The sequence below is a fragment of the Niallia sp. FSL W8-0951 genome (assembly GCF_038006525.1).
Taxonomy (GTDB): domain Bacteria; phylum Bacillota; class Bacilli; order Bacillales; family Cytobacillaceae; genus Niallia; species Niallia circulans.
The window spans coordinates 172,793-403,478 of record NZ_JBBOVK010000002.1; the positions used below are offsets into that span (position 1 = coordinate 172,793).

211 protein-coding genes, 1 pseudogene and 2 riboswitches (2 of these 214 cut by a window edge) are annotated in these 230,686 nt (G+C 35.5%); of the genes and pseudogenes, 48 read left to right on the top strand and 164 right to left on the bottom strand.

The window, feature by feature from the left end:
• The 19 genes from NSS71_RS20865 to NSS71_RS20955 form a co-directional block, all read right to left on the bottom strand.
• On the bottom strand, positions 1 to 1,329 hold the 5' portion of the coding sequence (locus NSS71_RS20865; protein ID WP_082138449.1) for a sensor histidine kinase. The gene continues 339 nt to the left of window position 1, outside the view; only the first 1,329 of its 1,668 coding nucleotides appear in the window; the start codon lies at positions 1,327 to 1,329; the stop codon falls past the left edge of the window.
• A 63-nt stretch (positions 1,330 to 1,392) separates the two neighbouring features.
• Positions 1,393 to 2,673: a hypothetical protein gene (locus tag NSS71_RS20870; protein WP_341152002.1), complete on the bottom strand. Its 1,281-nt coding sequence runs from the start codon at positions 2,671 to 2,673 to the stop codon at positions 1,393 to 1,395.
• Between the two features lie 353 nt (positions 2,674 to 3,026).
• Positions 3,027 to 3,164, bottom strand: a complete 138-nt coding sequence (sspO, locus tag NSS71_RS20875) for a small acid-soluble spore protein O (protein ID WP_047944664.1) — start codon at positions 3,162 to 3,164, stop codon at positions 3,027 to 3,029.
• 114 nt (positions 3,165 to 3,278) lie between these two features.
• Positions 3,279 to 4,496 carry an MFS transporter gene (locus tag NSS71_RS20880; protein WP_047944665.1) on the bottom strand — a complete coding sequence of 406 codons (1,218 nt, stop codon included), beginning with the start codon at positions 4,494 to 4,496 and terminating at the stop codon, positions 3,279 to 3,281.
• Between the two features lie 260 nt (positions 4,497 to 4,756).
• Positions 4,757 to 6,595 carry a methyl-accepting chemotaxis protein gene (locus tag NSS71_RS20885; RefSeq protein ID WP_061800630.1) on the bottom strand — a complete coding sequence of 613 codons (1,839 nt, stop codon included), beginning with the start codon at positions 6,593 to 6,595 and terminating at the stop codon, positions 4,757 to 4,759.
• Positions 6,596 to 7,013: 418 nt separating this feature from the next.
• On the bottom strand, positions 7,014 to 7,511 hold the full coding sequence (locus NSS71_RS20890; protein ID WP_047944666.1) for a GNAT family N-acetyltransferase: 498 nt from the start codon (positions 7,509 to 7,511) through the stop codon (positions 7,014 to 7,016).
• 12 nt (positions 7,512 to 7,523) lie between these two features.
• A complete protein-coding gene (locus tag NSS71_RS20895; protein WP_341152003.1) occupies positions 7,524 to 9,566 on the bottom strand; it encodes an ABC transporter permease in 2,043 nt (680 codons plus the stop codon).
• A 202-nt stretch (positions 9,567 to 9,768) separates the two neighbouring features.
• Positions 9,769 to 10,200: a GNAT family N-acetyltransferase gene (locus NSS71_RS20900; protein ID WP_047944668.1), complete on the bottom strand. Its 432-nt coding sequence runs from the start codon at positions 10,198 to 10,200 to the stop codon at positions 9,769 to 9,771.
• Positions 10,201 to 10,204: 4 nt separating this feature from the next.
• Positions 10,205 to 11,296, bottom strand: coding sequence for a threonine aldolase family protein (locus NSS71_RS20905; protein ID WP_095259207.1), 1,092 nt, complete (start codon positions 11,294 to 11,296; stop codon positions 10,205 to 10,207).
• Positions 11,297 to 11,529: 233 nt separating this feature from the next.
• Complete coding sequence (locus NSS71_RS20910) at positions 11,530 to 13,332, bottom strand: ABC transporter ATP-binding protein (RefSeq protein ID WP_061800626.1); 1,803 nt, start codon at positions 13,330 to 13,332, stop codon at positions 11,530 to 11,532.
• Positions 13,329 to 15,068 (bottom strand): ABC transporter ATP-binding protein, encoded by a 1,740-nt coding sequence (locus NSS71_RS20915; protein WP_341152004.1) that lies wholly within the window; start codon positions 15,066 to 15,068, stop codon positions 13,329 to 13,331. Before NSS71_RS20915 ends, NSS71_RS20910 begins: the two co-directional genes overlap by 4 nt.
• 136 nt (positions 15,069 to 15,204) lie before the next feature.
• Positions 15,205 to 15,513: a hypothetical protein gene (locus NSS71_RS20920; protein WP_061800621.1), complete on the bottom strand. Its 309-nt coding sequence runs from the start codon at positions 15,511 to 15,513 to the stop codon at positions 15,205 to 15,207.
• A complete protein-coding gene (locus NSS71_RS20925) occupies positions 15,498 to 16,520 on the bottom strand; it encodes an anti-sigma factor (RefSeq protein WP_047945024.1) in 1,023 nt (340 codons plus the stop codon). The genes NSS71_RS20920 and NSS71_RS20925 overlap by 16 nt, the downstream gene beginning before the upstream one ends.
• A 3-nt stretch (positions 16,521 to 16,523) precedes the next feature.
• Entirely contained in the window at positions 16,524 to 17,030 is a 507-nt protein-coding gene (locus NSS71_RS20930; RefSeq protein WP_047945023.1) for a sigma-70 family RNA polymerase sigma factor, read from the bottom strand.
• A gap of 220 nt (positions 17,031 to 17,250) precedes the next feature.
• Positions 17,251 to 18,228, bottom strand: a complete 978-nt coding sequence (gene nrdF, locus NSS71_RS20935; protein ID WP_341152005.1) for a class 1b ribonucleoside-diphosphate reductase subunit beta — start codon at positions 18,226 to 18,228, stop codon at positions 17,251 to 17,253.
• Between the two features lie 65 nt (positions 18,229 to 18,293).
• Complete coding sequence (gene nrdE / locus NSS71_RS20940; RefSeq protein ID WP_047945021.1) at positions 18,294 to 20,387, bottom strand: class 1b ribonucleoside-diphosphate reductase subunit alpha; 2,094 nt, start codon at positions 20,385 to 20,387, stop codon at positions 18,294 to 18,296.
• A complete protein-coding gene (gene nrdI / locus NSS71_RS20945) occupies positions 20,347 to 20,748 on the bottom strand; it encodes a class Ib ribonucleoside-diphosphate reductase assembly flavoprotein NrdI (RefSeq protein ID WP_047945020.1) in 402 nt (133 codons plus the stop codon). Before nrdI ends, nrdE begins: the two co-directional genes overlap by 41 nt.
• 611 nt (positions 20,749 to 21,359) lie before the next feature.
• Complete coding sequence (locus NSS71_RS20950; protein WP_047945019.1) at positions 21,360 to 21,596, bottom strand: DUF6171 family protein; 237 nt, start codon at positions 21,594 to 21,596, stop codon at positions 21,360 to 21,362.
• Position 21,597: 1 nt separating this feature from the next.
• Entirely contained in the window at positions 21,598 to 23,049 is a 1,452-nt protein-coding gene (locus tag NSS71_RS20955; RefSeq protein ID WP_061800617.1) for an alpha-N-arabinofuranosidase, read from the bottom strand.
• A gap of 286 nt (positions 23,050 to 23,335) precedes the next feature.
• On the opposite strand from NSS71_RS20955, the gene NSS71_RS20960 reads away from it, so the two are divergent.
• Positions 23,336 to 24,250, top strand: coding sequence for an ArsR/SmtB family transcription factor (locus NSS71_RS20960; protein ID WP_047945017.1), 915 nt, complete (start codon positions 23,336 to 23,338; stop codon positions 24,248 to 24,250).
• Positions 24,251 to 25,189: 939 nt separating this feature from the next.
• Here NSS71_RS20960 and NSS71_RS20965 read toward each other — a convergent pair.
• Complete coding sequence (locus NSS71_RS20965; RefSeq protein ID WP_061800613.1) at positions 25,190 to 27,196, bottom strand: beta-galactosidase; 2,007 nt, start codon at positions 27,194 to 27,196, stop codon at positions 25,190 to 25,192.
• A gap of 115 nt (positions 27,197 to 27,311) precedes the next feature.
• Between NSS71_RS20965 and NSS71_RS20970 the strand changes: the two genes are divergently transcribed.
• Positions 27,312 to 28,127: an AraC family transcriptional regulator gene (locus NSS71_RS20970; RefSeq protein ID WP_047941640.1), complete on the top strand. Its 816-nt coding sequence runs from the start codon at positions 27,312 to 27,314 to the stop codon at positions 28,125 to 28,127.
• Positions 28,128 to 28,165: 38 nt separating this feature from the next.
• On the opposite strand, the gene NSS71_RS20975 is transcribed toward NSS71_RS20970, so the two are convergent.
• From NSS71_RS20975 to ssuE, 17 genes are all read right to left on the bottom strand, one after another.
• Complete coding sequence (locus NSS71_RS20975) at positions 28,166 to 29,104, bottom strand: magnesium transporter CorA family protein (protein WP_095259202.1); 939 nt, start codon at positions 29,102 to 29,104, stop codon at positions 28,166 to 28,168.
• A 387-nt stretch (positions 29,105 to 29,491) separates the two neighbouring features.
• Positions 29,492 to 30,853 (bottom strand): MATE family efflux transporter, encoded by a 1,362-nt coding sequence (locus NSS71_RS20980; protein ID WP_047941642.1) that lies wholly within the window; start codon positions 30,851 to 30,853, stop codon positions 29,492 to 29,494.
• A gap of 193 nt (positions 30,854 to 31,046) precedes the next feature.
• Positions 31,047 to 31,490, bottom strand: coding sequence for a MarR family transcriptional regulator (locus NSS71_RS20985; RefSeq protein ID WP_186440670.1), 444 nt, complete (start codon positions 31,488 to 31,490; stop codon positions 31,047 to 31,049).
• A gap of 150 nt (positions 31,491 to 31,640) precedes the next feature.
• Complete coding sequence (locus NSS71_RS20990; RefSeq protein WP_341152006.1) at positions 31,641 to 32,651, bottom strand: SPFH domain-containing protein; 1,011 nt, start codon at positions 32,649 to 32,651, stop codon at positions 31,641 to 31,643.
• A 36-nt stretch (positions 32,652 to 32,687) separates the two neighbouring features.
• Positions 32,688 to 33,539, bottom strand: coding sequence for a TPM domain-containing protein (locus tag NSS71_RS20995; RefSeq protein ID WP_341152007.1), 852 nt, complete (start codon positions 33,537 to 33,539; stop codon positions 32,688 to 32,690).
• Positions 33,536 to 34,564, bottom strand: a complete 1,029-nt coding sequence (locus NSS71_RS21000; protein ID WP_141231687.1) for a TFIIB-type zinc ribbon-containing protein — start codon at positions 34,562 to 34,564, stop codon at positions 33,536 to 33,538. Before NSS71_RS21000 ends, NSS71_RS20995 begins: the two co-directional genes overlap by 4 nt.
• Before the next feature lie 1,054 nt (positions 34,565 to 35,618).
• Positions 35,619 to 35,828 carry a hypothetical protein gene (locus tag NSS71_RS21005; protein WP_328283070.1) on the bottom strand — a complete coding sequence of 70 codons (210 nt, stop codon included), beginning with the start codon at positions 35,826 to 35,828 and terminating at the stop codon, positions 35,619 to 35,621.
• Between the two features lie 115 nt (positions 35,829 to 35,943).
• Complete coding sequence (locus NSS71_RS21010) at positions 35,944 to 36,510, bottom strand: GNAT family N-acetyltransferase (RefSeq protein ID WP_341152008.1); 567 nt, start codon at positions 36,508 to 36,510, stop codon at positions 35,944 to 35,946.
• 171 nt (positions 36,511 to 36,681) lie between these two features.
• Complete coding sequence (locus tag NSS71_RS21015) at positions 36,682 to 37,737, bottom strand: LLM class flavin-dependent oxidoreductase (RefSeq protein ID WP_328283068.1); 1,056 nt, start codon at positions 37,735 to 37,737, stop codon at positions 36,682 to 36,684.
• Between the two features lie 63 nt (positions 37,738 to 37,800).
• A complete protein-coding gene (locus NSS71_RS21020) occupies positions 37,801 to 39,435 on the bottom strand; it encodes an ABC transporter substrate-binding protein (RefSeq protein ID WP_328283067.1) in 1,635 nt (544 codons plus the stop codon).
• Positions 39,436 to 39,472: 37 nt separating this feature from the next.
• Complete coding sequence (locus NSS71_RS21025) at positions 39,473 to 41,482, bottom strand: ABC transporter ATP-binding protein (RefSeq protein ID WP_341152009.1); 2,010 nt, start codon at positions 41,480 to 41,482, stop codon at positions 39,473 to 39,475.
• A 13-nt stretch (positions 41,483 to 41,495) separates the two neighbouring features.
• Entirely contained in the window at positions 41,496 to 42,374 is an 879-nt protein-coding gene (locus NSS71_RS21030; RefSeq protein ID WP_412759309.1) for an ABC transporter permease, read from the bottom strand.
• Positions 42,375 to 42,385: 11 nt separating this feature from the next.
• Positions 42,386 to 43,312, bottom strand: a complete 927-nt coding sequence (locus NSS71_RS21035; protein WP_341152010.1) for an ABC transporter permease — start codon at positions 43,310 to 43,312, stop codon at positions 42,386 to 42,388.
• Between the two features lie 13 nt (positions 43,313 to 43,325).
• The gene (locus NSS71_RS21040) at positions 43,326 to 44,663 is read right to left on the bottom strand and encodes an LLM class flavin-dependent oxidoreductase (RefSeq protein WP_341152011.1); all 1,338 of its coding nucleotides are present in this window, start codon (positions 44,661 to 44,663) and stop codon (positions 43,326 to 43,328) included.
• Between the two features lie 17 nt (positions 44,664 to 44,680).
• A complete protein-coding gene (locus tag NSS71_RS21045; RefSeq protein ID WP_328283063.1) occupies positions 44,681 to 44,938 on the bottom strand; it encodes a glutaredoxin family protein in 258 nt (85 codons plus the stop codon).
• Positions 44,938 to 45,969, bottom strand: coding sequence for an LLM class flavin-dependent oxidoreductase (locus tag NSS71_RS21050; protein WP_328283062.1), 1,032 nt, complete (start codon positions 45,967 to 45,969; stop codon positions 44,938 to 44,940). The genes NSS71_RS21045 and NSS71_RS21050 overlap by 1 nt, the downstream gene beginning before the upstream one ends.
• Entirely contained in the window at positions 45,944 to 46,504 is a 561-nt protein-coding gene (gene ssuE, locus NSS71_RS21055; protein ID WP_341152012.1) for an NADPH-dependent FMN reductase, read from the bottom strand. Before ssuE ends, NSS71_RS21050 begins: the two co-directional genes overlap by 26 nt.
• Positions 46,505 to 46,652: 148 nt before the next feature.
• Here ssuE and NSS71_RS21060 point away from each other — a divergent pair, with 148 nt between their 5' ends.
• Positions 46,653 to 47,558: a LysR family transcriptional regulator gene (locus NSS71_RS21060; protein WP_341152013.1), complete on the top strand. Its 906-nt coding sequence runs from the start codon at positions 46,653 to 46,655 to the stop codon at positions 47,556 to 47,558.
• 98 nt (positions 47,559 to 47,656) lie between these two features.
• Here NSS71_RS21060 and NSS71_RS21065 read toward each other — a convergent pair whose 3' ends face one another.
• The 3 genes from NSS71_RS21065 to NSS71_RS21075 all read right to left on the bottom strand — a co-directional run bounded on the left by NSS71_RS21065 (position 47,657) and on the right by NSS71_RS21075 (position 51,845).
• Positions 47,657 to 48,985 (bottom strand): LLM class flavin-dependent oxidoreductase, encoded by a 1,329-nt coding sequence (locus NSS71_RS21065; RefSeq protein WP_328283059.1) that lies wholly within the window; start codon positions 48,983 to 48,985, stop codon positions 47,657 to 47,659.
• A 264-nt stretch (positions 48,986 to 49,249) separates the two neighbouring features.
• Complete coding sequence (locus NSS71_RS21070) at positions 49,250 to 50,725, bottom strand: protein adenylyltransferase SelO (protein WP_341152014.1); 1,476 nt, start codon at positions 50,723 to 50,725, stop codon at positions 49,250 to 49,252.
• Between the two features lie 148 nt (positions 50,726 to 50,873).
• Complete coding sequence (locus NSS71_RS21075) at positions 50,874 to 51,845, bottom strand: sensor domain-containing diguanylate cyclase (RefSeq protein WP_095259195.1); 972 nt, start codon at positions 51,843 to 51,845, stop codon at positions 50,874 to 50,876.
• Between the two features lie 108 nt (positions 51,846 to 51,953).
• A riboswitch (cyclic di-GMP riboswitch) is annotated at positions 51,954 to 52,039 on the bottom strand.
• A gap of 255 nt (positions 52,040 to 52,294) precedes the next feature.
• Between NSS71_RS21075 and NSS71_RS21080 the strand changes: the two genes are divergently transcribed.
• Positions 52,295 to 52,831, top strand: a complete 537-nt coding sequence (locus NSS71_RS21080) for a CueP family metal-binding protein (RefSeq protein WP_341152015.1) — start codon at positions 52,295 to 52,297, stop codon at positions 52,829 to 52,831.
• Positions 52,832 to 52,879: 48 nt separating this feature from the next.
• Here the strand turns inward: NSS71_RS21080 and NSS71_RS21085 are convergent, their stop codons facing one another.
• The 3 genes from NSS71_RS21085 to NSS71_RS21095 form a co-directional block, all read right to left on the bottom strand.
• Complete coding sequence (locus tag NSS71_RS21085) at positions 52,880 to 53,704, bottom strand: GNAT family N-acetyltransferase (RefSeq protein ID WP_047941648.1); 825 nt, start codon at positions 53,702 to 53,704, stop codon at positions 52,880 to 52,882.
• 65 nt (positions 53,705 to 53,769) lie between these two features.
• The gene (locus NSS71_RS21090) at positions 53,770 to 54,831 is read right to left on the bottom strand and encodes a UvrB/UvrC motif-containing protein (protein WP_144580279.1); all 1,062 of its coding nucleotides are present in this window, start codon (positions 54,829 to 54,831) and stop codon (positions 53,770 to 53,772) included.
• Between the two features lie 22 nt (positions 54,832 to 54,853).
• Positions 54,854 to 55,819, bottom strand: coding sequence for a S66 family peptidase (locus tag NSS71_RS21095; protein ID WP_341152016.1), 966 nt, complete (start codon positions 55,817 to 55,819; stop codon positions 54,854 to 54,856).
• Positions 55,820 to 55,943: 124 nt separating this feature from the next.
• Here NSS71_RS21095 and NSS71_RS21100 point away from each other — a divergent pair, with 124 nt between their 5' ends.
• The gene (locus tag NSS71_RS21100; protein ID WP_341152017.1) at positions 55,944 to 56,156 is read left to right on the top strand and encodes a DUF5316 family protein; all 213 of its coding nucleotides are present in this window, start codon (positions 55,944 to 55,946) and stop codon (positions 56,154 to 56,156) included.
• 15 nt (positions 56,157 to 56,171) lie between these two features.
• On the opposite strand, the gene abc-f is transcribed toward NSS71_RS21100, so the two are convergent.
• Positions 56,172 to 57,803 (bottom strand): ribosomal protection-like ABC-F family protein, encoded by a 1,632-nt coding sequence (gene abc-f, locus NSS71_RS21105; RefSeq protein WP_047941652.1) that lies wholly within the window; start codon positions 57,801 to 57,803, stop codon positions 56,172 to 56,174.
• Positions 57,804 to 58,339: 536 nt separating this feature from the next.
• Between abc-f and NSS71_RS21110 the strand changes: the two genes are divergently transcribed.
• Both NSS71_RS21110 and NSS71_RS21115 read left to right on the top strand, forming a co-directional pair.
• Entirely contained in the window at positions 58,340 to 59,734 is a 1,395-nt protein-coding gene (locus NSS71_RS21110) for an amino acid ABC transporter substrate-binding protein/permease (protein WP_328283076.1), read from the top strand.
• A complete protein-coding gene (locus NSS71_RS21115; protein WP_047941654.1) occupies positions 59,721 to 60,449 on the top strand; it encodes an amino acid ABC transporter ATP-binding protein in 729 nt (242 codons plus the stop codon). Before NSS71_RS21110 ends, NSS71_RS21115 begins: the two co-directional genes overlap by 14 nt.
• A 31-nt stretch (positions 60,450 to 60,480) precedes the next feature.
• Here the strand turns inward: NSS71_RS21115 and NSS71_RS21120 are convergent, their stop codons facing one another.
• A complete protein-coding gene (locus NSS71_RS21120) occupies positions 60,481 to 60,828 on the bottom strand; it encodes a winged helix-turn-helix transcriptional regulator (protein ID WP_047941655.1) in 348 nt (115 codons plus the stop codon).
• Positions 60,829 to 61,000: 172 nt separating this feature from the next.
• On the opposite strand from NSS71_RS21120, the gene NSS71_RS21125 reads away from it, so the two are divergent.
• On the top strand, positions 61,001 to 61,861 hold the full coding sequence (locus NSS71_RS21125; protein WP_047941656.1) for an SDR family oxidoreductase: 861 nt from the start codon (positions 61,001 to 61,003) through the stop codon (positions 61,859 to 61,861).
• Positions 61,862 to 61,903: 42 nt separating this feature from the next.
• Here NSS71_RS21125 and NSS71_RS21130 read toward each other — a convergent pair whose 3' ends face one another.
• Complete coding sequence (locus NSS71_RS21130) at positions 61,904 to 62,737, bottom strand: helix-turn-helix transcriptional regulator (protein WP_047941657.1); 834 nt, start codon at positions 62,735 to 62,737, stop codon at positions 61,904 to 61,906.
• A gap of 106 nt (positions 62,738 to 62,843) precedes the next feature.
• Here NSS71_RS21130 and fabF point away from each other — a divergent pair, with 106 nt between their 5' ends.
• On the top strand, positions 62,844 to 64,076 hold the full coding sequence (fabF, locus tag NSS71_RS21135; RefSeq protein WP_047941658.1) for a beta-ketoacyl-ACP synthase II: 1,233 nt from the start codon (positions 62,844 to 62,846) through the stop codon (positions 64,074 to 64,076).
• Positions 64,077 to 64,129: 53 nt separating this feature from the next.
• Here the strand turns inward: fabF and NSS71_RS21140 are convergent, their stop codons facing one another.
• The 18 genes from NSS71_RS21140 to NSS71_RS21225 all read right to left on the bottom strand — a co-directional run bounded on the left by NSS71_RS21140 (position 64,130) and on the right by NSS71_RS21225 (position 86,712).
• Positions 64,130 to 65,350: an MFS transporter gene (locus NSS71_RS21140; protein WP_082810095.1), complete on the bottom strand. Its 1,221-nt coding sequence runs from the start codon at positions 65,348 to 65,350 to the stop codon at positions 64,130 to 64,132.
• Between the two features lie 919 nt (positions 65,351 to 66,269).
• The gene (locus NSS71_RS21145) at positions 66,270 to 67,313 is read right to left on the bottom strand and encodes an ArsR/SmtB family transcription factor (RefSeq protein WP_144545406.1); all 1,044 of its coding nucleotides are present in this window, start codon (positions 67,311 to 67,313) and stop codon (positions 66,270 to 66,272) included.
• Positions 67,314 to 67,439: 126 nt separating this feature from the next.
• Positions 67,440 to 68,654, bottom strand: coding sequence for an MFS transporter (locus NSS71_RS21150; RefSeq protein WP_341152018.1), 1,215 nt, complete (start codon positions 68,652 to 68,654; stop codon positions 67,440 to 67,442).
• A 246-nt stretch (positions 68,655 to 68,900) separates the two neighbouring features.
• The gene (locus NSS71_RS21155; RefSeq protein ID WP_144545408.1) at positions 68,901 to 69,884 is read right to left on the bottom strand and encodes a ketoacyl-ACP synthase III; all 984 of its coding nucleotides are present in this window, start codon (positions 69,882 to 69,884) and stop codon (positions 68,901 to 68,903) included.
• Positions 69,885 to 70,107: 223 nt separating this feature from the next.
• On the bottom strand, positions 70,108 to 71,268 hold the full coding sequence (locus NSS71_RS21160) for a sugar ABC transporter permease (RefSeq protein WP_061801247.1): 1,161 nt from the start codon (positions 71,266 to 71,268) through the stop codon (positions 70,108 to 70,110).
• A complete protein-coding gene (locus tag NSS71_RS21165; protein WP_341117154.1) occupies positions 71,243 to 72,784 on the bottom strand; it encodes a xylose ABC transporter ATP-binding protein in 1,542 nt (513 codons plus the stop codon). The genes NSS71_RS21160 and NSS71_RS21165 overlap by 26 nt, the downstream gene beginning before the upstream one ends.
• Positions 72,785 to 72,852: 68 nt before the next feature.
• Complete coding sequence (xylF, locus tag NSS71_RS21170; protein WP_061801249.1) at positions 72,853 to 73,950, bottom strand: D-xylose ABC transporter substrate-binding protein; 1,098 nt, start codon at positions 73,948 to 73,950, stop codon at positions 72,853 to 72,855.
• Between the two features lie 397 nt (positions 73,951 to 74,347).
• Entirely contained in the window at positions 74,348 to 75,967 is a 1,620-nt protein-coding gene (locus NSS71_RS21175; RefSeq protein WP_186325657.1) for a response regulator, read from the bottom strand.
• Between the two features lie 11 nt (positions 75,968 to 75,978).
• Positions 75,979 to 77,739 carry a sensor histidine kinase gene (locus NSS71_RS21180; protein WP_061801251.1) on the bottom strand — a complete coding sequence of 587 codons (1,761 nt, stop codon included), beginning with the start codon at positions 77,737 to 77,739 and terminating at the stop codon, positions 75,979 to 75,981.
• Entirely contained in the window at positions 77,740 to 78,777 is a 1,038-nt protein-coding gene (locus tag NSS71_RS21185; RefSeq protein WP_053215640.1) for a substrate-binding domain-containing protein, read from the bottom strand.
• Positions 78,778 to 79,107: 330 nt separating this feature from the next.
• Positions 79,108 to 79,767 (bottom strand): phosphate signaling complex protein PhoU, encoded by a 660-nt coding sequence (gene phoU / locus NSS71_RS21190; protein ID WP_047941668.1) that lies wholly within the window; start codon positions 79,765 to 79,767, stop codon positions 79,108 to 79,110.
• A 12-nt stretch (positions 79,768 to 79,779) separates the two neighbouring features.
• Entirely contained in the window at positions 79,780 to 80,610 is an 831-nt protein-coding gene (gene pstB, locus NSS71_RS21195; protein WP_047941669.1) for a phosphate ABC transporter ATP-binding protein PstB, read from the bottom strand.
• Positions 80,611 to 80,629: 19 nt separating this feature from the next.
• Positions 80,630 to 81,454: a phosphate ABC transporter permease PstA gene (gene pstA / locus NSS71_RS21200; protein ID WP_047941670.1), complete on the bottom strand. Its 825-nt coding sequence runs from the start codon at positions 81,452 to 81,454 to the stop codon at positions 80,630 to 80,632.
• A gap of 1 nt (position 81,455) precedes the next feature.
• On the bottom strand, positions 81,456 to 82,370 hold the full coding sequence (pstC, locus tag NSS71_RS21205; protein ID WP_235844567.1) for a phosphate ABC transporter permease subunit PstC: 915 nt from the start codon (positions 82,368 to 82,370) through the stop codon (positions 81,456 to 81,458).
• A 38-nt stretch (positions 82,371 to 82,408) separates the two neighbouring features.
• Positions 82,409 to 83,242, bottom strand: coding sequence for a phosphate ABC transporter substrate-binding protein (locus NSS71_RS21210; RefSeq protein WP_095259177.1), 834 nt, complete (start codon positions 83,240 to 83,242; stop codon positions 82,409 to 82,411).
• A 292-nt stretch (positions 83,243 to 83,534) separates the two neighbouring features.
• Positions 83,535 to 83,960: an NUDIX hydrolase gene (locus NSS71_RS21215; RefSeq protein ID WP_047941671.1), complete on the bottom strand. Its 426-nt coding sequence runs from the start codon at positions 83,958 to 83,960 to the stop codon at positions 83,535 to 83,537.
• Positions 83,961 to 84,234: 274 nt separating this feature from the next.
• Positions 84,235 to 85,749, bottom strand: a complete 1,515-nt coding sequence (opuFB, locus tag NSS71_RS21220) for an osmoprotectant update ABC transporter permease/substrate-binding subunit OpuFB (RefSeq protein ID WP_341152019.1) — start codon at positions 85,747 to 85,749, stop codon at positions 84,235 to 84,237.
• A 3-nt stretch (positions 85,750 to 85,752) separates the two neighbouring features.
• A complete protein-coding gene (locus NSS71_RS21225) occupies positions 85,753 to 86,712 on the bottom strand; it encodes an ABC transporter ATP-binding protein (protein ID WP_047941673.1) in 960 nt (319 codons plus the stop codon).
• Between the two features lie 262 nt (positions 86,713 to 86,974).
• On the opposite strand from NSS71_RS21225, the gene NSS71_RS21230 reads away from it, so the two are divergent.
• Together NSS71_RS21230 and NSS71_RS21235 are read left to right on the top strand one after the other, a co-directional pair.
• Complete coding sequence (locus NSS71_RS21230; protein WP_047941674.1) at positions 86,975 to 87,214, top strand: hypothetical protein; 240 nt, start codon at positions 86,975 to 86,977, stop codon at positions 87,212 to 87,214.
• 138 nt (positions 87,215 to 87,352) lie between these two features.
• Positions 87,353 to 87,934, top strand: a complete 582-nt coding sequence (locus tag NSS71_RS21235) for a DUF6944 family repetitive protein (protein ID WP_047941675.1) — start codon at positions 87,353 to 87,355, stop codon at positions 87,932 to 87,934.
• A gap of 27 nt (positions 87,935 to 87,961) precedes the next feature.
• Here NSS71_RS21235 and NSS71_RS21240 read toward each other — a convergent pair whose 3' ends face one another.
• Positions 87,962 to 88,501, bottom strand: coding sequence for a hypothetical protein (locus NSS71_RS21240; RefSeq protein WP_341117149.1), 540 nt, complete (start codon positions 88,499 to 88,501; stop codon positions 87,962 to 87,964).
• Between the two features lie 219 nt (positions 88,502 to 88,720).
• A complete protein-coding gene (locus NSS71_RS21245) occupies positions 88,721 to 89,809 on the bottom strand; it encodes an NAD(P)-dependent alcohol dehydrogenase (RefSeq protein ID WP_047941677.1) in 1,089 nt (362 codons plus the stop codon).
• Positions 89,810 to 89,946: 137 nt separating this feature from the next.
• Here NSS71_RS21245 and NSS71_RS21250 point away from each other — a divergent pair, with 137 nt between their 5' ends.
• Entirely contained in the window at positions 89,947 to 90,837 is an 891-nt protein-coding gene (locus tag NSS71_RS21250; protein WP_047941678.1) for a LysR family transcriptional regulator, read from the top strand.
• Positions 90,838 to 91,186: 349 nt separating this feature from the next.
• Here the strand turns inward: NSS71_RS21250 and NSS71_RS21255 are convergent, their stop codons facing one another.
• The 3 genes from NSS71_RS21255 to NSS71_RS21265 form a co-directional block, all read right to left on the bottom strand.
• Positions 91,187 to 91,894, bottom strand: coding sequence for a M48 family metallopeptidase (locus tag NSS71_RS21255; RefSeq protein WP_341152020.1), 708 nt, complete (start codon positions 91,892 to 91,894; stop codon positions 91,187 to 91,189).
• 18 nt (positions 91,895 to 91,912) lie between these two features.
• Positions 91,913 to 92,407 carry a YehS family protein gene (locus NSS71_RS21260; protein WP_047941817.1) on the bottom strand — a complete coding sequence of 165 codons (495 nt, stop codon included), beginning with the start codon at positions 92,405 to 92,407 and terminating at the stop codon, positions 91,913 to 91,915.
• A 410-nt stretch (positions 92,408 to 92,817) separates the two neighbouring features.
• Entirely contained in the window at positions 92,818 to 93,309 is a 492-nt protein-coding gene (locus NSS71_RS21265; RefSeq protein WP_095322547.1) for a hypothetical protein, read from the bottom strand.
• 322 nt (positions 93,310 to 93,631) lie between these two features.
• Here NSS71_RS21265 and NSS71_RS21270 point away from each other — a divergent pair, with 322 nt between their 5' ends.
• Both NSS71_RS21270 and NSS71_RS21275 read left to right on the top strand, forming a co-directional pair.
• Positions 93,632 to 93,781: a hypothetical protein gene (locus tag NSS71_RS21270; protein WP_156485502.1), complete on the top strand. Its 150-nt coding sequence runs from the start codon at positions 93,632 to 93,634 to the stop codon at positions 93,779 to 93,781.
• A 297-nt stretch (positions 93,782 to 94,078) separates the two neighbouring features.
• Complete coding sequence (locus NSS71_RS21275) at positions 94,079 to 97,498, top strand: carbohydrate binding domain-containing protein (RefSeq protein ID WP_341152021.1); 3,420 nt, start codon at positions 94,079 to 94,081, stop codon at positions 97,496 to 97,498.
• Between the two features lie 349 nt (positions 97,499 to 97,847).
• Here NSS71_RS21275 and NSS71_RS21280 read toward each other — a convergent pair whose 3' ends face one another.
• Positions 97,848 to 103,481 (bottom strand): 5'-nucleotidase C-terminal domain-containing protein, encoded by a 5,634-nt coding sequence (locus NSS71_RS21280; protein WP_341152022.1) that lies wholly within the window; start codon positions 103,479 to 103,481, stop codon positions 97,848 to 97,850.
• A gap of 1,044 nt (positions 103,482 to 104,525) precedes the next feature.
• On the opposite strand from NSS71_RS21280, the gene NSS71_RS21285 reads away from it, so the two are divergent.
• Positions 104,526 to 105,116 carry a LysE family transporter gene (locus tag NSS71_RS21285; RefSeq protein ID WP_095259169.1) on the top strand — a complete coding sequence of 197 codons (591 nt, stop codon included), beginning with the start codon at positions 104,526 to 104,528 and terminating at the stop codon, positions 105,114 to 105,116.
• A gap of 210 nt (positions 105,117 to 105,326) precedes the next feature.
• On the opposite strand, the gene NSS71_RS21290 is transcribed toward NSS71_RS21285, so the two are convergent.
• Complete coding sequence (locus NSS71_RS21290; protein WP_095259168.1) at positions 105,327 to 106,277, bottom strand: glycoside hydrolase family 43 protein; 951 nt, start codon at positions 106,275 to 106,277, stop codon at positions 105,327 to 105,329.
• A 653-nt stretch (positions 106,278 to 106,930) separates the two neighbouring features.
• Here NSS71_RS21290 and NSS71_RS21295 point away from each other — a divergent pair.
• Complete coding sequence (locus NSS71_RS21295; protein WP_047941682.1) at positions 106,931 to 108,484, top strand: ABC-F family ATP-binding cassette domain-containing protein; 1,554 nt, start codon at positions 106,931 to 106,933, stop codon at positions 108,482 to 108,484.
• A 61-nt stretch (positions 108,485 to 108,545) separates the two neighbouring features.
• Here the strand turns inward: NSS71_RS21295 and essA are convergent, their stop codons facing one another.
• From essA to NSS71_RS21355, 12 genes are all read right to left on the bottom strand, one after another.
• Entirely contained in the window at positions 108,546 to 109,061 is a 516-nt protein-coding gene (essA, locus tag NSS71_RS21300) for a type VII secretion protein EssA (protein WP_061799832.1), read from the bottom strand.
• Entirely contained in the window at positions 109,048 to 112,047 is a 3,000-nt protein-coding gene (gene esaA, locus NSS71_RS21305; protein ID WP_341152023.1) for a type VII secretion protein EsaA, read from the bottom strand. The genes essA and esaA overlap by 14 nt, the downstream gene beginning before the upstream one ends.
• On the bottom strand, positions 112,047 to 116,534 hold the full coding sequence (essC, locus tag NSS71_RS21310; RefSeq protein WP_341152024.1) for a type VII secretion protein EssC: 4,488 nt from the start codon (positions 116,532 to 116,534) through the stop codon (positions 112,047 to 112,049). The genes esaA and essC overlap by 1 nt, the downstream gene beginning before the upstream one ends.
• Before the next feature lie 47 nt (positions 116,535 to 116,581).
• A complete protein-coding gene (essB, locus tag NSS71_RS21315) occupies positions 116,582 to 117,808 on the bottom strand; it encodes a type VII secretion protein EssB (protein ID WP_047941686.1) in 1,227 nt (408 codons plus the stop codon).
• 14 nt (positions 117,809 to 117,822) lie between these two features.
• Positions 117,823 to 118,062 (bottom strand): EsaB/YukD family protein, encoded by a 240-nt coding sequence (locus NSS71_RS21320; RefSeq protein WP_095259189.1) that lies wholly within the window; start codon positions 118,060 to 118,062, stop codon positions 117,823 to 117,825.
• A 79-nt stretch (positions 118,063 to 118,141) separates the two neighbouring features.
• Positions 118,142 to 118,435, bottom strand: a complete 294-nt coding sequence (locus NSS71_RS21325) for a WXG100 family type VII secretion target (protein WP_047941688.1) — start codon at positions 118,433 to 118,435, stop codon at positions 118,142 to 118,144.
• 131 nt (positions 118,436 to 118,566) lie between these two features.
• A complete protein-coding gene (locus NSS71_RS21330) occupies positions 118,567 to 119,112 on the bottom strand; it encodes a hypothetical protein (RefSeq protein ID WP_336044728.1) in 546 nt (181 codons plus the stop codon).
• Positions 119,113 to 119,131: 19 nt separating this feature from the next.
• Positions 119,132 to 119,473, bottom strand: coding sequence for a hypothetical protein (locus NSS71_RS21335; protein WP_341152025.1), 342 nt, complete (start codon positions 119,471 to 119,473; stop codon positions 119,132 to 119,134).
• Positions 119,473 to 119,781, bottom strand: a complete 309-nt coding sequence (locus tag NSS71_RS21340) for a DUF4176 domain-containing protein (protein WP_047941690.1) — start codon at positions 119,779 to 119,781, stop codon at positions 119,473 to 119,475. Before NSS71_RS21340 ends, NSS71_RS21335 begins: the two co-directional genes overlap by 1 nt.
• Before the next feature lie 30 nt (positions 119,782 to 119,811).
• The gene (locus tag NSS71_RS21345; protein ID WP_047941691.1) at positions 119,812 to 121,239 is read right to left on the bottom strand and encodes an LXG domain-containing protein; all 1,428 of its coding nucleotides are present in this window, start codon (positions 121,237 to 121,239) and stop codon (positions 119,812 to 119,814) included.
• Entirely contained in the window at positions 121,236 to 121,520 is a 285-nt protein-coding gene (locus NSS71_RS21350; protein WP_047941692.1) for a DUF5344 family protein, read from the bottom strand. Before NSS71_RS21350 ends, NSS71_RS21345 begins: the two co-directional genes overlap by 4 nt.
• An 89-nt stretch (positions 121,521 to 121,609) precedes the next feature.
• Positions 121,610 to 121,978: a YwqH-like family protein gene (locus tag NSS71_RS21355; RefSeq protein ID WP_047941693.1), complete on the bottom strand. Its 369-nt coding sequence runs from the start codon at positions 121,976 to 121,978 to the stop codon at positions 121,610 to 121,612.
• A gap of 372 nt (positions 121,979 to 122,350) precedes the next feature.
• On the opposite strand from NSS71_RS21355, the pseudogene NSS71_RS21360 reads away from it, so the two are divergent.
• A pseudogene (locus NSS71_RS21360) lies at positions 122,351 to 122,746 on the top strand (ATP-binding cassette domain-containing protein); the annotation flags it as partial.
• Positions 122,747 to 122,939: 193 nt separating this feature from the next.
• Entirely contained in the window at positions 122,940 to 124,034 is a 1,095-nt protein-coding gene (locus tag NSS71_RS21365; protein ID WP_341152026.1) for a GerAB/ArcD/ProY family transporter, read from the top strand.
• Positions 124,035 to 124,718: 684 nt separating this feature from the next.
• Here the strand turns inward: NSS71_RS21365 and NSS71_RS21370 are convergent.
• Entirely contained in the window at positions 124,719 to 125,762 is a 1,044-nt protein-coding gene (locus tag NSS71_RS21370) for an aspartate-semialdehyde dehydrogenase (protein ID WP_095322554.1), read from the bottom strand.
• 125 nt (positions 125,763 to 125,887) lie between these two features.
• On the opposite strand from NSS71_RS21370, the gene NSS71_RS21375 reads away from it, so the two are divergent.
• Together NSS71_RS21375 and NSS71_RS21380 are read left to right on the top strand one after the other, a co-directional pair.
• Positions 125,888 to 126,796 carry a LysR family transcriptional regulator gene (locus NSS71_RS21375; protein WP_082810077.1) on the top strand — a complete coding sequence of 303 codons (909 nt, stop codon included), beginning with the start codon at positions 125,888 to 125,890 and terminating at the stop codon, positions 126,794 to 126,796.
• A gap of 45 nt (positions 126,797 to 126,841) precedes the next feature.
• Positions 126,842 to 127,057 (top strand): tyrosine-type recombinase/integrase, encoded by a 216-nt coding sequence (locus NSS71_RS21380; protein WP_217989373.1) that lies wholly within the window; start codon positions 126,842 to 126,844, stop codon positions 127,055 to 127,057.
• A gap of 138 nt (positions 127,058 to 127,195) precedes the next feature.
• Here NSS71_RS21380 and rlmD read toward each other — a convergent pair whose 3' ends face one another.
• Entirely contained in the window at positions 127,196 to 128,587 is a 1,392-nt protein-coding gene (gene rlmD, locus NSS71_RS21385; RefSeq protein ID WP_095322555.1) for a 23S rRNA (uracil(1939)-C(5))-methyltransferase RlmD, read from the bottom strand.
• 353 nt (positions 128,588 to 128,940) lie between these two features.
• Here rlmD and NSS71_RS21390 point away from each other — a divergent pair, with 353 nt between their 5' ends.
• Complete coding sequence (locus tag NSS71_RS21390) at positions 128,941 to 129,525, top strand: TetR/AcrR family transcriptional regulator (protein ID WP_047941700.1); 585 nt, start codon at positions 128,941 to 128,943, stop codon at positions 129,523 to 129,525.
• A 56-nt stretch (positions 129,526 to 129,581) separates the two neighbouring features.
• A complete protein-coding gene (locus NSS71_RS21395; RefSeq protein WP_095322556.1) occupies positions 129,582 to 130,769 on the top strand; it encodes a YhgE/Pip domain-containing protein in 1,188 nt (395 codons plus the stop codon).
• A 361-nt stretch (positions 130,770 to 131,130) separates the two neighbouring features.
• On the opposite strand, the gene NSS71_RS21400 is transcribed toward NSS71_RS21395, so the two are convergent.
• Positions 131,131 to 131,589 carry an RrF2 family transcriptional regulator gene (locus NSS71_RS21400; RefSeq protein ID WP_047941702.1) on the bottom strand — a complete coding sequence of 153 codons (459 nt, stop codon included), beginning with the start codon at positions 131,587 to 131,589 and terminating at the stop codon, positions 131,131 to 131,133.
• 170 nt (positions 131,590 to 131,759) lie between these two features.
• On the opposite strand from NSS71_RS21400, the gene hmpA reads away from it, so the two are divergent.
• Complete coding sequence (gene hmpA, locus NSS71_RS21405) at positions 131,760 to 132,968, top strand: NO-inducible flavohemoprotein (RefSeq protein WP_047941703.1); 1,209 nt, start codon at positions 131,760 to 131,762, stop codon at positions 132,966 to 132,968.
• 44 nt (positions 132,969 to 133,012) lie between these two features.
• On the opposite strand, the gene NSS71_RS21410 is transcribed toward hmpA, so the two are convergent.
• The 10 genes from NSS71_RS21410 to NSS71_RS21455 form a co-directional block, all read right to left on the bottom strand.
• A complete protein-coding gene (locus NSS71_RS21410) occupies positions 133,013 to 133,885 on the bottom strand; it encodes a YitT family protein (RefSeq protein ID WP_047941704.1) in 873 nt (290 codons plus the stop codon).
• A 90-nt stretch (positions 133,886 to 133,975) separates the two neighbouring features.
• A complete protein-coding gene (locus NSS71_RS21415) occupies positions 133,976 to 134,842 on the bottom strand; it encodes a DNA-3-methyladenine glycosylase family protein (RefSeq protein WP_061799863.1) in 867 nt (288 codons plus the stop codon).
• Between the two features lie 85 nt (positions 134,843 to 134,927).
• Positions 134,928 to 135,749, bottom strand: coding sequence for a delta-lactam-biosynthetic de-N-acetylase (gene pdaA, locus NSS71_RS21420; RefSeq protein WP_047941822.1), 822 nt, complete (start codon positions 135,747 to 135,749; stop codon positions 134,928 to 134,930).
• Between the two features lie 94 nt (positions 135,750 to 135,843).
• The gene (locus NSS71_RS21425; RefSeq protein WP_341152027.1) at positions 135,844 to 137,382 is read right to left on the bottom strand and encodes a fumarate hydratase; all 1,539 of its coding nucleotides are present in this window, start codon (positions 137,380 to 137,382) and stop codon (positions 135,844 to 135,846) included.
• 244 nt (positions 137,383 to 137,626) lie between these two features.
• Entirely contained in the window at positions 137,627 to 138,139 is a 513-nt protein-coding gene (locus NSS71_RS21430; RefSeq protein WP_047941707.1) for a thioredoxin domain-containing protein, read from the bottom strand.
• Between the two features lie 12 nt (positions 138,140 to 138,151).
• Complete coding sequence (locus NSS71_RS21435; RefSeq protein ID WP_144580241.1) at positions 138,152 to 139,147, bottom strand: aliphatic sulfonate ABC transporter substrate-binding protein; 996 nt, start codon at positions 139,145 to 139,147, stop codon at positions 138,152 to 138,154.
• Positions 139,148 to 139,149: 2 nt separating this feature from the next.
• A complete protein-coding gene (locus tag NSS71_RS21440) occupies positions 139,150 to 139,845 on the bottom strand; it encodes an ABC transporter ATP-binding protein (protein ID WP_047941709.1) in 696 nt (231 codons plus the stop codon).
• A 19-nt stretch (positions 139,846 to 139,864) separates the two neighbouring features.
• Positions 139,865 to 140,644 (bottom strand): ABC transporter permease subunit, encoded by a 780-nt coding sequence (locus tag NSS71_RS21445; RefSeq protein ID WP_047941710.1) that lies wholly within the window; start codon positions 140,642 to 140,644, stop codon positions 139,865 to 139,867.
• Positions 140,645 to 140,842: 198 nt separating this feature from the next.
• Complete coding sequence (locus NSS71_RS21450) at positions 140,843 to 141,028, bottom strand: SE1561 family protein (protein ID WP_047941711.1); 186 nt, start codon at positions 141,026 to 141,028, stop codon at positions 140,843 to 140,845.
• 151 nt (positions 141,029 to 141,179) lie between these two features.
• A complete protein-coding gene (locus NSS71_RS21455; RefSeq protein WP_061799877.1) occupies positions 141,180 to 141,785 on the bottom strand; it encodes a TetR/AcrR family transcriptional regulator in 606 nt (201 codons plus the stop codon).
• A 233-nt stretch (positions 141,786 to 142,018) separates the two neighbouring features.
• Between NSS71_RS21455 and NSS71_RS21460 the strand changes: the two genes are divergently transcribed.
• Positions 142,019 to 142,804: a tyrosine-protein phosphatase gene (locus NSS71_RS21460; protein ID WP_047941823.1), complete on the top strand. Its 786-nt coding sequence runs from the start codon at positions 142,019 to 142,021 to the stop codon at positions 142,802 to 142,804.
• A gap of 152 nt (positions 142,805 to 142,956) precedes the next feature.
• On the opposite strand, the gene NSS71_RS21465 is transcribed toward NSS71_RS21460, so the two are convergent.
• On the bottom strand, positions 142,957 to 143,445 hold the full coding sequence (locus tag NSS71_RS21465; RefSeq protein ID WP_047941713.1) for a YtxH domain-containing protein: 489 nt from the start codon (positions 143,443 to 143,445) through the stop codon (positions 142,957 to 142,959).
• 194 nt (positions 143,446 to 143,639) lie between these two features.
• Here NSS71_RS21465 and yfkAB point away from each other — a divergent pair, with 194 nt between their 5' ends.
• Positions 143,640 to 144,761: a radical SAM/CxCxxxxC motif protein YfkAB gene (yfkAB, locus tag NSS71_RS21470; protein ID WP_047941714.1), complete on the top strand. Its 1,122-nt coding sequence runs from the start codon at positions 143,640 to 143,642 to the stop codon at positions 144,759 to 144,761.
• Positions 144,762 to 145,050: 289 nt separating this feature from the next.
• On the opposite strand, the gene NSS71_RS21475 is transcribed toward yfkAB, so the two are convergent.
• The 3 genes from NSS71_RS21475 to cax form a co-directional block, all read right to left on the bottom strand.
• A complete protein-coding gene (locus NSS71_RS21475; protein WP_047941715.1) occupies positions 145,051 to 145,875 on the bottom strand; it encodes a YfkD famly protein in 825 nt (274 codons plus the stop codon).
• A gap of 99 nt (positions 145,876 to 145,974) precedes the next feature.
• Complete coding sequence (locus NSS71_RS21480) at positions 145,975 to 146,589, bottom strand: YczE/YyaS/YitT family protein (RefSeq protein WP_047941716.1); 615 nt, start codon at positions 146,587 to 146,589, stop codon at positions 145,975 to 145,977.
• A 411-nt stretch (positions 146,590 to 147,000) separates the two neighbouring features.
• Positions 147,001 to 148,065: a calcium/proton exchanger gene (cax, locus tag NSS71_RS21485; RefSeq protein ID WP_061799881.1), complete on the bottom strand. Its 1,065-nt coding sequence runs from the start codon at positions 148,063 to 148,065 to the stop codon at positions 147,001 to 147,003.
• 242 nt (positions 148,066 to 148,307) lie between these two features.
• Here cax and NSS71_RS21490 point away from each other — a divergent pair, with 242 nt between their 5' ends.
• Together NSS71_RS21490 and NSS71_RS21495 are read left to right on the top strand one after the other, a co-directional pair.
• Positions 148,308 to 149,483: an MFS transporter gene (locus tag NSS71_RS21490; RefSeq protein ID WP_144580237.1), complete on the top strand. Its 1,176-nt coding sequence runs from the start codon at positions 148,308 to 148,310 to the stop codon at positions 149,481 to 149,483.
• 175 nt (positions 149,484 to 149,658) lie between these two features.
• Positions 149,659 to 151,590, top strand: a complete 1,932-nt coding sequence (locus NSS71_RS21495; RefSeq protein WP_095322564.1) for a heavy metal translocating P-type ATPase — start codon at positions 149,659 to 149,661, stop codon at positions 151,588 to 151,590.
• 716 nt (positions 151,591 to 152,306) lie between these two features.
• Here the strand turns inward: NSS71_RS21495 and NSS71_RS21500 are convergent.
• The 3 genes from NSS71_RS21500 to NSS71_RS21510 all read right to left on the bottom strand — a co-directional run bounded on the left by NSS71_RS21500 (position 152,307) and on the right by NSS71_RS21510 (position 154,270).
• Positions 152,307 to 153,128 (bottom strand): YihY/virulence factor BrkB family protein, encoded by an 822-nt coding sequence (locus tag NSS71_RS21500; protein ID WP_047941720.1) that lies wholly within the window; start codon positions 153,126 to 153,128, stop codon positions 152,307 to 152,309.
• Between the two features lie 225 nt (positions 153,129 to 153,353).
• Positions 153,354 to 153,719: a YtxH domain-containing protein gene (locus NSS71_RS21505; protein ID WP_141231691.1), complete on the bottom strand. Its 366-nt coding sequence runs from the start codon at positions 153,717 to 153,719 to the stop codon at positions 153,354 to 153,356.
• A 77-nt stretch (positions 153,720 to 153,796) separates the two neighbouring features.
• Positions 153,797 to 154,270 carry a low molecular weight protein-tyrosine-phosphatase gene (locus NSS71_RS21510; protein ID WP_061799886.1) on the bottom strand — a complete coding sequence of 158 codons (474 nt, stop codon included), beginning with the start codon at positions 154,268 to 154,270 and terminating at the stop codon, positions 153,797 to 153,799.
• A 153-nt stretch (positions 154,271 to 154,423) separates the two neighbouring features.
• On the opposite strand from NSS71_RS21510, the gene NSS71_RS21515 reads away from it, so the two are divergent.
• Positions 154,424 to 154,648, top strand: a complete 225-nt coding sequence (locus NSS71_RS21515) for a DUF1128 domain-containing protein (RefSeq protein ID WP_061799888.1) — start codon at positions 154,424 to 154,426, stop codon at positions 154,646 to 154,648.
• 73 nt (positions 154,649 to 154,721) lie between these two features.
• Here the strand turns inward: NSS71_RS21515 and map are convergent, their stop codons facing one another.
• The 3 genes from map to treR all read right to left on the bottom strand — a co-directional run bounded on the left by map (position 154,722) and on the right by treR (position 157,049).
• Complete coding sequence (map, locus tag NSS71_RS21520; RefSeq protein ID WP_061799891.1) at positions 154,722 to 155,474, bottom strand: type I methionyl aminopeptidase; 753 nt, start codon at positions 155,472 to 155,474, stop codon at positions 154,722 to 154,724.
• 261 nt (positions 155,475 to 155,735) lie between these two features.
• Positions 155,736 to 156,254: a type 1 glutamine amidotransferase domain-containing protein gene (locus NSS71_RS21525; protein ID WP_061799892.1), complete on the bottom strand. Its 519-nt coding sequence runs from the start codon at positions 156,252 to 156,254 to the stop codon at positions 155,736 to 155,738.
• A 78-nt stretch (positions 156,255 to 156,332) separates the two neighbouring features.
• Positions 156,333 to 157,049 (bottom strand): trehalose operon repressor, encoded by a 717-nt coding sequence (gene treR / locus NSS71_RS21530; protein ID WP_172867590.1) that lies wholly within the window; start codon positions 157,047 to 157,049, stop codon positions 156,333 to 156,335.
• 286 nt (positions 157,050 to 157,335) lie between these two features.
• Here treR and NSS71_RS21535 point away from each other — a divergent pair, with 286 nt between their 5' ends.
• Positions 157,336 to 157,659, top strand: a complete 324-nt coding sequence (locus NSS71_RS21535) for a helix-turn-helix domain-containing protein (RefSeq protein ID WP_047941727.1) — start codon at positions 157,336 to 157,338, stop codon at positions 157,657 to 157,659.
• A gap of 157 nt (positions 157,660 to 157,816) precedes the next feature.
• On the opposite strand, the gene NSS71_RS21540 is transcribed toward NSS71_RS21535, so the two are convergent.
• Positions 157,817 to 157,966 (bottom strand): anti-repressor SinI family protein, encoded by a 150-nt coding sequence (locus tag NSS71_RS21540; RefSeq protein WP_082138297.1) that lies wholly within the window; start codon positions 157,964 to 157,966, stop codon positions 157,817 to 157,819.
• A gap of 32 nt (positions 157,967 to 157,998) precedes the next feature.
• Positions 157,999 to 158,084: riboswitch (cyclic di-GMP riboswitch) on the bottom strand.
• A gap of 195 nt (positions 158,085 to 158,279) precedes the next feature.
• Positions 158,280 to 158,489, bottom strand: coding sequence for a hypothetical protein (locus NSS71_RS21545; RefSeq protein WP_341152028.1), 210 nt, complete (start codon positions 158,487 to 158,489; stop codon positions 158,280 to 158,282).
• Between the two features lie 317 nt (positions 158,490 to 158,806).
• Between NSS71_RS21545 and NSS71_RS21550 the strand changes: the two genes are divergently transcribed.
• Complete coding sequence (locus NSS71_RS21550) at positions 158,807 to 159,136, top strand: helix-turn-helix domain-containing protein (protein ID WP_251687955.1); 330 nt, start codon at positions 158,807 to 158,809, stop codon at positions 159,134 to 159,136.
• A gap of 176 nt (positions 159,137 to 159,312) precedes the next feature.
• Here the strand turns inward: NSS71_RS21550 and NSS71_RS21555 are convergent, their stop codons facing one another.
• The 5 genes from NSS71_RS21555 to NSS71_RS21575 all read right to left on the bottom strand — a co-directional run bounded on the left by NSS71_RS21555 (position 159,313) and on the right by NSS71_RS21575 (position 163,747).
• The gene (locus NSS71_RS21555) at positions 159,313 to 160,224 is read right to left on the bottom strand and encodes a pseudouridine-5'-phosphate glycosidase (protein ID WP_047941729.1); all 912 of its coding nucleotides are present in this window, start codon (positions 160,222 to 160,224) and stop codon (positions 159,313 to 159,315) included.
• A gap of 1 nt (position 160,225) precedes the next feature.
• Positions 160,226 to 161,341 carry a carbohydrate kinase gene (locus tag NSS71_RS21560; protein WP_047941730.1) on the bottom strand — a complete coding sequence of 372 codons (1,116 nt, stop codon included), beginning with the start codon at positions 161,339 to 161,341 and terminating at the stop codon, positions 160,226 to 160,228.
• Between the two features lie 205 nt (positions 161,342 to 161,546).
• A complete protein-coding gene (motB, locus tag NSS71_RS21565; RefSeq protein WP_095259152.1) occupies positions 161,547 to 162,353 on the bottom strand; it encodes a flagellar motor protein MotB in 807 nt (268 codons plus the stop codon).
• Positions 162,346 to 163,146: a flagellar motor stator protein MotA gene (gene motA / locus NSS71_RS21570; protein WP_047941732.1), complete on the bottom strand. Its 801-nt coding sequence runs from the start codon at positions 163,144 to 163,146 to the stop codon at positions 162,346 to 162,348. The genes motB and motA overlap by 8 nt, the downstream gene beginning before the upstream one ends.
• A 220-nt stretch (positions 163,147 to 163,366) precedes the next feature.
• Entirely contained in the window at positions 163,367 to 163,747 is a 381-nt protein-coding gene (locus tag NSS71_RS21575) for a DnaJ family domain-containing protein (RefSeq protein ID WP_047941733.1), read from the bottom strand.
• 113 nt (positions 163,748 to 163,860) lie between these two features.
• On the opposite strand from NSS71_RS21575, the gene NSS71_RS21580 reads away from it, so the two are divergent.
• Together NSS71_RS21580 and NSS71_RS21585 are read left to right on the top strand one after the other, a co-directional pair.
• Positions 163,861 to 164,019, top strand: a complete 159-nt coding sequence (locus NSS71_RS21580; RefSeq protein WP_162837578.1) for a hypothetical protein — start codon at positions 163,861 to 163,863, stop codon at positions 164,017 to 164,019.
• A 306-nt stretch (positions 164,020 to 164,325) separates the two neighbouring features.
• Positions 164,326 to 166,407, top strand: a complete 2,082-nt coding sequence (locus tag NSS71_RS21585) for a DNA topoisomerase III (RefSeq protein ID WP_341152029.1) — start codon at positions 164,326 to 164,328, stop codon at positions 166,405 to 166,407.
• A gap of 150 nt (positions 166,408 to 166,557) precedes the next feature.
• Here the strand turns inward: NSS71_RS21585 and pgmB are convergent, their stop codons facing one another.
• Positions 166,558 to 167,223 carry a beta-phosphoglucomutase gene (gene pgmB, locus NSS71_RS21590; RefSeq protein WP_047941735.1) on the bottom strand — a complete coding sequence of 222 codons (666 nt, stop codon included), beginning with the start codon at positions 167,221 to 167,223 and terminating at the stop codon, positions 166,558 to 166,560.
• A 213-nt stretch (positions 167,224 to 167,436) separates the two neighbouring features.
• Here pgmB and NSS71_RS21595 point away from each other — a divergent pair, with 213 nt between their 5' ends.
• Positions 167,437 to 168,669, top strand: a complete 1,233-nt coding sequence (locus tag NSS71_RS21595; protein WP_341152030.1) for an aminopeptidase — start codon at positions 167,437 to 167,439, stop codon at positions 168,667 to 168,669.
• Positions 168,670 to 168,766: 97 nt separating this feature from the next.
• Here the strand turns inward: NSS71_RS21595 and NSS71_RS21600 are convergent, their stop codons facing one another.
• Positions 168,767 to 169,885: a DUF4309 domain-containing protein gene (locus tag NSS71_RS21600; protein WP_047941737.1), complete on the bottom strand. Its 1,119-nt coding sequence runs from the start codon at positions 169,883 to 169,885 to the stop codon at positions 168,767 to 168,769.
• Between the two features lie 505 nt (positions 169,886 to 170,390).
• Here NSS71_RS21600 and NSS71_RS21605 point away from each other — a divergent pair.
• The 3 genes from NSS71_RS21605 to NSS71_RS21615 all read left to right on the top strand — a co-directional run bounded on the left by NSS71_RS21605 (position 170,391) and on the right by NSS71_RS21615 (position 171,895).
• Positions 170,391 to 170,663 carry an acylphosphatase gene (locus NSS71_RS21605; protein ID WP_061799910.1) on the top strand — a complete coding sequence of 91 codons (273 nt, stop codon included), beginning with the start codon at positions 170,391 to 170,393 and terminating at the stop codon, positions 170,661 to 170,663.
• Between the two features lie 144 nt (positions 170,664 to 170,807).
• Positions 170,808 to 171,194, top strand: a complete 387-nt coding sequence (gene mscL, locus NSS71_RS21610; protein WP_061799912.1) for a large conductance mechanosensitive channel protein MscL — start codon at positions 170,808 to 170,810, stop codon at positions 171,192 to 171,194.
• A 62-nt stretch (positions 171,195 to 171,256) separates the two neighbouring features.
• Positions 171,257 to 171,895: a Bax inhibitor-1/YccA family protein gene (locus NSS71_RS21615; protein ID WP_047941740.1), complete on the top strand. Its 639-nt coding sequence runs from the start codon at positions 171,257 to 171,259 to the stop codon at positions 171,893 to 171,895.
• A 58-nt stretch (positions 171,896 to 171,953) separates the two neighbouring features.
• On the opposite strand, the gene NSS71_RS21620 is transcribed toward NSS71_RS21615, so the two are convergent.
• The 3 genes from NSS71_RS21620 to NSS71_RS21630 all read right to left on the bottom strand — a co-directional run bounded on the left by NSS71_RS21620 (position 171,954) and on the right by NSS71_RS21630 (position 174,066).
• Entirely contained in the window at positions 171,954 to 172,238 is a 285-nt protein-coding gene (locus tag NSS71_RS21620) for a hypothetical protein (RefSeq protein ID WP_047941741.1), read from the bottom strand.
• 286 nt (positions 172,239 to 172,524) lie between these two features.
• Positions 172,525 to 173,028, bottom strand: a complete 504-nt coding sequence (locus NSS71_RS21625) for an acyl-CoA thioesterase (RefSeq protein ID WP_047941825.1) — start codon at positions 173,026 to 173,028, stop codon at positions 172,525 to 172,527.
• A 105-nt stretch (positions 173,029 to 173,133) separates the two neighbouring features.
• Entirely contained in the window at positions 173,134 to 174,066 is a 933-nt protein-coding gene (locus tag NSS71_RS21630) for a magnesium transporter CorA family protein (protein ID WP_061799914.1), read from the bottom strand.
• A 120-nt stretch (positions 174,067 to 174,186) separates the two neighbouring features.
• Here NSS71_RS21630 and NSS71_RS21635 point away from each other — a divergent pair, with 120 nt between their 5' ends.
• On the top strand, positions 174,187 to 174,435 hold the full coding sequence (locus NSS71_RS21635; RefSeq protein WP_061799916.1) for a hypothetical protein: 249 nt from the start codon (positions 174,187 to 174,189) through the stop codon (positions 174,433 to 174,435).
• Between the two features lie 159 nt (positions 174,436 to 174,594).
• Here NSS71_RS21635 and NSS71_RS21640 read toward each other — a convergent pair whose 3' ends face one another.
• From NSS71_RS21640 to NSS71_RS21750, 23 genes are all read right to left on the bottom strand, one after another.
• The gene (locus NSS71_RS21640) at positions 174,595 to 175,152 is read right to left on the bottom strand and encodes an RNA polymerase sigma factor (protein ID WP_047941744.1); all 558 of its coding nucleotides are present in this window, start codon (positions 175,150 to 175,152) and stop codon (positions 174,595 to 174,597) included.
• An 87-nt stretch (positions 175,153 to 175,239) separates the two neighbouring features.
• Positions 175,240 to 176,565 carry an oligosaccharide flippase family protein gene (locus tag NSS71_RS21645; protein ID WP_047941745.1) on the bottom strand — a complete coding sequence of 442 codons (1,326 nt, stop codon included), beginning with the start codon at positions 176,563 to 176,565 and terminating at the stop codon, positions 175,240 to 175,242.
• A 201-nt stretch (positions 176,566 to 176,766) separates the two neighbouring features.
• Complete coding sequence (locus NSS71_RS21650; protein WP_047941746.1) at positions 176,767 to 177,399, bottom strand: response regulator; 633 nt, start codon at positions 177,397 to 177,399, stop codon at positions 176,767 to 176,769.
• On the bottom strand, positions 177,392 to 178,438 hold the full coding sequence (locus tag NSS71_RS21655; protein WP_047941747.1) for a sensor histidine kinase: 1,047 nt from the start codon (positions 178,436 to 178,438) through the stop codon (positions 177,392 to 177,394). The genes NSS71_RS21650 and NSS71_RS21655 overlap by 8 nt, the downstream gene beginning before the upstream one ends.
• Entirely contained in the window at positions 178,435 to 179,169 is a 735-nt protein-coding gene (gene liaF, locus NSS71_RS21660; RefSeq protein ID WP_047941748.1) for a cell wall-active antibiotics response protein LiaF, read from the bottom strand. The genes NSS71_RS21655 and liaF overlap by 4 nt, the downstream gene beginning before the upstream one ends.
• 96 nt (positions 179,170 to 179,265) lie before the next feature.
• Positions 179,266 to 179,916, bottom strand: a complete 651-nt coding sequence (locus NSS71_RS21665) for a PspA/IM30 family protein (protein WP_047941749.1) — start codon at positions 179,914 to 179,916, stop codon at positions 179,266 to 179,268.
• A gap of 12 nt (positions 179,917 to 179,928) precedes the next feature.
• A complete protein-coding gene (locus tag NSS71_RS21670; protein WP_047941750.1) occupies positions 179,929 to 180,276 on the bottom strand; it encodes a lmo0954 family membrane protein in 348 nt (115 codons plus the stop codon).
• 439 nt (positions 180,277 to 180,715) lie between these two features.
• Positions 180,716 to 181,912 (bottom strand): Ger(x)C family spore germination protein, encoded by a 1,197-nt coding sequence (locus tag NSS71_RS21675; protein ID WP_047941751.1) that lies wholly within the window; start codon positions 181,910 to 181,912, stop codon positions 180,716 to 180,718.
• A complete protein-coding gene (locus tag NSS71_RS21680; protein WP_251687944.1) occupies positions 181,909 to 183,501 on the bottom strand; it encodes a spore germination protein in 1,593 nt (530 codons plus the stop codon). The genes NSS71_RS21675 and NSS71_RS21680 overlap by 4 nt, the downstream gene beginning before the upstream one ends.
• Entirely contained in the window at positions 183,498 to 184,616 is a 1,119-nt protein-coding gene (locus NSS71_RS21685) for a GerAB/ArcD/ProY family transporter (RefSeq protein ID WP_095259144.1), read from the bottom strand. Before NSS71_RS21685 ends, NSS71_RS21680 begins: the two co-directional genes overlap by 4 nt.
• A gap of 62 nt (positions 184,617 to 184,678) precedes the next feature.
• Positions 184,679 to 185,812 (bottom strand): GerAB/ArcD/ProY family transporter, encoded by a 1,134-nt coding sequence (locus NSS71_RS21690; RefSeq protein ID WP_341152031.1) that lies wholly within the window; start codon positions 185,810 to 185,812, stop codon positions 184,679 to 184,681.
• Between the two features lie 121 nt (positions 185,813 to 185,933).
• Positions 185,934 to 186,173: a hypothetical protein gene (locus NSS71_RS21695; RefSeq protein WP_341152032.1), complete on the bottom strand. Its 240-nt coding sequence runs from the start codon at positions 186,171 to 186,173 to the stop codon at positions 185,934 to 185,936.
• 151 nt (positions 186,174 to 186,324) lie between these two features.
• Positions 186,325 to 187,482: a DEAD/DEAH box helicase gene (locus tag NSS71_RS21700; RefSeq protein ID WP_341152033.1), complete on the bottom strand. Its 1,158-nt coding sequence runs from the start codon at positions 187,480 to 187,482 to the stop codon at positions 186,325 to 186,327.
• 217 nt (positions 187,483 to 187,699) lie between these two features.
• On the bottom strand, positions 187,700 to 188,368 hold the full coding sequence (locus NSS71_RS21705; protein WP_047941826.1) for a GTP pyrophosphokinase: 669 nt from the start codon (positions 188,366 to 188,368) through the stop codon (positions 187,700 to 187,702).
• A 371-nt stretch (positions 188,369 to 188,739) separates the two neighbouring features.
• On the bottom strand, positions 188,740 to 190,569 hold the full coding sequence (locus NSS71_RS21710; protein WP_095259140.1) for an ABC transporter ATP-binding protein: 1,830 nt from the start codon (positions 190,567 to 190,569) through the stop codon (positions 188,740 to 188,742).
• Positions 190,532 to 192,289, bottom strand: a complete 1,758-nt coding sequence (locus tag NSS71_RS21715) for an ABC transporter ATP-binding protein (RefSeq protein WP_047941758.1) — start codon at positions 192,287 to 192,289, stop codon at positions 190,532 to 190,534. Before NSS71_RS21715 ends, NSS71_RS21710 begins: the two co-directional genes overlap by 38 nt.
• Before the next feature lie 294 nt (positions 192,290 to 192,583).
• On the bottom strand, positions 192,584 to 194,203 hold the full coding sequence (locus NSS71_RS21720; protein WP_341152034.1) for an ABC transporter substrate-binding protein: 1,620 nt from the start codon (positions 194,201 to 194,203) through the stop codon (positions 192,584 to 192,586).
• A 51-nt stretch (positions 194,204 to 194,254) separates the two neighbouring features.
• Positions 194,255 to 195,178, bottom strand: coding sequence for an oligopeptide ABC transporter permease (gene opp4C / locus NSS71_RS21725; RefSeq protein ID WP_047941760.1), 924 nt, complete (start codon positions 195,176 to 195,178; stop codon positions 194,255 to 194,257).
• 12 nt (positions 195,179 to 195,190) lie between these two features.
• A complete protein-coding gene (locus tag NSS71_RS21730; protein WP_082138299.1) occupies positions 195,191 to 196,141 on the bottom strand; it encodes an ABC transporter permease in 951 nt (316 codons plus the stop codon).
• A gap of 15 nt (positions 196,142 to 196,156) precedes the next feature.
• On the bottom strand, positions 196,157 to 197,170 hold the full coding sequence (locus NSS71_RS21735) for an ABC transporter ATP-binding protein (RefSeq protein ID WP_047941761.1): 1,014 nt from the start codon (positions 197,168 to 197,170) through the stop codon (positions 196,157 to 196,159).
• Positions 197,167 to 198,189, bottom strand: a complete 1,023-nt coding sequence (locus tag NSS71_RS21740; protein ID WP_047941762.1) for an ABC transporter ATP-binding protein — start codon at positions 198,187 to 198,189, stop codon at positions 197,167 to 197,169. Before NSS71_RS21740 ends, NSS71_RS21735 begins: the two co-directional genes overlap by 4 nt.
• A gap of 360 nt (positions 198,190 to 198,549) precedes the next feature.
• Complete coding sequence (locus NSS71_RS21745) at positions 198,550 to 199,764, bottom strand: M20 family metallopeptidase (protein ID WP_336045068.1); 1,215 nt, start codon at positions 199,762 to 199,764, stop codon at positions 198,550 to 198,552.
• Between the two features lie 46 nt (positions 199,765 to 199,810).
• Positions 199,811 to 201,016 carry an amidohydrolase gene (locus NSS71_RS21750; RefSeq protein ID WP_047941764.1) on the bottom strand — a complete coding sequence of 402 codons (1,206 nt, stop codon included), beginning with the start codon at positions 201,014 to 201,016 and terminating at the stop codon, positions 199,811 to 199,813.
• A gap of 606 nt (positions 201,017 to 201,622) precedes the next feature.
• Between NSS71_RS21750 and NSS71_RS21755 the strand changes: the two genes are divergently transcribed.
• A complete protein-coding gene (locus NSS71_RS21755) occupies positions 201,623 to 202,384 on the top strand; it encodes a class I SAM-dependent methyltransferase (RefSeq protein WP_095259138.1) in 762 nt (253 codons plus the stop codon).
• Positions 202,385 to 202,481: 97 nt separating this feature from the next.
• Here NSS71_RS21755 and NSS71_RS21760 read toward each other — a convergent pair whose 3' ends face one another.
• From NSS71_RS21760 to NSS71_RS21775, 4 genes are all read right to left on the bottom strand, one after another.
• Positions 202,482 to 203,204: an amino acid ABC transporter ATP-binding protein gene (locus NSS71_RS21760; protein WP_047941766.1), complete on the bottom strand. Its 723-nt coding sequence runs from the start codon at positions 203,202 to 203,204 to the stop codon at positions 202,482 to 202,484.
• A complete protein-coding gene (locus NSS71_RS21765; protein ID WP_047941767.1) occupies positions 203,201 to 203,857 on the bottom strand; it encodes an amino acid ABC transporter permease in 657 nt (218 codons plus the stop codon). The genes NSS71_RS21760 and NSS71_RS21765 overlap by 4 nt, the downstream gene beginning before the upstream one ends.
• A 162-nt stretch (positions 203,858 to 204,019) precedes the next feature.
• Positions 204,020 to 204,829 carry a basic amino acid ABC transporter substrate-binding protein gene (locus NSS71_RS21770; RefSeq protein ID WP_061799928.1) on the bottom strand — a complete coding sequence of 270 codons (810 nt, stop codon included), beginning with the start codon at positions 204,827 to 204,829 and terminating at the stop codon, positions 204,020 to 204,022.
• Positions 204,830 to 205,057: 228 nt separating this feature from the next.
• Positions 205,058 to 206,404: an aspartate kinase gene (locus NSS71_RS21775; RefSeq protein WP_047941769.1), complete on the bottom strand. Its 1,347-nt coding sequence runs from the start codon at positions 206,402 to 206,404 to the stop codon at positions 205,058 to 205,060.
• 459 nt (positions 206,405 to 206,863) lie between these two features.
• Here NSS71_RS21775 and NSS71_RS21780 point away from each other — a divergent pair, with 459 nt between their 5' ends.
• Complete coding sequence (locus NSS71_RS21780; RefSeq protein ID WP_047941770.1) at positions 206,864 to 208,081, top strand: MFS transporter; 1,218 nt, start codon at positions 206,864 to 206,866, stop codon at positions 208,079 to 208,081.
• Between the two features lie 91 nt (positions 208,082 to 208,172).
• The gene (locus NSS71_RS21785) at positions 208,173 to 208,409 is read left to right on the top strand and encodes a hypothetical protein (RefSeq protein WP_047941771.1); all 237 of its coding nucleotides are present in this window, start codon (positions 208,173 to 208,175) and stop codon (positions 208,407 to 208,409) included.
• Here NSS71_RS21785 and NSS71_RS21790 read toward each other — a convergent pair.
• Positions 208,393 to 209,295: a LysR family transcriptional regulator gene (locus tag NSS71_RS21790; RefSeq protein WP_047941772.1), complete on the bottom strand. Its 903-nt coding sequence runs from the start codon at positions 209,293 to 209,295 to the stop codon at positions 208,393 to 208,395. The genes NSS71_RS21785 and NSS71_RS21790 overlap by 17 nt on opposite strands.
• A gap of 111 nt (positions 209,296 to 209,406) precedes the next feature.
• Here NSS71_RS21790 and NSS71_RS21795 point away from each other — a divergent pair, with 111 nt between their 5' ends.
• From NSS71_RS21795 to NSS71_RS21810, 4 genes are all read left to right on the top strand, one after another.
• Positions 209,407 to 210,075 (top strand): O-methyltransferase, encoded by a 669-nt coding sequence (locus NSS71_RS21795; RefSeq protein ID WP_235844521.1) that lies wholly within the window; start codon positions 209,407 to 209,409, stop codon positions 210,073 to 210,075.
• 249 nt (positions 210,076 to 210,324) lie between these two features.
• A complete protein-coding gene (locus tag NSS71_RS21800; RefSeq protein WP_341152035.1) occupies positions 210,325 to 211,047 on the top strand; it encodes an AzlC family ABC transporter permease in 723 nt (240 codons plus the stop codon).
• The gene (locus tag NSS71_RS21805; RefSeq protein WP_047941775.1) at positions 211,044 to 211,370 is read left to right on the top strand and encodes an AzlD domain-containing protein; all 327 of its coding nucleotides are present in this window, start codon (positions 211,044 to 211,046) and stop codon (positions 211,368 to 211,370) included. The genes NSS71_RS21800 and NSS71_RS21805 overlap by 4 nt, the downstream gene beginning before the upstream one ends.
• A 392-nt stretch (positions 211,371 to 211,762) precedes the next feature.
• On the top strand, positions 211,763 to 213,412 hold the full coding sequence (locus NSS71_RS21810) for a glutamine--tRNA ligase/YqeY domain fusion protein (protein ID WP_047941776.1): 1,650 nt from the start codon (positions 211,763 to 211,765) through the stop codon (positions 213,410 to 213,412).
• A gap of 63 nt (positions 213,413 to 213,475) precedes the next feature.
• On the opposite strand, the gene NSS71_RS21815 is transcribed toward NSS71_RS21810, so the two are convergent.
• From NSS71_RS21815 to NSS71_RS21885, 15 genes are all read right to left on the bottom strand, one after another.
• Positions 213,476 to 216,196, bottom strand: a complete 2,721-nt coding sequence (locus NSS71_RS21815) for a tetratricopeptide repeat protein (RefSeq protein ID WP_095322584.1) — start codon at positions 216,194 to 216,196, stop codon at positions 213,476 to 213,478.
• Positions 216,197 to 217,104: 908 nt separating this feature from the next.
• A complete protein-coding gene (locus NSS71_RS21820) occupies positions 217,105 to 218,814 on the bottom strand; it encodes an ABC transporter ATP-binding protein (RefSeq protein ID WP_341152036.1) in 1,710 nt (569 codons plus the stop codon).
• Between the two features lie 81 nt (positions 218,815 to 218,895).
• Positions 218,896 to 219,015 (bottom strand): class III lanthipeptide, encoded by a 120-nt coding sequence (locus NSS71_RS21825; protein ID WP_201781388.1) that lies wholly within the window; start codon positions 219,013 to 219,015, stop codon positions 218,896 to 218,898.
• Positions 219,016 to 219,051: 36 nt separating this feature from the next.
• Positions 219,052 to 219,171 (bottom strand): class III lanthipeptide, encoded by a 120-nt coding sequence (locus NSS71_RS21830; RefSeq protein ID WP_201781389.1) that lies wholly within the window; start codon positions 219,169 to 219,171, stop codon positions 219,052 to 219,054.
• A gap of 36 nt (positions 219,172 to 219,207) precedes the next feature.
• On the bottom strand, positions 219,208 to 219,327 hold the full coding sequence (locus tag NSS71_RS21835) for a class III lanthipeptide (protein WP_201781390.1): 120 nt from the start codon (positions 219,325 to 219,327) through the stop codon (positions 219,208 to 219,210).
• A 36-nt stretch (positions 219,328 to 219,363) separates the two neighbouring features.
• The gene (locus NSS71_RS21840; protein ID WP_201781392.1) at positions 219,364 to 219,483 is read right to left on the bottom strand and encodes a class III lanthipeptide; all 120 of its coding nucleotides are present in this window, start codon (positions 219,481 to 219,483) and stop codon (positions 219,364 to 219,366) included.
• A gap of 36 nt (positions 219,484 to 219,519) precedes the next feature.
• Complete coding sequence (locus NSS71_RS21845) at positions 219,520 to 219,639, bottom strand: class III lanthipeptide (protein ID WP_201781389.1); 120 nt, start codon at positions 219,637 to 219,639, stop codon at positions 219,520 to 219,522.
• 36 nt (positions 219,640 to 219,675) lie between these two features.
• Complete coding sequence (locus tag NSS71_RS21850; protein WP_201781392.1) at positions 219,676 to 219,795, bottom strand: class III lanthipeptide; 120 nt, start codon at positions 219,793 to 219,795, stop codon at positions 219,676 to 219,678.
• A gap of 37 nt (positions 219,796 to 219,832) precedes the next feature.
• Entirely contained in the window at positions 219,833 to 219,955 is a 123-nt protein-coding gene (locus NSS71_RS21855) for a class III lanthipeptide (RefSeq protein WP_201781393.1), read from the bottom strand.
• A gap of 91 nt (positions 219,956 to 220,046) precedes the next feature.
• On the bottom strand, positions 220,047 to 222,650 hold the full coding sequence (lanKC, locus tag NSS71_RS21860; protein ID WP_144580207.1) for a class III lanthionine synthetase LanKC: 2,604 nt from the start codon (positions 222,648 to 222,650) through the stop codon (positions 220,047 to 220,049).
• A 62-nt stretch (positions 222,651 to 222,712) separates the two neighbouring features.
• Complete coding sequence (locus NSS71_RS21865) at positions 222,713 to 222,850, bottom strand: class III lanthipeptide (RefSeq protein ID WP_123258863.1); 138 nt, start codon at positions 222,848 to 222,850, stop codon at positions 222,713 to 222,715.
• Between the two features lie 21 nt (positions 222,851 to 222,871).
• Positions 222,872 to 223,546 (bottom strand): trypsin-like serine peptidase, encoded by a 675-nt coding sequence (locus tag NSS71_RS21870; protein WP_341152037.1) that lies wholly within the window; start codon positions 223,544 to 223,546, stop codon positions 222,872 to 222,874.
• Positions 223,547 to 223,851: 305 nt separating this feature from the next.
• On the bottom strand, positions 223,852 to 224,472 hold the full coding sequence (locus NSS71_RS21875) for an NDxxF motif lipoprotein (protein WP_341152038.1): 621 nt from the start codon (positions 224,470 to 224,472) through the stop codon (positions 223,852 to 223,854).
• On the bottom strand, positions 224,469 to 225,044 hold the full coding sequence (locus tag NSS71_RS21880) for an HAAS signaling domain-containing protein (protein ID WP_095259380.1): 576 nt from the start codon (positions 225,042 to 225,044) through the stop codon (positions 224,469 to 224,471). The genes NSS71_RS21875 and NSS71_RS21880 overlap by 4 nt, the downstream gene beginning before the upstream one ends.
• Positions 225,022 to 225,351 carry a PadR family transcriptional regulator gene (locus NSS71_RS21885; protein ID WP_047941782.1) on the bottom strand — a complete coding sequence of 110 codons (330 nt, stop codon included), beginning with the start codon at positions 225,349 to 225,351 and terminating at the stop codon, positions 225,022 to 225,024. The genes NSS71_RS21880 and NSS71_RS21885 overlap by 23 nt, the downstream gene beginning before the upstream one ends.
• A gap of 598 nt (positions 225,352 to 225,949) precedes the next feature.
• On the opposite strand from NSS71_RS21885, the gene NSS71_RS21890 reads away from it, so the two are divergent.
• From NSS71_RS21890 to NSS71_RS21905, 4 genes are read left to right on the top strand one after another with little or no spacing between them, the layout of a single operon-like run.
• The gene (locus NSS71_RS21890) at positions 225,950 to 227,215 is read left to right on the top strand and encodes a sensor histidine kinase (protein WP_251687928.1); all 1,266 of its coding nucleotides are present in this window, start codon (positions 225,950 to 225,952) and stop codon (positions 227,213 to 227,215) included.
• A gap of 3 nt (positions 227,216 to 227,218) precedes the next feature.
• Positions 227,219 to 227,836, top strand: a complete 618-nt coding sequence (locus tag NSS71_RS21895; RefSeq protein WP_095322589.1) for an accessory gene regulator ArgB-like protein — start codon at positions 227,219 to 227,221, stop codon at positions 227,834 to 227,836.
• Positions 227,833 to 227,970 (top strand): cyclic lactone autoinducer peptide, encoded by a 138-nt coding sequence (locus NSS71_RS21900; RefSeq protein ID WP_082138300.1) that lies wholly within the window; start codon positions 227,833 to 227,835, stop codon positions 227,968 to 227,970. The genes NSS71_RS21895 and NSS71_RS21900 overlap by 4 nt, the downstream gene beginning before the upstream one ends.
• A 2-nt stretch (positions 227,971 to 227,972) precedes the next feature.
• Positions 227,973 to 228,689 carry a LytR/AlgR family response regulator transcription factor gene (locus tag NSS71_RS21905; protein ID WP_047941785.1) on the top strand — a complete coding sequence of 239 codons (717 nt, stop codon included), beginning with the start codon at positions 227,973 to 227,975 and terminating at the stop codon, positions 228,687 to 228,689.
• A gap of 164 nt (positions 228,690 to 228,853) precedes the next feature.
• Here NSS71_RS21905 and NSS71_RS21910 read toward each other — a convergent pair whose 3' ends face one another.
• The 3 genes from NSS71_RS21910 to pdxR form a co-directional block, all read right to left on the bottom strand.
• On the bottom strand, positions 228,854 to 229,042 hold the full coding sequence (locus tag NSS71_RS21910; RefSeq protein WP_047941786.1) for a hypothetical protein: 189 nt from the start codon (positions 229,040 to 229,042) through the stop codon (positions 228,854 to 228,856).
• Positions 229,043 to 229,220: 178 nt separating this feature from the next.
• A complete protein-coding gene (locus NSS71_RS21915) occupies positions 229,221 to 230,261 on the bottom strand; it encodes a SepM family pheromone-processing serine protease (RefSeq protein WP_047941787.1) in 1,041 nt (346 codons plus the stop codon).
• A gap of 102 nt (positions 230,262 to 230,363) precedes the next feature.
• Positions 230,364 to 230,686 carry the final stretch of a MocR-like pyridoxine biosynthesis transcription factor PdxR gene (pdxR, locus tag NSS71_RS21920; RefSeq protein WP_341152039.1) on the bottom strand. It continues 1,072 nt past the right edge of the window, so only the last 323 of its 1,395 coding nucleotides appear in the window; its start codon lies beyond the right edge, outside the window — the gene reads right to left on this strand; the stop codon is at positions 230,364 to 230,366.

A 230,686-nucleotide genomic window follows, 5' to 3' on the forward strand; every position in this document is an offset into this window, starting at 1 on the left:
ATAGTTCACTTGCAGGCGGTTCCCGAAACGAGCTTTTTCAATTTGAATATAGTCTCTTACTTGCTTAAGTGCGAGCTGGATATCAATAAGCTCTTCTCCAACCTCTAAGTTATAGCGCATATACCCCGATAAATTAATAATTAATTCGCGCGCTTTTTCAGGATCGCGACGGGTTGTGGATGCAATCGCGTTTAGCGCATTAAATAAGAAATGGGGATTAATTTTTGTTTGTAGTGCTTTCAGTTCGGCCTTATTTGCTTCCTCTTTCATTTGCTCCACTCGCGATACTTCCATAAGGGTTGAGATAATTTGCGCCAATCCAATTGCCATTGTTTGCAATGTATTGGTAATTGTATAAGCTTTTCGGTAGTAAATTTTTAGAGTACCGGTTACAATCCCTCTTTCCTCTAACGGAATAATTAATAAACAATGAATTTGCGGAGTATGATGATCGGCAATATTATTCCGAATCGTAATCTTGCCACTTCGAATGGTCTCTTTCGTTAAATCACTGATAATCTCTTGGCCGATCTTATATTTTTCCTCCCCAAACCCTACATATGCAAGAACATCTTTAGTATCCGTAATAGCTACTGCGTCTGCTTGAATATCTTCTTTTATAATGGTACAAATAGTTCGCAAAGAATTCCCATTAATAGAACGAAAATAAGGCAAGGTCTTATTCGCAATATTAAGGGCCAGCTGTGCCTGCTGTGCCGCGATTCTTTCCTTTTCTCCTTCTACGCTGGCAATCATCAAGACAATTAGCCCAATGCTCCCTTGTCCTAAAATCATCGGTAAAGCAATAATCGAAACAATATCTATTCCTAAGTCGAAAGGATCTGCCATAAATAATATCAAAATCATTGTTAGCATTTCACATAGCATTCCAGCAACTATTCCATAAATCCAGCGACTACTCTTTTTCACACGAAGGTGAATATAACCAGATACAATCCCTGCTAAAATACTTGTAATTAAACAAGGAATAGAGGTTACGCCACCAATGTCAATTAAATAACGATGTACGCCGGAAACAATTCCGGTCACAATTCCAACCCATGGGCCAAACAAGATACCACCTGACATAATGGCAATTGTGCGGATGTTGACAATCGAACCTTCTACTTGAATTCCCGAATAGGTTCCAAATAGAGCGAAGGCACAAAATATTAGTGTAATTAACGTCAGCTCTGTTGGCGAGTGATGATCCTTTTGCAAGGTCTCTTTAAACTTCGGTACTCTTGTCATAAAAAATAAAGTAATGAGTAAAAGGGCAGCTCGTTCAAATAATTGAATGAGCATTTGCAATTCTAGGGAAGAGTTCATTTTTCTTCCTCCTTGTGTTCAGCAGTCTTTGGTGTATTTTAATACTAGTAATGTATCATTAATTTAAGAAAAAGAATCCTCGAGATTACTGATTTCTCCACTTTCGACATCGACGCAGTAGTTACAGTCCAACTTCCCGCATAGCACCCATTTCTTATCAGCGGGATCAAACACATAATAAGGGGTTAAGGTGAAATATGGCTTCAGCTTTTTGTAAGCTTCGTCTTTAGTAATTTTTATCTCCTTCCCTTTCTTAATTACTTCCTTTTCCTTTGCATCGAGAATTTCATCCCAAAGTTCTTTTTTATCCATATAATTCACTATCTTTCCCTCTTGATCATGAAAAGTAAGGATTCTTCCTGCAAATATACTTTTAGGGACACTTTCCTCAATCCGTGCAAGCAAATTAAAATTTTCTCTATATAAATATTTAAGCATCCATTTACCTGAATCATTCGGATACTTCATGCGCAAAAAATCGGTTACTTCTTGGATACATTTTTCTGTGTCTTCATCCGTGATTGGCAGCGAATCTGGATGTGGAATCTTTAAATATGCATCTTCCACACTTACTTCATTCGCCCAATCTAAGGGCTTCCTATCAAAATCATCCTCTTTTCCTTCCTGCCATTTTATCTCTTTGTTGATGTTTTTTCGAAAACCAAACTTCTCCTCCATAAATGGAAGGCTTCCTTTCCGATCATTTCTTATATACGTTTCTTCCACTCCATATACGATTAACTTGCCGTCCTCATTAGGAAATTCAGCTAAAACTACTTGATCTCTCGCTATATCCTCGATATCTGCTAGCGATAAAGTATATTTTTCTTCTAACTCTTTCTTATTCGTTAACACACTTATATGTTTCGAATAAAATGTTAGCTCTCCGTCTTCGTTAAACTCTACAGTTATTGAAGAGGATGGAGATAATGGAATACCATTCCACTGTTCCTCAAAGTAATACTCTCTTTCGTCTCTTTGCTTGCAAATAAAATCCTTCTCTATATTTAAGCCTGTGAATTCGGCAAGCCATTTTTTTACCTCTTTTACATCTTTATGTGGAAATACTACCCCATTTTTCGCATAGGTTACTCCTTGGACAAAAATAACAGATTCGAATTCCTCCGTATGTATATTTATATCAATCGAAGCAGTCCCTTCCGGATTCTCCTCCTCATCTGTCCAATCGGCGTATTTATTCGGAAACCATTCCATATTTAAGAAATACACTGTCTCGCCATCCAATGTAAGCTGTCTAAATAAATGATGTCTGCCTAAATAATAATCTTCTAACCCCCATTGTCTCCTTGTTAAATTAATTAATTTTTCCATTCTTGTATCCATTCTTAACTCCTCCTTTATATCACTTTCTAATCTATCACATCCCATATATCATCTTCCAGCAATATCCATCCAGCCTTTTTGGCTATTGCAGTATCACCTGCCAATCCATGAATATAGCCCCTTAGGTGAACATCTTCTTCTTCCTTTAACCCTTGGGCATCCTATGTTCGCTAAATCACATCTTTTCATTTCTTCGCTATTCAGTAAATATTCCACTTCTCTTCACACTCTCTAAAAATTTCTTCTATGATACCAACAGCTTGATATTTTTTGTTACGTACTCCTTCTATTCTTTTGACTTTTTCCTGCTCGAAAAAAAGTATCCTCATTTGAAGGATACTTTTCGGAACACTTTATTGTCTTTTTTTCGTCTTTTTATTATTTAATTTCTCCGCTGCTGTTAATGGTTCATTGGCAAATTCATGATCATATTGACGAGCTGTATCATTTTGTACTGCTTGCTTCGCATTTTTATTTTTATTTTTTGTCATGATTATCACCTCCACCCATTATTCTCTCTTGCTCCTTTTTGAAATATGTAAGAACTTAGGTGTATTTTATAATAAAACAGAGACCCCCATTTGGCATTGGAAGTCTCTTAAAATTTATTTCCCATGTGTAACTATTTTAACTTTTTGTTTCATGGTTGGACTAAATATATTCCCTTTTTTATAAGCAATCCCTGTAGCTACGATCAGCAGAATACCTGTTACAATAAACACAGACTGAGCAGGGAGAACTCCTCCAAGGAAACCACCAATCATCGGTCCAAACATTCCTCCTAGTTGATTGGCTGTTTGATTTAAACTAAAGGCTCTACCACGGAAATCCTCTGCTGTTGATTTCACAACTAACCCATTTAATGCTGGGAATACTGCACAGAAGAAGAGTCCAAAAATGAAACGAGTAATTGAAAAGCCCCAAATATTACTGAAAATGATTTGGGCAAAAGTACCAAGCCCGCCGCCCAGTAATCCGATAAATAAGACGCGGTTAAATCCAACCTTATCCGCCCACTTACCCCAATATGGTGCCATTATGACACTAGCAATACCAGGGAGTGAGAAGATTATACCTGCTAATAAGGAGGCTTTGTCCATGGAACCTCCGACCTCTAATATATAGAGAGGCAATATTGGCTCAATCGTCATGATCGAGCATGAGGTAACAATTGTTAACAAGAGTACAAGCATCAACGGTTTATTGGAAAAAGCAATCCGCAAGTCATTTCTGACAGATCCTTTTTCTTTACTTGGCGAAAAATTATCCTCTTTTACCCAGAAAATAATTAAAAACGTTGCAATAAAAACAAGGAGCCCAGCACTCGCAAAGGAAAGTCGGTTTCCAACTAATTGGGAGATTACGCCTCCAATCAACGGACCCATAATCCCACCCGATGCAGATGCCGTAGAAATCATTGATAATGCATAACCAGTTTTATCTGAAGGAGTATTCGTCCCAATTAAAGCTATCGCCCCAGGAATAAATCCAGACAACAATCCTTGCAGAATACGAAGTACTAATAGCTGATAGGGATTGGTAACAAATGCAGCTAACGTATAAACAACAAATAGCACAAACCCCGCGCGAATAATCATCGGTTTTCTTCCATATTTATCGGCAAGCCTTCCCCAAAACGGTGAAGCAAACGCACCGGCAAAAAACGCTGCACTAAATAGTACTCCAGCCCAAATCTCTGTGTTTTCATGAACATTTAATTCAATAAGAAAAATTGGTAAAAAGGGAATTACCATGTTAAAGGATGCAGAGGTAAAGAAAACCCCTATCCATAAAACAAGCAAATTCCGCTTCCAAATTTCCATTTAGTATCGCTCTCCTAAAACATCAGCAATCAACAACTAAGCCAATGAGATTTATTTCCTCCATCATAGCATACAACCATTTATTTTTATACCCGAAATTTCCATTTCCCGAATAATTTAGGCTGCGGGCGATTACCACAAACCTTCTTTCTTAAAATAAATAAAAAACCCAAACAATTATACGAATTTTTTTAGTGTGTACGTATAATTGTTCGGGATTAAATTTAATTGGAATACTTATGTCCCAACCTTTTTAATGCTTAATTGATTTTAAATTCTTTTACTAATCCATTTAACTCTACTGCTAAGTTAGATAATTCATGTGAGCTATCTGAGAGCTCTTGCATAGAGCTGCTTGTTTGTTGAACGGAAGCGGATGTTTGTTCAATCCCTGCAGCTGCTTCTTCGGAAATTGCAGCGATATCTTCAATCGAACGATTCATCTCTTTACTTGTTTCTAAGATAGATGCTAGATTTTCGGAAACAACTTCAATGCTATTTACCATATCATTAACAGCATCTTTAATACCTTCGAATGTTTCCCCAGTCATCTTAATCTGTTCTGCCCCCTTCATTACTTCTTCATAACCACCTTGCAAGGATTCTGTTACCACGCTTGATTCTTTTTGAATGCTTCCGACAATATCGGTAATATCTGTGACGGAGAATGCAACTTGTTCAGCCAGCTTCCTTACTTCATCTGCAACTACCGCAAATCCTTTTCCATGCTCTCCAGCACGTGCTGCTTCAATAGCTGCATTTAAAGCAAGTAAGTTTGTTTGATCTGCAATCCCCTTAATAACAGAAACTAACTTAGAAATTTCGTGCGATTGGGTATCCAAGCCACGCACTTTATCCACAGCTTCCTTCATAATTTGATTAATTACATTCATTTGTTCAATAGAAGATCCCATTAAGCGACTGCCATCATTTGTCATGCCTAATACCTTATTTGATGATTGATAAATTAGTTCCCCTTGATTATAGGCATCACCGATTGTGCCAGAAAAAGATTCCATTGATGATGCTAAATCAGTAGCTGTATTTGCTTGACTTTCTGCTCCTGACGATAGCTCTTGCATGGTCGTTGCAACTTGCTGACTTCCAGCAGTTACTTCATTAGTAGATTGGGATAGGTTCTCACTCTGCTTGTTTACTGTAATCGATACTTCTGATATTTTTTGAATGACCATTCGTAAATTATTGCTCATTTTATTCATGGACTGAGCTAATTGGCCAATCTCATCTTTACCTTTGTAGTTAACCTCTTCTACCGTTAAATCTCCTTGTGCAATCGTATCACTAACCTCTACTACTTTCTTTAAGTTACGTGTAATTCTGCTGCTGATAATAATAATTAGCACCGTACCAATTAGCAATGCTGTAATCATAGAGATAATTAAAGTCTTGGTTGCAACACTTCCACTAGCGATTGCGTCTACCGCTGCCTCTGTCCGACTAACTTGTACCTGTTCTTGCATTTTATTTAAAGCAGTAATTGTTCTATTGCGAATAGTTGTATTGGTTAAACTTAAGGAATTAACCGCCGATCGATCGTTTGCTTCAATAGCAGGAATAATCTGCTCTAAGAATAAGTCATTCATTTGTTTATTGCGATCTACCACTTCATCGAATAACGCTTTTTCATCTTTATTTCGAAGATCTTTTTTTATTTGTTCTTCATATTCATTAAATTTAGTATTAATCACCTGAAATTCATCCACATATGTAGGGTTTTGATAGTCCAGATAATTTAAAATACTAAGACTTTTCTCTCGGGTAAGTGATCCCATTTCCGTAATAATAAGTGCTTTTTCATCTGTTTTATTTAATTGCTCAATACTATTATTAATATGGATTAAACGCGTCGTTACTAATACTGTAGTAATGGTTAAAAGGGCAAAAACAAATAATAATGTTATTCCATATTTCCAGCCAATTGTAATATTATTAAATTTAGTGAACCGGCTATTAACTCCTCTTAAAGTTCTATTCCCTGATATCTTTCTGATATTTAGTTTGCTAAAAATAGATTTCTGCGATTTTTTTTCTTTCTTTAAACTGGTTATTTTTTGTTTTTTAAATTTCATTTTCGCCATCACAAGTTCTCCCCTTTGATGATTTCAAACCTCCACTACTAAAGAGATTTTTCTCTTCTATTCCAAAATAGCAATTTTTGTTTTTTTGTTTATTCCTCCTTCTCATTAAATATCGATCTTTCTGCTTATCTGCCTCTATTTTTATTGTGGCTATGTATGATTGCAATTAGTAAAATAGAATCAGACCCTTTATAAAGCAAGGTACTTTATTACTTTGTATGTATAATACTAATGTAATTTACAGAATAATTCAATTTTATTTACAAATAATTTATCGGACTTTTTACCCTTTTGTTTATATTTAAATAATTTTTTATTATATTATTTCCCTTTATTTTCAACTCTTTAATTAGTGATTCTGTCCAAAATAAAAACAGTGATAGCTTTATCTCATAAAGCTATCACTGTTTTACATTTTTTATAAATAGAGAACCATTAACTCTTCGTCATAATATTTTCCGTTTATTTTTATCGCCTTTCGATCGATTCCATACGTTTCAAATCCAAATGCTCGATATACTTTTTTTGCAGCTGTATTTTCTGCAACAACTGCTAAGTATACTTGTTCTATTCCCTGTAAATCACGTGATTTTTCTATTGTGGCTTTGAGCAATTGCTTCGCCACACCTTTCCCTCTACGTTTAGGGGTCACATAGACAGCGTAAATATTCGCACGATGGCTCATTTTTATCTTGGTTTCTCTCATTAATGTTACAACGCCTACTAAATCCTTTTCCACAAATGCCCCATATACATAAGACGATGGATCACTTAGCCTGCTTTGTGTTCGACTTAGCGGATAATCCTTTTCTTCCTCATAGCTAGAACCAAATGCTTCGGGATTAATTTGCAATGCTTCTAATCTGAGGGCGAAATAAGCCTCTGCATCATCGGGGCGTAATTGCCTGATTTCCATTTGGATCTCTCCCTATCTGATTTGATTAAAGCTGGATTTTGAAATCGGATAAGTTTCTAATTTGCTAGCATTCGCTTTTTTCTCACCTCGAAGTTTTGGAAGTTTATATGTTACTCCCACTTTAACCTGCTGCATTTCTTTTACTCCTTGAATAATTAGTTGCATCGCAAAAATCGATAACATAAAAGCAACTAAAATATAGAAATACCAAAAGCGTCCTGAGGATATTGTAGTTCTTCCTACTTGTCCAATTAATCCAGACCACTCATAGGTACTAGACATTGGCGGATCAGGAAACAATGGATCAAAAGATACTTTAGTACCGCCAAAGAAGTAATTAAAAAGACCTAGATGCATAAATATTAGCAACACTTGAATAAACTGCTGCCCAAATAGAATCGTCAAACGAGCGCTTATATGTGGTAAAACATGTCTTGTAAAAAGCTTAAGCTTATTTCCGCCTAATACTTTTGCACTGATTATAAATTCATTTTCCAAGACATGGTTCATTTCTTTTCCGATAAGAACTGTAGTTAGCGGGAGCACCAGTATTGTTAATATCAGTGTTTCTAATAAAATACGCTCTGTAAAAGTGTTTGTGTATCCTTCTATAGTTGGTACAAGTATGGGCCTTAATAGTATATAAGCAACAAGACTCAACGGCATAAAGTGTATAGAATCAGATAATTTTGCGAAAATACTTTGCAAGCCCTTAGTAAAATAGAAGGAATAAAATATAGCCAATATTAATCCTCCTATCACGCGTAAAAAAGCAATCAAGAGAGCAAAAAACAATGTATACTTTGCACCCACCACAAGTTGATCAAATAAGCTGTATCCTAATTTATCCGATCCAAAAAAGAAAGGTTCAGTTGGTGCATGCGGCATAGCAGAAATTAGCGTAGATCCATCATCCGCATAATACAATCTGATTTGGTCAATATGATTATCTGTTATAAGAGAATACGCTACACTATAGCCGATTACACCAATAAAAAATAAACTACCTAAAGCAAACTTCCAATTTTTCATGTATGAACCAAATACTTGAAGAAACTTTATAAAGGGCCTCCCCACGGAAAATGTATGCCATTTTATAAGGCTTGTTGAATCCCTAATATTTTTAAAATAAATTTTCACTGATGCAACCAGATTATTTATTCTCCAATGATACTTCCAAGCGTTTTTCTTCACATCTTTCACTGTTTCTTTTTCTTCCCTTACAACCTCCTCCATTAATTGAAAGAATACAAAGAAAGGAGTAAAGATTAATAAGAGCGAAACAGCGATGGTGATAGGAGTAAAATTCTCTACAAGAAAATAGGTAATTCCATGAACATTAAACAAACGTTCCATTATAAATTGACTAGAAAGCATCCCCCAGATAATAATCTTTAAATGGTGATAGGAAATCGGAATAATATTACGCAGTATATGCTTAAGTAAAATAGCAATATTGGCAATCCCTTTGCTTCTGGCAAAAGTAACGTAGACCTTTAAATATTCTTCTTCCATCATTAAAAGCAATATTTTAAATAGCGAAACAGCAGGTATAATAGCTAACGTAATAATTGGGGCTAAGTAGGCTTCATTGGAGTAGCTTGCCACCGCAAATATCTCTACACCCGTTTTCATATAGATAACAACTACTATTGTTTGCAAAAGTGTAGCAATAATAATATCTGGAATTGATTCTATTAAATCCAGAAATCTTTTTAATGGCTGTAACAGAAACTTAGGCAGAAAAAAGGATGATAAGGATAAAATAAAAGCAACGAAGCATCCGAGGAGAATAGCGCAAAGCAAAATTTCCATCGAATAAATAAAAGCTGGCCAGAGTACATCTAATATTGGTTTTTGATCTACACCATTTAATGTGTATACCCAGCCTTCTTTTTGAAATAATTCCTTCGACAAAAAGGAGAATAGAGTGGAGAAATATCCCTCTCCCTCAGGAAAATCTCTCATTTGAAAGTATTTTGGAAAAACACTTAATGCTAGTATCGCAATAGTTCCTAGTAAATAATAGATAATAATTTTCGCGAATTTTCTCATTGATCCCCTTTTCTCCTATCTAAATATTTATACTATTCAAATTATATGGATATATTAATCAATTATCAACCTATTTTTTCCAAACCATAGGATAAAAAAATGGGGCTTCTAATTTAATTAATAGAAGTGAAGTCTATATATTTATTTGGATAACCGAGGGAATTTCAATCCTATCTTTGCTCTTTTCAGCCAAACAGATCTTCTACTTCTTCTCATCAACCAGCCTTTTCTGCAAGAAATATTGTTTAACACCTTCCGAAAAGTTATCTAATGTCCCAAATACTTCATAGCCATGCTTCTCATAAAAGGCCGGAGCTTGAAAGCTGAACGTATCAAGGTAAATAAATGTACATCCTTTTTCTAATGCAGCTTGTTCCATTTTTGCCAGCAGTTCGCTTCCATATCCTTTTTTTCTGACACTCGTGTCCACCCATAAGAAATCAATATGCATATGCTGCCAAAACATATGACCAGTAATACCTGCCTTGATTATGCCCTCATCATCTTTTACAACAAAACTAATATTTTCATAGGGGCTTTTTAATTTTTCTGGTAGTTGCTCCATATTATAAGCAACCAGTTTTCTTCGAATATAATCACTATCTTCCTGAACCCATTGCTGGATAATTTCCATTATGTCATCCTCTTCTCTTCTTTATTTTTTCAGCAAATAAACTAAACATTTCCCTGACAGCCTCTTTCGGAACTTCTTGATAAGCATCCCCTAAGCTGATTTCAAAGGATGAGTTTTTCTCGTCAATCTCCTTCACATAGCCGCTTATTCCAATTCCTGCTATCTCATGAACAACAGTTAAAATTTGTTCTACTTCTTCTTTTCCCAACTCAAAATGAACGTGGAACATATTAGACACTGGTACAACCGGAAGAGTGCGAACTCCTTCACACCCATTAAATAGTGCGGCCAGCTCTTTAGCAGATTCATAGTATTCAGCCATTTTCGAAGCGCGTTTTTCATAATAATAGTCAGCAGACAAAATATACGGATACAAACTGATTAAATCACCGCCATATCTTCGCTTCCAAACCTTGGATTGACTAGTAAAATCAGCATTCCCCGCAAGTATGGCCCCAGCAATTCCCCCAATTCCTTTATAAAAAGACAGATAGACACTATCAAACAATGCACATACTTCTGCAGCAGTTTTTTGATAGTAAGGGAGCACCTCTAATAATCTTGCACCATCAAGATGGAGTTTAATGCCTTGTTCTTTACAATAGAATGAAATTTGTTCTAATGTTTCAAAGCTTGGTAGTTGTCCCCCAATTTCTCGCTGCGGCAATTCTAACAGCACACAGGCAACTCCGCGCTCCATCTCTTTAATATCATCTAACCCTATGACTCTAGTCTCATCGGCCAAAAGAATCGTTTCTATTTTATGAAGCTTCTTTAATCCATCTTGTTCATGTATTTCTAAATGACTTAATGGGTGATAAGCGACTTTTCCTAAATCTTTTTCATCACACCATATACGGAGTGCGATTTGCTGTGCCATTGTCCCACTGGGAAAAAATACAGCCGTTTCTTTTCCTAATAGATCAGCCATTTTTTGCTGAAAGTCTTCTATTATTTTTCCTTGTCCGTAAATATCACTTTCTGCATTTTCATCTATTTCTTGTAACGCTTCTTTTAATACTTGGACATTTCTTTTGCCATGATTGCCTAGTTTATAGGTTGTTTTGTTATAGGATTCCCTTAATATATTTGTCATTCTTTCCCCTACTCCCACTCAGAATATTTCGACTATAGAATAACTATAGCACTTTTATATTCTGCGATGTATTTTTTATCCGTTTATTCTTTTGTTTCCCTACAAAAAGCGACCGAGCCCACTACTATTTCATAAATGAGTATTTCGACATTTCTCTGTTCCCTTTTCTCCTCCTCCAACCACAAAAAGAACAGTAATCTCTCTCATAAGAAATTACTGTTCCTTGCCTTTAATTATAGCAACTGTGCATTTGTATGATTGACGGTTGCTTCTCCTATATCTGTTTCCCGCTTGAATAAGCGCGTGTATACTCCATTATTATTCTGTAACAGTTCTGTATGGGTGCCTTCTTCGACAATTACTCCATTATCTAATACGATAATACGATCTGCGGCTAATACTGTTGATAAACGGTGAGAAATAATGAATATCGTTTGTTTCTTCGTTGTTTTCAAAACCGCTTCATTAATTTTCGCCTCTGTAATTGGATCTAGTGCCGAACTTGCTTCATCCAAAACAAGAATCGGCGCATCCTTTAGAATGGCCCTTGCTAAGGACAGACGCTGTTTTTGACCGCCAGAGAGAAGGCTTCCTCTTTCGCCAACTTTTGTATTTAGTCCATCTGGAAGGGAGTCTACTAATTCACCTAAACCGCTCGCACGGAGAACCTCATCCAATTCTTCCTCTGTTGCCTCTTTTTTGCCGATTCGTAAATTATCTGCTAATGTCCCACTTCGCATTAATACATCTTGGGTGACAATGGCCATTTGGGAGCGAAGCCAATCTGTATCCCATTCTTTGATTTCTCGACCATCTACTTCAATCGAACCTTCTGTCGTATCATATAATCGAAACAGCAAGTCAATAATCGTTGATTTCCCTGAACCACTTGGTCCAACTAACGCTATCTTTTCTCCCGCCTTAATGGTAAATGAAACACCCTTTAAGACATTCTCCTCTTTATCAGGGTAAACAAAGGAAACATCTTTCAAACGAACGTCACCCTTTGCTCTTGTTCCCTTCAACCCTTGCTTCGTTTCTGCTTCCGATACCGGTTGTGACAGCAAAATATCCGAGCGATCCAACGCTGGTCCTGTTCTTCTGACCGAAAGCCAATTCCGAAGAAGTCGCTGCATTTCATTTGCTGCAATAGTTACTAAGCCACCTGCCGTAAGCATTTGACCACTTGTTAAATCGTTATTCCAAATAAGTAATGTACTAATAAAATATACTAGACCTAATGCAAAACCATTATAACTTGCAATCACTACAACCGATTGCATTCTTGCTTTTAATTCTTTTAGAGAATGTTTCACAAAAGAATCCCTAATGGAAATAACACTTTCCACTTCACTATCGGAAACACCCATTACTCGGGAAAGATGAATACCTGTTACAGATTCTCTTAATCTCTCTAAATATCTAGAGGCTTCTGCCCGAGCGTCCGCTGATGCTGCTCTCGTTCTTGCGCCAACATAGTTCGATGCCCAATAAAAAAGGATTCCAAGCACAACACTTGTAATCATTAAATACGGGTGAATGAAAAGTAGAACGATACTATAAATCACTACCCCTTGTGCACTCGCCATAAAAGTTGACCCTTCCCATGCTAAAAAATTATGAAGGGTATCTGGATCATCCGAAGTTCGTGCTAGCAATTCTCCAGATGAATTGTTTTGATAAAACGAAAAAGGCAGTACTTGCAGATGTCCAAATAATCGTAGTTTTTGCCTATTTGTAACAGACTTTGCTGTAATATGGCAAAAATACTCATCAATTATCATCATTCCTAAATCTAATACAGCAGATAATACCAATAACCACATTAATCCCCATAACCATGTATGATTCTCACTTGGCAGGATGGTATCAATGAGCCAGCTCAATGCTAAAGTTGGTATTAATGCAGAAAAAACTTGGCTAATCGCAATAACGATAGAATCGCCAATTACCCATTTCTTATAAGGCATTAAAAATCGAATAACACGTTTGCCGTCGCCCATTTGCTTTTGGTTGGAGATTTTCTGCTTACTCATCCAATCATCTCCTTTTCTAGCTCGCTATATTGTGCTCGATATAATTGGTAATACTGCCCTTTTAACGCTAGCAGCTCTTCATGAGTTCCTTGTTCGGCAACCATTCCTTGATCAAGCAAGAGGATAGCATCTGCCTTTCTAACGGTTATCAAGCGATGGGCAATCGTAATGGTTGTTCTCCCTGGAATTAACTGTTCCAGCGATTCTTGAACCTTCTCTTCTGTTTCCCCATCTAGGGATGACGTCGCTTCGTCAAAAATCAATACTGGCGGCTGGCGCAATATCGCTCGTGCAAGGGCAACCCTCTGTCTTTGACCTCCAGATAGTTTTAAACCGCGTTCTCCGACAATCGTTTCATATTTATCCTCTAAAGAATCAATCAGCTCTTTTAACCCTGCCGCTTCCACAGCCTGTTCCAGCTCTTCCATCGTTGCATCTGGTTTACCATATAAAAGATTGTTGCGAAGCGTACTATTTAATAGGAAGGTTTCTTGTGAGACCACACCTACCTGTCTGCGAAAACTATTGCGATTATAAGCAAAGAGATCTTTTCCATCGATGGTGACAGAACCTTTCTCCGGTTCATATAATCCCAGCAGTATTTGAATAAGTGTACTCTTTCCGCCCCCACTCGTTCCAACAATACCGATATGCTTTCCTTTCTCTACCGATACCGACACACCTTTTAATACTTGCTTCTCACTTCCTGGATAGGAGAACCAAATATTATGTAAATCAATTTCCCCTTGGACTGAACCAAAATTCGGAAGATTTTGTTCATGCTCTTCTGGCAGATCAAAATATTCGTAGATTCGTTGTAAAGCAGGAATCGCCTGCTGAATCGTTAAAGCATTTTCCGCTAAGGAACGAACTGGCTGAAACATAATCGGAATAAAATTCAAGCAGGAAATAAGGGTTCCAACCGTAATATTCCCTTGCCAAATTGCCAATCCGCCAATAAGCATCACCACACCAGGTGTAGCGATATTAAATAAATTTCCAAGACGCCAATTGACTTTTCCGATTAAAGCTGCCCGGATAGAATAATTTTTCCAATTTGTTAGTTTCTGCTCTTGAGTTGCTATTTCGTCTTTTTGTGTTTGATAGGTTCTTACTAGTCGAACACTCTCAATGCTTTCCTGGAGATGCTGATACATATCTGCACTCATGTCTCTTTGTACGGCACTCATCTTCCGCATGGTCTTCCCTAATTTAAAGGATGGAAAAATATAAATAGCAAATACTGCGAACATCACAATCGCTGCTGGCCAATATATTGCAAACACGGTGATAAAAGCCGCTACCGCACTAATCACTTGCTGAAGAATCCGAGGTACCACGGTATTGTTCAAATTCTGAATAGATTCTACATCATGGGTCAGGCGATATAACATGTCTCCACGAGGTGTATTCGAGAAAAAGGACATCGGTGTTCGATGAAGCCTTTTAAAGGCACGAATCTGCATATCTGTAATAACATCAAAGCCAATCTTCACCTGTACAAATTCTTGTAAGGATTCAAATAGCGCTTTTCCTAAAAATGCTGCTAATATTCCGAAAACAATCCATAATATAAAGGCTATCGCTTTATCACCGATTACTTCGTCTACCAATTTCCCGACAAGGATTGGAGGTAGAATCGTAAACGCACCGCCAACTAATGAGAAAAATAAGGCAATCAGTAACTTGCGCCAATATGGTTTAAAATGCTGTAAAGTAGTTCTTAATAAGTTCATTCTTTCTCCTCCCCACAAAGAGTTATTGTATTACAAATAATGAAAATATTCACCATGATTTCTAAAAATTTTTCGGATTATGAAATTTCTTTCTTTTTAAAATAAAAAAGCTACCTTAATAGTAGCTTTTTTCAGCTTATGGTTTTGGATTGATTGTCCAGGCTAAGCCAAACATCATAATGAAGAAAACGAAAATAAAAACACTAAGAGAAATACCTATAACCGCAAACGCCCTTGACCTATTTCTTGTAAATAAACCAATTATCCCTAAAAGCAAACTAATGAATGGGATTTTTGTAAAGACTAATTCAGGAAAAATATCCACCTCAAAAATAAGCCCTAAGTTTATTCCTGTTAATGCAACTAAGCTTAATAAAAATGAAACAAGTCCAGTCCATGTATTTTTTGTTGATCTTATTCTTTGTTTTTTCAATACCAATTCCATAACCTCACTTCCCCTAGCTTCATTCCTTTAACCATATCGTTGTCCTGCAGCTTAACAAGCGATTCTTTTGGACCTGTTACAACAGCTCCATAAATGTGAATACCATTTTTCTGCAGATAGGCGATTCTCTCAGGCAAAGCCAGGGGTCTTTCCGCAATCGTTTCTGCCGTTTCTTGATTTTTGCTTAGAAACGTAAGTATTTCCATGAATTGCTTACTGTTTATTTCATCGCTATTAAAAGGAGACCAATTATCAGGATCTTCTTGTGCCGGATATCCAATAGGGGAAATATAATCGCCATCTGCACTTAAATTTTTCTCTTCTAAACCTGTATCAACTGCGAACCAAATTAAATCTATATCCTTTGGAAATTCACTAAAAAGCTCTTTTTCTGTATATAATTGGTCAAATGAAACAAAAGCCTCTGCAACAGTTCCATCCGGCAATCCTTTTAATACCGTTTCGTCTTGTTTAACTGTATAAGGAATGGCTCTATGGGGGTGAAATAATACTTCCTTATCCTCATCGCGGTATTCAGTAAATGGTTTTTCTGTAATAAAACTTGTATCTGGAAAAGAAGGCGTACTAAAGGTGAAGTGAGCCTTTGAATCTCCAATTCGAACATCCTTTTTTCCTACCCTTTTATATAGATCATAGGATAAATCCATATTGAAGAAGCCTATCTTGCTGTCAATCTCCATTTCTTCTAAGCTTACATTCGGTTTGGTAATATAAATCGTTTTGTCCATGATATCAATTAAATCATTCGCCTTATTTCCTATTCCGTAGTAAAGATAGCTCCCTAGCGTTGCAGCCGGGATGATAAGGAGGAGAATGGTAAGACTATATAAAATGTTGGTAAGTCTTGCCTCCACTTTCCCTCTTCTTACAATCAATTGCTGATCCTTATCTGTAAATGGGGTCTCTGCTTCAAATTCATCTATTGCCTCTTGGATTTTATTTAGATAATCTTTCTCTTCTTCTTCTTTAAATCCATCTTTTTTCATAAGTTACCTGCCTTTCTTTCCCATGCTATTTTCCTCTGCCTTTTGAACCATCCTGTTCAATTTTTTTCTTCCGCGGAAGACATGGCTCTTCACCGTATTTTCTTTTAGATTTAGCACTGCAGCTGCTTCTTTATAAGGAAACTGATGGAAATCACACAAAATAATCGCATTTGCTTCTTTCTCTGAAAGCTGGGATATATAGTATAAGAGCTGGTTAAAGCTTTCTTTATGCACGATTTTACTTTCTGGTGTGGAATTGTTTATTTCCTCCTGAAAGGATTCCTTTAGAACAATTCGTTTTCTTTTTCGGGTGTAATCGATAAATGCATGATAAGCTACTTTGAATAACCATGGCTTGATTTCCAGAATGTCATAAGTATCTAATTGTTTATATGCTCGGTAGAAGGCATCTTGTACCAAGTCCTCTGCAGTATGATGGTCCTTTGAAAGGGAATATAGATAACGATATAATTCATTTACATACATGCGATATGCATCATCTAGCTCCAAACTTTTTCCCCCTTTCACCTAGACCACGTTTCATTCATACATAAAGTTGCACTTTTTGTAAAAAAATTCATTTTACGTTTATCCCAGTGTACCGAACCGTCAAATATAGGCGCAACCTTATGAGAAGAAGGCAAAAAAATCCCCTCCGCAAGCAGAGGGGATTTCGAGGTAGTTATCGAGCACTAGCACTCACCTAAACTATTCTTTTTAATAGCTTGCCTTACTTCCAATCAAAAACAAAATCATCATCTGATATAGGTTCTACTTTTGTCGCTTTGACATAACCATTTCCTTTTACAGAAAAGAAGTCATGGTTCTTTGTATCTGTCTTCATGCCATTTTCAACAATCGGGTTGATTGGTTCGGAAGGATAGACAGGTTCATAGCCAAGATTCATACAAGCTTTATTGGCATTGTAACGGATAAATTTATTTACTTCCTCGACTAATCCGATATGCTGATATAAATCCTGTGTATATTCCAATTCATTCTCATATAGAGAGTCTAGTAATGCTAATCTTTCGCGAGTAGCTTGTTCTTGTTCCTCTGGTGTCAATTGTGCATATAATTCTTGAGCGAGAAGCCCAACATAGACCCCATGAATGCTCTCATCCCGAATGATTAAGTTAATGATCTCACCTGAAGCAGTTAGCTTTCCTTGTCCAGCTAAAAATAGAGGATAAAAGAAACCGGAATAGAAAAGGAATGATTCCAAATAAACGGAAGCAACCATTGCCATATATAGATCATATTTGTTTATTTTCGGGCTAAACAGCTTCTGGTAATATTCAGAGATACGTTTTCCCTTTGCTTGTAGCTGTGGGTGATTATGCACCCAATTAAATACTTGGTCAATTTCTTCCTCAGACGCTAATGTAGTAAAAATAGTGGAATACGATTTAGCATGGATTTGCTCCATCATCCCCATAAAAGAAAGAACGCCCTTACGCTGCAATCCTTCAATGTGCATGCCAATTAGCGGCATTCCCTCGCCACCTTGCTCTGTATCCAGCAGCGTAAGACCACCAAGTACTTTTTTGTAAGTATCTTGCTCCTCTTTCGACAATTCCACCCAAGTATTTTTATCAGAAGAAAGGCTGATTTCTTCTGGCAGCCAAAACTGTCTAGTATTCTGTGTATAGAACATTTGTGTGAAATCATCTTCATGCTGATTCCAGTTAACAGCATACTTTGTCATTTTATTACCCCCAGTAATTCCAGAAAACAGGAGGAGTTTCCTCCTCCTACTTCTTCATTCTTCTCTTAAACGGCACATGCAATGCACTCATCAATAGCTAGATTGCGAGTTCTTGTATAGTAAAGTGATTTTAATCCAATTTCATTTGCATAAATATAATAACGAGCTAATTCTTTCGTAGAAACATCTGAGTTTACGTAAAGAATTGTTGATATCCCTTGGTCAACATGCTCTTGAGCTGCAGCGATTAAGTCCATTACCTTGAATTGGTTCATATCAAACGCTGATTTATAATACCAGAAGTTCGTTTCATCCATATATGGCATCGGATAATAAGTCGTAGAGTTAGCATAAGTGCGAGACTCAATTTGGTTAACAACCGGCATTACCGATGCTGTCGCATTTTGGATATACCCTATTGACTGGGTTGGTGCAACAGCCAAGCGATACGCATTATACATCCCATGTTTTTGCACTTGTGCAGCTAATTCTGCCCAGTCTTCACAAGTTGGAATATAAATACCTGCAAATAATTCTTTTACTTTGTCTGTTTTCGGAGCAAAGCTTACTTGTTTATATTTTTCAAAATAAGTTCCTTTAGCATACTCCGATTTTTCGAACTCTTTAAATGTTTCTTCTCTTTCTTTAGCTATTAACATGCTCTTCTCAATAGAATAGAAGTTCATCATCATAAAGAAAGTAGCAGTAAAATCTTTTGCTTCTTCTGACTCATAGCTAATCTTGTTTTTCGCTAAATAGCCATGAAGGTTCATCGCCCCTAAACCGACTGCATGAAGTTCTTCATTAGCTTTTTTAACAGATGGAGCATTTTGAATGTCTGAAATATTTGATACAGTAGTTAATGCTTCAATACCAACATGAACAGAATCTCTGAATACTTCGCCTGGCTTCATCACATTTGGAATGTTTAAAGAGCCTAAGTTACAGTTAATATCACGGCGAATAATATCTTCTTGTCCATAATCCGTAATTTCTGATGTCTCTTGAAGCTGGAAAATCTCTGTACATAAATTACTCATTTTAATTTGTCCAATATCTTTAAGAGCATGTCCTTTATTGGCATTTGATTTATTCATAAAATATGGATAACCAGACTCCAATTGGATTTGTGCGATTTTTGTCAGCATTTCACGTGCAGACATAATGACACGTTTTTTCACGTTCGGATTAGCTACAAGCTCCTCATACATTTCATCCATTCTCATGTCATCCATATGAATGCCATATTCCTTGTACACACTGAATGGTGCGAATACGTATAGGTCTTTGTTTTCTTTCGCTAATTGGAAGAATTTATTTTCCACAATTAGGCCGATTGAAAGTGTTTGGATCCGCGACTTCTCGTCGGCATTGATTTTCTTTGTATCTAAGTATTCCACAATGTCCCAATGGAAAATATTTAAGTAGACAGCACCTGCGCCTTTTCGCTGCCCCAATTGGTTTGCATAAGAAAAAGTATCTTCTAGAAGCTTCATGACAGGCACTACACCTGATGCAGCATTATCAATTCCTTTTATTTGCTCATTGCGGGCACGAAGCTTCGAAAGGTTAAGGGCTACGCCTCCTCCTATTTTCGATAGCTGTCCAGATGTATTAATATTATGGAAAATCGAATTTAAAGAGTCGTCCATTTCTAATAAGAAGCAAGAAACCATCTCACCACGGCGACTTCTACCTGCATTCAAGAAAGTAGGTGTAGCAGGCTGGTAACGCTGTTCAATCATTGCGATTGCATTTTTCTTTGCTTTTTCGAAATCACCTTGTCCCAAGAATAAAGCAACAATAATAATTCGGTCCTCATATGTTTCAAGGTATTGCTTCTTGTCATTTGTTTTTAAGGCATAATCTTTATAAAATTTGGATATGGCCATATAGGATTGAAACTCAAATTCATATGCATATACAAGCTTTGTAATTTCCTCAATTTCCGAAATCTTGTATTGTTCTAAAACCTGTGGATAATAGAAGTCCTCTTCCACCATATATTTAAATCTTTGTTCAATAGAGTCAAAACGAATCAATTTTGGATTGATTTCAGATTCTAGAAATTCAGCAACAGCTTCTTTATCTTTTTCGAGGCGGAAAAACCCCTTTTCATTAAGCTGTGTCACTTCGTTGTTTAGTTCTATATGTCTCATAGCTAATACTTTGCACCCTTTCTCTAACTATCTCTACATCTTCAGGCATACCACTCATTTCAAATTTATGTAAGATTGGTACTCCGTACATGGTTGATATTTTATTAGCACTTAAAGCAAAATTCTGGCCCCAGTTTTTATTTCCACTGGCAACTACAGCATGAAGGTTTGGATGATTTATTTTAAGGAAGTCTAAAGTTGTTTGAGGAACTTGTCCCATCCCGGTTGTGTAAGTTAATAGTATATATGGTTCATGAACTTTTAACCCAGCGCTTATCTCGATTCCTTTATTTGCTGGAAGTCCTAATTTATTAAAAAATCTTCGTACATTTCCCGTCTTACTGTCATAAACAATAAGCACTAATTCTCCCTCCTTGCAAAGACTTGAATAAAAAAAAGAAAAAAAGCTATATTTTAAGCAATACGCTCCATTTCTTACAAAGTCTACTAAATATAGATAGATGTCGATATTCCGTTTCAATATATTGTGTCTAAGACTATATAATCCTTTTTTGAGGTAAGAGTCAATAACGTACTTTTATATTTTTTTGTCAACAATTATCGCTTAAATTTGATAGATTTTTATATTTCCTTGTCGAATAATTTTGAATGAATTTAACTAACATTTGATACAGACTGTTTTCATTCGACTTTTCATTTAAAAAGAAGGCTCTTACTTTTTTATCACCCTAAAAAATATTTGTCTTTAGATAAACGCTAAAAAATTTTTATTACTTTTTTGCATAAGTTCATCTTATAAAAAAATTTTATTTTTCCATTTAAATTCAAAAGTTTATTATAAGGTTGCAGCCAATTTTTTTCCATACATTTTTTGCTTTTTTCTTTCCCTTCTCTTAAAAAGATTACACCTTTTTCTCTAAAAAATATTTGTTTGTACTTTTATTCATAAAGAAAGAAGGCAGCAATGTGCTGCCTCCCTTTATCTCACTCGATATTTCATTCTTATTAGTCCTACCACTTTTTATCAGGACAGCTTTTTTTGTCTAAGCTAGCACGGAAGCGAACAAAACATCCGCATTTTCCACATGTATGCTGATTTAGGTGTTCGCATTTGGCACATATGCTCAATCGCAGCTCTCTTATTTCCTCTCGCGCTAAATCTACTTCGAAAGAAAGCTGTTCTTGAACAAGTGTATCAACATCTAATTGACTAACTTGTTCCTTTAGCTCGCAGCCTACACAAGCCATCTTAGTTTTCCTTTGTTATGATGCTTGCAACACTCATAGGCGGTAAAGTAACCTTTAATGTTCCTTTCTCTACTATATAGCTAGTAAACTCTTTTTTTGCTACAGCCTCTGGTTCTTCAAATGTATTATGGGCATTCATTGTATCTGCCGTAATATATTCTGCTTCCACTATTTCAAACTCCCCTTTTTCTCTGGAAAGGGTAATTTCTCTCGTTTCCGTTAAATCATAGTTACATAGAGAAACGGTTAATTTTCCATCCTTCTTAGAAGCTGTATATGTTACATGATTACTTTCATCCCCATAAGAATCAACTAACTCTGCATCCTGATGATGTTTATACAAATCAAAAACATGATAAGTAGGGGTTTTGATCATTTTCTCCCCTTCTGTTAATAGCATTGCCTGCAAAACGTTCACCATCTGCGCAATATTCGCCATATGAACTCGGTCTGCATGCTTATGGAAAATATTTAATGTAATTGCAGCAAGCATAGCATCACGAATAGTATTTTGCTGATATAAGAAGCCAGGGTTTGTTCCAGGTTCTACGTTATACCAAGCTCCCCACTCGTCTACAATTAAACCAACACGTTTTTCGGGATCATATTTATCCATTATTGTACTGTGTTTTGTAATCAATTCGTCCATGTACTGAGCATGCTCTAATACAGAATACCACTGTTCTTCTGGAAAATTTACAGCATCGCCTTTATCCTGCCATACTCTGGTTGGAATGGAGTAATGGTGCAGGCTGATTCCATCCATAAATCTTGCTGCATTTTTCATTAATACTTCTGTCCAATTATAGTCATCTACATTTGCCCCACAGGCAATTTTGTAGATATTATGCTCTCCATATTTCCGAACATAGGTCTGATATCTCCGGTAAAGGTCCGCATAATATTCTGGACGCATATTTCCGCCACAGCCCCAAGATTCATTACCTACACCAAAAAATGCTACTTTCCAAGCTTCCTCCTGGCCATTTTGCCGGCGGAGGTTTGCCATTGGAGATTCGCCATTCATGGTCATATACTCCACCCATTCTTGCATTTCTTGGACTGTACCGCTTCCTACATTCCCATTAATATACGCTTCACAATCTAATTGGCGGATCAATTCAAAAAATTCATGTGTACCAAAGTGATTATTTTCGGTTACTCCGCCCCAATGTGTATTCACTATTGTACTTCTATTCTCTATTGGTCCAATCCCGTCTTTCCAATGATATTCATCAGCAAAACAACCACCTGGCCAACGAACTACAGGAATTTGAATCTCTTTTAATGCATTTACCACATCTTTACGAATTCCATTTTCATTTGGAATATCAGAGTCGGTACCAACCCAAACACCTTCATAAATGCACCGTCCTAGATGTTCTGCAAATTGTCCATAAATATATTTACTTATTGTTGGTCCTTGCTTATCAACTAATAAATTCACTTGCATGTTGTGATTCCTCCATTTTCAATTTTTGGAAAAACAATAACAGGATACTAAGTTGTTCACAATACTATGTACGATATCCTCCTTTCTACTATTGCTAGTTACATAGTTAAAAAGATAAACTCATGACTAAAATATAATACAATAAGAAAGCGTTGTCAATAACTAGTTAGTATACTATTATGATAAAAATATTAATATTGATTAACCTATTGGTTATATAAAATATTTGATTTTGCTATTCATTTATTCTTGTAGTAATATAATAGTAATAAAGGGGGTACCAAAGATGCAATTAGATATATCGGAAAATTCTATCCCTGTGTACGAGGTTCTATCCAGCCCTACACGAATAAACATTATTAAATTATTATCCAAGAAAAAAATGAATATTGGCGAACTCGCAAAGGAATTGAATATAAGCAGTGCAATAGTCAGTAGACATATTACAAAAATGAGTGATGCAGGTTTAGTAAAAACTGAAACGATCCCTGGCAAATCTGGTCTGCAAAAAATTGCTATCCTAAAAGTAGATCGAATCGAAATACAATTTCCTCAAAAGATTTACTCTGCTTTTGAAACCTATAAACAAGAAATTCCTGTAGGTCACTATTTTAATTTTAAAGTTTACCCTACCTGCGGCCTGGCGACTATCGCTAAAGCTATCGGCGAATACGATGATCCTAAATACTTTATGGATCCAGAAAAAAACCAAGCAGCTATCCTGTGGTTCACAAAAGGATTTATTGAATATCGTATTCCTTCCATTCTGAAAGAAAAAGATAAACTAGAGATGATTGATATTGTCTTGGAAGCTTCTTCTGAATTTCCTTATTCGAATAATGTCTGGCCTTCTGATATTACGTTTTCTTTAAACGGTAAAGAACTGTGTACATGGACCAGTCCAGGAGACTTCTCTGATACAAGAGGCCGTTTTACCCCCGGCTGGTGGCCAAATGATACCAACCAATACGGTATCTTACTTACTATCCGCATCACTAAGCATGGCGTTTATGCTGATGGCAAAAAATTATCCGATACTACCATTGATCAGTTTCGCGAAGAACAAAGTGGGATGTGGGATTTAAAAGTAGAAGTAAAAGAAGATGCAGAAAATCTTGGCGGCGTTACTTTATTTGGAAAAGGGTTTGGAAATTACGATCAAGATATAAATTTCATTACTTATTATAGTAATCCCGTGTAGTCAATCTGATAAAAGTCGTACAAATTAATAGAATAAAACTTTACGTCTAAAGAAAAGGTGTTTGAAGAAAAGCACCTTTTCTTTTTGTTTTAAATCTTCTTTTAATGAACACCATTTTTTTGTTTAGTCCTGAGATTGTTGGTGTTCATTTGCTTGATGAACACCTCTTTTCCCTCGGTCTTCCTGGATTGTGGTGTTCATTTGCTTGATGAACGCCTCTTTTCCCTCGGTCTTCCTGGATTGTGGCTTTCATCTGCTTGATGAACACCATTTTTTCCTCGGCCTTCTTGGATTGTGGTGTTCATTTGCTTGGTGAACACCATTTTTTTCTCGGTCTTCCTGAATTGTGGCTTTCATCCCCTTGATGAACACCATTTTTTCCTCGGTCTTCCTGCATTGTGGTGTTCATTTGCTTGATGAACACCACTTTTTCCTCTTCCTTCCTGGATTGTGGCTTTCATCTGCTTGATGAACACCATTTTTTCCTCGGTCTCCCTGCATTGTGGTGTTCATTTGCTTGATGAACACCACTTTTTCCTCTTCCTTCCTGGATTGTGGTTTTCATCCCCTTGATGAACACCATTTTTTCCTCGGCCTTCTTGGATTGTGGTGTTCATTTGCTTGATGAACACCACTTTTTCCTCTTCCTTCCTGGATTGTGGTTTTCATCCGCTTGATGAACACCATTTTTTCCTCGGTCTCCAGTATTCGGTTTTCATCCTCTCCATGAACGCCACTTTCCCCTCAGTCTCCCAGGATTGTGGTTTTCATCCCCTCCATGAACACCACTTTTCCTTCTCTCTCACAAATTGTGACTTTCCCCCCCTCCAGCAGCGTCATCTCGCCCGCCCCTTCATCTATCAGCAAATACCATCCACCTTCCTCCCAAATAAAAAAGCTACATCGACTTATTCGATGTAGCCAAACTCCACGTAATTTTTATTTCAATATAAGTACATCAAATTGCTTTAATTCCACAGCTTCCTTCACCACTTCTCCAGTTAGTAGATTAACTTTGCCAACCAGATCTTTCGGTAATAGCTGCTTGTTTACCTGTTGGTTAATGACAAAATAAAACGAAGCTTCGTCTGTATCTCTTTTGGTAATTTCCAAGCCCTCTCCGTGCGAACAAATCGGCTTTGCCTCTGTTCCTTCTATCACTTGGTTCAATAAATGAGTAAGGCCGTCCTCTTCTACCTGTGTACCAACATACCATACAGTCCCTTTTCCATAAGTGTTTTTTGTAATAGCTGGTGTATTTCCGTAAAAATCTTCTTTATAAAAAGCAACGGTCTCTGCTCCTTCTAGATGAATAATGTCACATAGCAGCTGACAGACATAGACATTACCATCCACAAATTCAACCCCGTTCTTTTGTTCTGGGGCTAATGCGTCAATTTCCTCGACCCAGATTCCTGCTATTTCTCTTAATGGCCCTGGGTAACCGCCAAGATAGACATTATCTGATTCGTTAACTATTCCACTCATAAAAGTAGTAACCAAATGTCCGCCATTTTCCACAAATGCGGTGATTCGCTCTGCCAGCCCAGCTTTCATCATATAAAGAACTGGGACAACGACCACGTCATACTTAGAAAGGTCACTATCAACCGATATCATATCAACTGAAATATTCTTTGTATAAAAGTATTGATAGTATTGATGAATTTGATCAACATATTTTAAATCTTTATTTGGTCCACTCGTATACTCAAGTGCCCAATAGTTTTCCCAGTCAAAAATGATACCAACCTTACTATGAATGGTAGAGCCTAAAAATTCATCCCCTAATTTCTGTAATTCATTCCCAAGTTCCCTTACCTCGCGAAACACTCTTGTATTTTCATGGCCGACATGCTCAATAACAGCACCATGAAATTTCTCGCATGCTCCGACTGAACGACGCAGCTGGAAAAATTGAATCGTATCTGCTCCATGTGCTAACGTCTGGTAACTTTGTGCCCGCATTTTTCCAGGTCGCTTTAAGGAATTATAAGGCTGCCAGTTTTGCTGGCTAGGGGTTTGTTCCATTAACATGAACGGCTGCCCATCTTTAAGCCCGCGCATTAAATCATGACACATCGCTGTGTAGCTCAATGGTGTATTATAGCTTGGATAATTATCCCATGAAACGAGATCCATTTCTTTTGCCCATTTAAAGTAATCTAAATTTTTATAAGTGCCCATTAAATTTGTGGTGATGGGCGTATCGGCATCATATTTTCGTATAGCATCCCGTTCCATCTTGTAATTTTCCAGCATACTATCGGAATTAAAGCGGCGGTAATCGATAGATATTCCAGCAAATGCGGTTTTATCACTGCCAATTCCTTCACTTAGTGCATTCGGAAGAACGATTTCATCCCACGCATAGATAGTATGACCCCAAAATTCCAAATTCCATGCTTGGTTCAATGCTTCAATCGTTTGATATCGTTTTTTCAGCCACACTCGAAATGCCTTTTCACAGTTTTCACAGTAACACTCGCCGCCATATTCATTGTTAATATGCCAACAAGTAACATATGGATTATCTCCGTATCTTTCTGCTAATTTCCCCGCTAGTTTACTTGCATACTTTTGGTAAACGAGACTATTTGGGCAGGCATTATGTCTCTGTCCAAATTTATGGTGTCTGCCCTCATAATCTGTTCGAGCTACTTCAGGATATTTTTTTACCATCCATGCTGGTAACGAAGCTGTCGACGTAGCCAGGATGATGTCATATTTATCCTTGCTCAGCATTTCAACTATGTCATCTAGCTCCTCAAAGTAGTATTCATCTTCAGAAGGTTGAATTTTTGCCCATGAAAAAACATTAATCGTCGCTGAATTAATACCCGCCTTTTTAAATATCCGCATATCCTCTTCCCAAATATCTTTTGGCCATTGATTCGGATTATAATCTCCTCCATATAAAATACGGTTAAATACTTTTTTCGCCATCTTCATCCCTCCACCTTTTTTTATACATTCATTATAGATAGGCAAATAAAGAAAAAGTATAATAAGAGTAACTAGTTTATATAAAAATATGAAACTAATGTAAGGGGATACATAAATGGAAGTACATTTTAATTTATTAGATGGTTCTAACCCCTTTTCCATCGAAAGCATCGGCTATCAGTGGGAGCAAGAAATGATTATGCGAGCGGATGGCTATCCGTATTACCATTGGTTACAAACGGAAAAGGGGTTAGGGGAGGTCACTATTGAAAATGAAAAAATCCGCTTAAGACCTTCAGAAGGAATTCTGATTGCACCATTTGTTTCACATTACTATGAGGCTATTTCCGCCAATGGCTGGCAAACAAATTTTTTAACGATTAACGGTAGTTTTTCTCCAAATATAGCAGATATCCTTGGAGCTGCTCCCTACTATCTTGCCAACGATTGCCCAGATTTTTCTTACAGTGATTGGACGAGAAGAATGTTGTCCCGTATAAAAAACGAAAACCAAAATAGCCAGCAGCAGCAGCTTTCCATTGATGTGTATACCTTCTTATTAAATATACGAGACCATGGCTTACATAGAACCGTCCATACCAATGATTTATATCAGCAATATATTTGGCCAAGTATCCAATGGATTGAAACAAACTATGTAGAGAAATGTGATATTGCCGATATCGCAAAGAGACTCTATATCTCCCCACAATATTTGAATAAGCTTTTTCGACGCTTTGTCGGTGTTTCTGTCTATCAATATGTCCTTGCATACAGAATAAAAAAGGCAAAAGAAATCTTAGTTACCAATCGAGATATAAAAATCAAGGACATTACGTTCTTAATTGGCTTCAATGACACCAGTCATTTTGTTGCCACCTTTAAAAAGGAAACGGGGTTTACACCGAAAGAATTTCGTTCGTTTTATTAAAGAAGCTCCTCCCTATCATAGGGAGGAGCTGTACATTGTCAAAAGAACTTCTTTTTCCAAAAGACTAGAGCGGTTATTCCTGATAATAAGAAGGAAATCATAATTGCAATGGTGAAAGAATAGGACATATCCTGAAATGGAATATGCACATTCATTCCGTAAAAGCTCGCAACCATTGTTGGTAAGGATAAAATAATGGTGAAGGATGTGAGAAACTTCATGACCATATTAACATTATTGGAAATAACCGAAGCAAAGGCATCCATCATCCCACTTAAAATCGACATATGGGTTTCAGCCATCTCAATTGCTTGCTGATTCTCTATGATAACATCCTCTAGCAATTCTTGATCATCTTCATACATTTTCAAATAATTACTTTTGAGCATTTTTTGCATAACAATATTATTCGATTTTAAAGAAGTCGTAAAGTACACTAAACTTTTTTCGATGTTAAGCAAAGAGAAAAGCTCTTTATTTTTCATGGACTGCTGTAGTTCTTTTTCAATGCTATCTGTCTTCTTGCTGATTTGCTTTAAATATTTTAAATAAGCTGTCGCCATACTATACAGTATTTGCAAGGAAAAACGAGTTTTTTTGTACGTAAAAAAGCTCTTCATTCTCCCTTCAGAAAATTGTTGAAAAATAGGATTATCCTTTAAGCAGACAGTAATAAAGCAATTCTTGGAAATAATCATTCCTAATGGAATGGTGTCATAAATTTGTGTCTTTTTTTCATCAAACGAAACGAGCGGAAGATTGACAATGATCAATATATTCTCCCCATCTTTTTCAATTCTTGAACGCTCTTCTTCATCCAATGGATCTTTCATAAACGCTAATGGAATATCTAAACCTGTTGCAATTTCTGTTATCTCATGCTCTGTTGGTGCTATTAAATTGATCCAGCAGCCATTGACTATTTTATCTGTTTCCTGCAACATTCCATCTTCATTTGAAATATAAATTTTTCTCATGCTTTTACCTCCTCTTGTTGTAGAGGAAGTCAACATTCTCTGCCAAATAAAGTTGAATCTTTATCAGTATTCAAACTTCTAAAGGAAGGGCTATATATGACTTCCTCTTTCATGGCCGTGGGTTCTGGTTCAGGTTCCATACACTTTCGAGTACTCATAAAAATTCAACTCCTTGCTTGTAATCTTTAAACCTCTTACATACTACTTTATAATTTATTGATTGTAAACCGATAAAGACTAAATTTCTCTCGTTCTCCTTATACCTTACATAAATAGACACTATCTCTGCAATATTGCTGAGAATACAGGTAGTATTTCTTCCCCTTCCCCTATTGCAGCAATATTGCATTTTTGTTTATCAAAGCAAGAATCCATTATTTTGGCGTATTATTCTCCCTGCAGCAACTCTTCCACAGAAGGACTATTTAATTTATTTCTTAATACATATAGTATTGCTGCGGCTACTATGAATGTAATACTATCTGCTAAAAACAGGGACCAAACGACACCATGAAAACCAAAAGTGAAATTAGCAAAAAACAAAATAGGAATTAACACCAATCCTTGCACAAAGGCCATAACAAAGGCAGCAGTTCCCTGACCAGTCGCCTGAAACATCCCAATAATTAAAAACGTAAATCCAGATAAAAACATAGATAAGAACGTTACTTTTAAGATATAGCTTCCTACAGTAATTAATGCGATATCATTAGTAAATAAACCGATAAGGTTGCTGGATGCAAAAAAGATGATTAATCCGAAAAGAACGGCCATTCCTAGTATAAGCTTACTCGTAAACGACACAACTTTTTTCATCCGCTTTCTATCTGCTGTAAAGGAATAAGCTATTAACGGCACTACACCCTCACAAACTCCCATGATGAAAAACTCTGGAAACTGTTGTAATCTTGAGGAAATTCCATAAGCAGCAACAGCTTTATCTCCATATATCATCATAAAGTGATTAAAGAAGAGGGCTGTAACTCCCATAAAAACATTCATCAAAAATACCGGAACCCCAATCGTTAAAATATGCTTAAGGATAGTTTTTTCGAATGAAAAATTCCGAAAAGATAAGGTAAGAAATTTGCTCTTTTTTCCCATATAATAACTAAAATAAATACAAGCCATAATATTTGAGAGAATGGTTGCTGCTGCGACCCCCATAATTCCTAGCTTTAAAACAAAAATAAACAATAAATCAAGCACAATATTTATGGCTACACTAAGTATCATTCCAATCATGGAAACATTTGCCGCACCTTCTGATCGAACTAATTGTTCCATAGTAAAAAATAAAATAATAAACGGTGAACCAATAATTAACATCATTACGTATTGTTTTGTATAATCAAAGGAATGGAGGCTACTACCCAATAATGAAACAATCGAATCTATAAATGGAAGTGTAGCTATAATGATTAATAAACCTAATAAAATAGAACTGTAAATAGAAAACGAAGATACTTGTTTTACTCTATAATAATTTTTTTCACCAAGAAGCCTTGATATATAGGTACCTCCTCCCATTCCTATTAAATTTCCAAAAGCCATGATTAGAGCAAAGACTGGAAGTGCTAGTGTAATAGCTGTAAGCATCGCAGTGTCCTGTAAAAAGCCAATAAAATAAGCATTTAAAATCGAATAAACTACTGTCATTGACATACCAAGCATCATTGGAATAGCAAAATGGGCAACTGCTTTAGCAATTGGTGCTTTTTCAAAATAATAAAGATTTTCTTTTTCCATATTATCACTACTTTCTTTTTATTTAGTTAGAAATCTAACTAAATAATTAGACTTCTAACTATATAGTTGTAATAAACAGACTTCATTCATTGAACCGTACTTAATCTAAATGTATTGAAAACGAAAAACAATTCAGTTCATTTACTTAGAACTCTAACTATATACGGTGATACCCCTGTAAGATATCACTTTGCTAAAGCTGTTTGTCTACATTTACATTCATTCGTTCTAAAAAATGAAATAGCTGCTTTTTCTCTTCATCACTAAAACCCTCAACCAGCATATTCTCAGCATTAGCAAAAAAAACTTCAAAATCACCTACGATTTTTTTCCCTTTCTCTGAAAGAGACAATAACTTTCTACGCTCATCCTTTGGATCAATTGTACGTTTTATAAAATCTTTTTTTTCCAAATTATGAATGATACTACTGATGGAGGAACCTTTTCGATTAAACCTTGTTTCTAGGTCCTTATGCGTAATCCCCTGCTCCTCATGAGCATCAATGAAACCCATAGTACGGGCCTGTTCTAATGTAATCCCATGCGCTTCCAACCTTTTATCACCACTTAGCTTAATTTTATGATTAATGGTGCGAATAAGATATTGAAAATTTACTTCAAACTCCCTCTCCTTCATTTTCATTCCTTCCTTTTTAATTACTTAGAATACTAACTAATTTACCTCACCTTCTATATAATGTCAATAAAATGCTTTTTGTGTTTGTAAAATAGCAACCGATAAACCCAAAACGGTTTCCCTCTATGGAAAACCGTTTTGGCGTCGCTTTTATACTAATTTATGGCCACAATTGGAGCAGAAATTGCCTTCCCCTGTTTTCGTTCCACAATTCGGACAAAAATTGGGCCGTTTTTTCTCTTGATTCTGGGATGCTGCTTCTGGTGTTGGTTGTGGAGCCGGCGTTTGCTGCTGATTTTGCCCCTGGCTTTGGTTTTGCTTATTCATTTTATCCATCATTTGATTAGCCATATTCATTCCCATCATCATGCCAGCCATATCAGACGCTGCACCCCCGCCGGACATTTTCCCATTAGCCATGCCATCAATCAGCGAAATTTGCTGGTACTTATCTATATTGCCAACCATTCCGTGTGAGGCATTTTTATTAATCATATCCTGTACTTCTTTTGGATAGCTGAAGCTCATAACCTGGAAGCCTGTAATCGCAAGCCCACTTTCCATCATCTGGCTATTTAAATCGTCTTGAATGCCTTTGGCAATTTCAAAGGAGTTTGCTTGAAGATTGAACATATCCTTACCTGCTGTGACTATCCACTTCATTAATAATTGATCCAGTACAGAGATAATGCGGATTTTTACATCTTCTACTAAATATTGATTTTTAATCCCAGCAATTTTATCGATCAGCGATATATAATCCTTTACTTTAAACTGAAAGGTTCCGTTTGCTCTTATTGGCATTCCACCAGGAAGTCCAGCTGCTGGTATATTTATTGCGTTTTTCGTGCCCCATTTAACTGTAAATTCCTTTGTATTGACGAATAGCACTTCTACTCGCATTCCACTATTGAATCCGAATTTAAAGCCTTTTAAAGTGGATAGAAATGGGACAATTTGCGACTCAATGTCATACTCGCCCTCCTCTTGAAAAGCTCCTTCTATATTGCCATTGTTTAAAAAGATAGCATCCTGACCTGGGCGAATAATTAATTTACTTCCCTTTTTAATTTCACGATTTTTCCATTTATAAAAAATCATATCTTCACGAAATTCTTCCCATTCCACTACATTGGCAAATTGATTACGAAAAAATGACATCCTTTTTTAGCCCCTTTCACTAAGTAAAATACTTGTTTAGAATTTTCCTCTGCTTCCACTATGGGAGTGACCACCGCCAGTGATCCCGCCACCGCCACCTGAGTTGTTTTGTGGCTTTCTTTGTTTTGTTACTGTTTTTCGAATAAAGCGATCCTGTCTATTTATAATCTTCGAGTTATCCATATACGTATTGCCATCCACGGTTACTTTTCCCCCTGATTGGAAAACCATTATACTCACGATAATCCCTGCAATCACGAGCGAGGCAATCAGCTGAAAGCCCCAATGGAAGAAAAATGCTGGCATTCCACTTGCATTATTTTCCTCGCTATATTCATTTCTAGCCTCATCTATGCCGCTATAATCATAATCATTTTCTAAATTAGCCGGATCATCCACTAAATAATAAGCTGATTCATGCATAAAAGTGGAGAATGCCTCTAAGTAATCGCCGTCTGATAAAGCAGGTGTTATTTCTTCGCGGATATAATCTAGTGTTTCATTATCCAATGCATCTTCCGCTTTTTTAAAACCTGCTAAATAAATATCCCTTTGCTCCATATCAATGGCTAAGATAGCTGTATTACCATGAGGCTGGTCATAGCCTGGTGCTTCTTCATCATAATAATCTTCTACATATCGTTTAATATCTTTTCCATTTGTGCCATCTAGCGTAAGAATCAATAAGGCGGTTTCGGCTTCTTCGCCTAATTCCTCTGCTAAGCTTTCCAGTTCTGTTTTTTCTGAATCTGTTAAAAGCTGGGCATCATCAAAGATATATTGCGTTTGATTCTCTGAAGCCGCACTTACTGCATTGCTTGAGAACAGAGTAAATATTGCCAAGGCAATAAATAGTAAACTACTATACTTCCTTAAAATTTTTCTCAAAAGAAGCCACCACCCATTAAGACGGAGATACCTTTTAATGCAAGGAATGTGCCGCCAGCAATTCCGCTAAACCATAACGCTACCTTGCCTTTACTAATCGGCGGTTTCCCGACTACTTTTCCTGTTTGTCCATTCATCGCAAAAATATGCTCTTGGCTTTCGTAATCGTAACTGACCATCCATACAGGAAGCAAGACATAATCACTCCGGACCGCTTTTGTATCAATATTTCTATCCCGATAATTTATCGTGTGATACCCAGCAAAAGTGGAATGTACAAAGGAATCAATGTAATCACTCACTTTAGCCTTTGCGCGCGGTAATAATTCTGCGTCCGTATAATTATATTTTTCAGAAATAAAGCCAGCTAGATAAGGTGTTTTAAAATCTTTTAACTGTTCATATGGAAAAGGTTCCAATTTATCCATTAATTCATCTTTCATTTTTTCAGAAGCATCAACTGGAATTTTCGCATAATCTAAATTTATCTTTCGATATGCTTCATAATACTTCGTTTCCGTATAGATATAATCACCGCTTGTATACGTCCGGACCTTCGTGCAAAGGGCAGTTACATCAACATCACTGTTTAAATCATAAAGCCAGAATGGTACATACATACCAGTAATACTTTTTATCCTGTCTGCATTCATAAATCCCTTTGGAGTTAATAGTCCCTTTCTACACCATTTTTGAAAAGCCGCCATAGCTTCTTCTTTACTGATTGTAAAAGGGATCACTTTCTTAGGAGCAAGCGCTCCTGCCAATCGGTCAGCAATAACAACGCCTGCACCGCAAAAGCTACAATTTGTTGCCGTTGTGTCTGCTTCTGTTAGTAATACTGCCCCGCAGTTGTCACAATGGTATTCCTTCACCTCATTCTCTTCAAAAGAAGCGGTCATTAAATTTTCTGGATAGCTCTCAATATTCTCTTCATTTCCACAGCTAGGGCAAGATAAACTGCCTGTATCTGCATTAAAGCTCATATCTCCCCCACAATTTGGGCATTTATAATGAAGGATCAAGTAAATCACCTCAATTTTTATCTCTTCTTATACTAATCATACCTTATTTATCCACGCGCTGCTCTGCTGCCGTGAAAAATTTCCGTTATATACATATACTGATTAAATAAAGAAAAGTTTCAAAACTTCATTTTCAATTTATCTTAATCTATATTTATAAAAAAATGGAGAAAAAAAAGAAGAAAGTACTTTGAGTTATTACTATACAAACTAAAATGATTAGTCATCATAATATTGTACTTCGATTGTTTACTGATGTTTCTCGTGCAACTATTTAATTTAGTCCAAAATAGTGGCTGGGACAGAATAAAATATATAATATATAATGGATAAAGACGAACAACCTCTATTTTAGTGGCGAAACCAATTCGTTCCATTACACTACAGACACTCTATGCGCCTAATGTCAAAAATTTATTTTATTCACGGATCGTAATAACTTTACATGGAGCCTCTGTGGGCGTTATTAATGAGCCAGGAAGCCAACATTATCAATAGCTACTCATCTTCACAAGGCTATCATGCCCGCCTCTCCATATAAAGTTGGTTCTAAAAGTTTTGGGGAAATTATACAAAACTTATCACTTTTATCCATAGTTAAACTAGCATTTCCAGATTCCTATGGGAGCTTCAAAAAATTTATATTTTGGATACAGCATGAGGAGAATACTGTTAGCTTTTTTCTCTACTCCTCTTCCTTTCGGACACAAAGAGCTCTAGTCTGTTAATTTCTTCCTTTTTCAATATATAATCCTAACTTGTTGCAACTTTTTTATGAATCTACTTTTTCCTTATTTGCAACGCAGTGGCGAGAAGGCTCAGGCCTAGCCCCATGGAAGTGTATTGAGTCTGCGGGTGATTACCACAAACCTTCTTTCTTAAAATAAATAAAAACCCCAAACAATTATACGAATTTTTTTGTTTGGGGTTATATTTGATTGAAATACTTATGTCCCACCATTCCGCATGGAACAAGCTTTTTCTCTATCCAATGTTATCTAATACTTGCTTTTGCATCTGTTTGCGTAATCTTCACTTTTATTTTTTTCCGACTTTACGGAGGAAAAAGCGCTAAAAACTGCTTGGTTCGTTCTTCTTTTGTTTGATCGAAAACTTCCTTTGTAGTCCCCGGTTCAATAATTACCCTATTTTCCATAAAAATAACTCTGTCGGCTGCTTCATAGGCAAAGCTCGTTTCATTGGTATCAATAAGCATCGTTACTCCCGTATTTTTACTAAGTAAATCTAACGATAAACTTTCCAAATACTTCTGCTTACCTAATTATCTTCTTTTCATAGAACCTTATATTCCTTCTGAATCCAAATCCTGTTGAATTTAATTGCTGCGAATTTCAACAGGAATTTTGCTTTCTTTTCTATTAAACAGAAGATTTTTTTAACTCTTTATCTTTATCCTCGAAGGGAGGTGCTCCTAAAATAGCGGCATCAAATCTTTCTGGAATTAGTACCTTATACATTAAAATTCCGATGTCCCCATCATTTTCATGCTGAAAATATTCTTGGTACCCTTTTCGTTTATACATCTCAAGAAGCCATGGATGTTTTCGACCAGAAGTACCAAGTGTATAAGCAGGAGCCTTAAATGTATTACGCAGCATATCTTCTACATACTTTAGCAGTTTATTGCCAATCCCTTGGCCTGCTAAATGAGGGGCTGTTGCAAACCACCATACAAAAGGATATCCTGAAACTGGCTGAGTACTTTCCCAAGGAAAACGGATCGTAATCGTTGAAATTAGCTTGCCATCCCGCTCTAACACAATAGCTGTTGAATTTTTGATATTTTCTGTTACCATTTCGATTGTGGCATTAGTAGATGGCCAATTGATCCCTAATTCTCCGACCGGTTTAAAGGCACTAGAAAGTAATTCCAAAAATTGAGGGGCATCTTCTACTTTTGCAATACGAAATATATCTTTACTCATAAACATTCTCCATTCAAATTATCCAATATTTTCATATCTATTTACTTCTACTATTTAATAAATTACAGTTTTCCAACAACTTTCTATCTTTAAAAAATAAACCATTTTATTCCGATAGTCACACAAGGAATTATATTATTAAAATTTTATCCTCCTTTATAACTTAAGGATCTATAGAGTAGGAACCTGGTTACTTTCCCAAACAAAATTTGGAATTTCCTTTTTTAATACTGGCATTACATTTTCAGCAAAGCGCTGAATTTGTTCCTGCTGTTCCTCTTCCTTCAATCCATCTACACTTATCCCTTGCACCTGGTGCCCATAGAATTTATGATAATATAAAATTTTTTCAATAATAGAATCTGCAGAGCCTACAAGAGATGGGCCATTATTGATGTAATCCTCTAGATTTACAAACGGAGACTGATTATGCTTAGAAGCATCTGAACTACTAAACGCATTATAATATGGTTTAAATTTATTTATTGCCTCCTCCTTTGTATTGGCGATATATAAATTCCCCGCTCCTGATCCCACCAATGCTTGAGCAGGATCAAATCCGTAATATGCCAATCTCTCCTTATAATGATCAATTAATTTCTTATATTTAGTAATTGGATGAAAGACATTAGATGAAAAAATTGGTTCTCCATTTTTGGCAGCTAGTTCTGTTGATAACGTGCTGGATGCACTCCCATGCCAAATAGGAATACTGTTTTGGTATGGTCTTGGTTCGACAGTTACATCATTTAAAGGTGGACGATATTTCCCGCGCCAGTTTACAGATTCTTCCTTCCATAATCGTTTCAGTAATTCATATCTTTCTGCAAGAGATTCCCATTGCTCCTCTTCTGTAATACCAAATAATGAATAATGTCTAGGATCATTACCTTTCCCAATAATAAGCTCTAAGCGTCCTTTGGATAACTGATCTACTGTCGCAAAATCTTCTGCAACACGGACTGGATCTAACACGCTTAAAACTGTAACTGTTGTCAATAGTCGTATTTTCGAAGTAAGCATAGCTATTGCTGCAAGTAGTACAGCTGGAGAAGAGGAAAGAAAAGGAAAACCGTGTCTTTCTCCAACGCCATAACCATCAAACCCAAATTTCTCTGCCATAATAGCTTGATTCACTACATTTTGAAATTTTTGTTGTGTTGTTAAGGTCTTACCAGTGATTGGATTACTGGCATTACCAACAAGAGAAAATAATATAAATCTCATCGCAATTATCACCACATTTCTTTTTTTACACATTAATTCACTTATATAGGGTTATATCTTTTCTTAATCATTTTTAAAAAATACATCATTAAACAAAGGATATCCTTGTGAATCAAATGCTAAATCTTCAACTTGGTTCGCTGTTGCTACTGTATATGGGAATAAATAAATAGGGATAAAATAGGCTTGTTCTATCAATTTTTGTTGCACATTTTTATATAAGTCTGCTCTTTTCTCCGGATCTATTTCCAATTCTCCTTCTTCTAACCACTGATCAATATCTTTATCTGCTATTCTAGCTAAGTTAGATCCTCCGTTTTCAGGAAGTTTTTCCGAATGAAAGAACAATCGTAATACATCTGGATCACCAGCTACTCTACTATTTCCAATAACATCATAATCTTTTCCATTGTGAGTTATATTATAATAATCAGCCGTTGTCTTAATCTCAAGTTTTACTCCAATTTCTTTTAACTGTTGTTGAATAATTGTGGCAATATCATGTCTTTTTTCTCTATTTACATTACTATCAATTAATCGAAGGACTAACTCCTTTCCATCCTTTTCTCTGATTCCTTCGCTATTCTTCTTCCATCCGATTCCGTCTAATAAAGTATTGGCATGAGCAGTATCGACAACATCCTTATTTTCAAGTTCTTTATCATATCCTAAAATAGTAGGAGTTAAAACAGACCAAGCCCTCTTATAGGTGCCCAAGTATAAAGTATTAACAATAGAATCTATATCAATAGTTTCTTGGAGCGCTATTCTCGCCTCTAATTGATTCCAAGGATCATTCTCTGGATTTAGAAATAATCCATATGGCATTCCCGCAGTTTCAGCTTCATATATTTTTAAATTTCCATTAGCTTTAATCGTTTGTATATCTTGAGGAGGAATTGTTTCCACTGCACTTACTTGATTACTTTGGACGCTGCCAATTCTAGTAGCTTCCTCAGGAATTATTTTATATATTAATTTGTCAAGGTATGCTTTCCCGTTATGATTTGAATAAGGTGCCTTCCAACTATAATCTTCAAATCTCTCTAAGACAATTTCGTTATTTTCATCTAAACTGACAAACTTATATGGCCCAGAACCTACTGGATTAGTTGCCAAGGAAGGACCATACTCTTCGGCTGCCTCTTTCGACACTATTGCTAATTTAGGCTGACTTAGATTATTTAAAAATGTGGTGGTGGGTGCAGAGAAATGAATTCTAACTGTGTATTCATCTATCACCTCAGACGACTGATAATTTTCTATTAACGCATAAGCACTAGCAGCTTTTGTTTCGGGATTTACTATTCTATCAAAATTGTATTTAACAACCTCTGCATTAAATTTACTCCCATCATGAAAAGATACATCATCTCTCAATTTGAAAGTAAAGGTTTTTTGATCATTAGAAACCTCCCAGCTTGTTGCTAACCATGGCTCGATTTTATTGTCAGAGGTTTGGTATACTAACTTCTCATAAATACTGTTATTCACTCGTGTCGATACTGCCATTCCACTAGTATGAGGATCTAAGCTATCAGGTGAAGTAGCAAGTCCATAGATTAATTCTCCTCCCGATTGTGGTTGTGCCTCTTCTCCTCCCGCTTTTTCTTGACTAGTCGATTGGCAAGCAGTTAACAATAAACTAAGTGTTACTAGAAAAAACAAGGTGTATTTTCTCCCACTACGTAAATTCACTATATTTGCCTCCCTTACATAGATCTTTTTCTTCCTCTTAATTTGTTAACAAAGGAAAATGACATGATACGAATCTATCTCTTTCGATTTCTATTAATTCTGGTTCCTTCAGCGAACAACGCTCTGTCGCAAATGGGCATCTTGTTTTAAAGCGGCAGCCTGAGGGAAGATTAACTGGTGATGGAACTTCCCCCTCCATTTTCATTTTCTTGTTTGTTTTTGTATTTGGAATAGAATCAATTAATCCCCTTGTATAAGGATGTAAAGGTTTTTTGAATAATTGGTGACTAGGTGCAATTTCCACTAACTTTCCTAGGTACATCACTCCAATCCTATCCGAAATATGCTGAACAACACCTAAATCATGGCCAATGAACAAATAAGTCAATCCCATTTCTTTTTGCAGGGCTTGCAAAAGATTTATAATCTGAGCCTGAATTGATACATCCAATGCAGAAACCGCTTCGTCTGCTAATATAAATGATGGATTTAAGGCAATTGCTCTTGCTATACCAATTCTTTGCCGCTGTCCTCCTGAAAATTCATGGGGATACCTGGAATACCATTTTGGATTTAATCCTACTTTTTCTAATAACTCATAAACATGTGCTTTCAGTTGTTCGTTAGAAAGCTTTAAGTGCCAGCTTAAAGGCTCACCTATTATTTCTCCTATCTTCATCCTTGCGTTAATGGAACTGTATGGATCTTGGAAAATCATTTGCATTTCTTTACGATAGGCACCTAACTCTTTATTACGAAGCTTTCCTAAAGATCTTCCCGCAAAAAGCACATCTCCTCTGGTAATGCGCTCTAATTGAAGAATAGCCCTCCCCAAGGATGATTTTCCGCTACCTGACTCTCCAACTAAGCCGAAAGTTTCTCCTTTTTTTATCGCAAAAGAAACATTATCTACCGCTTTAACTTTCCCTTTTTTTATTATTCCTTTACCAAATGAATAATGTAAACTTAATTTTTGAATATCAATTAGTATTTCGCTTTGAGAATGATCCTTTGTCTCTGCAAGTCCGCCAATATACTGTCTTTTTCTTTCTGTTCTATGATCATCTTCCCAGTCTTCTCTTTTGATTAACTCCTCTGCGTAAAAGCACGCCGTTAACCGATTATTTACACTAGTTAATTGGGGTTTTATTTTTTTACACTTCTCCGTCGCAAATGGGCATCTTGGATGAAAAAGACAGCCATTTGGCGGATTGTTTAAAGGTGGAATGCTTCCTTCAATCGAATATAATTTATTCTTCGTTTGACCCTCGACTTTTGGAATGGACTTCAATAATCCTCTCGTATATGGGTGGTGAGGAGTTTGAAAAAGCTGGCTCACGGATGCATCTTCTACCACTTCTCCTGCATACATGACAATTATTCTGTCTGCAAGGTCTGCAGCTACCCCTAAATCATGAGTAATTAACAGCAAAGCCATATTAAGCTCCTCTTTCAGCGATTTCAATAATTCGATAATTTGCTGTTGGATCGTCACGTCTAAGGCTGTGGTGGGTTCATCTGCAATAAGCAAATCTGGCTCACAAGATATAGCCATAGCTATCATTGCTCTTTGCAACATTCCACCTGAGAATTCATTTGGGAACTGTTTCATCCGTTGCTCTGGTTCTGATATACCTACTTTTCTTAATAGTTCTATCCCCTGATTCCAAGCCTCCTTTTTTGTGTATTTCAGATGTTTTCTTATCATTTCTGTTATTTGATATCCAATCGTAAAAACAGGATCAAATGCTGAAAGTGGCTCTTGGAAGATAGTAGCAATTTTCTTTCCCCTAATTGTTTGCAGCATTTTTTGATCGAGGGATGTAAGCTCTTTTCCTTGAAAGAAAATATTCCCTTTAGAAATAACGCCATTTTCATATTCAATTAATCGCATAATCGCCTTAGAAGTAATTGTTTTCCCACTTCCAGACTCTCCAACTAGACAAACCGTTTCTCCAGCTTTTATATGTAGATTTAAATTAGAAATAGCAGAAAGCAGTCCATCCTTTGTTTTAAAATCAATGTCTAAATCAATAATTTCAAGCATTCTGGCACCTCCTTCATGTTATTTTTTTCTTGGGGTCTAAATAATCCCGGAGAGTATCTCCCATTATATTGACAGACAACACAAATGCTGTGATTGCAAGGCCAGGAAAAGTAGCTATCCACCATGCCGCCGTTAAATAACCTCTTCCCTGTGACAGCAAAGTACCCCAATCTGGAATTTCTTTCACAACTCCTAAACCAAGGAAACTTAAGCCAGCACCTAAAAGAATAGCTGAACCAAGTCCATTGGTTGCCATAACTAATAATGGAGAATATGCATTAGGAAGAATATGTCTAAAAAAAATTACAAAACGATTTACACCTATAGACTTCGATGCAATTACATAATTTCTGTCTTTTAAACTGACAACTTGCCCTCTCATCAACCTTGCATATCCAGGTAAGGAAGAGACAGAAATCGCTAGAATAATATTTAATAGACTTGGTCCAAGAGCTGCGGCTAAAGCAAGGGCGAGAAGCATCCCAGGAATAGTCATCAATATATCAATTCCCCTCATTAACACGATATCAATAGTTCCGCCAATATAGCCCGAAATAGCACCTATCATCATACCTATTAAGGCTGCTACTGTGACAGACAAGAAACTTATTATTAGAGAACTTCTACTTCCATACACAATCAAGCTATAAATATCACGTCCAAAATAATCAGTTCCGAATAAATGCTTGGAAGAAGGTGAATTCATAATTTCTTCTGTAAACATTTCTGTTGGAACATAAGGAGCAATTAATTTAGGAAATAAGGCACAGATGATTAAAAAAAAGATAACACAACTGGCCATATAAAAAATTGTGTATCTAGGTTTAAACCTTCTTTTGTTTTTTACGATTGGAGGATTATTTATTTGGACCTCTACAATAGTATCTTTCACACTAACACCTCCTAGAATGTTCTTCGAACACGTGGATCAATGAATGAATAAGAAATATCTACTAATAGATTTATGGATATATAGACAATAGCTGAAAAAAACACCACACCTTGTACAACTGGCAGGTCTTTAGAAACTATTGCATCTGCAATAAGCCGACCTACTCCTTGTCTAGAGAAAACTGTTTCAATTACTACTGCTCCTCCTAATAAATCACCAATCATCATGCCTATAATAGTAATAGAAGGTATTAATGCATTTCTTAGTACATGTTTATACATAATTGCTTTTTCCTTTAAGCCTTTGGATCGCAATGTAAGAATATATTGTTCATTTATGACTTCCAACATACTATTTCGAACCATTCGGATTATGGCACCGGAGCAAACAAGTCCTAAAGAGAGCGATGGAAGAACTAAACTACGAAAACCATCAGAACCAATCGATGGAAACCAGCCTAAGTGGACAGAAAATAGCATTATCAACAAAATTCCCGACCAAAATGTTGGCATGGATATACCAAATAACCCTATCAATCTAGCAATATAATCAATGATCGTATTATGGTGTATAGCCGAATAAACTCCTAACGTTATTCCAACAACAATTGCAATACATGCGCTCATTAAAGTTAACGTTAATGTTGCCGGAAATTGGGTGATAATTCTATCGAGCACTGGCGCATTATTGACAATAGAATGTCCAAAGTCTCCCTGGAGAATACTGTTCAAATATTCCATAAATTGCTGATAAAAGGGTAAGTCCAGACCTAGTTCTTTTCTTAGATTAGCCGCCATTTCAGGAGTCGCACCCGTTCCTTCCAACATTTGATCAACGACATCTCCTGGAAGAGAATAATTTATGAAGAAAACTAGAAATAGAGAGCCGATAAGTACAAATAACGAAGCAATTATCCTATTTAACAAAAATTTCCACATACATTTCCACCATTTAATATTCTTTATTTAATAGTGCTTTATGTTCATTTTGATTTACAGGCTTAGAAAGATTTAAATGATCTCTTAAAGTAGTCCCCTCATATTCTTTCTCATATATTCCTCTCTCCTGTAAGATAGGAATTACTTTATCTACAAATAACTGAAATTGCTCGGGAATGTCTGTATGAATAATAAATCCATCTGCTCCCCCACTTTCAAACCAGGTTTGGATCTTATCAGCTACAATAGTAGGAGTTCCTAGAAATGAACTGCGAGGAACAGCCATCTGCTGTGCAACCTGTCTAAGTGTTAGTTGATGTTCCTTTGCCATCTTTTTTATTTTTTCGGTCGTACTTTGAAATGCCTCTTTTCCAACTTCTCCAATATCCGGAAAGGGCTCATCTAATGGAAAAGATCGAAAATCAAAATGATCAAAAAATCTTCCAAGATGTGTAATTGCACGTTCTATCGGTATTAATGAGATAAAATCTTCATATACTTTTTGCGCCTCTTCTACAGTATCTGCAATGATCGGGCTAATACCAGGGAATATGAGTAGTTCATCTTCCTTGCGACCAAATTGTGTAGCTTTTTCTTTTACATCCTTGTAAAATTCAATTGCCTCCTCCAGCGTTTCTTGCCCTGTAAATATTGCATCCGCTGATTCCGCCGCAAATAATCTTCCTCTTTCGGAAGAGCCTGCTTGAAATATAACCGGATATCCTTGTTTAGATCTTTCCAAGTTCAAAGGACCTTTAACTGAATAAAATTCTCCCTCGTGATTTAATGGATGAAGTTTTGTCTCATCAAAGAAAACTCCTGTTTCTTTATTACGAATGAAAGCATCCTCTTCCCAAGAATCCCAGAGACCTTTCACCACCTTTAAGTGCTCGCTTGCTCTTCGATAACGCTCTTCATGTGTAGGTAATTCTTTCCCATTGAAATTTTGCGCAGATCCAGCAGATGGAGAAGTTACCACATTCCATCCTGCTCTTCCAGAACTAATATGATCCAAGGATAAAAATTGTCTAGCCACATTAAAGGGCTCACTGTAAGTAGAAGATAAAGTTCCAACTAAACCGATTTTTTCTGTAACTCCCGCGATAGCTGTTAATAGGGTAATCGGTTCAAATCTATTTAAAAAATGCGGCAATGATTTTTCATTAATATGCAAACCATCCGCTATAAATATAAAGCTAAACTTTCCCCTTTCAGCTAAACGAGCTCTTTCTTTATAAAATGATAGATTTACACTTGCATCTGCGGGAACAGATGGATGGCGCCACCCATCCGTTGTTCCTCCTATACCATGAATAATTGCTCCAAACTTTACCTTCTTATTCTTCGCCACGTACTTCAGCCTCCTTATTATATTAATGCTTCTTTTAGCGCGTTAATATCCGCTTTAAAAACTGCTTTATATTCAGCATTACTGCCATTGCTAATCTCAATGACCGGTACATAACGAATTCCATATTTCACTTCTAAAATATCTCTAAAGGAATCATTTTGTGTAACATCAATTGTTGAATATTCAATATTATTTTCTGCAAGATAAGATTTTACTTCTTGACAATAGCTGCATCCATCCTTACTCCATACGACCACTTTTTTATGCAGACTCATTAGCTAATCATCCCTTCGTTTAATGTACTTCTTACATATTTTTCTGTTTCAAATGCCCTTTTTAATAATTTATAAGAGTGTATCCTACTCTCGATTTCCACTATTGGAGATAACGCAATAACTTCATCAATGTTATATTTCTGAATAAGTTGGATAAGTTGTTTTTTTACTGTTCCCATCGATCCTGCAAGATACCCAGCCTTTTGGACTATTAATTGATATTCTGTTTCTTCGCTCTCATCCAAAACCTTTTGAGCATGTTCTAATGAATTTACATTTACTTTTCTCCCATCAGAGAAGATAACTTTTACTGTTTCCTTGTGTTTAATATAAGAAGTTGCCTTTGAATCAGTCTCTGCTACAACGATTGTCAATGCTAATAGGAACTTATTCTTCGCATTCTTTGGTGAAAACTTTTCAAATCTCTCCCTTGCTTCATTTAATACACTTTCATCCCCATTTATAAAATAGGCAAATACATAGGAGATTCCCAATCGTGCAGCAATCTCAGCACTTTCTACACTTCCTCCTAATAAAAATAAGTCCGGATTATTCGTTGTAATTGGTGTTGCTTTTAAATCCTGCACCTTTTCTTCATTATTAATAAATTTCTGTAAATCACTCAATTTTTGAACAAAATCTTTTTGTAGGGGTTTCTTATCTTCTTGTAGAGCTTGTGTAGAAAGATTCAATCCACCGGGCGCTTTTCCAACTCCAAGGTCTACCCTATTAGGCTCTAGAGAAGCTAATACGTGAAACACCTCTGCAACTTTGTAAGGACTATAATGCTGAAGCATAACCCCGCCCGAGCCAATTCTTAATTTTTTTGTTTTAGCTAACAAATATCCAATTAACGCTTCAGGTGCGGATCCAGCTAATTGAGTATTATTATGATGCTCTGATACCCAAAATCTGTGATATCCTAATTCTTCAGCCACTTTTGCAAGCTTAACTGTATTCTGAAGGGCAATTTCTGCCTTCTCCACTTCTCCTATAGGACTTTGATCAAGAATACTTAACGTAATAGTCACTATTCTTACCTCCTAAAGAGATTTTGAATTGCTCCAATGCATAATCTAATCGTTTTTGCGAGTCTTCGTCTAAGAAATAGGTAGCTTTCTCCTGTTTTTTTACTTGTTTATCTAACACAAAAACGCCATTTTGAATAGTTGTTGTTCCCAACGTCATTAGAACTGGCTTTAATACATAGTCAATTACTAATAGATGACCATAAGTACCGCCTAATACTAACGGTAAAACTTCCTTTCCCTTAAGTGCCTTTTGTGGCAATAAATCAATGAAGGTTTTTAAGATTCCTGAATAGGAAGCTTTATAAATAGGGGTTAAGAAGATTACCCCTTCACTTTCTTCTACATGCTGCTGCGCACTTTTTATTGCTTCATTCGTAAAATCTGCTGTTATTAATGCATCACTAGGAAGCTGATGTACTTGAATAATTTTGATGTCAACTTTTTCTTTTTCTAAATAATTTGTTGTGTACTCTAATACCCCTGTAAGTCTAGAAGCAACTGAATTACCTCCGACTATAATCGTAACTCTCGTCATTTTTCTGCCTCCTTTTAAATTCTGTGTAAACCACTTGGAATAGTTGTTAATATAGATTATAATAAAGCAAATAATCACAAAAGTATAATTAGTATAAATAAACAAACGATTCAGCTTTTTTAAATCTATAGGAAAGAGGGGGGTCTTTATGGAGATTCGTGCTATTCGCACCTTTACGACTATTGTAAAATATGGGAACTTTTTCAAAGCAGCTGAAGCATTAAATTATTCACAGCCAACTATCACGCTACATATTAAACATTTAGAAGAAGAAATAGGAGAAAAACTTCTAGAAAGAGGAAAAACTTTAAAAATGACCGAAGCTGGTCGTCTTTTTTATGAAAGGGCAATTGCACTCTTGAGAGAATATGACCGATTAGATAAAACTCGACAGGATTTAGAGGTTGGGTTAGCTGGATTAATTCGGATAGGAGTTTCTGAGCCTACAGCAAGTTTAGAGTTTCCAGCTATTTTGTCTTGCTTTAAAACGAAATACCCACAAGTAGTGATATCTGTTCATATCGCGGACGCTAATACTCTTAGTACCAAGCTATCTCATAATGAAATTGATTTCGCTATTTGTGGAGCTCCAGAAGTTTCCATGGAAAATATATTTAAACCCTTATATCATGATGATATCGTTTTGCTTTTACCAGACTCACACCCACTTGCCCATAAAACAATGGTAATGATTGAAGATTTGCGAAATGAAACTTTCTTGTTTACTCCACATAATTGCCCAATACGTATTAAAATAGAACAAACCCTCGTAGAAAAGATTGGTACTGACTATAAGAAAATAGAAATAAGCAGTAGTATGGCTCATAAACATTATGTTCAAGCAGGTCTAGGTATTTCTCTATTTACCCGTACTGCTCATTCATCCACGTTATTAGGAACCAAGGTTGTCGAAATAAGTGGGATTGAAGCTTCTCCTCCTATTGGACTTTTAAGAAAAACGAATGATACCAATGGCAAAGCAACAACTCATTTAATTGATTTAATAGAAGCCGCTTTTACAAATAAAGCAAAACGCCCAAATATTCTATTATGATAATTAGTAAAAAGAAAGAGGCCATCCTGAGAAGATAGCCCCTTTCTTTTTAGACACTTATGTTGAATTATATTATTTACGCTCCTTCCATAGTTGCTTTATTTAATAACATGTTGTTGAAATTGATTTTCCTTATAGGCTAAACCTAAATTTTCCCGTAAAGTATTACCTGTATATTCTTTTTGATAATACCCTTTTTCCTCCAAAATTGGAATAACATGAGCTATCCATTCTGACAGTCCGCTTCCTAGTATAGGAGCACCGAAAATAAAGCCATCTGCAGCTCCGCCTTCTACCCACTCAATTAATTGATTAGCTACTTGCTCATAAGTACCGAAAAATGAACTTTTAGGTGTAGTTACTTGTAAAGCAACCTCCCGAAGTGTCAAATTCTTATCCTTGGCTAATCTTTTTATGGAATCAGTTGTTGATTGAAAGCTATTGGCACCTAAATCGCCTATTTCAGGAAACGGTTCATCTAACGGAAATTTGCTAAAATCAAAGTGATCAAAAAATCTTCCTAAATAATTGAGGGCTTCTTCCATTGAAACAAGATTTTTTATTGTATGATATTTTTCTTCTGCTTCTTCTATCGTTCTTCCCGCTATTGGATGAATTCCAGGAAATATTTTAATATCCTTATTACTTCTTCCAAACTGTAATGCTCGATTTTTAATGTCTTCATAAAAAGCTTTTGCCTGCTGAAAAGAACTTGAATTTGTAAAAACTGCATCTGCTTCTTTGGCAGCAAGATTTTTTCCTGCTTCCGATGCTCCCGCCTGAAAAATAACAGGTTGCCCTTGAATCGATCTTTCAATATTTAACGGACCTTTTATAGAGAAATGCTTGCCTACATGGTTTAAAGTATGCAACTTCTCTTTATCAAAAAAAACACCTGTATGGCGATTTCTGATGAAAGCATCATCCTCCCAGGAATCCCAAAGCCCTCTTACTACCTCCAAATATTCTTCTGCTATCTCATATCTTAATGCATGATTAGGATGCTTTCTTATTGTATGATTATCGGCTGAACCTTCCAATGGAGAAGTAACAACATTCCACCCTGCCCTTCCATTACTTATCTTATCTAAAGAAGCAAATTGGCGGGCGATTGTAAATGGCTCACTATAAGAAGTAGAAACCGTGCCAACTAAACCAATATTTTTGGTTACTGTTGCAAGCGCAGATAAAATAGTTAAAGGTTCAAATCGATTTAAAAAATGAGGAATGGACTTCTCATTAATATAAAGACCATCTGCTACAAAAGCAAAACGAAATCCAGCTCCTTCCGCTTGTTTAATAATCGTTTGATAATATTCAATATTTACACTTGCATCTGGCGGAACAGACTCATCCTTCCATGCATTCATATGTCCTCCTGGTCCATGTAGCATAAGACCAAATTGAACTTGTTTTTTCTTTGACATAATATCCACCTCTCAAAAGTATTTAAAATTCTCACTAATTAAATAGGAATAGTATTTTTATAATAAATCAAATTTTCAAACAAGTATAATTAGAATTGTTAAACGAGCTATTTAGTATTCTTAATACAGTTAATTTTCACTATATACGGTGTCTCTATTAATTCTTCCTTGTATATAGAGAGATTGTTTTGAAATTCATTTCTTTCATAAAAAAAACACACATGAATTTTTGAGTACAAAATTCATGTGTGTTTTTTTATATCATTATGTCCCGCAATAGGTTTTATAAGCAGGGTTGATCTTCACTGGAGCTATGCCGTACTCCATTTGTGCTTTTGTATATGCATACGGGTTAGAAAGCATTTGTAATAATTCTTCCATTACACTTAAATCTCCGGCTTCTGCAGCATCAAGTGCTGCTTCGACACGATGATTGCGAGGGATGACAACTGGATTATGCTTTTTCATCAGTTCACGAGCAGCTACTTCTCCCCCTTCTTGCCCTGCAATTCTTTCCTTCCAAGCTTTATGCCATTCGCTAAATGCTTGATTTTTATTTAGTTCTAATCTTTCTACTTCCCCTAGTGTTAAAGCACGGAAAGTATCTGTATAGTCCGCCCGATTATTTTGCATGATACCAAGGAGCTTCTCTATCAGCTCAGCATCTTTTTCTTCTTCCGCTGCCACTAGTCCTAATTTTCCTCTCATTCCATCAAGCCAATGCTGCTGATAAAAAGGATTAAATTGATCTAATTGTTCTTGAGCAAGCTCCACTGCTTTTTCCATATCATCATGGAATAATGGCAGGAGGCTTTCAGCAAACCTGGCCAGATTCCACCCTGCTATTTTCGGCTGATTTCCATATGCATACCGACCTTGAACATCAATCGAGCTGAAAACAGTATCTAAATGGAAGCTATCCATAAACGCACATGGTCCATAGTCAATCGTCTCGCCACTAATCGTCATATTATCTGTGTTCATAACACCATGAATAAACCCAACTAATTGCCATTTTGCAATTAATGCAGCCTGCCGCTTCATTACTTCTCTAAACATTTCAACATACGGATTCCCATCTTTCTTAATCGTTGAGAAATGCCGTTCCATAGCATAATCCGCAAGTGCTTTAAGATCCTGCTTCGACTCAAGAGCAGCTGCATATTGAAAAGTTCCTACGCGAAGATGGCTTGCTGCTACTCTTGTTAAGACAGCTCCTGGCAAATTCATTTCACGGACAATCGTCTCGCCAGTAGCTACAACCGCTAAGCTTCTAGTAGTTGGAATGCCAAGCCCATGCATCGCTTCACTAATGATATACTCCCTTAGCATTGGCTTAAGCGCTGCTCTCCCGTCGCCACCGCGCGAATAGGGAGTTCGGCCAGAGCCTTTTAATTGGATATCGAATCGTTCACCTGATGGGGTGATCTGCTCTCCGATTAACATCGCCCTTCCATCACCCAGCATGGTCGGGTGGCCAAATTGATGGCCCACATATGCTTGGGCAAGAGGAAAGCCTCCTTCTGGAACCTCATTCCCGCTTAATACATCTATTATCTCAGGGTGCTGCAATTGCTCCCCATTTAATCCAAGAGTCTTAGCTAAATCCTCATTAAGTTTCACTAAGCTTGGGGAAATGACTGGATTTACTGTCATCTTAGAATAAAATATTTCGGGAAGACGAGCATAGCTATTATCAAAATTCCAGCCAGCATCTGTTTTTGTCTCTTTATTACTCATATTAGCTCCCTTCCATTTCTTTTTGATATTTCTATTATACCCTTTTCACCGTGGGGAACATGCAATAACACTTTGCAAAAAACAATTCTATATAAAGAAAACAGCTTTCCTTTAATTGAAAGCTGTCTTCCCTCTGCTATAAAACCAGTTATTCTGCCAATACTTTATGTTGATTTTCCTTTTTCTTTTGGACTTTATTTTGATACATATGATTATCCGCTTCTGTAAATAAGGCTGTCATTTTTCCAAGAGAGCTTTGACCAAATGCATAGCCAATCGACATTCTCACCATATTTTCTTCTACACATTTTCCCTTATCACTTAATCCCATCGTCATCCTCTTATATAACTCTTCTATTTCATCTTGTTTCATTCCTTGGATTAATAAGACAAATTCATCCCCGCCGATTCTTGAGACCGTAATATAAGGAGAAGAAAAAGTGTTTAATAATTTTCCAGCTGCTTTGATTAAATCATCGCCTTGTTTATGACCATACTTATCATTAACTTGTTTTAATTCGTCTAAATCACATAGGATAATGGCAATTACTTCATCTATTTTCGTATCGAATTCTTCCATCTTTTGTTCAAAGTAAAAACGATTATATACTTCTGTTAATGCATCATGAATCAGCTGATGTTCCAAATTCTCGCGTAGCCTTACTTTCTCGTCGATATTGCGAATGATTCCATGAATCGCTACAAGCTCTCCATGCTCATAAATAGGTGTCGCATATTCCTCAAACCATTTATAAGAACCGTCTGAACATCTCATTCGTTGAACCAATGGCTGACTATAATCAATTGCACCATGAAGTTTTTTGTACATAATGTCATAATCCTCGGGGTAAATTATGTCTAAAGGGGCATACGGATTTCGATAGAATTCCTTGACCATGCCATCCCCTAATACAGCATCAGCGGAAGGACTAATATACGAATGTCTCATTTGCGGCTTCACTTCATATCGATAAACGATGTCCTTTGAGCTTTCCACTAAGCGGAACATAATATCTTCTTTTTGTATTTTCGCTTTCCACTTATTATATTTACGCTTATCATTTTTTTTCCAAAAGAAAATACCTATCATTACTCCGCAGCAAAAATATAATATCCCCATTTTTCTCCTCACCTTACCATTAGTGAGACTATCATCGACATATTACAGCTATCCAAATAATAGAAAAAAGCTAATCTTCGACCGATTAGCCCTTCTTTATCAAGATAAATCGGTAACTGGCTGACTTAATCTCCAAGATCTTAGTCCCTATAGCTTTGCGTCTTCACCTTTCGATGAATTTGCCTTTATCATTTTATTATATTTAAATAATGAAAATACTCTATTTCCTTTTTCTAGTTTCTATTACAAATTTTATAGGAAAATAGACAGATACACAAGAGAAAGAAAGGACTTTTATCACAATTTTTACCAAACTTCTGAAAAATGAAAAAGCAATCGATTTTAAAAAAAAAATTCACAAAATCTCCATTTTTCTTTCATGATTTTTTGCTCTTTTTTGTTATCTTTATACATAAGCAGTCAAACTTGAAAGGGAGAATGCGATTAATATGAAAAAAACTAAACTTTTCATTCCGATATTTATTACCATACTATTTGCTGTAACGATTCTTTTAATTATTACCCAAAATAACCGCTATGAAAAAATCGACAATAGCGATGTCAAACAGCTTGTTCAAGATTATAGTTCTGGGAAGAAGTCAGCAGCTGCCGCTTCCATTACCTCTGATACATTAACGGTGAATACTCTCGACAACGAAGAGCATCTCTATCGCTTGCCCAAAGAAAAATTTTTTGTTTCTGTTGCTCCTTACTTAGTAGATACTCACCCTTGTGCCATCCATAATTTAGCTGGGTGCCGCGGGGAATTGGCAAATAAGGAATTCGCAGTATATATTGAAGATGACATGGGGAATGTTTATGTAGATGAACTTATAACTTCTCAGCCAAACGGGTTTATCGATTTATGGCTTCCTCGCAATAAAGATTTAAAAATAACCATCTCCTATAATGGCAAAACAGCTAAATCGGATCTCGCTACTTTTAAAGATGATAATACGTGTAATACTGCTCTTCCTTTGACATAAGGATAGAAGGTATCTAGATGGACATTTAGATACCTTCTATCAAAAGAGTTATTTATATTCATAATAGTCCTGTGAATGATAGCTTCGAAATCCACAAGACTCATAAAGTTTAAGCGCTCGAGCATTTTTTGCTTCTACTTCTAAAAAGATAGGAAGGCCTTTTTCCTTTTCCATTTTTACCACTTTCGATAACGCCCTTCTGCCAATTCCTTTTCCGCGAAGCTCTGGAATAACAACAAAACCGTAAATCCATGCTTCTCCATCGGTTTCAGAAACTCTGATTTTCCCCGCTGTTTTTCCATCTACCTCAATAATCATGCGTTTATCACCAGCCTGCTCCGTTATGGTGTTAACGTAATCGCGAGCATCCTCCTCAGCTATACCAAAGCCTAAAACATCAAGCTCTATTTCTATTTCTTTATCCTGATCATAATCATATGGTCTTAAAGAAATCGCAGCATCCTCTATTAAATCTTCCTTATGCCATTTCATTTGATGTTCCGAAAAGGCATAGGAACATGGTAGCTTATCTAGAAATACTTTTGCACTCTGCGATGCAGCAGGAGCATTCAATAATATACTCGTAGCTTCTCTCTGTCTTGCTGTTTCTAAGCCTTCTTCCAGCAAAGCTGTAAAAATCCCGTTCCGGCGAAAATGTGGATGAACCATACCACACAACTCAACTTTTTTGCCAAAATAGTAGCTCCCTAAAAAGCCAACTAGTTTGCCGTCTACATAATAAAAAAAGTCCTCTTTCTTTTCTCCATTTCTATTTTCGAGCATATCAAAGTTAAGTTTTAACTCAAAGCCTTCTTTTTTCTCACAAATATCCTTAAGCTCTCTAATTTCATTAATTTGTTCTTTCGACAGCATATTGATTTCTCCTCTATTTTAGGATGTCACTGCATTTTTATCTGTATTTCCTGAAAAATTTCTTATTAATGAAAGGGAATGATTTTCCTGAGACTGTTTTCCAAATTACCACATTCTCTATTTCCCTGCCATTCGGCCTCTACGACCACATACCGACAATTGCCGCTGTTTAAATAGTTATAAATAATATAAGCTTCGTCTATTTCTGCCTTATCTAACGTACCGACAGGCAGATTCTTTCTTGAAAGATATGTACAAATCTGCCTCTTCACCACTTGCATATCAAAATGATTTGCTTCATATATTTGCCGGTACAAAATCTGATTTCGTTTAATCAGAAATAGCTTTATACGATCGTTATTTAAATGCTCGACTGCTAGAAAAAGATTTTCGACCATAAAATTTATTACTGTCTCTGTTTGCAGAATCGTCTTTATTTTGGCAATGGTATCTCTTATTTCCGCTGCTTTTTCAAAATCAAAATTACTAGAAGCTTCGCTCATTTCGGCGGACATTTCTTCTAGTATTCTAGTATCCTTTTTTTTAAATAAAGAGATAAGACGATGGATAATTTGTTGATACGTTTCTTCAGCTATTGGATTGAAGCAAATCCCTATACACTTTCCGATTGTATAATTGAGACATGGACTATTACTTCTTGTCGTTTTGGAACAATCTATTTTATAAAATGATTGGATTCCTTTTATTGCATTTTCTACTGTTCTTTTACTAGTAAAAGGACCAAAATAATAATGAATATCATCCTTCTCCAATTCATTTACAATCTCCATACGGTAGGATCCCTTCTGCCATCGGAATACGATGTAGTTGTATGCCTTTGTCGCTTTCATCATCCGATTGTACATGGGCTGGATTTCTTTTATTAACTTACATTCCAGCATTAATGCCTCAAACTCTGTATCTGTGACAATAAAGTCAAAATCCTTTATATGCTTCACTAATTTCTCTATTTTACCAATCCGATTTTTCGAATGCTGAAAATATGAAGAAACTCTATTTTTTAATGTTTTGGATTTGCCAACGTAAATGATTTGTCCAGAGGAATCCTTCATCAAATACACCCCTGGAGATGCTGGTAGATTTTTTATCTTTTCTTTAAGCTCCAAGTCGATTCCTCCATTGAACCATTTAAAAAGTAGTCAATTTAATTCCATGGTTCTTTGTATCAATCTCTACTTCTCCCCCAATGGGGAAAGTAAAGACTGGTTGGATATGACCAAAATCCACATCATATAGGACAGGGATTTGCTGCAAAAGAGGATGTTTATCTAAAATAAACAAAAGCTGCTCTTCAGTCATTTTCGAAGCTCGTTGAAATCTCCCAATTACTAATGCTTTAATTATTCCTGCTGTCTGCAGCAAGGAGGTTAAATCTCTTGCGAATGTTTCTGGAATAGTTAATTCATCATCTTCTATAAATAGAATGCTGTCTTTAAGATTAGGCATATATTCTGTTCCCTGCAGTAAATTTAAGGTACATAAATTACCACCAAACAATTGCCCTTTTGCACTCCCCTCTTGGTATACCTTCCAGCCTCCAGGTTCATATCGACGATTTTCTTGATCCAAATACCATGCATCATCTGTCCATACATCAGAAGGTTCTATGATGAACGCACTAGTTTCCATCACGCATTTCTGAAAATATTCTGTTTGGTATTCCTGCAGCTTTTCCATTTGAAAGCTAGAAAAATGTGGACCAGAATAGGTAATAAAATCAGCCTTGGTTGTAATTGCAGCTGCTAAAGCGGTAATATCACTATACCCACAAAGTATCTTCGGGTTAGCTTTTATTAAATCAAAATCTAAATAAGGCAACAGCTCGTTGCTGTTAAATCCGCCAATTACCGTTAATATTCCTTTTACATTTTGATCCCGAAAAGCATCATGAATGTCCTCCACCCGATGCTCAATCGTGGAGGAGAATTGTAAGTCCGATTCAAAAATGTGCTTCCCAAACGTCACAATAAATCCAAGATTCTCTAATCTTTTCTTTGCTTGCTCTATTCCCTCTTCTGATAAAATTGCTGCACTTCGACTAGGGGCAATCACTCTAATTTCATCACCCTTTTGTAGCTTAGCAGGTATCCTCATGACTATTCCTCCTCTTTCTTCTTATTAAAGCATAAATAATCACATATTTCTGTAACTTTAAGTTGAAACAATACGTATAATTAACACAAGAAAATTGCTTCTTATTTAAAAAGGAGGAAGATCTATGTTTATGTTTTTTTTCCTCATCGGTATCATTTCGATCTTCATCGCGGTGACGATGGTCGGAGCATGGCCAGATGGCAGACAGCACAGAAATCATCATTTTACAGAAACCGAACAAGATCGCACATTAAACGCAAAAATTTCCATAATAACCTTTCTAATTGGGGGAGTATTATTAGCAATAGCTGGAATAATTAATTATTTTACAAATTAAAAGGGGAATAATCCCCTATAGCTCCTTTATTTGCTTTGTTAATTCCAGAAACTTTCTATCTAATTCCGCATATTCCTTATCCTTCGGTGTCATAAAGCTTAATTTTCCTAATACTTCTTGTCTTTCTGTCTCCAGCTTTAGCCGTAATTCTTCTTTATTATCTCTATCCCGTTTTGGAGACTCCGTCCATTGCCTTTGAATCGTTCCATCGCCTATGATTAGTTTACTTGTCGTTGTTTGCTCTAGAAAATAACGGTCATGCGAAACAATAATAAGCGTTCCATTATACTGGGATAGCGTTTTTTCTAATTGTTCCCGGGAAGGTAAATCCAGATGGTTTGTTGGTTCATCGAGTATGAGCACATCTTTTTCTTCTAAAATATAAGCCATTAATTTGCATTTCACCCGTTCTCCCATGCTCATATTTTTTATTGGTTCCTTCCATTGAGAAGCCATAAATCCTAAATGTTTCATCAGTGTTTGTACTTTTCCTCTTTCTTCAAATGTTTCTTTGAAAAACAGCTGTTCCGGTGTTTCCTCTAAAGGAAGATCGAATACTTCCTGTGTTAAATAACCGATAGTGGCTGTCGGTGAAATCCAAACTTCTCCATCGGCCTTTTCTTTTCCTAAAATAATATTTAACAAGGTTGTTTTCCCACTTCCATTAGGTCCCATAATCGCAACCTTTTCCCCATGCTGAATCGTTACATTCACCTTTTTAAACAACAATTTAGCGTCAAACGCTTTCGATAAATCTTTGATTTCCAAAAAGCGTTTCCCCTTCTTTTTATTCGCTTCAATCGAAAAAGCTACCGTATACTCTTCGTCTAAACGTTCCACTTTATTTTTTTCCAGCTCTTTTTCTAACCGTTTTTGCTTTGATTTGACTTGGGCATCCATTCGTTTGGCCTTTGTGCGGTAATATTCTTTTGGGAATTCCTGTTTGGTTGATTGGGCATGCGCTTTCTTAGACCAAGAGGTGAGTTCCTTCATTTGTCCTTCCACTTGTTTAATCTTCTTCTGCTGTTTATCATACTCCCGCTGCTGGGATAATCTCTTTTGCTCGCGTGCCTCCATATAGCTCGTATAATTCCCTTTATATTCGATAAGCTGTTTATTTTCAAGTGACCAGATTTTTGTTGTAACTGTATCCAAGAAATAGCGGTCATGGGAAACGATTATAATGGTTCCTTTATATGCTGTTATTTGGTCGAGCAGCAGTGCCATACTTTGTTCATCTAAGTGATTGGTTGGTTCGTCTAATAGTAATAAATCAGCATCGTGGGCAAAGCCTTTAACAAGACGTGCTTTTAATTTTTCCCCGCCACTCATTACTCGGAAGTCCTTTGTCGGCACCTGCCATTTCTCTAATAGCTTCGATTCCAAAAAAGTTTCTTTCTGTAAGTCGTAGTTTTCGGTTTCCTGTTCGACCATTTTTACCAATAAGTCTTCCTTTACCCACTTGATATGTCCATCTGTAGGGACAATTTCTTTATTTATTAACTGCAGTAAAGTAGATTTTCCTGCACCATTTTTACCAATAATCCCAATAACTTCTCCTTGCTGTACACTTGCATTTATATTTGTAAAAATAGTAGTATCCAGCACTTCATATCCGACATTAACTAACTTTAAAAGTTCTTGCATTTTATCAAACCCTTTCAGAAGGGAGAAAAAAATCCTCCCAAATTTTCTCTGGAAGGATTAGCCGTACCTAATTATTTGCTCATTCACAACATACATAACCGATATACAAAAAGCGTGCATATCGACCAATCATTGTGCACATACCATTAGAGATATGCTTTGAAAAAGCGATTTATGGAAATGGGCAGACTAATCCTATTTTTTGTTCCATTTGAAATGTATTTCATTCAAATTTTGGAAAAATAAGATTAGTTCTTCATCGTTCACCCATCATCCCTTTCGTTATAAGTAACTGTAGTATAACATACTTGCTATTATGTATTCCACCCTCTTAAAAATAATTGGTAAATTTTATCTTTATATTCCTATCTGTACAAGATCAAAATTGTTTAGTATTATTTTAATTATGTTTTGTTAGGTAATCTAACATGTTATACCAGAACTTTATAACTTTAGAAAAACGAAAAGGAGTTGTACGAATGAAAGAAAAGAAAAGGATGTCTAAATTAGTTTTATTCTTCGTAGTTATCTTAACTATGCTGAATATTATTTCTCCTATATCAAAAGCAGAAGCAAAGGAGAAAATATATCAGATTGCAACAGATATTACATTTGCGCCATTTGAATTTCAGGATGTAAATGGGGACTTCGTCGGAATCGATATGGATTTAATGGCTGCTATTGCGAAAGATCAAGGTTTCAAATATGAAATGAAGCCACTTGGATTTAACGCAGCTGTTCAAGCACTTGAATCAAAACAAGTGGATGCTGTTATTGCCGGGATGAGCATTACAGATGAACGACAAATGAAATTCGATTTCTCGGAACCCTATTTTGATTCTGGTATCATTATGGCCGTCGACAGCGATAATGATAAAGTCTCCTCCTATAAAGACTTAAAAGGTCAAAAGGTTGCTGTTAAAACAGGAACAGAGGGGGCAAGCTTTGCAGAAAGCATCAAAGACAAATATGGTTTTTCCATCGTAACATTTGATGATTCTGCTAATATGTACGAAGAAGTAAGAACTGGAAATTCCGTAGCTGTATTTGATGATTATCCAGTATTAGCATATGGAATCAAGCAAGGAAATGGCCTTAAAATTGTGACAGATAAAGAAGCAGGAGCCTCTTATGGATTCGCTGTTTCTAAAGGACAAAATACAGAGCTTCTTGAAATGTTTAACACTGGATTAGCCAATTTAAAGGCATCTGGAGAATATCAAGAAATATTAGATAAATACTTAGAAACTGGATCAGATGAAGAAGCTAAGAGTGGCTTTTTTGGTTTATTAAAAGAGAGCTTCCCTAGCTTATTATCTGGTTTAAAAATGACACTTATCTTAACAGTCGTTTCTCTATTAATTGCAACTGTACTAGGAATTATCTTTGGACTATTACGTATTGCCAAAAGTAAAATTTTACGAACAATTGCTGGTATATACATCGATATTTTCCGAGGAACACCATTAATCGTTCAAGCATTCTTTATTTACTTCGGAATTCCAGCAGCTCTTGACTTCCGAATTACAGCTGTTGCTGCCGGTCTTATTACATTAAGTTTAAATGCTGGTGCTTACATGGCTGAAATTGTTCGCGGAGGCATTCAATCGGTTGATAAAGGACAGATGGAGGCTGCTCGCAGTCTAGGACTTCCTTATGGAAAAGCAATGAGAAAGGTAGTGCTTCCACAGGCTATCCAATTAATGATTCCAGCATTTATTAACCAATTTGTTATTACACTAAAAGATACGTCTATTCTTTCCATTATCGGTATTAACGAATTGACACAAAGCGGAAAAATTATTATTGCAAGAAACTTAGAATCATTCCAAATGTGGCTGATCGTCGGTATTATGTACTTTATCGTTATTATGATTCTAACAAAAGTATCAAATCGATTAGAAAGAAGGATTAAAAATGGCCAAGCTTAAAGTGACGAATCTGAAAAAATCATATGGTAATCTTGAAGTTTTAAAATCAATTGATTTACAGGTAACAGAGGGCGAAGTTGTTTGTTTAATTGGTCCTTCTGGCTCCGGAAAAAGTACCCTTCTTCGCTGCTTAAATATGTTAGAAGAAGTTACAAGTGGCGAAGTTGTTGTAAATGACTTTAAATTAACAGATAAGAAAAATGATATTAACAAAATCAGAGAAAATATCGGAATGGTGTTTCAGCATTTCAATCTTTTCCCGCATCTAACGGTTCTGGAAAATATCACCCTTGCTCCAGTTGATTTGAAAAAAGCAACACCACAGCAAGCGAAAGAAAAAGCCTTACAACTATTAGACCGTGTCGGCTTAAAGGATAAAGCTAATGAAAATCCTTCTAAATTATCTGGCGGTCAAAAGCAAAGGGTTGCCATTGCCCGCGCCCTTGCGATGAACCCTGATATTATGCTGTTCGATGAGCCAACAAGTGCACTTGATCCTGAAATGGTCGGAGAAGTATTAAACGTTATTAAGCAATTAGCTCAAGAAGGAATGACGATGGTAATTGTTACACATGAGATGGGCTTCGCTAGAGAAGTAGCAGACCGCGTAATCTTCATGGATAATGGCTATATCGTGGAAGAGGGTACACCACAAGAGATTTTTGGAAACCCACAAAATGAGCGTACAAAAGATTTCTTGAATAAAGTATTGTAAAGCTAATGGGGACAATTATTTGTCCCCATTTTTATTCCTTAAAATGCTTTTTCCCCCACTCTCCCATTAAATCAAGAATAGGAATAAAGCTAACTCCCTTTTCTGTTAAGGAATATTCCACTTTGGGAGGCACTTCTTTATAAACTTCTCTGTGTACCATTTGATCTGCTTCTAATTCTCTTAACTGCCTTGTTAAAATCCCTTTTGATATGCCAGGCAATAGTCTTTGCAATTCATTAAACCGTTTTGTCCCCTGACTTAAATGCCATAAGATAATAATTTTCCATCTTCCCGCCGTTAAATTTTGTGTATAAGTTACAGGACAAAAACCCTCCTCATCGATTGAGACAGATTCATTTTGAACAAAAAAACGTGCCATTTTCTCTCTCCTTCCCATGGTACTATTTATGTGACTATGTCATAAAAAAATAACTACTTTCATTTTTTTAACTATAAATATACTATATACCTATATTGGATATCCAACAACACATCTTGTTAAAGTCGCTGGGGTATAATGAAAGAAAAACATTAATTGGAGGGAATTTCAAATGAAACTATTAGTAACAGGTGCCACTGGTAAACTTGGCTCTAAAATCGTAAATGTTTTATTAGCAAAAGTACCTGCTGATCAGCTTGCTGTCAGTGTACGCAATCCAGAAAAAGCAGAGGATTTACGCGCAAAAGGCGTAGATGTTCGCCATGGAGATTTCGATAAGCCAGAAACTTTGGCAGCAGCCTTTAAAGGAATCGATCGCCTATTAATTATTTCAGCAGATGGAGATACGGAAACTAGAATTCGCCAACACAATACTGCTGTCGATGCTGCTAAAAATGCTGGTGTTTCCTTTATCGCATATACAAGTATTGCGAATGCACAGGAAAGCACCAATTTCCTTGCTGAAGTTCATAAAGCAACAGAAATCGCTATTCAAAAAACAGGTATCCCTTATTCCTTCTTACGTAATAACTGGTACCTAGAAAATGAGCTTTCTACTATTCAAGGAGTTCAAGCTGGAGCACCGTGGGTTACCTCTGCTGGCAGCGGAAAGGTCGGCTGGGCTTTACAGCAGGACTATGCAGAAGCTGCAGCAGAAGTGCTAGCCGGTGAAGGACACGAAAATACGATTTATGAACTTTCTGGCAAACCTTTATCACAAGAAGAAATCGCTGCCGCTGTTAGCCAGGTGATTGGAAAAGAAGTGCCTGTCCAACATGTAGATGACAGTAAATATGCAGAAATAATGACACAAGCTGGCATACCTGATTTTGTTGTTCCTATGCTTGCAGCAATTCAAAAGGATATTCGCGAAGGTACATTAGATATTGAAAGCAATGATTTTGAAAAATTGCTGGGCCGTTCGGAAACACCTGTAGTGGATGGAGTTAGAAAGCTTATTTCTAATTCTTAATAAATAGAGAAGGGGACACAATAAACGACTGTGTCCCCTCTTTCATTTCATCAAATGCTGAATCTTCTCCTCTGTCCCTGTTCCATCAACAGGCGTATAAATGCTGCATCTTAAATCATTCGCGCCATGGACTTGTAAGGAGGTTAAATTATAAATCATTTTCCCCGCCTTCGAGTGGCGAAATTCAATTAACACCTCAGGAGCAGAACTTACTTCACTTTCATTCCACATTCTATTAAAGTCTGGATAGTTCTTTTTCATGTCTTCGATAAATTCTTGATACCACTCATCTGCCATATATTGTCCTAAATATGTTCTAAAGATGGAAATGAATCCTTTTACAAAGTCCTCCCAATTGACAGCTAATGCTCTTAGTTCTTTTCTGGAAAAAAGCAATTCAATGAGATTTCTCTTTTCCGATGGGATTTTTTCAAAGTCTAGGAATACTTGCTTGGCGGCTTCATTCCACCCAACGATAAAAGAACGGCGATCCGTTATAATAGTTGGACAGTAGCGAAGTTCCTTTAAAATTCTTTCTAAAGCTGGAGTCATCATCTCTTCTTCTGCCTCTTTAGGAAAAAAAGAATTTCCCTCCTCAAACGCTAAACCGTATACATATTTTCGTTCATCAGAATTTAATTGCAGCGCATCTGCTACTGCATCGAGAACAGAGATAGACACTTTAATATCTCTACCTTGCTCTAGCCAGGTATACCAGGTAGTGCTTACTCCCGCTAATTGTGCCACTTCCTCACGGCGGAGTCCTGCTGTTCTTCTTCTCGTTCCAGCTGGGAGCCCAACCATTTGCGGCTGTATCTTAGAGCGCTTTGTTTTCAAAAATTCCGAGAGGGCTTCTAGCCTTATATCTCTATTCATATCCATTCTCCTTTTTAAGCTAGTACTATTTATACTAGTATAAACTACAACTTGTAATAGGATAAGAAAAGGATACAATAAAGAAAAAAGGAATGGGGGAAAAATCGTGAAAAGAGTTGTTGTCACTGGAATGGGAATTATTTCACCGTTAGGAAATAACGTGGATGAATATTGGCAGAACCTCTTAAAAGGGGAATCAGGAATCCGTTCTATCGACCATTTAGATGTATCTAATTCCAAAACAAGAATAGCTGGAGTAGTAACTGACTTTCATCCAGATGAAAGATGGGGAGCAAAGGAAGCAAAAAAACTGGACCGATTTAGCCAGTTTGCTTTAGCTGCAGCAGAAGAAGCCTTAACAAATTCACAATTAGACTTAGATTTAATAGATAAAGAGCGAATGGGTGTTTATGTAGGATCAGGAATCGGCGGTTTGACCACCCTTATCGATAATGTAAATACATTAAATCAAAGAGGTCCTAATCGAGTCAGTCCTAACTTAGTACCGATGATGATTTCCAATGCAGCTGCAGCGCAAATTAGTATTAGATTCGGAGCTCAAGGTCCTTCCCTCTCTCCGGTAACAGCTTGTTCCATTGGAAATACATCGATTGGGGAAGCCTTTCATACCATTCGAAATGGTGATGCAGATGTGATGTTTGCAGGCGGATCGGAAGCTGCTATTACGAATCTTTCCTTAGCAAGCTTCGGGAATGCCAGAGCATTATCGACAAAAAATAACGAACCGGCTTCAGCAAGTAGACCTTTTGATAAAAATCGAGATGGATTCGTGATGAGTGAAGGGGCAGCTATTTTAGTAGTGGAAGACTTGGAACATGCTATAAAGCGTAATGCTCCCATTTTAGCTGAAATCATTGGATATGGCGCAAGCTCAGATGCCTATCATATGGTGGCTACCCATCCAGATGGAAGAGGAGCATATCTTGCTATGAAGCGGGCATTAACTAAAGCAAATATTTCTCCTTCTGATGTAGATGTGATTAGCGCACATGCAACTAGTACACCTGTCGGCGATCTCTCGGAAACATTAGCAATTAAGAAATTATTTGAAGAAGACGCCTATAAAATCCCTGTGACAGCTAATAAGTCCATGCTTGGTCATATGCTTGGTGCTGCTGGTGGAGCGGAAGCAATTGCTTTAGTACAGAGCTTGAGAGAAGGGATTATCCCGCCAACTACTAATTTGGAAACTCCAGACCCAGACTGTGATTTAGACTATGTTCCAGAAGGAGCAAGAAAAGCCGGAATATCCATTGGTCTCTCTAATTCCTTTGGCTTTGGCGGTCATAACTCAGCAATTTTGTTAAAGAAATATTAATAGAAAAGACTAGGAAAAAGGAATGAATCCATTTCCTAGTCTTTCTTAATAGATTAAGCAGCCAGCTTGTTTTTATCGGTGCTTTCTTTATCCAAAAAGGCAAAGTAAGGAATCAATAGTCCCACTAAAGATACAGTAGTAATTATTGCTCCAATTAAAACGTATAAAGGCCGGATCCCCCATAATTCACTTAATGCTCCGCCTGCTATTACGCCTAGCGGCATCAGCGCTCGAATGATAAAGGATCGGACCGAAATAATTTTGCCCATTAAATGATTGGGAACGGTTTGCTGACAAATCGTAATATTATGTATGCTGAAAAATGCCATGGTGATGCCAGCAACGATTTCCGTTACGATGGCTGAAATGAGCGAACTTGTTATTCCTAAATTAATGTATGTCACTCCTCCTATTAATAGTGCCCCTAGCATCAAGCGTCTCCGTGATTGGATTTTGATTTTGCCAACAAGTAAGGTTCCAAACATATATCCTAAAGGAAAACCCGCCATAAAATAACCGTACATGGCATTATTTCCATTTAGCACTGTTTTAATATAGGGAATATTAATCACCATTGTGACCCCTACCCCAAATTGAACAAATGCTAAAAAAATCCCTAACCACACAATCGTTTTTTGTTGAAAAAAGTAGCGAACCCCCTCCATAAATTCCACTGCCCATGTTTTTCTTTCCACTTTCGCTTCTCTTACTTCCATAATCCCCAGCAAAAGACATCCACTAAGCATCAGCGCCGTACAAATAAACAATAAAGTACTGCCAATTCCGATATATTCAATGACAATCCCTGCCACAACTGGCGCTGCGAACGTCATTAATCTGGCCATCCCTTCTACATAGGCATTAGCACTACTTAATTGCTCTTTCGAAACAAGATTAGGCAGTATGGCTTGATTAGCAAGAGAATAAATCGGAGTTATTAATCCAATGATGACTTGAACAATATAAACATGCCACGGTACTAATGTGTCTGTTACAAACCCAATGAGAGGAAAAAGAAATATCATGCCTCTACTCCAGAGAGCAAAAATCATCATCCATTTTCTACTCCAACGATCAAGGTATGGCCCAATAAAAAGCTGAAGGATGAGAGAAGGCAGAAAATATAATAGCCACATACTGCCTAATGCCCAAGATGAACCAGTAATTTCATAGATTAATAACGAGTTGCAAAAGGTCCCAAAGGCTCCCGCTAACTCCGATATCCCATTTCCAATCCACATAAACGTGAATGATTTATTGCGAAAAATATTCAAATGAACACCACTTTCTTTGGTTTGGTGAGTTGATTGGTGATTTGGCTTCTCATCTTGGATGCTTTGGCTGATATTTTCCCAGTTTGACTGATTCTCTCCCCGCTTTGGCTGATATTTTCCCAGTTTGGCTGATTTCCCCCTCCCTTTGGCTGATATTTTCCCAGTTTGGCTGATTTCCCCTCGCTTTGGCTGATATTTTCCCAGTTTGGCTGATTCTCTCCTCCCTTTGGCTGATATTTCTCTAGTTTGGCTGATTCTCTTCCCGCTTTGGCTGATATTTCTCTAGTTTGGCTGATTTCCCCCTCCCTTTGGCTGATATTTTCCCAGTTTGGCTGATTCCCTCCTCCCTTTGGCTGATATTTTCCCAGTTTGGCTGATTTCCTCCTCCCTTTGGCTGATATTTCTCTAGTTTGGCTAATTTCCTCCCCGCTTTGGCTGATATTTTCCCAGTTTGGCTGATTTCCTCCCCGCTTTGGCTGATATTTCTCTAGTTTGGCTGATTCCCCCCTCCCTTTGGCTGATATTTTCCTAGTTTGGCTAATTTCCTCCCCGCTTTGGCTGATATTTTCCCAGTTTGGCTGATTCCCCCCTCCCTTTGGCTGATATTTTCCTAGTTTGGCTGATTTCCCCCTCGCTTTGACTGATATTTCTCTAGTTTGGCTGATTTCCTCCTCCCTTTGGCTGATATTTTCCCAGTTTGGCTGATTCTCTTCCCGCTTTGGCTGATATTTTCCCAGTTTGGCTGATTTCCCCCTCCCTTTGGCTGATATTTTCCTAGTTTGGCTGATTCCCTCCTCCCTTTGGCTGATATACCCTCCAGTTTGGCTGATATACCACCTCCTTTAGCTAACTCCTCTCCCTACTCTAGATAAGATATCCCTCCTTTCACTCTTTAATTCTTTAATCTCCTTCAAATCGTTTATTGTTGAATGTATTGCTCTAATTCTTTTGCTAAAGAGGTAATTGCACTCCTTTTTAATACATATTTTCCATCTTCTATTCCTACTAGCTGTGCTGATCTCAATATTTTTAAATGATGGTGAATCGTGGATTTTCCCATTTCTAATTTTTCTGTTATGTCTTGGAGCGTTCGACTTTGTTCAAATAATAGTTTTACCATTCTTAGTCGAACTTCATCGCCCAATGCCTTGTGCTTTAAAACTAGAAAGTTACTCGGCATATATTTATCGCTCGGCGAAATACTTTCATTGGAAACCGGGTAGTAATAGACTTTTGTCCCTTCTATATCTGCTGTAATATTCCACGGACGATAGATGTATTGAGGAATGAGTAATACTTTATGAACACTCGGCTCGGGTGTATATCGTATTCCTCCTGTAGCCCATTCTACAAATTCTTCTGGATTCATTTTCTGTCTCATTTTTTCCTTTATGGAGACATCTGTTTGTAAAATGGATGTAAGTTTTTCTCTATCTGGTTCTATAACTGCTTCATACCATCCACTCATCACGGTGATGAGATGCTGCTTTAATTGCTGAGAATCAACTTGGCAGATAAAAGAAATATAGGTTGGGAAAAAAGGGTTATCTTTTGTAGCTTCTTTTAACTGTTCTATCGCTTCTCTGCTTCTAGCGGCTGCTTGCTCTCTGATAGGTTGATGGCTTTCACTTATAAACGGAATACATTGATAGATTAATTCTCTCTCCGTTAGTTTATTTATATATTCAGTAAATACGTCCAGACTCGCAAAATCCTGTTGATGAAGTAATTGCAGTAATGCTTTCCATGTATTATTCGCTTCTACGTAGTCTAGTTGCGCTTGTAAATTCTGAGAAAGGTTTGTTCGGACATTTTTCCAATAACTCATCGGCTGATCTAATGAATCTAGTAAACGTTCATTGGTAATCGCAGCGATCCCCAATGCACATTCCCATAATAAAGAATAATTCATTTCAACTTGATATGTTTCTTGTTTCCGACCTGTTGTACTAAATACTTTCATTAGCAAAACACCTCCATCTATTTTCTTTTATTCTAAATCATTCGAATTATACATTCAATATTTTTAGAATATCTCATTCAAAAAACTCGACCTATTGGTTAAGGTCGAGTTTTCGATAAATGACATTTACTCTTTTTCTAAATGGCTTTGAATACGAAATAAAGATTTATTTTTATATATAATCATACTGACCAATGCAAGGAGAACACCTGAGAAAACGAAGACTATCCTTACCCCTAATAAGTCTGCCAGTAACCCCATCAATAAGGAGCCTATCCCGAAAATCCCTGTACCAATTGCTCCAAGAGAAGTGTACACGGTTGATAGCTGTTCTTTGGGGACGCTGGTTTGAATAACAGTTTGCTGCGGTATACTTTTTATTTGTGTAACAATACCAACACCGAATGATATACCTAATGCAAGGATAGGAATGCTGTTTAAACTAAATAAAATCGTTAGTAGAAAGCTTATAAAAGAGCCTGCTGCTAAAAACGCTCCTAATTTTCTTTCCACAAAAGAAGAATAGTTCATGCAATAGAGACTTCCCAAAATTAATCCTAAAAAGAATGTTCCATTCATAAAGCCCCACCACTGTTGGTCAACCTTTAAAGCATCCTGAATAAACACGTATAAAACAGCTGCAATCCATACCGTTCCAGCGAGACTTTCTAAAGATTCCACGAAAGCCATTTTTCTTAACACAGGCGTATGAAACAGTGTTTTCCAGCCCGCTTTTATTTGTTCTAGTTTCCCCGCTGACTCTATTGTTTTCCCATCTACGTTTTCTAAAAGGCATAATAAACAACTTGAGACAAAAAATAAACAGCAAACAAACCAAATAAGATTCTGTGGACTTAAAAAAAGAAGAAACAAGCTTCCTACAAACCACATTCCGGCCTGAATCAGCTGTGTCACTGTTTCTACCATCCCATTTGCTTTCATTAATTTTTCCGGTCTAACATAATATGGAATTAAAGTTCTTGTAATTGGATTGGCACAGCCATCAAGAAATGCGATAAGACCTATAATCATAAAGATGATAAAGTAATTCGCTTCTGTTATTCCTGGTAAGATAAACCCTAGTAGTAAGAGCAATCCGGTCTTTCCCATTTGGGATCCAGTTAATAACCGATTCAATCGAATTTTTCTCACGAAAAGTGGTGTTAAAATACTTGATATAAACATACTAGTTGTAATCGTAAACGGCACAAATGATGCCGCTGTTGCTGATTCCTTTACGGTATAGATCAAATTAATAATACTCACCATATAGAGGACATCCCCTATATTGGCAAAAGACTGCCCATTCAATAATAATGTAAAGTTCTTATTTAATTTCATGCTTTATCCCCCGCTAATTAAAAAATAATTAAGTTATTCATTAATAACGGAGATTATTAAATTGGACAGTTCATTCTGATACATACTCCTTCTAAGTAGATAAGCCAGGGGGATAAGGCATATTCTAAGATTTTGTTACACTCATCTTATCATAAAGGAGTAACTTCTTGCTTCTGTTTTTAAAGGAAATAAGCTTTTTGATTAAACAAACGTTTGATTCTACTAATAAGCCACCGTTTCTTCTTATCAAATCGTCCATTTAATTAATAATCCAGCATGTGCTAGACCACCGCCGAATCCATATAATAATACATGATCCCCTTGCTTTAATTTCCCTTCTTTCACTCCGATATCCAATGACAATGGGATCGTACCAGAAGAGGTATTTCCGTAGTTAACTAAACTATATAAAGTTTGTTCGATTGGAAAATTACTTTTCTCGCAAATGGATTCTAGCATTCTTAAATTCGCACTATGGGGGACAAACCAATCTATCTCATTTAAAGTCCTATTTCCTCTTTCAGCAACAATTTTCATCCCATTAGTAACTGTTTTAACAGCCCATTTATAGACTTCTCTCCCATTTTGAACAATACAGCCATTTCCCTGTAAGTCAACACCATTCATTTGAGTAGCTAGACTGGTGCAATATAAATGCTGCCCCCCTTCTCCTTCTGATCCGATATGAGAAGAAAGAAAGCTTGGTTCTGTTTCATCATACTCTACCAGTACAGCTCCTGCTCCATCTCCAAAAAGAATACATGTTGTTCGATCCGTAAAGTCTGTAATTTTGGATAATGTTTCCGCCCCTACAACCAAAACTTTTTTATTTAGTCCAGATGTAACCAATCCATTGGCTACATATAATCCATAAGTAAATCCTGCACAGGCTGCATTTAAATCCATTGCTCCTGTATTCTTTATTCCTAGCTTAGCCTGCAGGCTGGAAGCCACACTCGGTGTTTTATATTCAGGAGTCATCGTACAAACAATGATTAAATCAACATCATCAACTGTTTTATCGTATCGTTCCATTAAATCAAGGACTGCTTTATAGCTAAGATTGCTTGTAAATTCCTGCTCATCCGCAATTCTTCTTTCCTTAATACCTGTTCGCTTTACAATCCACTCATCATTTGTTTCCACCATTTTTTCTAAATCATTATTTGTTAAAATACGTTCGGGAACGTATGAACCAATCGCTGTAATACGTGCTTTGGAAATTGACATTCACATCACCTCATTATTCATTTACTTTTATTTTAACACCAATTACTATTACCTGGTACTAATTTTATGCAATTTTATTCTCTACTTTAAAAATATTCGCTCATCTCTCTTTAGAATATGTTTTTTTCGTTGTATTTGCTTTACCTATTTTCACCACAAAAAATCCTCACCTTTTTACAAGGTAAGGATTCTTCCATTCCGATTAAACTAACCTATTATTCATTTACTTCTTGCTTGATATATCAATCCAAACGGCAATAATTAAAATAAGCCCTTTTACTATATACTGCCAGAAGGTTTGGATATTCATCATACTCATCCCATTATCGATACTAGCCATAATTAAAGCACCAATTAGCGCTCCAACAATTTTTCCTTTTCCTCCTATTAGACTAGTTCCACCGATAACACATGCAGCAATCGCATCAAGCTCATACATATTCCCCGCACTTACGGTTGCTGCATTTAATCTACTTGTTAACAGAACACCCGCCACACCAGCAAGTCCTCCCATCGTAATAAACACCCACAGCGTATTCCATTTTATATTAATCCCTGACAATGCCGCTGCCTCTTGGTTTCCCCCAATTGCATAGACATATCGGCCGAAAGGCGTTTTATTTGAAATAAAGATAAAAATTGCAGCAATTGCTAAAACGATTAAGATTGGAATTGGAATACCTAAATACCGATTCAACATATAGGTTGCTAGCAGGATAAAAAAGGAATAGGCTACAGTCTTACCATAGTCTATCTTAGCAGCAGGGATCATTAAGCCCATATTTTTTCGTTTTGTACGATGTTTGGTCGTCCAAAGGAATAACAAAGCGATACTAACTAATGCAAGAATATATCCAGGAATGTATGGAAAATAACTAGTTCCAATTTTTTTAAAACTATCACTCATTGGTGCGACTGTTTGTCCCTTACTTATACCAATGAGTATACCTCGGAAGATAAGCATTCCTCCTAGTGTAACAATAAAGGCAGGAACAGCTCGGTAAGCAACCCACCATCCTTGCCATAATCCTAAAAGCGCTCCCACGACTACTGCACAAAGGACTACTAAAAGAGTATTCCAATCATACCAGACTTGCAAAATTGCCGCGATTCCTCCTGTTAATCCTACTAATGCTCCAACTGATAGATCAATATGACCTGCAACAATTATTAGCGTCATCCCAATAGCAAGGACGGAAATAACGGACATTTGCGTAAATAAGTTAGAGATATTTCGGGAAGAAAGAAATTCACCTCCAGTGAAAAAACCAAATATTAATGCAATCAATAGTAGAGCGATAATAAGTGTGTAAGATTGCATATCCACTTTAAAGCTTATTTCTCTTTTCTTGCTCTCTTCAACTGTTTGATGTTGAATATTCATTTTTCTTCCCTCCTGTGGCGCATGTCATAATTTTTTCTTGGGTAGCTTCTTCACGTAAAAATTCGCCAGAAATTTCACCCTCAGCCATAACTAGCACTCTATCTGACATTCCTAATACTTCAGGCAGTTCAGATGAAATAATAACAATTCCGACCCCCTGTTGGACAAGTTCATTAATAATCTTATAGATTTCATATTTCGCTCCAACGTCAATTCCTCTTGTCGGTTCATCAAGAACTAATATTTTCGGGTTATTTAACAGCCACTTACTTAGAACTACTTTTTGTTGGTTTCCACCACTTAGTTGTCCAACTCTTGCTTCTAAGCTCGGTGCTTTCAACTTCATTTTTTCCGTTATATCTGTTGCACTTTTCACTTCTAATGCCTGATCAATAACATTTAGCTTAACAACTTTATTTAACGCCGCTAACGTCGTATTTTTTGTTATATCCATTCCTAACACAAGACCGTAGCGCTTACGGTCCTCTGAAACATACGCTAATCCTTCTTTAATTGCATCAGCAGGTTTTTGGATATTTGTTTCTTTTCCATCTATGATGACCTTTCCTTCTTTTTTTCCTTTGAATCCACCGAAGAGACTAATAAATAATTCTGATCGTCCAGCTCCCATTAATCCTGAAAATCCTAAGATTTCTCCCTTTTTAAGTAAAAAGGAAACTTGATTAATGATTTTATTTCCTTGCTCATCATAGGCAGTATAGTCTTTCACTTCTAAAATATTTTCTTTACTAATAGCATGCTCCTCATATGGGAACAGTTCTGTTAATTCTCTTCCAACCATCTTTGTGACTATTTTATCCTCTGATAATTCCTCAATGGAATTAGTGCTTATCGTCTGGCCATCTCTTAATATGGTGACCGAATCAGCAAGTGACATAACTTCTCCTAATTTATGAGAAATATAGATGCAGGTAACTCCTTGTGAACGTAGATCTTGCAATAAATGGATTAAGATTTCTACATCACTTTCTGTTAAAGCAGCAGTTGGTTCATCCAAAATGAGTATGCTTGTTTTTTTCGTTAAAGCTTTTGCTATTTCTACCAGTTGCTGTTTCCCGACTGTTAAATCGGCAACTTTTGTTTGCGGATCAATATTTAACCCAATATGATCGAGCCACTTTTGGGCCTCTACATAAATTTCATTCCAATTGATTATTCTTTTTCTCATTAACTCATGACCAAGAAAAAGATTCTCGGCTACTGACATTTCCCCTACAAGCGCAAGCTCTTGATAGATAATACCAATTCCTGCCTCCTGCGATTCTTTAATAGATTTAAATTGTACTGTTTGACCATTAATGATGATTTCTCCTTCGTAAGTTCCATGTGGATAAACGCCACTTAAGATTTTCATTAATGTTGATTTCCCCGCACCATTTTCTCCGCAAAGGGCATGAATCTCCCCCCTCTTTACGGAAAAAGTAACATTATCTAAAGCCTTAACACCCGGAAATTCTTTCACAATCCCTTTCATTTGAAGCGCATATGTGTCCATTATTCATTCACCACCTATTAGTCAGGGAAAGCATTAGCTGCTCTCCCCTTAATTAAATATTTTGAGACTTACGGACGTTCTGGTCGTTCATTTTCTGGAACATTTTTATAGATATCATCATATGAATGGAATCCATCTTTAACTACAGTGTCAACAATGTTCTCTTTACCTACTTTAATTGGATCCAATTTTATAAATGGCACATCTATCTTTCCATTATTAACAGTTGAATCAGATGACACTTTTTCTCCTTTTCCTAGTTGAACAGCTACTTCAGCGCTCTTTGTTGCAATTGCCTTAATTGGTTTATAAACGGTCATTGTTTGAACACCTTCTGCAATACGCTGCACTCCTGCTAAGTCTGCATCTTGGCCAGAGATAACTACTTTTCCAGCTAAATCCTGTGCTTCTAGTGCTTGAATTGCTCCCCCGGCAGTACTATCATTAGATGCCACTACTGCATCAATATCATTCTTATTGGCAGTTAAAGCGTTCTCCATAATTTTCAATGCTTCATTTGCATCCCAATCTTTTGCCCATTGATCACCGACAATTTCAATATTACCTTTATCAACTAGCGGCTGAATAATATTCATCTGTCCTTCTCTAAACATCTTGGCATTATTATCAGTTGGTGATCCTCCCATTAAGAAATACTTTCCTGAGGGTACTTTTTCAACAAGATACTCTGCTTGCATTTCCCCAACCCGTACATTATCGAATGAAACGTAGGCGTCAATATCCGTTCCATTAATTAATCGGTCATATGCTAACACAGGAATCCCTTCGGCCTTAGCTTGATCTACTACCGTTGACAGGGCATCTGAATTGATAGCAATAATAACTAGTGCATCGATACCTTGTGAAAGCATATTTTGTATTTGCGATAATTGTTTTGCCTCATCACCATTTGCTGATTGTACTAACACATTTGCTCCTAGCTCTTCTGCTTTTTCAACAAAAAAATCACGATCATGTTGCCAACGCTCTAAGGTTAAATCAGAGACAGAAAGACCAATTGTGACCTTATTTTTTTCTGTTCCTCCTCCGTCCTTATTTCCTTTCTCATTTGCTGGTGTACCATTTGCATCCTGTCCACATGCAGCCATGATGAACATTAGAGATAGAATAAGTACAAACGAAAGTAAACCCTTACATTTTTTCATGAAAATATCCCCCTAATTTTAAGATAATCGATAAGATTGGATTGATTGCTTTGGTCTATTAATAGACATAAGTTGATTACCGAATATAAAGCCGACTTTCCGTATTCTAAAACATATAGTTGAGTAGAAATGACTTCGTCTCTTCCCTCCTCTAAATCATTTATAAAACGCTTTCACAAAAAGGATATATTTTTTTATAACTATTGGAAATAGAATATTTTTGATAATCCTTTAATATTTTTTGAATTTCCTATTTTCTTCTTCATAAAAAAAACTTCCATCAGTTGAAGTATTACTGCTATATTAAAAGTTTGAATAAAAAAAACACTCATCATGGATGAATGTTTTTTGCATAGTGTTTCACTACAATTCTTTTGCTGTTAACCTTCCCCCCATTTTACTCATCCCGATACTGAGTAGGATTAACCCCTGTTACTTTTTTAAATACGGAGCTAAAGTAATACGCATCTCTATACCCTATTTGTGCGGCAATTTCTTTAATACGTAAATCTGTATTCTTGAGCAGTTCTTTCCCCTTTCGGATACGTATATTTGTTAAATATTCACTGAAATGTTGGGAAGTGATTTCTCGAAATAATATGCTTAAATAGCTAGGACTTATATTAAATTCACGGGATAGGCTCGTTAGGGAAATATTCTCGGCAAAGTTTTCATTCATGTACTCCTTCATTTCCATAATAAGCCTTTCTGTTCGATTACCACGTTTTGATTCGATGAAGGAATGAATAGCCGAATAAAAGGAATATAAGCAATCCTCTATTTCTTTATAAGTAAAATTATTCTCTTGATTAAAGATGGGTAGTCCCGTTTCTCCGAATATTTCGTTCACATCGTACCCTTGTTCATTTATTGTCTTACAGGACATAAATACGATATTATTAATGGCTGTTGCCACTGCTTCATATGGAATACTTTCATTCTTAAGTTCTGCAAGCAATTCCGCTACGTCCTTTTTTACTTCTTCAAAGTCACCTGATTTTAAATCCTGATAAATTTTATGATTTACTATTTTATGTAATTGCTTGCTGTAATAAGTATGGTTGCTGATAATATTATGATAGAAATACACATCACCAGAACCGTGAATTCGACTTAATGCAGCTGCAGAACAAGCTTCTTCATAGGATAAATATAAATCAAGTAATTGATTATACCTATCGCCTATACCAATTGTTAAAGAGATGCCTCTTTCCTGATATTCTTTCTGAATAAACTTGCTTAGTTGATGTCTAATGCGCTCGATATCTTCGAATACAATTAACACAATTTGATCCATTTTATAATTTAAGATATATCCCTTTTCTATCTGACCACGTTCAGAAAACTGCCCCCATTTCTTTTCTAGCAGATGAGAAAGTCGCTTATAGATGGATACATTAAATAAATACTTTTCATTTTCCTCCATTTCACTTCGAGCTGTTTGGAGTTGTTCAATATTTAGGACGGCTACAAAAAAGGGGGTATCCTTAAGATGTTCCATTTCCACATATTTCAAATCAGTCTCTAGATCTCCCACAAAACTATTGGTCAAGAGATTCTGGATTAGTTTTTCTCGTAAAGAATGCTTATTTTCTTGCAATTGCCTTTTCATTTTTTCTACATTTTCTTGTTCTCCCTTATCCCGAATCAAATCCTTCTTTACATTTAATACGAGTTTTAATAGATTCTTAGATTGAAAAGGCTTTAGCATATAATCACAAACCTTTAAAGTAATCGACTTTCTTGCAAAGTCAAAGTCTGCATGACCTGAAATAATGATTACTTTTATTTCTGGATAAAACTCTTTCACATGTTTTGTTAATTGAATGCCATCCATTTCTGGCATTTTGATGTCGGTAATCAGAATATCAATACGGTTTTCAGCTAAAATTGTTACTGCTTCTGAACCATTTTCCGCTTCAAATACTTGTTGGAAACCATGACTTAACCAATTCGTATTATTGATTATTTTGTGACGAATCATATCTTCATCTTCTACAACCAATAAATTAAACATAGGATTCCTCCTCATATTTTTACAATAGGTAAAATGATTGTTACAGATGTTCCCGCATCTGGTTTACTTTTAAAATAAATTCCATACTCCATTCCATAGGTTAATTTTATTCGCTCATTCACATTTCGAATGCCAAAATATTCATTTTCATCCTCTATTTTCTCTATTCCTGTTAGAACATTATTAATGTGATTTACCTTTTCAACTGACATTCCCACCCCATTATCCCTGACTTCTAGAACCACTACTCCCTCCTTTTCTTTTCCTTTAATTTCAATTAGCCCCTTCGCTTTCATCCGTCTTACTCCATGATAAATCGCATTCTCTACCAATGGCTGCAAAATAAGCTTGACCGTTTCATAATTTAATATCTCTTCGTCTACTTCTACTTTCGTATCAAATTTATTAAAAAAGCGAAACTTTTGAATCGTAAAATAGTTACGAATATGTTCGATTTCCGCACCAATAAGAATGACATCCTTTCCATGACTTAACGATGTTCGAAAAAACATGCCAAGTGCTTCTATTAAATCAAGCGCTTCTTCAATCCGCTCTTGCTCTAACAATCCAATAATCGAGTCTAATGTATTATAAACAAAATGAGGTTTTATTAATTCTTGTAGTGCTTTCATCTCTATTTTGCGGATTTTCACTTGATCATCCATCGTTTTTTGAACAAGCCATTGAATTCGATTCATTAATTCATTAAAACTATTTGCTAGTTGCCCCATTTCATCGTTCGTTTTGACTTGTGCTCGAATGGCTAAATTATTATCTGCAAACCGTTTAATTGTTCTGCGCAAATCACGAATTGGATTTGTTAAAATATTCGTTAAATAAACACTTATTAGCACAACGAGCAGAAGACTGCCCACAGCAATTATAAGGGTTATCTGCCGGATTTTATTTATGTCTTCATTAAGTTCATCTGCATAAGTGACCCCAATAATATTCCAACCTGTAATCTCAGATTGTTTAAAGTTAACAAGATAATGCTTTCCCTTTACAGCTTCTTCAAATGATCCTTTATCTGAATTTAACAATCTATCATTGTTCATTAGTTCCTTTATAAACATAGGATGACTAGTATCTTCCGGGAAAAACTCTTCCTCCCCTGTTCTATCTGTAAAATAGACATACCCTTTCTCTCCTAATTTGATATCGTTTACAATTCGATTCAATAGATTTACATCAATATCAATAATTAAATAAGCTGGTTCACTTAAACTAGGAGATAAAATTTTCTTTCCAATAGAAAAAACATTACGATTAAACATATCCATATAAGGTGACTTTACTGCAAATTGCTCTTCATCTATTTTTCGCATATTCGTAAAAAAAGGGTCATTCATATCGCTCCAATATACACCTTGAGCGCTTATTGTCTCTCCTGTATGAGAAATGATTCTTATATCCACCAAATCGGATTTCATATTCCTAATTAGTTCTATCGTTTCCCATAAACGAACAGTATATTTCTGTATCCCATCTATATCTCCTGCTTCATTCAGCCTTAAGTACTGAATTGTGTAATAATCATCATAGATTTCTAGAATATTCTCGATATCTAAAATGTATGTTTCTATATTTTTATCCACACGTTCAATTACTTCATTGGTATAAACATTGATACTATTTTGGAGATCATTAATGTAATATTGATAGGAAAGATAACCAAGAATTAATAACGGGATAAGACTAAGTGCCAAGAAGCAGACAATCATTTTTGTTCGGATACTATAACGATCGATCCATTTCAGCCATTTCCTCATTTATTTTATCTCCCACGGCTTTTTTCTTTTTAACAAATCTTCATAATTATCTACATTGCCATATTCCAATCCCGTATATATCATAGTTTCTTTTACTTCGTCCCCATTAATTAATTTATACATATTCTCAACACTAAGACGTCCCATCCCTTTAAAATCTTGTCCAACTAGCGCATCTGCTAATCCTTTATCGGCAGCAAATACTATTGGATAAAATGTATCAACAATCACAGCTATACCGCCATTTTCTTTCCACCTTTTATATGAAATCATCCCTTCAGGAGGAGAAAATAACGGCCATGCTCCAGCACTAAAAAACAAGTCAAAATGAGGATTCTTTTTCACATAATTCTCTAGAAGCTCTGAAGCGCGATTTATGTCATCATAGGATTCTACCATATCAACAAACTCTAAATCTAATTCTTCCGTTGCATCTTTAAATCCTTCGATTCTCTCTTGCATATTGACACTTTCCTTCACCCCAGTCATAATCAAAACTCTGAGATGACGCTGATGCAAATTTTTTTCTTTTACTATTTTCACCAAAGATTTTCCACTTTCTTGTCCAAGTTCATAATTATTCGTTCCAACATAAAATGCCCGATTGCTTGCCGGTGCATCTGAATCAAAAGTAGCCACCTTTATACCTTGTGATACTGCTTTATTGATAAGCGGAGTCATTTTCTTTGTATCCAAGACACTGATAACAATGCCATCTACCTTTCTTTCGATTAAACTCTCCACTATTTTTTCTTGCTCCTGACTATCTACTACCATCGGGGCTAACCATTCCATTTTCACCCCTAACTGAGAGCTTACTCGTTCTGCTTCTTCCTTTGCTTCTATGAAAACTGGATTATCAAGAGACTTTGTAACAAAAGAAATTATCTTTTCCTTATCTTGATTAGACAATGGCTCTTTATAGATCGCTTGTTCATGGGAGTTACTTTTGATACGAATGCTAGTTGCCTGTTTATTTTCACATGCACTAACGAATATAAGCAGAATTACTAACAAGATATAGCCTTTGTTTTTCATACTTTCTTCCCCTAACCTACTCATTGATTGGTCTAGCTCATATAAAATTAAAGAAAGGTTACTCCATATGCAACCTAAATGAAACCGCTACCAAAATTATAGTTAGTAAATAAAAAAGAAGACACAAATTTAGTTAGATGAAAATGAATTGATTTTAAGAAATTTGATACAGATGACGAAATACATAATTGTTAACAATATTTTCTATTTATTATGAGGTTTTTGTCAATATTAAAGTCACCAATTCTTCTGAATTGGTGACTTTAATATTAGGATAAGAACTCAATCGATAAGAGATAAAGGTCTATTTTTTTTCGAATTGCTTTTCCCTTAGGAATTAAAATCATAAATCTTCCCTTTAATCAAATACCCAGTGCTTTCCGCCATATTGGTTATATGGTCAGCTGTTCTTTCCAAATAACGGTTGATAAATAATAATTGAACTAGCTGATTGGTTTCTTCGGGATGTTCACTTAAATAGGCTGTCAATTTTTTATAGGTTTCTAAATAATAATCATCCACTTTATCTTCTAACTTACTTACTTCCTTTGCAAGCACAATATCTTCCTCTATAAAGGATTTTACTGCTTTTTGCAGCATTTCAATTGATAGTTCCTTCATTTTCTCTAAATGGGTTAAATCCAGAAGCGAAGTTGCTTTTCCTATCTTAATAGTTGCTTTAGCGATGTTTACGGCAAAATCAGCTACACGCTCAATTTCGGAGGAAATTTTGATAACACCAATTACAACACGTAAATCTCTTGCAACTGGCTGTTCCTTCGCCATTAGCCAAATCGCAAAATGATTAATTTCAGATTCTAAATTATCAATGTCATTATCCTCTTCCATTACATTTAAAGCAATTTCAACATCTTGCGCCTTTAAAGCATCAAAAGCTTCTTCTAACTGAGTAATGGACATTTCGCCCATTTCACTGATTTTTTCTTTTAACTCTCCTAGCTTCTTCTCAAAGTTTTCTCGAATGACCATTAGTTCCTCCTATTATCCAAATCGACCTGTTACATAATCTTCTGTGCGCTGATCTCTTGGTGTAGAAAAAATCTTATTCGTTTCATCATATTCTACAACTTCACCATTTAAGAAAAAGGCTGTTTTGTCGGAAATCCTTGCTGCTTGCTGCATATTGTGTGTAACAATAACAATTGTATAATCTTTTTTCATTTTTGTAATCAGCTCTTCTACCTTCAATGTAGAAATTGGATCTAAAGCAGAAGTAGGCTCATCCATTAAAATAACATCTGGCTTCATAGCAATGGCACGAGCTATACATACACGCTGCTGTTGTCCACCCGATAAGCCAAGTGCAGATGTCTTTAACCGATCTTTTACTTCGTCCCAAATCGCTGCCCCACGCAAACTCTCTTCGACAATTTTATTTAATTCTTTTTTATTTTTAATACCTTGCATTCTTGGACCATAAGCCACATTGTCATAAATACTCATCGGGAACAAATTCGGCTTTTGAAAAACCATCCCGACTCTTGTACGAAGCTTAATAACATCATTGGAAGAATAGATATTTTCACCATCAATAATAATATCCCCTGCAATTTTTACACCATCAATTAAATCATTCATGCGATTCAATGTTCTTAGGAAAGTTGACTTCCCACAGCCAGAAGGTCCGATTAAAGCTGTTACTTTCTTTTCTTCAATATCCAGAGTTACTCCAAACAAAGCCTGTTTTTCACCGTAAAATAAATTTAGGTCACTTACACTAATTTTCGATGCACCAGCTGTATCTTCTTGACCAACCTTTAAGAATGCTTTCCCTGTTTTCTTTTGACTTTTTTCCGTTACTGTTGTAGTCATAAACATACCCCTTTAAAAATTAGTAGTCTGCTTTGTTTAACTTTTTCGATATAAATGTTGCGATAAGGTTTATAGCAAGAATAATGACGATTAACACAATACCAACTGCTGCGGCTAATTCAATATCTCCAGACTCTTGTGTTACTAAAAAAGAATGAACCGTTAGCGTACGAGCGGAGGACAGCAGGCCCTCTGGCATGGCAGCAACTGTTCCTGCCGTTAAGAAAATAGCTGCTGACTCTCCAACTATTCTTCCGATGGATAAAATAATTCCTGATAAAATCCCTGGCATCGCACTTGGTAAAATAACTTTATATAATGTTTGCAATCTTGTTGTGCCAAGGGCTAATGACCCTTCACGATAAGTAGGCGGAACTGTCTTTAAAGATTCCTCAGTTGTTCGGATAATAACTGGCAGTACGATAATCGTTAATGTCAAAGATGCCGCTAAAATAGACATTCCTAATTTCAAGGTGGTTACAAAGAATACTGCCCCAAACAAACCATAAATAATCGAGGGAATACCTGTTAAACTTTCTGTTGCAAAGCGAATTATTTTTACCAATCGGCCTTGTTTCGCATACTCTTGTAAATAAACGGCTGCTAATATTCCTATTGGTGTGGCAATCAGCAAGGAAATGACAATCGTGTAAATCGTTGTAACAATCATCGGCCAAATTCCACCGCCGCCACTTGGAGAATAGTCGCCAAAAATAAAATCGAAGCTGATTAAGTGCGCTCCTTTATAAAAGATATATCCAACAATCATAACAAGGACAGCAACAGACAAGAAAGCAGAAAGCCAAAGAAGTCCGCGTAACAAGTTATCTTTCATTTGTCTCATCTTATTTGCCACCCTTCGCACTAATTTTCGCTAAAACAAAATTCAAAATTAATATAAACGAGAACAATACAATCCCAGTTGCAAATAACATTTCTTGATGCGTCCCCGCTGCATAGCCCATTTCCAATGCAATGTTTGTTGTCAGTGGGCGTATACTATCTGTTAAGCTTGCTGGCACAATCAAACTGTTACCAGCAACGAGAATAACCGCCATTGTCTCACCGATCGCTCGACCTAAGCCCAATACAATGGCTGTCATAATACCTGACTTCGCTGCGGGGACAACAACCTTAAAGATCGTTCCAATTTCTGATACACCAAGCGCAAGGGATCCTTCCCGGTATGTTCTTGGCACAGCGCGAATCGCTGTCTCCGCGACTGTTACAATCGTTGGCAGCATCATAATTGCTAATACTAAAATAACCGCTAATAAACTTTGTCCCTTTACTAACCCTAATGTATTTTGTAAAAAAGGTACGATAATTGCTAGGCCAAAAACACCATATAAAACTGATGGAATACCAGCTAAAAGCTGAATGGCTGGTGAAACAATTTTAGCTATTGGCTTTGATGCTATTTCCGCCAAGAAGATGGCTGTGAATAATCCGATGGGAACTCCAATAATAAGTGCTCCTATGGTTGCATACAGAGATGCGACAATCATGGGCCATATCCCGAATTTTCCTTCACTAGGCACCCAGTCGACTCCAAAAAGAAAATCAAAAAAACTAAATCCTTCTGCAATAAAAGGGTGGGCCCCTTTATAGAAAACAAACCCAATAATTAATACTAAGCTGATTACGGAAAGAAGGGCACAAAACAAGAAAACCCTTGCCGAAACCTTCTCAAACATATATTTCCTCTTATTTGCTTTGCCCATTGCTGAGGCTTGCTTTTCGGTTGTTTGAATAGACACTCTATTTTCCTCCAAGATTACTTCTAAAGATTTTGGTATTACTTAATAGGAATTGCTCCTGCCTCTGCTGCAATTTTTTGCCCTTCATCACTTAGAATAAAATCGATGAACTTCTGCCCATTTGCAGTTAAACTCCCATCTTTATAGACAAACAAAAATGGCCGTGCTAACTTATATTTTTGCTCTAATACATTTTCAGCAGTAGCAGCAACGCCATCAATGTCGATAGTCGAGATAGCATCGTCAATATATTCAAAAGAAATGAAGCCAACAGCATGTTTATTATTTGCAACTGTTGTTTTAATATTTCCATTTCCACTGGCAATGATAGAGTTTCTAATTAATTCACCTGAGCTATAGCCTACAATTTCTTGGAATGCATCACGTGAACCAGAGCCATCCTCACGGGAAACAACCACAATCTCCATATCATCGCCGCCAAGCTGACTCCAGTTTGTCACTTTCCCTGTGAATATTTGCTTTACTTGTTCTAATGACAATTCTTTCACTTTATTGCTAGGATGTGTTACAACTACTATTCCATCATAAGCAATAACTACTTCTTTTAATTTTCCTTTTTCTTCATCTTTTAAATCTCGTGAAGACATTCCAATTTCAGAAACCCCACTCATCGCATTTGTAATTCCTGCGGAAGATCCAATTTGATTTATTTCAATTTTAGTTTGATCGTGTTCATGATATTTTGCTGCTAATTTCTCAGCAAGTGGTCCAACGGAAGTAGATCCTGAAATCGATATTGGATTACTGTCATTTGTTGATAGTTCGGTTTCTTCATTACTTGAACATGCTGATAATAAAAGGAGTATAGACAGTAACGAGAGTACTATTTTTAGTTTTTTTATAATGACCATGATTTACCTCCAAAAAGAATAGCAACTATTTATGTCATTTCTTGTCTAATAGTATGATAAATCTCCAGTGTAAATATTCTATTGACTGAATGTAAAGGTTTTGTAAATAACGTTAAAAGCAATCTATCTAATGTTATTTTTTGTAAATATTCAAAAAAAAAAGATAACAGTTATCCTGTTATCTTTTTCACTAAGTACCTATATTTAAACTGGTATTACTTACTATCGCTTCCCAATACTCAAATGGTGGTACTACACATAGAATAATTAAAGTAGATTATCCTAATAAAGCTTACTTTTGAAGCAATACTGCCGCTCGCTTTATACTTTCTTTTACATAACTAGGTGCTTGTGGATGACCTAATACCTCTTCAGTTGTCAGCCATTCTATATTTTCTACTTCATCAGGACTTTTAGCAAATGCTTCTCCTTGCTCATGCTCGCATAGAAATACTATATCAATTACATGCTTCCCACTATCAGTTACGAATGAGGTACTATGTACATATTCCATTTTATCTGCAACAGTCACACCTACTTCTTCTAAAATTTCTCGTTTTACCGTTCTTTCAAGAATATCTATGGAATTCCCTTCCAAATCTACTTTTCCGCCTACAAGGGAGAGCATCCCCCCAGCGTGTTCCTCTTTTCTACTTCTTTTCACAATCAACCACTTACCCGCTCTTCTAACAGCTCCTTCTACATTGACAATAAACATTTCGTGAACTCCCCCTTAATCTACTTTGTTTTCTTTACATTTCTCTTTATCTTATTTAATTTACCCATTGGACTGACTCTTTCTATATCTTTTAGAGGATTCTCAATCTAAGCGATTTGCCTGAAATTTGGATCCTTCAGCTCTTTGCGAAAAAGACATTAAGAATGTAGCTCTGTTTCTTTTGTCCTCCTTCTTGCCAGAAAGGGCTTTGAGATTACTACTCCATCCTGCGCTAGGTCTGCTTTCCCAAAAATAGAATTAAAATCAATGTTCCCTATTGAATAATACCTGCTTTTTTCAAATACTGTTCGGCAACTTCACGCGGACTTTCCCCTTCTACATTTACTTGATAATTCATTTCTCTCATATCGTCATCGCTTATTTTTCCCGCTAACTGGTTTAGTGCTTCTACCATTTCAGGATGCTCTTTTGCCGTTTCTTCTTTCATTAGAGGAGCCCCTTGGTATGGCGGGAATAAATTTTGATCATCTTCTAGCACCTTTAATTGGTATTGCTGCAACTCACTATCTGTGGAGTATGCATCGACTAAGTTAATTTCACCTGATTCAACTGCTACATAACGTAATTTAGGCTCCATTGTTACAAGATTAGGAAGGGTAAGTTCATAAAGATGCTGAATCCCTTGATACCCATCTTCTCGATCTGAAAATTCCAATGTAAAACCTGCCTGTATTTGCTCTTCTATCCCTTTCAGATCAGAAATTGATTCTAGTTGGAATTGGTCTGCAAGACTCTTGGAAGCTGCTAATGCATAGGTGTTATTATACTGCATCGGCTCTAACATTATCATTTGATATTTTTTTAACATACCATCCCTTGCTTGTCGATATACTTCCTCCCGATTTGTACTAGTAGCTGTTTCCTTTAGAAATTCGGAAATGGCTGTCCCTGTAAATTCTGGATAAAGATCAATGCTTCCTGTTTGCAATGCTTGAAACACGAAAGAGGTTTTTCCTAACCCCGGCTTCAGTTCTACTTGTAGATCTGTTTTTTCTTCAATAAGTATTTTATACATATTAATGAGAACTTCTGGCTCAGACCCTAATTTGCCCCCAATAACAATCTCTTCCTCCTTCTGCCCTATTAATGGCATGAGAATTATTAAAAGCGATAAAAGTGCAATCACTCCAACAGAAATAAAGGCTTTTTTATAGGATAGCTGCTCAAATTTTTTCAATAAGTAGTCAAACAGAAGAGCAAGCAATGCTGCTGGAATCGCCCCTAGAAGAATTAGATTTGTGTTATTGCGATCAATACCTAATAGAATAATATCGCCAAGACCTCCAGTTCCAATTAAAGCAGCAAGAGTGGCTGTTCCTACAATTAACACCATGGCTGTCCGAATCCCTGCCATAATAACTGGCATCGCAAGAGGAATTTCTACCTTGAATAATCTTCTTCTTGTATTCATCCCCATCGCTCGAGCCGCTTCAATTAAGGACGGATCTACTTCTTTAATTCCTGTATATGTATTTCTTAAAATTGGCAGCAAAGCATATGCAACTAAAGCAATGATTGCCGGCACTCTGCCAATTCCGAATAATGGAATCAAAATACCTAATAATGCCAAAGAAGGGATTGTTTGAATAACAGATGTGATTCCTACTATCCCTTCGGCCACCTTCCTATGTCTAGTAATATAAATTCCTAGTGGAATAGCAATGATGGCTGCAAAAAAGAGCGCAATAAAGGATATTTGAATATGCTCAAACAATGCGCTCGCTAATTCGGACTTTCTGTCTTGAAATACTTGTGTCAGCTCCTTCATTCCTTACACCCCTTTCTGAAGTAGACTAGAAGATACATATTTCATTATTGACCTGCGATTAACCAATCCAATAGGCGTTCCATCTCGTTCGATTATTACTTGTTCATACTCCACTAGCAAATCTACTATCTCTTGCATAGTAGCAGTAATTGGTGCACTCACTTGATTTTTTTGCATATCCTCTTCTTCCATAATTGGCTCTAATAAGTTCTCCAGTTGAAAATCATTGCTCCAGCTATCATGTTTATTTCCAACAAAGTTCTTCACAAAATCATTAGCAGGATTCGTAATAAGTTCTTGAGGGGTGCCAATCTGAACGACCCTCCCTTTTTTCATAATGCAAATTCTATCTGCTAGTTTTAAAGCTTCTTGCATATCATGTGTAACAAATACAGTCGTTTTTTTTAGATTTTTCTTTAAGTCCAACATATCATCTTGTAACTTTTCACGGCTAAGCGGATCCAAGGCACTAAAGGGTTCATCCATTAATAGAATCTCTGGATCTGCCGCAAGAGCACGAATAACCCCAACTCTTTGCTGTTCTCCTCCTGATAGCTCACTAGGCTTTCGATTGGCGTATGTTTGGTGATCGAGACCAACCATTTCTAAAAGCTCGTCGGTTCGTTGTTTAATTCTGTCTCTTTCCCACTGTTTTAATTCAGGAACTATTGCGATATTCTCTTCAATTGTCATATGGGGAAACAAAGCAATTTGTTGGAGCACATAGCCAATATTCCACCGTAATTCATGAATATCATACTCGCTTATTTTTTTCCCCTTTATATAAATGGTGCCATCTGAAAGAGGAATTAAACGATTAATCATCTTTAATGTCGTTGTTTTCCCACAACCACTTGGTCCGATAATAACAAAAAATTCCCCTTGCTTAATTTCTAATTCAACCGAATCAACTGCTGCTGTTCCATCAGTGTATCTTTTTGATACATTTTCAAATTTTATCATTGCATTTAGTTCTCCTTATTTAAATTGTAGGACTACTCATACCCCGCCTCTTTCACTAACAGATAGAAGCTTATTCTATAACCATATCTACCCATATTTAGGACTAATAATAACACGAAGTAGTCCATCCAAAAAAAGAATAGCTTGGCTAGAATCTCATTGGTTGATCTACTTATCCTCATTTATATTAAAATTCATATTTTAGAGAACAGCTTTTACGTTTATAATAAACAAAGATAAATACTATTAGGAGGACAACGAAATGGACAAGCAAGGGCAAGAAAAGTTTTTAGCTTTTATCTTACAGCGAGTACAAGAGGGTAAAGAAGAAGAAGCAAAGGCTATACTAATGGATAACTTCCGAAAACAAGACGAGGGTACTTTTTCCCAAAATGATATAGAACAGTTTCTGCCTAAAATGATCAGTCTAATAAAACCAGAAAGATTAGAGGAAATCCAAGCAGTAGTAAAGCAATTTTCTGGAAGCTTCGGCAGCAAATAAAAGGATTATTTTCTGTTTGAAAAAACAACTTGGAAACTTTATTCCAAGTTGTTTTTATTATATCCAGCTCGTTTTTATCCCATTTAAAACATTTTTGAATATGTTAGTTATTGTAAAGGAATGGGCGGTTGATATGGAATGAATGGTCATTTTAAAGAAATATTCGGATCAGCTATCAATACGATTGGTACTATCCAAGCAGCTATCGGAATTACCCCCTCTTTCCACTTGTCTAGAGAAACAAATTATCAGCTTCGTTTATTTGGCAATATATTACAAGGAACAGGCAGCGCATTACAAGCTGACGGACAAGGGACTATTTCATTAGAAAAACTAGGAGATGAAATTCAGGCAATTGGAAATTCAACGGTTATAACCGGCTTGCTTCTTTATAAATGGAGCAACACCCCAACAGAGCAGAAACTAATTATTACAGGCAATTTGCTTCAAGCATTAGGCAGCTTTGTCGGGCTTACAGATGAATTTTTTGATCATACAGCAAATGGAAGAATCGAAAATATAATTGGTGGTTTGCTTCAGGGGATTGGAAATTCTTTGCAGGCACTAAGGGGAACAGAACAATTACATGGAATAAGTAACCTTAACCAACAAAATATCGGTGTATTAGGCAGCTGGATTCAAGCCATCGGATCAGCTATTTCCCTTATTGGCCAAGTTAAAGAAGAATTAGAAGAGATTGCCCTGAATATTAATGAATAAAATAATAGAGGAAGAAAAATTCTTCCTCTAATCCTTTTTCTTTTTTGGCCAAATAAAATTTGAAATCGCAATAATCAGGTCAATGCCTAATACTACTGTCCATAATTTTAGTACACCGTCTAGTGCTTCTGTGCGAGCAGTATCCTTGATGAAAAAAATTAAGCCTAGTAATATCCCTGCCCCAATAGCATAAGCTAACAAATGTTTCCCCCAACTTTTCAAGTAATGCTTAGCATATGCCATCCCAAACAATGAAATAGGTTTAGCTCCTTGTTTTGCAACGTAATACCGGAATCTCTCATCCGCCCATTTAATCATGTCTTTTCCAAATGCAATCGAAACGCCAATATAAACAGCAGCTATGGCATGTGCAGTGGTTGCGGTAGCTCCTCGATACATATCCAAACTTGTTGTAATCAATAAAAGCAAATCAATTACTGGTGTTAGCGCTAAAAAGAAAAAGCCTAATTTCTCTCTTTTAAAAACATATCTAATTAGTAATCCTAAAATAATCACAATCCAAAAGCCTATTTCACTAGCAACAATCATCCAGGCAACAAAATTCAAAAATTCTCCTCCTAATATATTTTATTAAGTCAAAAAGGATTACGAATAATTAAAGTAAAAAGTTCCCTTCACCAATTTTTTCAGGAAGATAGTCGGATAAAAAAGAAAGTTTCTGAGGGCCTTATTGCTGGAGGTAATGATTTAAATAAATGAACAGAGAAGTGGCGTCCAATAGTCGATATAGATCTATTTAACGCCACTTTTCCTATTTTTAAATTATTAACTTATTCGTAGTATTGGTTTAATCGCTTCTCCGTTTTTAGAAGCTTCGAAAGCCTCATTAATTTGATTAAAGTCATAGAATTTAACTAACTTATCAAATGGGAATTGACCGTTTTTGTAGTATTCTACTAGCTGTGGGATAAAAACATTTGGTACAGAGTCCCCTTCAATGACACCCATCATTGTTTTTCCTTCTGCCATTATATCATTATGGACATCAATATTCATTTCAGGTGTAACTCCTACTACTGCTGCCACACCTAATGGACGCAGTGCTTGTAAGCATTGACGAACTACTGGAGGAAAGCCAGTTGTATCGACTGCATATTTTGTTCCGCCCTTTGTTAATTCCTTAATTTCTTTAACAACATCTACTTTTGTTCCGTTGAATGTATGTGTTGCACCAAGTTCTTTGGCAAGCTCTAACCGTGAATCATGAATATCAACAGCAATGATTGTTTTACAGCCAACTATTTTAGCAGCCATAATAGCACTTAAGCCAACGGCACCTGCACCATATATAGCAATAGTAGCTCCAAATTCAGGCTTGATTTTATTTAAAACAGTACCTGCTCCTGTTTGGATTCCACAACCTAAAGGTCCTAAAAGTGCTAAATCTACCTCTTTATCCACTTTAACAATGTTACGCTCATGAGCAATTGCAAATGTACCAAAGGAAGATTGACCAAAGAAAGTGGAAAGTGGTTTCCCATCTTTAGATAAGCGATGAGTATGATCATCATGAGCACCGCCAAAGTTCAAGTCATTAAATGTTTCACAAACAGTTGGATGACCTGTTAAACAATTTTCACAATGTCCACAATGTGCAAAGGATAATACAACATGATCCCCTTTTGCTAGACGTGTAACGCCTGAACCAACTTCTTCAATAATCCCTGCTCCTTCATGTCCAAGTACTGCAGGTAGTGGAGCAATTGCTGCATCACGAGCAACTGCATCTGTATGACATACACCAGTTGCAACAATTTTCACTAATACTTCATTTGCTTTTGGGGCAGCTAATTCTACTTCTTCTAAAAGAAAATCTTCACCTTGCCCTGGGGTAACGGCTGCTTTAATCTTCATATGACCTACTCCTTATATATGTTTAATTTAAATGTGACAGATTTGTGAATTCGTTTTTATCGTAATCCTTTCCGAAAATGGATACAATAGAAGCAAAGGAATATGTATATTTATTATGATTCATAAGAGGGGTTCGTATGCAATTATTACAGTTACACTACTTTCTCACTGTTGCCAAGACTGAGCATATGTCTCAAGCAGCACTTCAATTAGATATTTCACAATCATCACTAAGCAAAACAATCGCTAGATTAGAAGAGGATTTAGGTGTTCCTTTATTCAATAGAAATGGGAAGAATATTCGGTTGAATAATTATGGGAAGTTTTATGCGAAAGAAGTAGAACACGCTCTAAGAATCTTAGAAGATGCCCATGAAACAATTCAAGAAATGGCTGAAATAGAGGAAGATCAAGTATCGGTTAGTGTCATGAGTTCCACCATTCTTCCTTCTATATTCAAACGTTTCTATGAAAGAAGACCAAATGTACGGATTCAACAATCGATATTACCTGATTTTATTGCAAAGGAACGGTTAATGCGGGGAGAAATTGAATTATGTGTTTCCAATACACCCATAACAGGGCCGGATATAGAATGGCTGCCTGTCTTAAAAGAACGGTTGGATTTAATCGTTCCAAAAAATCATCGACTAGCACACTTAGATGAAATTGATTTACAAGATGTAAAAAATGAACGATTTATTGGCTATAAATCAGGATTAGAATCTATAAGTATGTTTGAACAATGTTGTATACAAGCTGGCTTCACACCTAATATTGTATTTGAAGGAACGGAACTATCGATAGTTTTGCAGCTTGTTGACGAAGGACAAGGTATTTCCTTTTACCCTCAATATTCTTTTTTAGGCAAACAACTAACTAATAGTAAAATCATTCGTCTAAAGAATCCCCATTGTTATCAAATGGTTGGTTTCGCTTGGTTAAAAAATAGACATTATTCTTATGTAGCAAGACAGTTTCGGCAGCATATGATTGAATCGTTTAAGGAAATTAATAAAAAGAACTGAGACATAGGCAAAAGTGAGGTACGATTTTTTAGGATATCAGCCAAAGTTGAGGGCTTATCAGCCAAATTCGAGATTTATCAGCCAAACTTCAGCTCTTTTCAGCCAAATTCGAGATTTATCAGCCAAACTTCAGCTCTTTTCAGCCAAATTCGAGATTTATCAGCCAAACTTCGGCTCTTTTCAGCCAAACTTGGGATTTATCAGCCAAACTTCAGCTCTTTTCAGCCAAACCACATAACTTATCAGCCAAAGTATAAGAAATTAATTATTGCTTTTATGTTATCAATCTCCGTCATTCAAAAAAGACTGGATTAATGCTCCAGTCAAATTCTGTTTTCTCTCCATATAACTAGACTGTCATTTTCCAATTAGATAAAGTTAGCCACTTCTCTTTCTCCTTGTAGTCAGGCATTAACTTCCCAACAAGTCTCCAAAAAGAGCGATCATGATTAAGATGAACCATGTGACACATTTCATGAACAACAACATAATCAATTACCTCAAGTGGAGCCATCGCTAACCTCCAATTGAAGGTTAATTGAAAATTAGAATCACAGGTGCCCCAATTGGTTTTGCTATCCGTAATCCTTATGGATCGAGGCTTTGTTTTAAAGTTACTTTGATAGAAGGAGACCCTCTCCTCCACTAAAGACTTACTTCGCTGATAATAATACCTTTTTAATAATTTTTTTATTTGTTTCTTATCATACTCTTTTATATAGATACACAGCTTGTCCACTTCGAATTTCACCTGTTCTTGAACAACCGTTATATCTTGGATAATGTCAATAGGATAGCTATTACCTAAATAAAGAAATCTCTCCTTATTCTCATATACCTTTTCCTGCGGGCCTGCCATTCTTGTCTGCATTTCTTTTATTCTGGTTTGAATTTGGTTCCAATTTTGCTCCAGTACTTGATGGACATAATCGTCTGATGTCTTTTTGGGAGCCAAGATTTCAATGTTTCCATATCCATCTAATGTTATTCCAATGGAAGTACGATTTTTATACTTTATTTCATAACGGATTGTTTCACCTAAGTAGGTATGCAGCATATCGTCACCTACCTTTACTTATCCTCTATATTTAATAGCTAATCCCTTTAAGAAGTTTCTAGCGAAATTATCTAAACACACCTTATAGTTTTTATGGCCTTCTTTCCTTAAAAAAGCTCCTAATTCCCCTTTAGACACATTTAGTCCTGCTTTTTTAAATATATCAATCATATCCTCTGTCGTTAATGACAGCGCAATTTTAACTTTCTTTAATAAAATGTTATTAACACTCGTATTGTTTTTTATCGATGATTCAGGTGCGCTGGATTGTCCTGGTTTTGGCTCCTGCTTTCCTCTCTTATAAATAATAAAGCCATTTAGAAAGGAATCTAACATACTATTCGTCAATTTGATTTGATCATCATTTTCTGCCTCTTCATCTGCCTTCTTCAGTATTCTTACTACTTCAGGCACAGATACCTCTTTTCCCCCAAGCTTAAAAATTTCAGCCATTTCACTATTTTTTATTTCTAACGCGTATCTTAAACGAATTAAAATATCATTATTCTCCATGATTTTCCCTCCAATTTTCAAAACAACTATATACTTTTCATCTACCTTCAGTAGAGTTCTAGTGTTAATCATAAATAATTATCCTCAAAAAGTATAGTACCTCTAGATCGCAAAGGATCTTCCACTAATAAATTCAATATATATCCATATAAAAAAGGAATGAATACTGCTTCCTTTTTCCTTAAAACAATCAACCTTTCTAACAAAAATAACCCAACTTCTTGGGCTAAATGAATTTTAATTTAATTAGGGAGATTATCTGACTTAGATATCCACGTATAATACAGTAATAAAATATCCAAAAGAACCGATCAACGATTACAGAAATCCATAAATTCCAACCTTCATAATGAATCCCATTTCTATTCGTTTTACTATACCATTATATGTTTTGGTCTTGCTAAACTCGTTTACTCTTTATGTTTTAGTTTCCATCTATTAAACTGAATCTTTTCATATAAAAATTGAAAGGCATATAAGATTAAAGCTAAAACCGTAAACACATACATTATCTGCATTTTGGATAATCGCACCAACGATGCTATCCCAAATTTAGTTAAGTAAGGTACAATAACATAGGTAAATATAGAATCAATAACCATGTTGATCCCCATATAAGTAAAGAACTTTCCGTATGTCCATTTTAATATCCAAATGGTACCCACAAAAAAGGATCCTAACATAAACGGAATGTCTCCAGGTATTCTTGGATGGATTTTTTCATACCACCACCACCATTTACGTCTTTTAGCAACGATATTTGTCAATCTCACCATCAACGCAATAAACGTGCTTGCAGCTATATATCGTTTAAGTGTATTTTTACCTAATAAAGGTACCGTCACCCAAGGTACGATCATCGACAAAATCAACAGCGTCTTGGAATATTTCATTATTTTCATCGTGCCCACCCTTTATCATTCATTAAGATTACTATTCCCAAAAAGTCGGATTTTATCTTAATTAAACTTTAAGATAGAATAGAAAATCACTCTAATAAAGATAATGAGCTGGTTATTAAATTGCCCGCTGGTTAGTTAGGACTCCTATAAAATTCCTATTGCTTTATATTTATTGCACGGTTTTTCTTTATTCTGTAATTAGTTCATATGCAGATATTTTCTTAATTCTAAGCGAAATAATCATAGAAACAATATAAGCTAAAACCATAATACAAGCACAAGTGATTACCATACTAAGCAAATATTACTCAATCCTGGCTTAATGGTTATTATTCAACTTAGTGCATTTTTTGATCGAAAAGCAGAGCGATTAAGAGATCCTCATGTAGCGATTGCCTTTGATAAAGAAAGCTATAATACGATCTATGAGGAATCTTCAGCAAACTATCCAGGCGTAAAAGAACAGAGATAGAAGAGATTATCAACATGAACCTTACTAATTATCATTTTGGCAATCGGGAATTATAGATTAACCACTTCTCCTTAAAACTATCTCTTGTAAACTGCTTTTTTCCCATCTTTTTTCTTACTATTCCGACTTTTTACTCATTTCTACTATTATTAAAGATTATTAAATAAATTTATGCTATTATATCCTCGTATCAACATTGAAATCGTTTGCATATTTAAAACTTAATACTTATTAAAAAATGAGGAGGTGAACTTTAATACTTGGTGCAAACGTTTTTACAAATATAGGAGGGATCAAATGATTTTTTTCAAAAAAATAAGTTACTTATTCTTAATTTTCCTTACTATCTTTTCTGGATTAACGTTTCAAGGTTCAAATGAACAACATCAAGTTAAAGCAGAGACTATTAATTTAGAAGAAAACGACTTTTCCTGGGATAATGCAACAGTCTATTTTGCTATGACAGACCGTTTTGCTGATGGGAACACCGCTAATAATAATTCCTATGGAAGACCGCAAACAGATGCAAACGGAAGTAACATCGGTACTTTTCACGGCGGTGATTTGAAAGGGCTTACAAATAAGTTGGACGAAGGTTACTTTACAGATTTAGGAATCAACGCAATATGGATTACTGCTCCCTATGAACAGATCCACGGCTGGGTTGGCGGGGGTAATAGCGGTGATTTCGCTCATTATTCTTACCACGGATATTATGCATTAGATTACACCATGGTAGACCAAAACATGGGAACTGTAAATGAAATGAGAGAGTTTGTTAATAAGGCTCATGAAAGAGGCATTCGAGTAATTATGGATGTTGTAATGAACCATGCTGGATATAATACTATTAAAGATATGCATGAATACAATTTTGGTAATCCAGGGGTACCTGAAACTTGGACACCAGGTTCTGGACAATCCTGGCATGATGTTCATAATTATATCAATTATGACGATGCGAATGCATGGAAAAATTGGTGGGGAGATTGGGTAAAAGCTGGGATTGGCGGCTATACTCAATGTGGGAATGATGATAAAAATATGTGTCTTTCTGGACTTCCTGATTTCCGTACAGATGTTACGCAAGACTTAGGTCTACCTAACTTATTAAAAAATAAATGGAATAAGGAGCAAAATGGATCATACGATTCTTGGATTGTTCCAGCTGCAAAAGATTTACGTAAAAATTTGGGAGTTGCCCCTGCTGATTACATCACTAAATGGTTATCCTCATGGGTAGAAGAGTTCGGAATTGACGGATTTAGAGTTGATACAGCCAAACATGTAGAAATCCACCGGTGGAAACAACTAAAAGAAGAAGCCAATGATGCACTTTGGAAATGGCGGGCCAATAATCCAGATGCCCCTGGTGCGCAATGGGATGATGATTTTTGGATGACAGGTGAAGTTTGGGGACACGGAGTAGGAAAAAGTGAGTATTTTTACAATGGTTTTGACTCTATTATTAATTTTACCTTCCAAGGAGAAGGTGCAAATGGTCCAGCATACAATCTAGCATCAATGGAAGATACGTTTTCACATTATGCAAGCAAAATCAATACCGATCCAGATTTCAATGTACTGAGCTATCTATCTCAACATGATACATCGCTTTATCCTAGAGATCGATTAATTGATGGTGGAACTTATTTAATGTTATTACCTGGTGGTATTCAAATATTTTATGGAGATGAAACAGCCCGACCATTCGGTCCAACAGGGTCGGATCCTAATCAGGGAACAAGATCCTCCATGAATTGGGATTCAATTAACGAACAAGTTCTCACTCATTGGCAAAAAATGGGGCAGTTTAGAAATAGACACCAGGCAATTGGTGCAGGTGAGCATAAGCAAATTGGAAATAGCCCTTATACATTTAGCCGTACCCTCAGCAGCAATGAATTAGACGATCGAGTTGTTGTTGCAGTAGGAGCTAGTGGCAAAACAACGATTGACGTTTCATCTGTATTTAATGATGGAGATAAACTGAAAGATTTCTATACAGGCAATACAACTACTGTTCACAACGGAAAGGTTACGTTTACACCACATAAGAACGGTGTTTTATTAATAGAACGCGAAGGAGAGGCTCTTCCATCCATTTCCGTAACTCCTAATAGTAGTGAATTTGATACAGAAGAGTTGGAAATATCCTTTAGTTTAAAAAATACAGCCGAAGGCTACTACACAGTAGATGAATCTGATCCTAGTGAAAATGGTACTGCATTTGTTGATGGAGATAAATTATCGATCGGAAAATCTCTAGAAATAGGCGAAACACTTGTCCTAAAACTCTATGCCGAAAATGACTCAGGTCCTGTTGCAAAAGAGTATACTTATAAAAAAATCGCTCCATTGCCGAAAGTCTCTGCTAATCCGCCTGGTGGTACATTCTATGACGACACAGTTGATGTAACCTTGGATTATCAAAATGTTGAAGAAGCATTTTATAAAATTAACGAGGGAGAGCCAGTTGCATATACAAAAGGGAAAACCATCTCATTGGGTGCAGATACCGCGGTTGGGGATGAAATTATTCTTACCTTAACGGCCAAAAATCAATATGGAGAAGCAGAGAAAACCTATACTTTCACAAAAATTGATGGCTTAACTATTTACTTTAAGAAACCAGATAACTGGAGTACACCTCATCTTTATTATTATGATACGGAACCAAAAGTTGATGAACCTTCTTGGAATAACGCACCAAAGATGGAGCATTATAAAGATGATTGGTATGTATATACCGTTAAAGGAACCGAGAGTATGAATGTAATTTTTAAGGATCCTAATAATCAGTGGCCTGGTCCTAATCAGCCTGGATTCATAAGAAGCACAAGCGGATGGTTTGATGGAGAATGGCATGATAGTGATCCAACTACTCCAGTTGTCCCTTCAGCTCCAAAAAATTTAAAAGCAACGGAAGTGAATGCTAGTTCCGTAACACTAAATTGGGAAGCTTCATCAGCTAACGTGTCTCATTATGCTGTATACCGAGATGCAGAAAAAATTGGAGAAACATCTACTACCTCCTATAAGGATACTGGTGTCAGTCCACAGACAGAATACGAATATTATGTAATAGCCATCAATGATATAGGGAAATCAAAAAGCAGCAATATTATTTCTGTTACAACAACAGAGATTCGCACAAATGAAGTAACGATTTATTATAAAGGTGTTGAGAATCCTTACATCCATTATCAAGTTGGCGATGGAGATTGGACACATCTACCTGGTAAGAAAATGGAGCAATCTAGTATTCCAGCTTACTATGTAACAACCATTCCCTTAGGAGAGGCCGATAAAATAAATGCAGCCTTTAACAATGGTAAAGGAAAGTGGGATAATAACAACGGGAAAAATTACGCTTTTACAAATGGCACCTTTACTGTGGACAATGGACAACTTTTAGAAGGGGAACCTCCGTCCACTAATAAAGTAACCATTTATTATTATACTGGATGGAATGAACCTCGGATTCACTATTCACCATATGACGGGCATTGGAGTACATTACCTGGAACACAAATGTCCAAAAGCGATTATCCAGGCTACTTTGTGATTACATTGGATATTGGTACAGCAGACGGTCTTGAAGCTGCTTTTAATAATGGAAATAATTCATGGGACAACAATCAAGGTAGTAACTATCACTTTAAATCAGGGGAGTACATTCTTAAAAATGGTCAAGTAACAAGGGGACACCCATAAAGAAGTACTATATAACACAATAATGAACTCTATAGATCCAATGACTAAAAAAAGAGGCTAGCATCTATAGAGTCTTTATTCAAATTATAGAAATCAGGAAAAACTTCCAAGAACCGCACTTATTGTTAAATTTTAGTTTCTGATTTTCTATTAAAAAATAAGAAGTAAAAAGATGATCCCCTATTCACGGAGATCATCTTCTTTATCAAAGCTATCTTATTTTTAAATACCTTAACGAAAATGTTTAAAAAAACGCTATTTCTTTATTTTCTAATATTAGGGGATTCTGAGTTCTTCCCCTTCTACCTAGTTTTGCTAAGGAAGATAAAAATCACTCGATTAATACCAATTAATTTGTTCTCGAATTTCTTCTCTTCCCAAAATACAAACCAATACCAACTATAAGTAATATAAACCCTGCAACTAAAATATTAAAGTTGTTTGTCGCTGTATCTGGAAGCTCATTAGCTTGAGTTGGAATATTAGAAGACTGCGGCTGTCCTTCAAATACGCCATACGTACTGAAGTGATCCGTATAAACAGACACCTTGCCGTTCTTATATTCTCCACCAATCAATTCCCATTTATTTGCTTTTTCATTCCAATAATAAACTTTTACAGTTTTAGGGTTTTTAACTTGTTTTGGATCAACTTTGAATGTGAGTTTCACTTTATCATCAAATTCATGGTGCGTTTTTCCATTCGCTTCTATTGTAAAGTCATAAGCAATAAGAGAACCTTTTACTTTCATTTTCTTCACGTTAATATTTACGTTTTCAGCTAACGGAAGAATGGAAGCAGGGATTTGTACATCTACATTTCCATTACTTATTACAATCGATGCTCCCGCACTCTGTAAAGCTTGGATTTGCTCTTTTGTTAATGTAAATGTTGCATTGATTTTGTTATCGACTTTGATAACAACTACAGCATTATCCGCAATATTTGCAAGAGCTGAGTCATTAATCTTATACTTGTTACCATGCTTTATTACTTTCGGTTTAATTTCTTTTATTTTATTTGAGTTACCAGGTTTTTCTCCTGGCTTATTGCCTGGTTTTTCTCCTGGCCCTTGTCCTGGTTCTTCTCCTGGCCCTTGTCCTGGTTCTTCTCCTGGCCCTTGTCCTGGCTCTTCACCCGGCTCTTGTCCTGGCTCTTCACCCGGCTCTTGTCCTGGCTCTTCACCCGGCTCTTGTCCTGGCTCTTCACCCGGCTCTTGTCCTGGCTCTTCACCCGGCTCTTGTCCTGGTTCTTCTCCTGGCCCTTGTCCTGGTTCTTCACCCGGCCCTTGTCCTGGTTCTTCACCCGGCTCTTGACTCACATCAATAATTCTTCCTTCTACTTCAGTAGGTATTCCTTCACTTCCAATACTTATTAAATGGTCACGGAAGTTTTCCCAATCAGATAGCCCTAAGTCTGTAACACGGCCTTCTGCATAAGCTTTAGCAAAAACGTCATAGCCGTCTCCGCCTTTAGCAGTAAACGCGTTTGTAGCAATTGTGTACATCGTATCATCTTGAACTTCTACATATTTACCAGCTTCATTTAAATAGGAAACAGATACAATCCGCTCTCCAGATTGTTTTGTTTCATCATATACTACTTTTCCACCCGCTACATGTAAGAAACCACCATTTTCTGCTGGATACTGACCTAGAGAAATTTCAAACGCTTCTTTTAGCTCAGCACCTGTTACATCCATGGTTGCTAATGTGTTGTTAAATGGAAGAACAGTGATTATTTCACCAACTGTGATTGGTCCTTTATCAATTGCTGCACGGATTCCCCCGCCATTTTGCAGGGCCATAATAATATTTTTACCAGTGAACGTTCTTGACTTCTCAAGCATTCCATCTGTAATCAAGTTTCCTAAAATCGTTTCATTCTTGCGGACACTTGGTTTTGTATCATCGCCATTCGTACGTGGACTTTCTAATGCAATTGGTGATGACACGCCGATTTCCGTTTTAGCCACTTGATTAATTTTCTCTTTAAATGGCTCCAATACTTTAACAGCTTCTTTATCCTCTTCTTGAGCACCGATAGCTACTAAGTGACCGTCATAAGTCTTCACTACATCATTTTCATCAAAAGTTACATTTAAAACGCCAAGATTACTGTTGGAGTTACCAGTTTGAACAATTAACGTAGGTGTTTCATCCTCGTCTACTATTACTGGTTTCTCCAATGTTGTATGGCTATGACCTCCGACAATCACGTCAATACCTTCTACTTTTTCCGCAAGAATTAAATCATTATCAATTGCTGCATTATCGTCATATCCAATATGGGTCAAGGCAACAATTCGATTTACCCCTGCTTCTTCAAAAGCTTCTACTGCCTTTTCTGCTTCTTTCAAATAGTTTTCAAAAGCAATCGATCCTGGGCTAGAAATGTCAGCCGTTTCCGCTGTCGTTAATCCGAAAATCCCAACTTTCTCTCCATTTACTTCTTTGACAATGCCATTATATATCTTTCCGTTTTCACTGTTTGACTCAATCGATTTGTTCTGAAGTCCAGTAAATTTCCCATCTTTTGAAAAGTCAACGTTCGCACTGACAAATGGGAAGTTTGCTCCCTTAATAAAGTCAGCTAGCGCCTGATGGCCTTCTACAGAAGAACCTAAATCAAATTCATGGTTTCCAAAGGTCATTGCATCAATGCCAAGCAAGTTCAGCATCGCTAAATCAGCTTTTCCTTGGAATTCATTAAAGTATAAGGTCCCTGTAAATTGGTCTCCTGCATGAAGGAGAAGGGCATCGGGATTTGCTGCTCTTATTTCTTTTACAGCAGTAACTGTCTTCGGTATGTTATCCAAAGCAGAGTGGATATCATTAGTATGCATAATAGTTAAATCAGGTACTTCTGGTAAATTAGATAAATCAAGTTGAATCATTACTGGATCATGGTCAGATGCTTGTCCAGTTGCTTCCGTAAAGTTTGCGTTAATATGAATCATATCAGCCGTTGTTACATTTGCTAATCTATTTGTTACTAAAATATGGTCTAGTACTTGGTTGTTACCTTGGAAGAAGTAGGAGAAACGATCTTCAGCTGGAACCTTTTCCACCATATTTGTTAAAATCTCACCCTTTAAAGCCTTAAGAGCCGGTGTAAATTCAAAATCATTCATGTCTCCAGTTACAACCACATTTAAGTTAGGGTTTTTAGCAAGCCCTTCTTTAATAAAGTTGTTTACCTCTTGTGCAAGCTTGATGCGCTCTGCTTCAGAAGACAGTACAGGCGGCTGGTTAGCTCCCCATAAAGATTGATCTCCACCTTTAGAATTCAAATGGTTTCCGATTACTACAACACGCTGACCTTTAAATTCGAATTCTGCAGCAAGTGGTTTACGTGTGTTAGTAAATGCTTGTGGATTAATAACACCTGGGTTTAATGTAAGGTTCCCTGTTTCCGTCCAACCATTTGCTTCCGTTGCTTTTCCTTTCGTTCCTTCAACCAATGTTACACATTCAGGGTTGTAAAGATGACCAACACGAATATTGCCACCAGGAGCTCCACCGTTTGTGTTATTTACAGGAGCCACGTCTATCCATTTATATGCTGGACCACCTGCAGCAACAATTGCATTGATTAAACGTTGATAACTTTCTGATGCATCAGAATTTCCTGAATCAGTTTCTCCATCATTATCCTGAACCTCTACTAACGTAATAATATCAGGAGATTTCATGTTTTCTACAAATGACTTGGCAATTTTAGCTACTTTGGCATCTGGAGTGTTTGCTTTATTGTTAGAGAAATTCTCAATATTGTATGAAGCCACAGTTAATTTATCTTCTGCCGGGACAATATGAGTAACTTCTTGTGTTAAATTGGATTTTGTTAAAGTAGGTAATTCGTTTTTATTAACAGATAATTGATAACCATTACTTGAATAGGTTACGACACCGACAACGTCACCATTAAACTTATCACCTGGCTGGAAATCACTTCCCACATTATCTAAAAAGATTTTTTCTGGATTATAATCGTCTTCAGCAATATTTAATCCACCTTGATTATTTAATGTATTATTCGTCGTGCTTTCCACAATAATAGGTACATCATTCGAATAGGGAGGTCCTACTACGAGTGCATCTGGGAATGATACACGCATATATTCAAGAGATTCCCAAAAGTCGATCCCATCTTCATCTGGATCAAAAGATGTCATTTCATCATTATCAATTACTTTGTTTGGAGGAAAAATATCTTTCCCAATAATAAGTGGAGCAGGTAGTTCAGCCGTTCCATCTTTAGTAATGGACGTTGCGGTAATTTGTGTTTTGGACAGATTAGCTCCTCCACCATATTCTGTAACAGTTCCATTAACGGAAACTTTGTCTCCAACAGAAACCCCATGAGAGGACTTGTATACTTCAATTGCTTCAGATGTTTCGATATCTGTATCTGCTCCATCCACATCCTGCATAACAAAACTGCTTGAACCAAATACATGGGTTACAACACCAGTTATGTTCGTAACAGAAGAACCATTATATTCAGAAATATGCCCTTTTCCTTGTATATCATGGATACGGAGATTTTCCGTATTTAGAATTTTAAAAGTAAAGCTAAATACATCACTTACTGTACCATTTGTTACAGCAATTGCTTTAATCGTAGTTTCACCTGTTTTTAAAGCGATTGGCTGTGTGTATTTTACACTTGTTTCAGTTGGTGTAGAACCATCTGTTGTGTAGTAAATAGCAGCATCTTCTAGACCAGAATTCAACTCAACCTTTGTACCAGCTGGAACTACCCCTGGTGTTTGTGTGGAATAAACGGCTGGCTTGTTCACTAAATCATAGCTATTAAGACCAGTAGTTTTTAGATGATACCCCGTTTCATCAATTGATCCGATTCCGGTAAGATGAACTTTATCTCCTTCTTTGTATTGCTTAATTAAGTCATCATAAGTGGAACCTGTACGATTATCATGAATAACACGTACCTTTTCTCCACTTTCAAATACAGCTTGGAATGTAGCAGTGCCATAGCTATCCTTTGTCATTTCAGAAATTGTAACGTTTTGTAACGTAAGCAATTCACCTTGTGTGGAATCAGTTACTTCCGTAACAGACTGTGCTGCTGGCAGATCATTGTTTGAAGACACGATATCAAGGCTTTCTGGTTCGATTTCCAGTTCATTTTTATATGTCTTCAATACGCCCGTTATTTTTACTTTCTCTCCTGGCTTAACAGATTTAGGACTAGCATATACATACATTCCAGCAGTGGAATCTTGCATATAAAAAGTTTCGCTTCCCCAAAGTCCTGAATTTGTTGTCACAATTCCTTCTATCGTAACTGTTTTGCCAGCGCCAAGTTCACGCGCATCTGCGATCGAAATAGCAGGTTCCGGTTCTGCAGGCTCTTCAGGAGCAGCTGTACCAAAAGTATGTATGCCAAGATTATCAAAGTAATTAATTCCTTTGTTCGTCCATTCTACATTTCGATCAAAACTGTCTTTAACATTTTTGTCACCTGATAAAACATCACTATTTCTAATTAACGTAACGTCTTTAGCAAAATCAGCATTCGAGCCAACCTGGCCAATGGAATCAATAATAGATTCTCCTTTTAATAGAACAAGAGGATCGTTACCATTAAAATTAATCACCGTCGAATTTTCTAGATTTCCTTTTGCCTTTATTTTTTCATCGGCTTGACCATGATAAATAACATATGTCTCACCATTTTTTAATGTGCCGTTCAGGGAGAGCTTATGCGAAATTTCCTCGGCACCATTTGTATGAATTCCAAGGCTGTACTGACTTAAATCAAGATCAGAGCCAGTTCCGTTATATAACTCAATCGCCTTATTAAAGCTGCTTCCTTCAATATATTCCGAGATAATCAAATCTGTAGCTACAACCGTTTCAGCCTTTACATTTAGATTAGCTACTGGTGAGAATAAACTAAAAAGTATAGCAATTATCGTAATAACACTAAGATTCCTCTTATTTCTTCTTTTCATGTTTTTTCTCCTCATATTTTTTAGATTAGCTTCATGATTCGGACGTCTCGAAAGGAGACTATCTTGTTTGAAATACAAGCTTCTTAAGATGAACTACTAAGGTCCTTGTCCTGTTAGAAAATTATCCTAATAGAATAGTAGTTTTCCATATGCAGTTTCCCACCCATAACTTTTCCATAATCCACTGTACCAGTGCAAAATTAGCTAGTTTCTTTGTCACATCCTTTTTCAGACAATATAGTTGTAGCTCATAAAATGTCATAGGCCTAAACACCTATACAATTAATCGACGGATAATAAGTTATATTTTTACTATTAAAATATAACAAACCTATCCGTGAATCATTGTATAATGATATAAATCGCTTAACAAGACTCATTTACAAAAATATAAAGAATTTACAAAAAAAATAGAATTTTAATGCTATTTGTCGTCATATGGATAGGTTTTTTAAATTAAGAAAGCGTTTCTTGTAACATAAATTCAAAATAAACCCTTTAAAAAGACAAACTTCTTCTTTCTATGTTTCTTGAAACTAGATAACAAACTAGTAACAAACTCCTATCAACCAGCATTGCTCCATTTCTTAAAAAAATTTATATTTACTTCCTACTAAAAAAAGCTGAATTCTAAAAATTCAGCCCTAAATTGTATCGAATTTTGATATTTAGAAAAATTCACTAAACACTACTTTGTATAATATAAAAAGTGTGATATATTGTAATCTTTAGAGATTACATTCAGTTTGTCGACAAAAAGATATTGGAGAAGTAGAATTGTATTTTCATGCGTTGCTTGGAATATAGTGGGGTGAGGATTCTGTGGATTAGCGAGACATCTTGATGCCCTGCAGGATAAAGGCGTTACGTGGATCACGCGAGCCCCATGGAAAGCGAACCCCGGAGCAAAAAGTAAGAACCTGATTCAAAGAGATTAATAAATATACTCTATTCCATCTTCTATTTCCAAATACAGAAGTTTGTTTACAGTCTGATTGTAATCTTCATAGATTACAATCTATCAAGTAGAAATGGAGGTTAAATATGCCCTTTTTATCATTCCTTTTGTTTGTATTAGTTAGCAGCTTTACTCCAGGTCCAAATAATTTTATGGCAATGTCGTTTGCTAATAAATATGGATTTAAAAAAACTATTAAGTTCAGTCTGGGGGTTTCAGCCGGCTTTTTTGTTTTAGCCTTGATGTGTAGTATTTTTAATCTTTTGCTTATAAGTATCCTGCCTATTATAAAGATACCTTTAACTATTTTAGGGGTCGGCTATATTCTGTACTTAGCTTATAAAACACTTACCAGTAAAGGTATCAATAATAACGAAAAAAATGACGAGACGAACAAAAATCTTTTTTTAATAGGTGTTTTAATACAATTTATTAATCCAAAAGGGATCTTGTATGGGATTACAGTTGTATCAACCTTTATATTACCTTACTACACTTCTTACTTTAGTTATTTTATCTTTTCATTATTTTTAGGGATTATCGGATTTCTCAGCTCAATATGTTGGAGTATATTTGGCTCCATCTTTCAGAAGTCGTTATCAAAGTATCAGAAGCCATTTAATATCATAATGGCCTTGTTATTAATATATAGTGCCATTTCCATTGTTTTACATTAAATTGCATACATACGACAAGGAGGAGGGTGGTGAATCCCCCTCCAATTTTCCAAATAATAAAGTGGAATGACCACTTTTTCTTGCTGAACGCTTCCTTCTAAAAACAATCGAAAAAATTCATCTATTACCCTTCACTTTAATATCATTATCTTTTTGGAAATTTCCACTGCAGCGACCTTCCTCTTCCCGAATTTCTCTGTTCCCTCCTTATCACTCACCAGAAGGAACGGTAATCAGTGTTGATGTACATAATGGGATTCCAAAATTAGGAGAACCATCGGCATTCCAATTGAATTTTTGAATCCGGGTACTTCGTCGCTGGCTTCCTCCTTCTGATTCGGAGATAGCATGATAAACAATCCAATCTTCTGTACCATCAGGGGATTGTGTAAAACTGTTATGGCCAGGAGCGAATACCTTATTTTCGATACTTTTCTTAAACACAGGCTCTGTAGATTTAAACCAAATTTGGGGATTCATGACATCCTCATTCTCTGAGATTGTTAACATCCCTAAACTATAATCATCTGACCAAGTGGTACTTGCAGAATAGATTAGAAACAACTTATTATTTCTCTTTAACATTACCGGTCCCTCATTAATCGCCATTCCCCCTTGCTTCTCCCAATCATACTCAGGTTTTGACAATAATATATTCGGACCAGTAATTGTCCACGGATTTTCCATCTCGGCTATATAGAGAGCTGATCCATACTCAGGAAAGTTCCCATATCCAGCATAAACAAAATAAAGTCGACCTTTATGTTCAAAAATCGTTCCATCTAAACCAGGGTACTCTGTATTTACATACCCCCTCTCTACCCAATCCCCGTTAAACGGATCTTCCGCGGAATTCTCTAACACAAAAATCTTCCTTGATTGATCATCACCTATTCCGTCATTCGCTGTGAAATATATATACCATATCCCATTTATCCGATGAATTTCTGGAGCCCAAATATTAGCACAATTGATTCCTTCACTCGGAGCAGTCCAAATCGTTTTACAACTCCCTTTTGCTATTCCACTTAATGTAGGTGACTTCCATAAATCAAGTCTTGTCCTTTTCGTTACCATAAAATAGTAAGTATTATTATCTTTATACACCCAAGGATCTGCCCCTGGTTCTAGAATTGGGTTATAAAAAGTTAATTTGCTCATCGTTTCCTCCTCTAACCTTTTTTATGATGAAACCGGCCGCAAAGTAAGGGTTTTCATTTTTTCCTATTAACAGCTATAATCAGAGAAGGAGCAAACTCTGCTTCTCCGTTATATCCCCCCTTTGTATAGAATCCCGTTTCACCGAAAATATATAATCTTTATCCTATTAATCTCCTAAATGAATATTTCTAATTTCATTAATCCTCGAATTCCATACCATCTCCCTGCTCTCTCTTTACTTATCTAATCTATTTATTCTCTACCATTTCTTTCTTTTCCTTTAAAATTACCAAAGAGTATGAATAGGCTGCACTTTTTTAAGTTAAGCAGATTACAGATTATCTGTTTACGCTCTATCTTTTCGCCTTTCAATGGAATGTACCCTCTAAATTTCTTTTTAGTAATCAACCAATTATTTCATTTTTTATTCAACTATTCCCATATGGGAAAACCTTCTATCATATTGTATAATAGATTTTTATCCTATTATAAAAAGCAAAAAAATAATTCCATATCCAATTAATGAAGAAATCGTAAACTTTCCTTACCTTCCAAATTGAATGGCATTTTAGACAATATAAATTTCAAGTTAGAAAATCCAGTCTAAATCAAGTATGATATCCACATGTGATAGTAGAAAAGGGGTTAAAAGAATGAGCGTATTAAACGTAAAGAATTTAAGTCACGGTTTCGGTGATCGTGCAATATTTAATGATGTGTCTTTTCGGCTTTTAAAAGGAGAACACGTTGGACTAGTTGGAGCAAATGGTGAAGGTAAATCCACTTTCATGAATATTGTTACTGGGAAGCTGCAGCCTGATGAAGGAAAAATTGAGTGGTCACGAAAAGTCCGTGTTGGTTATTTAGATCAGCATGCTGTCCTTCAAAAAGGAACGACGATGCGTGAAGCACTAAGCACTGCTTTTCAATATCTTTTTGATGCAGAAACAGAGATTAATGAACTTTATGCAAAAATGGGCGATGAAGGCGCTGATATTGATGCATTACTTGCAGAAGTGGGGGAGCTGCAAGAAACGCTAGATAGTAACGATTTCTATCAAATTAATGCAAAAGTCGAGGAAGTTGCTCGTGGTCTTGGTTTAGACGATGTCGGACTAGATCGTGATGTAGCTGATCTTAGCGGTGGGCAGCGTACGAAAGTGCTGCTGGCTAAGCTATTACTAGAAAAGCCTGAAATTCTATTACTAGATGAGCCTACAAACTACTTGGATGAACAGCATATCGAATGGCTGAAGCGCTATTTACAAGAATATGAGAATGCGTTTATCTTGATTTCCCATGATATTCCCTTCTTAAACAGTGTTGTTAACTTGATTTACCACATGGAAAACCAAGAATTGAATCGCTACGCTGGCGATTATGATAACTTCTTAAAAATATATGAAATGAAAAAGCAGCAGCTAGAGTCTGCTTACAAGCGTCAACAACAAGAAATCGCTAATTTGAAAGATTTTGTTGCTCGTAACAAAGCAAGTGTTGCGACTCGTAATATGGCCATGTCTCGTCAAAAGAAGCTCGACAAAATGGACATTATTGAATTAGGGAAAGAAAAACCAAAACCAGAGTTTAAATTCAAAGAAGCTCGCGCAGCCAGTCGCTGGATTTTCGAGACGGAGGATCTTGTTATCGGTTATAACGAACCACTTTCTCGCCCGCTTAATCTGAAAATGGAACGGGGACAAAAGATTGCCTTCGTTGGGGCAAACGGTATTGGTAAGTCTACACTTTTAAAAAGTATTCTCGGCTTGATTAATCCTCTTTCGGGTAAAGTAGAGCGCGGTGATTATCAACACATCGGTTACTTCGAACAAGAAGTGAAAGAATCCAACTACAACACTTGTATTGAAGAAATTTGGAGCGAATTCCCAAGTATGAATCAGGCGGAAGTTCGTGCTGCTCTTGCAAAGTGTGGATTAACAACGAAGCATATTGAAAGTAAAATTGAAGTCCTTTCTGGTGGGGAAAAAGCCAAGGTTCGCTTGTGCAAAATTTTAAACACAGAAACGAATTTATTAATACTAGATGAACCTACCAATCACTTAGATGTAGATGCAAAAGAAGAATTGAAGCGTGCTTTAAAGGAATATCGCGGAAGCATCTTAATGGTATCCCACGAACCAGATTTCTATCGTGAAATTGCGACTGATATTTGGAATTGTGAAGATTGGACAACGAAAGTGTTTTAAATAATGATTGAGGGGTACCCAATGAATTAATTCCAATTGGGTACCCCATATTCTTTTTGTCTTACAGGTTTCCTTTCCTTGTCACTTTCAGATTACTCCGATAAAAGACAAATAATATAAGAATGAGAAGCAAAAGACAAATGCCAATTAAAATGCTTATCAATAAAGCCATCGATAGCTCTGTAGAATTTTCCTCTCCTATCCTGTCCACTCTGTAGTGAACATTCTCTTCATCATCTGTAAATAACTGAAGTTTTTCTGCTTTCCTAGTAATGCTACTGCCTGTTTCCATCTTTTGTGTAAAAAGCTGCCCTTTCCATTCGTCATGGTCATTTACTTTGCTTCCATCAAAAGAAATAGCACGTTTTTCTGCCGTTAAAGCATCTGTCTTAGATGATTGACTCGATTCTTTTAGAAAATCTGTATTCTTTAGATTACGACTGCTTTCGTATTCATTGGGCTGTAATCTATCAATCAGGGAATCCGCCCTTGCCGTTTGCTCGGTCAGCCAACTGAAGATAGCCATGAATACAAATAAGATTAGACTAAGAAAGATTTTTTTACTAAACCGATTCATTTCTCGAATCATCCTCTATTTCCTTGCTTTTCCATCTTTCTATAAGAATTTGTACTCCTATCAGCAGCAGTAGCCCAATCAATAGAATGATCGCTGCCGGAGCAAATAACGATTGCGTTCCATATTGAATAGACATATAAACTTTGGACATCGGATCATCATAACTGAAATTCGGTGTTGTTAAAGCTAATAGTGGTGTTACATATAAAATAATTAATCCGACTGTAAGGAATAAACCAAGAAGTTTTTGTGCTGCAAAACTGACTGCAATTATACTAGAACTCACTAATAATAAAAGGATAGTAAATACAGTCCATTGCATCGTACTGGCTTGAGAGAGTTCATAGATATTTAATCCGTATAAACTAATCACAAAGCCGACAATCAAATTAAGTAAAAGAAAGACTGTTCCACGGAACCACAATGGAATACGTTTAAAGTAATAGGTTGTATACCCAATTAGCAAGCTGCTAATTAAGACAATAAACATAATAACCACAGGCGGAATATTTTTTTCCTGTTTCACTTCACTTGCACCAGCTGTTAATTGAAGTGGACTAGATAAGAAATTATAAACGTCGCCTTTAGAGCGTCCTTCAATAAATGCATTTTGCAGAACACTAAAGACATCATCCTTTATTTTTCTTGTTGAATCTACATTTACAGCCCATTTATTATTTAAGGCATCTGCATCTGTCTGTACAAACGAAACTTCATCATGCAGTTCATTCGTATGGTCAATAACAGTCTGCTGGTGCTTTCCTGCTTCTTTTATGGAAGAATGAATAGCATTTACTTGCTCGATGATTTGTGAATGTACCGCTACCAGTTGAGTTCCCTTTGCCGATCCTGGTTCATGCGCCGCAGTTTGTTCCCCTTGCTGTATTTGCTGAAGTAATGCTTCCCCTTCTGTTTTAATCTCGGATAAATTCTGGGCTAATTCTGTATGATGTGTGTCTAGGCTTTCTTTTGATTTAGCCAAGAATACAACAAATTGGTCTTGAAGTGCTGTTAAGCCATCTCCAATTGTCGGCATTTCTGTTTCCACATTTGTCCAAGCAGTTGTTTCCGCATCTGTTAATTGAAAAATCCTTGTAAGCTCTGTAAGAAATTGTTCATTTTTCATTACTTCGCTCTTTGCGTTGTTCTCAGAAAGCATGTTGTTCAACGTCGTTTCATATTGATCTAGATAAGCATAGTAATAAAGCAAATCCATAATATCTCCAGTAAGAAATTCCTTATGGAACCAAGTTTCAAGGCTATGTTTTCTATCCCCAGACAGTGCTGGTGATGCTAAAATTGCCTCTTCTTTCTCTTCTATTCTAGTTATAATAGAATTCATATTATTCGTAAGAAGTGTCAGCTGTTCCCGCAGCTCATCATTTACTTCTATGAGAGATTCTATATATTCTTTCAACAATCTATTCTCTTCGGTAAGAGAATTTTTATTTTCTGTAAGCTCTTTGATCGTATTTGCCAACGTTTCATTGTCTGTAAGAAGTGCAGCAATTTTTTCTTTCAATTGCTGAATAATTTGGTTATTACCCTCGTTACTCGTTTTAAGTGATTGCTTCACATCCTCTAATTTTTTTTGAATGTCCTTTAATTGTATTTCGAACTGACTCTTACTTTCATCCGGAATTTGTTCATCTGCCTGTAAATACTCATGAAGCTTTTTCAATAATTCTTCCATTTGTGCTAACTGCTCTTCTGCAGATGAATTTTTCGTTTCCCTGTTTGCTCCATTAGCAGTATTTGAATCTTCCTTTGCATGCGTACTTTCTAATATAAATTGTTCTCCTGTTTGGTCGTCGCTATCCTTATCATCATCAGATGTCGGCAAATTAGGGTATTCTGGATTTTCTGGCGGTGCTTCTGGTAACAAGCTGCCTTCCCCTTCCGCCAATTTTTCTTTGGTTTTCACTATCTTTTCTTGAAAAGAATTCAAAGATTTTGTATCAATTAATTGCTTGTAATAATCTAGCATTCTGCTCTGGTAGTCATAAATTGCTTCCCTTTGTTTATCCAAAGCAAATATTCTATTTTCTTTTAGTAATGTTAATAACCGTTTACTGTTATCTAGTTTTTCATAAACGGAATTAGCGTTACTCATTAATTGTTGATTATTCTCCGACAAAAAAAGTGACTGTTCAGCAAAATAAGGAGATGAAGCTTCTGTCGCTGACTTTATTGTAGAAAGAGCAGTAGTCTGCAAGTTTGTCAATTTTTGTTTTTGTTGTTGCTGATACTCTTCATATACCTTGATATAGTCAACTAAACTGCTTAAATCCTCAGAAAATGACTTCATAGATTGATTCTGACTATCACTTTGCGTGCCGATTTGCTCAATAGATGACTTCATGGACTTTAATACGCCCTCTTGTTCTAAAATCTCATCAGCAAGATTCTTGGAACTTGGTTTATAGAAAGCTAGCATAGTCTGCTGAAAGTCTATTTCCTTTTGCAAAATTTCTTCAAATTCAGAGCGTACCATTTCCATATCGTTCGCTACATAATTCCAATATAAGGAACTGATACGTTCATTTGCCCGTTTGGTAGCCCTTTCTATCTCCAAATTTACTTTTTCAGTATTTACCGCATTTAACTGACTTTGAACATTATATTTAAATGTCACTTTACTAGGATTTTCTTCTTCATATGCCATCACTTGTTCAGAGAAATTAGATGGAATATAGATGACAGCATCATATTTCTTATTCCTTAATCCATTCTCTCCAGCGCTTCTAGAAACAACAGTCCACTGAAAAGATGACTCGTTGGAGAGAATAGAAGATACATCTCCCCCTAAAAGTTTATGTTCTCCAGCAATATCAACACCAGCATCTTCATTTACAACTGCAATTGTTTTGGTTGTATTTGGCTTCTCCAGAAATGGATGATCTCCAATCAGCTGAAAAAATAACACTGGAACACCAATTATGACAACCAGTGCAATAACCATCTTCCACAATTTCACTTTTCCCATCAAGAATATACCTTCCTCTCCATAAGCACTAAAGGAATTTGAATTTTTCTCTCAAGCCCATTTTTTACATAATATCCATAGCCAGGCTGGATTTCTGGTTCCTTACGCTCATATGACAAAGTGTACAAGGATTGTTCCGATTTCTTCATTAGTAACAATGCCTGCCTAATTTGCTTTATTTCTAAAGTTAACGGATCATAGCCTTTTGTTAATTCATTAGTACTGCCTGAAACTACAATCTGAAACCCTAAGTGACTATAATTTTTCATTAGTCTCACAATCATCTCCTGCATTCTATTGTCTATTTCCTGAAGTAATCTTCCATATCCATCTATAACAAACAACAAAGGAGTAAAGAATGGAAGTGCCTTTCCTTCTAAAATCGCCTTATCATATTGACGATTTCTTTCTAAGAGCAGGGCTTCAGTAGATTCTAGCCATTTAGCAACGGTACCTCGATCTGTTAGATATTGAACCTGGTCACCTTCTGCTAAATAAGCTAACCCGCGATTGATAGAATCCCATATCCCAATTCCTTCCATTCCTTGTTGGATGGCATGGTTCATAAGTAGCTTAATGACATTTGTCTTTCCTTTTTGTGCTTGACCTAAAATCATGAAATGATTCATAGCATGAAAATCAACAAATACAGGCTGGACAGATTCTTCGTCTAAACCAATAGGTATGAGGCCTACTGAATTTTCGTCCTTTATATATTCTTTAAAGCTAATGTTAGTTAACTCTTTTGGAAGCATTGGAACCCTTTGAGGAGTTCGGCAGGATTCATATTTCTCCCGTAGATTTTGAATGGATGCCTTGAGTTCCGTTAGCTGGTCGAAATCATTATCACCAATGCAAGACAGTAAAATCTGCGTAAAATATATTCCTTCTTTTTTTATAATAGCCCTGCCTGGAATAGGCTCTGGTTCATAAGGAATTCTTCCCAAAATAGAATAAGCTTCTGTATGGTCCATTAAGTAATGCACTATTTTCGTCTTTAAATTATTCATCAAGGACGGTCTAATGGAACTTACACGAGTAGCGCCAAAGAACATATATATTCCTAATGATTGACCATCCCGAGCAAATTGATTTATCTGTGCCTCTAAATCAGCCATTTCCTCTTTGACAATATCGTAATTATCAATCACGATAAACCACACTGGAAGCGTCTCACCACTTAGCTGATTATACATAGAGATAGAACTTACTTCTGTTTGCTGAAAAAGCTGTTTTCTTATATTTATCTCATTCTGCAAAATAGCCATAAACTTATTGATTTTTTGCTGTTCATCCATTAAGAATAATTCACCGACATGAGGAAGTTGCTTAAGTGGCATCAATCCGCCATTGCCAAAATCCATTAAATAAAAATGGACCTCTTCCGGAGAATAATTTTCGGCAATTCCCATAAGAAGAGTAATCAAGCTCTGCGTTTTTCCATAGCCAGATGTGCCAAAGACCCCAACATTTCCATCTTCTAGCAAAGTATAGGGATAGATCGATTGACTTTGCGCTTCAGGATCATCTATCATAGCCAGATTAATTTTTCGGCAGTTCTCATCAGGCTGATAATCTGGACGATATATTCTTGGAGATAATGGTGGAAGCCATGGGCTTGATAGTTTTGTTAGCTGAAGCTCCTTTTGCAGCTCTTCTATTTTTCCCACGATAACATCAATCTCACTGTTCACTTGCACTTTCGTTTTTTCCTGTATGGATAGCTCAGATAAAGGAATTAACCCCAGATCCGATACAATCGCAATTTCATCTTCCATTTGTGAAGAATCTTCTTGATAATTAGCACCGCTCCATGCAGATTGGAATAATTCATACACTTCATTATTGCCGACTTGCAGATAGCCCCTGCCAGTAACAGTAAGAGAGGCTGCATCACTGTTCTTCAAAATCTCCCTGCTGTCTTCTGCATTCTGGACCTTAAGAGCAATTCGGAAACGAGCATTACTCCAGATTTGAGAATCAATTACTCCACCTGGCTTCTGTGTTGCCAATATTAGATGAACCCCTAAACTTCTCCCTATTCGAGCAGCACTTACCAATTCTTTAATGAAATCAGGCTCCTCGCTCTTTAATTCAGCAAATTCATCAGAAATAAGAAATAAATGTGGCAGCGGCTCTTCAATTTCTCCCCTTTTATACATGCTTGTATAGTCATTAATGTGATTCACTTCATATTTATCGAACAAACGCTGTCTTCGTTTAAGTTCACTTTTAATAGAAGCAAGAGCACGATTACTAAAGTTTCTGCTGCCTTCAATATTAGTAATAGTACCTAACAAATGCGGCATATTTCGAAATGGCTGTGCCATCCCTCCACCTTTATAGTCAATGAGCAAAAAAGCTACTTCATGTGGATGATAATGAACTGCAAGTGATAAAATATACGTTTGCAATAGTTCACTTTTCCCCGATCCAGTCGTACCTGCCAGCAATCCGTGTGGTCCATGAGCTTTTTCATGGAGATTTAAATAGACAATATCAGATTTACCTTTCAGTCCGATTGGAGCGGCCAATGTTTTAGCAGACTCATTTGTCAGCCAATTTTCTTTAATTGGTATTTCATCAACATCTCTTACCTTAAGCATCTCCATAAACGAAACAGTTTCTGGTATGGAATTAGTAATCCCCACCTGATGATTAAGTGTTTTTAGCATACGGGCATACTCTTCATTACCATTTAAAGCATGATTATCTAAATTAAAAGGAATCTGCACTGCGGCTTTATTTTGGATTAATATATCGCCCTGTCTTCCGTTCACATATCGAATCAATGTATGAATATTATTTGAGAAGCTTTCTTTAGCTTCACCTGCAAAGATAGCAGATATGCCCAGATGACTGTGAGAGCCTTCTAAATATTCCAGAATTACATGTTCAGCTAGGAGTTCCTGATTCGTAACAATAAAGACAAAATGGGGAGCAAAACGAGTTTTTTCATCTGTTTCTTCCACATCTCTTTCCCTGATCAATTCATAAATAGATGACAATAGCTGATCCCTTGTTTGTTCATTATAAATAAACCCTTTAGCAAAAGATTGAGGAATTTGAAAATGAGGCAGCCATTTCATCCATTCCCAGTACTTATATTCATCCTCATGAAAAATAAAAAGGAATCGTACATCATGATAACTATGAAAAAATGCAAGCTGCCCAATGATTTGGTGCAATTCTCCCTTTAATACGGACATCTTACCAATAAGTCCAATGGATCCTTTCGATAAATCCGCAGTAATTGGAAGATTTTTCACATGCTGATAGGACTTCTGCAGATGCTTTGACCTTTCAAGCAATTCATCCATCTCCCGATTGGATAAATCAGCAGAGTTTACACTTATTTGGTAACTTGCAGGAACATCCCCTGTCCCCAGTCGAAATTGTAAAAAATCTTTACTATCTATGCTTCGCTCCCAGATTCGGTCAGAGATCTGTTCTGTCAAATATTTCATTCTTTCAAAAGATGGGAAATGAAACTCCAGTACTTGTCGCTGCTTTGAAGCTAAAGATTCAAGCTCACTTCTTTTTTCTTCCAGATAATTAGAATAGACTCTTTTTCTTCTTTCTTCTTGCTCTTTTCTTGTTGTCTTTTCTTTAAAATACTGAACCGTGGAAGTAATAATAGTCATCGAGAACATCACGATAGAAATAAGTATAAAAATTCCTCTTGGTATTAATAAAGCAACAAGTCCCATCACGATCAGCATCACTAAAGGTGGAAGAATGATTAGCCATAGACTTCTTTTAGAGTGGATCGATTCTTGACCAGGAAAGGATAACTGCACTTTCTCCTTAGGCAATTCATACAGCATTCTAGGTGTCCTCCGATAATTCGGATAGCGTTTCATCATCTCCGATTGAGGAAGGTAAATCTCTTTTAGAGAGGACTCAAATTCATAGAAGCTTTCTATTTGAATCACATCCTGATCCATCAATGTAACATATATGCCATTCCAGAAGAGTATATCGCCAACCTCTAGCTTTTGTTTGTCTAAAACTAAATGGCCATTTAGATAAACAGTAGAATCTCTAGAAATAATTTCCATATGATTATGATTTTTTATTAAAGAAAGCCCTTTTTCGCCATGTTGCATATGCGCTTTTTTTATGTAAATAGATTTTTTGTCGAAATTCCATTCTTCATCCTGTGAAACTGGTGCTACCATACATACTACTTCAGACTGATTTCCAATATAGTAAGTTTTTTCGAGCTTCTTCCTGCTTGTCATAAACAGCGTAAGGCACTGCCTTTCCTGGCTTAGTTGATAAAACTTCTCTGTTCCCATCACAGTTTCAGTCGAATCTATCGTATATGTCGCCATGTCATCTTCCCCCACTCTTACAAGTATGGAAGAAGGGAAAGATGGAAGAGTAATGTTGTCTCCAAATTCTGGACCAATGGTAATGCTGCTATTTTTTGTTAATTTAATAGAATAATAGGTTTGTTCATGGAAAAGAAACAGCGTATACATAACATCACCTCGCAATTGTTCCAATTATTATTTTGATGCTTTCTTCTTTATTTAGGATTCTGGCCTTGATCTTTTGTTGTCTGATTATTTTTCAGAAGAGTATCCTCTTGTGAAGATTCTTCTTTCATATCTTGCTCATATTTATTTAGCTCATTTTCAATTTCATCGATTTGTTGCTGACGCTCTTTACTGGTGAGCGAATCATCTCTCTGAACTTGAGCCTGATACTCTAGCAAAGCATACATGATAAGACTGCGATCTTCTAGAAAGCGAGCATTCTCCAAGGCAGCTTCGGCGTCCCCTCTTCCAATATTAATCCAGTATTCATAATAATTAGAATCAGATTGAAGAGTAACTGTATTTTTTACAATATCCCTTTGTTTATCGGATAAGTCCGCACCAGATATATAGGCTGTTGCTAATTCATATTGCGCAACAGTCGGCAAACTATCAATATCATATGATTCAAGGCTATTGATTACATCACTGTAAGCATCCGCTAAAAAGTGTTGATGGGCGTCTAATATATGGTTATGTTTTGGCTGGAGAAAAAACAGGGTATAGATAGAGTAAATAATTGCTGGTACTAATAAAATGCTAGTTGCCCAAATGGCATATCTCATCCGTTTCCACTTATTTTTCGGAAGTTCGACCAACTGTTCATATTCCTCTTTTTCCTGTAAAAAAGCTTGATCAAGAACAGCTTGCAGATCATCATAATTATTTGCTTTCATAATCTCAGCTGCTGCTTCACTTAATTTCAATGTTTCATAATAGGCAATATATTGTTCAAAAGAATATTGATTATCAATCAATGCTGCTGTCATTGCTTTCAGCTGCAGCCATTCTTCCTCCCTATTGTCTTCATATGGAGGAATACTTTCTTTCACTCCATAATGGAGGAAATAAGGCGCCAAACCTTGATCGACAGCAATATTTTCTGGACATATAAATAAATGAAGACGGGATAAGGAGTGATTGCGGACATTTTCAAGCAATTGATGAGCAATTATGTATTGTTCCTTTTTTTTCAAAGAGAAGATTCCTTGATTATAAATAAAAGACTTAGGCAATTGAACCTCTATCTGTAATAAATCCTCCTGTTTATTAAGCTTTCTTTTAACTTGGCTATCTATTTCTTCTAAAAACGCTGCTTCCAGCAAATGATTCAGCTTAATTTTCTCAATTTGAAAATTAAATATAATTCGCTGGTCTTCCTTCTGGATAACAGCATCCAGCTTTTTTTCCATATATGATACATGTTCATTTGACATACTTGCTGTCTCCTTTATAATATTTGAATCTTGTCGCCTGTCATTACTCCGATATCTGCTAACCGCTTTTCTCCAGAAAAAACTCTCTTTTTATTCATTACCTTTATCCAATATCCGTTTCTTGGTGTATCTAGCCTGTTAGTTGTCTTCCAGGCAATATCCACTAACTTCTTCACTGTATGATAATTAGAGAGTCGAAGTTCTACATATTCTCCATTATATTTGGAAAGATCTACCGTTACCTCAATGTACATGTCATCACCTCTTAAAAGAAAAGAGCGCCTCCATTTGTAGAAAAGCGCTCTTAAATAAACCATATTCTATCTTCCAATCTTATCCTCGAATCTGATTTGCAATTTGAGCGTCTGCATCTTCCAATGCTTTTGCTGTACTGTTTAATTGAGAAGAAATTTCTTCAAGCAACTGCTGCATGTCTACAAATGATGGTCTTAACGATTGATATTGTTCGCTAAACGCTCTGCTTGACTGACCTTCCCACATGCTTTCTAATTCTTGAATCATGTTGTCTAAGCGAGAAATTTGATCTCCCACTTGACTTCCTTCACTAGAATAGCGATTGGCCATACCTACTAATTCTTCTGGTGTAACGCGAATGATTCCTGACATATTATCTCTCCTTTTATTTTATATATATAACACACAATGAATGACATTATGCAGTTACCACAATTAAATAATCTTTTAAACTTAATTAAATTTATAAACTAACTATTTATAATCTATTAATGGCATGAAAATTAATTTGGCTGGTAGTCAATTTCATATTTACTTGCCAAATTCTTCATATCTTCATGATAGCTATTGATTAGTTCAATGTATTCTTGTCCTTTTTTATTTGATTCTTCAATAAGTCCTTTATCCTTCTTTTCTAGTGCCTCTTTCTCTAGTATTAAAGCTTCATAGTACGTACTAGTCGCTTCTTTGATTTTTGATTTCATCGGCTCTAGCTCTTCAGCAGACACTTGAAGTTCCTTCGCTTCGTTAACAGCTTTTTCATAAGTAGGAATTACCTTACTTGTCAGCACCTCATATAATTCCTCATCGGAATTGTAATTATCACCAGAAACGGTCGCTAATTGCTGATTCGCTTCTGTTTCATATGTTACTATTTCTTGGATGTCATTATTAATAAAGTCCACAATTTCCCCTTGTGTGTCTTTATAAGAAAGTTCTTCTTTATTAACATTTCCCTTTGTCTCTTGCCTTTCTGAAGTAGATGAATCATTGCTGCAGCCAACAAGCATCAATACTACAGTAATTATGCTGTAAAATAATTTAGTCAAGATGCGATACCTCTCTATTCTATGATTCTATCAATCTAGGATCATCTTTTATGAAAGCATTACGGCGTTTTAGATACTTCTTCTTTTGCACCAATTTAATAATGGTCATCATCAACAGACCGACAATAATTCCTGATAATGCATAAAGCTTTACGACAAAAAGCAAAATGATATAGACAAAGAAACTGACTAAAAATAGCGAGTAGATTACTAGGAGCAGAGCATTAAAGGCCTGTAGCTGAGCTATTCTGCCTTTTTCCTTTGCATTTGTTCCTGAATCTTTCTTCAAATTAGCTAAATAATGAAATTCAGACCATATAATGAGATATGGTTCCCAAAAAAAGCTAACTATCTTTTTCATCACTTTTCATCCCTTAGATGCAAGGAATTTAACTTTTCTCTCATTAATTTTTCTCCCTCTGATTCAAACCCTTTAAAGATGACTTGTTTGATTTGCTCATGATTGAAAAAAACATTGGTTTCATCAGAAATATGTCCTTGTGGATAAGGACATGCCACATATTGCCAAATTTTGTTTTTTTCTGCTTGCTGCTGCATTCTCCCATAAATCATCAAAGGCTGTGAAAATATGTCAAGCAATACAATTGTTCCAATTGGTAATAATTCAGTTCCTTTATCAATGATTAATGAGTTGACCTCTTGTGACATAGTACTTTCTCCTTTTACTAATAAATTTCTTTATTCCTCTTTTTCAAAACTTATGCCCAGCTTTACTCCTAATAGCAAGCGAAGGTCGAGAACAATTTCTTTACCTACTTTTGCCTCTCCACCTACTCCAAAAGCAGAAGCTCCTACAGTTCCTTTAATCGTATAGTCTGTAAAAGGGATTGGCACTATGCCAGAGACTTCTCCTTCCGCAACGGCAGCTTTTGCTCCAAGACCAACGGAACTGCCATCAACCCCGGCAAAGGCATTGGCTTTTAAAATTTCCCCTTTTGCTTCTAATCCAGTGCTTCCTACAAAGTCAACCTCTTTATCTATCTGAGATTTTACTTGTGCTGTATAAACTGCTCCGCCTGCTTTAGCAATCGGCAGAATACTGCTCCCCCCAATACTTGCCTGGCCTTCTGCAAATAGAATATCTTGGCTGAAGCTACTATCCAGAATAGTTGTATCGTGTTCTATGCCAACATGAATGCCACTGAAAGAACTAGCGCCGCCAAGCTGGCCACTTCCATTTTTCAAGTCATCGAAACCAGACCAGTCATTTTCTATCTTTCCAAGTCCGCCTTCTGCAGAAAGATCCCCTTTTGTTACTTTGTCTCCGACTAGAAATCCGTCCTCATTAATTACCTTCTCTACTTCCTGCTTCTCTGATGGAGTATAATTTAATCCCAGCCAGCTATATGGATATTGTCCATATGCATCTAATAGAAAGATGGATTGGGAGGAATCGGTACAATAAGGAGGTTTACTTTCAAATCCGCTGTTAGATGGCTTTATACTAGAAACCAATAAAAAATGGCTAGTGCTTGTTAAAAGGTTATATGGACTGAAATGACGAATCAGTTCAGGATTAAAGTTAACTTTTGTGTTTAGCTCTGATAAATAACTTTGCATGATTGCTAATTCACTTTTTATTTCATTAAAGGAATCAGCATTTTGCCGATCTATGGTTTCAAGCTGATCAATGGTTTCCTCTATTTTGTCTTTAGCAGTTCTAATCTCGCTATTAAACATGGACTCATCAAGACTAGCTAAAGAAATAATATCGGCGATCTTTTCCATTACGCTATTTCCATCTGCGATGACATCATTTGTATAGTTTTGCACGGACGTTAAGCGCTCTGAAAGCTCTCCCTGTAAAAACTCCTGCCGAATAACTCCATCTTCATTTGGCTCAAAAGAATGTATTGCCTCTCTGCATTGAGATATTTTTTCTTGATAATCTTGAATAACTTGTTTTAGTTTCACTAGAAAAGGCTTATGACTAGATTCATAAAAGAATTTAATCGATTCAGCACCTTTTCCTTGAAAGGAACCATCCAAACCTACTAGTTCCATCACAGATTGCTCTAAAGAATGAATCTGCTCTACCTTTTCATTAAAGGATTTTATTGTTTGGCTTAAATACTCTTCTAGACTTGCAACCTCTAATACTTTCATCTTAGTACCTCTGAAGAAATAGCATCTCTCAGTGCTTCATCTGTTTCCCTCATCAATGTTACAGAACTTCTTACTGTGCTGGCATTTTTCAGCAAAAGGGTTTTATATTCATTTATTATTTTTACAAATGATGCATTCACTTCTTCTAGTTCCGTTAATAAATCTAACTTATTATTCTTAGCATTATTTTCTGGCAGATTTGCTTGAAATGCAGTTATGTTAGTATCCATTTTTTTTAAAACACTTTCTATCCCACTATAATCAAACTTTATTTCTCCCATATTTTCACCACAACTTTACTACTAGAATTTAGAAAAAATAAATAAAATTATCTGCAGGAAATGCTCTCATTTAAGAAGAATAATTTCATCTAATTCTTTTCCTGTCTTCTTCTCATTTCCTTTTCTCTTTCTTCTTCGAGTTCATGGATAGTATGTCTTATGCTGCTCATTTCACTTTGCAGACTGTTAATCTTTTCGCTGATTTCCGAAAGCCTATTAGGTAACTGTTTTATTTCAATATCTTGATATTGTTGAAAAGCTCCCTTTGTTCTTATATTTTCAAATTCTACAGCTAATGTCCCATGCCAAGTTGAAGCTGATAAATCTGGCTTGACAACATTATCACTATAACTTGTCATTTCATGTTTAATAGCCTGCAGATCAGATTTCCCATTCTTTAGTCTGCGAAGCTGGTCTTCCTTCTCTTGCAACAACCCATAATAATAGAATATAGACAAGTAAGATCACCCTTTCTGGTGCTATTCGTCTTAATAACTATGTATTTTTTTTACGTGATGACGCCTCCTTAAACCCCCTTCTTTTTTCAATCTTTTTCATTGTAGCATACCTAAAATATGGAATAATGATAAAAATTATCTAATTATTCCATATTAACCTTAGGTAAATAGCATCAAATTGACTTGGAATCTCTGTATAGGTAAGTATCTAATAGCCTAATTGCTTGCTGATAGCTCAATCTGTAAATAAATTCCGTTTTTTTCTCCAATACCCTGTCTTTTTAGTTTTAAACACATTTTAAACCAAAAAGTGAAAAATAGGTCAATTGGTATAGTTATCCTTCCTATTAATCAAAAAAGCAGGAACCAATCCATGTCGGTTACTTTGAGCAAGAAGTGAAAGAGTCCAACTATAACACTTTTTCCGAAGAGATCTAGAGCGAATTTCCAAGTATGAATCAAGCGGAAGTCCGTGCTGCTCTAGCAAAATGTGGATTAACAACAAAGCATATTGAACAAATCGAAGTCCTTTCTAGTGGAGAAAAAAGCCAAGGTCAGCTTGTGCAAAATTTTAAACCTAGAAACGAATTTATTAATACTAAACGAAGCTGCCAGTCAATTATATGTAGATGCACAAAAAGAAGAATTGAAGCGTGCTTTAAAGGAATATCACGGAAGCATCTTAATGGTATCCCACAAACCTGATTTCTATCATAAAATCGCGACTGATATTTGGAATTGTGAGGATGGACAACGCAAGTATTTTAAATAAAAGATAAGGGTTCCAGCTAAACCATCCTTCCATTTGTAATACCATGAATCATCATAGATGGCTATATTGAGTCGTTCGATCATATGCCGGCAAAAAAACACTTACAATTTCAATATATAGGAATACTTTCAGGATTTTAACCAATGATAAAATAGATTAGAAGTTATATTCCTAAAGGGAGTTTCGAAAATGGTGTTAAAAGAAAAAATTTCTTTAAACCAATTATTCCACATTGTTATTGGATTTAATTTGGGGAGTTCTCTTATTATCGGGATTGGGATAAATGCAAAACAGGATGCCTGGATTGCTGTTTTATGCTCTTCCATTATTGGCATTTTCATCGCATTATTTTATTACCATTTCCAAGAAATATTGCCCAATAAACATTTTTCCGAAATGCTTGAATACATATTAAATCGTCCCATTTCTATTTTTATTACATATATCTATACAATCTATTTTTTTTATTTAGCAGCTAGGGTTATTCGTGATTTTGGAGAATTGGTTACAACCTTTATTCTCCCTAACACTCCGATAGAAGTCTGCAGCTTAAGCTTTGTGATTATCCTTACATACATCATATATTTAGGGGTGGAAGTCCTTGGAAGAGTAACAGAAGTATTTACACCATACGCTATTCTTTTTATTATCCTTGTGACCATTCTATTATTTGGTAATCATGACATAAAATTAGAGCGAGTTACGCCTATTTTAGCTACAGGGGTTAAGCCCTTGTTAAATACCATTTTCCCATATGAGCTCATCAGACCATATGCTCAATTATTTGCCTTAACATTTTTATTTTCTCATTTACCTAAACAACAATATGCAAGACACACACTAATTTATTCTGTCCTTTCATCAGGATTCTGGTTAACAGTAGGTACATTCATTGTCACAACTTCCTTAGGACCATCTATTGCATCTCGCAGTACTTTTCCTCTTGTAAGTGCAACTAGATTAATTAGCATAGGTGATTTCTTACAAAGGGTAGATGCATTCGCCATATTTATTATTGCATTAGGTGTAGTAATTAAAATTTGTATTTTTTCCTTTGCTGCCTTAAAGGGGCTGGAATATATCTTTAAGCTCCCTTATCGCGTATTAGTCATTCCAATGATGTGTATTTTAACCATCTGTTCATCTTTTATTAGCATAAACTTTTCTGACCATATTACTGAATCAAAAACCGTAGTTCCTTATTTTTTAAGCTTACCTTTATTTTTTCTTCTTCCGAGCTTATTTATGGTATTAGCCTTAATAAAAAAGAAAAAGGATGCTTAGACAAGTATCCTTTTTGAAAAGTTATATTGGCAGGGGATGTGGTCAGTGTGTACATACCTTGCATAAAAAGGCTGTTATATCAACGATAATTGTGCCACACATTCGACGTGCGCCGTTTTGGGTTTGAGTTTCATAGCCCAAAGCAAACGTACGTTCTAATGTTCATTCTCAGTATTTGACTCAAACTTTAGAAAATATGTTTCGTTCTATTTCAAATTTAAAAAGTTAAAATGTGGTCAAGTGGGCAGAATTCTTTCATGGTTATAATGGATGTTTCAACTCTTCCCAACTTCAACCATACATTCTTACATGCCTTTTAGTTAGGAATGAATTATCATATTGTTTCTTAACTGAAAGTTTCAGATTACAAATATCAGAAATAATATAGTTGTTTAATTTACAATAAAGAGTAATATAGTTGTTTTTAAATTTTTCTTTCATTAAAAGGTTAGTTGAATAGAGAAAAGCAAAAACACCCCCTAAATCACAATTAGATTCAGGGGATATTTCTATACCAAGTGAAATACTTCTCTTAGTAGATTTTTTACTTAATTCCTAGTTAATTTTGATCTAATCGAGTCTTTATGAGGATTTTTCCCAATTCAATCTTTTATTTAAACTATACAATTAAAGAGATTCTGATGCTGCTATTGTTTATATTGTTCCATTTCAAGTAGGCTGAGATCAAATGATATCTTTTTCGACCATTGTCAATACAATCTGGACTGAATTCCAAGCAGCCCCTTTTAATAAATTATCTGATACAATCCATAGGTGGAAACCATATGGATTGTCAGGATCTTTTCGAACCCTTCCAACAAACGTTTCTGTTTTTCCGGCTGCATAAATAGGCATTGGATATAGTTGACTACTTGGAGAATCCTGCAAAATAACGCCTGGTGCCGAAGATAACACATTTCTTATTTCATCAACAGTTGCTACTCGTTCCAATTCAATATAAACAGATTCAGAGTGCCCACTTACAACTGGCACTCTGACACAAGTGGCAGCCATTTTTAGGTTAGAATCTTCAAATATCTTCTTGGTTTCTTGAATTATCTTTACCTCTTCAAAGGTGTAATCATTTTCAGTAAATACATCTACTTGCGGTATTACATTAAAAGCAATTGGATAATGTTTTTTATCTTTTTTTGCAGGCATTATAGAAGCGGTAACCTCTTCGCCCGCAAGTAATTTCATTGATTGATCTTTTAACTCATTGATTGCATGTATTCCAGTTCCTGATACAGCTTGATATGTTGAGACAATAATTCTCTCTAAACCAAATAATCTTCTAATCGGCTGAAGTGCTGTTACCATTTGTAAAGCAGAACAATTTGGTACTGCAATAATACCCTTGTGTTTAATAAGAGTATGTGCATTCACTTCTGGAACAACAAGTGGAACTTCAGTTGACATACGATATTCGCTAGTATTATCAATCACAACTGCGCCACTATCGACCGCGGATCTTACCAATTGTCTTGAAACTTCTCCGCCTGCACTAAAAAATGCAATATCAACATCCTTAAAGCTTGTTTCCTTCGCTTCCTTAATTATGATTTCTCGACCTTTAAAAGAAATTTTCTTACCAGCAGATCGCTTCGATGAAAGAAGAGTGACTTCATTTATATCAAATTGAGTTATATTCTCCAGCAAGTTAATAATTTTCTGGCCAACTGCACCAGTAGCACCTACAACAGCGATATGATAGCTCTTTTTCCTCATATTATTTCTCCTCCGATAATCAATTTTAGAAGTGGAATAGATTTTTTTCTTTATTCCTACTCTTACTATAATGGAAGAGTTATTATTTGATAAATTGAAATATATGATATAATCATTCATAAATTATGATACTAAAAAGAGGTTTAACTATGGAAATGAGACATGTTAAGACTTTCTGTGCTGTCGTTAAATATGGTGGATTCTCAAAAGCAGCGCGCGAATTAGACTATGCACAATCCACTGTAACAACGCATATTAAGGCTTTGGAGAACGACTTACAATCTCCCCTTTTCGATCGGTTAGGAAAAAAAATACTTTTAACAAAAGCTGGGCATTATTTTCATCCTTATGCGTTAGAGTTACTTGCGATTTATGAAAAAGCACAAGAAATCCCACAAGACAGCAATCATCCTGAAGGTACGCTTACTATTACTGCGAATGAATCTCTAGCTGTCTACCGTTTACCAAATATCCTAAAAAAATATAAACAAATAAATCCTAAAGTGAATATTATACTTGACACGGGAACAAATGAACAAGCAATTAAGAAGCTGAGAGATGGAGAAACAGATATAATTTTTTTGATTGGACAATCAATGGAATACGATGAGTTCATTACGACTACTTTGTTTGATGAGACCTTAGGTTGGGTTTTACCGGCTGACTTAGCTTTATGTGATAATCCATTAAAGATATTAAAGGATTATCAATTTATCTATACAGAGAGAAATTGTGGGTACAGAACCATGGTGGATAACTACATACGTATGAGTGGACAGATGCCTGACAAAACATTTGAAAGTTCAAGTATTGAAGTTATTAAACAATCAGTTTTGTGCGGGTTGGGCCTTGCTATTCTCCCTTATATTGTTGTGAAAGAAAATTGTAACAATAACGAATTAATCTTTAAGCCAATTGAATCATCACAACTTATTAAAAGTAATGTGATTTATCATAAATCCAGGTGGATATCTCCAGTGCTACAGTCTTTTCTTAGTATATTAAAAAAGAAGAGCAATATACTGTATGATTAAATCCTAGAACTGGATGACATAGAAAAATCATAAAAAGTAATGAAAATGGCCCTTCGCAAAAGTTACGAGGACCATAATTTAATTTTCTCAACACAAACCGGAAAACCAATTTTCCCTCGAGCATTAACAACAGAGTTTAATAAAGCAATGAAAACTGCCAATGTTCAAAAAATCCGTTTTCATGATTTGAAGCATATTCATGCTACCATGTGCCTAGAAGCAGGTATGTCTTTAAAGTTCGTCTTGGCCATAGCAGTATAAAAACAACTGGCGATGTTTATGCTCATGTCACCGAATCAATGAAAGAAAAATCAGTCGATCTCTTTGAAAAATTCATCTCTAAATAATTTTATTTGCAGGTATGTGGTCAATGTATACATACCTTGCATGAAAAGCTTGTTATATCAACGATAATTGAGCTACACATTCGACGTGTGCCGTATGGGGAAACATATCCACCGGCTGTAAATACTCCACCTTATAATCTTTAGACATATAATCAATATCTTTTGCTAAGGTAGAGGGATTACATGACACGTAGACAAACTTTTTCGGCTTTACTTTTTTGATTGCGTCTAATAGCTTACGATCACAGCCTGTTCTCGGCGGGTCAACGACAACTACATCTGGGCGCCAGCCTTCTTCTACCCATTTTGGCAGCCAGTGTTCTGCTGTGCCTGTTACATAGGTTGCGTTTTCGATACCGTGTCTATCTGCATTTTTTTGTGCATCTGTAATCGCAGCTTCGATTGTATCCATGCCGCGGACTTCACTTGCGCCATCTGCTAGCCATAAGCCAATAGTTCCGACACCACAATAAGCATCCGCTATTTTTTCTTGTCCTGTTAACGCTGCTGCTTTTTTTACTTCATCGTACAGCTTTACTGTTTGAACAGGGTTCAATTGGAAAAAGGCACGGGCTGACAATTCGAAGTTTAAATCACCTAGTGTTTCTTGAATGACTTCTTCCCCACTTAAATGGATGGTTTTTTCGCCAAAAATAAGAGACGTTTTGTTACCATTGATGTTTTGCACTAAAGATTTTACTTCTGGTAATCTTTTTTGAATTTCAGCCATTACTAATTTTTTTCTTGGCATTTCTTTTTGTGTCGTGATCAGTACCACTTGCACTTCTCCAGATTCAAAGCCAGCACGTGTTACAATTGTGCGGACGATCCCTTTTTGTTTCCGTTCATCATAGATTGGCACTTGGAATTCTTCTAAGATTTTGCGAACTTCTTCTGATACTTTATTCGTTAATGGATGCTGTACCATACAATTCTGAATGGGGATTAAGCGATGGGAATCAAGTCCATATAGCCCTGCAATCACCGCACCATTTTTTTGCTGTCCCACTTGAAATTGACTTTTATTACGATAGTTCCATGGATCTTCCATGCCGATTGTTGGCCGAATATCCAATTTATCGATTTTTAGCTTTGTATGTCTTTCTAATGATTGAATAACAATATCTCTTTTTTCCTGCAACTGCTGATCATAGGCTAAATGCTGAAGCTGACATCCTCCACATTGTTCATAAAAAGGACATGGTGCCTGTACACGAAAAGGCGAAGACTTTCTTATCTTTTTTACCTTTCCTTCTGAAAACTTGGGCTGAACCTTTGTTGCTTCTACTACCACTTCTTCTCCGGGAAGAGCACCTGGCACAAAGACAACCTGCCTTTTAAAATAGCCGACTCCTTCTCCATTTATCCCTAAACGTTTTATTGTCAATGGGAAGGTTTGTCCTACCTTCAGCTTCGCTATCGTATTTTGCTGTTTATCTTTCATCTATAATTACTCCTATTATCTTCTATTAAAAAGGTACTACTATCTTTCCTCATTCTGTCTTCTTCCTATACTAAAGCTTCTTTGGAGAAATATCCAGTTTCTCTTATTCCCAGAAGCTGAAAAAGATTTCCAGCTGATAAAAACTATATTCCCTCAGGTAAATAGCTTAATGACAAGTGAAGCAGCAATTGCTAAAATTATTGTACTAGTTACTTTTTTAATGAAATCTCCTGGGGCAGCTATAAAATTATTACTGTCAAACATCCCTTAAGGTATTGACATGTAGTAAATTCTAAGATATTCTAAGCAATGCAAGTAATCACTTGCATTCATTCTTGAAAGTTGGATGGGATATGAAAAAAATAAATAGTACATCAGAACGAATCATTCAAGCGTTTATTGAGCTATTTCGTGATTACGGGTATAAAGGAACAACGACCCGCGCCATTGCTGAAAAAGCAGGTGTGAATGAAGTAACAATTTTCCGCCATTTTGGAAATAAAAAGGGGATTATGGAAGCAGCTATTCAATCAGTATCCTATCACCCTATGTTAGAAAAAGTTATTAATGAACAAATGGTTTGGGATCTTGAACAAGATTTGTGGGTGATCGCAGAGGGCTACCATACGTATATGGAAAAAATCAAAGATTTAGTTATGATTGGTTTGAGCGAGGCACAATTGTTTCCAGAACTTAATGAAACGATTGTTAACATTCCAAAGCAATTAAAAGATATGATGGTATTATACTTTAATGAGATGAATAAAAGAGGGAAGCTAGTAGATACAGATATTGATTTTCAAGCGATGAATTTTATCTGGCTGAATTTCGGCTACTTTCTTTCAAAATCTCGCTTTGGTGACAGTGTCATTTCAAGTTCCAAAAAGGATTTTATAAAACACAGTGTTTATCTTTTTGCTAGGGGATTAACACCCTAGCAATTTTTTTACTATAAATGCAAGCATGTACTTGCTTTAAAAAAAGGGGAATTTAAATGAAAACATTAAAACAATTTTTTAAACATCCTGAAACTATTATTGGTATTTCCACTGCAGTTGCATTCCTATTAATTTTCTTCTGTGTATGGATGACAGCATATGATGGCGTTAATAATCGAATCGACAAGCTGAAAATTGGCTTAGTTAATGAGGACCAACAAATAGGTTCCATGATTGAAAAAGAAGTGGTGAAAAATGTACCATTTGAAGTAAAAATGTACCAATCGATTGCTTCCGCAAAAAAAGATATGAATCAATCAAAACTAGATATGGTGATGCAAATCCCTGCGATCTTTTCTAGTCGACTGCAAGAAAATGAGATACCGGAAATTAACTATTTCATTAACCAAGCAAACGCTACTTTGGCAAAACAAATAATGGATGGAGCAGCAAAGAATATTACTCAATCCATTAATGAAAATGTTTATAATTATAAACAACAACTTATTCTGTCAAACTTACAGGAACAATTAGGAAAAAACGTACCCTCGAATGAGCTCGCTCAAGAATTTTCAAAGGGTATTTCTCAAGCCTTAGAATCTTTAAACATCCAATCTGTTCAAACAACTGTTGAAAAGACGAATAATGTTGATGGATTTGCTCCTACTATGGTGCCGCTAATGATGGTACTTGCTTCATATGTAGGCTCTATGATTATGAGCCTTAATATGAATATTGTTTCATCAAAAATAAAAAGCAATTATAATAAATGGTCGATATTCTTAGTAAGACAAATCATTAATATAGGTGCATCTATTCTTTTATCTAGCATCACATTATTATTGTTTGCTATATTTAATATTGAATTACACACATCCATAATAGAGTCAGGAATATTCCAAATTTTTGTCTATTTCTCTTTCTTAAGCTTGACACAGATGTTTGTTATTTTATTTGGACCAGGGGGCATGTTATTTAACATCCTTGCCCTTTCATTGCAGCTTGTTACTTCAGGAGTAATTATTCCAAAAACGATGTTATCTAGCTTCTATCAAACGATTGGTTCCTATTTACCGGCAACATATGCTTCAAATGGTTATTATTCATTGATTTTTGGAGGAAAGAGTTTAACAACTGAAATGATGGCTCTGCTAATCGTATCAGCTGTAACCCTTTTTGTAGCATTGTTTAGAATTGCTTTACTTAAAAAAAGCATTTCTACAAATAGTGCAATGAGTCAATAAGACTGTTCCACAAACGAAGTATTTAAAATAACCTTCTCATTAAAAAAGGACCATAAAATATACCCATTTTCACACCAAAACTTGTTTTTTACTATCTACACTAAGTTAATACAAAAAATACTTTGGCTACGTGTGATTCTTTTGAATTTCAAGAAGTTAACATTGGGAATGAGACTGCTTTGCTTTTTGCAGGAATGTTAGTTGGCTGCTCTGACCAAAAAGATGACCAAACGGAAGATACCGAAACAGAAACACCAGCAGAGAACGAAAAAGAAGAATAAAAAAGTGAATATAGAAACAACAAAAAGGCTGATTAACATGTTCAGCCTTTTTTCTTATATACATTTTCTAAAAAAGCAGATTATTCCTCTTCTGAACTTGCTTTGTTTTTCAGAGCAAAATAATCTTTTAACATCACCTGATTTTCTGCTATATCTGCTAGTGTATACTGGTCTAATACTTTAAAAAACTGTTCCAATGCATTATTTAAAACATGCTTTAATGAACATACTGGCGTGATGACACAGGCATTATTATCATCAAAACATTCTACCAAATAGAAGTTTTCCTCTGTTTGGCGGATAACTGCTCCAATGTTAATATCTGCTGGATCCATTGCTAAGCGAAAACCACCGCTTCTTCCTCTGATTGTTTCTATATAGCCTAATTTCCCGAGATTGAAAATAATCTTCATTAAATGGTTTTTCGATATATTATAAACTTCCGATATTTCTTTGATATTTGTTAGTTTTGGCTGTTCTTGTGTTGCCAAATAGATTAATACTCTTAGAGAGTAGTCAGAATAATTGGTTAACCGCATAACTCTATCTCCTTTTGTTATTTTTACGGTTCTGATAGTGAAATTGTGAACATTTTGTTAAACATGTTAAAAACAGTGAAAAAGATGCATTTTAAATATTGCTTTTATCGAGACAGAATCCTATCATTAAAGATGTATTTTAAATATTACTTTAAAAGAAGGTTATAAAAATGCTATCACAAAAAACTATTGACATCATTAAATCTACTGTACCAGTATTACAAGTCCATGGTACACAAATAACTACTGTTTTCTACAAAAATATGTTTGCTGCCCACCCTGAACTGCTGAATATTTTCAATCATGCTAATCAAGCACGAGGACGCCAGCAAACCGCTCTTGCTAATACCGTATTAGCAGCAGCACAAAATATTGATCAGCTTGAGACTATTATACCAGTTGTAAAACAAATCGCCCACAAACACCGCAGTTTAATGGTGAAAGCCGAGCACTATCCAATCGTCGGGGAATTTCTTTTAAAAGCGATTAAAGAAGTCCTAGGAGATGCTGCAACAGATGAAATTATCCAAGCATGGGCTGATGCTTATGGTGTAATTGCACAAGTATTTATTGATATCGAAAAAGAAATGTATGAAGAAAGTGCTTCTCAAAATGGCGGTTGGTCTGACTATAAAGAATTTAAAGTGATAAAGAAAGTAAATGAAAGTGATGTTATTACGTCCTTTTATTTAGCTCCAGCTGACGGAAGTTCGTTACCAGCCTATGAAGCAGGTCAATACATTACCATCCGCTTATCCATTCCTGGGGAAAAATTCTTATTTAACCGTCAGTACAGCCTATCATGTGCCAGCAATAAAGAATATTTCCGTATTTCCGTTAAAAAGGAAGCGTCAGTAGAAAATCCGGATGGCAAAGTTTCTAATTATCTTCATAGCGATATTAATGTTGATGATCTAGTAGAAGTTACCGTTCCAGCTGGTGACTTTACCCTTTTAAAAGAAGAAAACCCAATTGTTTTTATCAGTGGAGGTGTTGGTATCACCCCATTTATGAGCATGGTAGGAAGTATTGCAACAGAGCAGCCCAATCGCGAGGTACACTTTATTCATTCTGCAAGAAGTGGTTCCATCCAAGCATTCAAAGAGGAATTAATCCAACTGAAAGAAAAAATTACGAATCTCACTCTTTCTTATATATACGAAAATCCTTCCGAAGAAGATAAGCTAAACCCATTCTTCCAAAAAGCTGGCTATATTGATGCAGACTGGCTAAAAGAGAATGCCATTACGACAGATGGACATTACTATGTCTGCGGCCCAGTTCCATTTTTACAAGCAGTGATAACAGGATTGAAGAAAAATGGGATTGATGATAGTCATATTCATTATGAATTCTTTGGTCCTTCTATGAAGTTATAAGAAAGAAAAAAGCCATTTGTCCGCTGACAACTGGCTTTTTTCTATTAATGGATATCCCGTTTCTTAAAGTTACCGCCTTTTACTTCTGATACATCATAAATAGCGACAAATGCTGTCGGATCTAATTCATGGATAATCTCTTTCATTTTTCTTTCTTCCATCCGGCTGACTACACATGTAATTTCTTTAAATGGCTCATTTGAGTATCCGCCTTCTGCAAGTGTATAAGTTGCACTGCGACCTAGGCGGTCACGAATGGTTTCAACCATTACTTCTGGTTCATCTGTAATAATTTTAAACGTTTTGGATCCACTTAAACCTTCTTCTACAATGTGGATTACTTTAGAGGCAATGAAGTATGCAATCGCAGATAAAATAGCTCCTTGAAGACCAAATACCGTAGATACGAAAATAAATACAAACAAGTTTAAAAATAAGATTAAATCACTTGTTCCAAATGGTAATTTTCTTGAAAGCAATACAGCTAACATATCAATTCCATCTAATGCTCCACCATTACGCAAGGCTAAACCCATTCCAAAACCGATAATAATCCCGCCAACAACTGTTATTAGAAGCGTATCTCCTTCAATGATGGTCGGGACATGGTGCATTAAGCTTGTACTAATAGCTAAAGAAAGTATACCGATAACCGAATATATAGCAAAACTTTTTCCTATCTGTTTATATCCTAAAAATATAAAGGGAATATTTAGTATTCCAATCAAAATTCCAAGGGGGAATCCCATTAACTGAGAACCAACGATACTTAAACCAGTAACCCCTCCATCAGATACTGCATTAGGAATAAGCACTGCTTCCAGCCCATATCCAGTGATAATTCCTCCAATAATAACTAATAATGCTCTTGAAGCCATAATAAGCTTCTTTGGTTTTTTCTGTGTCTTTTTCTCCATTTACTTTCCTCGTTTCAAACTATTTAAATAATCAACTTATTTATATTTTACCATAGTTAATTGTTAACAACTAAAGATAAGGCTAAAGAGCTACTCAATACTTCTCCATAGGTATAGGGATGCATAGCTTAAATACGGATGCCATTCCGGGAGCAAAGCCTCCATTTCTTCTTTTGTCGGCTTTTGATCCAATTGTAAAAGCTTTTTCAGCGCATTTTGAATCCCTATATCTGCAATGGGAAAAAGATTATTCCTTCCTAATCCAAATAATAATAGATTCTGAATAGTCCATTGGCCTATTCCTCGATAGCGGATTAATTCTTTCATAATTTCGTCATCAGACTTTTTTTCTAAACTTGCGATATCTAAATTACCTTTTATTATTTCATTGGAAAGATCGATAATATACTCAGCTTTTCTTGTACTAAATTGCAGTTCACGCAATTCTTGGACAGTAAGCTTTGCTACTGTTTCTGGTGCTGGGTAAAACCAGACACCATCTTTTTGAAAACCATATGTAGTCACAAAACGCTGGGTTAAGGTGAAGGCAAACTTTAGGTTTAGCTGTTGATGGATTATACACTTTACTAAACTGTTGTAAGGATGAAAATCTAATACAATCGGTGTTCCATAATGCTCCTCAAAGAGCGGCTTTAATTTGGTTGATTGAAAATGTTCATGAATGGCGAGCAATGATTCATCCCACCGGAAAATTCTGCGGATTTCTTTATAAATGAGGTCATGCAATGAGGAATCTATTTCCTCCCACTCTAAGCGAAATGTTGGTTTTTCCGTTATTCCAGTTGCTTGTATCTTCACCACGATTGGTTTGTTATCGATACGAAGTGGTACTTTTACCCATCTTGCTTCTTTATCTAGTACATGTAGTGGATCTAAGGCTAATCTGCTTAAGACGAGATCAAAATTATAAGGTCCTTCAATTTTAACGGTATGCAAAGTGATCACCTGTTTTTTTCTTGTATTATAGCATGAAAAAGCCCAATAAAGAGAAGGAATTCTCTCATTGGGCATACTACAATTCTTATTGCATGATTCCTTCATCCATTTCTTTCTTCAATGTTAAATCGTCTAAGCTTTTAAAGGTATAGCCTCTTTGTTTCAAATCTTTAATTGCTTGTTCTAATGCTTCTGCGTTATCTTTTGAAACAGTATGAAGTAATAAAATACAGCCCGGATGAACTTGTTTCATTATATTGTCATAGCTATACTTCCAACCCTTTTGCTGGTCTGTCTTCCAATCTACAAAGGCTAATGACCAGAACACTTGTGTATATCCTAACTCTTGAGCAAGCTTTAATGTTCTCTCACTAAAAACACCACGCGGGGGACGTAAGTAACTCATTCCCTTTTTCCCTGTTAGTGCTTCTGTTTCTTTCAGAACGGAATCAAGCTCCTGCTTTAATTTTTCATCACTAACTTGTGTAAAATCTGGATGATGGTAGGAATGGTTTCCAATAATATGACCTTCCGCAGCCATTCTTTTAACAAGATCTGGAGCACTTTTTAAATAATGACCAGTAATGAAAAACGTTGCAGGTACCTTTTCTTTTTTGAGAACATCAAGAATTTTTCCTGTATATCCATTTTCATAGCCATTATCAAAGGTTAGATAAAGTACCTTATCTTCACTGGTATCTTTATAATAAGCACCATACTTTTCCAGTAAAGTATCTAACTCTTGCCCTGCTTCTGCCGGTTGTTCATTTGCTCCCTTTTTAAATCCCCAGCTTAGCGGTTTATTGGATACACTCGCTCCTACAGGAAGGGCAAATAAACAAAAAGCAGAAAAGCAAATAAACGTTTTGATTGCTAATTTCAATGTAATTCCTCCTTTGCCGTTCATTCCTTTTGTTATTTTCTGTACACTGGAGGAATTCATTCTTGGTAATAACAAGCAAAGAAAAAAACGGCTAAGCTTTTAGCCGTTCTCACCACATTTATTTGTATACACGATCTTTAAATTGCGCTAATTTTTCTAAAGAAGACATTTCAATATCTTGATGAAGAGAATTACCATGAGCATCCATTGTCACCACGGCTTTAAATCCCTCTACCTTTAAATGCCACATCGCTTCAGGAATTCCAAACTGCATAAGGTCTACACCTTCTACCGATTTAATGCAATCAGCGTAATATTGGGCCGCTCCGCCAATGGCATTTAAGTAGACACCGCCATGCTCTTCCAATGCTTTTAATGTTTTAGCACCCATACCACCTTTTCCAATCACTGCGCGGATACCAAATTTTTTCATGATATCCCCTTGGTAAGGCTCTTCTCGAATACTTGTTGTTGGTCCAGCAGCCTTCACATGCCAATTTCCATCTTCATCTTTGAGCATAACTGGTCCACAATGATAAATAATTTGTCCATTTAAATCAATAGGAGCATCATTTGTACTTAAATATTTATGGATTGCATCTCGCCCTGTGTACATCATTCCATTAATTTGGACAACATCTCCGACTTTTAATTGACGGATTTCCTCTTCACTAATTGGTGCTTGAAGGATAATGACTTCCTCTGCTGCCGCTACTTCATTTTCTTCCGTATCTGCTTTGAAATCGATTTTATCTCCTTCTTGATATTGCCACTCCTTAATTTCCCCTGTATTAGGATTTACGGAGATAGCCAAACGGCGGAATGCCCAGCAATTGTAAGCAACGGATACAAAGAAGCTTGCGGGAATACGGTTCATTACGCCAATTTTACAGCCTAACAGTGTTGTTTCCCCGCCGAATCCCATTGTACCAATTCCTAGTTTATTCGCATTCTCCATGATGTACGCTTCTAGCGCCGCTAATTCTGGAATATCATTTGTATCATCGACAGAGCGGAATAGCTGCTCTTTCGCTAAATCATATCCTGCAGAACGGTCTCCACCGATACCGACTCCAATGAAACCAGCACTACAGCCTTGCCCTTGTGCTTGATATACAGAATGAAGAATACATTTACGAATTCCGTCTAAATCACGACCAGCACGGCCAAGACCTTCTAATTCACATGGAAGGCTGTATTGGATATTTTTATTTTCGCAGCCTCCGCCTTTTAAAATTAAACGAATATCGATATAATCCTTTTCCCACTGTTCAAACTTTATGACAGGTGTCCCTGCCCCTAAATTATTCCCGCTATTTTCCCCTGTAAGTGAATCAACGGAGTTTGGTCTGAGCTTCCCATTTTTCGTTGCAAGCTCCATCGCTTCATAAATAGCTGCTTTTATATCCAGCTGATTGACAGCAATAGGTGTTTTAATTTTAAATGTTGGCAGCCCTGTATCTTGGCAAATAGGTGAGACTTCCTTATCTGCCATCCCAATATTTTGCGTAATGGTCGCTAAACTCATCGCCGAACGAGTCCCAGCATTTTCTGATGCAGTAGCTTTTGCAATTGCACGGCGCACATCTTTTGGAAGATTGGTCGATGTTTCTACAATTAAATCGTAAATACTCTTCTTCAGATTTTCAAAATACATGCTTCTCCCCCTCATTTGAAAAGCGCAAGGCATACCTTGCACATTTTTTGTTACATACAAATACTCCCTATAAAAAATTATACTCTTCTCTTCGGCGATAGAGAAGTGATTTGCAATCGTTTACAGAAAATTACTATAAATTTTGGTTTTCTTTATAGAAAAGAAGAGATATCCTTCATCTGGAGGATATCTCTTCTTAACAATCATCATTTCTAAACCTCAGCCACTTTAAAGACGCCTTGTATTAAGATAATGCATTTTCTACTTCATCTATTAATTGCTGTGCATCGATTTCGACTGGGAATTGAAATTCTTTATCATTAATAAAGACAGTTGGTACCATCTTCACTTGGCGCTCGATGGCCTCTGCTGTAATTTTCAAACTAATATCAATTGTTGCCGGCTCTTCTTGTAAGCCATATGTTTCTGTTAACATCTGCTTAATAAAATCACTATCCTTCTCACTCCATTGGCTTTGCTTCGCAAATAAATCCTTCATGATTTCATAGATGCGCTCTGGCTCATTATAATCAAAAAATAAGTTTGCCAATGTGCCATATAATAGCATTTCACGTGGTTTATCATAATGCTTAATCACATATTGTACTTTCCCATTCTCTATATATGGTTTTAAACTTTGATCAGCTGCAGCAAAGAAAGTAGCACAGTAGGGGCATGCTAAATTTAAAAACACCTCTACTTTTACTGGAGCATCTTTGCTTCCGTAACTTAAAAATGCATTTTTAATTGTGGACATGATCTTTCCTCCTTATTTTATGTTAGTGGGAATAATAGAATCATCCATTGTTACCGCGTCTTTAATACTAATGTCCTTTTTTAGTAGCTCAGCTGCATAAAAAGTATCTGCAAGCTTTTGTTGACTGTTAATAATATCTTCATTTATTTTTTCAACACCAAAGGTTCTTCTTTCATTTGCCTTTTGTAATGGTGCCTCCTCTAATCCAAGCTCAGAAGCTAAGATTTTAGCGACTTCGTCTTTATTTTCATTTGCCCATTGATCTGCCTTTTGTAATTCTTCTAAAATTATTTTTGTAACTTCAGGTTTTTCCTTTAATAATTTTTCTGTTGCAAAATAGAATGTCCGATTTTCTGTCAGGTCTTTGCCATTGATTACTGTTCGAGTATTAACCTTATTTTCGACAATTGCTAAATAAGGATCCCAAGTACCATATACATCAAACTCACCTTTAGTAAATGCAGCTAATCCTTCCGCAGCGTCTTTATAGAATTTTATTGTTACATCATCTAATGCAATGCCTGCTTTTTCCAATGCAACTAGCAATAAATAGTGCTGATTCCCACCTTGGGTAACCCCAATGGTTTTTCCTTTTAAATCTTCGACTGTTTGGATAGATGAGTCCTCTTTGACTATAAGAGCTACACCTTCTGGATAAGGAGATTCTGAGGCTACATAATGTAACGGATGCCCACCAGCTTGCATAAATACGGCATTCCCATCAGAGGCATGTCCGAAATCAATATTATCTGTATTTAAAGCCTCTAATAACACAGTTCCTGTTGGAAACACCTTCCACTCTACTTGGTAGCCAGCATCACTTAAGGCTTTATCTAAATTCCCATGCTCCTTTAGAATATTTAAGGTATTCCCTTTTTGATAGCCAATAGTAATGACTTCTTTATCCTTATCCACCGATGAATTAGAATCCGTTGAAGCCTTATCTCCACATGCAGCTAAAACAATAGCTGTGAATGCTGCAACAATAAATAGTGAAAATTTCTTCATCTTTATCCCCCTAAAATCTGATTAAGTATTTTTGTTTCATAATAAGTAAATTTATCATTGCGTTCACGAGGTCTTGGCAACTCAATAATTTCATCTAATTGAATGATCCCTTTATCGATAACAATAACCCGATCTGCTAACCTGACTGCTTCTGTTACATCATGGGTTACTAGAAGAGAAGTAAATCTTCTCTGCTGCCATATTTCCTCTATTAAATTTTGCATTTCCAATCGTGTGAGAGCATCAAGTGCTCCAAGTGGTTCATCAAATAGAAGAATATCAGGATTACTCGCTAAAGCACGGGCAAGGGCAATTCTCTGCTTTTGACCACCTGATAATTGATCTGGCCAATCCTTTTTCTTTTCCATTAATCCCACCCGTTCCAGTGAGTTTATCGCGTCATTTTCTTTATCTGCACCTAGTTCAATATTTTGTATAATATTTTTCCAAGGAAGCAGGCGATCATCTTGAAACATAATGCGAATCTTAGGTTCTCGCTCCCCTTCACCAGAAAAAAGTAAACTCCCTTTTGAAGGCTGTTCTAACTTTGCAATAACGCGAAGCAATGTACTTTTACCACATCCACTACGCCCAACAATTGCCGTAAAGCTTTCCTGTTCAAGTGATAGATTAATGTTGCTTAGTACTTCATTTGTACCGAAACTTTTGGCTACCTCTTTTAATTCTATTTTGAACATATCATCACCTCATTCCATCTTAATCTCGTCGATAAGCGGGATTCCATTTTAAAAATCTTTGTTCGAGCAGTTTTGCGAGAAAATCGGATAATTTACCTAAGATGGCATACAAAACAATTGTTAATACAACAATATCCATTTGCATAAATTCTCGACCATTTGTTGCCAAAAAACCGATTCCAGCATCTGCACCAATCGTTTCCGCAACAATTAAGGAAGTCCACATGACTCCAAGAGCATATCGCACTCCGACTAAAATAGATGGCAAGGCACCTGGTAAGATAATATTTCTAAAAAGCATCCATTTATTTAAACCATAAACAGATCCCATTTCTACTAATTTCCGATCAACATTCTTAATTCCATTAAATGTGTTGATATAGATTGGGAACATAACCCCTATTCCCACTAAGAAAATCTTGGCACTCTCTCCAATCCCAAACCAAAGTATAACAAGGGGAATTAAGGCTAAGTGTGGAATTGTTCGTATCATTTGAATAGATGTATCAATGACTCTTTCAAAAAATAAAATGGTTCCATTAAATAAACCTAAAATAAATCCTAATATTCCCCCAATGACGAAACCGATAAATGCCCGCTGTGTGCTTATCCACACATGTTCTTGTAAATCACCTGTCCCCCATAAGCTAATTCCTGCTTTTATGACCTCTACTGGTGTTGGCAAAATAGAAGAAGTAATGATCTGAAACTGTCCTAAAATTTGCCACAGTACAATAAGGAAAATAGGAAGGATCCATGGTACATATGGATTGTCATACCACCTTTTGCTTTTTTTCATTTTTTCACCTTCCATACAATGTAAAATTAATCGTAACGTTCTTTATTATAGTAATTCCAATCGGATTTGTAAACATTAAAATTTTTAATTATCAGTAAAATCAGCCTATAAAAAAACACCCATCTGCTGAGTGTTTTTAAACAATCTATTTTTTATTGATGGGAAGCTTTATCCCCTCGAAAAAGTTTAAGAAGTGGTTTATAAATCTCTATGTTTAAACTCATTACATTTTGATTCAATTTCATCTATCATTTCAATTAAGCGATCAATATCCTCTAGTTCAGCTTCTTCTGGATCAATGGCATCTAGCACATCCATAAACATGTTTAATCTTGTCTTTAGAAAAGTAACTTGCTCATTTTTATCTGTAATTGAACTACCCAATGTATTCTCTCCTTTCAAAACTACTTCTTAATCGTAACGAATTTTTCTTCTTTCGGCAACCTTCCTCTTTTTAGCTTGGCACAGGTATTATTTTTTTACACATTCATAGAGGAAAAAGAAAGAAACATCTAGTCAAGATGCTCCTTTCTGTTTATTTATTGACACTTTCCTTCCCTAACCCTGTAGCTATATAATCGATAATTCTATCCATCACTTGAGGAAAAAGCTCTGTTCCTATTTCATCTTTATGCAATCTTATCATCATAATCGCTTGGATAACTCCTACCGTTAATTCTGGATTCTCTTTAGGTAAGACTCCACGATCCATAAGAACTTTGATAGCATTGATTCCTCTTTGAGTATGTATCCGCGAGAATTCTTCCATCTGTTCCGGAAGTTTTCTTGTAAGTCTTTCATGTTCATCACTCTGAAACACACGTTGAAGAAAGGGATTTTCCTCCACAAATGTGAAGGATGTATGAAAAAATGAAGTAAGCAAGTCCTTCGGAGAAAGATCTTCACGAAATAACTCAGCAAGAACTGTCTCACGTACTTCTTCTTCATTTTTTAGAATTTCAAAATAAAGCTCCTCTTTAGATTGAAAGAATTTATAGAATGAGCCCTTAGCAATCCCGCATGCCTGTACAATATCATCAATAGTTGTTTTAGCCAGTCCATACTGTATAAAAATTTCTCTTCCTTTTTCCATAAGGGCATGATGGATATGCTCTTTTTCCTGTTTTGTAAATTTAGGCATGATAAATCTCCTTTTAATATTTTTATGACTTTTTATAGACATTTAGTCATATAATGTTTATACTTATCTTAATCTCTTTGTAAATAAAAGTAAATAAGTAATAGTATATTTTTGAACTTATATGACTATAAGACCTTTTTTGTTCACATAAAGAGATAACGATGGAGGGGAAATTCATTGTTAGATCTATTTCCTCTCCTTTCAATATTGAATATAAAGATGGAGAGATGAAAATGAAGACCTTAGAAAAAGCATTTGAATTTGAAAAATTATATAATTTTCGTGATATTGGCGGCATGACAACCAGTGACGGGCGCAAAATGAAAGCTGGTGTATTATTTCGTTCAGAAGAGTTATCTAAGTTATCCAACAAAGATTTGGAAACCTTCGATAAATTGAATATAAAAGCCATTTGTGATTTAAGAACACCTAATGAGCAAAAATCAAAAGTAAGTCGTATCCCGACTGGAAAAAGAATTCAATTATTAAATGTATCCATCCATGATAAAAGCCGAGAATTTACCCGTCTTGAATTCTTTAAATTTTTAGTTAGCAAGTCAAATACCATTGATTTTGAAAAGATCATGAAAGAAATGTATGAACATATGGCATTTGGCTGTCATAAGGAAATTCGCGAAATTCTTATCTTTCTTTCAAACCAGCAAAATATTCCTGCCCTGATTCATTGCACAGGAGGAAAAGACCGAACTGGCTTTGTCTCAGCAATTATTCAATTACTTGTGGGTGTCCCATATGAAGCGGTTATAAACGAATATCTAGTATCAAATCAGTTAATAGCTGCTCGTATGAAGAAAGTCGAAACTTTTATTAGATGGATGAGTTTGTTTCAAGTATCGCCAGAACGATTAAAACCCATGTTAGAAGTTCAGCGTGATTATTTAGAAGACGTATATAGAAAAATCATCGAAGAGTACGGAAACATAGAAACTTATCTTCTGGTGGCTTGTAATATTCCTCAAAGCAATTTAGACAAGCTCAAACAATTATTAATTGAATAGAAAGTTATGAGTTATGATCTTAAATATAGAAGTTTTACATGTGAAGATGGATTTAGAGAAAATTACTTTCTACCCAGCAAGTTTATTAAAAAAAGACAACCGCTACATAAAAAGAGCATCTTCTAAGACTTAAGATGCTCCTTTTCTCTACATTATTGTAGGGCTGTCCCCTTTTCCTTTACTTCCATCTCTTCTCTAACAGCAGGAAGCTGGGTTCCTTCTTTCATTTCTGACGATTCAATAATTTGATCTTTCGTAGTAGCTATCTTATTCGTAATTTGGTTATATTGTCTCTTTGTTTGAAAGTAGAGTTGTCTGAAATCCTCCGTAATTTCTTTTAAGTCCTTGGAACGCTCACGCACAGTGGATTGAATTTGCTTGTACAATCTCTGAGTATCATTCGTAATAGCTTTCATGGCATCAGAAGAACGATGGAATCTTTCCTTCCAATCCTTTTTAAATTCATCTGGGTTATCTTTATAACTCTGAACAATGCGAGTGCTTCCATCTTTTAAATTCTCGAATTTCTGCATCGTTCTTTTTCTTGTAGCTGGATCAATTAGAGAAACTGTGACACCAATGACACTTCCAATTACTAAGCCTGTTACAATTTTATTTCCTTGATTTGCTGCATTAGACATATCATTCATCTCCCTTCTTCTCGTTAAAGATTCTTTTCCCGCCTACGTAATATTTAAACAAAAACGTTTGACAGATAGGATTTTTCCTTTAATAATGACAAGGGGCCTTTTATCCCTAACAATGGAAAAAAGCATTCTATACCTTTTTTACACATAGATATAGTTTAACTATTTATTTTATAAAGGAGCTTATAATGATTACTGAAAAAAACATAATTTCTCCAAGCATTGATCCTTGGGAAGCTTATATGGATATGGAGCAGCATGGAAAATTAACCTTATCTAACATTGAATTTACTACAACAACCTTATGTAATATGCGCTGCGAGCATTGTGCTGTTGGTTATACTCTTCAACCAAAAGACCCGAATGCTTTACCGATTGATTTATTACTAAAAAAACTGGATGAAATTCCGCATCTACGCTCACTAAGTATTACTGGCGGAGAGCCAATGATGAGCCGAAAATCTGTAGAAAATTATGTGGTCCCTCTTTTTAAATATGCACATAGCCGCGGAGTAAAAACACAGTTAAATTCAAATTTAACACTAGGTCTGGACCGTTACGAACCCGTAATTCCTTATTTAGATGTGCTGCATATTTCTCATAACTGGGGAACAGAAGAGGAATTTGCAGAACGAGGTTTTGCGATGATGACAAGAAAACCAACTTACGAACAAAGAGGGAAGCTATTTAACAACATTATTACAAATAGTAGAGCTTTAGTAGAAGCTGGGGTAGTTGTCTCTGCCGAAACCATGCTAAATAAGCGTACACTCCCATATTTAGAGCATATCCACCGGCAAATTGTTGAAGAGATGAAATGTCAAAGACACGAGATTCACCCTATGTACCCTTCAGATTTCGCTTCTGCTTTAGAAACATTATCACTAGATGAAATTCGTGACAGCATCAATCACCTTCTCGATATTCGCGATGAAAATGTGTGGATGCTATTTGGTACCCTTCCATTTTATCCGTGTAATACGAAAGAAGAAGATCTACAGTTATTAAATCGCCTTTATTCTAGCAAAAATGTTACAGTTCGAAACGATCCTGATGGTCGTTCTCGTTTAAACGTTAATATTTTTACTGGAGATGTAATTGTTACTGATTTCGGTGACACTCCAGCACTTGGCAATATTCAAACAGATCATTTAGAAGATATCTTCCAAAAATGGCTATCCACTGATTTAGCTCGTTCGCTAAATTGTCATTGTCCTGCTGTTAAATGCCTTGGACCAAATGTCCTTGTAAAAAACAGTTACTATCAAGATGTGGATTTTACAACAAGAAAAGCAGTAATTAGTCGATAATAAAAAGTAGTGTCCATTGATAGTTGATGGACACTTTTTATTGTGCGTTGTGGGCGTTTTTGCAAGATGATTTTGTACTATTGGTATATGTTTACGGTAAGGAGAAATGCTGTTTTTCTTTTTGGCTTATGAACACCATTTTTTCCAATTATTCCCTCCTTATTTAACTTTTCATCCTCCATAAAAAAGCCACTTTCTCCGATCCACTCTCTATTCCTGTTCGCTCCCCAACACCTTCTCCTAACAAAAAAAAAGACTGACATCCATAGTCAGCCTTTTATCCATCCATTTATTTCGGTTTTTCGCTTGCGCTAAATTCAAAGGAAATATGATCTTGGACGGGAATCCATGCACCAATTCCTTGAGAAGTTACATTTTTAACTATAATGGATTTTTTGCTACCTTTAAGCATCATGTATACTTCACCATATGTCACTTTTCCTTTTTCATTAACTGCAGGTGCATAACCGTATAAATATCCAAGTCTTTTAGCTGGGATATTGTATACTTGGTCCTTTTTCGTTCCTGTTCCAACCACTGTTTCAAAAGCAAGAGATAATCCTGAATTTTGAGCTGCTTTTACAAGCATCATTTTCTTCACTTGTTCTGCATTGGGAATTTTTGCAGTTAAGCCGCCCCTAATTTTTTTCTGTGATTCTTGCACATAATGGATCTGGTAGGATGATTTCCCACCACGATTATCATAGAAATTGGTATTTATTTTCTGATACTCCCAATTTGGCGCCGTTTCTGTTGACTCATAGTTAAGCGGCCATTGTCCTAAATAGACAATTGCTTTATAGCCAAGAGCAAATGGCGTACTATTAACCGTAGACTCATTCAACATACGAATCAAATCTGGATTATCGATTTTCACTTTAGAAGAATTAATAAGCTGCTGTGTTAACTCACTAGGTTGTAGCTTAGGCACATCCTGTGTTGGGTTTGGATACGTATTTTCCTTCGTTATATTCATAACTGCATTAGGTATGGTAATAATTTTGGATTTCGGTGGACTTTCTTCTTTTTCTTTCTCTTTTGCTTTTTCCGCATATGTGAACATTGGAAGCATTAAGAAAAAAGATAAAAGCACAATTATTATTTTCTTGTACATAGCAATTTGAACTCCCTTCAAATAATCATCCATCACTATGATTATTTTTTTCGGAGTTCATCAAGATTATCCATTATAAAATAATTTTTTTCTTTCCTTCTATTTAATTACAAATTTTCCCGTCAGCTTAGAACAGTATGGATGGAAAAATTGAATAGCTGGACCAAGTCCAAAAGCAATGATTAAGGTACCAAGCCCAATAGGTCCTTTTACTAAAAAAGCGAACAATAAAGCAAGTATTTCTCCAATTAGCTTAGCCATCATAAGATTGACTCCATATCTCTCCTGAATGGTAACCATAAAATCATCAATGGGATTTAAAGGAAATTCTGACTGTAAGTAGAGAGCAATCCCTAGACCAACAATAATTAACCCAGCAATAAGTAAAAGTAATTGACTCATAAACATAAAATAATGAAGACGATTAACAAGATGCGCCATCCAAAAATCAACAAAAAAGCCAAGAATAAACACGGTTGCAAGAGATAATAAATTTGGTCTTTTTCGTAAAAGAAAAGCATTAACAAATATAAGGAGGATACCTACAATAACAATCCAGCTTCCGATTGTTAATCCTACCAAATGAGACAGGCCTACATTAAGAGCATCCCAAGGACCAGCTCCTAAATTAGCCTTAATAGTCAACGTTGCCCCAAACGCTAATATAAAAAGCCCGCCAACGTACAAAAGCCATCGATAAAACAATGACGACATACATTAAACCCCTTTCTCCACCCATCCTCTTACTTTCATTCATATGCATACGAAACTTAAAACTTGTCCTTTATCCTTAAAAATAAATAATCAGAATATTTACATTTATTAAATATTATTGTATAATAAGATCATCAAATAAAAGGAGGGCAGCTATTTAGATCGCTTGGATTTTAGTAAAGGAGGAAAATATAAACCTTTGAATATTCATCAATCAGAATGTAATCCACATTACAAAAGGAAAAGAGGTTGGTGATCCGATGGAAGCGACATGATAGATTCCCTAAACAACATATTTAAATCAACGAATACTTAAAATTTATTATCGAAAAATAAAGAGGTGAATAAGAAAAAGAGGCCTAGCCGTTGTAAAGAAAACGGCTAGGCCTTGTTTTTCTAAATTATATAGTCTTAAAGCAAATAAAACCCAATTCCCATAATCGCATAAGCTGCCAGTAAGGTTGCTCCCTCAAACCAGTTTGTCTCTCCATCATTTGAAATACTTACCATTAGCAATACAGCTGTTACCATACTAATAAGTTCTGGCAGCGTAAAGACTAATGATAATCCACTTGGGAAAAACAAGGAAATTAATACTAATAACGGTGCAACAAACATCGCAATTTGCAACGTTGAACCAATCGCAATTTCAACCGCTATGTCCATTTTGTTCTTGTATGCCATTACGACAGCAGAAGCATGTTCTGCAGCATTTCCTACAATCGCCACAATAATGATCCCGATAAATAACTCAGACCAGCCAAAGGATTCTGCAACTACCTCGAAAGTATGTACTAGGTTTTCTGACACATAAGCAACTGCTAGTGTTGCAATCGCCAAAATAGCAATACTTTTTTTCACAGACCATTCTGGAGTTTCCTCATGAGCATGACCGTGGTCTCCACTCTTTTCCACTTGATAAACCCCGCGATGAGTTACTAATTTAAATAAAAGTGCTGCTAAATACAATACAATTAAAATAATAGCGATCCCAATACTTAATGAAAATGTTTTTCCTTCACCCATATTCATCGTGAAAACTTCAGGAATAACAAACGCAACGATAACGGCGAAAATCAGTAGTCCTGAGTTATGACGAGCATCAAAAACATTAAATTGCTGTCTCTTATACTTTAACCCGCCGATAAAAAAGGACAACCCAGCTACAAGCAATAGATTCCCCAGCACAGATCCAGTTAAGGATGCTAATACTACTTCTGTTAACCCCTCACGTAAAGCAAATATAGCAATTATTAATTCTACAGCATTCCCAAAAGTAGCATTTAATAATCCACCAATTCGAGGGCCAGCGACAATAGCTAAGCTTTCTGTTGCTCTCCCCATAAAACTCGATAACGCGATGATGGTAAGACAGTAAATAACAAACATAAGAATGCTTGACCAATGTAACAAGGAACCTATTATCGATAATGGAACCCCAATAAATGCTGCAATCATAAATATTTTATTAACCATTTTTTCGCTTCCTTTCACTATCACCTTCATTTATTTTTCCCATCCGGCTGGAGGCTAAACTTATTATACAGCTACTTTCCCTAAATATAACCAATTTTCAAGAAATTTTACTGCTTTAGGAAAAGAAAAATAATATTCTTACTTCTCAAAAAAAATCTATTGCAATACTGTTCAATCCCCTTTAACATCATTTAGGGAGACTAAATATAAACCCAATGTAAGGAAAAAATAAGGAGTATATTATGAACAGTAAAAAATTTGCCGTATTAATTAGCATTGTCAGTATTTCTGGATTTAGTCAAGGAATGCTGCTTCCATTAATAGCAGTTATTTTTGAAAGTGATGGTCTTTCTTCCAGTTTAAATGGCTTAAATGCAGTGGGACTGTATATAGGGATTCTGCTAATCTCTCCTTTTATGGAACATCCCTTGCGTAAATATGGGTATAAACCCGTTATCGTTTTTGGCGGGTTGGTTGTTATTGTTGCACTAGCGCTTTTTCCAGTGTGGAAATCCTTTTGGTTCTGGTTCCTTCTTCGTTTATTTATTGGTATTGGAGATCACTCTCTCCATTTTGCAACCCAAACATGGATTACTACCGCTTCACCAAAGGAGAAACGCGGACGCAATATTTCACTATACGGTGTATTCTTTGGGATTGGATTTGCAGTGGGACCATTGTTAACACCCTTAGTAAAAATAAATGAGTCGCTGCCATTTATTCTTTCATCTATTATGTGCTTTATCGCATGGATCTTTATTCTCTGGATTAAAAATGATTTTCCAGAACAAACAGTAGAAACCAATTCATTTCTCGATACAATGAAACGCTTTTCTAGTGCTATGAAGTATGCATGGATTGCTTTTCTTCCACCGCTTGCCTATGGATTCTTAGAATCAAGCTTAAACTCTAGTTTTCCTGTGTATGGATTAAGAATTGAATTAAGTGTCGTCCAGATTTCTCTCTTGCTTACCGCCTTTTCGATCGGAGCCATTGTCTTTCAGCTTCCTTTAGGAATGATTAGTGATAAATTTGGCAGAAGACAGACACTTATAACGATTTTAATTATCGGTACTGCCTGCTTTTCTTTCGCAAGCCTATTAGAAGCTTATTTAATCGGCCTTATCATCTGTCTCTTCCTCGCAGGAATGGCAGTTGGCTCTACCTTCTCTTTAGGCATTAGCTATATGACCGATTTAGTTCCATCTAATCTTCTGCCGACTGGAAATCTTCTTTGTGGAATGGCCTTTAGTGTTGGAAGTCTCATTGGTCCATATTTGGGAGGATTGTTTATTCAATATTTCCAGCATATAAGCTACTTTGTAGTGATTGCTGTTATCTTATTTATTGTTGGTTTGATTATTTTCCTTTTCGGGAAAAAAGAAATGAAAAATCAATATTTAGCAGAAGCAAAATGATACCTGGTTCATACAATATGTGGTAAGATTATCTTATAAAACTAAATATCAAAAAATTATTTTTATTCGGGTATTTATGCTGTCACCTTTCTAGGTGGCAGCTTTCGTGTTTTTTAAGGGTATTGAACTTGATTCTCGCTCTCAATAAGAATGGTTAACAAAGGAGGAAAAACGAATGTCTACAGAAACAGAATTAAAAACCTATATCGAAACAAAGCTAGAAGCAGAGCCTACTCTATTTGCCAAGCTATCTCCTCATCTCGAATTAATTGCTGCAGGGATAAGCGGAATTTTCATTGTAAGCGGCTGGATTTTACACCACTTTCATTATTCTTCTATGTCTATCCTAGCCTACTTACTTGCTTTTGTGATTGGCGGCTATGCAAAGGCGAAAGAGGGAATTAGCGAAACGATTGAAAATAAAGAATTAAATGTCGAAATGCTCATGATTTTTGCAGCAATTGGTTCTGCTATTATTGGATATTGGGCAGAAGGAGCGATATTAATATTTATCTTTGCTGTAAGTGGAGCATTAGAGACTTATACTATGAATAAGAGCAATAAAGAAATATCTGCTCTTATGAAATTGCAGCCAGAAGAAGCTGTCCGAATCCTGCCTGATGGCCAAGAGCAAGTGGTTCCAGTATCATCTCTTTCTGTCTCCGATATCATTTTAATTAAACCAGGTGAAAGAGTACCTGTGGATGGAAAGATTATTAAGGGAACTACAGCAATTGATGAAGCAGCTATCACCGGTGAGTCTATTCCATTATCTAAGGGAATTAATGATGAAGTATTTGCTGGTACCGTAAATATAAGCGGGTCGATTACCGTCACCCTGACCAAACATGCAGACGAAACTCTTTTCCAAAAAATTATTACATTGATTCAATCAGCACAAAGTGAGAAATCCCCTTCGCAAGCCTTTATCGAAAAGTTCGAAGGTGCCTATGTCAAAATTGTATTAACTATTGTTGTCCTATTAATGTTCCTTCCCCATTTCCTTTTAGGGTGGTCATGGAATGAAACTTTTTATCGAGCAATGATTTTTTTAGTCGTGGCCTCTCCTTGCGCCTTAGTTGCAAGCATTATGCCAGCCACATTATCAGCGATTTCTAATGGAGCAAGAGCTGGCATCCTTTTTAAAGGTGGCGTTCACCTAGAAAATCTTGCGCATGTAAAAGCAATTGCTTTTGACAAAACAGGAACATTAACAAAAGGAAAACCGGTTGTAACAGATGTCCTGGTTGATCAACATTTTTCAGAGAAAGAAATTATTCAAATAACAGCTAGCATTGAAAGCCATTCAAATCACCCACTTGCAAAAGCAATTGTCCAATACGCTAAGCTGAAATATCAAGAAACATTCCCACAGCCAGAAAGCATTCAAGATAATTCAGGCTGGGGTGTTACAGCCCTTTTGAATAATGCCGAATGGCGGATCGGAAAAGCTGCTTTTGTAGGCGAAAAGGAAGCAAAGGCTTTCCAACAAGGAAAATATGATCAGTTATCAAAAGAAGGAAAAACAACTGTATTTATAAAAAAAGATGCCGATGTGATTGCGTTAATTGCATTAAAGGATATTGTAAGAGAAGAATCGAAAGAAGCTATTAACCGTTTAAAGGAAAATGGTATTTATACGGTTATGGTAACAGGAGATAATGAAAAAACAGCAAAAGCCATCGCCCAAGAAAGCTATGTAGAGGACTATATTGCTGAATGCTTACCAGAAAAGAAAGTAACCTCTATTAAAGAGTTAAAAGAGCGATATGAAATCGTGGCTATGGTAGGAGATGGAATTAATGATGCACCAGCTCTCGCCACAGCAAATGTCGGCATTGCCATGGGCGAAGGTACAGATGTTGCTTTGGAAACAGCGGATGTTGTTTTAATGAAAAATGATTTACCTAAAATTGCTGATGCCATTCAACTATCTAAACGGATGAATCGCATTATTAAACAAAATATTATCTTTTCTATTTCGGTCATTATGCTCTTAATTATTTCCAACTTCCTGCAAATCGTTGCCCTTCCTTTTGGTGTTATTGGACATGAAGGCAGCACCATCTTGGTTATTTTAAATAGCTTGCGGTTATTAAAAGGATAAGCAACTCGGCGGAGGAATGTGGATACATGTTGGCTGATATTTTCTAGTTTGGCTGATTTCTCCTTCCGGTTGGCTGATATTTTCTAATTTTGGCTGATTTCTCCTTCCGGTTGGCTGATATTTTCTAGTTTGGCTGATTTCTCTTTCCGGTTGGCTGATATTTTCTGGTTTTGGCTGATTTCTCCTTCCGGTTGGCTGATATTTTCTAATTTTGGCTGATTTCTCCTTCCGGTTGGCTGATATTTTTACTTTTCAGCTAATTCTCTTGCTCGATTGGCCAGATATATTCAATTATCCACTATTTCCTAGCCCAATTAGTGATTTTTTTTATAAGAGAACCATTTAATTGGCTAAGCTGTATATGAGTCATCATTAATTCCCCCACACTGTTTTCGTCACTGCTAACATTGTTACCAAAAGGAATTAATGGACCAAACACAAATTAGCTAATTTTCCCAATTAATATTACTATCCTTTATTACGCCAAGCAAAAGGCCTTCAAGGTGTAATCCTTGAAGGCCTTTTGGTTAATGGTAGCCGTTTGATCCGTTGGCAGAACCAGATGTTTTATGCTTAGGCTTGCTTTTCCCTTTTTGTTTTGTCCCGCCATCTTTTTTTGTATGTTTTGTCATTTTAAATTCCCCCTTATTAAAATGTTTCCCCTCTAATAGTTTGTTCTTTTTACATTCTTTTATAGAGGTAAATAACGGATACACTTAACAAGGTTCTTTCTTTCTTTCCGTGAAATAAGCATTAATCTCGCCGCCAATAATAATAATAATACCTGTTATATAGAACCAAATCATTAGAACTATAATCGTTCCGATACTTCCATATGTTGCCGAATAATTACTAAAGTTCCCTACATAATAAGAGAAGGCTAAAGAAGCGACTACCCAGCCAATTGCAGCGAAAATGGCTCCTGGAATAGCGGAAATACATTTTAGTTTTTTATTCGGTGCAATCCAATAAAGAGCAAGAAACACAATAAATAGAATGATGGGGGATGCAAGAAATCTTAAAGTATTCCATAAGGATAAAAATTCATCCGTTAAATTAAATTGTGAAAATAAAAACATCCCTATTTGTTCTCCAAAAACCGGCAATAGCAAAGCAACTACTACTACAGCAATCATTCCAAGTGTCAGTAAAATAGACATACCTCTTGCTACTATAAAAGATCTTGTTTCTTCCACATCATACGCTTTATTTAACGCCTTTACGATAGCATTTAAACCGTTTGAAGCAGACCATATTGTCGCAATGATACCAAATGATAATAAACTAACATTTCTGCTGAGTACCTGATCAATATTAGATTCAATCGTATTCATAATGTCGCCAGGAGCAAATCCTTCCACTAATCCTAATAAGTCTTCCTTCGTAATAGGAAGATACGGAAGAAGAGTCATCACAAAAATAAGTAATGGGAAAATTGACAAAAGGAAATAATAGGATAATTGGGCTGCCAGATCAAATACATTATCTTGTTGAATTTTCTTGATAAGAACCTTTATAAATGGAATTACGCCTCCCATACAAAATCACCGTCCTAACAGTTCTTTTATGTATGTCTATTGCCCTTTATCGTGTAAATAAAAACCTGTTCACTAATTAGAAAAGACATTAGCCCTTTCTAGCATATGTTCTCATAGTATGTAATGGGAGGCAGCCTAAAGCATCTCCCCTCTTCTAATGTAAAAAATTCCAAATAAAGAGATGGGTACATAGGCTGCTATCCCTGTCAAAACCATTCTTACTGGCTATTCTGGCTTAGGTAAATATTGTATGCTGGAAACAAGCGTTTTTTCCTGATTTCTCGTATTCCCGCTTGAGAAAGCTTCCTTTGTATCTCGGATAATACCAGCAACGACTGGTGTTATTCCTTTCAGTTCTTCTAACTGTTTTTTAACAAATGCAGCATCGTCCGAAATTTTCAGGGCTGAATTCTTTATTTTTTCGGAAGTTAGATTCAAGCTAGATGTCATTTGATCCAAATCTGTTACAGTATCTTTCGCATGCTGTAAAGTTGTTACCGCATGTTGTCTTGTATGTCTGTCCAATAAGCTAATAGCTGTTCCAATAAGACTGCCGATAAAAAGACCTTTTGTCATACTTATTTTCATCATCCCTGCCACCTCTCCAAATTATTTGGCTATTACAGCCCCAATTTTGTAAAACAAGCTTGAAGGATGGCTATTATTGCTTATAAGGAATATTTTTGCTTAATCTCTCGTAACAGACCTTCACAGCCATCCTTCACTAAGGCAAACACCTCTTCAAAATTGCCGGTATAATATGGGTCTGGTACTTCTTTTCCCGCAGCGTGGTCTGTATAATCCATTAACAAACGGACTTTTGTGCCGTCTAACATTTCATTAAGCTTTTTAATATTTGCTATATTACTGTTATCCATTGCAATTAGATAATCAAATTCTTCTAAATCCTTATCCGCCAATTGACGGGCAAAAATACCTGCATCCTTGATTTTATTCACTTTAAGAATATCTCTTGTTCCCTGGTGAGGCGGATTACCAGTATGCCATCCGCCGGTTCCAGCCGAATCACAAATAATACTTTCTTGCAATCCTTCCTTTTCGACTAAGTCACGGAATACTGCCTCCGCCATAGGAGAACGGCAAATATTTCCTAAGCAAATAAATAAAACACGTATTTTCATTTTTATTTTCCTCCATTTTTCTATTTACATACTTTTTTTACTTACCAGTTCGCAAAAAGCACTTTATTTAATGATACATCTCTATATTGACATTTCTATGTTTGCATGAAAAGATGAATAGAACAACTTTATTGTCCAGGAAAGGGGAAAGGTATGAATTTAGATAATAAAACAACAGAAAATGTGAATTTCATGATTGAAAAAATAAAAGAAAAATTAAAAGTATTGAACATAGGTGCCATTAAATCCACCCATTTTGATGAAGATCTATATGATGACATTAAAGAAATTTATGAGCATGTGATGAAACGAGACTCCTTTAGTCCAAATGAAATGCAGGCACTCGCTGAAGAGCTTGGAAACTTGCGAAAACAATAACTTGATTTAGAAAAAATAATCAGTGGGTGAGTGCCCACTGAGTTCTTTTAATGCCATAGGACAACGAATACCATTAAACATCTTGATCGGTAAGTATAACAGGACCCTCTTTTGTGATAGCAATGGTATGCTCATATTGTGCTGAGTGCCTTCCATCTATCGTTCTTGCCGTCCATCCATTATTATCCATTTTCATTTTATAATCACCAACATTAACCATTGGCTCAATTGTAAATACCATTCCTTCTTTGATACGAGGCCCTTTGCCTGCTAAACCAAAATGAGGTACTTCTGGTTTTTCATGTATTACTTTGCCAATACCATGACCGATAAAATCTCTCACAACAGAAAAACCTTGTTCTTCTACATATTGTTGAATAGCGAATCCAATATCCCCGATTCGATTGCCAACCTTCGCCTGTTCAATACCTATATAGAGGGCTTTTTTTGTAACATCCATCAGTTTTTGCAATTCAGCTGATACTTCTCCAACTGCATATGTCCAGGCAGAGTCAGCCAAAGCACCATTATAATTAACAACCATGTCAATGGTTACGATATCTCCTTTTTTTAGAGGCTCATTTCTTGGAAAACCGTGACAAATTTCATCATTTATACTGGCACAAGTTGCATATGGATAATCACGATATCCTTTTTGTTCAGGAGTGGCTCCCATTTCTGCTAAATAAGCTTCCACCTTTTGATCAATTTCCAATGTTGTAATCCCTGGTTTTATCATCTTGGCAATCATTTTATGACAACCAACTAGAATCTCACCAGCCTTCTTCATTTGTTCTATTTCTCGTTTTGATTTTAATACAATCATGTCCAAGCCTTCTTCCTATCTAAAATTACCGCTAAGAATGAACACAAATAGAATTTTTTCTACTCCTCTTTTTATATTAGCGGTTCATTAAGTATGTTATCTTAACATTATGAGTTGATTGCAGCCAAAAAAACAATTTATCTCTTCTTAAGATTAACACAAAAAAAGAGCCTATACCTACTCCAACTCATGATAAAAAGATTATATTCCCCTTACCATAAATCTGTGTAGGTACAGACTCTTTCCATTATTTATATTTCTTTATTTATTTAAAAGCTTTAATGATTCACGATTAAAGGCAGGGATATCTTCTGGCGTTCTGCTTGTTACCAATTGGTCCCCACATACCACAACCTCTTCATCCTTAAAAGTAACACCTGCGTATTCCATGTCCACTTTGATTGATTTATAGCCAGTGGCATTTCTACCTTCTAGCGCTTTAGCAGTAATGAGCAGCTGCGGTCCATGACAAATTGCAAAAACAGGTTTTTTTGCATCCATAAACGCTTTTGTAAAGGCCACAACTCGATCATCGACACGGAGCTGGTCAGGAGAAAATCCACCTGGAATGAATAATGCATCGAATTCATCAGGGGAAACCTCATCTATTCCTTTATCAATTGTCACAGAGGCTTCTTTTTGTTTTCCTTCCACTGTTTTACCAGCTTCTAGTTCAATTGTTACAACTTCATGCCCAGCTTCTTTATAAGCCTTAGCCGGTTCTGTGTACTCAGAGTCCTCAAACATATCAGTAATTAAAGTAGCAATTTTTTTACTCATATATAGCATCTCCTTTTTCTATTTTCTATAAGTAACGTTCCCCATAGAATGAAAATAAAACATGCTAGGACCATTTTTTCACGCCTCGTTTCTTCTTGCAAAATCAACAAATCGGAATTTATCTGGTCGATGTCGCGACTCTGTAAATTGAAATAAAGTAGCATTTTCAAAATATATGTAGTTTTTAACTACTACGATCGAATGAAATCCTTCTAAATCTAATAGGTTATAGTCTTCTTCTGTAGGCTCTTCTACTGTAAATTCTTTTTTCGCAAAGCTAATTTTTAAATTTAACTGTTTCTCAATATAATCAAAAATAGAGTTTTTACATATTTCCTCTGTTAATCCCGGAACATATTTTTCGACAATATAATCCTTATCTAAAATGATACGTTCTTGATTAATTTCTCTTACACGAAAAACTTCCCAGATAGAATCGTCCTTGTTTAACTGCATTTCCTTTTGCAAAAAAGAAGATGGTTGTTTATTCGTAAAGCTTTCAATAATTGTGACAGAGGAATGTCCCATTTTATCCGCTAATTCCTTAAAGCTAACTAGCCCGGAGATTGGAAATTGCAGTTTTTCTAAATCAAGCACTAAAGAACCTTTACCTCTGAGCTTTTGAATATATCCTTTTTGCGATAAAATATTTAAAGCCTTACGAATTGTTTCTCTAGATGTGTTATACTGCTCAGCTAATTCATTTTCAGATGGCAAAATAGTATCGGGTGGATACTTTCCATTTCTTATCGCAGCTTCTAATTCCTCGAATATCATATAATATTTATTCAACATGAAATTCACCAACATTTTCAAATTATTCGTTACCATTCTACTCTTTTTCAGACAAATTGTCTAAAAAGGATTGAAAAATGAATAAAAAAATGTTTCAGTGTATGTAGAAAAGGGTAAGCACTATAAGATATATTTCAATATTGTGAACATACTTTTAGAAAAATCTTTTACACATCAATGGTTTATAAGCATAATGGATAGAACAATTCGTTCTTTATATGGAACTTTTTATCTATAAATGCTATGATAAATATACATACCGTAAAGAGTGAAAGTGAGTGAGCGTATGATTGGGGATCGTGTAAAACAGCTACGTTTAGAGAAGAGAATGTCCTTATCAGAATTAGCTGAACAAGCAGGAGTTGCAAAATCTTATTTAAGTTCCTTGGAAAGAAATTTACAATCCAATCCATCGATTCAGTTTTTAGAAAAAATAGCAGCTGTTTTCAATATACCAGTCGATCATTTAATCAATGATCAACAGAATAAGGATGAATTAGATTCTGAATGGTTAAAAATTGTAAAAGAGGCAATGGATTCCGGGGTATCAAAAAAAGAATTCCGTGAATTTTTGGAATTTAACAGATGGAGACTGGAACAAAAAAAATAGTACGTTTTCCACTTATATGGCTAAAATAAGTTATTAGATTTTTTCCATTTCAAAAGAGGTTATCTACATTGAATACTTTTCCATTATTGTCAAGTATTCAATGTAGAGATATCTTTTTTGTCCATTTTTTAGACAATCATTTTCTATATACAAATGTTTATTTCGGATTTTCCTGAATTAAGTAATCCTTCTCACTTCGCAAAAATTCTCTTACTTCTTGCAAATTCATTCCAATATTTTTGGCTTCATTAATTAATTGAATCCATTCTGAATCCAATTCTTCGGTAAAAAGTTGACTATTAATCACTTAATTCTTCCCTCCCAAAAATACATTTGTATTTTGGCAGTCCGGCCATCATTGTTTTAAGACATTAGATCCGTGACTTTGCGTCCCAAACTTTCGTATTGGTTTGCCTTTTACATTTACCTTTTCTCGTATTCTTTACTGTTTTCTCATTATATCGCTTTTCCTCATGAAATGATGCAGTAATTTGTCATAAAATTAGGATAAATTACTAAAATATTTCTCCTTGTTTCTACAAAAAATGTTGATTACAGCGAATCTTATCGAATTAATCATACTTATGCATTATTTACAGATTTCTCTTAAGTCAGGAGCACTACTTATCTTGTCTTCTATCATAATATTGTGTTTGATAGCTTTTTAGCACTTTTTTAAAAGAATAATTAATATGAATTTGTTCAAATGTAATCGCATCAAAAAAAGGATATTCCGTTAAGTCATTTTGGCATATAGGACAAATCCACCTGCCTCGTTCATTACTACTATACGATGGTCTATTGCATATATCACAGTTTTTTCTATACATTTTCCACCCTCTTCCTTTTTCTTTTTGGTTTCTTATGCTGAAATAATTGTTACTGATTTAGTTCATTTATTATCTCTTTAGTTAAATTATAATGTTATAAAACACAACAATGTTCTTAGTAAAGAACTTTTCCATAAGTATAGTGCAAAACTATCATTTTTGAAAATTCCAAAATCAACCGTTTTTTCTTTTTAACGAACGATTATCATTCTTTTCCTCACAATAACTCCTTTTATCTAGCTTTTTCATATTTTATATTCACAATATCGTTCGTTATAATGAAATTACATTTCTTATGTGATAAGGAGAATATTGTTATGTTGGTTGGAGAAAAAATAAAGACATTAAGAATAAAAAAGGGCTTTTCTATTAATGAACTTTCCGACAAATCCGGTGTTTCCAAATCTTATTTAAGCTATATTGAAAGAGGAATTCAAAAGAACCCCTCTCTTCAAGTATTAACGAAACTTTCCCACACTCTTGAGACAAATGTAGAGGAACTACTAGACAATAATTATACAGTGATTGATGGAATCGATGAGGACTGGATGAGTTTAGTAGAGGAGGCAATAGAAGAAGGAATTACAAAAGAAGATTTTGCTGGCATTCTTGAATATGTTAAATTTAAAAAAAGACAAGAGAACTAGAAAAAAGGAAGCCTTCTCTATTAATGGCAATAGCGAATGGCCTCCCTCCATTGGAGTTTATGTGTACTCTTCCTGTTTCGTTTTTCTAATAAACATTCTTTCATCAAAAAGACTATTCAAAGAGAATGCTACTACCGATTTGGAAGCGATATTCTTACTTCGAATAGTCTTATTTCTTATTTATTTAACTCTACTGCTATTTTTGAGCCCACCTCTGCATTGTTTTTGACTAATGCAATATTAGCAACTAGGCTTGTTCCTTCTGTTAACTCTTTGACACGACTTAATAAGAATGGAGTTACTTTTTTACCTGTAATATGATTTTCTTTTGCTTCTTGGAGTGCCTTTTCAATAATTTCTGTAATGTATTTTTCATCGAGAGCATCTTTTTCTGGAATTGGATTAGCGATCACTACCCCGCCATCTAGTCCTAATGCCCATTTTGTTTGGATCATATCTGCTGCTTCTTTTGGATCTTCTACTGAGAAATTCACTTCAAATGGACTCGTTCTTGTATAAAAAGCAGGAAGAGACTTTGTTCCATATCCTACAACTGGAACACCATATGTTTCAAGATATTCTAGCGTTAATCCAATATCTAATATTGATTTGGCTCCCGCGCAAACAACCGCTACGCTTGTTTTAGCAAGTTCTTGTAAATCCGCAGAAATATCCATTGTATGCTCTGCTTCTCTATGAACGCCGCCAATTCCGCCAGTTACAAACACTTTAATTCCTGCAAGTTCTGCGCAAATCATGGTAGCAGCTACAGTTGTTGCCCCATTCTTTTTACCAGCGATCAAATATGGTAAATCACGTCTGCTTGCTTTCTCAATATTATCGCTTTTAGCTAAAAATTCAATTTCATCTTCTGATAAACCAATTTTTATTTTCCCTTCTATTATTGCAATGGTTGCAGGAACTGCGCCATTTTTACGAATAATATCTTCTACCTCTTTAGCAGTTTCCACATTTTGAGGATAAGGCATTCCATGGGAAATAATAGTCGATTCTAAGGCTACAATCGGTAGATTATTTTTCTTTGCTTCTAATACTTCTTTTGAGAATTCTAGCCATTCTGTTTTCATGTTATATGCTCCTTTTTGCAAAGTATTTTCCAAATAGTTCTTGTAATTTTTTATTATTTAATAACGGATTTACTGTTTGATTCGATTGAAGGGTTATGTTTGAGCAAGTAATACCGATTTTACAAGCATCTTCCGTGTTTAGGCCTTTAATATGAGAATACATTATACCTGAAACAAGGGAATCACCAGCACCTGTTACATCGACTACTTCTGCTTCTGGAGGTAGGATCACACCAGCTTCCCCCAATTTAGTAAAATAGATAAGGCCTTTATCTCCCCGTGTAATAACTACTTTTTCAACACCTTTTTCGAGAATTATTTCAGCTGCTTTAAAGAAGTCTCCTTCTTCTTTTATTTTTATTCCTGCTAGTACCTCTGCCTCATCTCTGTTTGCAATCAACCAAGTAACTCCATGCAGATCTTCTGGCAGCTTTCGTACTTTTGGTGCCGATACAGGCGTAATACACAATGCCATTTGTTCTTGCCTGCATCTGATGATAATATGCTCCAATACTTCTGCTGAAAAATTAGTGTCAAGAATAACTAATTCTGATGTTGCAATATACCCCCACTTTTTATCGATTATATCTTTATCAATGCTGTCATATATAGACATATCTGCTAAAGCAACGGCAAGTTCACCATCAGATTTCAATAAGGCTGTATAAGTCCCCGTACGATAAAGATTAGACAAAAGAGATGGAGTGATATCTGCATAGTTTTTGGTATTCTCTAATAGCCATTCCCCTTCATGATCATCTCCCACAATAGTAAATAAAGAAGTTTCGAGTCCCAATCGTCCTAAATTCTCTGCAATATTTCTTGCGACCCCACCAGGTGACTGACTTGTAGATGCTGGATTAGAGGTACCGTACTGAATGGTCTCCTCTGCTTGAACTTTACGATCAACATTGGCTCCTCCAATACAAATAACTTCTTTCTTTTTTGGTAATACATAAGCTCTACCTAGTAGTTTCCCTTCTTTTGTTAAAGAAGAAATATAGCCTGCTACCGCAGAACGGGATAAGCCCATTTTCTCAGCTATTTCATTTTGAGTAACAAAGGGATTTTCTTTAATCAGCTGAAGAATAAAAATCTCTTTATCATTCACTTCCATCTCCCCCTCAAATAAAGTGAAACTGCCATTGGTTAGAAGTAGAAATGAGTTATCTCTATTTCTAACAAAACATTTGTCTTTATTATAAACTTTTGTCCGATGAACAACAAGACTTTATTCATTTTTACGAAAACTTTATTTATTTGTTGATTTAGTCTTCTTTTTTAATAAGATTTCTAGATCAAAAAAAGAAGACTATCCATTGTTAGTCTTCTTTTGCAACTCTTGGTTCAATTAAAATATCTACTCTTCTATTTTTTGCTCTTCCTGCAGAACTATCATTACTAGCAATAGGCTGAAACTCGCCGTATCCTTTCGCACTAAATGATTTAGGATCTAATTTCTTGTTTTCAAGAAGTAATTTCATGAAATTCAGTGCTCTTGTCACACTTAGTTCCCAGTTGGACTCATAACTTGAATTACTGATTGGAACATTGTCTGTATGTCCACTTATAATAATGCTTCGCGGTGGATCCATCACAAGTAAATTGGCAATTTCAGAAACAACTTTTCTGTCCTTATTTCGAACTTCAGCACTTCCAGAAGCAAAGAGTACATTATCTCTAATTGAAACATGCAAACCTTCATCTGTCAGTTCCGTATCCAGCTTATTCCCTAATTTATTCTTAGCAATATAGGCATTTACCTTCTGTTGAATCTCTAATAATTCTTGTTTATCTTGCTGCTCTTGTAATTCTTTTAGCTCTTTTTCACTAAGATTTTTTTTATCCTTTTTGTCTTCCTTTTTCTCTTGGTCAGCCAAATCAACATCTGTAGTTTCACTATTCATTGACGGTGCAGGACTAGGATATTCGAAAATACCTGTCCCTCCTTGTAATTCTCTATTAAAAGCTTCTGCTATTTCAGAGAATTTTTTTGCGTCAACAGAACTCATGCCATATAAAACGATAAATAAAGCCAACAATAAAGTAAGGATATCGGCATAAGGAACAAGCCAAGATTCGTCTACATGCTCCTCATGATGTACTTTCTTTTTTTTCTTTTTACTCATTCGTATTCACACTACTTTCGCTTTCTTCCAGAAATTGTCTTCTTTCTGAAACAGGTAAATACGATGCAAGCTTCTGTTCAATTACCCTAGGCGCCTCTCCTTCTAGAATAGAAAGAACCCCTTCTATCATCAAATATTTTTGACTTGCTTCCACGTGTGATTTTCTCTTCAGTTTATTTGCAAATGGATGCCATAAAACGTATCCCGTAAATATCCCCATTAAAGTAGCAACAAACGCAGCACTAATAGCATGTCCAAGTGCTTCAGCATCAGACATATTTCCTAATGCAGCAATCAGCCCAATTACTGCTCCTAGTACTCCCAATGTAGGAGCATAAGTACCTGCTTGCGTAAAAATTAGTGCTCCTGAACGATGTCTCTCTTCCATTGCTTCTATTTCTTCTGTTAATACATCTCTAATATACTCTGCACTTTGTCCATCTACAGACAAAGATAAGCCATTTCTTAAAAATGGATCTTCAATTTCATCTGTTTTTGCTTCTAATGCAAGAAGTCCTTCTTTTCTAGCTAATTGTGCCCACTCTGAAAACAAGCGGATTAACTCTTTCGTATCCTGCACTTTCTGCTCCTTAAACAAGATGCCGAATAACTTTGGAACTCGTTTAATTTCTGAAGCAGGAAAGGCAATAACTACTGCTGCCACTGTACCTACTAAAATAATTAGAATAGCCGCTGGATTCAATAATACTGCAGGGCTGACACCTTTAAATACCATTCCAACTCCAACAGCAATAATAGCAAGTATAATTCCTATCAAGGAAGTTTTATCCATCATTTTCACCTATCTTATTCCAAAATTTCGATTCTCTGTCTTACCTTTTTTTTCGACATTTCTCTTCAAATTTTTAGTTTTATTTCATGTAAATTTCGTAAACTTCATGAATCATGACGATAGTCCTGCTTTTTAATAAAAAAAAGGTGATATTTTCATCACCTTTTTTTGAAATATAAGTGAAAAACCTATATTTGAATTAAAACCGTAACTACTATCATCATTTCGGAAAAAATTTATTCTCAACCTTTTTCTGATATCCAGAGAAAGGTTGAGAATGACTTCCTGCTGTACGTTCTTTCATCATTTTACGGAAGCGCAATAATTTTTCATTATATTTTCTTTGTAAAACTAATTTTTCTTCTTCTGTCTCACAGGAACGAATTAAATCTTCCATGGACAGTAATTCTTGTCTAATCTTATCTTCTTCTAATGAATATCCAGCATTCTTGAGAACACGATAAGCCATTCGCAATTCTTCTGGTACAGATGCTAAGCTATCCTTTGGGAGCGGTTTTCCGAACCCGGGAAGATGGTTAAACTCCCCGTCTTTATATGCTTTTTTTATTTTATCTTCTGAAACAAGAAACGAAAAATCCATTCATCCATCCCCTCCTGTTTTCAATAAATCTATTTCCATTATACAATTTCCACTTCTCGTCGGTATAGGATGAGCGATTTTTATAAAAAATAGAAAAGAAAGGGGTGTTATTATTGGCACGTGGAGAACATTTCAATCATAAGAAGAAACACCATCCAGGTCCGCTTCCAAAGGATACAAGAAAACATACACATACAGAGGATGCTCCTGGCGATGAAGAATTTATCGTAACACAGGAAGCTTTTAAAAACCGAATCGAAGAAGAAGAATAAATCCAAGCAATAGACGGCGTTCTCGACCATTCGAAAAGGGCGCCGTCCTCCTTTTCCCCCAAAAAGTGGTCCCCTTTATTTTCTTATACGTTCGAAATAGGTCATCATATGCTTCGCCTTTATATTCAGCAAAAGCTCACTATTTCCCACTCCCCTTCTTCTCTCATGTTATACTAGAAAGTATCGTATGACTAATAAAACGATGATTATCAAGAAGAGTACGGTTGGCTTTCTTACTTGAAAATGAATAACAGAATCTACTTCTTTTATTCAAGACAGCTAAAATTTCTATTGGAAGGTGTTTAAATGAAATCTCTTGTGTTATGTGAAAAGCCAAGTGTTGCTAGAGAAATTGCAAGAGTGCTTGGTTGCAATAAATCCACTAAAAATTATTTAGAATCAGATAAATATATAGTGACTTGGGCTTTAGGCCATTTAATTGAATTAAAAATGCCTGAGCATTATGATCCTAAATTTAAAAATTGGAATTTAGATGATTTACCAATTATTCCACAAAAAATGGAATTAAAAGTGATGAAGCAAACCAGTCATCAATATAAAGCCATTGAACAGCTAGCAAAAAGAAAAGATATTAAAGATTGCATTATCGCCACAGATGCAGGGCGTGAAGGAGAATTAGTTGCTCGTTGGATTTTAGAAAAGATCCGATTTAACAAACCAACTAAACGTTTATGGATATCTTCACAAACAGACCGAGCAATAAAGGATGGCTTTAAACAACTAAAGCCTGGAAAAGACTATGATCGCTTATATCAATCCGCTGTGTGTAGAGCACAAGCAGATTGGCTAATCGGATTAAATGTTTCTAGAGCCTTAACAACAAAATTCAATGATCCATTGTCAGCAGGGCGTGTTCAAACCCCCACTTTATCAATGGTTCTAGAGAGAGAAAAGGAAATTCAATCCTTTGTTCCAAAAGAATATTGGACCATCACTGCACAAATAGATTCTCTACAAGCAAAATATGAAAAGAATCAAGAGAGAAGAATCTTTTCAAAAGAAACGGCAGAAAAAATTGTCGCCAATACTAAAGGAAAACCAGCAGTTGTTGAAACACTAACCGTAAAAGAAAAAACAGAACAACAGCCATTGCCTTATGATTTAACAGAGCTCCAGCGAGACGCAAACCGTCGATTCGGCTTCTCTGCCAAAAAGACGTTAAATGTCCTGCAGAAGCTATACGAGCAACATAAACTTGTCACCTATCCAAGAACGGATTCACGATATTTAACGACAGATATGAAGAATACGATGATTGATCGCATCGAAAGTATTTCTGGAGCATTTAAAGAAGAAGTTCAACCTGTCTTACGTAACAAGGGGAAGGTCGAAGCCAATAATGTGTTTAATAATAATAAGGTATCTGACCACCATGCCATTATCCCCACTGAGCAGCCTGTATTTTTAAACCGATTAGATAATGAAGAAGTAAAAATTTATGATTTAATCGTAAAAAGATTTTTGACACTATTTTACCCAAAATATAAGTACGAAATTATTTCTACAACATTAAACATTAATGGAGCTTCATTTGTCGCTCAAGAAACAAATATATTAGAGTTAGGTTTTAAAGCATTAGACTCTCGCAAAACAGATTCTTCTAAAAGTCTACAGCTTCAAAAGGGGCAACAATTAAAAGTCCAATCTGTAAATTTGGAGCAAAAATTTACGGAAGCCCCATCTCGTTTTACAGAAGCTGATATTCTGGGGAAAATGGAAAAATTCGGACTGGGTACTCCAGCTACACGTGCTGAAATTATTGAAAGATTGCTTTCATCTGAGGTATTAGAAAGGCAAAATGGGAAATTACATTCTACCTCCAAAGGAAAACAGCTCATCAATCTCGTTAATGATGATTTGACTACTCCCGATTTAACGGCAAAATGGGAGCAAGAGTTAGAGGATATCGCTAAAGGAAAGGCAAATCCTCATCAATTTATGGAACAAATTAAAGAGCAGACAAAACGATTTGTCCGGGAAATAAAACAAAGTGAGAAATCGTATAAGATGCACAATCTCACTGGCTCCAAATGTCCTGAATGTGAATCTTTCCTAAAGGAAAAAAATACAAAAAACGGAAAAATTCTTGTATGCTCCAGTATGGATTGTTCTTTTAGTAAAAGAAAAGATCCTAAACTTTCGAACAAGCGTTGTCCACAATGCCATAAAAAAATGGAAATCCATAATGGAGTGGCCGGTACCTATTTCCAATGCAGAAACTGCAATGTTGTGGAAAAAGCTACAGACCGTAAAAAGACCATTAACAAAAGAGAAGAACGGAAACTTGTTCAGAAATACAGTAAAGACGAAAGCTTTGGAAATAGTCTAGGAGATTTATTAAAAGCCGCGATGAAAAAAGACCATTAAAAGCTATAAGGCTGTTATATTCGCATTCCAGCTATTAATTACTCCAATATCATCCGGATAATTTCGGATGATATTTTTTATGTAATTTGCTACTATTACAAGCCGTTCACACTACTCTTTGCTTCCATGAATAAGTTTCCCTCTTTTTCTTCATCGATTATTAAACTTTTCTAATAAAGTTTTCGCACTTAGCTCTCTAGTGGAAGCAACCTGCCAATCCGCTTTTGCAAAAACATCTCCTTGTCCTATCCCGACAGAAAACATAGGCGTTTGTAAAATACCACTCAAGCCTGCTTGTCCATCCTCTATAGCAGCACACTCATGATAATCGATCCCTAAGCAATCTGCTGCTGTTAAAAATATTTCTGGATCTGGTTTTCCTTTTTTCAGAGAATGTGGGTCTACTATGCAGTCGAACCAGTCTCTTATTCCAAAACGCTCCAATAAAAAAGGTGCATTGGAGCTAGAGGATGCAATCCCAAATTTAATCCCCATTTCCCTAAGTTCTTTCAAAAATTCATACATTCCTGGCAGCATATTTTCTACTGTGAATTCTGCAATTAAAGCTTTATAATAATCACTCTTGCGATTTCCTAACATTTCCTTTTCTTTATCCGTAAATACTTTATCTGTTTGTGCAACTAAGTCGTCAATTAGCACCTTTCGAGGAACACCTTGATATCTTAAGTTATCTTCTCTAGTAAAGGAGACCCCAATCTCCAACGCCATTTTTTTTGTTGCTTCGTAATATAAAGGAACAGTATCTGCTATAACACCATCAAAATCAAAGATAACTGCTTGTAACCGATTAGTCATAAAAACCTCCTATAAATAAAAAAACAATAATATCTATTCTATCAAAAATGCATATTATTTGTTTCCCTCGCGCTAAGATCAATTATTATCCTAATGTTATGATCAATCAGTTTATTTCTCTTTCTAAAAAAGCTACAATAGAAGCAGCATCCATTCCAAATTGGGATTCATGTTATACATAGAGCTAACCGCTTATAGAAAAGGAGAATAAAAATGAGTACATTTCAAGAAAATCTACAAAAATATGCAGAACTCGCAGTAAAAGTCGGTGTAAATATCCAAAAAGGACAAACGCTTGTTATTAATACATCCATTGAATCAGCAGAGTTTGTTCGTCTTGTCGTAAAAGAAGCTTACCAAATTGGCGCAAGTAATGTTGTAGTCAATTGGAGTGATGATTTCGTTACTCGTACTAAATACGAATTGGCACCAGATGAAGCATTTAAAGAATATCCTGAATTTAGAGCAAAAGAGACGATTGCACTTGCAGAAGAAGGGGCAGCCTTCATGTCAGTAGTATCTTCTAGTCCAGACCTTTTAAAAGGGATTGATTCTGAACGAATTAGTAACTTCCAAAAAGCTTCTGGTACAGCTTTAAGCCAATTCCGAAAATATGTACAGTCCGACAAAGTAAGCTGGACCGTAATTGCTGTTCCATCCAAAGCTTGGGCAAATCTTGTTTTCCCAGATGCCCCTGAAAACAGCAGAGTTGAGTTACTATGGGATGCTATATTTAAGGCTATTCGAGTAGATCAAGCTGATCCAATCCAAGCATGGAAAGAACATGATAAAACACTTCATACAAAAGTGGATTACTTAAATGAAAAAGCATACAAACAGCTTCATTATACAGCTCCAGGTACAGATTTAACGATTGAACTTCCAGAAGGACATCTATGGTGCGGTGCAGGATCCATCAATGAAAAAGGTTTTGAATTCATGGCAAATATGCCGACTGAAGAAGTCTTCACTGTTCCACATAAAAAAGGAGTAAATGGAACTGTATCAAGCACAAAGCCTTTAAGCTATGGCGGAAACATTATTAATAATTTCTCCGTAACCTTTAAAGATGGTCGAATTATCGATGTGAAGGCAGAAGAAGGGGAAGAAATTCTTCGTCAATTAGTTGAAACAGATGAAGGTTCTCATTATCTTGGAGAAGTAGCTTTAGTACCACATCGTTCACCTATTTCTCAATCAAATATTCTTTACTACAATACTTTATTTGATGAAAATGCTTCAAATCACTTAGCAATCGGAAGTGCATATGCATTCTGTATTGAAGGTGGAAAAAAGATGTCAAGTGAAGAACTAGCTGAAAAAAGTCTAAACGATAGTATTACACATGTCGACTTTATGATAGGTTCAGACAAAATGAATATTGACGGTATTACCACAGACGGAAAAGTAGAAGCAGTATTCCGCAATGGAGACTGGGCATTTTAATTTTTAGTAACCAAGTTCAATAAGGATGTTCCATGGAATGTTTATGTTATGAAACATTTCACGGAACATCCTTTATTTTACTGTTTTGTTAATCTTCCTATTTTACCAATCTAATCGATTTAATTCGTTGAGATAAGTCCAATTGGATGATTAGTTTATAGTTTCCTGCTGTATAAGTAGCTATAGACCCATCCTCTTTCGTAACAAAATCATCTGGCTTCCCGATTGTATCTTGAATCGATTGTACTGATTCTTTTAAACGAATACCTGGAATAGAAATAGAAGTAACAAGATCGGTTTTCTTATCATAGTAATAAGTAACCTCAGGAAAATCCAATTGACTATATTTCTGATTATAATCCTTGATTGTATAATTCGAATTAATTTTCTTTATCTCTTTTATATTTGTTCCGATTGGATATTGGGCGCCTATCAACATTCCTTGTTCCGCTAAATTTTTTAAACTAGAAGTAACAGATAAGTTTTTATATGGATAGTAAAATTCCGTATCATCCAGCCATTTATTTATAATATCCTTATTTTCAATAGAAGTTCCATCTACTTTAACTAATTTCCCGCTTTTCTGTTCAAGCATCCATGTATCAAATTCCATTTGGTCGGTATCTTTTTTCCTTAAGGTCTGTATATAATTTTGTTGAATGTTTTTGATATTTTTACTAAAGATACGCATTCCATAATCAGTCAGGGTAACTAATTTTCCATCATGAATGGTATAGAAATAGGCCATTACCTCATTTGCTTCTTCTCCTTGGTAAACAGCAGCAATATTTTGCTGGTTAACAAGAAATGTCGCTATATTTTTTTGCGACAAATTGAAGGTCATAGGATTGGGTAATTCTAGATCTTGTTTCACTGCTTCCTTTCCGTATTCTTTCGTCCATAAGTAAAAGGCAAAATCTCCAGTCACAATCGTATCATCTTTTTCCCCTAGATCCGTAGCTTCTACTTGCTGATATTTCCTTTCTCCTTCTCCTATAATATATAATTCATACTCTTTCTCTTTCACGTTCATATCTATTTCAAAATAAGCATTATCTTTCGTCCATTGTAAATCTTTCTTAATCACCATATGTTTTTGATCCAGCTCATTTTTATGTTTCTCTGTTAGATAGGAATTAACCATAGAAGTGATTAAAATCCCTGCAATTATAATGACTACGACCAATAACAGCCAGATATATTTATTTCTTTTCATTATCTTTCTCCTATTTTCCAAACATATCTATACTCCTTTAGGAGGAGTTAGATATTCACTTTATGGATAGTCATGTTCTAGTTGTTTAAAATCAAGCATAACTACCATAAGTTATATTATTGAAAGCTCACTAAAGATACTAATTTTTTTATAGAGCTTCATATATACTTATTAATAGTACCAAATTGCTCCCCAATCTACAAATCTAGCTTTTTCCAGCTCCTACTCCCCCCTTCTCCGAGACCTTTCACACACATCATATAGACTATCCGCTCTCCCATTCCCCATATCCAAGGACCTAACTTGCGTCAATATAAATAAATATGAGATGATTAATAAGAAAGCTTGCTATATATTAAAATAAAGAAAGCTCCAATCTGTGCGGATTTTCTTCACCCTTGCTGATATAAGCACCTTACTCGGTCTTTTCGGATGCTTTTTTCCTTGTTGAGTTCACCGCCCGTTAAAAAGGAGATAAAAGATTTTTAAAATTAGGAGGGACGAAATGAAACAACTACATCTTATAATCAAAGGAAGGGTTCAGGGCGTAGGTTTTCGATACTTTGTCCAAATGATTGCTATGGAAAATCAGGTAACCGGCTGGGTTCGCAATAAAGCAGATGGAACAGTGGAATGTATGGCTGTAGCTTCTTCTGAAACGCTGCGAGCTTTTATGGAAAAAGTAAAAAAGGGAAATCGCTTTGCCAGAGTGGACCATATAGAAATAAAGGAAAGTGAGCCAGAAGAACTATTTTCGAGCTTTAAGGTGATTTATTAAATAATTCATAGGACATATTCGATTTCTGCCATGTCCTATTTTTACTAAATTGTGTTCTCATTGACTTGATAATAATAATTTTTCATGTCAGAATAATAATATTTTAAAAAACAAAATAAGATGTACATATATTAGGAGGATCGCATGTGGAAAGACTTTAAAGCATTCGCAATAAAAGGTAACGTAATAGATTTAGCAGTAGGGGTGATTATTGGTACGGCATTCAGCAAAATTGTCAGTTCACTAGTAGAGGATTTGATCATGCCGCTGTTCGCCCACTTTGTTATCGGCGTAGATTTCTCAACATGGTCTTATTCAAGTATAAATTATGGAAACTTTATACAAAGAATTGTTGACTTTTTCATTATTTCTTTCTCTATCTTTTTAGTAATCCGCTTCTTAAACCGCTTTAAGAAAAAGGAAGAGGTACAAGAAGAAGCAGTAACCGTTGATACTAAAGAAGAGCTATTAAAAGAAATCCGTGATTTACTGAAAGCAGATGTTGTTCGCGATAAAAATGGCTTAAATTGAAACTTTTTTGCGCGTTGTTCGTATTACTATATAAATTAAACACAATACAGGAGTGAAGAAAAATGTATGCATATAGCCCAAGTAATGAATATATGCCCTCTGTTTTAAGAACTTTTGCTCTTTCTCTAGGAATAGCATTCATTGGAACAATGATTGGTAATTTTGTTCCATCCTATTTATTTTTACCGTTGTCAATTTTAGAAGTTGTTCTTTTATTAATCGCCATCTTCGCAAGAAGAGGAAAATCATTATCTTATGGTTTCTTATTTACCTTTACGTTTATTTCGGGGATTACCACCTTTCCAATCGTCTCTTATTATGTATCCACAGTTGGCGGAAATGTCGTCATTAATGCATTGGGTACTACGACAATTGTGTTTGCTGGGGTTGCTATATATGCAACAAAAACGAAGCGCGACTTCTCTTTCTTAAGAGGAATGTTACTCGCTTCCCTAATCGCTTTAATTGCTATCGGGATTTTCAATATCTTTTGGCCATTAGCAACAGGTGGCATGCTCGCATATTCCTTCATTGGTGTCCTAATATTTAGCGGCTATGTGTTGTATGATTTTAATCGAATGAAACATTATGGTATAACAGCAGATCAAGTTCCTTTAATGGCTTTAAATTTATATCTCGATTTCCTAAATTTATTTATAAGTATCTTACGTATTTTCGGAATTCTGTCCGAAAGAGATTAAAAAGGTTTGAGTAAAGAGGTCAAAAACCTCCTTGCTCAAACCTTTTTTAGATGTATGCCTATAAATAATCCGCTATTTGTCTTCTAATTAATCGAATCATTTCTTCTGGATTATCTTTTATTACAAAAGAGTACACTCCACGATTTGTATGTAAATATAGCATTTTATATTGATTACTCGAGGGCTTAAAGGAAATGTCATGGATGGTGTGTAAATGAAATGTCTGCTCGTCGCTAGTAACTCTATCACTCCATAAAACAAGACTTTTTTCTTCTTCGATTATTTCCATATTCAAGTCAATCTTTCTTGTAACAACAAAATAGGAAAGAGAAAATATTTTCACTTTTACCTCCTAGCACCTGTCCCATAGTATAAAATAATTATGGATAACGAAATTAAACACTATCCCCCTGCAAAATCAGACAGTGTTATTAGACAATATTTTGGAGAATGTCATCATTTCCTGGAAAATAATTTGGTATTTCGACAGCATGTAAAATCGATTTTTATCAATAATGAAAATATTCTCTTTCTCCCAGACTTTCTTTCGACAAACTTATTAGCTTTAGTATGATTTTATGCATTACTAGGATAAGCAAGAGAATGACATGGCATTCCCTTGCCCATCATCAAAAACTTCTATATTTCTTTGCAAGTTCTTCTGTTTCTTTCTTCCGTTTTTTTCGTGCTTCCGCTCGTTCCTTCGCTGATTCGTAAAGGCTCTTTTCCTCTTCTGTTTGTGGGATAACTTTGGGAACTTTTGTCGGCTTTCCATTTTCATCGATGGCAACCATCGTTAGAAAGCTAAGTGCGCATAAATGGCGCTCTCCAGAAATTAGATCTTCTGCCGTTACTTTTACAAATACCTCCATGGAGGAAGTTCCAGTATAGGTAACAAAAGCTTCTAGACACACAGCATTTCCCTCATGAATAGGATACAAAAAATCAACTGAATCAGTCGAAGCAGTAACAATCCCTCGTCTTGCATGACGCATCGCTGAGATAGCAGCTGTATCATCAATATAGGCCATTAATTTGCCACCAAATAAAGTTCCATAAGTATTGGTATCTGTTGGAAAAACAATACTTGTTTTCACTACTAGTGACTCACTACAAAATTTTGACTCTTCCATAGCTCCTCCTTGCATATTCATGGGAGTTTTCTTCCTTTTTATCCTATCTACCATCTTATTATATGCTAATTTAGGAGGAAGAGTCTAATATTGCTTGGATTAGGGTTATCGAAAAAAAGAATTTTTCTTCCGGGCTTTTAACAGATCCCCCATCCACCCTCGTGATTTAAGATAGAAATATACAACAACCGTTGAGCCAATAATCACTGCTAAAGAAAAAACGTAGCCGAATTTCCATTTTAGTTCTGGCATAATCTCAAAGTTCATTCCCCATAATGCTCCCCAAGCCATAATTGGTGTACATATTGTAGTGAATACCGTCAGGGTTTTCATAATTTCGTTTCCTCTATGCTGGGATACTACCTCTTCAAAATTAACGAGATTATTTAATTCTTTTTGGTATTCTTCCACCAAAATTAATCCTCTTTCGATTCTCTTAGTAACACGAGCATATACTTTTCCTTTGGTAATTTCCTCGCCAAAAGCTTCCTCTAATGAGTATCTGATTTCAAGAAAAGGGATCATGACATTCTTCCAAACAAGAAGTTCATGTCTAGACTGATACACTTTATCTAATGTTTTTATACTATTTCTTTGTTTAACATCCCAAATCAATTGTTCTAACTGTTGTTCATAAGCATCTATATGATACAAAATATCTGTCATTACTTTTCCTAGAATAACCATAAATCCTTCAATCGGTGTTTGTGCATGCTTTATCTCTTTTATTAGATTGTTTCTATCAATATGTAAACTATTATCCTTATAATCATAAGTAATTAATGTATCCCTTGATAAGAAAAAATGGAAAATTTCATAGTCTTCTTTTTTATCTATTTCTCTATGGTATATAAGCGAACCACTTAATATTTCTTGGTCTTCTTCTGACGTATCAATATGAAGATAGTTACTTCGATTTCCTTTTATATCGCGAAACCATGTATTTATTAATGGACCCTTTTCTAAGGACACTTCCTGTATATCCGCTTCTTCCAATAGCTGAAACCACTCCCAGTTCTCTAAACGGTATCTTTTCACTTGAATCCCCCCTTAATCGCTTTTCAATTATTATTCCCTGAATGACGTTTGTAAAACTTATAATAGGGTAAATAAAAAATAGAATGGAACGAGAAGGAATAAATTAGGAGGGAATCTCTCATGTTTGGAAAAAATTCAATGCGTACTTTTGCAATTGTCGGGGCTGGATTAGGAAGCTTTTTCCTGTTCACATCAAAAGGGAAAGACATTTTTCATCGCTTTAAAAGCAAATTCAATTCTACGCAACAAGAGGACTTACTTTCTAAAGCAGGAAATCCCGCTCCAGATGATATTGGTGACAACAATATGGTAAATGAAGGCGCGATGTATTCCGTAAATTACTATAATAAACAAAGAAATAGTAATTAGTTTAGTAGTTTCGATGTAATTTTGCGAATGAATAAGGAATTTCCATTACTTGGACTGTTCCTATCATTTAGTGATAATTAGTTAAAAGCAATCAGACATTTATGTACAGAATAGGAAAACTTGAATCAGTAGGGAGAAGCAACTGATTCAAGTTTTCTCTCATAAATAAACAATCTTTTTATTCATAACTTTTGGCTTCAATTGATCCTTCGCACGTTTCATTCTTGTTTTGACCGTTGATAATGGCGTTTTTGTATGGTTGCTTATCTCTACCAATGTTTGATTATGGTAATAAAAAAGCAGTAAAGGTTCTTTATACATATTTGGTAATTCTTCCAATGTATCAATCATCTCTTCTTTTTCACATTTGCTCATTAATGTTTCCTCAGGTTCCAATGCCACAGAAGTATCTCTTGCATATGTATAAACAGACTCTTCCCAAAACTTCTTTGATGTTTTCTCTTTTCTCCAGTAGTCTCTACACTTATTTAGAGCAATTTTATAGAGCCAGCTTTTCACTTTATGGTGATCTTCAAAGCTGCCAAATGAGGTATAAGCGGAAATTAATACTTCTTGATACAAATCTTCCGCTAGTTCTTTATGCTTAACAAGCGATAATATATAGATATAAATTGATTTTCCGTATTCCTTCACGACATGTTCAAATAATTCTTCTTGATTTCCCACAGTATATGTTTTATTTATTAGGGATTCCATGTTCTTTCTTTTCCCCTTCCCAGTTTTACGATTCTACTTAATAAACGCTAGCTCCTCTGCGAATCCCTACACTTTTTTTAAAATTTTTTATTGGAATTTATTCACTGGTGTCAGCCACATTGAAACTCCTATTTTTTTGCATATTGTTAAATAATGCATGGAAGCTAATATAACAGCTCCTAAATTCATTCCAATTGCAATTCCGCTCATTTGAAGCTGGCTTAAAGATCCTAAATAATAAATCGCTGCATAAGAGAATGATGTTGCCCACACACTATGAAAAACCGCATCTTTCAACAAGCCCAAACCAATTAAATATGCTTGCATGGGAATGGTGAAGTAATGAAGTAAAAAATAGGGCCATAAAAGCTGCACAATTATAGCTGCCTGAGTAGAGTGAAAAAAGGTCATCGTAAGTGTTTCCGCGTAAAAATAAAAAATCCCAACAGATATGGTTCCATAAATTGCTGTTATGATCATCACTTGCTGCAATAATCTTTGTAGTTTTGGATAGTCTTTTTGTACATACGCTTTCGAAACAGTTGGTATCAGCATTGTCATAAAGCTATGGGATATAAAAGCTGGAAAAAAACCTATCGTCATTGCTATCCCTGCAAGCATTCCATACTGTTCTGTCGCATTTGCTGCTGTTATTCCTGATGCAACAAGTGCCCCTTTGATGAGAAAAGGCTGAATGGCATGTGTTAGAGCATGAAATATTCGAAGACCTGTTGTCGGAATAGACACAGATAATAAATCCTTCCAAATGACTTTCCCATTCATGCTTTCATTTTTCCCCTTTTTAATCCGCTGATATTGCACGAAAAACATATGCAATAAGTACAATAAGACAACTGTATCACTCCCTACAATGGTAAAAAAGGCAATCAATACAGAAGTATTTAAATCAAAGGAAAACCATTGAAACAAAAAGACTAATAAACCTAATTGAATAATTTTTTTCAAAAAATTAGAAGCCGCAATTTTCCCCATTTGCTGTTTCCCCATAAAATAACCTCTCGCAATAGAAGTAAAGGAAATAATCGGCAATAGAAGAATAACTAGCCACTTCAAGAGTGGATGATAGGAATAAAAAATAGGGATAAAAGGTATGATGATAGATGCGATGATGGTTAGAAAAATAGTAAAAATAATGGTCCACTTTAATACTTGCTGCAGCATCGATAAATGATATTTGGAATCTTTTTCAGCAATAAATTTCGAAATGGATGTTGGCAATTCAAAGGTAGCAAGCAGTACAATAAGAAAGATAGTAGGTAATATGGTCATAAATAAACCTAGTCCATGCTCTCCAAGTTCCCTTGCCATTACCATATTAATAATGAATTCGATACATTCGCCAAAAAACGCGGTAACAATTAATAAAAAGGTCCCTTTATAAAATGAACTCATGAATCTCTCCCTCAATCTATCTTCCACAAGCATGTAAGTAAAAGATGTGTGTTTATTTTCTCTTCTTTATCATCATATGAGACAAGTTCAAAAAATATTTTCCTAGATTGTCTTTTTCTTAATTGAAGAGAGAGAAATGTCTTAATTAAACGTTTGATTAAGGGACCTATTCACTTGCATATAAGGTTTTTTATTTTTTGTTTATTCTACAAGTGAGTGCTTAAAAGCGTAAATGACAGCCTGAGTGCGATCCTGTACTTGCAGTTTACTTAATATATTACTTACATGTGTTTTCACTGTTTTTAATGCAATAAATAATTCGTCTGCAATTTCCTGATTACTCTTCCCTTCCGCCATCAACAAGAGAATCTCCATTTCTCGGGTAGTTAGCTCTTCGTGCAGAGGCGTAGTTTTCTTTTCTCGCATTTTTGTCATCATTTTATCAGTAACTTCAGGCTCTAGGACAATTTGGCCTTGATATGTTTCGCGCACAGCTCTTGCAATTTCACTCGCCTTGGATGTTTTGAGCATATAGCTTGTTGCACCCGCCTGCAAAGCAGGATATACCTTCTCATCATCAAGAAAACTGGTGACAATAATTATCTTTGCCTCCTGCCATGCTTCTATTATTTGCCTCGTTGCCTCAATTCCATCCATTTCATCCATTACTAAATCCATCAAAATCACATCTGGCTTTAATTGAAGAGCAAGCTCAACAGCTTTACTGCCATTTTCCGCCTCTGCAACAACTTCAATATCTGTCTGTGCAGATAAATAAGAAGAGACTCCAATCCGCACCATTTCATGATCATCCACTAGCAATACTCTAATCATTTAAATCCTCCTTTCTTCCCAAAATTGGCACTTTCACTTCTAATCTTGTTCCTTTATTTTCCAAACTTATTAATTTTAATACTCCGCCAATTTCAGCTGCTCTTTCGTGCATATTTTGAAGTCCATAAGATCCTGCTTTCCTCTTATCCACATTAAAGCCGACACCATCATCGATTATTCGCAATATAACAAATGCCTCCCTCTGAATAAGCTGTACTTCTAAGGAACTTGCCTTTGCATGCCTTAATGTATTGGATACCGATTCTTGAAGAATTCGAAAAAGATGATCTTCAATTCCTTTATCCAAATCGATATCTTCTAGTTTCATTTCCATTTCCAAAGATACCTTTTGCTGTAGTTCATGTAATAATTCTATAATTCCCGCTTTTAACGTTTTTCCTTTTAAAGCGATTGGTCGTAAATGAAGCAATAAAGCTCTCATCTCTAATTGAGACTGCTGAATCGTTTCCTCTACTAGCTGTAATTGCCGTGATTCATGATCATTCGTTTTCGGTCTTGTTTCATTAATTGCTGATAACAGCATCGATGCTGCAAATAATTGTTGGCTCACAGAATCGTGCAATTCTCTGGCCAAACGATTTCGCTCTGCAATAATGACAGTTTGAACCTTCACCTCTTGATCTTCCGCTTTCTCATTTACGAGTTTTTGAGATAGCTTCATTTGTTCCACTAATTGATTCTGCAGCTGAATGATTCTATAGCTTAAAGATTGGAGCTCCTCTGTGGAACCAATTGGCTGAACTGGATAATACTCCATTTTATCCATTGTATGTAAGGTTTCTTCTATGGAACGGATTTGTTTTTTCCAGGAAAATCCTGATAAATAACCAATTAAAACACCTAATGTAATATCTACACTGATTAAAAATAAAATAAATGGAACATCCATTACCTCTTTTTCCCACAAAGCACTCCAGGTTGCCGGCGGAAAGACGATTAGATAGCTTATGGAAAAGAATACAAGTAAAAGAAGGGATGCACATACTCCCCACAAAATTTGTCTCGTTATAATACTCATATTCTTTTCACCTCTAAGCTACCAGTAATTAATGAGGTGAAAATTTTCACTCTAGTCTCAGCCTGATCATATCCAGCTGTCCGAATGCTTATATTTTGATTCCATATATTTTCTTCAGCTTCACCAAATATTTGATAGGAACCAAATAAACTGGAATGGTGAATACTAACATCCATATCATAAGGGATATATACCTTCACATCTCCTACAATATTTCGAATCATAATAACTGTTTCTCCTTCTGGTAACACCGTGTAACTAAGATCCACAGTAGTATTCGTTATGCCACCCTGAATATTGATATCATCCCATTCATATACGTGATCTGGTGTGGTATTACGGCTAAAGAGAGAATTCGTAAATAAGGGCTTTTTCTTTATTTTTATTTCGTCTGTCTGTATGGCCGTTTCCTTATCCTTTATGATTGGTTTTATAATATCCTCATTATTCTTTTTTTGAAATAATTGAAAAAGGTAATAGGCAAGGAGTGTAAACAAGATAATTTTCACTGTAACCATATTTAGTATGCTAATGATTAAAAGCAGGCTCCCTATCCAAAAAAGAATCTTTCCAGCTCCGCCTTGCCGTGATTTCTTTGATATATAAATCATGCCAATTGAAACAAGAAGGGAAAAGATTAGTCCGGGATTAAAGACGAAGATTTCTAATAACAAAAAACCTCCAACTACATAAAACCAATTTGCATAGTTATCTTTTAATTGTTTAAACATTGGCTATTCTCTCCCTTCTTTATTTTATTTGGATGAAGATCTTAAATAATTGAAGGCTGGCTTTACCACACCAGCCTCTTTTAGAATACCATTTTTTTATAAGGAAATGGAGTCATCTTCTTTTTTTAGCATATCTTTCTCTAATGCTGCTAACTTTTCGTCCATTGTTTGTTTATAATATTCTGTATTTATTTTTTCTTCTAACGTTTCTATATATTGTTCCATTTCGCTAAAGCGTGTTGGATTTGTTGGACTCGCCTGTTTTTCTTCTAATACTTTATTCATTGTATGGTGTGCTTTTGTTATATTTTCTTTTGCCATCAGTTCCATCTGGCGTATTTTCATATCCTTCAATTTATGTTTCATATCCATATATTTCGTTTCTATTTCATGCAATTGCTGCTCTGTATTTTTTAACGATTCGGTTAAGCGTAATACTCTTTCTTCATAATGAGTCTGCTCCTGCTTAGCATAAGCAAAAAGCTCTTCTTCTCCTGCTTTGCCAGCCACCTCAGCCTGTCTTTGTCTTTTCTCCGCCATTTGTTCAGCCTGTTGTAATTCCTTCATGAACTCTTCTTTTAATTTATATTGTCTTTCGACCATTTTTTTTACTTTATCTGTCTCTTTCTCACATTCTCTTACATATTGATTTAAAAGCGCGATTGGATTTTTTTCTTCCTTCTTATCTAATAAATGATTAATGTCTGCCATTACCGTATTTTTTATTCTTTCTAATAGATTTGTCATATTAACCTCTCCTTATTTATTTAATTCTGACCACTGTTTTTCAAAATTCGCAAAAGGGTCATCCGCTGTTTTATTTGTAATAATGGTCTGCTTGTTGTTCCACTTTTTGTAAACAAGATACAATACATACGCGGCTGCTAATCCGATGATCGCTGGCAGGTTACTTGCTGTTATAATAAGCATAATCACTCCTGCTATCCCCCACCCCAGCTTTCCTGATGTGCTTGTTGCTTTCGTGTATTGCTTAAAGGCAAAATAAAGAATTGCTGCACTAATAACTAAACCGAGTATTGGACCTATCTGTGATAAAAGGATGATAGAGGCGGCCGCCCCAATAAGAAATAAACCAAATTTTTTCATTTTGCGTTTCGCTCCTTTCTTATCTACTATGTTACCTTCTTCCTGTTTTTTTCATAACATGCCTTAGCTTGATTTTGCTCTACAACTTTAGTCTTAGAAAATACTAATCCTAATAAGCAAAGAAAAAACTGTTCATAATGGAACAGTTTCAGACTGTAGACAAACTCCTGTATTTTGGAAATAGAAGTTTGAGTAAAGTATATTTATTAATCTCTTTGAATTTATACGTTACTTTCCGCTCCGGGGGTTCGCTTTCCGTGGGGCTCGCGCTGAGCCACTTCGGCTTACAGCCTGCAGGGTCTCAGACTGTCTCGCTAATCCCGCAGGAATCTCACCCCCTCCACTCCAAGCAACGCATGAAAATGCATTTTTACTTCTCCAATATCTTTTTGTCGACAAGCTGACTGTTCATAATGGAACAGTTTTTCTCCTTTAGTAATTATTTTTCTGTACCTGTCAAAAAGCTCTTGGAGCGAATTCCTGATCTTCTCAGAACAAAATCTACATCTACTTTAATATCTGCTTTTGAAAATTCTTGATCCCACTTGTCTTTTATTTTCATAAATGAATCATAGTCTTGTCGTCTCATTGCTTCTCCAAATCCGTAAATATCTGATTCATATTGGCTTTGAACATGTGAAATGCTATTGGATATTTCTTGGGATAAAACTTTATTCACTAGTTTTTCATATTTTTCAATGGTACCTAGCTTATCTACACTTTTATAGCATTGTGTTCCCTCCAGATATCCTTCTGCTTTTATCCCAACATGAATAGCAGGCTTATTATTCTTCCATTTAGAAGTTATTTCTGTTTGTGATTCTGTTACACGCACAGAACTATAGTCTCCCTGTTTGCATTTAATGGACAAAGAAGTAGTTTTTAATTTATTTCTAATCCACAAATAATTTCTCGAATCTTCCATGCTCAGAAAACCGACCAATTTGCCCTTTTTAAATATCGCCAGAGAATCAACGACTACTATTGCATCAGGAGTCACCTTCATGATATTTTCCATACTCTTTCCTTTTTCTACATCTCCTTTTACGCGGACAGTAGCTAACACTGGTTCTTTCCCTTCTAGGTTCAATTCGGAGATAAACTCAATAATACTCATTCCTGGGTCTCCTCCCCAATCCTCTAATAAATGATCCAATTGCGGGGATAACTTTAAAGAGGAAGCCTTTCTATAATGGGCAACTATTTTTAAAATATCTTCTGCCTTTCCATCTTTTGCAATAATAATATTAAAGTCATCCCGTATTTCCCTATTCCTTTCCAAGAAGTCAATAAAATCAAGCATTCCCGACCTAGCTATTTCCTCGCTGATTACCAGTATCTTCATATGAGAGAAAACCAGGAACTGTGCATAGTACTCATTTAAGAGATGCGTAATTTCAGAAATAGTGTTTCCCTCAATGCCTTCTACTATTGTCGGAGCATTTCCAGAAGCAGTTTGGGTATTTAATTCTACTGCATTTAAGGCCTCTACTGTCAATTTATATTTTGCATTTTCGCCTTTATCAATGGCCATTCCTGCCACTAATTTAATTTCTGATAATTCTTTTCGATCCCAACAACCAGTTAATAGAAACAAACAGTTTAATATACATAGAAAGACACAAATTTTCTTCACTTTTTCTTCCCACTTTCCGGTTTAGGCGGAGACGGGGACCCTTGTGGCTTTTGCTTATTCTTTACATTTGGACTTAAATAGGAAGAACGCTTATTAATGGACCATAGTGGAAAACGAACAAATACATCTTTTTGATCTTCGACAATAAATGGAGCAACAGGTGCTAAATAAGGAACCCCAAAGGAACGAAGAGAACTTAAGTGTGCAACCATAAATACAAGTATTAAAAGAACCCCATATAACCCTAAAATAGAGGCAACAATGATAAGAACGAATCGAATAAGTCTAGATGCGTTCGCGAAGCTATAATTAGGAAAAACGAAATTAGCAATCGCAGTAATCGCGACAATAATAACCATAATATTGGAAATGATTCCCGCTTCAGCGGCTGCCTGTCCAATAACTAATGCTCCTACAATCGAAACCGTCTGACCAACGGCCCGCGGCATTCTTACCCCTGCCTCTCTTAAAATTTCAAAAGTAATTTCCATGATAAACACTTCCACTACAGCTGGAAAAGGTACATCCTCCCGCTGTGCAATAACACTCAGTAATAAAGTAGTTGGCAGCAGTTCTGGGTGAAAGGTCAAAACTCCTACATAAGCGGAAGGCATAATTAAACCAATCATAAAAGATAGGTAGCGAATTAAACGAACAAAACTACTCATAAAATAGTTTTGATAGTTATCTTCCGGAGAAGTGAAAAAATCAGTCAGTACAGCCGGAACGATTAATACAAATGGCGATCCATCAATGATGATGACAATTTTTGCATCCATTAAATAGGTAGCTACTGCATCTGGACGCTCTGTATTCATCGCTAACGGAAAAACAGTCAAACTTTTATCTACAATTAATTCTTCAACATTCGCTGACTCGAAGACAGCAGAAATATTAATTTTATTTAATCGAGACCTTACTTCTGCTACTATTTTTTCATTTGCAATGGAATACATATACCCCATGTATACATTTGTACGTGTTTCGTTTCCTATCATAAATTTTTCAAAACGCAATTGATGGTTTCTTATTCTTTTTCTTATTAAATTGATATTTGTAGAGGCATCTTCTACAAAAGAGTCCTTTGGTCCCCGTACGACTGTCTGTGTAGTAGGCTCGGCTACTGACCTGCCTTCACTATTTAAATAATTTAAACTAAGCGCCTGCCCAACACCTCTAAAAACAATAACAATACGTCCTTCCAGGAGAGAAGAAACAATTTCATTAACCTTTTTTAATAATTTATATCCTGAAACACCAAAGCTCTTTTTACTTAAGCTCTGTAGGTCTTCAATTGTATCAACAACAATATCTTTATCTGCTGAATTCTCTAACGTATTCCCTAACATCTCTTTTAACATTTCTGTATTTACTACAGTTTCTAAATAATAAATACATCCCTCACTTTTTCCTACTCGAATCACATCTGACTGCAAATCAGCTGTATTTCCAAAGGTTAAACCTATCACTTCTCTCAATGCTTCAAAGGTAAGTTCTTCTATCCCTATTTCTTTCGCTTCGGTCGGAACGACTTTAGAGGGTATTTCTTTTTTGCTATTTATAGACATCAATTTTTTAAAATAATTCATATTTTTAACCCCCTTTTTTCATCCCTTTGTTCTTTCCATTTTTTTATTAACAACACAAATGTAATCAAAATAGGTACCATAAGTTCCAGTGGAACATGAACAAGAAATAAGTCTACATTTAACCCTTCCACAATATGATCCGAAAAATCCGTAGAAATGAAGATGCTAAACATCGTTGTGATACAGGCAACAGGCATAGCAAAATATCGGTAAGGTATCCGAAAAACATACTCCATTCCTTTTAAGCCGCCATATAGAAACACAGAACTTTTGATTAATATTCCCAGCATCATAATAAACACAACGAGCACGTCAATCCTTTCCAAAAACTCCCCTATACTAACAAGTCTTGCCGCTATTAATAGTGGGAAATTTGCTCGCATGGCTGTATTTTCCCCTAAGGTGGCTATAATGATAAAAACGGAAGATAGTAAAATGATACTTGCGACAATAACACTAATTAAGGCAACCTTCTTCGTTGCCTTAAACTCTCCAATATGAGCGAAAATAACCGTAAATGCTATTAACTCTCCAAAGGGAAAGGCAATGATAGATGGAACAGCCGCTTTCATTATTGGCTTTATCCCATTACTTAAAACTGGCTGTACATTGGTAAGGTTTATTTTGTCACCAGCGTATAAAAAAATAAACAGCAGGATGATAAATAAAAACATATAGGGACTAAATATTTCAGCTGTTCTTCCTAATACTTCAATCCCTAAATATAAGATATAGCCAATTACTAACATAAGCGCTAATATCGTAAATTCTATAGGTGTCACAGGTAGAATAGCAGAAGTGATTAATTCCCCAAAGTCTCTAATTACTCTTGCAGAAACATAGATAAAATAACTTAAGTACACGAGAGCTAAAGTGATAGCAACTTTTCTAGAAAAACAATATTCCATCATCTCATATAAGTTTTTCCCTGGAAGCAATGACATTAAATAAAGATAAAAACTTATTATAATTACGCCGACAATCATTCCAATTAAAACAACTATCCATGCATCTCTTTTGGCTTCCATTCCTATGCCAATTACGATAGAACTTCCAAGAAGGAAATTGATAATCATCGTAAATATTTGGGTTAAAGATAGTTTTTCTGTCAACATAATCACTCAGCACCTTATCGGTTTTAATTTAATGTAATCAAAATTTCGCTCATCGCTATTTCCTAAAACACATTCTGTCCTCCACTTTTTGCTTTTTTCTTGGAGTTAGATTTATTCCAATGTTTTATTAACATGATAAATACCATTAATGCCGGCAGGCCAAATTGTAATGGAAGATGTAACAGAAAAGGATTAGACTGCAATCCCTCCTCCATATGATCGGTATAATTTCGCGCAATTAATGTTGTGAATACTCCTACAATACAAATCATCGGAATCGAAAAATACCGAAATGATTGACCAAAAATGTACTCGATTGCCTTTAATCCTCCATATATATAAATACAGCTTTTTACAAGTGTTCCGAGCATCATACAGAAAACTACAATAGCATCGATCCGTTGTAGAAAATTCCCAATAGAAACAAGTCGAGCTGCACTTAATAAGGGGAAATTGGAACGTAATTCGAGCTCGTATCCTAAAGACAAAATAATCATCAATGATGTAACCAGCAATAATAAACTTGAAATCAGAACACTATAAATAATAATCTTTTTGCTATATTTAGCATTTGAAACATTGCTCAATATAAAGGTTAAAACGAGTAATTGTCCATACGGCCGTACAATTTCATAGGGAAACACAGCAGTCCATAAGGGCTTAAAGCCGTCAGCTAATACTGGTTTTATATTAGAGAAATCAAGGTTTTTACCAACATATAAGAAAATAAATAAAAGCATGATGAAGATAAATGCATAAGGAGTGAATATCTCTGCGGTTCTCGCAAGAACCTCCACACCCATATACAATATATATCCCATTACGAACACTAGCATAATGGTGGAAATCTCAATCGGTGTTAAGGGAAGTACTGTACTTGCTATCAACTCTCCAAAGTCGCGGATAATTCGACAGCTATAATAAAAAAAATAAGCTGCATAGACGAGACTAAGCCCCTTTGCAATCGGCCGATTAAAGCAATATTCGAACATCTCGAATAAATTTTTCTCTGGGGCTAAAGAAATCATATAGATAAAAAATAAGGTGATGACAATTCCTATTCCTAAAGCAATCAGAAGTACAATCCATGCATCCTCTTTTGCTTTTAATCCAAGACCTATTACAATCGTACTTCCGATTTGGAAATTAAAAACAACTGCCGCCAATTGAGTTAACGAAATGCTTTCTTTTAACATGGCTGTAACACACTTCCTTTTAGAAAAGCGCAAGCGCCTCATCTTTTGCTTTATTAGTATTCCGCCAGCTCTGGCAGAAACTTCTATACTCTGTTGTGCAACTGGTATCTAAATGGAGTAATTATCCTTGAGTTTTCTGCCTGCTTTGTTTTTTATTTTTCCATAGTCGAATATCCACTACGACCGACCAGACAAAGCCTAATATTGCAGTAAATACAATGGTAATAGCTCCTGCACCAGCTTCGGCGTCATATATTCTTTTTATACATTTCATAAATCCTTCATGAAATACAAAAATATCCAGAACAATTGTTAAAACACTCATAGATGTAAATATTAGTAGATAAGCAAAAGTTACCATTTAACCCTTCCTTTTAGTGCTTTGTTTATTTATGGTATTATCTTGTGAAATTTCTCCATTTTTATGCTTATATTTTCATTTATGAATGTTAATTCAAATAAAAAAGCTGGCATCAACCTGCTATTACGGTTGATGCCAGCTTTTAAAAAGATTATTTATTGTTTTTTTGTCTCACTTTGTAATCCACCATTTCTCCATGGTAAAAGGTTTTTCTCGATAACTGAAGATTTAGCCTCTTAGCTGTTTGCTTCAGTTCTCTTTCCTCTCTTTCTGTCACTAAACTAATAACTACTCCCGCTGCACCAAATCTGCCCGTCCTTCCAGACCGATGGATATACTGAGTCTTATCTGTAGCTAAGTCATAATGAACAACATGTGTAATATTTTGAATATCAAGCCCTCTTGCAGCTACATCTGTTGCTAGAAGCATGTTTCTCTTGCCATCTCGAAAATCAGTTAATGACTTTTGACGCTCCATTTTATTTAGATCAGAATGCAAAATACTTGTCTGAATTTTTTTAAATGCTAACTTCTCATGGATAACACTTAAATTTCCAATATCCTTTACAAACACAAGAATCTTCGCATTCTTTAAACGAGAGATCGGTTCTAGTAGCTTTACTTTATCTCGATATTCCGCTTGGAAATAAATATGCTCTACTTCAGCTGCTTCAATCACCTTATCTTTTTTGATGCGAATAATTTCTGCATCTTGAACAAGTTCAGCTGCAATATTTTCTGTTTGCTTTGGTAATGTTGCAGAAAATAAAACGACTTGTCTTTCTTTTAAAGTGGCTTTGATAATTTGACGAACAGATTCTAGATGCTCTGGTACTAACAATTGATCTGCTTCATCTAAAATTACTGTTTTTACTGCATGCATTTTTAATTTTTTTTGTTTAATCAATTCTAATGCTCTTCCAGGTGTACAAATGACAAGATGAGGATGCTTTTTCAGTTTTTCTAATTGTCTTTTAACATTTGCTCCTCCAATAAAAGAGGCCGCCCGAACACCGCTGCCCTCTCCCCATTTTTGTACTTCTCCTAAAATTTGCATAACAAGTTCTTGAGAGGAAGCAAGACAGATTGCCTGAATATTCTTCGATTCTGTATCCAAGTTATTTAAGACTGGTAGTAGATATGCCAATGTTTTTCCTGTTCCTGTTGGGGATTCAGCAATTACATCTTTTCCCTCTAATATTAGCGGGATAGATTGTGCTTGAATAGAAGTTGCTTGTTTAAACTGTGCCTTTTCCCAATTTTCCTGTATAAACGGTTTAAATGTACTCCAAAATAGCTGTTCTTTCATTTCGTTCTCCTTTTTCATCAAAATCAGACAAATAGCATCTAACCTTAAAATATATCTTCTTATTATAAATTATTTACGAAAAAATAGATATGAAACCTTATTCAATAGGGGGGAGATTATATTTTTCGCTGAATATAAATTATAAATGCTGGATTTCGAGGATTTCTTTGTTTCTACAAAGAAAGGAGCTTCGTTTCTTGCGAAGCTCCTTTTCAAACTATATGAATAGCTGATTCTTCCCTACTGTATGAACGATATCGACACCATCTTTGATTCGCTTCATTTTTACATCTAGTTCATGGGCTGCATCTGCTGCTTCCTTTAATTCATTAAGTAAATGTGCAGGAACATCTTTGTCGAATTTATAATAGATTTTATGTTCTAAGCTTGCCCAAAAGTCCATCGCAATCGTTCTTATTTGAATTTCAACAAATACTTCTTGCATTCCTGTACTTAAGAAAACAGGAATACTGATAATTAAATGTAAGCTTTTATAGCCATTTGGTTTTGGATTTTTAATATAATCTTTTACCTGCAGTACTTTAATATCAGCTTGTTTTTCAATAATATTATAAATTTCGTAAATATCCGAAATAAAGGAACAAGTAATTCGAACTCCTGCAATATCATGTATATATTTTTTGGCATTTTCCATTGTTATAGCATGCCCTTTTCGATGCAGCTTTTGCATAATACCCTTTGGATCTTTAATTCGTGATTTAATGTGCTCGATTGGATTATGATTATGGATAAATTGAAATTCCTCATTTAATATTTTTAGTTTCGTATTTATTTCATCTAAAGCAAAGTTATAAATAATTAAGCTATTTTTCCATTCATTAAGCTCATTTGATAATTCATGTAAATTGAAGTTATTATCTTCCATGTATGTCTTGAGTTGTTTTACGCTTTCCATAAACTAGTATGTCTCCTTTGGATTCCTATAAACCTTTTCTGCGTCTACTCCGATACTCTTCAAAAATTCAATAATTTGGTCAATTGTTTTCACTTTCAACATCCACCTTTGTATATAACGAGCTATTTTCGGATGGTTGACATGCACCGAATCTATCTTTATTGTAAACAATAATGACCGGTCAGTCAAATATCATTTCAAACAAATATTTTTTATTTATAAAATAAGAAACAGCACTTCCCTTATTCCTTCAATATCAGCTCTAAGGAGAGAAGTGCTGTTCTTTATATATCTACTATCTACACTGACCAACCGGTGCAGCCCCATTTTATTTTTATAATCTAATCAACTGTCTCTGAGAATTGGTTTTGATGTAGTTCATAATAAAAGCCTTTTTTCTCCAATAATTCTTCGTGAGACCCCTTTTCGGCTATCATCCCTTTATCCAATACTAGAATCAGATCCGCATGTTTAATGGTGTTTAATCGGTGAGCAACAACAAAGCTCGTTTTCCCTTTCATCAACCGTTTTAAAGCATCTTGAATTTTCACCTCTGTGATTGTATCAATGCTACTTGTTGCTTCATCCAGAATAAGAATAGATGGATCTGCTAAAATTGCTCGAGAAATGGATAATAGCTGCTTTTGTCCTTGACTAATTCCGTTTCCATTAGCAGAAAGAATCGTATCATATCCTTCCGGAAGATGTTCAATAAAGCCATGAGCATTGGCCTGCTTTGCTGCATACTCCACTTCCTCATCCGTAGCATTTAACCTGCCATACCGAATGTTTTCCCGGATGGTCCCTTCGAATAGATAGCTATCCTGAAGAACAAATCCCATATGCGAACGAAGACTCTCTCTTTTTATTTTTGTAATCTCCTGTCCATCCACTAATATATTTCCTGCGGTTGCATCATAAAATCTCGTGATAAGCTGGATAATAGTCGTTTTTCCAGCTCCAGTGGGTCCAACCAAAGCAATTGTTTCACCTGGGTTTGCCTTAAAATCAATATCTTTTAAAATTTCTTTATTTACCTCATAAGAAAAAGAAACATGCTTAAACTGAACTTCTCCTTTCATTTCTTCCATCACGGCTGCTTTCTTCTCATCTACTTCTTCTCTTTCTTCATCTAATACGTCAAATACTCTCTCTGCACCCGCAATGGCAGATAACAGTGTATTAAATTGATTCGATAAATCATTTAAGGGTCTAGTGAACTGTCGGGAATATTCAACAAAGATGACAATAACCCCAATAGATACAGTACCTGATTTGAGGGCTAATAGCCCGCCAACCCCTACAATTACTGCATAGCTAGCATTGTTTAACATATTCATCAACTTTGGAATAAAGCCTGAATAGACTTGTGCCCAATACGCAGAATTCTTAAGCTTATCACTTTTTTCTTTCATATCATGAATCACTTTTTCTTCTAAAGAAAAAGTTTTTACAATTTTTTGTCCTGAAATAGATTCCTCAATAAATCCATTTAACTCCCCTAAATTCTTTTGCTGTTCCTTAAACAATATACTTGTTCTACTCGTAATCCACTTCATTCCGATAAACATAACTGGCACAATAGTTAAAGTCAGGACGGTTAATAACGGGCTGAGCAATAACATAACGACTACTGTCCCAACTAATGTGATAATACTAGAGAAGATTTGGATAACAGAGCTATTTAAAGTAGAACTGACATTTTCAATATCATTTGTAACACGACTCATCAATTCTCCATGCTGCTTTTTGTCAAAATAACTTATCGGCAGCTCATGAAATTGGTGGAATAAATCCGCTCTTAAGCGAAAAACAGTTGTTTGTGAAATTCCAACCATCCAATAACTTTGCAAAAATAATGCAACAGAATGAAAAAAGTAAATACCACCAAGGGCTATTAGCATTCCTGTAAAACCATCTAAATTTCTATTGACAATAAAACGATCAATAGAAATTCCTAAAACATATGGTCCCAATAATCCTAATGCACAGCTCATTGCCACCATCACTAAAACAAGAAATAATAATCCCTTTTTTTGTGCAAGATAGCTCCATAATCGGTATAAGGTCTTCCCCATATTTTTTGGTTTTTTCCCTTTTTTAACAACTGTGGGATCTGGCTTTAATTTAGGTTTAGGATAGCGAAATGGATCGGTTAGTTCCCTTTGCATTCTCCCACTCTCCTTCCCCTAGTTGTGATTCTACTATTTTTTGATAAAGGTTGTTTGTCTTCCATAACTCATCATGGGAAGCAAAACTTACAATCTTTCCATCTTCAATCAGCATTATTCTATCTGCCTTCATCGCAGTAGATACTTTCTGCGTAATGAGCAGAAGGGTACATTGATAATCAGCAACTGCATCCAGCAGCTTTTTTTCTGTTTTTAAATCTAATGCACTTGTACTATCATCTAGCAGGAGAATACTTGGCTTTCTGACGAGTGCTCTTGCAATGGAAAGGCGTTGCTTTTGTCCTCCGGATAAATTAACTCCCTTTTGTCCAATTCTCGTATCATATGTATGAGGCATTAACATAATGGTATCGTGAATTTGGGCATCTTTTGCAGCTTGCACTACTTCATCAAAGGTCGCATCAGGATTTCCCCATCTTATATTTTCTTGAATGGTACCCGTAAAGAGCATCGATTCCTGTGGTACATATCCAATTTGCTTTCTTAGCGTATTTAATGAATATGAATCCACTCGTTTATCGTCGATCAAAACGCTTCCTTCTGTTGGTTCATAAAGACGTGGAATTAATTGGAAGAGTGTTGTTTTTCCTGAACCTGTTGCTCCTAATATAGCAATTGTTTCTTTAGGGTGGATGGTAAAGTGCAGATTCTCTATCGTATTCCTTCTATTAGATGGATAACGAAAGGATACATGCTGGAACTTAATTTTTCCTTTCAGTTTTGAGTCCATACTTTCATCTGGATTATCCTTATCCTGTTCTTTCTTATCAATAATCTCTTGGATTCGATCAGCTGAAGCTTTTGAACGAGAAATAACCATTACTAACATACTTACTACAGAAATCGATGTAGTGATTCTTAATGTATAATTGATAACGGCAACTACTTCACCAATCTGTGCCTCACCTGTGTTTATTTGTCCGGATCCAATCCAAAGTATGGCAATAATACATAGATTCATAGCGAATAATAAGAGCGGCACAGTAGTTTCCATAATTCGGAGCGCCTTTTGGGTAAGATTTTTTAAATCCTCGCTTGTATGCATAAAACGATTTCTTTCAAACTGCTTACGGATATATGCTCGGATAAGCCTCACTGCTGTTAAATTCTCCAGCATCACACTGTTTACCTGATCGAGTTTCTTTTGAACAGATTGAAACAGACTTCTTCCTATTTTAATAACCCAAATAAACATAACCACAATAAGAGGAATCGTAATCGCCAATATAAACGCCAGTTTCACATTAACTAAGAAGGACATAATGATTCCACCAACGATTAAAAGCGGTGCCCTTAATAGAAATCGCAATCCCATAAATATCGTGTTTTGTAATTGTGTAATATCATTCGTTAATCTAGTGATCAAAGACGAACTTGCAAAAACATTACTGCTTGAAAACGTAAAATACTGAATGATTTGATATAACTCATTCCGAAGACTATAGCCAAAATTCTGACAAACATGGGAAGAATAGAATGTATTAATTATTCCAGCAGCAAAGGCTACAAGCGAAAATAATATCAACAATCCTCCCCAAATTAACACTACTTTTGTATCTTGATGAGCCAAGCCATCATCAATTATCTTTGCCATAATCAATGGCTGAACCAGTTCTACCGCAAGTTCGGTTAACATTAGTATAAGTGCTATTGTAATACTTAGTTTATATACTCGAAGTCGACCAAATATTTTTGACATTATTCCCTCCAGCCTTTACTCTAATTGAATTTACTACTTAATATCCTATCATCGATGAAATTTATTTAGATTTGCTAAACATTATTTTTATCATACCTCTTTTTAGTAAGTTAGAAAACATCATTCAGAATAAAATTAATTCAGTATATTTTATTACATGTACACATGCCACCTTCTTTCTTAAAATCAAAAAAAACCGAACAATTATACAAAAATTCCAGATTAGAATCTCTGTATAATTGTTCAGGTTTAAATTTGTTGGAAATACTTATGCTCGAGCCGCTTATATCGCTTTTAGTTTACACCAGCTAACGACCATTTATATAATTCATTATGGAAACCAAATACCTTTGGTGATCCCACAGCTACATCTTTAGAAACTGCTCCAAAGTCATAGTCAGAATACAATGTAAAGATCGGCAGTTCATCACTCCAAATTGCTTGAAGCTCATTATAAATCTCTTTACGCTTTTCTGTATCTGGTTCTTGTTTCCCCATTGCTAATAGTTCATCTACCTTTGGATTGTTATAATTTGTATAGTTACTTGATCCCGCAGAACCATAGATTGTTGTTAAATCTGGATCAATAGTATTAGTGAAGCCAATTAGCATTAAATCGTAGTCGCCTGCTCTCGCTTTTGACATAATCGTTGGGAAATCATACGTAGTTGTATTTAGTTTTAATCCAACCGCTTTTAAATTTTCGGCAATAATATTGGCTGATTGTTCCCGCACTTTGTTTCCAATCGGAACAACAAATTCTATTGTCTTATTGAAATCCCAGCCTGCTTCTTCTAATAACTGCTTCGATTTCTCTGGATCATACGTGTATGTTTCTAATTCTTTATCAAGATAAGGGCTGATGGATGTATACGGACCGTCTACAATTTCTCCTTCTCCCTTTAGTAATTGATCGACAATTTTTTGACGATCAATAGCATAAGCGATTGCTTGTCTTACTTTCTTATCTGTGATGGTTTCCATATTAAAACTCATATTCTGATATCCATATGTTTTATCTGTTGTGGTTGTTACATTGTCAAATCCTTTTACTGTCTCAAAGTCTTGCACTGCAATTTTTCCAATCCCTCCTGCAGCATTCATTTGAATTTCGCCTGTCTGCAATTGAGCTACAAGGTTTGCTGCTGGCATGATTTTCACAAATAGTTTATCCAGTTCTACATCCCCTAAATAATAGTCATCATTCCTAGCATATTCTACATATTGATCTTTTGCATATTTAACAAACTTAAAAGGACCATTCGTTACGGTCGGCTTCATCATAAAAGGATCCTTTTGGAGATTTTCCGGAGCAATATTCTTTAACTTATGTTCTGGAAGAATCATAAATTTAGAACCTAATTGTTCTTTCACCATATTTGGATCGACTGGGGCCTTTGTCTTAAATTGAATTGTTTTCTCATCAACAATGGTTATAGATGGTATTTCTGTTTCTCCTTCTGGAAGCTTGCCATCGTCTGTTAATCCATCTAATACAGTTAAATAGGCTCCAACAGCTGTTTCCGTCTTTGGATTAGCAACTAAATTTAACGTAAAAGCAACATCCGCAGACGTAACAGGTGTTCCATCTGTCCAATTTGCATCCTTATTAATTTTGATTGTAAATGTCTGATTATCCTCTGTTTCAAAGGACTCAGCTAGCTTTGGTGTAAACTCCAAAGGACCAGTCATCTCTAAAAAAGTATCAAACATAAATTTTTCTAACCATGATGCTGCAATATCAGAAGAATTAATGGGATTAAAACTAACTGGAGCATTTACAAGCCCCAAATACATCGTATTTTCTTTTGCACCACCACCAGTTGAAGCTGGATTATTTACACCCGAGCACGCTGAAAGTAATACTAAAATGACAATGGAAAATAGACTAAATATCGTTTTAAATTTCTTCATTGAATGTTCCCCCATCTATTGTTCTAGAATAGTAATAAATGCATCTCCTCATCATTTATGGCTCTTGGGATCCATTGCATCTCGCAAACCGTCCCCCATAAAATTTATGGATAATACAGCAAGTAATATCATGACTCCAGGCGGAATCCATAACCAAGGCTGTGTTGCCAATACAGTAATGGATTGAGCTTCATTAAGCATATTCCCCCAGCTTGCTGTAGGAGGCTGAACCCCCATCCCTAAAAAGCTCAAGGATGCTTCCATAATAATGGCAGACGCAATGCCAAATGTAGCATTAACAAGAATCGGCGCAATGCAATTCGGAAGAATATGTTGAAAAACAATTTTTGGCGTGGAATACCCTAAAGCGACACCTGCTTTAACATAATCCATTTCTTTAATTGTTAATACACACCCTCTTACTAATCTTGCAATCGATGGCCATCCGAGCAAACCTAATACTAAAATAACGTTAAATAGACTTGGCCCCATTATACTTACTAGAACCAAAATTACCATTAAATACGGAAATGACATGAACACATCTGTAATACGCATGATAACCATGTCCACCCATTTTCCAAAATACCCCGCAATCGCTCCTAGTATAGTACCAATAGCAACATAAATCGCCACTGCTCCGACTCCTACTGATAAAGAGACTCTAGCAGCATATAATAGTCGGCTAAACAAGTCCCTTCCCACTTCATCTGTACCAAGAATATTATTAGCAGAAGGAGCAGACGCAAATTCGCCATCAACAGAATATGGATTATGCGGTGCAATTACTGGAGCAAAGATTGCAATCAGAACCATTAATGAAAAAATAATGAGACCAACAACGGCCAACTTATGTTTAAAAAAACGTTTTGTTATTAGTTTTAGATAGCTTTCTTCATTCCCCAATTGATTTTGAACAGGAATCACCACATTAACTTGTAATTCCGTATCCACTTTCACATTAGGAATACTCATATGCACTCCTCCTTAGTTATACTTAATTCGCGGATCTACTACGGCATATAAAATGTCAGCAAGTAAATTCGAAAATAGGACAGCAAGTGCTGCAATAAAATTTATCGCCATTAACGTAGGATAGTCACGAGAGGAAATCGACTGGATTGTTAGTTGTCCTAAGCCTGGCCATTGAAAAATTTGCTCCGTTACTACTGCGCCGCCTATTAAAATTGGTATTTCCATTCCGATAATTGTAATAATAGGAATTAACGCATTCTTTAATCCATGCTTATTGGTAACGATAAACTCTTTTAATCCTTTCGCTCTTGCTGTCCGCAAATAATCTTGCCCCATTACTTCCAACATGCTGCTTCTGACATAGCGAACCGTACTGCCTGCAATCCCGGTTCCTAATATAGCGGCTGGCATAATGAGGTGAAACAATGTATCCATAAATCCTCCACTGCTTCCCAATGTAAACATGCCACCTGTCGGTAAGATATTTAAAACAAGTGCAAATACGTAAATACTTCCTAATCCTAAGAAAAAGTTAGGAATGGATACACCTAAAAATGAAAAAGTAGTAGTTAAATAATCAATCCAAGAATACTGCTTTGTTGCACTCAAAATTCCTATTGGAATGGCAATAATATAAGCAATAACTAAGGCAGTGCTCATCAGGAGCAACGTGGGGCCAACACGATTTAGCACTAAATCTAATACAGGTTCATATGTTGTATAGGAAAATCCAAAATCTCCTTGCAAAAGATTTCCAAGCCATCTAAAGTATTGAATATAAATAGGATCATTAAGACCTAATGCTTCTTTCTTTGCATCAATATCCGCCTGAGTAGTATCTGGATTAATATACATATCTACCGGGTTACCAGGAGCCAAGTTAATAATAATAAAGTTAAATACCGTTACCCCCAGCAACACTGGAATAGCAATCAATAATCTCCTGATAATATATTGGAACAAATGAATCTCCCTCCTTTAACGTAGTGGAAAATGACAGGCAACTGAATGATTTGCTCCATCTAATAGCGGCTCCTTCTCCTTACACATAGCTTGTGCCATAGGACATCTAGTATGGAACCTGCACCCATTTGGTGGATTTGCCGGACTTGGAACATCTCCTTCTACCACAATCCGCTCTCTATTTCGAAGATGAGGATTAGGAATCGGATAGGCACTTAGCAACACTTGTGTATAAGGATGCTTTGGATTCTTAAAAATCTCTTCAGTCTTTCCAATTTCCACAATTTTGCCTAAATACATAACGGCAATTCGATCACTAATATACTTAACTGCTCCTAGACCATGTGCAATAAATAAATAGGTTAAATTAAATTCCTTTTGTAAATCCTTTAATAAATTTAGTACTTGCGCTTGAATAGAAACATCCAATGCTGATACCGGTTCATCGCAAACAATCAATTTTGGGTTTAGCATAAGGGCTCTAGCAATCCCTACCCTTTGTCTTTGACCGCCAGAAAATTCATGAGGATATCTGCTTTTATGAAATTTAGTTAATCCTACTATTTCAAGCATTCGATCTACCTTTTTACTTGCTTCTTCTTTTGTCGCAAGTCTGTGGGCAATTAAAGGCTCTGCCAATAAATCACCGATTCGCTTTCGCGGATTGAGAGAAGAATAGGGATCTTGAAAGATGATTTGCATATCTGTGCGAATTTTTCTTAATTCCTTATTTTGAATGGCGGCCATATCTCTTCCTTCAAATAAGACTTTCCCATCTGTCGGAGGATCTAGCTTCACAATAGCTCTGCCAGTAGTGGATTTCCCACATCCAGATTCACCAACAAGGGAAATTGTTTCCCCAGAATAAATGGAAAAATCAAGACCATCTACAGCTTTTACATGGCCAACTGTTTTCGATAATATCCCTTTCTTAATTGGATAATATTTCTTTAAATTTTGGATTTCTACTAATGGCTGCATTTGTTCTTTGAATATTCCGTCTTTTTCAGACAAGATTTCTACACTCATATCTTAACCTCCCTTTCCTCTTCCAGCATGTTGCCTTGTTGCTGAGTCTCATACAACCAACAACGAACCTTGTGATCCGCTTGATTGTCTATGCTAATATGGGGAGGCTTTTCGGCAATGCACTTTTCAGTGACGTAAGGGCAGCGAGTATGAAATCTACAGCCTTTTGGCATTTGCTGTAATGTCGGAACAGAGCCTGGAATAGAATATAATTTTTCTTGGGAATCATACTCTAAATGTGGAATAGATTCGATTAAGCCTTTGGTGTAAGGATGCTTTGGCTCATCAAAAAGAGTAAAGACATCTGCCTCTTCTACCACCTGCCCGGCATACATGACAATAACCTTATCAGCCATTTCCGCAATAACTCCTAAATCATGGGTAATCATCATAATCGCTGTCTCTGATTCGTTTTTTAAACTTTTCATTAATTCAAGAATCTGTGCTTGAATGGTTACATCTAATGCTGTTGTTGGTTCATCTGCGATTAGAAGCTTCGGTTTACAAGATAGAGCCATCGCTATCATTACCCTTTGCCGCATACCTCCAGAAAGAGCGTGTGGATATTCATCAATAATTACCTCTGCTCTTGGAATTCCTACTTTCTTCAGCATTTCTACCGCATAGCTCTTTGCTTTTTTGGCATTTAAGCCCATATGTAGACGAATTAGTTCCACCATTTGATTTCCAATTGTAAAAACCGGATTTAAAGAAGTCATTGGTTCTTGAAAGATCATCGAAATTTCATTTCCTCTAACTTTTCGCATCTCCGCTTCCGTTAGTGTCGTTAATTCTTTCCCCTTCAGATTTATCGTTCCCTTTTTGATATAACCATGTTTTCCTAACAGTCTCATAATCGATAGGGAAGTAACACTCTTACCACAGCCTGACTCTCCTACAATACCAATAGTCTCTCCTGGCTTAAGCTGAAAAGTAACCTCCTCTACCGAAATAACCTCCCCCTTATCCGTTCGAAAAGCTGTTTGCAATTTCTCCACCTCTAAAATATTCCGCACCATACTTCCCCTCCTTCACGTAAAGCGTAAGCGCCTTGCTCATCAGCGTACAAACTGGAGAATCATCGACTAAGATAAAGGAAACACAGTGAACGCTAGTGAACTGATGTTGACTTATCGTAGGGAGATGATTGGAAGTTTGCTAGCTGATAGGCGCTGGAGCTAGATCGTTCTCTGACTTAGAACGTTTTTCCCTGTTATTTCGTAAAGCGTAAGCGCCTGTTTATCAGCGTAAAAACTGGAAGATCACCGACTGAGATAAAGGAAACACAGTAATCGTAGTAAACTGATGTTGACTACGAAAAGAGGTGATCAGAAGTTTGCTAGCTGATAGGCGCTTATCGCTTGTTAGAATACTAGACTTTAGATTGTAGAGCTGTTCACCAAAGCCTCTTTCCTTTCTGTATTCGTGTAGTAATCTACTAGACTTAAAAATATCTTAGCTGTATGGAGCATGGCCCTTTCATCAAAAGTAAACTTTGGATGATGATGAGGATAAATTGCCTCTATATCTTCGTTTCTAGCCCCTACTGAAAAGAAACATCCAGGTCGATTTTGTAGATAATAAGAGAAATCTTCTCCACCCATTCCTGGTTTTTCTATTATGACAGGCTTGCTTTCTGGCAAGGCATTTATCAAACATTTTTCGAGTATATTTGTTTCATCCACTGTATTTACAGTAGAGGGATAGCCTTTTGTATAATTAAATTCAAAAGTTGCATGGAATGCTTTACATACCCCTTTAATTAGCTGCTCCATTTCTTCTATAATCAATGATCGTACATCTTCATCAAATGTACGAACGGTTCCAGTTAAATCAGCTGTATCTGAAATGACATTTCCCGCATTTCCTGCATGAAATGATCCAATGGAAATAACTGCGGGCTTCTGTGGGTTTACTCTTCTGCTAACAATATGTTTAAGTTGATTGGCAATTTGGACGCCAACTGCAACAGCATCAATTGTTTGATGGGGAGATGCCCCATGTCCACCTTTCCCTTGAATTTTTAATTCAAATGCGTCACTTGCAGCGGATACTGGTCCAATTCTATAAAGGACACTCCCTAGTTCACTGCCAGAGGCTAAATGAGCACCATAGACAACATCTACACCATCTAAACAGCCATCTTCAATCATGGCAATGGCTCCCCCTGGCGGTGATTCCTCCGCATGCTGGTGTAATAGCACTACATTCCCAGCCAATTCTTCCGCATTATCCTGAAGAACCTTTGCTACTGCCAGCAATGTAGCTGTATGCCCATCATGTCCACATGCATGCATCACACCTGGAACTTTCGATTTAAAAGCTACATTCTTTTCATCCTGAATCGGTAAGGCATCAAAGTCTGCTCGTAAGGCAATCGTTTTTCCAGGCTTAGCACCGTAAATCTTACCTACAATCCCATTTCCACCAACATTTCGTCTTACTTCAATTCCGAAGCTTTCCAACAGATCACCAATCATCTTACTTGTATTAATTTCTTGAAAAGATAGCTCTGGATTTTCGTGTAAATATCGTCTCCACTCTACCATTTGCTCATACATAGCTTCAATTTCTTCATACCATTTCTCTAGCATCTCAATCGCTCCCATCCCATTACATTAATTTTCGAAAAGATCTTTCTTATAGAACTGGTTCAGCAAGGTTTTCTTTTACTTGGATCGATACATAATTATCGACAATACTCAAAAATGCTTTTCCAGCATAAATCATTGCTCTTTCGTCAAAATCAAACATTGGATGATGATGAGGATAAGCTTTTCCCTCTGAGACTTTTGCTCCTGTATGAAAAAACATACCCGGCTTTTCAAGCAAATAATAAGAAAAATCCTCTGCCCCCATGATTGGTACGGAACGAACTAACATATTCTTATCTAATGAATTTTCTATAACCTTTTCAAAAACTTCTACTTCTTCCTCATGATTATATACAGCTGGGTATCCCTTTATATAATTAATCTCAGCAGTAGCCTGCATGCTCTCACAAATCTCATTCACCATTAATTTGATCTCTTCTTCCATAAATAAACGCAGATCTTTATCTAGTGTTCGGACGGTTCCTGTCATCACAGCAGTATCAGCAATGACATTTTGCGCCTTTCCTCCATGAAAGGATCCTACAGATAGTACAACGGGATTTAATGGATCTACACGTCTGCTCGCAATATATTGTAGCTGGCTGACTAGCGCCGTTCCGACCGCAATCGCATCCACTGTTTCATGAGGAGCGGAACCATGTCCACCCTTTCCTTTAATGGTAATTTCAAATGCATCTGCTGCTGCTTGCGAGTATCCGGGTTTATAATAATATTTTCCGAGTTCATTTAATGAGGAAAGATGTGCCCCATAAACGACATCTACATCTTTTAAACAATCGTCTTCAATCATTGCTTTTGCTCCACCAGGTGATAATTCTTCAGCATGCTGATGAAGCAGTACAATATTCCCGGCAATACTATCCCTATTATCTTGAAGTACTTTCGCCACCGCTAAAAGAGTAGCTGTATGTCCATCATGCCCACATGCATGCATAACTCCTGGCACCTTCGATTTATACGGTACATCCTTTCCATCCTGGATTGGCAATGCATCAAAGTCTGCTCGCAGCGCAATCGTTTTGCCAGGTTTGGCTCCATATATTTTCCCAACTACTCCTCTACCACCAACATTTCTCCTTACTTCAATACCGAATCCTTCTAAAATTTCAGCAATCATTCTTGGTGTTTCCACCTCTTGGAAAGATAGTTCTGGGTACTGATGAAAATGTCTTCTCCACTCAACCATTTGATCAAACATCTCGGCTAATTCACTATGCCATTTTTTTAACATACTACCCCTCCTAATAAATTTGCTTATGAATAAGGAATACTTCTTGAGAAGTTAGAAAAAATGCAGCTTAACTATATCCCTTAATTTTGATTTCTTTTATATTAACGGTAATTTCAAGCAATGTATAATAAGTTTTTTTAATCATCAAAATATTCAGAATAAATTAACAACCTCTTATTTTTCCTATCATCCCTATTTATTAGGGTTGTTATCGTTTACATTATTTATTTTCTCCTACTAAATTAATTCCTTTCTCCTAAGGGGGTTCTACCACATGCCCATCAAGTAAAAAATGCTTGTTCCCCAAAACGAGAAAAATATTACTTTTCTCTAAAACTAATAAAATTTTATCCAAGTTCGATGAACTAGGGTGACACCTCATTTAGAGATGATTTAAGAATGTATATATACCTTTATTCAGCATAATAAAAGATCAATTATCAAAATATTGTGTTATATTTTTATTATCTCTTATTGAAAGCGAGTGAGTTATTATGACAGTCCGTTCTTTCCAACTATCAATTAAATACAGGGTACGGAGGGGTTAATATTAGAAGTTTCTTTAATTAAAAATTTTCCGTATACAAAAATGGAGGAAAATACTATATGTTTAGTTATTATAGTGCACTTTGTACTGAGCTCTACGATTTCACAAAGCCTGTGGGGTACTCTTTAAATGGGGATATTGAATATTACCAAGAACGGTTAAAAAATTGTCAGGGACGTATTCTAGAAGCTGCAGTTGGCTCAGGACGTTTTATTATTCCACTTCTTGAAGCGGGATATATAATTGATGGAATTGATTATTCTCCTGAAATGTTGAACTCTTGTCGTAAACGTTGTGAAGAAAGAGGATTAAGCCCTAATTTATATGAAGATAAATTACAGGGATTTTCATTGCCATTTAATTATAAGGCAATTATTATTCCTACAGGTTCCTTTTGTTTAATAGAAAAACGAGAAGACTCTCTAAACGCATTGAAGTGCTTTTATAAACATCTTGTTCCAGGAGGACGCTTGATTGTTGATCTTCTATTACCTCATGATTGGAAAACAGGAGAGATTTCTACTTCAACTTTTTCCCTACCTAACGGGGATGGGATTACGCTGGAAAACAAATCGATTGAAATGGATTGGCTAAATCAATTTACTATTTCCTACTTGAAATATGAGAAATGGCGTAAAGGAAAGTTGATTCAAACCGAGTTACAACGTTTTGCGCTGCGTTGGTATGGAATCGAAGAATTTAAGCTTATTTTGGAAAATATCGGTTTCTCTGATATTACGTGCTCCGCTGATTATGTTTACGAGAAGCAACCATCAAATGCAAGTCAAATCATTACTTTTGAAGCTGTAAGAAAACAATAACGGTAAGATTAACCTTATAAAAACATGTGATAGCACACCTATACAAAAAGACAAGTAAATCTCCTTCAATAGAAGTTTCACTTGTCTTCTTGCCACTTTATAAGATCTTACTTAAGAAAGAAATGGTACGTTCCTCTTGCGGATGTGTAAATAACTCTACTGGTGTATTTTCTTCGACTACATATCCACCGTCCATGAAAATCACACGATCTCCAACTTCTCTTGCAAATCCCATTTCATGCGTTACTACAATCATCGTCATTCCTTCCTTGGCAAGTTCCTTCATCACTTCCAATACCTCTCCTACCATCTCTGGATCTAACGCAGACGTCGGCTCATCAAATAACATAATACTTGGTTCCATTGCTAGTGCTCTCGCGATGGCGACACGCTGTTTTTGTCCACCAGAGAGTGAATCAGGATATACATTTGCTTTATCCTCTAAGCCCACTTTTTTCAATAATTCTAATGCCTTTATCCGAGCATTTTCTTTTGAGACCTTCTTTACTTTCATAGGTGAAAGCATAATATTTTGAAGAACTGACTTATGTGGGAATAAATTAAACTGTTGAAACACCATCCCTACATCCTTACGTACTTCATTAATATTTGTGGACTTATCCGTAATATTCTTCCCATTAATATGAATCGTTCCGTCCGATATACTTTCTAGTAAATTGATGCAACGCAAAAAAGTTGATTTTCCCGATCCGGAAGGACCAATAATTACGACGACCTCCTGCTGGTTAATAGTCATACTAATATCCTTTAATACTTCATTATCTCCGAAGGACTTTTTTAATTTTTCTACAACAATCATTCTGTTTTCAACCTTCTTTCCAAACGAGTTAAGAAGAAGCTTAATGTTAAGGTTAAAACAAGATAAATAACAGCTACTGTTAAATATGGCTCCCAAACTCGGTTATACTGTCCCATCATCAGCCTTGCATAGTACATTAACTCTGGAGCAGCAATAACAGCTGCTAAAGAAGAATCTTTAATTAATACAATAAATTCATTGCCTAACGGGGGAATCATTCGTTTAAAGGACTGAGGAAGTACTATGTATCGCATTGCCTGTACATGCGTCATCCCTAAGGATCTGCCTGCTTCCATCTGACCACGGTCAATGGATTCAATTCCAGCTCTAAAAATCTCCGCAATATAAGCAGCTGCGTTAAGTGATAATGCAACAATTGCTGCTATCATGGCATTGGTTGTATTTAAAAATAATGGGATAAATCCAAAATGAATGATTAGGATTTGTACAAAAAGAGGGGTGCCGCGGAAAATAGCAATATAGCAACGGAAAGGAAAAGCAATCCATTGATTCTTTGCTATTTTGCCAAGGCCGATTAATAAACCTAAAACCGTTCCAAATACTATTGCATACAAGGATAATTGAATGGTCACTAATATCCCCTTTTTAAATAAGTCAGCATACTCTAAAATAATCGTAAAATTAAAATCCATTACCTCTTCTCCTCCAAAGACCACAAAATGACTGACATTCAGCAGCACAGGCATTCAGAAGGAACATTCCCTCACTAAGAACAATCTAGAAGAAGTATTGTGCTCCCTCCTTGTCAAAGCGGGTAATGCCCCTCCTGAGTACCTTCCTCATTTGCGACTCTTCTATTGTTGTGCTTTTAAATTTTCAATGTCTGGATCTTGCCCAAACCATTCTTTATATATCTCTGCATATTTACCATTATCAAAAATAGCATTAAGACCTTTGCTTAAATCAGCTTCCATCTCACTATCTTTCGGGAACATGAATCCATAATATTCTGATTCAAATCCTTCTTTATCCTCAATCACGATAAAGTTATCTTGCGGATTATTTTTAGCATATGCTTCTAATACTGCATTATCTGCCACAACAGCATCAGCACCCTGATTCTTCATTTCCAAAATAGCTAAATTATTATTTTCAAACTTTTTTACTTTTTCATTGCCATTTCCTAGGAGCGCATCGACTGCATCTGCACCTGTTGTTCCTGATTGAACAGCAACAGTCTTATCTGTTAGATCAGCAGCTTTCTTAATATCAGTACCTTCTGGTGCCAAAATTTTATTCGTACTTTCAAAATATGGAACAGAGAAATCATAGGATTTAAGTCGGTCATCGTTTATTGTAATGGCTGATAAACCAACATCCGCTGTGCCATTTTCTAATTCTGCAAAGAGTGGGTCCCATCCAACGTTGACAATTTCAAAGTCATAGCCAGCTTCCTCTGCTGCCGCTGTGAAAATATCGACATCGAAGCCAATAATCTTGTCTTTATCCATATACTCAAATGGTGCATAAGCCGCATCTGTAACGACTCTTAATTTCTTTTTGCCATCTCCATCACTATTTGCTTTTTCTGAACCTGTCCCACATGCTGCTAAAACAAGAACAATCGATATAAATAAAGCAAATAAAATGCCGTTTTTCCTCATTATAAATCCCCCTCTTTTGATTAATTGAAAACTGTATATTAAAATAATATAGAATTTTCAATTAATTTAAAATAAAAATTTTTCCATTTGCTTTATTACTAATAATGCATTCATTATAACTTTTTGTTTATTTATATACAAGAAAACTATTTGAATTTTCGTAAAATTTCATAGATAAAACAAGAAGTCCCTCTTTCTGGTTTAAAGAAGGAACTCCTTTTTCTCTTTCTATACAAAAAACTCTTCATACAAAGCTTTTACAGCTTTTTTGACAACTGTTTCTTTTACTCCGAACATCATGCTTACTTCAGAAGAACCTTGGTTAATCATTTCAATATTCACTCCCGCTTTCGCGAGTGCTGTGGATGCACGGGCATTTGTACCGATATTACGTCGCATCCCTTCCCCTACAAGCATGATAAGCGCTAAATCGTGTTCTACTTTTATTTCTTCTACTTGTAGTTCCTCGGATATTCTGGTCAAAATCTCCTGTTCGCTTTTTCTTGTCAATTGATCTTGGCGTAAAACAATTGTTAAATCATCAATTCCAGACGGCATATGTTCATACGAAATATGATAATCCTCTAATATTGATAGAACTTTTCTGGCAAATCCTACTTCACGATTCATTAAATATTTACTAATATAGATGGAACAAAATCCCTTATCATTAGCAATACCAATTACAGGACCATTGATATTATTTCTTGAGGAGACTATTCTAGTTCCTGATGCGGATGGATTATTTGTATTTCTCACTTGAACAGGAATACCTGCACGATACGCCGGAATTAAAGCTTCAGCATGAAATACAGAGAAGCCGGCATATGATAATTCACGCATTTCCCGATAAGTAAGTTCCTTAATTTCTTTCGGCTGCGTTACAATGGAAGGATTTACAGAGTAAACAGCATCCACATCTGTAAAGTTTTCATACAACTCCGCTTTCACGCCATTGGCGAGAATCGCTCCCGTAATATCTGATCCACTTCTTGAAAATGTCACTACATCTCCCGCTTCGCTGTAACCAAAAAAACCTGGAAATACAATTATTCGCTTCTCTTCTCTTAAGGAATATAACCGATCATAAGATTCAGAAAGCACTTGAGCATTTCCGGGATCATCACTAACAATCAAGCCCGCTTCCTTTGGACTAATATAAATGGCATCTAATCCTCTAGTTTTAAAGAAATGTGCAACTAATTTAGCATTATTATCCTCTCCGCTGGCCTTCATTGCTTCCATAAAAGCATCTTTATTAGAGTATTTATTTATTAAATCCAATAAGTCGTTTTTAATGTTTGTTATAATATCACTCGATAAGTCCAATTCTTTAGCAATACTAGCATATCTGTCTAATACTTCCTCTAAATAAGGAGAATAATCACTTCCATTTACTACTGCTTGCGCACATTGGATTAATAAATCTGTTACCTTCGTATCTGAATCATATCTTTTTCCAGGTGCAGACACGACGACAATCCTTCTCTCCTTATCTGCCTTTACTATTTGTAATACCTTTTCCAATTGCTTCCCTGTAGCTAGAGAACTACCCCCAAATTTGACAACCTTCATTTCGCCAACTCCCACTGATTGTTAAATAGTAACAATTTTCTAAATTGTTCACTATGGCTATTATCACTATTTCATGATAAATAATCAAGTCATTTCCACTCTAAAAATACATTTGTTTTTATAGAGTGAACAATAATATTTTTTCACTTGGCTTCTTCTCTATGAATATTAAAATAAAACTGGTAATTAATGTTATTTTTCATTTTGAGATAATCGCTATTAACGCTTTAATAAAGACTTTTATCCAACAATGGAGAGCTTCTTTAAGTTGTTTATTGGAAATAATAATCCAAAATACTTTCATTTATGTAAATTTTACGTTAAACTAATATTTAGTTAAACGAAATTTATTGTGCATTTACCAACAATCTCCTCATTCCTCCTTTCGTACTCCATCCGTTTTAGATGGAGGAAACCTTAATAAAATCTCTACTATATTAGAAAGAAGTGTTTTACAAAATGGAAACCCAAAAATATTCAAAACGAAACTTAGGAATCATGTGGTTCGCTAACTTTTTTATAAGTGCCTGCATGACTATGGTTCTCCCATTTTTATCGCTTTATATTGAATCATTTGGTCAATATTCACCTGAATTTGTGCAGCATTGGTCGGGGCTTTGTTTCTCTGTGACCTTTGTAGCAGCTTTCTTGTTTTCACCGATATGGGGAAAAATTGGCGATAAATTTGGGAGAAAAACGATTCTTATCATTTTAGCAATCGGCTTAGGCATTTCCATCTTTCTGATGAGTTTTGCCAATTCTGTATGGGAAGTCTTTATTCTTCGTTTTTTCACGGGATTTTTCACAGGATTTATCCCAATGTCACAAGCATTTATCTCCACTCAAACTCCCAAAAAAACTGCTGGTAAGGTATTAGGAACCTTACAGACAGGAAGTATTACTGGCGCATTGATTGGTCCGTTACTTGGAGGAGTATTAGCAGATAGTTTCGGCTATGCGGCAACTTTCCGATTTACTTCTCTTGCTATCTTTATATCTGCAATTCTAGTATTTACAACAAAAGAGTTTGTCCTGCCTGCTCAAAAGGGCACGAAAAGCAGCTATACAAGCAGAGAGGTATTAGCCTATATTCTAAAAAACCCTGTATTCATTACCGTTCTGCTTATCTCAGCCTTTATACAAATTGCCCATTTCAGCATCCAGCCTATTCTGTCTTTATATGTCAGTAAATTGCATGGTCCAGAGAATATTGCGTTTTTCGCTGGTCTAGCTTTCTCAGCTGCAGGTTTAGGAAATTTACTAATGGCACGGAAATGGGGAGAAATGGGAGATCGATCTGGTCACCTTAAAGTACTTGTTATTCTCTTGTTTATTGCCGGAATTATCTATTTCCCGGGAGGATTTGTTAATCAATACTGGCAATTGCTGATTATCCGCTTTATTCTCGGTGTAGCAATCGGAGGCATGGTTCCTGTACGTATTGCTTATATTCGACAAGAAGTACCTATTGCTATGCAAGGAGAAGTAATGGGATATGAAACAAGTCTTCGTTTTCTCGGTAATATAATCGGTCCTGCACTTGGTGGACTAATTGCAGGTAACTTTGGGTTCTCTATGGTATTCTTTTCAACTAGTATTCTCTTATTAGCAAGCGGTATTTTCCTATTTTTAATGATGCACCGCCATCCTAAACTAGCTAAACATTCGATTTCTTAACGATTTAACGGCTGTGTAAATACTAACGATTTTTCCATTTTATGATGTATAATAAAATGGAAAAATACTTGTCATCATAAGGAGGATAACTATGGCTAAATCAAAGGCAAGAAAGAAACGCGACAAAGTGCTGCGTGAACATGGTTTTGATACAACGATGCGCAGAGGATCTTGGGGCAGCATTGTACCAATCACGAAAATAACAAAAACAAAGAAAGAACGCATGACACGAAATGAAAAGAAATATAAACAAAACCATTCTTCTAGATATGATGAGAATGGTTTTTATTTTTTGCCAATGATTTTTGGATTTAATATTCTTCTTTGACATATTTCCTGCAAATTTCAATAAAATTCTCCACCATTGCGGAGCGCTTTTCGTTTTTTCTCGTACATATTGCTATTTTATTTGTCACCCTAATATCCTTTACAAATACTCTTGCTAACTTCTTATTCTTTACATAATCTCTTATCACTATTGACGATACAAAATTAACACCATACCCCGTTAAAACAGAATGAATGGCTTCATTTATGCCATTAAATTGTAGAGCAATTTTGGGTGGAGGAACTTGATATATTTGACATAAAGAGAATAATCTTTCCCTCGTAGAACTCCCCTTTTCCCTCATTATAAAAGGTTCTTTCACAATCTCGGATAAAGTGACCTGCTTATTTGCCAATCGATGATTTGCTGATACAACAAACCATATTTCATCTTCAACTATTTCCTCAGCCAATATATTGTCATGAAAATGCTCCATCCATCCTCCCGCATACATTGCAATGTCTGCCTTGTAATGAATTAATTGATCAAATGCTGCATGCGAATTACTAGTAGTCAAATTAAATTCAATCTCTTCATTCTCAGCTTTAAAAACTGCAGCACAAGCAGGAATGACAAAATTTGCTGGCAAATAAGTTGCCGCAACAGAAAGCCTGCCTTTTCTGGACAAATAATAATCTTCTACAAAATCATCCAATTTCTGTTCATAAGAAAATAATATTTCTGCTTGTTCTGCCAATAATGATCCAAACTCTGTAAGTTTAAATTTCCTTCCATCTTTTATAAACAATGGAATACCTATTTCTTTCTCAAACTGCTTTATTTGACTAGAAACAGCTGGTTGACTAATTCTTAATAATTCTGCCGCCTTTGTAAAACTCCTATCTCTTGCAACATGATAAAACAATCTTAATCCGTGAATATTCATCCTACCCCAACCTTACATAATTATTTCTTATATAACTATAAAATATATATATTTTATTAATACGTTATGGAAGCATATACTAAAATTATAAAGAACAAGGAGATGATTAAGGTGACAGAAAATCAAGTTTGGAATGCAGTTGATCACTATTTAATTAATAGGTTACAACCACACAACACCAAAATGAAAAAATTACTTCAGAATAATAGAGATAATAATCTTCCAGAGATTGACGTAAGTCCTACTCAAGGTAAAATGCTTTGGATGCTTGCTAAAATGATGGGGGCGCACAGAATACTTGAAATAGGTACACTAGGAGGATATAGTACCACTTGGCTAGCAATGGCTCTTCCTGAAGATGGTAAAGTAATAACATTAGAAAATAATAATAATCATATTAAGGTAGCTAAAGAAAACTTTCAACTATCCGGTCTCGAGAAAAAAATCACCATTATGGAAGACAACGCTCTTACTTCTTTATCAGAGCTCCTAAAAAATAATATGGATGAATTCGATTTTATATTTATTGACGCTGACAAACCTAATAATCCCCTATACATTGATTACGCCATTAAATTAGCAAGAAAGGGAGCCGTGATTGTTGCTGACAATATTGTTCGTAACGGAGATATAGTAGCTGAAAACAGTCAAGATGAAAAAGTACTAGGAATCCGACGCTTTATCGATATCCTTTCCAAAGACTCCCGAGTAGAGTCAGTTGGAATACAAACTGTTGGGTTAAAAGGCTATGATGGTTTCATCCTTAGCTATGTAAAATAAAGTGAAACTTCTATCAGTGATGGTTTTCCTCCTCCCCCCACTAATGGTTAGTTGAACCAATCAGACCTTTACAGGCAGTTAGTTGACTCCTACCTATCTTCCTCTTGAGGAGGGAGTCTTCCTGTCCGTTAAGAGTGGAATAATCAGGAATATCCCTCCCTATTATCCCCATACAATAAGACATTGCCTAAACCTTTACGTCCTTATATAATATATGCAATTACTAATTTGCGATAAAGGGGATTGACCGTGGAAAGTATTAAAGTAGCAGAACAAGAACAACACACACTCTCCTATTTAGATGGAGTGAAAGACTGTATTCCAACCTTACTTGGTTATATCAGCATTGGCCTCGCAATGGGAGTAGTCGGTGTATCATCCGGCTTATCTATCCTGCATGTTTTCCTGCTTGCTACATTTGTTTATGCAGGGGCTTCCCAGTTTATTATTTGTGCAATGATTGCAGCTGCAAGTCCCATCAGCGCAATTATACTTACAACATTTATTGTAAATTTGCGTCACTTATTGTTAAGTTCCGCTCTAGCACCTAAATTCACCCAATATTCTATACAGAAAAACATTGGTATTGGCAGTCTTGTAACAGATGAATCATTTGGAGTAGCGATTACCAAGATTGCTAGAAAAGAGCCAGTTAATGATCGATGGATGAACGGACTAAATCTGACTGCCTACTTTGTTTGGATTGCAGCTTGTACTGTCGGAGGATATATCGGAGGGTGGTTTCCCGATCCTGAACAATTCGGATTAGATTATGCCTTGCCAGCTATGTTTATTGCATTGCTGATTATCCAGCTGCAAACAATTGAACCTACTAAACTAAAACACTATTTATTGTTAATCACATTGATGATTATCTGCATGCTTTTCTTCTCTACTTTTTTATCAAGTAGCTTAAGTGTCATTATATCAACAATCATTGTTGCTACAATTGGGGTGGTGACAGATAAATGATGAGCAATATGAGCTTTTTTCTTTTATTAATCGGCTGTACTATCGTAACCTTTATTCCAAGAGTAATTCCATTTTTAGTGGCGCGCAATTTCACGATTTCAGCACCTGTCGAAAAGTGGCTTTCCTACCTTCCAGTATGCATTTTTACTGGCTTAATTGTAGAAAGTCTTATAGGAACCACCGAAAGCAATAGTATTAGCATTAACTGGGAAGCGCTTCTTGCGACGATTCCTACGATAATTGTTGCTTTTCTTAGTAAAAGTTTATTAACTACTGTATTATTCGGAGTTGTGTGTATGGCTGTTGTGAGATTGGTATTGTAGCTATTATGTAAAAAGCTTCTTTTAGTTTATAAAAGAGGCTTTTTATTATGATGAATGCTTTTTTCTTCTGGCTCTCTCCTTATCAGCTTTCATCATTTTATGAACATCACTTTTTCGGTTTTCCTCCGCCTTATAAACAATATTCACCACTTAATAAAATGGATAACTTTAACAAAAATATCCATAACCTTACAAGAAACCATGGAAATCCATAAAAATTAACAAATTTATTGTACTTTCGTTTCCTTTCTATGAAGTTTATAATAAAATATTGGTTATATTATTGATATAATCATACTAAGATCGTTTGGATATTTTCGATAGAGACGAATGGCTAAGCTAAATATTTTATTCTAAAAGTATTCATACATATTAGAAAGGTGGCTATAATCTTGGAGATGGGCTCTAATTTTATAAAAAACATCATGAAAGAAGATTTAGAAACTGGGAAGCATGATACGGTTATCACGCGTTTTCCGCCAGAACCAAATGGATATCTGCATATTGGTCATGCAAAGTCAATTTTTATTAACTTTGGACTAGCAGATGAATTTGGAGGTAAGACAAACTTACGCTTCGACGATACAAACCCTTTAAAAGAGGACATTGAATATGTAAACTCTATTAAGGAAGATGTAGAATGGCTCGGATATGAATGGGAAAATTTATTATTTGCATCTGACTATTTCGAGGAAATGTACAACCGTGCAGTCTTATTAATAAAAAAAGGGCTCGCTTATGTTGATGATTTATCAGCCGATGAAATTCGCGAATATCGCGGAACGTTAACAGAGCCAGGAAAAGAAAGTCCTTATCGTAATCGCACAGTGGAAGAAAATCTTCAATTATTTGAGGCAATGCGCAATGGCGAATTCGGTAATGGCGAGAAGGTTCTTCGTGCAAAAATTGATATGGCTTCGCCTAATATTAACTTAAGGGATCCTGTTATTTATCGTATTGCCCATGCTACTCACCACAATACAGGCGATAAATGGTGTATTTATCCAATGTACGCATTCGCTCATCCAATAGAGGATGCAATTGAGGGCGTAACACACTCACTTTGTACAACAGAATTCGAAGATCAACGTCCTCTATATGATTGGGTTGTTCGCGAATGTGAGATGGAAAGCACGCCACAACAAATCGAATTTGGCCGTTTAAATATTACGAATACCGTAATGAGCAAACGTAAATTAAAGCTTCTTGTGGACGAAAACTATGTGGATGGCTGGGATGATCCACGCATGCCTACCATTTCTGGCTTAAGAAGAAAAGGAGTTACCCCTGAAGCAATCCGTAATTTCTGTATGGAATTAGGAATTTCAAAAGGCTCTGGTGCAGTGGACTCTGCCATGCTTGATCACTTTGTACGGGAAGATTTAAAATTAAAAGCACCTCGTACGATGGGTGTTCTAAATCCGTTAAAAGTAGTTATTACTAACTATCCGGAAGGTCAAGTAGAAATGCTAGAAGCGGAAAACAATCCAGAAAATCCGGAGATGGGCACTAGACAAATTCCATTCTCTCGTGAAATTTATATTGAACAAGAAGACTTTATGGAGAATCCTCCAAAAAAATATTTCCGCTTGTTCCCTGGTAATGAAGTGCGTTTGAAGCATGCTTACTTTATTAAGTGCGAAGAAGTAATTAAAGATGAAGAAGGAAATGTAATCGAGCTTCATTGTACGTATGATAAAGAAACAAAAAGTGGAAGTGGGTTTACTGGTAGAAAAGTAAAAGGAACATTGCATTGGGTAGAAGCATCTCAAGCTATCCCTGCGGAGTTTCGTTTATTTGAACCGCTAATTACCGATGAAGATGAGGAAATGGAAGAAGGAAAAACGTTCTTAGATTATGTAAATCCAAATTCTCTCGAAGTCATTCAAGGCTTTATTGAGCCAAATATGAAGGATGTTAAGCCACAAGATAAATTCCAATTTTTCCGCCACGGATATTTCAATGTGGATCCTAAATATACCACTTCAGAAAAGCCGGTATTTAATCGCATCGTTTCCTTGAAAAGCTCCTTTAAACTTTAAGCAATAGAATAAAGGGAGGAGAATAATCGATAAGTCGACTATTCTCCTCCCTTTTTATATGGCTTACGTCCATGTTGTTGCTGGCTTGGTAGTATTGGCAAGCCAGTCATACTGCAAGAGGCGTAGTTCGAATAACTTCAATGGGTCATGGAACAATTCTGGATTATTCTTTAATCGGTCTAATAAATTCTTATATTCTACGATATCTTTTGATTTTTCCTCAGCAAATTGCTCTAATGTCCTTTTTGGACGGACAAAGAACATTTTAATATCATTTTCCAATCCCTTTTCATAGAAATCAAAATGCTGCAATACTGCTGTCGAAACAGATGCTGCCACATCAGAAAAATCCTCTGTTTCCAGATACTTTTGATATCTTGATTGAAGCATTTTGTTATTTTGCTGAATTGCACCAAGCAGCTTCCCAGCACTCTTCAAAAATACTTGGGATGCATTAAAACGATTGAAAATATTTAATGGTTCGATGCGAAGTCCGCTTGATAACCGGCGTGCATCTCTTTTCCAATCTTCTATAATCACAAAATCACAAGATAGCTCTATTGGATGCTCCTTGTAAATTCCATTGAAGCCTTTGCTTAGCTCATTAAGGAATAGTTGGCCATCCTCTAATTGTTTATGAGCTGCTTGAATCCATTCTTCAATACTTCGATGAATTTTCGGCGATAATGTTTCATTTAAGTACTCGTTTACTCGTTTATTCATCTCTTTATTTAGAGAGATATGCATTTTACTATAATCACTATCTTCTTTTATAATATCCTTACATCCTTTTAAAATAGCTGGAATTTCCTTTTTAATTGCTTCTTGCGTTTCTATTTTTATTTCATCAAACTGCTTTGTTATTAACTCACTTTTAGAGGCTTCCATATCAATCAGTTGGTTTTTAGCTCCAGTCAGCTTGCTGACCATTTCCTCATAAAGCTGGAGTGATGCTTTTAAACTATCTTCCATATCCAATCGTTTATCCAATAGATTAGTAATTAAATCTTGAATGATAGAAATACAGCTTTGCAATCGTTCTTCATTCATCTTTCTAGCTGCAAAATGGTGGTAATAATAACGGCTAATTTCATCTAGCTGAGCTTCTCTCTCCTCTTGCTTGGAATAAATAAAGATTTTGCTATCTGGAAAATAATGCTGAATTGCAGACATCGCCTTTTGTAAACGCTTGGATGCTACTTTTTCATTATCTAAATCATCGATATAAATTAAAAATTGCAGTGTTAAAAATGGCGATTTTTCCTTCCATTGCTTTAATTGTTCATATTCCGTATAAGAAAAAACAGATCGCTCATTAATAACAAATAAGAGACTGTCAGCAAGCATAGCATAATCTGCGTAAGATGCATCTTCTACAAAAGGAGCAGTGGTAACCGTCCATCTATTTTGGTTTAAATAATGAGAAGGAGTATCTAACTGGAACACTCTCGGACTCTCCTGTTGAACAAGCAATTCTTCATAAAAATTCGTGAGTGTATCAATTAATTTTAAGCCAGAATTGGTTACTTCGTTTATTTCTAGATAGTCATTATCCTTTATCGTTAAAATCGCATTTGTATCTTCTGCTAAAACAGTCTCTCCTACTAGCTCATTAATATAGGCATTTACACCGCTGCCAGCAGATCCTACCATTAATAACTGATAATGATTCGATGGAAGAAAATCGTGTACCTTTTGGGCAAACTTCTTATCTAATGGAATATCATGCTTATCTGCCCACTCGATAATAGATTCAAATAAGTTCATAAATTGCTGGAATGATATATTTGTTTCTGTTGTTTCATTAATAACCATCTCTGCTTTTGATACAACAGATTGATCCATCGAATGTTTAAACATTTCATTCCAAGCTAAAACTGCCGATGCTGCCGATACAGTCTGTTGTCCAATTGAAGATAAGAAGTAATTGGATAAAAGAGCCGGAACAATTTCTTCCACTTCCTTAATCGAATAACTGCCATCAATTAAATGAGCGTACGCACCTTCCAAAATATGCGCCAATCCTTCTTCTCCTTCGCAAGGAACAGGTTCATAAATGCTATTAAATACCGTTACCCATGTTAGATAATAGGCTGTGTCTTCATAGTTTTTCCATAATGATATAGATAATCTCTCAAAAGTAGCAAAGTCTAACTCTTGAAGATTTTTTAAGCTTTCTATAAAGTATGCAGGCTCAAACTGCTGAATCACTCCTAAGTTGCTATAATGAATTAATGCTTCATACCATTTTAATCCATCTGTTCTTTTTCCTTCCTTAACAGCAAGCTCTACTGCCTTTTCCCAATTTTGCTGTTCTTCATAATATGATTTTGCGATAGTTGGTATATTCGCATAGTCTGGATTAGTAAGAACTAGATTATTAATAATCCCCAATGCCATTTCATGATTCCCTTTTTGAAAATATAAAGAAAATAGTTGCAAAGATATTTCTGTTTGTAAAAGCTCTGAATCTGTCACAACAGATTTATAAAAACTTTCCGCTGTTGAATATTCCTCTAATTCCAAGTATGCATCTGCTAGATTCTTCTTTGCCCATGGCTCTAATTCATTACTAATATTCTCCCATTTAAAAATTGCCGCTTCATAGTCATGGTACTGAAAATATAATTCACCTTGTGCGAAACGGATGGAGGTTAGATCTGGAACATTCTTTCTTTGTTCCGCTATATATAATTGGCCTAAAACTTCAATTGGCGACTCGTCTCTATCCTGTAAGTATCCTTCATAATACGTTTTTTCAATTAGTTTTTTTTCTAATGTCATAACTTCCCCCTGCTATTCATTTAGAGTGGTTTTTTATCATTCTAAATAATATATTTATGCTCATCCGTCATCATTATGTCTTATGTAGGCTATCCTTCATTGTAGCAAATCAGATTATTTCATGGATTTCGAAACCGATTCAATCTCTTTACAATATAATAACAGGCTAAGTAATCGTTCTGAATGGTTGGGTATTTCTTCGTGATATAAGCGAAAGCGCAGTATATTCCCTCTTTAAATCTAGGTACTATTATATTTAAGATTACTGATTCTTCTCCTCATCCTCTAGTGTCCATCGTACCTTTCTTCCCTGTTTTTTATTTATCCTCTCCGTCTTTTTACCTAGTTCACTTTCTCCTTTAACAGAGTGGGGATTATTCCAGGATAATAGCAATAGACCCTTAGATTTTAAAGGAACATACTCTTTGGAAAATAACCGCTATTCATCCTTCCTATTCTTTCCATCTATCCCGAGTAGAAGCTACAACTCCCCAATCAAATAAGAAATTATTCCCTGGAAACTAACTTATGGAAATGAAAGGGGGTTTTTCAAAACATCATGGAGGTTGTCGTTGATTATGGGAATTACACGAATAAATACAACCAACTAGTACTTAACGAGAAAAAAAGAGTCCGAGCGTCCCTCTGCTAATGATGATAATTTTTTTATATTGTTCCAAATGGAATGGGCAAGAGCTATGGCAGAACGAAAAAGACAGTGTTAGTATGCCAATAACGGTGATATGGCAGGTGAGTAATCTCTTAGAAGTTTAAGGATTAAGCAAAAATTGCTTAAGAAAAAGGAAGAATAGATCGTGGAAAAAATGTTCGAATAGCACAAAATCAACACTAAAAAACAGTAAGTAGATAAACATTTAATCTACTTACTGTAATCCCAAAACTACAAACTACACCGCAGCTGTAGAAATAAACTCTTTATATCTTTTATTCATCTCACTCATTCTTTCATGGGAACCTTCACATACAATTTCTCCATCTTCAATGAATAATACATTGTCACCTGGTTTTACTTCTTCTAGGTTATGAGTTACTTTAATCACTGTCTTATCTTTAGTAAGTTTGTTTATTGATTCCAATACTAAATTTCTAGATTCTATATCTAAGTTTGAGGTAGGTTCGTCCAATAAAATTATATCCGGGTTCTTCAAAAATAGCCTAGCTATATTTAATCTTTGTTTTTCTCCCCCTGATAATTTGTCGCCACTCTCCCCTATATTTGTATTAAGTTTGTCCTTCTGTCTATCAACAAACTCTTGTAAATTCGCATACCTTAAAGCCTCTCTTATTTTTGATTCATCAATTTGGTCTTCATCAAGACCATATAGCAAATTATCTAAAATGGTACCGCTAATTAAGGAGGAACCTTGGCTTACTATCCCAATGTTTTTTCGAAGTTCATATGTGTTCAAATGACTGATATTGATATTGTCTATTGTTATGGAACCACTTTCTGGATGATAAAACTTCTCCAATAGGTTAATTAAAGTTGTTTTCCCAGATCCTGAAGGACCAACAATCGTTAGAGACTCCCCTCGTTTAATAGTAAAGCTGATATCACTAAGCATAGGTTTATCTTTGTACCCAAAAGTAATTTGATTAAAGGATAATTCATGTAGAAATTTATACTCTGTATTACCAGTGTATTCAACTTCGTTATTATTCATTATATTATTTAAACTTTTAATTGCACCATTAGCTTTATGGTACTCTCCAATAAATCCACTAATGGAACTCATTGGGGTCATCATTTGAAAGGCATAGATTACAAACGCAATTAATGTACTTATAGTTAATGTTCCTACTGAGATTCTATATGCCCCATATCCTACCACTATTAATAAGCCTAGAATAAGTAAAAAATTCACTAAAGGAGCTACTATAGCAAAAATTTTACTTTCATATAAGTTAGCATTGTATAGTCTATCAATACACTTAAACATTAATGTTTTTTCCTGTTTTTCAGCCGTTGAAGCCTTCACCATCTTTATATTTTTAAAAGTCTCTTGCGTTTTTGAAATAAAAACAGAAGTTTCTTTTTGTTGTCTATCCCCAGTGTTCTCCATTCTCCTCATCAGAGGAAATATAATCCCAAATATAAATGGAGCAATTATTAGTACCACAACCGTTAGTTTCCAATCGAGGATAATTGTTAATGCTAATCCACCAAGTATCATTATAATTCCCGTAACTAATTTAGGGATGTGATATGTGATTAAATCTTTAACAATTTCTGTATCATTTACGATTCTACTTGATAATTCTCCGCTGTGGTAATCATCAAAAAAATCAACTTTAAAATAAATAACCTTATTGTAGATATTTTTTTGTAAATCGCGAATTACCATGTTACCAAATTTAGATATTATGTACTGATTAACTGCTTCAATTATAGATTTTATTACTAAGAATAAAACTAAACCTCCAACCATCCATAGGCTAATCTCATTCATTGAAAATTCATCAACAATATCCTTTACCAAAAGTGGGAAAAATAAAGTTGCTGCTGTAAATAAAATAGATGCAATTATAATTGTGACCAAAAGTAATTTCTTCTTTGTATCATTAATTGCTAATAGGAGCATTTTATACGCATTCAATTAAGATTCACCTCATTAATTAAGACAATAAAGCTTGATTGACCAAACTTTATTGTCTTTTACAGAAATCATTTACTAGTCTTAACAGAAGAACCAGCTTGCGTTGCTGCTTCCTTTACATTGAATACTTGCTAGGGACTTTGCTTTTAGTTGTACATCTTTTGATATAACTTCTTTTTGTAAAGATAACACCTTGTTCATTTCTCATTCCTTCTTTCTTAATAGTTTTTTTAAGAATTAACAGAAGAACCAGCTTGCGTGACTACTTCCTTTACATTGAATGCTTTTAGAGGATTTTGCTTTTAGTTGTACATCTTTTGATACCGCTTCTTTTTGTAAAGATAATACCTTGTTCATTTCTCATTCCTTCTTTCTTAATAGTATTTTTAAGAATTAACAGAAGAACCAGCTTGCATGACTACTTCCTTTACATTGAACGCTTTTAGAGGATTTTGCTTTTAGTTGTACATCTTTTGATATAGCTTCTTTTTGTAAAGATAATACTTTGTTCATTTCTCATTCCTTCTTTCTTAATAGTATTTTGTAGAATTAGCAGAAGAACCAGCTTGCGTTGCTGCTTCCTTTACATTGAATACTTGCAAGTGATTTCGCTTTTAATTGAACGTCTTTTGATACAGCTTGTTTTTGTAATGACAATACTTTGTTCATTTTTCATTCCTTCTTTCTTAATAGTTTTTTTAAGAATTAACAGAAGAACCAGCTTGCGTGACTACTTCCTTTGCATTGAATGCTTTTAGAGGATTTTGCTTTTAGTTGTACATCTTTTGATACAGCTTCTTTTTGTAAAGATAATACCTTGTTCATTTCTCATTCCTTCTTTCTTAATAGTATTTTGTAGAATTAACAGAAGAACCAGCTTGCGTTGCTACTTCCTTTACATTGAATACTCGCAAGTGATTTTGCTTTTAGTTGTACGTCTTTTGATACAGCTTGTTTTTGCAAAGATAACACTTTGTTCATTTCCCATTCCTTCTTTCTTAATAGTATTTTTTAAGAATTAACAAAAGAACCAGCTAGTATTACTTGATGGAGAACAGCCTAAACTCACAGATGACTTTAATACATCTCCATTTTTCCGTTCTTTCTTACCTATTTTTTGTAAACCAAGAACGTTTTTCATTTTTATCACCTCCTATAATAAATAATTTTCCTCATCATCTTTGAATCCTTTTATTTACATAAAATGATATATTTTACATCACGAGAGTCAATTAATTACCAGAGAAGGATAGTTCTACCTTCCTTTGCGAATTTTCCCCTATTAAGATCGAAGAATTAAATACCTTTTCTAAGTTGAGTATTGGTAACCAGGAGTAGTTTCTATTCTCTAAAATATCGTTTATTACTAACAGTAGGCCAGCAGAACCAGACATAATATCGCCAGAAAGTCTAAAGCATGAATCCCCAGGAACAAATATACAGTCATCATTCTCTAATAAATGTAGATTAAGGGTAAATAAAGCTGAGCTGACTAAACTGTTTTTATTGGTGTATTGCTCTAAGAGATTTGCAATAGCTAAAATACCAGTGGTTCCCTGAAATAATCCAGCGTTATAAAAACATTTACTTTTCGAAATTTTGCAAATTCCATCAATTTCCTTATCCCATTTCTTTATGTCTGCATTCAGCTCTAATTCAATTATAGGAATAGCCAGTCCACTTCCTCCACCAGCGAGATATGGTAAAATCCTAAAATCATCATCTATATGATACAAGCCATCGTCATCAAATACCCCTAATTTCAAGTCCTTTTCTAATGCCTTTTCTGATAATTCCAGCCACTTTTGATCCTTTGTTTTTTTATATAATGCAGTAAAATACAGGGAAACTCCTGACCAACTTGTCATGACTCCCTTATCAACCACGTCGTAATCAAAAGTAATGATAGGTGCATTAGAATTTAATTTATCTATTAATATCTCTCCAATAGAGAGACAAATATCTAGATATCTAGGATTATCATATTCGTAGCTAAGTCCTAAGTATGCCAACCCAATCCCACTTAAACCTGCTGCAAGAGAAATATCTTCCATGTTTTTAATATCAATGTCTGAATCAAATAGGGCTTTTGCCTTTTCTTGATAACCTAATTCCCATAAAACTGCAGCAATTCCCATTTTTCCAGTAAATAAGCCATTTTCTAAATGAAGTAATTGATTGATTTCTTGTTTTTCAATCCAATCTTTTACTGTTTGATTTATTCCACCGGTTCTATGTAAAGCCATTGCCGTACCAAAGCCGCCGGTCAATACATTTATTATTCCTGCTTCCATTTCATATTGACGAATATCTCCCGGTAAAAGTCTATCTTCCATTTTAACGTCTTTTAATATGGAATTCCGTAATTTTAATTTTAAGATAGATAAATCAAAATCTTGTTTTAACTGGCCATTTGTACTCAATAACTCGTCCATAGGACGTGATTGATAGAAGTCACACAGCGATTTAACTTTGTCAATTATTTTAGTCGCTTTTTCTCCAAATACAACCTGCACCCATTTACTATGAATGGTATCCAAATTCCAGGAAATATCTTGAACACTTCCAATTGGTACAAATAACTGTTTTGCTATCCTTAGTAATGCAAACCAATCACTTTGTTCTTTATTCATTTCTTGATGGCCTATATAACCAGGAGTCATTAATCCAGAAAGAGAATCATTTGTTGTGCTTGCTGTTTCAAAATCTATTAATCTTACTTTCTCTTCGGGAGTGACTATAACATTTGCAGGCTGTAAATCGCCCATTCCTACATTATGCTCATGAATTTCATGTATAGCCTCAATAAGTTGATTAATAATATTTATACATGCTTCAGTGTAAGACTCATTTTTTAGGGTAGAGCTGAAAGGGTAGTTCTTAACTAGCCACTCAGACAGTGAATCGCCTTCGATATACTCTTCTTCGATGAAATAATGCTCCCACGCACGAAAGGAACTTATTTTTTTAACTGGGAATGTTGTTTTTTCTAATTTATCAAGTATCTCACTTTCGTTTACAATCCTAGAAAATGCATCACGCCCTTGTGCATCTACCGCGGCATGAGGCCTTCCCTCTTTTAGAATGACCTTTGTATTGTTTTGTAATTTATTCTCACAGATATATACGCCACCGCCATTACTAAAATGTAGTGCCTCTTTAATATCATAATTTTCAAGGGGTGAATAAGTATCATTTTGATCCATTGCTTTGTCCATGGCTATAATTTCTGGAGGCTCTTCTACAAAGTCAGGCAGATAATAATAAGGAACCCTTTTATCTTCAATAAGTTCACCCTGTAAATTTTCTATAGCATCGACTTTTACTCCATCTATAAATGTAAATCTTGGCGCGAAGGCACCGTATCTAAAATAGACGTTAGAATCATACCATCTTTTATCATTTAGTATATACGGGCCAGGTTTTAAATGAGATAAGCTATTCTCTAGTAAACTTAATAACTCGATAAATTGATTAGTATTTACAGGATATATTGTAATAAACTTTCCTGAAGAACCTCTATCGCCATATTTGGAATCTTTCATTAGTAGCTCTGTAATACTTTTTACGTACTTAAATGATATATTTCTTTCTATCATTAACTTAGATACAATATCTAAAGTTGTTTGCGCCTCTTTCATATTCGTACTAATATGAATCTTCCAGCCCTGATTAGGTAGTTTAATGTTTCTTTCCAAAACATTTATCCAATGTTCTCCATCAATTACTATGTAGTTATCTGGTGGGCAGTCTAAATGGAGCAATCTTTGATTGTTTTCACTAGCAACATTATAATAATAGCCTTCATTTATGTACTTTATATATCTATTATCCATTAGTTCACCTCATTATAAGCACAAATTAACCAAGTTAATTTGTGCTTAATTTTTTGAATTTCTTATCTAGGAACTACACAGAAAAAAAGGCTTAAACCACTATGTGTTTTGCAGTTAACGCTGACATTTGAACCAATTGGCGGCTCATCGTTCTTTTTATATCTTAAACTTTGCAGAGATAAAACATCCGTTCTAGACATAGTCACACCTCCTTTCTAGTTTTATAATTTATAGGTTTTAATACTTTCTAAGTTGTTCCCTTTTTTATTGGCATGTAGATATAAATTTTCTATGTGTTCCCCCCAATAAGGGCCCCACACTATATCTTTAACACTATTAAAAGATAAACTTGTATTTGAAAATTGGAAGTAATCACGACCTTTTTCTAACAGCCAAGGGCTGCCTGAGCTACCTACTCCCGCTTTTCCTTTTACTCCTAACAAGGATGAATTGTGTATATAGTCCTCAAATGTTATGTTTTTTATTATTTCGATTTTATTTTTCCGGAGAAATTTTTTCTGTATGTAAGGTATTAATGCATGCTGTTTTTTCGAGGTGTTATTAAATATAGGCTTAATTATATTGTCTGTTTCTAAAGGCGGTTCTTTTAAAGTGAGAAAAGCAGTATCATAATCTACTATTCCATTTTGAACCCACTCCTTACTGACGTAGATTTCCTCCACTTCATATTCTTGTTTATCATAAGTTATAAAGGTTATCTCATTCGCATTTGTTTGCTTATACCAATCAAAAACACAATGTGCAGCAGTACAAACTAATGGAGATTTCAATCCCATAATTAGTGAAGCATTACTTATAAATTTGTTTTTATTTTGTTTTATTTTCAATATTCCTGTGTTCATTATTTGATTTTCATTCATAGATACTTTAAACATTATTCTTCATTCCTTTGACTGGTATAAAAAAACAATACTACCAAAATATAAGAGATTCAATATTTTATTTTCATAGTAATGTTTTAAGGATAATATCATTCTATATATAATAGTGAATAAGAAATAACTAGACTGAGTCCCAGCAGCACACTTTCTAGAACATCTAAAAAACCCGGCCATTACACGCATTTCCCTTTGGAATTACCGTATAAATATCGAGGTTAATCTTAAGCTGGAATACTTCTCATACAAAAAAAGATGTACCTGAAAATAAATTCGGTACATCTTTTTTTATATCTATAAAATTATTCTGTTTTTCCTTGTGAATTCTTCCCAAATGCTTTAGTATCAATATTCTCCCTCTCGAGAAACTCTTCTATTTTTTTCTGTTCTCTTCCATTCACTACATCACTTTTTTTATTTATTAAATCAAAGTTTACTGTCGGAATAACTTCTTTCTCTATGTCGTCTGTAAGTTGATTAAGCATTGTATCTATTTCGTAAATAATCTCATTTACACCTGTAATATATCTGCTAATTCTTTCAGACTCCTCTAGATACCCTTCAGGTAATGTATTTTGTGAAATATAATTAGAGAAATTTTCATCATTTTCTTTTGTTAGTCTGTAAATTTGGTCTAATTTCTCCAATTCACTTTTAGTCAATTCCTTTTCTTCATCGATCATTTCTTCAAATGGATAGCTAGCAAGCTGTAATGCTTCATAAGTGTCTAGGTACATTTTTATACTTGATTTCATTTCCTTTTCATCAATTACACTGTTTTGTTTGTCAGAAGAAAAAATAATACTAGGGATTTCTATATTCTTTGTATCGGGTATTTGGTTTTCAGAGGTGCCAATATTTTCTTCATTTGAACACGCGCTTAATATAAAGAGAAATAGGATACTAAAAAAAATTTTTTTCATAATCCATTTTTCCCCCTTGCTATTGATGCGTTCCATTTTAGATATTTAATAAATAATTTAATAAATGACTTCCCTATATAATACCCTAGGATGGCTAAAATGGCTCCTATAATAACTCCTTTTATAGACTCGAGAATTTCCCCAAGTCCAATGGTAGAACCATCTACAAATCCCATTACTATTAAAATTATGGGAGATAGGATCATTATAGGCACACCAATGACATAAGCCAATATAAATGGCGTTAATAATAACATAAAGAATAAACTCACTATAATAATAATGCAATTCATTAAACTTAAACCCATTATGGACATCATTGCTGTAAGCATACTTCTTATACTTTTCTTTTCTTCGACCTTATTAATCGCATAAACAGCGTTTAATTCCTTAGCGATTTCTTCAGGATTACCTAATTCTTTAGAAATTTCCTCTTCACTTTTATTTTCACTTAATCCCTCCGTAAAATGCATGCTATACTCTTCTAATATATCTTTCTTTTCTTTTTCAGACATAAACTTCAAACTATTTTTGAGTAGTTTCAAAAAATTATTTTTGTTCAAGTTTATCATTCTCCTCGACAAAACGATTTATTGTTAGGAAAAACTCATTCCATTCCATCTTTAAGGATTCAAGTTTAGCTATACCTTCCTTTGTAATTCTGTAGTATTTCCTAAATGGTCCTTCTTTTGATTCTTCATGATATGTCGTGACATACTTTTCTTTAACTAATCTTCTTAAAATCGGATAAACAGTACCTTCCGATATAACGATCTTATTCGAGATCTTCTTTATTAGTGAATAACCGTATTCATCCTCTTTGTTTATTATTATTAAGACTATTAATTCTAGTACACCTTTTTTAAACTGTGCATTCATAATTTATCACCAGCGTTTATAATTTATTTAATACTATCTGTGTATTAAAAGGTACTAAACTTAACACTGTATCCTAATATCAGAATATTAAGAATTAATTATCAGTAATTAATTCCTGGGAATCATATGGATTATAACAGTACTAATATATTTACATAAGGTCATCAAGTATCCGAGAACATTATTTACTATTTGTGTAAAAAAATTGATTTATTTTAAATTTGATGTTACATTGTTATTTAGAGAATAGGAAAATAAATCCAATCCATACAACCTTTTTTCAGAGGTTATTTGTTCCTTACTTTTTTAAATTTCTTTATTCCGTAATAAATAGAAATGTATTTTAGTATTTAAACCACCACCCTTTTATCCTATATTTTCCATTATAAAATGAAACAGGTTTATAAATACCTCGAAAATTATAAAAGGGATAAAAAGCTGCATATTAGGACATTTAGAGTACATAAAAGGGCAATACGTAAAATGGGAAACGCTTAATTGTTTGAATTATCATAAAAAATAGGCTCGAATACTTTCGCTATTTGATTTCTAATTTTTCCAACTTTTATATACTTACTTATAGGAGTGTAAGAAGACATTGATTTTTATTGATTTTATTGGAGCTCTGTTTGAAACAATCCCAATGCTTTTAATAACCCTACAATTATTAAATAAATTTCATTTTAGTAAAATACAAATACTTTATTTATTTTCTATAAGTCTAGGAACAGCCATATTTTTAACACTATCACTAAGTTATCCCTTTATTAAATTGCCTTTAGCTGTAGTAATTCTGGCTCTTCTTATATCCAAGCTATATAAAGTGAAATTCACTTTTTCAATATTATCCCTATTATTAAGTATGACCCTTCTACTGATTGTACAATTGATAAATATTATTATTTTTGATCTACTTTTTGCAGGCTCTTCAACATTTAATCAAATACGATTTATCTCTGGATTAGTTAACGGTTCATTATTAACTCTACTATTATTATTTCTAAGAGCATTTAGGAGGAGTCTTATACCTAACCAGGACATTTCTCATGCTAAGACCCCAAAGTTTTGGTGGATTTTCCCCCTATTTGTTGTGTTATTCATGTTAATTGTAATTAAAGTCATTCAAGATGACGGTATTTCGATTACCTCTGCTTATTTAATAATTATCTCGAGTATTGCATTTATTTATCTTACAAGGTACTTAGTTTATCTAAACACTATTAAAGCAGAAAAAAAATTATTAACTGAGCAAGAGAAAAGTGCAAAATTTTATCTAAGAAGTATACGAGCACAAAGGCATGACTTTATCTTTCAACTTAACACTATCAATTCTCTAGTCCATCTAAATAGAATAAATGATTTAAAAGCTTATCTGAGTGAACTCACTGAAGAGTTTCAGACAACTTCTGAAACTCTACCTTTACATTACATGTCAATAGCCGGTTTACTTATTCAATACAAACAGATTTTAAAAAAAGACGGTATTAATTTTAATATTTTTATCTCCGATACATTTGAACTCATTCCTATGCCAGTTTATGAATTTAACAATGTTATCGGAAACTTAATTTCTAATGCATATGAATTTATAAAATCAAACGAAACAGCTTCTAGAGAAATAGTCATTAAATTTTACAAAAATCAGTACTTAATAGTCGAAGTGTTAAATGAAGTGAATCCAGAGCTGCTAGATTTGGAAAACATATTTCAAGATGGTTATAGTACAAAAACTACTTATGAAAATGGATTAGGACTAAGCAATATTATGATGACTTTAGAGAGATATAACGGATACATATATCCAGAACTTAATAATCGAACTTTAAGTATGTTTGTCCTCATACCACCTAAAGAAAGGAAATAATTTATGGTTAATCCTAATATAATTAGTAATGAAGTAACTAATTTTGTTATCAAACATGCCCCAGAATACAGAGATAATAAAGAGTATATACGATACGGACTAGAGTGGATAATCTCATTAACTATTCAAATTTCAGTTATTCTAATACTATCGGTTTTATTTGGAGTTTTTATTGAAGCCACCGTATCTCTTTTTACAGGAGCTTTTCTTAGAACTTTTGGTGGAGGAGCACACTTTAAAAGTTATTTAAAATGTGTGGTCTACAGTACTATTTTAATCCTTATACTTTCGATAGCAACCAAGCATTTTCTAGCTCTTAATATGATCGCTGTCCTTATAATTTATTTAATTTCTATGTTTATTTATAATAAAAAAGCTCCTGTCTTACATAAAACTAGAGCTTTATTTAATGACAATAAGAAAATGTTATTCAAACATATTTCATTATTTTTTATTACAACACTGTTCATCCTCACGATATTATTACCTATAGGTAAATCAAGTATTATCTCAAGTATTTGGCTATCTGTTCTCTTCCAATCGATTTCACTCACAAAATGGCATCATGACATGACCGATTGGTTAGATAAAAAAACTACAAGAAAGGTGGATTATTTATGAACTTATTTACGAAAGTACTAGCAAAAATTATAGGTAAGGTTGGTTTTATGGCCTCAAAGGGTACTCTAGCATCGTATTGGTTTACATACGAACCTGAACTTCCTAGTAAAGACAAAAAGAATGATTCTGAATAAAAATGTCTAAATTAAGTATCATAGCTATAGACGATGACCCGATACAATTAGAACTATATAAAGATATTTTTAAAGAATCACCATATAATTTAGTATATACCTCTACAAATGGTGATTCTCTTCCAATTTTTTTAAATGAGAATAAAGTAGATATTGCATTATTAGATATAGAAATTGCATCTCAATCTGGATTTAAACTAGCAGAACATATCAATCAGTATTACAAAAATATAAAAATTGTTTTCATCAGTAATCACAAATCCTTTGCATTGGATGCATATAATTTTTATCCCTTAGATTATATAGTAAAGCCTGTTGATGTATTTAGATTATTCCAAACACTAACGCGAGTTAATTATGTAAATAAAGACGACCTTCGGGTAGGGGTTAAGACATCAACTGGGTACTTATTAATTAAAAAGGATGAGATCAACTTTATTGGTAAAACCATTCGAAAAACCACAATACATCTTACAACTGGAGAACTTATTGAAAGTAATGAGAAACTTGAAGTTCTTGAAGCAAAATTAGCAAAGCACGGATTTTATCGTATCCATAAATCCTATTTAGTCAACCTAGAAAGAGTTAAAAAAATTCAAAAAGATGAATTTATGAATTCATATAATCTGGTTCTAATTGATTCTGAAGAAACTTTACCAGTGAGCAAACATCGGATAAAAGGTCTTAAAGATTTAATATTCAGTGAGTTCAGTTTCTAGCTTTATTGATATTGATAACAGACTTTTTTGGCATCAAACTTTACAAAACAACCTACAAAACCTGAACAAGTATCCAGATGTAAAAAAGGATAATTGTTCAGGTTCTTCTTATACTTGAATTTTATGGCCAAATTTTTTTCATCTAAAGGAAGGAAAGTGCTTTGCTACTTCTTTTTATTATCTTTTTCGATTTTCTCTACTGACGAATGCCCCATCCAGTCTTCTTGCTTCATTTTCTTTTTTCGTCTTCTTTGTGAAACAACGATAACAAGAATAATGAGAACGATTAAAAGTAGAGGAACTCCGAAAGCTCCATAAAGAATATTAAAAAAACCACTGAAAAATTCTGACATCGTGAACCTCCTTATAAATGCCGTTTTACCGACTATACGTGCTTTTCATTTCTTATATATAACTTTCCCATTTCAGGCTTTTCTAAACGCTAGAATTTTACAGGAATCTCCCTGTCTCCTTTCTTATAAAAAGAAAAATCTCCCTACTATGTAAGGAGATTTCTAATAACCCATAAATTTATTTCTTCTCTGGTAGCTTTTCTAAATACTCAATTGCCTCTTTTAAGGTACTAACAGGAACTATCTTAATATCGGTATATCCCTCTTCTTTTACTTGTTCTTTAATTTCCTTTTCATTCGTATCATATTCTGTTATATCGCGTGGATAGAAGAATATATCCACATCTTCTTTATGTGCCGCAACGATTTTATGCTTGATTCCACCAATTTGCCCCACATTTCCTTCGGCATCCATCGTTCCGGTACCGGCTATTTTGTAGCCTCTTGTTAAATCTTCTTTGACAATTTGATTATAGACTTCTAATGAAAACATAAATCCGGCGGAAGGCCCTCCAATATTTTCACTATTAATTTTTACATCAATAGAAGGGTGGATCGTCATATTATCTTCTGGAGCAATCCCAATACCAACCTGCCCTGTCTTTTTGTCTAATTCAATTACTTCTACATCAGCTTCTTTCTTTTTCTTGCCATGTAAAAATTCAAGGTGGACTATATCTCCTGCTTGCTTTTCTTTTAAATAAGCAATTAACTTCTCGCTTTTAGTAAATGCCTTTCCATCCACTTTTTTAATAATATCTCCGACTTGAATAATTGATTTTGCCTTAGAGTTATCTAATACTTGAGCAACGAAAATACCGTTATAAGTAAACTCTACCTTTTTCCCTGCTGCATGCAGACTAGCGATAATCGCATTTTGCTTTGATGTATCCATCATATGAAGCAGCAGCTTATTGTACTCATCATCACTTAAATTCCCCTTAACCTCTTCTTCCTTTCGGATTTCCGTATGTGGTGCGACCAATCCGTATAGATAGATATAGGGGTTATTTGCTTTAATCGAATAAACTGTTGTTAGATTCAGACTTCCCTTTTCAGACTTCGTACCATTCTCTACCGTCACTTTTGATGCAAGTGCTTCAATTGAGCCTGGTTGATTTAAATAATAAGGGGTCGGGATAAATAAGAGAATAATGAGTACCCCAAAAAGTATGATTAACCACTTTTTTGAAAAGATGCTTTTTCTTGATTTATTCATATCTACATACTCCTTAGGATATTAATTTTACTGATATAAACTATATTTACATATATCATATTAAAAAAAAATGAATTTCAGATAGTTTTTCCATTAAAAAGACTATTTTTCTGTATTAAGGATTTCTCGCAATAATCGGACGCCTTTTTCAATCTGTTCGAGGGATAATCCACCATAACCCATTACAATTCTACTCTTATGCTTTCCTTTAACTAAACTATACTGTTCAATCGGATATACCTTTACTCCATTTTCCTCGATTTTATGTATGAAGGTGGAATGAAAATCTGTATCTGGAATTTCGACAACTAAATGCATTCCTGCCGATTTACCAATGATGGTAGCATATTCAAAATTTTGCTGAATAGCTAAGACTAACCGTTCCCGTTTTTCTTTATATATTTTTTTCATTTTGCGAACATGCC

What these genes read in the sequence shown, in the direction of transcription:
- NSS71_RS21815 (WP_095322584.1), bottom strand. Translation starts at nt 216,196, where the DNA reads ATGACATTAGAAAAAAAACTAATTGAAAAAACGTATTATGAAGGATAC.
- NSS71_RS21585 (WP_341152029.1), top strand. Translation starts at nt 164,326, where the DNA reads ATGAAATCTCTTGTGTTATGTGAAAAGCCAAGTGTTGCTAGAGAAATT.
- sspO (WP_047944664.1), bottom strand. Translation starts at nt 3,164, where the DNA reads ATGACAAAAAATAAAAATAAAAATGCGAAGCAAGCAGTACAAAATGAT.
- NSS71_RS21790 (WP_047941772.1), bottom strand. Translation starts at nt 209,295, where the DNA reads ATGAATATTCACGGATTAAGATTGTTTTATCATGTTGCAAGAGATAGG.
- NSS71_RS21100 (WP_341152017.1), top strand. Translation starts at nt 55,944, where the DNA reads ATGTTTATGTTTTTTTTCCTCATCGGTATCATTTCGATCTTCATCGCG.
- NSS71_RS20975 (WP_095259202.1), bottom strand. Translation starts at nt 29,104, where the DNA reads ATGAGAAAAATTTATATTTCAAATGAAGATGGAATGTTGCAGGAAACA.
- NSS71_RS21235 (WP_047941675.1), top strand. Translation starts at nt 87,353, where the DNA reads ATGAATGGTCATTTTAAAGAAATATTCGGATCAGCTATCAATACGATT.
- NSS71_RS21225 (WP_047941673.1), bottom strand. Translation starts at nt 86,712, where the DNA reads ATGATAAAATTTGAAAATGTATCAAAAAGATACACTGATGGAACAGCA.
- NSS71_RS21475 (WP_047941715.1), bottom strand. Translation starts at nt 145,875, where the DNA reads ATGTACAAGAAAATAATAATTGTGCTTTTATCTTTTTTCTTAATGCTT.
- NSS71_RS21335 (WP_341152025.1), bottom strand. Translation starts at nt 119,473, where the DNA reads ATGAAAAAGATAGTTAGCTTTTTTTGGGAACCATATCTCATTATATGG.
- NSS71_RS21550 (WP_251687955.1), top strand. Translation starts at nt 158,807, where the DNA reads ATGTTGGTTGGAGAAAAAATAAAGACATTAAGAATAAAAAAGGGCTTT.
- NSS71_RS21015 (WP_328283068.1), bottom strand. Translation starts at nt 37,737, where the DNA reads ATGAGATTTATATTATTTTCTCTTGTTGGTAATGCCAGTAATCCAATC.
- NSS71_RS21625 (WP_047941825.1), bottom strand. Translation starts at nt 173,028, where the DNA reads ATGGAAGAGTCAAAATTTTGTAGTGAGTCACTAGTAGTGAAAACAAGT.
- yfkAB (WP_047941714.1), top strand. Translation starts at nt 143,640, where the DNA reads ATGATTACTGAAAAAAACATAATTTCTCCAAGCATTGATCCTTGGGAA.
- NSS71_RS21345 (WP_047941691.1), bottom strand. Translation starts at nt 121,239, where the DNA reads ATGAAAGTATTAGAGGTTGCAAGTCTAGAAGAGTATTTAAGCCAAACA.
- NSS71_RS21215 (WP_047941671.1), bottom strand. Translation starts at nt 83,960, where the DNA reads ATGTTTATTGTCAATGTAGAAGGAGCTGTTAGAAGAGCGGGTAAGTGG.
- NSS71_RS21325 (WP_047941688.1), bottom strand. Translation starts at nt 118,435, where the DNA reads ATGTCAGGAATCATTCGCGTTACACCAGAAGAATTAGTAGGTATGGCC.
- pstA (WP_047941670.1), bottom strand. Translation starts at nt 81,454, where the DNA reads ATGAGACAAATGAAAGATAACTTGTTACGCGGACTTCTTTGGCTTTCT.
- NSS71_RS21270 (WP_156485502.1), top strand. Translation starts at nt 93,632, where the DNA reads ATGGTTATTATTCAACTTAGTGCATTTTTTGATCGAAAAGCAGAGCGA.
- NSS71_RS20965 (WP_061800613.1), bottom strand. Translation starts at nt 27,196, where the DNA reads ATGGCGAAAAAAGTATTTAACCGTATTTTATATGGAGGAGATTATAAT.
- NSS71_RS21690 (WP_341152031.1), bottom strand. Translation starts at nt 185,812, where the DNA reads ATGTTAAAAGAAAGCATTTCGTTAACTCAATTGGCGGCAGTTGTTTTT.
- NSS71_RS21060 (WP_341152013.1), top strand. Translation starts at nt 46,653, where the DNA reads ATGGAGATTCGTGCTATTCGCACCTTTACGACTATTGTAAAATATGGG.
- NSS71_RS21695 (WP_341152032.1), bottom strand. Translation starts at nt 186,173, where the DNA reads ATGGTAACTTTTGCTTATCTACTAATATTTACATCTATGAGTGTTTTA.
- NSS71_RS21365 (WP_341152026.1), top strand. Translation starts at nt 122,940, where the DNA reads ATGGTGTTAAAAGAAAAAATTTCTTTAAACCAATTATTCCACATTGTT.
- NSS71_RS20890 (WP_047944666.1), bottom strand. Translation starts at nt 7,511, where the DNA reads ATGGAAATCAGGCAATTACGCCCCGATGATGCAGAGGCTTATTTCGCC.
- NSS71_RS21035 (WP_341152010.1), bottom strand. Translation starts at nt 43,312, where the DNA reads ATGTGGAAATTTTTGTTAAATAGGATAATTGCTTCGTTATTTGTACTT.
- NSS71_RS21285 (WP_095259169.1), top strand. Translation starts at nt 104,526, where the DNA reads ATGCCCTTTTTATCATTCCTTTTGTTTGTATTAGTTAGCAGCTTTACT.
- NSS71_RS21455 (WP_061799877.1), bottom strand. Translation starts at nt 141,785, where the DNA reads ATGCCTAAATTTACAAAACAGGAAAAAGAGCATATCCATCATGCCCTT.
- NSS71_RS21525 (WP_061799892.1), bottom strand. Translation starts at nt 156,254, where the DNA reads ATGAGTAAAAAAATTGCTACTTTAATTACTGATATGTTTGAGGACTCT.
- NSS71_RS20905 (WP_095259207.1), bottom strand. Translation starts at nt 11,296, where the DNA reads ATGACAAATATATTAAGGGAATCCTATAACAAAACAACCTATAAACTA.
- NSS71_RS21780 (WP_047941770.1), top strand. Translation starts at nt 206,864, where the DNA reads ATGGAAACCCAAAAATATTCAAAACGAAACTTAGGAATCATGTGGTTC.
- NSS71_RS21875 (WP_341152038.1), bottom strand. Translation starts at nt 224,472, where the DNA reads ATGAAAAAAATTTTTTTTAGTATCCTATTTCTCTTTATATTAAGCGCG.
- NSS71_RS21115 (WP_047941654.1), top strand. Translation starts at nt 59,721, where the DNA reads ATGGCCAAGCTTAAAGTGACGAATCTGAAAAAATCATATGGTAATCTT.
- NSS71_RS21805 (WP_047941775.1), top strand. Translation starts at nt 211,044, where the DNA reads ATGATGAGCAATATGAGCTTTTTTCTTTTATTAATCGGCTGTACTATC.
- NSS71_RS21740 (WP_047941762.1), bottom strand. Translation starts at nt 198,189, where the DNA reads ATGGTGCGGAATATTTTAGAGGTGGAGAAATTGCAAACAGCTTTTCGA.
- map (WP_061799891.1), bottom strand. Translation starts at nt 155,474, where the DNA reads ATGATTGTATTAAAATCAAAACGAGAAATAGAACAAATGAAGAAGGCT.
- NSS71_RS21615 (WP_047941740.1), top strand. Translation starts at nt 171,257, where the DNA reads ATGTATGCATATAGCCCAAGTAATGAATATATGCCCTCTGTTTTAAGA.
- NSS71_RS20990 (WP_341152006.1), bottom strand. Translation starts at nt 32,651, where the DNA reads ATGTCATTTTTTCGTAATCAATTTGCCAATGTAGTGGAATGGGAAGAA.
- motB (WP_095259152.1), bottom strand. Translation starts at nt 162,353, where the DNA reads ATGAGTAAAAAGAAAAAAAAGAAAGTACATCATGAGGAGCATGTAGAC.
- mscL (WP_061799912.1), top strand. Translation starts at nt 170,808, where the DNA reads ATGTGGAAAGACTTTAAAGCATTCGCAATAAAAGGTAACGTAATAGAT.
- NSS71_RS21750 (WP_047941764.1), bottom strand. Translation starts at nt 201,016, where the DNA reads ATGTTAAAAAAATGGCATAGTGAATTAGCCGAGATGTTTGATCAAATG.
- NSS71_RS21910 (WP_047941786.1), bottom strand. Translation starts at nt 229,042, where the DNA reads ATGTCAGAATTTTTCAGTGGTTTTTTTAATATTCTTTATGGAGCTTTC.
- NSS71_RS21635 (WP_061799916.1), top strand. Translation starts at nt 174,187, where the DNA reads ATGTTTGGAAAAAATTCAATGCGTACTTTTGCAATTGTCGGGGCTGGA.
- NSS71_RS21150 (WP_341152018.1), bottom strand. Translation starts at nt 68,654, where the DNA reads ATGAAATTAAATAAGAACTTTACATTATTATTGAATGGGCAGTCTTTT.
- NSS71_RS21290 (WP_095259168.1), bottom strand. Translation starts at nt 106,277, where the DNA reads ATGAGCAAATTAACTTTTTATAACCCAATTCTAGAACCAGGGGCAGAT.
- NSS71_RS21390 (WP_047941700.1), top strand. Translation starts at nt 128,941, where the DNA reads ATGAAAAAAATAAATAGTACATCAGAACGAATCATTCAAGCGTTTATT.
- NSS71_RS21535 (WP_047941727.1), top strand. Translation starts at nt 157,336, where the DNA reads ATGATTGGGGATCGTGTAAAACAGCTACGTTTAGAGAAGAGAATGTCC.
- NSS71_RS21650 (WP_047941746.1), bottom strand. Translation starts at nt 177,399, where the DNA reads ATGATTAGAGTATTGCTAGTGGATGATCATGAAATGGTGCGGATTGGA.
- liaF (WP_047941748.1), bottom strand. Translation starts at nt 179,169, where the DNA reads ATGTTTAAACAATTAAAAGATAACTATGCAAATTGGTTTTATGTAGTT.
- NSS71_RS21760 (WP_047941766.1), bottom strand. Translation starts at nt 203,204, where the DNA reads ATGATTGTTGTAGAAAAATTAAAAAAGTCCTTCGGAGATAATGAAGTA.
- NSS71_RS21320 (WP_095259189.1), bottom strand. Translation starts at nt 118,062, where the DNA reads ATGTACATTGAGGTAACGGTAGATCTTTCCAAATATAATGGAGAATAT.
- NSS71_RS21505 (WP_141231691.1), bottom strand. Translation starts at nt 153,719, where the DNA reads ATGATGAAAATAAGTATGACAAAAGGTCTTTTTATCGGCAGTCTTATT.
- NSS71_RS21765 (WP_047941767.1), bottom strand. Translation starts at nt 203,857, where the DNA reads ATGGATTTTAATTTTACGATTATTTTAGAGTATGCTGACTTATTTAAA.
- NSS71_RS21665 (WP_047941749.1), bottom strand. Translation starts at nt 179,916, where the DNA reads ATGACAAATCTATTAGAAAGAATAAAAAATACGGTAATGGCAGACATT.
- NSS71_RS21715 (WP_047941758.1), bottom strand. Translation starts at nt 192,289, where the DNA reads ATGTCAAAAATATTTGGTCGACTTCGAGTATATAAACTAAGTATTACA.
- NSS71_RS20970 (WP_047941640.1), top strand. Translation starts at nt 27,312, where the DNA reads ATGGAAGTACATTTTAATTTATTAGATGGTTCTAACCCCTTTTCCATC.
- NSS71_RS21480 (WP_047941716.1), bottom strand. Translation starts at nt 146,589, where the DNA reads ATGTCGTCATTGTTTTATCGATGGCTTTTGTACGTTGGCGGGCTTTTT.
- NSS71_RS21830 (WP_201781389.1), bottom strand. Translation starts at nt 219,171, where the DNA reads ATGAACAAGGTATTATCTTTACAAAAAGAAGCGGTATCAAAAGATGTA.
- NSS71_RS21885 (WP_047941782.1), bottom strand. Translation starts at nt 225,351, where the DNA reads ATGAATGCACAGTTTAAAAAAGGTGTACTAGAATTAATAGTCTTAATA.
- NSS71_RS21435 (WP_144580241.1), bottom strand. Translation starts at nt 139,147, where the DNA reads ATGAAGAAATTTTCACTATTTATTGTTGCAGCATTCACAGCTATTGTT.
- NSS71_RS20895 (WP_341152003.1), bottom strand. Translation starts at nt 9,566, where the DNA reads ATGAGAAAATTCGCGAAAATTATTATCTATTATTTACTAGGAACTATT.
- NSS71_RS21155 (WP_144545408.1), bottom strand. Translation starts at nt 69,884, where the DNA reads ATGTCAATTTCCAAAGCACGTATTACAGCGATTGGTTCATACGTTCCC.
- NSS71_RS21175 (WP_186325657.1), bottom strand. Translation starts at nt 75,967, where the DNA reads ATGTTTAATTTATTGGTTGTAGAAGATGAAGATATGATTCGTCACAAA.
- NSS71_RS21250 (WP_047941678.1), top strand. Translation starts at nt 89,947, where the DNA reads ATGCAATTATTACAGTTACACTACTTTCTCACTGTTGCCAAGACTGAG.
- NSS71_RS21710 (WP_095259140.1), bottom strand. Translation starts at nt 190,569, where the DNA reads ATGCAAAGGGAACTAACCGATCCATTTCGCTATCCTAAACCTAAATTA.
- NSS71_RS21755 (WP_095259138.1), top strand. Translation starts at nt 201,623, where the DNA reads ATGTTTAGTTATTATAGTGCACTTTGTACTGAGCTCTACGATTTCACA.
- NSS71_RS21245 (WP_047941677.1), bottom strand. Translation starts at nt 89,809, where the DNA reads ATGAAGATTAAAGCAGCCGTTACCCCAGGGCAAGGTGAAGATTTTCTT.
- NSS71_RS21110 (WP_328283076.1), top strand. Translation starts at nt 58,340, where the DNA reads ATGCTGAATATTATTTCTCCTATATCAAAAGCAGAAGCAAAGGAGAAA.
- hmpA (WP_047941703.1), top strand. Translation starts at nt 131,760, where the DNA reads ATGCTATCACAAAAAACTATTGACATCATTAAATCTACTGTACCAGTA.
- treR (WP_172867590.1), bottom strand. Translation starts at nt 157,049, where the DNA reads ATGTTGAATAAATATTATATGATATTCGAGGAATTAGAAGCTGCGATA.
- NSS71_RS21775 (WP_047941769.1), bottom strand. Translation starts at nt 206,404, where the DNA reads ATGAAGGTTGTCAAATTTGGGGGTAGTTCTCTAGCTACAGGGAAGCAA.
- NSS71_RS21445 (WP_047941710.1), bottom strand. Translation starts at nt 140,644, where the DNA reads ATGAAAAAAAGCAAAAGGTGGTATGACAATCCATATGTACCATGGATC.
- esaA (WP_341152023.1), bottom strand. Translation starts at nt 112,047, where the DNA reads ATGGGAAAAGTGAAATTGTGGAAGATGGTTATTGCACTGGTTGTCATA.
- NSS71_RS21165 (WP_341117154.1), bottom strand. Translation starts at nt 72,784, where the DNA reads ATGGACACATATGCGCTTCAAATGAAAGGGATTGTGAAAGAATTTCCG.
- NSS71_RS21680 (WP_251687944.1), bottom strand. Translation starts at nt 183,501, where the DNA reads ATGAATTATTTTAAAAAATTGATGTCTATAAATAGCAAAAAAGAAATA.
- NSS71_RS21705 (WP_047941826.1), bottom strand. Translation starts at nt 188,368, where the DNA reads ATGGAAGATAATAACTTCAATTTACATGAATTATCAAATGAGCTTAAT.
- NSS71_RS21670 (WP_047941750.1), bottom strand. Translation starts at nt 180,276, where the DNA reads ATGAAAAAATTTGGTTTATTTCTTATTGGGGCGGCCGCCTCTATCATC.
- NSS71_RS20880 (WP_047944665.1), bottom strand. Translation starts at nt 4,496, where the DNA reads ATGGAAATTTGGAAGCGGAATTTGCTTGTTTTATGGATAGGGGTTTTC.
- NSS71_RS21440 (WP_047941709.1), bottom strand. Translation starts at nt 139,845, where the DNA reads ATGTTCAAAATAGAATTAAAAGAGGTAGCCAAAAGTTTCGGTACAAAT.
- NSS71_RS21545 (WP_341152028.1), bottom strand. Translation starts at nt 158,489, where the DNA reads ATGTATAGAAAAAACTGTGATATATGCAATAGACCATCGTATAGTAGT.
- NSS71_RS20985 (WP_186440670.1), bottom strand. Translation starts at nt 31,490, where the DNA reads ATGAAGGAGAGGGAGTTTGAAGTAAATTTTCAATATCTTATTCGCACC.
- NSS71_RS21495 (WP_095322564.1), top strand. Translation starts at nt 149,659, where the DNA reads ATGTCTACAGAAACAGAATTAAAAACCTATATCGAAACAAAGCTAGAA.
- xylF (WP_061801249.1), bottom strand. Translation starts at nt 73,950, where the DNA reads ATGAAAAAATGTAAGGGTTTACTTTCGTTTGTACTTATTCTATCTCTA.
- NSS71_RS21595 (WP_341152030.1), top strand. Translation starts at nt 167,437, where the DNA reads ATGAGTACATTTCAAGAAAATCTACAAAAATATGCAGAACTCGCAGTA.
- NSS71_RS21770 (WP_061799928.1), bottom strand. Translation starts at nt 204,829, where the DNA reads ATGAGGAAAAACGGCATTTTATTTGCTTTATTTATATCGATTGTTCTT.
- NSS71_RS21745 (WP_336045068.1), bottom strand. Translation starts at nt 199,764, where the DNA reads ATGCTAGAGAAATGGTATGAAGAAATTGAAGCTATGTATGAGCAAATG.
- NSS71_RS21895 (WP_095322589.1), top strand. Translation starts at nt 227,219, where the DNA reads ATGGTTAATCCTAATATAATTAGTAATGAAGTAACTAATTTTGTTATC.
- NSS71_RS21210 (WP_095259177.1), bottom strand. Translation starts at nt 83,242, where the DNA reads ATGGTCATTATAAAAAAACTAAAAATAGTACTCTCGTTACTGTCTATA.
- NSS71_RS21685 (WP_095259144.1), bottom strand. Translation starts at nt 184,616, where the DNA reads ATGTTGACAGAAAAACTATCTTTAACCCAAATATTTACGATGATTATC.
- NSS71_RS21735 (WP_047941761.1), bottom strand. Translation starts at nt 197,170, where the DNA reads ATGAGTGTAGAAATCTTGTCTGAAAAAGACGGAATATTCAAAGAACAA.
- NSS71_RS21260 (WP_047941817.1), bottom strand. Translation starts at nt 92,407, where the DNA reads ATGGAGAATAATGATATTTTAATTCGTTTAAGATACGCGTTAGAAATA.
- NSS71_RS21490 (WP_144580237.1), top strand. Translation starts at nt 148,308, where the DNA reads ATGAACAGTAAAAAATTTGCCGTATTAATTAGCATTGTCAGTATTTCT.
- NSS71_RS21600 (WP_047941737.1), bottom strand. Translation starts at nt 169,885, where the DNA reads ATGAAAAGAAATAAATATATCTGGCTGTTATTGGTCGTAGTCATTATA.
- NSS71_RS21835 (WP_201781390.1), bottom strand. Translation starts at nt 219,327, where the DNA reads ATGAACAAAGTATTATCTTTACAAAAAGAAGCTATATCAAAAGATGTA.
- NSS71_RS21280 (WP_341152022.1), bottom strand. Translation starts at nt 103,481, where the DNA reads ATGAAAAGAAGAAATAAGAGGAATCTTAGTGTTATTACGATAATTGCT.
- NSS71_RS21065 (WP_328283059.1), bottom strand. Translation starts at nt 48,985, where the DNA reads ATGTCAAAGAAAAAACAAGTTCAATTTGGTCTTATGCTACATGGACCA.
- opuFB (WP_341152019.1), bottom strand. Translation starts at nt 85,749, where the DNA reads ATGAAGGAGCTGACACAAGTATTTCAAGACAGAAAGTCCGAATTAGCG.
- nrdF (WP_341152005.1), bottom strand. Translation starts at nt 18,228, where the DNA reads ATGACAAAGTATGCTGTTAACTGGAATCAGCATGAAGATGATTTCACA.
- NSS71_RS21230 (WP_047941674.1), top strand. Translation starts at nt 86,975, where the DNA reads ATGGACAAGCAAGGGCAAGAAAAGTTTTTAGCTTTTATCTTACAGCGA.
- NSS71_RS21045 (WP_328283063.1), bottom strand. Translation starts at nt 44,938, where the DNA reads ATGAGTCTGCATAAAAAAGTGGTCGTATGGAGTAAGGATGGATGCAGC.
- NSS71_RS21700 (WP_341152033.1), bottom strand. Translation starts at nt 187,482, where the DNA reads ATGAAAGAACAGCTATTTTGGAGTACATTTAAACCGTTTATACAGGAA.
- pgmB (WP_047941735.1), bottom strand. Translation starts at nt 167,223, where the DNA reads ATGACTAATCGGTTACAAGCAGTTATCTTTGATTTTGATGGTGTTATA.
- NSS71_RS21160 (WP_061801247.1), bottom strand. Translation starts at nt 71,268, where the DNA reads ATGAATATTCAACATCAAACAGTTGAAGAGAGCAAGAAAAGAGAAATA.
- NSS71_RS21120 (WP_047941655.1), bottom strand. Translation starts at nt 60,828, where the DNA reads ATGGCACGTTTTTTTGTTCAAAATGAATCTGTCTCAATCGATGAGGAG.
- lanKC (WP_144580207.1), bottom strand. Translation starts at nt 222,650, where the DNA reads ATGGATAATAGATATATAAAGTACATAAATGAAGGCTATTATTATAAT.
- NSS71_RS21380 (WP_217989373.1), top strand. Translation starts at nt 126,842, where the DNA reads ATGGCCCTTCGCAAAAGTTACGAGGACCATAATTTAATTTTCTCAACA.
- NSS71_RS20910 (WP_061800626.1), bottom strand. Translation starts at nt 13,332, where the DNA reads ATGAGTAAGCAGAAAATCTCCAACCAAAAGCAAATGGGCGACGGCAAA.
- NSS71_RS20920 (WP_061800621.1), bottom strand. Translation starts at nt 15,513, where the DNA reads ATGGAATTGGTATTGAAAAAACAAAGAATAAGATCAACAAAAAATACA.
- NSS71_RS21255 (WP_341152020.1), bottom strand. Translation starts at nt 91,894, where the DNA reads ATGCTGCATACCTACTTAGGTGAAACAATCCGTTATGAAATAAAGTAT.
- NSS71_RS21370 (WP_095322554.1), bottom strand. Translation starts at nt 125,762, where the DNA reads ATGAGGAAAAAGAGCTATCATATCGCTGTTGTAGGTGCTACTGGTGCA.
- NSS71_RS21845 (WP_201781389.1), bottom strand. Translation starts at nt 219,639, where the DNA reads ATGAACAAGGTATTATCTTTACAAAAAGAAGCTGTATCAAAAGATGTA.
- NSS71_RS20950 (WP_047945019.1), bottom strand. Translation starts at nt 21,596, where the DNA reads ATGGCTTGTGTAGGCTGCGAGCTAAAGGAACAAGTTAGTCAATTAGAT.
- cax (WP_061799881.1), bottom strand. Translation starts at nt 148,065, where the DNA reads ATGGTTAATAAAATATTTATGATTGCAGCATTTATTGGGGTTCCATTA.
- NSS71_RS21145 (WP_144545406.1), bottom strand. Translation starts at nt 67,313, where the DNA reads ATGAAAGTATTTAGTACAACAGGTCGGAAACAAGAAACATATCAAGTT.
- NSS71_RS21265 (WP_095322547.1), bottom strand. Translation starts at nt 93,309, where the DNA reads ATGAAAATAATGAAATATTCCAAGACGCTGTTGATTTTGTCGATGATC.
- essC (WP_341152024.1), bottom strand. Translation starts at nt 116,534, where the DNA reads ATGTATACGCTGTTTCTTTTCCATGAACAAACCTATTATTCTATTAAA.
- NSS71_RS21655 (WP_047941747.1), bottom strand. Translation starts at nt 178,438, where the DNA reads ATGAGTATTATAACGAGACAAATTTTGTGGGGAGTATGTGCATCCCTT.
- NSS71_RS21560 (WP_047941730.1), bottom strand. Translation starts at nt 161,341, where the DNA reads ATGGAAGTGAATGATAAAGAGATTTTTATTCTTCAGCTGATTAAAGAA.
- NSS71_RS21870 (WP_341152037.1), bottom strand. Translation starts at nt 223,546, where the DNA reads ATGTTTAAAGTATCTATGAATGAAAATCAAATAATGAACACAGGAATA.
- NSS71_RS21720 (WP_341152034.1), bottom strand. Translation starts at nt 194,203, where the DNA reads ATGAAGAAATTTAAAACGATATTTAGTCTATTTTCCATTGTCATTTTA.
- NSS71_RS21865 (WP_123258863.1), bottom strand. Translation starts at nt 222,850, where the DNA reads ATGTCTAGAACGGATGTTTTATCTCTGCAAAGTTTAAGATATAAAAAG.
- NSS71_RS21375 (WP_082810077.1), top strand. Translation starts at nt 125,888, where the DNA reads ATGATACTAAAAAGAGGTTTAACTATGGAAATGAGACATGTTAAGACT.
- NSS71_RS21070 (WP_341152014.1), bottom strand. Translation starts at nt 50,725, where the DNA reads ATGAGTAATAAAGAGACAAAAACAGATGCTGGCTGGAATTTTGATAAT.
- NSS71_RS21125 (WP_047941656.1), top strand. Translation starts at nt 61,001, where the DNA reads ATGAAACTATTAGTAACAGGTGCCACTGGTAAACTTGGCTCTAAAATC.
- NSS71_RS21840 (WP_201781392.1), bottom strand. Translation starts at nt 219,483, where the DNA reads ATGAACAAAGTATTGTCATTACAAAAACAAGCTGTATCAAAAGACGTT.
- NSS71_RS21825 (WP_201781388.1), bottom strand. Translation starts at nt 219,015, where the DNA reads ATGAACAAGGTGTTATCTTTACAAAAAGAAGTTATATCAAAAGATGTA.
- rlmD (WP_095322555.1), bottom strand. Translation starts at nt 128,587, where the DNA reads ATGAAAGATAAACAGCAAAATACGATAGCGAAGCTGAAGGTAGGACAA.
- NSS71_RS20870 (WP_341152002.1), bottom strand. Translation starts at nt 2,673, where the DNA reads ATGGATACAAGAATGGAAAAATTAATTAATTTAACAAGGAGACAATGG.
- NSS71_RS20900 (WP_047944668.1), bottom strand. Translation starts at nt 10,200, where the DNA reads ATGGAAATTATCCAGCAATGGGTTCAGGAAGATAGTGATTATATTCGA.
- NSS71_RS21515 (WP_061799888.1), top strand. Translation starts at nt 154,424, where the DNA reads ATGAATTTAGATAATAAAACAACAGAAAATGTGAATTTCATGATTGAA.
- NSS71_RS21410 (WP_047941704.1), bottom strand. Translation starts at nt 133,885, where the DNA reads ATGGAGAAAAAGACACAGAAAAAACCAAAGAAGCTTATTATGGCTTCA.
- NSS71_RS21025 (WP_341152009.1), bottom strand. Translation starts at nt 41,482, where the DNA reads ATGCTTGAAATTATTGATTTAGACATTGATTTTAAAACAAAGGATGGA.
- NSS71_RS20885 (WP_061800630.1), bottom strand. Translation starts at nt 6,595, where the DNA reads ATGGCGAAAATGAAATTTAAAAAACAAAAAATAACCAGTTTAAAGAAA.
- pstB (WP_047941669.1), bottom strand. Translation starts at nt 80,610, where the DNA reads ATGACTACAACAGTAACGGAAAAAAGTCAAAAGAAAACAGGGAAAGCA.
- NSS71_RS21880 (WP_095259380.1), bottom strand. Translation starts at nt 225,044, where the DNA reads ATGATAAACTTGAACAAAAATAATTTTTTGAAACTACTCAAAAATAGT.
- NSS71_RS21185 (WP_053215640.1), bottom strand. Translation starts at nt 78,777, where the DNA reads ATGAAAAACAAAGGCTATATCTTGTTAGTAATTCTGCTTATATTCGTT.
- essA (WP_061799832.1), bottom strand. Translation starts at nt 109,061, where the DNA reads ATGAATCGGTTTAGTAAAAAAATCTTTCTTAGTCTAATCTTATTTGTA.
- NSS71_RS21080 (WP_341152015.1), top strand. Translation starts at nt 52,295, where the DNA reads ATGAAAAAAACTAAACTTTTCATTCCGATATTTATTACCATACTATTT.
- NSS71_RS21465 (WP_047941713.1), bottom strand. Translation starts at nt 143,445, where the DNA reads ATGTCTAATGCAGCAAATCAAGGAAATAAAATTGTAACAGGCTTAGTA.
- NSS71_RS21400 (WP_047941702.1), bottom strand. Translation starts at nt 131,589, where the DNA reads ATGCGGTTAACCAATTATTCTGACTACTCTCTAAGAGTATTAATCTAT.
- NSS71_RS21915 (WP_047941787.1), bottom strand. Translation starts at nt 230,261, where the DNA reads ATGAATAAATCAAGAAAAAGCATCTTTTCAAAAAAGTGGTTAATCATA.
- nrdE (WP_047945021.1), bottom strand. Translation starts at nt 20,387, where the DNA reads ATGAGACATATAGAACTAAACAACGAAGTGACACAGCTTAATGAAAAG.
- NSS71_RS21275 (WP_341152021.1), top strand. Translation starts at nt 94,079, where the DNA reads ATGATTTTTTTCAAAAAAATAAGTTACTTATTCTTAATTTTCCTTACT.
- NSS71_RS21605 (WP_061799910.1), top strand. Translation starts at nt 170,391, where the DNA reads ATGAAACAACTACATCTTATAATCAAAGGAAGGGTTCAGGGCGTAGGT.
- NSS71_RS21460 (WP_047941823.1), top strand. Translation starts at nt 142,019, where the DNA reads ATGAAGACCTTAGAAAAAGCATTTGAATTTGAAAAATTATATAATTTT.
- NSS71_RS21295 (WP_047941682.1), top strand. Translation starts at nt 106,931, where the DNA reads ATGAGCGTATTAAACGTAAAGAATTTAAGTCACGGTTTCGGTGATCGT.
- NSS71_RS21425 (WP_341152027.1), bottom strand. Translation starts at nt 137,382, where the DNA reads ATGTATTTTGAAAATCTGAAGAAGAGTATTTACGATTTAATTGTAGAA.
- NSS71_RS21180 (WP_061801251.1), bottom strand. Translation starts at nt 77,739, where the DNA reads ATGAGGAAATGGCTGAAATGGATCGATCGTTATAGTATCCGAACAAAA.
- abc-f (WP_047941652.1), bottom strand. Translation starts at nt 57,803, where the DNA reads ATGCAAGAACTTTTAAAGTTAGTTAATGTCGGATATGAAGTGCTGGAT.
- NSS71_RS21395 (WP_095322556.1), top strand. Translation starts at nt 129,582, where the DNA reads ATGAAAACATTAAAACAATTTTTTAAACATCCTGAAACTATTATTGGT.
- ssuE (WP_341152012.1), bottom strand. Translation starts at nt 46,504, where the DNA reads ATGACGAGAGTTACGATTATAGTCGGAGGTAATTCAGTTGCTTCTAGA.
- NSS71_RS21855 (WP_201781393.1), bottom strand. Translation starts at nt 219,955, where the DNA reads ATGAAAAACGTTCTTGGTTTACAAAAAATAGGTAAGAAAGAACGGAAA.
- NSS71_RS21010 (WP_341152008.1), bottom strand. Translation starts at nt 36,510, where the DNA reads ATGAGTAAAGATATATTTCGTATTGCAAAAGTAGAAGATGCCCCTCAA.
- NSS71_RS21640 (WP_047941744.1), bottom strand. Translation starts at nt 175,152, where the DNA reads ATGGAATCCCTAATAAATAAAACATATACTGTGGGAAATCAAGAAGAA.
- NSS71_RS21430 (WP_047941707.1), bottom strand. Translation starts at nt 138,139, where the DNA reads ATGTCCACAATTAAAAATGCATTTTTAAGTTACGGAAGCAAAGATGCT.
- NSS71_RS21645 (WP_047941745.1), bottom strand. Translation starts at nt 176,565, where the DNA reads ATGAGTTCATTTTATAAAGGGACCTTTTTATTAATTGTTACCGCGTTT.
- NSS71_RS20980 (WP_047941642.1), bottom strand. Translation starts at nt 30,853, where the DNA reads ATGGAAAAAGAAAATCTTTATTATTTTGAAAAAGCACCAATTGCTAAA.
- pdaA (WP_047941822.1), bottom strand. Translation starts at nt 135,749, where the DNA reads ATGAACGGCAAAGGAGGAATTACATTGAAATTAGCAATCAAAACGTTT.
- opp4C (WP_047941760.1), bottom strand. Translation starts at nt 195,178, where the DNA reads ATGAGTATTCCTAATGTGAAAGTGGATACGGAATTACAAGTTAATGTG.
- NSS71_RS21850 (WP_201781392.1), bottom strand. Translation starts at nt 219,795, where the DNA reads ATGAACAAAGTGTTATCTTTGCAAAAACAAGCTGTATCAAAAGACGTA.
- NSS71_RS21095 (WP_341152016.1), bottom strand. Translation starts at nt 55,819, where the DNA reads ATGAGGATACCTGCTAAGCTACAAAAGGGTGATGAAATTAGAGTGATT.
- NSS71_RS21075 (WP_095259195.1), bottom strand. Translation starts at nt 51,845, where the DNA reads ATGGGGATATTATATTTTTGCTGCGGAGTAATGATAGGTATTTTCTTT.
- NSS71_RS21130 (WP_047941657.1), bottom strand. Translation starts at nt 62,737, where the DNA reads ATGAATAGAGATATAAGGCTAGAAGCCCTCTCGGAATTTTTGAAAACA.
- NSS71_RS20915 (WP_341152004.1), bottom strand. Translation starts at nt 15,068, where the DNA reads ATGAACTTATTAAGAACTACTTTACAGCATTTTAAACCATATTGGCGC.
- NSS71_RS20955 (WP_061800617.1), bottom strand. Translation starts at nt 23,049, where the DNA reads ATGCAAGTGAATTTATTAGTTGATAAGCAAGGACCAACAATAAGTAAA.
- NSS71_RS21085 (WP_047941648.1), bottom strand. Translation starts at nt 53,704, where the DNA reads ATGCTGTCGAAAGAACAAATTAATGAAATTAGAGAGCTTAAGGATATT.
- NSS71_RS20925 (WP_047945024.1), bottom strand. Translation starts at nt 16,520, where the DNA reads ATGAAAAAAGATGGATTTAAAGAAGAAGAAGAGAAAGATTATCTAAAT.
- NSS71_RS20960 (WP_047945017.1), top strand. Translation starts at nt 23,336, where the DNA reads ATGCAATTAGATATATCGGAAAATTCTATCCCTGTGTACGAGGTTCTA.
- NSS71_RS21510 (WP_061799886.1), bottom strand. Translation starts at nt 154,270, where the DNA reads ATGAAAATACGTGTTTTATTTATTTGCTTAGGAAATATTTGCCGTTCT.
- NSS71_RS21900 (WP_082138300.1), top strand. Translation starts at nt 227,833, where the DNA reads ATGAACTTATTTACGAAAGTACTAGCAAAAATTATAGGTAAGGTTGGT.
- motA (WP_047941732.1), bottom strand. Translation starts at nt 163,146, where the DNA reads ATGGATAAAACTTCCTTGATAGGAATTATACTTGCTATTATTGCTGTT.
- phoU (WP_047941668.1), bottom strand. Translation starts at nt 79,767, where the DNA reads ATGGTCATTCGAGAAAACTTTGAGAAGAAGCTAGGAGAGTTAAAAGAA.
- NSS71_RS21340 (WP_047941690.1), bottom strand. Translation starts at nt 119,781, where the DNA reads ATGTCACAAGAGGTCAACTCATTAATCATTGATAAAGGAACTGAATTA.
- NSS71_RS21500 (WP_047941720.1), bottom strand. Translation starts at nt 153,128, where the DNA reads ATGGGAGGCGTAATTCCATTTATAAAGGTTCTTATCAAGAAAATTCAA.
- NSS71_RS21575 (WP_047941733.1), bottom strand. Translation starts at nt 163,747, where the DNA reads ATGGATTTTTCGTTTCTTGTTTCAGAAGATAAAATAAAAAAAGCATAT.
- NSS71_RS21555 (WP_047941729.1), bottom strand. Translation starts at nt 160,224, where the DNA reads ATGAAAACAGAATGGCTAGAATTCTCAAAAGAAGTATTAGAAGCAAAG.
- essB (WP_047941686.1), bottom strand. Translation starts at nt 117,808, where the DNA reads ATGTCAAATGAACATGTATCATATATGGAAAAAAAGCTGGATGCTGTT.
- NSS71_RS21350 (WP_047941692.1), bottom strand. Translation starts at nt 121,520, where the DNA reads ATGGGAGAAATAAAGTTTGATTATAGTGGGATAGAAAGTGTTTTAAAA.
- NSS71_RS21905 (WP_047941785.1), top strand. Translation starts at nt 227,973, where the DNA reads ATGTCTAAATTAAGTATCATAGCTATAGACGATGACCCGATACAATTA.
- NSS71_RS21785 (WP_047941771.1), top strand. Translation starts at nt 208,173, where the DNA reads ATGGCTAAATCAAAGGCAAGAAAGAAACGCGACAAAGTGCTGCGTGAA.